The sequence below is a fragment of the Jeotgalicoccus meleagridis genome (assembly GCF_903994045.1).
GTDB lineage: Bacteria > Bacillota > Bacilli > Staphylococcales > Salinicoccaceae > Jeotgalicoccus > Jeotgalicoccus meleagridis.
In genome coordinates this window covers 246342-450432 of sequence record NZ_CAJEWD010000008.1, presented here as the reverse complement: position 1 = coordinate 450432, position 204091 = coordinate 246342, and the positions used below count along the sequence as shown (strand labels likewise).

Genomic DNA, 204091 nt, shown 5'->3' with positions numbered 1-204091 from the left:
TCATGTTAAAAGTGATGTCGAATAGACAAAATGAGTTGAAAAGTCTATTAGACGTGTCAAAAACGATGTGGAATAGACAAAAAGTAAAAACTTATAGAATCTCTATTGTTAATTTACCCACACTTAAGTTAAAATTTAATTGAGTCATTTCATATCTCTCCTTCAATGTTTGTCTGGTAACTACATTGTACTATAGAGATCTGATTTGACTCTTTTTCTATATTACACAATATTATGGACTTAATCTTCAGCATCAATTCTCACACCCTAATGTAATTTCCCACACTTATTTTCCATACAGCACCCTTAACCACACCCCCAATGGAATTTCACGCACCTTCAATTAAGAAGCCAGAACATAAGCCCAACTCCAACTTTTTCTGCCCAAAAATTAAGTGAAACAGACAGTTAAGCTAAATATTCTGCGTCCTTTTTATATATATATTTATAAGGAAAAATGATATGATAATTATAAGTGCCAAGCTAAGGAGAGAAAACAAATTATGAATGAACAAAATAAACAAGTGTTTGAAACAACTTGGGGTGGCCGACCACTAAAAGTTGAGTATGGTGAAATGGCTAAGCAGGCAAATGGCTCTGTGTTGGTACGTTACGGAGATACGGTAGTACTCTCTACGGCGACGGCTTCAAAGGAACCGAAGGATATTGGATTTTTCCCGCTAACTGTAGCTTATGAAGAAAAATTATATGCTGCTGGTAAAATACCTGGCGGCTTTAACAAACGTGAAGGACGTCCGAGTGAAGAGGCGACACTTACAAGTCGTTTAATAGACCGACCGATTCGTCCACTTTTCCCAGATGGCTATCGCCATGATGTGCAAGTGGTCTCTATGGTCCTATCAGTCGACCAAGATGCATCACCACAGATGGCAGCGATGCTCGGGTCTTCTATGGCACTCAGTGTGTCAGATATTCCATTTGATGGTCCGATTGCTGGGGTAACTGTTGGTTTAATTGATGATGAATTTATTATTAATCCCACGTCTGAACAGTTGGAAGTTTCTGAACTTGAACTACAAGTAGCTGGAACGAAATATGCTGTAAACATGGTTGAAGCGGCAGCTAAGGAAGTACCTGAAGAAACTATGTTAAAAGCAATTTTATTTGGACATGAAAACATTAAAGAACTTGTACAATTCCAAGAAGAGGCAATTGCACAAATCGAACCTGAAAAACGTCCGGTAGAAATCCATGAAATTGATCAAACTTTTGAGGCACAAGTGACAGCTCAAGCAGAAGCTTTAGAGCTCTTTGACAAAATCCAAGAAAAAGACAAGCAAATTCGTGAAGCTAATATTACTGAAGTGAAAAATGAAATCATCGCAAGCCTCGACGAAGAAGATGAGGATTATGGCACAAAAGTAAAAGATGCGTCTGATATTTTTGACACGCTCGTAAAAGGGGAAGTACGTCGTTTAATTACAGATGAAAAAGTACGTCCAGACGGACGTCAACCAGATGAGATTAGACCTTTATCATCTGTCGCTGGACTCTTACCACGTACGCATGGATCTGCACTATTTACTAGAGGTCAAACTCAAGCGCTCTCAATTGCAACGCTTGGTGGACTCGGTGAACACCAAATTATAGATGGATTAGGTCTTGAAGAAAACAAGCGCTATATGCACCACTATAATTTCCCGAATTTCTCAGTGGGTGAAACAGGCCCAATTCGTGGACCTGGCCGTCGTGAAATTGGACACGGGGCACTAGGAGAACGTGCTTTACTACAAGTGATTCCAAGTGAAGAAGAATTCCCATACACGATTCGTGTGGTTTCTGAAGTATTAGAATCAAATGGTTCATCTTCACAAGCATCAATCTGTGGCTCAACTATGGCTTTAATGGATGCAGGGGTACCACTTAAAGCACCTGTTGCTGGTATTGCTATGGGTCTTGTGAAAAAAGATGAGAACTATACAATTCTCTCAGATATCCAAGGTATGGAAGATGCTTTAGGAGATATGGACTTTAAAGTAGCAGGAACACCAGCTGGTATAACTGCGATTCAAATGGATATTAAAATTGACGGCCTTTCTGAAGATATTCTAAAAGAAGCTTTAGAACAAGCGAGAGTCGGACGTCAACATATCTTAGAGCATATGCTATCGACTATTAGTGAACCACGTACGGAATTATCTGCTTATGCACCTAAAATTGAAGTCATGCATATTAAACCAGCAAAAATCCGTGACGTAATTGGACCTGGTGGTAAGAAAATCAATGAAATCATCGACGAAACTGGTGTTAAACTTGATATTGAGCAAGATGGTACAGTCTTTATCGGTTCAAGTGACCAGGATGCGATTGGTAGAGCCCGTGCAATTATTGAAGATATTGTCCGTGAAGCTGAAGTCGGTCAAATTTACAACGGTGAAGTCCGTCGCATAGAAAAATTCGGTGCTTTCGTCCAACTCTTCCCTGGTAAAGATGCGCTCGTTCACATCTCTCAACTGGATACTGCTCGTGTGAACAAGGTAGAAGATGTCACTAAGGTTGGAGATAAAATGCTCGTTAAAGTAACGAACATTGACAACCAAGGTCGTGTGAATGCATCACGTAAAGAATTATTACAAGATGAAGAGAAAAAAGAAGACAAAAAGGAAGATAAATAAATCTAGCCGAAATGTAATAGGAGGACAACACTTTGAATAACAAAGAAAAGACAAAAGAAAAAGTGAAAATCGTTCCTCTCGGCGGCGTTGGTGAAATTGCCAAAAACATGTATGTTGTCGAAGTTGACAAAGACATGTTCATACTCGATGCGGGCTTGATGTTTCCAGAAGATGAAATGCTTGGTATCGATGTTGTAATTCCAGATATCTCTTATGTACTTGAGAACAAAGATCGTCTAAAAGCGATCTTCGTTACTCATGGTCATGAAGATTCTATCGGGGCAATTCCATATATTATTCAAGACTTAAACGTACCGATCTATGGTTCTCGTTTAACAATTGCATTAATTAAAGAACGTCTAAAAGAGAAGAACGTTAAGAAAAAAGTTAAATTTTATGCTATTAACAATGAATCTGTCATGAAATTTGGACAAACGAATGTAGAGTTCTTTGAAACATCTCATAGTATTCCAGATTCTTATGGCGTGAGCTTAAACACACCATATGGTGCAATTGTCTATACAGGTGAGTTTAAATTCGACCAGAGTTTAACAGGAAATTACGGCTACAATATGGCTAAGATGTATAAGTTAGCTGAGAAAAACAAAACCTTAGCGCTTATTTCTGACTCTACAGAAGCGGAGAAAAAGGGTTATAATACAGCAGAAAACATTATTGAAGAACACATTTTAGATAATTTCCAGAAATCAAAGAAACGTATTATCGTCTCTTGTTATGCTTCTAACTTTGTGCGCATTCAACAGGTATTAACAAATGCTGCTAAAGTAAACCGCAAGGTTTCCTTTTTAGGACGCACACTGGAGTCATCATTTAAAGTGGCTCGAAAACTAGGCTATTTTGATATTCCAGATGGCCTATTAGTCCCTAGTCATGAAATTAAAGACTATCCAGATAACGAACTTGTCATCATTGCTACAGGTTCTCAAGGTGAACCGATTGAGGCACTTGGTAAAATGTCTCGTGGACAGCATGAAGTGACAAATATCCAAGAAGGTGATGAAGTCTACATCTTAACGACACCGTCATCCAATATGGAAGTTGTCTTGTATTCAACTCAAAATGAATTAGTTAAAGCTGGTGCATCAATTAAATCTCCAGCAGTTAGCATTCATGCTTCAGGACACGGTCTATCAGAAGAATTGAAGATGATGTTGAATGTCTTTAAACCAGAATACTTTATTCCAGTTCAAGGGGAATTTAAAAACCAGATTGCACATGCACGTCTAGCAACTGAAACAGGCGTTAAACCTGAAAATATCTTCCTCTTAGAAAAAGGCGATGTCGTTACTTACGACGGTGTTGAAATGTATTCAAAAGATAAAGTAGAAGCAGGTAATGTGCTCATCGACGGCAGTGGCGTCGGCGATGTCGGTAACATTGTCCTTCGCGACCGTAGACTTTTAAGTGAAGACGGGATCTTTATCGCTGTAGTGACAATCAATAGAGAATCTAGACAAATTATTGCAGGACCTGAAATTCAATCACGAGGCTTTGTCTATGTGAAAGAATCAGAAGCACTAATGAAAGAAGCGACTGAACACGTTAGAAAGATTGTCGAAGATAACATTTCTCTCGGTAAGATTGAGTGGAGCGTCTTAAAACAAAATATCAGAGACGATCTCGGTAAATTCTTATACGATGAAACCAAACGACGTCCGATGATAATTCCAATTATTTCAGAAATATAATAGAGTTAAATTCGACGGAGATATGAGGGTAGCCTAATATCTCCGTTCTTATAATATTAAGTCTTGAAGGTGATAACTATGGCGACTAAAAGAAAACGTAGCGCCAAAAAGAAGAATAATGACAAAAAAACTTATTATGCCAGCTTTTCTTTAATTCTTATCATCTTACTCATCATCACGGTCTTTCAGTTAGGAATCGTCGGTGAATATACAGATGCAGGATTTAATTTTCTCTTTGGGACCAGCCGCTACTTTACTTATTTTGTCTTATTACTTGCGGCGTTTTATCTGGCAACCCATTTGAAATTTCCTTTTACAAAACGAATGTTTGGCTATATCTTACTTCAATTTGGCTTGCTCTTTTTACTGCATTCTATACTTTACTTATCCAACCAAAGTAAGACAGAAAACTATTATACATTTAAGGAAATAGTGGACCTAAGCCGTAGCCAAGGCTTTGAATTTACAGGTGGTGGCATCATTGGACAAACTTTGTTTAATCTATCATCTACGAGCATTAGCTTCTTCGGCACACTGTTAATCGGTCTGATTTTTGTCTACCTAAGTATCATTATTATTCGACATAAGAGTATTGAAGAATCGCTTAGAAATGATTTTACCTTTGTGATAAAAGGTCTAACTGCAATTGGAGCTGGGCTTGTATCCTTAGTGAATCTAATTGTAGAAAAAATTAAAAATCGACCTGTTAAAGAGAAAAAAGAAAAAGTTAAGCCTGACAAAGATGAAGATAGCTTGATTGAGACGCATGAAGTTCTTGAGAGAAAAAATAAGAAAAAAAGTCAGGTTAAAGCACCTGTAGAAAAAGAAGAAGTAGATCCCTTATTTGAAGAAGAATATCAAGAACCTGAAATCTATGATTCAGAAGAAATTGTATCAAGTAATGAAGAAGTACCACATGAAGATCACGATTTAGAGATTGAAACTGATGTGGATGAACAAAAAGAAATTGAATATGAAGACGATAATGCAGATATGCCACATGATGTGACAACGGATGGAAAAGCTGAGGACGAATTTGATGAGTTTGACTCTGAAGAACTAAAAGAGTTAACAGCTTATAAATTACCTCCGATTGAACTTTTAAACGATGTTGAGAATACTGAAAAGGTGAGTAACAAAGAAGTCATCAAGCAGGGTCGCATTTTAGAAGAGACACTGAAAAACTTTGGTGTAAACGCAAAAGTATCTAAAATTCGAATTGGTCCTGCGGTCACACAATTTGAAGTTCAACCTGATATCGGGGTTAAAGTATCTAAGATCATCAATCTTCAAAATGACATCGCCCTCAGTCTTGCTGCAAAAGATATTAGGATTGAAGCACCAATTCCTGGTAAATCAGCAGTTGGTATAGAAGTGCCGAACTCAGTCATTTCAATGGTAACCTTAAGAGAAGTCATTAAGAGAAAATCAACCAAGAACCCATTGGAAGTGGCCTTAGGTAAAGATATTTCTGGTGCGCCGATCATGGCAGAACTAAATAAAATGCCCCACTTACTTGTGGCAGGGTCAACAGGATCTGGTAAATCTGTTTGTATTAACGGCATTATTGTAAGTATTCTTTTAAACGCTAAGCCGCATGAAGTTAAACTTATGATGATTGACCCGAAGATGGTGGAATTAAATGTTTATAATGGTATCCCACACTTACTTGCGCCAGTGGTCACTAATCCGCAAAAAGCAAGTGATGCTCTAAATCGTATCGTCAGCGAAATGGAAAGACGTTATGATCTCTTCAGTCATTCTAGTACTAGAAATATCGAAGCGTATAACCAGTACTTAGAAAGAAATGCTGAAAATCCTAAGAAGGTACAAAAATTACCGTATATTGTTGTCATAGTCGATGAGTTAGCAGACTTAATGATGGTCGCTTCTAAAGATGTTGAAGCATCTATTACACGTATTGCTCAGATGGCGCGTGCAGCGGGTATTCACTTAATTATAGCGACGCAAAGACCATCTGTTGATGTCATTACAGGTATTATCAAAGCAAATATTCCATCCCGTATTGCTTTTGCTGTAAGTTCCCAAACAGATTCAAGAACAATTATTGATTCTATGGGTGCAGAAAAACTGCTTGGTCGAGGAGATATGCTCTTCTTACCATCCGGTCGTTCTAAACCGATTCGTGTCCAAGGCGCTTTTCTGGACGATGACGAAGTAACTGATATTGTTAAATATATAACAGAACAAATGAAGGCTAACTATGAAAAATCAGTCATCATGAATCAAAAACAAGAAGAAAAAGCAGCAGTTGAGTCAGAGGACGAACTTTATCCAGATGCCAAGTGGTTTGTCATTGAAGAACAACGTGCCTCTGCAAGTTTACTGCAACGCCAGTTTAGAGTGGGTTACAATCGTGCAGCTCGCTTAGTGGATGACTTAGAAGCTAATGGAGTGATTGGGCCAGCCTCAGGTTCTAAACCTAGGAGCGTACTGATTGAAAACCATGAAGACTAGTAAGGAGATTTGTTATGCATAATGTAGAAAAAAGAATCATTAACAATATACCGATCGTTAAAATTTATACTGAGAAGTTTAAAACCGTTGTGGTGTCTGTCTATTTCAGAACACCACTGACGGCTAAAGGAGCAACGACTCGTAGTCTTTTAAGCCGCATGATGGTAAAAAGAACTTCAACTTATCCAACCAACGCTAAATTGTTAGAGTATTTAGCTGAGCACTACGGTGCACATTTGACATCGAATGTTGTTAAAAAAGGGAGCGATCACCTCTTAAAAGTATCCATTGAATTCGTCAACGATAAATTTATCTTAGAAGATATAGATATGTTAGGTGATATTACTAAGCTGTTAAAAGACGTCCTACACACACCATTTTTATACGATGAAGAAGACCAGTTAAATTTTGACAGAGAAAAGAGACTGTTAATTAATCGCTTGAAAAGCATGAAAGATAATTATGCCCAGCGTGCTTTTGAAGAACTATTAAGTACTATGTTTGAAGATGAAGCTTATAGACACTTATCCTTTGGTGATATAGACACTTTAGAAAAGTTAACACTTGAAGATGTTAAATGCGCACATCAACAAATGATGGATCAAGATGATATGTCTATCTTAGTTGCTGGTAAAGTGGACGATAAAGTATTTGATGCTCTAAGTGAACTTCATGAGAGAAGTGAACAAGCTACTTATCCTTATAAAGGTTATCCGATTATCGAACCTAAGGAAGTAAAATATAAGACGACACATCTACAAATTGAACAGGCTAAGGCCAATTTAGGCTTTAGAGTACTATATAGTGAAAGTAAAGATCCGATGACCTTAAATGTCTTTAATCAGATATTTGGTGGGTCTTCATCTTCTTTCTTATTTACAAACATTCGTGAGAAAATGAGCTTAGCTTATTCAATTCACTCACAAGTCGATGTTAAAAACGGTTATATGTTTGTCTTAGCAGGTGTGGACAATAATAATGTTGAAGTGTTTAAAGATGCCGTTTTAAGAGAATTAAAACGTGTCGTTGATGGTGACTTTGAAGAAAGTTTCTTAGAAGAAATAAAACGCAATATGCTGTCATCAAGAATGGAGTCTATGGATAAACCTCGCGGCTTAATTTCACTCAGTTATAACCGCTTATTAAAAGAATTATCTACGACAAAAGAGACTAAAGAATGGACAGAAGTCCTACAGTCCATTACTAAAGATGACGTGATTAACCTTGCTAAGAAAATCAAACTAGATACTGTATTTACGCTGAAAGGCGGGAATGAAAATGTCTAACTATGAAAGTAAATACTACGACCAAGTCGATGAAACCGTCCATAAAAAAGTAATGGACAATGGCTTGGAAGTATACATTATCGATAAAAAAGGCTACAACAAAAAATTTGTAACTTATACGACTAAATACGGTTCAACAGATAACCATTTTAAAACAAAAGGTAAAGTGTATAACGTACCAGACGGTATTGCTCACTTTTTAGAGCACAAGATGTTCGATAAGGAATCTGGAGATGTTTTCAATAAGTTTTCTGAACACGGGGCGAGTGCCAATGCCTTTACGTCAGTTGACCGTACCTCTTATTTATTTTCAACGACAGAGAATTTCAAAAAAAACTTAACTCTCTTGATGAACATGGTAGAAATTCCTTACTTTACGTCAGAAAAAGTGGATAAAGAAATTGGCATCATCAATGAAGAAATAAAGATGTATCAAGACAATCCTGGCTACAGACTTTACCATGAAACTCTGAATGCCATGTACGAAAATTCTCCCGTAGCGATTGATATTGCAGGAACTTTAGAATCAATTTCTGAAATTACAGCAGAGCATCTCTACCTTTGTCATGAGACATTTTATGCACCAGATAACATGGTGATGATTTTGGCAGGAGATTTTGATGTAAATGATACTTTTGAATTTATAGAGACACATCAAAATAAACGTCCAGCTGTAGATCAGTCAGACATTGAACGCTTTTTACCAGAGGAGCCATACGGTGTAAAAGAACAATCTAAAGAATTAAATTTACAAGTGACGACACCTAAAGTCATGCTTGGCTTTAAAGTGCTACCAGACGATGCAGACGATCAATTAAAAGCACGACGTGATGCGGCGATGTTGTTTGCCCTAGATATGGTGTTCGGTGAACAATCTCCGTATTATGAAGACTTACTGGAACGCGGTATAGTGGATGATTCCTTTAACTTCTCCTACCAAGAAGATGATCTCGTGCGCCATACATTAATGGCAGTTGAAACTGCAGAAGTCGATACGTTTACAGAGGAAATTGTCCGCATCATTGAAGAGGTTAAAGAAGAAGACTTCTTTTCAGAGACCCGTCTTAGAAGCCAAAAAAGAGAATTGTTAGGCGATTATTTAACCAGCTTAAATTCTCCTGAATATGTGGCTAACCAATTTACTAAATATCTGTTTGATGGTGTTGATCTATACGGACTACCAGAACTTATTGAGAGCATTACACTCGAGGAAGTCATTAACTTCTTTAATAGTTCAATCGATGTAAAAAACTTCTCAAAAGTAGTTGTTAAAGGTCATGACTAATATTGTCTTAGTCGGTGCATCTGGAGACATTGGTCAAGCCATCCATAAAAGCTTTAAAGATGATAATGTCGTCAGTTTTTCAAGGCAGAACAAGGCGCACTACAATAGTCAACATCATCTTTTAGACCTCTCAAAACCGTTTGAGACAAGCATCATTTATGAAGCGGTTAAGGATTTTGATGTCATTGATACTTTCATCTATGCTCCAGGGGATGCACTATTTGAACTCATTCAAGACACATCTTTAGAAAAGGTAGATCAGCAGTACAATATCAGTATTCGCTCTCTGGTTCATTTTATTCAAGTACTTTATCCAAAATTGAGATTAAGTCCTCGGGCGAGTATTATAGTAATTACTAGTGTTTGGGGTACAGTCGGTGCTTCCATGGAAAGTATTTATAGTACTTTTAAAGGAGCCCAGGAAACTCTCGTTAAATCTTTAGCTAAGGAATTCGCTCGTTCTAATGTAACGGTAAATGCTGTAGCTCCTGGTGTCGTCCGTGGTAAAATGACCTTAAAGTTATCTAATGATGATATCGCCTATCTCTTGGAAGATTTACCACAAGGTCGTTTGATTGAAACGAGTGAAGTTGCAGCTGCAGTTAAATATCTATCGTCTAAAGAGGCGAGAAGTATTACAGGAGAAGTATTAAAAATTAACGGGGGATGGTATACATGAATCCAGCAGAACCTGAATTTTATCCTGAACGTACAGTGGAAGTCTACTTAGAATATAAAAACTTAGATGATCGCCCTGGTCTACTCGGTGACATACTTAGCTTGATGGGAAATATTGGCTTGTCTATAAAAACCATCAATGGGGTGGAAGTTAGTCAAAGAGCGCTCTTACTTAGAACGGATGACTTATGGAAACTTGACCGTTTTAGATGGATTGTGGAACATATCCATGAAATCGAGTTGGTTAAGATTAGAAAACCAACCATTACTGACCGACTGACTTTACGTCATGGGCGTTTTATCAAAAGAGCCGAAGAAAATAAAAATATTTTCAGTTTCACGCGTGATGAAATTTCTATTATTGTAGACTTTCTAGCAATTCTTTTTGATATCGATGACACTTTTCTCATCGGTGTCAGAGGCATGCCAAGGGTCGGTAAAACAGAGAGTGTTGTTGCCGGTAGTGTATCTGCAGGCGATAAATGGCTGTTCTTATCTTCAACAATGTTAAAACAAACTGAAAGAACTTCTCTTCATAAACAAGAGTACGATAAAGGGAATGTTTACATCATCGACGGTGCAGTGACATCTAAATCTAGCAACATGGATCACAAACGCCTAGTCCAAGAAATTATCAACTACGATAGCACCACAGTTGTGGAACATCCTGATTTACTGATGGATGATCCTTATTTCAAATTGACCCAAGATGATTTTGATTACATCATTGAAATACGGGAGTATGAAGGTCAAGAAATTACTTATGAAAAACATAAGAAACGTCACTGGTTTGAAAGTGACAACATGGACTTTTTCTAATTGGAGTAAAACACTATGAATATAGGAACATACTTAAAAAATAAAAGAGAAAAATCGGGTATCACCTTACGTGAAATGGAACGGGGATCGGGTTTGAAAAAATCAGTCATCCTCACCATTGAGTCTGGGGATTTATCCGCCTTACCCGAGCCAAAACATGCTAGATTCTTGATTAAGCAATATTGTAAATACTTAAAAATTGATAGTGATAAACTGCTCGAACGCTTTAAAGATGATTTACCTGACGTCAAGGAAATCGGGCAAAAGCGTAATCAAAAAGAAGACCAAGACTTTCAGTATTTAAAAAAAGTCTTACTCGGTTTTGTCACCTTGATTGTGGTGTTCTTCGTTATCTGGATTATTCTCTTGCAAATTGGTTCAGAGGGTGACATTTTTGAATCTAAAAAAATTTATGATGTGGATAGCGAAGTCGCTCAAGAGATAGAACCTAAAGAAGAACCGAAGGAAGAAGCCAAAGAGGAAGTAGCAAAAGAAGAAGAGAAAAAAGAAGACGAAGCAGAAACACCGTCAACTACCGTCAACTTTGTTAATCGTGAAGGAAATACCTTGATTTACAATGTTACGACGAGTGAGGCAGTTGAACTATCTGTTGAAGGTGATGAATCGTCATGGATTAGTTTATCAGATGACTTAGACAACTCTTATATATACGGAGAGTCAACGGGAGATACTGTTGACATTGAAGAAGAAGCGACTGTTCTGAATCTAGCTCTCGGTAACTCGACGACCTTTGACATCACTGTAAATGGTGAAACAATCGATAATTCCCAGCGAGGGAATACGGTGACGGTTTACTATCAATTTAATATAACGAGGGAGGGAGTGAGTAAATGAATATACCTAATTGGCTGACGGTTTTTAGGGTCGTTTTAATTCCTGTCTTCCTTATTTTTGCACTCGTAGATTTTGGTTTTGGTAACAGCTCAGTGCTCGGTGGCGATGTCATTCGCCTTGAACAAATCATTGCTGCCATCATCTTTGTCGTTGCTGCTTTAACAGACTTTCTTGACGGTTACTTAGCCCGTAAGTGGAATATGATCACCAATATGGGTAAATTCTTAGATCCACTTGCAGATAAACTGCTTGTAACGACAGGTTTAATTGTCTTAGTCGAATGGCATGTTATCTCATCTTGGATTGCAGTCGTTATTATCGCACGTGAGTTTGCTGTGACGGGACTTAGACTTTTACAAATTGAACAAGGTTATGTATCAGCAGCAGGTCAACTTGGTAAGATTAAAACAGTTTTCCAAATGTTTGCCTTGGTCTTTCTTTTATTCGGTGATCTCTTCACCAACTACTTACCATTTTCATTAGGCATGATTTTCATGTACATTGCTGTCTTCTTTACTATTTTGTCAGGTCTTGAGTACTTTTATAAAGGCCGAGATGTCTTTAAAGCAGACCACAAGTAAAAAGTGTATGAATTTTTATCATATATTTTAAAAGTGTGGGTCATTGACGATGAAAATCAAAAAAGTGTCAGACAAAAATTCAATAATTGTTTTGTAAAGCGAATATATGTTCGCTTTTTATTTTTATGTCTGATATAATAAATTATGAAATCACGACTGGAGGTACATTATGGACGAAAGACATAAAGCGATAGATACAGTAATTAAAAATATGGAAAAATCATTTGGTAAAGGTGCAGTAATGAAACTCGGTGATGATGCTGGACGTAAAGTACAGACGACGTCATCAGGATCTGTTACTTTAGACCGTGCACTAGGTGTTGGGGGATATCCTAAAGGTCGTATTATTGAAATTTACGGACCAGAGTCTTCAGGTAAAACAACAGTATCCTTACACGCCATTGCAGAAGTGCAAAAAAACGGTGGCATCTGTGCCTTTATCGACGCAGAACACGCGCTAGACCCAGAGTATGCTAAAAAATTAGGGGTGGATATCGATAACCTCTATATTTCTCAACCTGACACAGGTGAACAAGCCTTGGAAATCACTGAGGCGTTCATTCGTTCTGGTGCTATCGATATGGTTGTTATTGACTCAGTTGCAGCTCTAACACCAAGAGCTGAAATTGAAGGAGAAATGGGCGACTCACATATGGGACTACAAGCACGTCTCATGTCACAAGCTTTACGTAAACTATCAGGTGCAATTTCTAAGTCCAATACAACAGCTTTATTCATTAACCAAGTCCGTGAAAAAATCGGGGTCATGTTCGGTAACCCAGAAACAACGACTGGGGGACGTGCGCTTAAATTTTACAGCTCAGTACGTCTAGAAGTCCGCCGTGCAGAAAGCCTTAAAGTAGGCCAAGATATCGTCGGTAACCGTACCAAGATCAAAGTTGTAAAAAACAAAGTCGCACCACCATTTAAAGTCGCAGAAGTCGACATCATGTACGGTGAAGGTATTTCTCGCGTCGGTGAAGTGATCGATTTAGGTGTTGAAGAAGATATCGTTGAAAAAAGTGGTGCTTGGTATTCTTACAATGGTGAAAGACTTGGCCAAGGTAAAGAGAATGCTAAAAACACACTAAAAGAAAATCCAGAATTATATGCTGAAATAGAGAAAAAACTACGCTCTAAACTCGGTTTTGGTGAAGATATCGAAGTAGATGAAGAAGATTCTGCAGCAGACGAAAACACTTTATTTAGTAGTGAAGATGAAGAATAATATATTTTTATAGATCAAGCACGGGAATATGATAATTCTCGTGCTTGCTTTTATCTACTATTATATTTAGAATTGTATTATATGATAATTTAATACTATTCATATATATTTAACACACTTTCTACCTAGGATTGGGGGTGTTCTTGTGGACTTACTAGACATTCTCTTCATCCTGATTGGTATGATTCTCGGTGTTGTTATCGGATATTTTATAGTCAATAATCTATTGACGAAAAAGCAGCAGCAAGCCAGAACTTCAGCTGAACATATTATTAGTGAGGCTGAAAAAGAGGCTGAGAACTTAAAGAAAGAAAAGCTGCTTCAAGCAAAAGAAGAAAACCAAAATCTGAAAGAAGCTTTCGATAATGAAATTAATTCACAACGTGATGATTTGAAAGCATATGAAAACAGATTAATCCAACGTGAAACTTCTCTAGATCGTAAAGGTGAAAACCTAGATAAGAAAGATGAAATGTTGGATCAAAAAGAAGCTAAAATTGAAGAAAAACAGCAAATGGTAGATGCCAAGGATGACGAGATTAATGAAAAAATTAGTCAACAAGAAACAGAATTGTCCCGCATCTCCGGACTCACTCGCGACGAAGCGCGTGAGGAACTGTTCTCACAAGTAGAACAAGAACTGTCACATGATATGGCTTTAATGGTAAAAGACAAAAAAGATGCAATGAAACGCGACGTAGACAAAGAAGCGCGTGAACTCTTGGCACTCACTGCCCAGCGTTACGCTGCAGAATATACAAGCGAATCAACTGTATCAGTAGTAAACCTACCTAATGACGAAATGAAGGGCCGTATAATCGGTCGTGAAGGACGTAATATTAGAACAATCGAGACCTTGACTGGTGTGGACCTCATCATCGATGACACTCCAGAAGCAGTTATTCTTTCGGGCTTTGACCCAATTCGCCGTCAAATTGCTAAAAGTGCTTTAGAAGCGCTCGTAGCAGACGGACGCATCCATCCAGGACGCATTGAAGAAATGGTCGATAAAGCGCGCCGCAACATGGAAACTGAAATCCGTGATGCAGGGGAAGCTGCAGCCTTTGAACTCGATATTCATAACCTACATCCAGAACTTACAAAACTCTTAGGTAAGATGAAATATCGCTTGAGCTATGGACAAAACGTTCTGAAACACTCTATTGAAGTTGGTTACCTTGCGGGTATACTAGCTGCAGAGCTTGGTGAGAATGTCTCACTAGCAAGACGTGCAGGACTGTTACACGATATCGGTAAATCAATTGACCATGAGCTCGAAGGTTCCCATGTCGAGATTGGTGTCGAACTCGCTCGACGCTATAAAGAACAAGATACGGTTATTAATACTATCGCTTCACATCACGGCGATTCAGAACCAACTAGTATCATTTCTATCTTAGTCGCAGCAGCCGACGCACTCTCTGCAGCAAGACCAGGTGCACGTCGTGAAACATTAGAAAACTATGTGAAACGACTAGAGAAACTCGAACACATAGCAGAAAGCTATGAGGGAGTAGAGAAGACCTTTGCGATTCAGGCAGGACGTGAGATCCGCGTCATGGTTAGCCCTGAAAACATCGATGACCTAAAAGCACATCGATTAGCAAGAGACATCAAGAAACAAATTGAAGATGAATTACAATATCCAGGACACATAAAAGTGACAGTTGTCCGTGAGATGAGGGCTATAGAATACGCCAAGTAATATTTTAAAACCAACTCTAAAATAATTGAGTTGGTTTTTCTTTTTTAGTGGTGGTTGCGACTGATGTTCGATGCTTATGGTCTAGTTTAGCTAGTTTTAAGTTGTTATCTGGACTTCGTTCGATGCTCATTGTCCTGATAAGCGTTTATCTGGACTTCGTTCGATGCTCATTGTCCTGATAAGCGTTTATCTGGACTTCGTTTGATGCTCATTGTCCTGATAGGCGTTTACCTGGACTTCGTTTAGTTCTCATTGTCCTGATAAGCGTTTACTTGGACTTCGTTTGATTCTCATTGTCCTGATAAGCTTTTATCTGGACATCGTTGAGCTCTCATTGTCCTGATAGTAAATTTAAACTGTGTTTTGTCTAGGATTTGATTTACTTTATCAGTAGGTGTCCAGATTTTTGATAGAAAAATTCCCCTTTGTCCATAAATAAAACGAAGGAATGAGTGAATGTCCATTAAAATCAAAATCCTGTCTGCCAGTGTCCAGTTTAATATGATCCAGTTTATTTGCACGCCGTCGTCAATTCCACGATGGCACGCAAATCCGTTTGTGTGACGTCGTCATTTCCACGATGGCGCGCAAATCTGTTTGCATGACGTCGTCAATTCCACGATGGCGCGCAAATCCGTTTGTGTGACGTCGTCGTTTCCACGATGGCACGCAAATCCGTATGTGTGACATCGTCAATTCCACGATGGCACACAAATCCGCAAACCCACCAGAAATCCGCTCACAACCCTCTCACAACAATCTGCCAACAAAAATCAAGGGAATTCATGTATAATACAAACAGTAGATAGGGTGATATGACATGAGAATTTTATTTATTGGAGATGTGGTTGGAAAAATTGGCCGCCGCATGCTGAATAATTATTTGCCAACTTTGAAAAAGGAACATGCGGCGCATTTTACTATCGTCAATGGTGAAAATGCTGCACATGGTAAGGGAATTACGGAAAGAACATATAAGGAAATCCTTAATGCGGGTGCGGATTTTATCACATTAGGTAATCATGCTTTTGCTAAAAGAGAGGTCTATGATTTACTGGATCAAGATGTGAAAATGATACGTCCAGCAAACTTTCCAGAAGGAACACCTGGTGACGGTTACCGCATCGTTAATGTTAATGGTAATAAGTTATTAATCGTTAACTTACAGGCTAGAAGTTTTCTTGAACCGATTGAAAATCCTTTTAAGGTCATCGATCAAATTCTCGAAAAAAATGAGTATGATACGGCTTTTGTAGATTTTCATAGTGAGACGACTTCTGAGTCAATCGCCATGGGTTATTATCTCGATGGGCGAGTCAATGCGGTTGTCGGGACTCACACTCATGTTCAAACGAATGATGCGAGTCGCCTAGAAAATGGGACGGTTTATATTACAGATGTAGGAATGACGGGTTTTAAAGATGGCATTCTTGGTATAAGAAAAGATGAAGTAATCCGCCGCTTCGTTACCAATCTACCTGAAAGACATGTGGTACCGGATGAAGGTAAGGGTGTAATCAGTGGGGTCATCATCGATACGGATGCTAAAAAGATCAAAAACTTTAAAATAGAAGAGTAAAAAAATGGTCAGAAGTCAGCCCTTCTGACCATTTTTTAATTTTTCAGACAAAGATGTCACCTTAACATTATAAATTGTGGCATAATATAATTAGTTCGGATTTCGTAATAGTCGTTTTAGAGTTACAAGGGGTGAAAAGACATATGAAAGTCGTTTATTCGTACGCAGCCAAATATAAGTGGCTAATTGTTGTTGCTTTATTTTTTATGTTCATCGAGTTGATTATTGAATTAATTCAGCCATTATTTATTCAGGAAGTCATTGATAACGGGATTTTATCAAATGATATTAACCATGTCATTCTCTATCTCTTAATCATGACCGGGGTGTCGATTATTGCCTTCTTAGCTGGTATTTTTAATACATATTTCACCAGCCATTTAACAAATATGTTTGGTTATGATTTAAGGATGGCAATATTTACACGGATTCAACATTTTACTTTGTCGACATTTTCTAAGTATTCGACATCATCCTTAATCACCCGGTTGACACAAGATGTTCTGCAAACAGAGATGTTACTCTTTATGAGTTTAAGAATTCTCTTACGCGCACCGCTCTTAGTCATCGGTTCGCTATTCATGTCATTCATGGTGAATCCGACACTGGGATTTTACTTATCATTACTGACGCCAATTCTCGTCGTCTTCTTATTTTTTACTGCAAGAAAAGGGGCAGCCATATTTTTAAGAGTGCAGCATTGGTTAGACAGAATTAACCGCTATATCCAGCAAAATCTAGAAGCAGTTAGATTGATAAAAGCCAACGACCGTGGTCAATTTGAAACGAATAAGTTTGCTAAAATCGCTGGTAAGTTAAGGGATGATACAACATTTGCTCTAAGACTAATGGAGTCAATTCTACCTGTCTTACTCATTATCATGAACGGGAGTTTACTCTTAGTTTTATGGGTCGCATCAGATCTTTTATCAAACAATTCAGTGGCAGTAGGGGAAATCGTAGCGGTCATTAACTATGCGCTTAGAATGCAAGGTGGCTTCTCTATGTTTGCCTTTTTAATTATTGCAACTTCTAGAGCCAAAGCATCGAGTGATCGTATTAAAGATGTTTTAGAGTCTCCGATTGCAAAACAGGATTCACCACAATACGCTGAAAGTGAATCTGAAGGTTATGTGTCCTTTAAAAATGTGTCTTTTAAATATCCAAATTCTTCAAAATATGTGCTAAAAAATATCTCATTTGATATCCATGACAATGAAAATTTTGTCATTATGGGTGGGACTGGTTCTGGGAAATCAACACTCATTAGTTTGATTCCTAATATGTATGATCCAACTGACGGACAAGTCTTAGTCAATGGGCGAGAGGTCAGAGAGTGGCCGACCCAAGATTTAAGACAAACCATTGGTTACGTGCCACAATCTGCTGTTCTATTTACAGGTAGTATTTACGACAACCTGCTGTGGGGAAATCTAAAGGCTGAAGAAGATGAAGTGATGTTATCTTCAGAAAAAGCACAGATTCACGATAATATTATGAGCTTTGATGAAAACTATCAGACACCGGTTGGTCAAATGGGTGTGACACTATCCGGTGGACAAAAACAGCGCCTATCGATTGCACGCGCTTTGGTGAGAAAGCCTGCAATCTTAATCTTAGATGATTCGACCTCCGCACTCGACGTGAAGACAGAGAACAATCTTTGGGATGCGCTAAGTAGTGAGAAGGTCACTCGCATAATTATTACCCAAAAGATTTCTACTGCTATGACAGCTGATCGAGTACTCCTCATGGATGACGGTGAAGTGAGTGCTATCGGCACACATGAAGAATTACTTGAGACATCGAGTCTTTACAATGAAATTTACGCATCTCAAATGACAGGGGGACATTTAGATGATTAACTTTATAAGACGTCCTTTTGGTCACCTACCACAGTTGAAAAAAGAAGAAATTGGTTCTAAAAGACAGCGCTCTAAAGCGGATAATATGGGTCAAACCCTCATTAGAATTTGGCAGTTCATGAGGGGAGAAAGAAAGAAACTTTACTTTATTATCTCTCTCGTTGTGGTAACGAGTCTTTTGAGTATAGTTGGACCCTTCTTGGTAGGGAGAATAGTGGATAATTACTTTATTCCTAAAGAGTTTGACGGTCTCTTTAGAGTGTTAATTATCCTACTCATATCTTACGTGCTCCTATCCATTACGACCTTTACCCAAGCCTATCTCATGGTCGGTTTATCGCAAAGAACCATCTATAATTTAAGACATCATTTGTTTGAACATATGCAAGAGCTACCGGTTACTTTTTACGATAAACGCCAACACGGTGAGTTGATGAGCCGGATGACCAACGATATAGAAACTTTGTCGCAAACCATGAACTCATCCTTTATTCAATTTACGACGAGTATTGTGACCTTATTAGGAACATTTTCAGTGATGTTGTATCTCAGTCCCTTACTCACGTTTTTAACAGCTTTAATCATTCCACTCTTAATTGTCGGGGTTCGTTACATTACTAACCGGACGGGTCCACTTTATAAAAAGAGACAAAAGAGAACAGGGGAATTAAACGGTTATATAGAGGAAATAGTGTCTGGTCAAGAAATTGTTAAAGTCTTTTCTCAGGAAGAACGTGCCATTAACAACTTTGAAGAAAGAGCAAGAAACTTAAGAGAAGTTACATTTTGGGCTAACTTGTATTCCGGTTTAATACCAAAATTAATGAACATGTTAAATAACATATCATTTACGATTGTTGCAGGAGCTGGAGGGATACTTGCCTTAACTTCAAATGGTTTAGTGACTGTCGGAACCATTGTGGTATTTGCTGAGTACGCCAGACAATTTACTCGGCCTTTAGCGGATTTATCCAACCAACTAAACCAAGTGTTATCTGCCATTGCTGGAGCTGAAAGGGTCTTCCAAATTATCGATTCACCGACAGAAACAGACCAAGGTACTATTACTAATAAATCGATAAAAGGTCACATCGACTTTGATCATGTGAGTTTTTCTTACATGAAGTCACAAAAAACACCGACTATACAAGACCTATCATTTACCATCAATGAAGGAGAGTCCGTGGCCCTCATTGGAGCAACTGGTGCAGGTAAAACGACCATCATGCAACTCCTTGCAAGATTTTATGAAACAGACCAGGGTCAAATTCGCATCGATGGTGAGGATATTAAAGATTATAAGCGTCATACCATCCGTTCACAAACGGCTTTTGTCCTACAAGACCCTTATCTCTTTGAAGCAAGCATTATGGAAAATATTCGCTATGGCCGTTTAGATGCAACAGATGAAGAAGTCATTGAAGCGGCCAAAACCGCTAATGCTCATGACTTTATTATTGATATGGCTCACGGTTATGATACAGTCTTAGATTTAAGTGATGGCTTGATTTCTCAGGGGCAAAAACAATTGATCTCTATCGCAAGAGCCCTGATCACAGATCCTGCTATACTCTTACTCGATGAAGCGACTTCAAGCATTGATACGATTACGGAATTAAAAATTCAAGAATCCTTAGAACGTCTCATGAAGGGGCGTACGAGCATTATTATTGCCCACCGACTAAACACCATAAAATCAGTCGACAGAATATTTGTCTTAGATCAAGGACAAATGCTTGAATCGGGTACAGAAAGTGAACTATTGATGAAAAAAGGTAAGTATTACGACATGGTCAACCAATAATTAAATCTTTAGCATTTAATAAATACCTTGCTTCATATATAATAGGAACTATATAAATTCTAAAGGTGGAAATTGAATGTATACTAAGGATCAAATTATAGAAGAAGCAAAAAAACTCGGCAAGATGATGTCTGAGACTGAACAAGTTGAATTTTTCCAAAAAGCAGAAGCTAAAATTCATGAAAACCAAGAAATTCGTGAAAAGATGGCGAGCTTAAAATCTCTACAACAACAAGCGGTTAACTTCCAAAACTACGGTAAGGAACGCGCCTATCAAATGACGGAAGAAAAGCTAGCTAAAATTGAAGCAGAACTCAATGAAATGCCTTTAGTAGAGCAATTCCAAGAGTCACAAAGAAGCGTCAATGAGCTATTACAAATGGTTTCTCACGCGATTTCTTCATCAGTTACAGATGAAATTATCGAAAGAACAGGTGGCGATCACCTACAAGGAGAAACTGGCGCTCAAGTTCGTCATAGACCAAACCAAAATACAGATCAATTTAAATAAAACTACAAAGGCGCTGACTTCTATAAAGAATTCAGCGCCTTTATTTATAGGAGACCTTTATGAATAAACTTACTAAAAATATGTCTTTAACAGCTGTTCTTGTTGCACTGAATGTTGTCCTCGGAACTTTTATCAGCATTCCACTCGGTGTCATTAGAGCAGCCCCCATGCAGCACTTGATCAATGTTTTAGGTGCGGTCTTAACCGGACCTTGGGTCATTGTCCAGGCACTGATTTCATCTACTATTCGCATACTGATGGGCACAGGAACGGTCTTTAGTTATCCAGGATCCGTCATCGGTGCAGCTCTTGCCTATGTACTCTATCACTATAGTAAAAAACTACCCCTTGCAGCAGTGGGCGAAGTGATTGGAACTGGTGTGATTGGTGCACTATCCATCTATCCTCTGATGCTCATCTTAGACTTAGATACTAATATCTACATGGTTATGGCACTTGCCTTTTTAGTGTCTAGCATATTTGGTGCCAGTGTCTCTTACTTTATCTTACTTCAACTAGAAAAGAGAGGGCTCCTAAAGAGGTTATAAAAAGAAAAAATGTTATAATAATACGACAAGAATTTATATAGGAAGTGTTTACAGATGCCAGAACCTACACCGATGATGAAACAATATTTATCAGTCAAAGACCAATACAGAGACAGTCTCTTACTCTTTAGATTAGGTGACTTTTATGAGCTGTTTAATGAAGACGCAATCACTGCAGCTAAAGTCTTGGAAATTGCTTTGACATCACGGGATAAAAATAGTCCAAATCCAATACCGATGTGCGGGGTACCTTATCATTCTGCCCGCTCCTACATTGCTAAACTCATCGATCATGGTTTTAAGGTGGCAATCTGTGAGCAGATGGAAAACCCACGTGAAGTTAAGGGCATGGTCAAAAGAGAAGTGGTCCGTGTCATTACACCAGGGACCTTAATCGATGATTTTGGTATGGAAGACGGAGAAAGTAACTTTATTCTAGCAATGATAAAAAACAAGCACACTGTTGAGGTGAGTTATGCGGATATTTCCACAGGGGAAATTTTCGCTTTTTCAACTCAAAATGAAGGTGATTTAAAAAGTGAAATCGAAACAATTGGTGCCAAAGAAATTGTCGTCACAGAAGACAGTGTGTATTTAATTAAAGATATCTACCAAGATCCACCTCTATATACTGTTTTTAATTCTGATGAGGACAGAGCTTATGACTATGAAGAGAGCGTCAATGAACATACTGCTATTACGCTTTTGTTGAACTATATTAGAGCACAGAATATGAGAGATTTAGAACACTTAAAAACCGTACAAAAACACCAGCTATCTAGTTTTATGAAATTGAATTATGCAGCGGTTTCTAATTTGGAATTACTAGAGAATATCCAGACTAAAAAAGTAAAAGGGTCGCTATTCTGGTATCTCAATAAAACAGAGACTCCCATGGGGAAAAGACGCTTACGACAATTAATAGAAAGACCGCTCGTTTCAATAAAAGAAATTGAAAATAGGCAGTCAATCGTCACAACTTTAATCGATAATTTTTCCGAAAGAGAAGTCATTACTCAAATCCTCAATCAAGTTTATGATATTGAGCGTTTAGTCGGGCGTCTTGCTTTTAATAATATTGACGTCAAAGACTTTGTTCAATTGAGAGATTCTCTAAGTGGCTTACCTGAACTTAAAAGTACATTAGAACAAATAGACTTAACTTCAAATGACTTGTTTAAGAATTTTGATGATTTAACAGATGTATATAGCCACTTAGAAGTTCTGACTGATGAACCACCGAAGACCATTCGTGAAGGAAAAATCTTTAAAGACGGTGTCTCAGAAGAATTAGATAAGCTGAGAGATATTTCTAATAATGCGAGAAATTGGCTCAATAATTATTTGGAAAGTGAAAGAGAAAGAACAGGTATTAAAAACTTGAAGATTGGTTTCAATAAGGTGTTTGGTTATTATTTAGAAATTTCTAAAGGCCAAGCCGTCAATTTTGATGCCGATAAGTTTGACTACAATCGTAAGCAAACTTTAACTAATGCTGAGCGTTTTATCACACCGGACTTAAAAGAGATGGAAAGTAAAATTCTAACAGCAGAAGATGATAGCGTCATGCTTGAGTATAAGATGTTTACTGAGCTTCGAAATCATATGATGACTTATATTTCACGTTTACAAAAAACGGCTAGTCAAATTTCTATCTTGGATACTTTAATTGCCTTTGCCCATGTGTCTAATAATCATCACTTAGTTAAGCCGGAGTTTACAAAAGAAAGAGTCATTGAGCTAAAAGAAGCGAGGCACCCGATAGTAGAGCGTATGTTAAATGAATCGACTTATGTGCCAAATGACTTAACGATGTCTGAAGATAGCTATGTTTATTTGATTACTGGACCGAACATGTCTGGTAAATCGACCTATATGAGACAGGTTGCCTTGATTATTATCATGGCTCAAATTGGTATGAGAGTACCGGCAAAATCGGCTAAACTACCAATCTTTGACGCCATTTATACGAGAATTGGTGCGAGTGATGACCTATCCAGTGGTAAATCCACCTTTATGATCGAAATGATGGAGGCTAATACTGCTCTACAAGAAGCGACAGAACATTCACTGTTAATCTTTGATGAGATTGGTCGGGGGACGTCAACTTATGATGGTATGGCACTTGCCCGTGCGATGTTGAAGTACATCCACGATGATATCGGTGCCTTTACGCTCTTTTCGACACACTATCATGAATTAACCGCACTTGACCAAGAGTTATCTGGTTTAGAAAACGTGCACGTTAAGGCAACTGAATACAATGGACAACTGGTCTTCTTACACAAGGTCAAACCTGGTGCAGTTGAAAAATCTTATGGTATTCACGTTGCAAGACTCGCTGACTTACCTCAAGCTGTGACCGATATGGCAGCGGACTACTTATCTGGTTATGAAGAAGGTAATCATCAAAAATCGAGTCAATTTGAAACGATGCAGTTAGAACTTCCTCTTGATGATCAAGAGGCATCAAGTTTTGAAGAAAGACAAATTATTGATGAAATTAAAAATATAAATTTAAATGATTTAACGCCGCTTGAAGCTTTAAATCGTTTAGCGGATCTACAAAAAAGAATGGATTAGGAGGGACACGAAATGGGACACATTCACGTGCTACCGAGTGATATACAAAATAAAATCGCAGCAGGTGAGGTGGTCGAGCGTCCATCTTCAATCGTTAAGGAGATTGTTGAAAACTCACTCGATGCGAAAGCGTCAGTCATCGAAGTTTTTATCAAAAATTCTGGAATGGATTCTATTAAGGTTGTCGATAATGGTCTTGGAATTGACTATGACGACCGGAAGCTGCTCTTTGAACGCCACGCGACTTCGAAGCTTGGTAAAGCCTATGACTTATTTGAAATTCGTTCATTAGGATTTAGGGGAGAAGCACTCGCAAGTATTGGAGCGGTCTCTAAAGTAACAGTTGAGAGTATGAGCGAGAACTCTACTGCTTTTAAATTAAATTACAGTGCAGGACATTATGAAGAGGATACGGTCTGGCAAGAAAGACAAGGAACGATCATAGAAATTAGTGACTTGTTCTACAACACACCTGCGCGTTATAAGTATGTTAAAAATTTAAGAACTGAAGCGGGTAAGATAATCGATATTATGCAGCGTATGGCTCTGAATAATCCATCTGTGAGCATTCGCCTGGTTTTTGACGATAAAGAGCGCTTTAAAACACCAGGGAATGGCTCCTTAAAAGAAGTTATCCACATTCTGTACGGTATGCAAGTGTCAACAAACACTGTAGCTGTATCAGGAGACAGTCCGGATTATAAGGTGTCAGGGTATATTGTGAAGCCAGAAATCACACGGTCCAATCGTAACTATATTAACCTCTCAATTAATCAGCGACATATCCGTAATTTTAAACTGTCACAAGCCATTATCGATGCCTACCATACTTTACAAGCAAAAGATAAATACCCACTGGTTTTTTTAAATATCACCATGGATCCGAAACTCTTAGATGTCAATGTTCATCCCTCTAAAGTAGAGGTTAAACTGTCTAAAGAAAGAGAGCTCTTAGAGCTAGTTGAAAACACAGTGAGAAGGGCACTTTTAGATCTTAATTTAATTCCAGAAGTGGGTCATCAAAGTAAAGAAAAACAAAAAGTAGAACAAGAGACACTTGATTTTAATGACTATAAAAAAGAAGCGATTAGAGAGGCTGCCAGTCTCTATGAACAACCACGGAGAAAGCCTTTCTTTAAAGATAGAGAAAATGACTACAAACAAGAAGTAAAACAAACACAAGAGTCTGTAACTCCTTTTAAAGAAAGAAAAGCAAAGGACCAAGAGACCTATATCGAAACGGAATCTGTTCAAAAAGAGAAATTACCGTATCTAGAAATTATCGGTCAACTCCATGGCACTTATATTATTATGCAAAATGAGACAGGCATGTATCTCATGGATCAACACGCTGCCCAGGAGCGCATTAAATATGAGTATTACTACAATAATGTGAATACAGGAAATGAAGGCATTTCGCTCCTTATTCCTTACACTTTTGAGTTCTCTTTTGACGATGTGATCACCATCGATGAAAAACTGACAGATTTAAGAGAACTTGGTTTTGAAATTGACAAGAGTGGGGTCAAAGAGTACACAGTATCACGCTATCCATCTTGGATTAAAGCAGATGATCCTGAAAGAGATATTGCAGATGTCATTGATTTTATCAGTCATAAATCTCACTTTGATATCAACAAATACCGTGAAGAGATGTCTATTATGATGAGCTGTAAGCGTTCAATCAAGGCAAATCATTACTTGGATAAAAAACAAATGGAAGCATTGTTAGAATCGCTCGGTCAATGTCAATCGCCTTACACTTGTCCTCACGGCCGTCCGGTCATTATTCATATGACGACTTATGAGATTGAACGCTTATTTAACCGCATTATGAAATAGAATGGAGCATCATTTATGAAAATTATTAATCGAACGATGAGGAATAAGGATCGAAAAATTGAAGTGACGCACTATGTGCCAGCATCACCGAAGGCAAGCATTCAAATTTTTCATGGCATGGCAGAGCATAAGGATCGTTATAAAGAACTTTTAACCTATCTTGCCTTAAACGACATTCACTGTGTGATTTATAATCAACGTGGTCATGGGCCGGATGAGAAAAAAGAAAAACTCGGTCATTTTGATTCTTTTGAAGATCTTTTATCAGATGCTAAGGTTGTCTTTCGCTCTATGCCAGCTGATATTCCTCGCTTCGGTTTGGGACACTCCATGGGATCTATTGTCTTAAGAAGGTTGTTGGCAGATGATCTTTACGACGGTGCCATCATCGTCGGTACAGGTTCAAAACCTAACTTTAAAGATATTCTAGCTGAAAAATTTTTAAAGGTTTTATCACTTATCATCCCAAGGAAAAAATTAACGAGTCTCAATAAGTTATCTTTCTTAGGCTATGATGGAAATTTTAAAGGTCGAGAAAAAAATCGCTGGTTAAACCAAGACGTGTCAGAAATTGTAAAGTACAACAGTGATCCATATTCTGGACAAAAGATGAGCGTTAAAGCCTTGAGTGAAATACTAAAAAATATAAGATATGTCGATAGAATTAGGCATATCCGTCGTTATAAAGATATTCCTTACTATTTAATCGGGGGAGCAGATGATCCTTTTTCACACTTTGGTAGAGACTTAGAAGTCTTAAGATTTCGCTTAGGGCTTCACTATTCCAAGGTCGATTTAATGTTAGAGCCAAATGCCAGGCATGAGGTATTATTTGAAGAAAATAAGGTGGGTATTTATGCCCGCATCGTTAAATGGGTATTAGATTATGAACAAAAGTAAATTATTAATTATTATTGGTCCTACTGCTATAGGTAAGACGGACTTGTCCATTAAAATTGCACAAGAATTTAAAGGAGAAATTATTTCTGGGGATTCCATGCAAGTTTACAAAGGTATGGATATTGGAACAGGTAAAATTACCAGGGATGAAACTAAAGGGATTCCTCATCATATGATTGATATTTTAGAGCCAAGTGAGAATTTTTCAGTTGCTGACTTTCAAGAACAAGTGGCGAGACTTGTTAAAGATATAGAGTCTAGAGGAAAACTTCCGATCATAGTCGGTGGGACTGGCCACTATATTAAAGCGCTCATTGATGGTTATGAATTTAATGAAGAAGATGCTTTACTAATAGAAGAAAAGACTAAAGAATATGAATCATATGATTCAAGTATCCTGTATGAAAAATTATTAAAACTCGACCCGACCAATGATGTACATCCAAATAATCGCCAAAGAGTGATTAGGCAATTGGTTAAGAAAACAATGCCAAAACAAGAAAAGAAAGCGTATACAAAAGAGAATGATTATGTTACATTCGTATTAGGCCTTACCACAGACAGAAGCGTCATATATGAACGTATCAATCAACGCGTCTTGAAAATGTTTGAGGCTGGTCTAGAACAAGAGGTTAAGAAGCTGTTTAAAAACAGCCTATCTAAAACTGCGAGCCAGGCAATCGGCTACAAGGAATTCTTGCCATATTTTAAGGGGGAGGCAAGTATTGACAGTGTGGTTGAGCGTGTTCAGGCCCATTCTAGACAGTATGCGAAAAGGCAGCTTACATATTTTCGTAATCAGCTAGATGTGAATTGGTATGATATTGAGACTTCTGACACAGATATAATCTATAAGGATATATATCAATTCTTACAAACAAAAGGGGAGAATTAGATGAATTTACAGGATACTTTTCTAGGGGAGTATAAGGAATCGGGGCAGGAGTTGACCGTCTTTTTAATGAACGGTTTCCAACTGCAAGGAAAGATTGTCGACTACGATAAGTACGTTGTTGAGCTTGATTCAGATGGGAAAATTCAAATTATATACAAGCATGCGATTTCAACTTTTGTACGCGCATAAGGGGTAAGGGCGAAGTTTAGCCCTAAAAATAAGAACGACGTATCAATCTGTTAAAAGATGATATGTCGTTCTTTTTCTTAGTTTAACCAGCTAAATATTTTTCTATGTCTTTTTCTATGACGTCTGGTGTACGTTGAGGCGGATAGCGTTTAATCACTTGACCTTCTCTGGTAATAAGAAATTTAGTGAAATTCCATTTAATCGAATTCGTAATCAGGCCTGACTTACCTTCTGTTAAGTATTTGAATAATGGATGAATGTTTTCTCCTTTAACATCAATCTTATCCATGATGGTATATGTTGCACCGTGCTGCTTATTATAAAGTTCACGTGCCTCAGTTGCTGAACACGGTTCTTGATTCATAAAGTTGTTTGATGGAAAAGCTAGAATCTCTAAACCAATATCGTGGTACTTTTCGTATAGTTTTTCTAAATCAGTAAGCTGACTATTAAAACCGCACTCACTGGCGGTGTTGACAATCAAAACGACCTTACCTTTGAAATTACTCATAGGAATTTCATTACCGTCTGCATCTTTTGCAGAGAAATCATAAAATGTACTTTTCATTTATGATTCACCTTTCTTCTGGCTTACTAAACTGGCTAACCTTAATATATCCTTATTTATTAAGTACAAACATGATATTGTAATATTAAACAAGAAAATCGGAGGTGTTTGTCACGACTATGACACATACCGGAATTATATTAGCAGTTCAACAATCAAATAAACAAGATATCGACTTAGAAATCAAAGAACTAAAAGAGCTGTCAGAATCCATTGGGATTGAAATACTCGGCTCACACGTTCAGAAAAGACAAACAGTCGATCGTAAATCTTATGTCGGCTCAGGATTTTTATCTGAAGTTAAAGCACAATATGAGGAATTTGACTATTGCATCGTCAACGATGAAATACTGGCTAGTCAAAATAGAGCCATTGAAAACATTTTAGATACATCAGTGATCGATAGAACCCAAGTGATCCTAGACATCTTTAGCCTAAGAGCACAGTCTAAGTCAGGACAATTACAAGTAGAATTGGCTCAGTTAGAATATTTAGTGCCGAGATTAAAAGGACAAGGGATAAATTTATCACGTCTTGGTGGGGGAATTGGTACAAGAGGACCAGGTGAGACGAAACTTGAAACTGACAGACGTCATATCAATTCTAGAATTTCTGATATTAAGAGACAGTTAAAAGTTATCGATAATCACCGTCTGAGATATAGACAAAAAAGAGATGCGAATCAAGTGACCAAAGTATCTCTCATTGGTTATACCAATGCGGGTAAGTCGACACTTTTCAATAAGTTAACCAAAGCAGATGCACTACAGGCAGATAAACTATTTGCCACACTTGATCCATTGACTAGAGAAATGGTCTTGCCTTCAGGCTTCCAGTGTATTATTTCAGATACAGTTGGCTTTATTCAGAAACTACCAACGACTTTAATAGAGAGTTTTAAGTCGACTTTAGAAGAAGCGGCTGACAGTGACTTTTTAATTCATGTCATCGATAATAATGCAGCTGACCTTTTCAATCAGTATGATACTGTAGTAGACTTAATTGATTCACTAGATATGAAAGATATTCCTCAGCTGGTGCTCTTTAATAAGACAGATTTAAATGATGATAAGCGTCTGTTACCTTTACACAGTCATGCCTTTGTCAATAAGGATATGGATGGTCAAGTAATCTTACAAGAAGTTGAAGATTTTATGAAAGAACATTTTTCTGGCTATAGTACGAGCTTACCAATCGCTAGACAAGATAAGCTGTACCGCCTAAAAAGACAGACCATAGTAACTGACACAGAAGTAAATGATGACATCATAGAGATCGAAGGATTTGAACCAAGAGGAGATTTTGTAAATAGAATAACAGCTAAGGATGAAGAAGTGTGAAAGAAGTAGAGATTTTGCGTATGATTGATCAGGCAGAAGATGCCTTGCAAGATTATTTTAAAGAAAATAAAAAAATTGCCTATAAAAACTTTAAGAAAGTCATGACAGCCTTCCGTAAACACTCTGTTATGGAAAGTGATTTTTCTGGTACAACTGGCTATGGTTATGACGATGTGGGTAGAGATAAACTAGAGGATATATACAGAGATGTCTTTAAGGCAGAAGATGCTTTAGTCAGAACACAAATCATTTCTGGTACTCACGCCATTAGCTTAGTCTTACTAAGCTTACTTAAAAGTGGGGATGAACTATTATATATAACTGGTCAGCCTTATGACACTTTAGAAAAAGTCATTGGTCAGTCCGAAGACGACATTGGTAGCCTAAAAGAAATGGGCGTGACCTTTTCAACAGTCGATTTAAAAGATGATCAGTTCGATGAAACCAGTATATTAAATGCTATAACTGACAAAACCAAAATGATTGGCATTCAAAGATCTCGTGGTTATTCATCCAGAAAATCGATGACTATATCAGAAATAGCAGCAATCATTAAAACAATTAAAGAGAAACATCCGAATATAATTATCTTTGTCGATAACTGCTACGGTGAGTTTGCAGAAGATAGAGAACCAATCGAAGTCGGTGCAGATATTATGGCGGGCTCCTTGATTAAAAACCCAGGTGGCGGACTCGCTAAGATGGGTGGTTATGTCGTCGGACGAAAAGATTTAATTACAAGAGTGAGCTACCGTTTAACTGTCCCTGGTGTCGGTAAAGAAATGGGCGCGAGCCTAAATGCCTTAAGCGATATGTATCAAGGCTTCTTTATGGCGCCGCATACTGTAATGGAATCGATCAATGGTGCACTCTTAATGAGTTACGTTTTTGAACAACTCAATATGACCACTTCACCGAGATATTCTGATAAAAGAACGGATTTGATTCAAAGCATTTCCTTTAATACAGAAGAAGAGATGATTACCTTTACTCAAATGATCCAAAAAGCAAGTCCGGTTAATGCTATGTTCTTACCGATACCTGATTTAATTCCAGGTTATAACCATCCAGTCATTATGGCAGCTGGTACCTTTGTTCAAGGCGCATCATTAGAACTGTCCGCTGACGGACCGATTAGGGAACCATTTACGGTCTATGCTCAAGGCGGCTTACATATAGAGCATGTTAAATATGCCTTAGAGTTAAGCTTAAGAGAAATGGTCACAGAAGGTATGATTGAACTGTAGGACTAGTGACACTTTAGATAATTAAGAGTATAATAAATCACGATCTTAATAATTGGAGTAAACCAAATGAAAAATGTTATTGCTTTATTAAAAGAGAATTTTCAGAACCTTCCACTCATTTGGAAACTGAGTCTGTATAATTTAAAAGCGACCTATGCCAATCATTACTTAGGCTTACTGTGGACAATCTTAATGCCTGCTGCCCAAGTTGGAGTGTTCTATGTAGTATTCGGTCTCGGACTCAGAGGTGACAGGGGAGATGTGCAAAATGTACCTTTCCTAGTCTATTTAATTACTGGTATATTTGCCTTTGGTTTTATATCTGGCTGTATAAATGCTGCCTCTAATGCGATTAGTAGTCAGATTAATTTAGTGACCAAGATGAAATTCCCGTCATCTGTATTATTATCTATGTCACTTGCAAATAATGTAATCACTTTTATGATTATGACACTGATCGTTTTAGTCATTAGTATTATTAACGGCTATTCAGAACCGCTTCATTATTTAGTCTGGTTCTACTTTATGTTTGCAACCATTGTATTTTCTTATAGTGTCGGTTTGATTATGTCTTCTGTAAATATTTTAATTAGAGACTTTAAAAACGTACAAGCTAACGTAATGAGAATGTTCTTCTTTGTAACACCTATATTTTGGGAGCCAGAAGGTAGACCACCACTGATGTCGACAATAATGGCATTTAATCCATTTGCCTACCTCTTAATGACGTTTAGAAATGCCTTAATTTTTGATGGACCAGCATTTTACGGTGATTTTTCTGATCATCTTTATTTCTGGTCAATTACCTTGTTCTTATTCTTTATTGGTGTCCAGGTTCATTACCGATATAAAGATAGATTAGTAGATTATCTGTAAGGGTGAATGATATGTATAAAGTGAAAGTAGAAAATGTGTCTAAAATATATGACATCAATAGAAATAGAATACAAAAAATCTTATCGCTCTTAACTTTTGGTACGCTTTATAAAGCCAAACCTTTTTATGCTTTAAGAGATATTGACTTTGAAGTGAATTCAGGAGATACAGTCGGTATTTTAGGTTTAAATGGTTCTGGTAAAACAACACTTTCTGATTTAATTGCTGAGGCAACAGTACCGTCCAAAGGTAAGATTCATATCAATGGACGTACATCTTTAATTGCGATTTCAGCTGGTTTAAATAATGAGTTAACAGGCGAAGAAAATATAAAGATTAAGTGTCTGATGCATGGTCTATCTGAAAAAACCATTGAAGAACGATATGATGATATTTTAGAGTTTAGTGAGTTAGGAGAATTCATTAAACAACCAATAAAAAACTATTCAAGCGGAATGAAGTCACGTCTTGGTTTTGCGATTGCTATTCATACAGACCCAGATATATTAATTGTCGATGAAGCTCTATCGGTTGGGGATGAAACATTTGCTAATAAATGTATCGACCGTATGAGAGACTTTCAAAAAGAAGGAAAGACAATTTTCTTCGTTTCTCATGCAACTGGCCAAATTAGACAGTTTTGTAACAAGGCTGTATGGGTACAATACGGAGAGATGAAACAATTTGGCGATATGAAAGATGTTGTTAAAAATTATGCAGAGTTTGTCAGCCAATATAAAAACTTAAGTCATGATGAACAAATTGAATATAAAGATAAGATGGTAGAGGAACAAATGGAGAAAAGTCAAAAACTTAAATTGCCTAAAGAGCATATTAATATGAGTGATTTGGCTATAAGTGGTGTTCTATTTCTCTTCATGTTATTTGGTATATTCTTTCAGATTTACAGTTTGTAAAAAGACTTTTAAACAAAGTCTTTTTTAATATACAATTATTCTGTATGATTAAGGATTAATATATCTTACGGGACGTATAGGAGAATTGCTATGAAATATCTTCAGGGGATACTATCATATATTGCCTTAAAATATAATATGCCTGTTGTTTCTAGACATATCCTCAAACTCAGTCTGTCAAAAAAAATCGGTAAGTCTGAACCGGGCTTAAGTTTCTTCTTGAGAAAGTCAGGTCATTTAACCTTACTCGATTTAATTGATCGCATGAGATTAGATAATGACTATGAAGCTTATTTAAAGGCGCTTATTCTTCGTCATGAAAAGAATTACAGGGGTTCTTTAGAAATGATAGAGAATGATCGAAGCAAGGCATTAGTACCTTTTAAAACAAAACTATATTACAACTTGAAGCGCTTTGATGATGTGAAAAGCATTGCGCATTCTGGTCATGATGTTCTAGGCGAATTGTCTGATGATCAGCAAGAGACTTTAGTACGTCACTTATTAAAGCAAAATCAGTATCAAACTATTGAGCACATGATTGAGCAAAAGCATGGAGATAAGAAGCATTTAGAAGAAATGTACAACCGTGAGAAAGATGATTTATATTATCAATATTCATGGTCAAGTTACAGAGTTAATATTCTTGGAATTGAAGATGCAGATGTTGATCTAAAACTGATTTTAGATGAGATTAATAAGCAAGAAGATAATATGAAGAACCTCGGCTATATTTTAGTGATCAATAATTATTATCCGAATGAGAGTAATCTCGATGATTTAAATACCTTGTTTGTTCCGTTTATAAATGAACATGATCAATTGCTTAAATACATAGATCCAATTGCACTCGACAGTTTGGAAATCAATCTGTCTAAGAACAATAAGGAAGCGGATAAGTTACAAAACTTATTAAATCATTATCATTTTGGCAAGGGTAATCCGGTCATCATGAATAAGATTGTTAAATCATTACCAGCAGTGCCTTTAAATGCGCAACATATTATGAGTCTTAGACGCCTAATTTTAGATCAACAAATTAAATTAGATCGTCCAGGTATCAAAAAAATGTTCAAAAACGAGAAGCGTCTGGAATCTGTCTTTCAGAGTGCCACTTTGTTTTTAGATGAAGAGACTAATGTAACGACTGATAATTTTGTTGCTGAGAACTATTCTTTAAGAACCAAAACAAGAATATATAATCTTGTCATTGCTCAACTTCAAAGAGTCAATAAAATCTACAATTTACCTAAACATATATTTACTTACTTAGAAAAAACGGCATTTAGAAAGTATAATCACGCCATTATCTTGGCACGTTTCTATGCTTCTACAGATGAAGAAGATAAGTTAAATAAATTGTTAAAGCTTTATTTACCTGAAAAAAGATATAAACTGCATGTTAATTTATCGATGTATTTGTTCAACCTAAAAATGTTTGACAAATCGCTTAAACATGCAGAAGCGGCTTACAGTATCAAGCCACATAGTGCAGATGTTTTAAGGGCTCTGATTAGAGTGAATCACACTATCGGTAATATTACTGCAAGGTACAAAGCACTTCAGGAAATGAAATCACAATTTCCATCTAGGGTATTTCCAGGAGAATTCGCTTTAGCTGAACAAGAATATAAATTAATGAAGAATGAGTGGAAACCAAAACCTTTAAGTCAAGAGATGGACTATCAGGCGAATGATAAGACAGTCTTATTTGTCTTAAATAAAGGTTTGCCTGTTGTCAATGGTTATACGATTCGTTCTAATGAAATTATTTCAAGAGTTAAGACACTTGGCTATAGACCAGTTGTCACAACTCGCTTGGGTTGGTCACCAGAACATGAAAGTTATGATAAGCCTGGGCTTGACGAAGGCCCATACCGTACTTATTATATAGACCGTTCAGATAAATATTTAACGAATCGAACACCGATGAAAAAGTATTTTAATGTGTATAAAGATGAATTATATAAAATTGTCATGGCAGAAAAACCGTCGATTATTCATGCGGCTTCTAACTTCCAAAATGCTTTACCTGCTATTCGTTTAGGTAATCAAATGGGCATTAAGACAATATATGAAGTTAGAGGCATGTGGCATCATACTCAGACGTCTAAAATACATGAATTCTATCAGTCTGACCGCTTTAACATGCAAGAAGAATATGAAGTGATATGTTGTCAGCATGCAGATGAAGTCATCGTCATTAGTGAGAGCTTAAGAGAGTATCTCATAATGAAAGGAATCGATGATAAGAAAATTACGCTTATCCAAAATGGTGTGAATACAGATAAGCTGTATCCAGAGGAAAAATCAGAAGACATTATTAAACGATATGACTTAAAAGATAGTATTGTCTTTGGTTTTATTGGATCAATTACTAACTATGAGGGTATTGAAATCATTATTAATTCTGTTAAAGCACTGAATGACAGTGGTCGTTTTAACAAGCGTTTTAAATTCTTAATTGTCGGTGATGGTCAGTATCGTCCTTTCTTACAGAGAAAAGTATTTGACGACAACTTAAGCGATGATGTCATCTTTATTGGCAAGGTGCCATTTGAAGTAGTCAAAGATTTTTACTCTGTCATCGATATTGCACCATTTCCACGACATGATGAGTTGGTCTGTCAGTTAGTGACACCAATTAAAACATATGAAGCGATGGCAATGGGTAAAAAAGTTATTGTCAGTGATGTGAATGCCTTAAAAGAAATGGTCATCGATCAAGTTAATGGTGTGTATTTCAAAGCAGATGACCAAGAAGCTTTCACAGAAGCTGTTATAAAGGTTATGGAAAATGACACAATCGGAGAATCCGCAAGACTATGGGTTAGTGAGAATCGGTCTTGGAGTGTTTTAATTAAAAAATTAGATGGTATATACCATTCGCTTATTGAAGAAAAATAGGGTCAAGCATATGCTTGACCCTATTTTTAGTTTAAAGACCTAAATATGATTTTACGAAAGGCGATGCGTGTTCAAGTTCTTCTTGGTGTGTTTTGATGAATTCTTGTTTTTCTTTAGGCTCCATTTGATAGATGATATTTAAAGCATTTTCTAATAGTGACTCTTTTTTTAGATAATCTTCTTGAATTTCGTCTTTTAAGTAGATTTCTAAGCCGTTAAAGCCATCTGGATATTTAAAGGGATTTCCAATAATACCTTTAAAATCGCTGTTTTGTAAGACGAGTCTTAGCATCCAAAGATTCTCTTTCTTTGGCATTTCAACATACTGATAATTCTCATCAGATTCATCATTAACATTTTTATAAATATAGGTATCAGAAAATCTAGGTTTAATACCATCAACTTCAGCAGTCACCCTGATACGGTATTTACCAGCTTCATCCAAGTGGAACTGACAATATCTAGAATCTGTTCTGTGAGATTTTTTAAACGGACGTCCGTCTTTGTATAACTCATAAATATAATATCGTTCTTCTATATAGTTCATGAATACTGATAAGACATTACCTTCTAATTTCTCATCGAAAAGTAGTTGATTTTCATAGTTATCGGAATTAATTTTTCTTAATTGCTGATTCACTGCATCATATATTTCAAGTGGTGCATCAAGAATGTCTTTGACTGCTTCATTACCAGAAGAAATGACTAACTTATTGTCAATATTGTTATAGAGTAAGTCATAGATGCCCAAAATGAAGCTATCATATTCATTTTGAGGTAAGACATCAATCAAAATAACCTGCTTATATTGATGTGCCAGTACCAAAATATCATCCATTCTATCAATTAAGGCTCTGAATTGATCAATTTTTCGAACTTCGTGATAAGAAATGTTATCATCGATTAATTCAAAAGAACGACGGTTAAAATAAGAACCCTCGTATTCCACGATATCATTTAATTCACTGAGTAGATCAATCATTAAGACCTCTGAGTTAGACTCTTCTAGTTTAGCGAGATTTGCCTTGTTTAAATCACGGTGGGCTGTAGAAATTTCTACAATATCACTCGTGTTAATTTCTTTCATAGATTTGGGATAAGGTTTAGAAAATAGGGAAAGAAAACTAGTACCACTCACAAAATTTTTAACTGAATATGGAAAACTCCTAAATTCAGTTAAGCGAGCAGAAAACTTACTGCCGAATATATCAATGTTCATTAACTTGCACCTCAAGAATTTGTCATAGAATGTTTTCTATTTTAAAGCCATAATAGTATAATATATATATTGAATCATGATTGAAGGAGACCTTGTATGTACTTTTTAAAGAAACACATTCTTAATATTATTATTTGCATGCTTGTTTTTGGTGTACTATCAACTGTTGTGAATATCTTCATTCCACCGTCCAATACAACATACGAAGAATATTATACATTAGAAACGACCTTAGAACCAAATTCAATTGCAAATTTAAATATTGCGCTTGCTGAATCTGTCAACGAGGCATCCGACAAAGTTGAACTTGTGAATGTCGATGGACAAGCGAACTCAGATATTCTAAACTTAACCATTACGACAGAAACTGGTTTAGATTATGAGTCAATTAAAGCTGAAGCAATGGATGTACTAAGTGAAGAAGGCTTTACTACGGGTGAAGAATTAAGTAGTAAGACTTATATTACTGAAAATACCGAATTGAAGATGATGATTATACTGTTCGGTCTTCTAATTGGTGGAATCGTTGGTATTATTAGAGCTGCTGCTGATAATAGTATCAGTACAGAAGAAGATATTGAGCATTACTTAAATGAAAGAACATTGGGTACTTTCTAGGAGTGAAAAAATGAGTGAAAATGATGTTAAGCAAATAGACTTTAATGAAGATACTTTAAATATTCTATATGATACTGCGGTTGCTATTAGAAAAGAAAACCACAATAATCCAGACAATAAAACTATCTTTTCTTCTTTGAATAAGCAAAAAGCCACTATAGATGCGGCCATGCACATTGCTTATATATTGACTCAGCTAAAAGATCGGGTCTTGGTTGTTAATTTAGATGGTCAATCAGTAGCATACGTAGAAGAGTACATTCATTCCAAAGCAAAACCTAATTTATTTACAACCTTAAAAACGTCAATGTTTCTAAGTGAAGCAATTAATCCAACAGAATGTGAAAAGCTAGATATCATTCATGTTGAAGACTTACCTGAGGAAGACTTGAAAAAGAAATTTAATGAATATAATGTACTATCAAAATTAAGTCCTTTAAAAAATTATTACGATCATATTTTCATTATTGGGCCAGAGGTTTCCAACATTGACAGTTACGGTACTTATTTGGAACTTGCTGACAGTGCTGTAACGGTAATTAGCGCAATAAATAACAATAGAAAAGACTTAAAACACTATTTACAAAAAATTAACCTTTTTAATGTAAAAAGTTTTGGTATACTAAGAAAAGCAGATTAATCTTTAAACTAGAAAAAGGTAGGGTGTTTCATTTGAAATTAACAACAATCGGATTAGGTTACATCGGTTTACCAACATCAATTATGTTTGCAAAACATGGTGTTGACGTATTAGGTGTAGATATAAAACAAGATGCAGTTGATATGCTAAATGGAGGACATATCCATATAGAAGAACCAGGCTTACAAGAAGCTTTAGAAGAAGTGCTTGAGTCTGGTAAATTCAGAGCATCAACTGTTGCAGAAGAAGCAGATGCATATATTATTGCAGTGCCAACGCCAAACAAGGATGATGAGTTTAAATCAGCAGACATTTCGATTGTTATGGCTGGTGTAGAGTCAATTGTTCCTTTACTTAAAAAAGGCGATACTGTAATCGTTGAATCAACAATTGCACCGCGTACGATGGACGATCATGTTGCACCGTACCTTGAAGAACAAGGCTTTAAAATTGGAGAAGATATCTACTTAGTACATTGCCCAGAGCGTGTGTTACCAGGACAAATCATGCACGAATTAATTTACAACAACCGTATTGTTGGTGGAATGACACCTGCATGTGTTGAAGCGGGTAAAAAAGTGTATGGTACTTTTGTTAAAGGTGAAATGATTGAAACTAATGCAAAAACGGCTGAAATGTCTAAATTGATGGAAAACACTTATCGTGATGTGAATATTGCTTTAGCAAATGAGTTAGCTAAAATCTGTAATCACTTAGATATCAATGTGCATGAAGTTATTGAGATGGCTAACAAGCATCCGCGTGTAAACTTACACACTCCAGGACCTGGTGTGGGTGGTCATTGTTTAGCAGTGGACCCTTATTTCATCATTGCTGAAGCACAAGAACAATCACCATTAATTCAGTTGTCACGTTCAATTAACGTGTCTATGCCTGAGTATGTAGTGGACATTACGAAAAACATTCTTGATAAGTTAGATGGTAAGAAGGTTACTGTCTTTGGTTTAACTTATAAAGGTGATGTAGACGATATTCGTGAATCTCCTGCATTTGATATTTATGAGTTACTGCGTCAAGAAGACGGTTTAGAAGTAAATACGTATGACCCACATGTTAAGATGGACTTTGTTGAAAAAGACTTGAAAGAAGCGGTTAGAGATTCATCACTAGTACTAGTGTTAAGTGACCACAGTGAGTTCAAGAATCTAACAGATGCTGACTTTGACAATATGAAAGACAAAGTTATCTTTGATACTAAGAACGTAGTGCCAGCAAACTTTGAAGAAGTGAAATACTACAACTACGGTAATATCCAAAAATTCTAGAAATAATATATAAATATAAAATATAAACCGAATGGCTTTGCTATTCGGTTTATATTTTAATAATCAACTATGAGGTGATTGAGATGAAGGAAATATTAGAATACGATTACCCTAAACAGTTCATACTGCATGAAAAATCAGGAACTAAAATATATAGAGTGATAGGTGAAGATGAAGGTTCTAAAGACATTGATGACTATCAGTATTCTATTATCACTACTATTTCTGAAAAAAAGGATGACGGTGTAAAATTTACACAGATTCAACATGAAGATGAACGATTAGGTTGGGTTAATCTAAATAATTCTATACAATTATTTAGGTTCAAGCCAAAATCTTATAAATTTTTAGCTGAAGACTTTGAAGCAAATGAAATTAATGACAAATTAAATATTGTTAAAGACTTTAAAACTCATTTTACTAATAAAATACTAACTGTTAAATCTGAAATTGAATATAATGGCAAAAAATTACTAGGGATCTTTATCAAAGATAGATTCTTTGGTTTCCATGATGAAGAATACTTTGAAGAATTAATTCCAACTAAAATCAAACTCGATGAAAATGATGTGAAAACTAAAACACTATATAAAAATAGTTCTATGGTTAAGCCATATCATGAGAGAGTGAATTTTGATAAGCCGCGTTTGGTTTCTGTTTTTAAAGAAAGTAATATTGGTAGAATTAGAGCAAATAAAAAAGAATATTATTGGATTACTTTAGATGGCCTAGAAGATTATCTAGTTAATTTAGAATCAGAAAGTAAAAAAGAATCTGATAAATATTTAGATGATATTTTTTATGCTATAGAAAAAGAAAGAGAGCATAGTAAAGAGGCTGTTAAGACTGTTCTATCTGCACAAGGTTTCTTAAACTCTAAAAGAATCAGAGAGAAAGATAAGAGAATTCAAACACTTCAAAATTCATTCAATAGAGCAAATGAAAAAATTAAAAGTTTAGAATCAGGTGTCAATACCAACTCTGGAAACTCTAAGTTGTCAAATGAAGAAATCCTAGAGTTAAAACGATTAAATCATAAGCTTAGTCAAGAAGCCAAGTTAAGTGAACAACGTCTAGAACAACAAAGAGACTACAATCGTCGACTCGAGGAACAGCGTGATAAATACAAAGAACGCATGAAATTAGTTGAAGAAAAGCTTAAGAAACAGTCAAAATAATAATTAAGCGCATGTAGTTTTATTGAGTGGAGGTTTATTTATGGACAGACAAAGTTTGAAAAAAAAATTGAGAAAATACAATAAAAAAATAGATAAAAACTTCCCTGCAACTTTAAATCAAATAATAAATGATTTAGACCCTTCAATACTCGCAAACGAATATAATCCAAACTTTTCAAAAAGAATTGAAGCTGACCCTTTCTATGAGTTGAAATTTGAAGATATGAACAGATATGAAGCACTTGATAAATTCAAAAAGTCTTCAGATGAAATTGTAGAAAGCAACGGCAGTCGAATATTTAAAAAACTGGATTTAAATATCGGAATTATTGCAGATGATTTTTTATTTGATTCATTTAAAGATGTTGCAAATTTTGAATATATTTCTAGAGATGATCAAGTAATTAAAGACTATGATTTTGTAATTTTCGCGACTTCATGGAGAGGTATAGATAGCTCCTGGGACGGTGCTGCGCACCCAAATAATGAGAAAAGACAAGAAATGATAGAGTTAATAGAGAAATATAACAAACATGGTATACCGACTATCTTTTATTCAAAAGAAGACCCTGTCAACTTTCATTTATTTAAATCACTGGCTAAACATTGTCAGTACATATTTACAACAGCGGTTGAGGTCGTAAAAAATTATAAAGAGTTTACAGGGAATAAAAATGTTCATGTATTACAGTTTGGTATTAACCCCTTAATACATAACCCGGTTGGTACACGCTCAAGTGATGCAAAAGAATTTAAAGATGAAGTCTTATTTGCTGGAAGTTGGTTAACAAAATATCCAGTAAGAATGTCTGAAACCAAAAAACTATTCGATGCAATACTCAGAGAAAAAGCTCCATTTACTGTGATTGATAGAAATCTACATTTAGGAAATCCTAGGTACCAATTCCCATCAAAATATTTATCTAAAATGGCACCTCCAGTCGCTCATGATGATCTAATGAATTTGCACAAATTAATTAGATGGAGCATAAATATGAATTCTGTAAAATATTCAGAAACAATGTTTGCAAACAGAGTATATGAACTTCAAGCATTCGGTAATATAGTGTTATCTAATTACAATACAGGGATTAACAATATGTTCCCAAATGTGAGAATGGTCCATAGCGATGATGATTTTAGAGTAATTTATAATACTAAAGAAAAAGATCTTTTAGAATTACAGGCTAAAGGAATTAGAAATGTTTATAATGGCCATACAACTTTCCATAGAGTACAAGAAATAGCTAAAACTATTGGCTTAGATGTTGAAACTTATCCTAAAGAGATACTAGTAGTGTTAAGCAATGACTCTGAACAAAATCTACAAAGCTTCAATCAACAAATTTATGAGCATAAATCATATATTTTAGAGAGTGACTTAGATCAAACAAATCTATCATCATATGATTTTATCACTTTCTTTAATGATGAGTATGTATATGAAGAATATTATCTAAACGATATGTACAATGCTTTTAAATATGTAGATGTTGATTTTGTAACTAAAGATGAAAATTCAGAAGCACACAACTATGTAATGTCATTGTCTGACAAATACAAGTCAATGATTGATATTGAAAGCTATACATTAAATCCAAAAATAGATAGCTTAGATAATGGATATAACTTAGACTATTTGGAAATTTTAAAAGTGGATGATTTAGCTACAGTAGATACAAATCAAGAAAAAGAGTTGAGCGTTATTGTTCCAATCCATAATAACGGAACTTATCTAGAAGAAAAATGTTTTGCTAGTCTTAAGAGATCAAGCAGTTTTGATAAAATGGAAATCATCTTTATAAATGATGGAACAACAGATGAACTTACCTTAAAAGTCATCAATAGAATCAGAAGAAGACATCCAGATATAGTCTATGTAGAAAATGAGACGGGTTCTGGAAGTGCATCTAAACCACGTAACCAAGGTGTTAGAGTTGCAAGTACTGATTTGATTACTTACTTAGATCCTGATAATGAAGCACTTGGTGATGGATATCATTTCCTACTAGAAAGTTTCAAGAAAAATGATGTGGATATGGTTGTTGGAAATATTATCAAAGAAGATAGTTCTAGAAAGAATGAAGGAAAATACACCAATATTCTTAAGAAAGCAAATAATAATAGAATGATGGTTAAGGATCCTAAAGAATTTTTAGTACGCTCAGATCTTCGTGTACAAAGTATTCAGGCACTTATTGTTAAAAAATCAGTAATTATAGATAATGATATTACTATGGTTGAAGGTGCTGCTGGGCAAGATACAATGTTTTACCAAGAACTCGTGTTAAATTCGAAGGCGATTTTAGGAGTAAACAAATATATTCATGTCTATTATGCAGCAGTTACAGGTAGTGTCACTAATACTGTATCTCATAAATTTTTCGATAAGTATTACAAACTTGAAACAGAAAGAATCCCGTATTTAGAAAAATATGGTTTAATGGATGTATACTTAAAAGTACGATTTAATCCTTATGTTAGAGCATGGTACTTACTTAGATTAGACCGTGTTGATGAAGAAAATAGACATCAGGCTGTAACTAAGTTCTTAGATATAATTCATCTTTATGATAAGTATGAGCCTGAATTCGAAGAGGATATTAAACATACCCTTGAATCATTAGAAAAAGAAGTAGATTATAAAGCTTAATTTAATTTGAGACTCTCTTACAGAACCATTGTGGTCTAGAGAGTCTTTACTTTTTAGATAATATTTTTGTTATAATACAAATAAGTTTAAGTTAAATATGAGGAGTGGGCACTGTGATTCAAAACAAATATAAAGGAAACCTTAAAATATATGAAGATGATGTTTATAGATTATTTGAAGTGAGCAATAGAAGAGAAAAAATGGCAGAAGATGCACTTAATAATATAATTACACCTTTTCCTGGATTTTTATCCACTGAATTTAGGGACGATATGTGGCTTGAGAAGAAAAAGCAAAAATATGGGAATAGCTACTCCTTATATCTGCACACTTTAAGAATTACAGTAGAATTAATGTTAGCTTATGAAGAAACAAATGATATTAAATATTTTGATAAGGCTGAAGAAATTATTGAATCATGGATTAGACAAAGTGAACCTGACAAAGAAGTTCCAATGAAGTGGTATGACCATACCACTGCTAATAGAACTCAGGCACTAATTCAATACTTATATTTAGCTCAGCAAATGGGACGTAAAGTTAATATATCTAAGTATGTTGATTTACTGAGGAAACATGTTGAAGTTATGAGTGATGATAGTAAATATAAAACAAATAACCATGGGTTGATGATGGATCGTTCATTAGTTGTTTTAGGCTATGTTCTTGAGGATCATCAAATAATTTCTAAAGGTAAGAATAGAGCAATTAATACATTTTGGTATAGTTTTAGCTCACAGGCAATTCACTTAGAAAATTCTCCACATTATCATTTAATGGTAGTAAGAATGTACAATGAAATAGAAGCATATTTAAATAGAAAAGAAGATAGTCTTGGTCCAATAATTGTAAATTACCTAAAGCTTGCAAAGGAATATATTCCTAAATTATCTAAACCTAATAATACATTACCTGCAATTGGTGATTCTGGTACTAGTAAAGCAGCTAAGAAAAAAGTTTATAAAAATATCTATGATTATGAAGCGGGAATTGCAATTCTTCAATATGAACAACCAAATCCTATGTATTTATCTTTTGTTGCCGGCTATTCATCTAGAGTCCATAAGCATAATGATGACCTGAGTATTACATTAAATTATAAAACTAAAGATTTCTTAATTGATCCCGGTAAGTATAGTTATACAGGAAATAAAACAAGAAGCTATATAACATCTAGGCGTGCTCATAGTAGTTTTTACTTAGAGGGCTTTAATTACAAAATTAAAAATGAGAATAGATATGATAGAAAAGTAAGGTTAGAAAATTATGTTGATAATAAAATCTACAGTCTTGTTAAAGGTGTAAATGGAGATTATGAAGGTACTAATGCATTACTAGAACGTATAGTCATACAATTTAAAAATAGTCCGGTAAATATAATTGTTGACTCTTTAATAACTAAGAGAAAAAATGAGCTAAAAATGACTCAGAAATATAACTTATCCTCTCTTGCTAAAGTGAGTGAGGTAGAAAATGGATATAAATTAATATCAGGTGGAGAAGAGTTAGTGATTAAGCAATTTAAACCATTTGAATCCAAGGAAGTAATCAATGGAGATTTAAAGAAACCTGTAGCCGTTAATACTTCTGGTTTTGCGAAAGTTCGACCTACAAAACAATTGGCTTTTAGAAAGACATCGAATCAAAAAGAAGCATTTCTAACCGCTATTTATGATGATAGGATTGTTAATGATTTTGATTTAAAATTGTATGGTGATAGATTGATTGTGTTTATAGAAGATAAAACATATGATATCTATTTATAGGAGGTCAATTATGTCTATTAGTGCTGGGATTTTAAAATACCCTAAGCAATATATTTTAGTAGAAGATAAATCTACAAAAATTTACAAGAGTTTATATGATCATTTAGAATTTGAGAATGTAGATGACTATGTTTTTTCAGTAGTTACGTCAATAACTCAAGAAATGATAGGAAACGAAATTTGGCATTTAATACAACATGAAGATACGGAACTAGGCTGGATAAAACTTTCAAACTCGATTCAAATATATAGATACCAACCTAAATTATATAAAGTCATTGAATCAGTATTTCAACCGAATGAATTGAATGAGAGAATGGGGATTAGTAAAGACTTCATATCTCATTTCAAAGATAATATGCTCACTGTTAAATCTGAAATTACTTATAATGGAGAAAAATATTATAGTGTATTTCTGAAAAATAAATTTCATGGTTTTCATAAAGCGGCTTATTTAGATCCATTAATTGAATTAAAATTACCAATTGATAAGAGTAATATAATATCTGATGAAATTTATAGTAACAGTAAATTAAATAATCCTGTTTCTCATGTGCCTGAGTTTCAAAAAGGCTTATTGAATACAGCTTTCTTAAAAATAGGAATTGCAAGTGTTGTTATACAGGGAAATACTTATTGGACACCTATCGAAAGTTTGATAGGGATAAATATACCTGAGTTGGCAAATGAAGAGAAATCAATAGAACAACTTAAATATGATGATTTAATGTATAGTGCACATGAATCAAAACAAAAGTCTATTGATATGTTGAAAACTATCATTGGTGCAAAAGATTATCTAAATAATACAGAAGTTAGAAAGTATCTATCTTTAGCTAGTCCTAAAAACTCTACAGATAATATCGATGAAATTAAAGATGAACTGAAGTCTATAAAAAATGAAAACTTAGATTTAAGAAGGAAGTTAAGACAGTCTCAAAATGATTTTAAACTAGCGAGTAATCGTTTGGAGCATCAGCTAGAATATAAGGAAAGACTTGAGGCTCAAAAAGATAAATACAAGGAACGTATGGAATTAGTAGAAGACAAGCTAGCGAATCTTGATGATAAGTATAAGATCTTAAAAAAACAAAAATCTGGGATCAGAAAATTCTTTTAATGAAAGAGTGTGACTAATGGAAAGAGATGAGCTTAGGCATGCACTGGACAAGTATTATAGAGAATTAGATTCAGACTTTGACAAAACTCTAAACACTATGATTAATACTTTGAATCCCAGTGTGAATATACATGAATATAGTCCAAATTATTTATTCAAACAAGATTCAGATCCATTTTATTATCTGAAAATAAAAGATTTAAAACGTGATGAAGCATTGGATAAATTTAAAAAAGTGGTTGAAAGCATTCCTGACAGTAATGGGAGTAGAGTTTTCAAAAAATTAAATATCCATATCGGCTTGATTGCAGATGAATTTCTTTATAATTCTTTTAAAGATGTTGCTAATGTCGATTATATTTCTAGACACGAACGTTTTGATTATAAAAATTATGATTTTGTTATTTTTGCGACAACATGGAGAGGAATTGATCAAAGTTGGCTAGGTTCTTCAAGTGCGAATGGTCCGATTAGAAGACAAATGATAGATTTAGCTGAAGAATATAATAGACGTGGGATACCGACTGTATTTTATTCTAAAGAGGATCCAGTGAACTATAACTTATTTAAGAGTTTAGCTAAACATTGTCAATATATATATACTAGTGCAAGCGAAATGGTCAGATTATATAAAAAGTATACTTCTAATGAGAATGTTGGAGTACTTCAGTTTGGAGTAAACCCACTTATTCATAATCCAGTTGGTACAAGAAGTGATATTTCAAATGAATACAAAGATGAGGTACTTTTTGCTGGAAGTTGGTTAACGAAATATCCAGTAAGAATGACTGAAACTTCTAGATTATTCAAATCAATAATCAAAGAAAATGTGCCATTAACTATTATAGATAGAAATTTAGAGCTTCAAGATCCAAGATACCAATTTCCGGAAGAATTTATTCCCTATTTAACTCCACCAGTGAATCATGAATTTTTAATGAAACTGCATAAAATATTTAGATGGAGTATCAATATGAATTCTGTTAAATACTCCAACACGATGTTTGCAAATAGAGTCTACGAATTGCAAGCATTTGGAAATATTTTATTATCAAATTATAATACGGGTATTAATAATCAATTCCCTAATGTACGTATGATTAATGCACCTGATGATTTTAAAGTAATTCACAATACATCTGATGAGGATTTAAAAGAACTTCAGGCGAAAAGTATAAGAACTGTCATGAAAGAACACACTACATATCATCGAATTATGCAGATCGCTCATGATATAGGCATAAATCTACCTATCATAAAATCAAATGTTTTAGTCGTACTTGAAGATGATACTTTACAAGATGATTATGATAGACAGTTATTTGATAACAAAGCATCAGTATTACTAGATAATCTGACTCTTGATATGATCAAAGAATATGATTTTGTAACTTTTTTTGGAAAAGATTATTTATATGAAGAGTATTATTTAGAAGAACTCTACTCCGGTTTTAAATATACGGATGTTAATTTCGTTTCTAAACTAAATGATGTTTCTTCACATGTTTACACGGAATATTCTAATAATATGTATAAAACTATGTATGATACAGCTGCTCTCAATAATATAGAGGGAATTCATGAAATTAAGAAAGGTTATAATTTAGATAATCAAGAAATTATTGAGAAAAAATTAAATGAAGAAATAACTAATGTATTTAACAAATCAAAAGAACTTAGTGTGATTGTACCGATTCATAATAATGGTACCTATTTGGAAGAGAAGTGTTTTGCAAGTCTAAAACGATCCTCAAGTTTTGATAAGATGGAAATCATCTTTGTTAACGATGGAAGTACTGATGAAACTACTATTAAAATTATCAATCGTATACTAAGACGTCATCCAGATATTGTATATTATGAATTTGAAACAGGTTCAGGAAGTGCATCAAGACCAAGAAATAAAGGAGCTAGATTAGCTACAACAGATTTTATTACTTATCTAGACCCAGATAATGAAGCAACTGGTGATGGTTTCCATCAAATGCTGAATCTAATCAAAGAAAAAGACGTTGATATGGTAGTTGGAAATATCATCAAAGAAGATAGTGACAAACGTACAGCAGGTAAATATACAGGAACAATAAAAAAATATAACTTTGGGAAACTATTCATTTCAGATCCTAAAGAATACATGGTTAGAGCTGCAATGAGAGTCCAGAGTATTCAGGCATTAATAGTTAAAAGATCAATCATTATTGATAATGACTTGATTATGATTGAAGGTGCAGCGGGTCAAGATACTATGTTCTTCCAAGAACTTGTATTAAATTGTAATAGTATCCAAGGAATTGATAAGTTCATACACGTTTATTATGCTGCTGTTTCTGGAAGTGTGACAAACACCGTCTCTAAGACATTTTTCGACAAATATTATGTGCTCGAATTAGAAAGAATTCCTTTCTTGAAAAAATATGGACTGCTTGATGTATACTTGAAAGAAAGACTAAGTTTTTATGTAAGAAAGTGGTATATACCGAGATTAGAAAGGGTGGCAGAGTCAGATAAGCCAGACGCTGTAAGACGCTTCTTAGATATTATTGATTTATATGAGCAATTTAATCCTAAGTATGAAATTGAAGTTCAAGAATTCTTGAATAATGTTAGATTGGAGTACAAGTAGTATGAATACTACTTGTACATTGTAATGGGGCGAATTTTAATGAATAAATTATTAGAGGAAGTAATTCTGAAATATAGTAAAATCAATAATAATTCTTATGATGATTCAAAGAATGTTACATCCGAATTTTTAGATAGTTATGCGAGAGATATCGGCTTAGTAATTAAGAGAGACAGAAAACTAAAATTAACAAACTTTTATGATGGAAGTAGATTAATTGGTAGCCTAAAAGGCTTAAGAGTGTCTACTACATCTAAAGAAGCATTTAATCTATGTAGGGATAAGTATAAGCTTGAGAAGTTTTTAAATGACCAGGGTTTTCTGAGTTTAAATTCTAAAGTGTTTACCGTAACAGAATTTAAAGAAGCTAAAGAATATGTAGACAGTAATCCAGATTCTGCATTTGTGTTAAAACCCTTGTCATTAGCTGGTGGAAAAGGTATCGAATTAAATGTAACTAGTGAAAATTTCGTCAATTCATGGAACGCATCGATTCATGCACAGAGAAAGAGTAAAGTTAAGAATCCGACTTGTATCGTTCAACGTTTTGTTAGCGGTTTCGATGTTAGGGTATCAGTAATTGAGGGGCAAGTATCGGCAGTTACTTTGAGATTACCTGCACATGTTGTAGGTGATGGTAAGAGTACAATTCAGGAACTTATCAAAGAGAAAAATGATGAAAGAATTCTAATAAAATACTTTCAAAAGAAATTGATACCTATTGATAAGAAACTTATAACCAGACTTGCAAGCGATAATAAGTCTTTAGATGATATTTTAAAAAATAATGAAGTATATCTATTAAGTGACATATCTAACTTAACCCTTGGTGGTGAGAGTATTGATATTACTGATATTGTCTCTGATGAGATTAAAGAAATAGCTTTGAACTCTATAGCTTCTATTCCCGGATTTTATAGTGGTGGTGTAGACATGATGACCGAGGACTTTACTAAGGACGAGGCCTTTATAATAGAAATCAATACTAATGCCAACCATACAATGCATCATCTTCCCTTAAAGGGAAGTCCAAAGGAACCTTTTAAAGATTTATTAAAAATACTTAAATTAAAAGGTGAAATCATGAATAATATTAAAATAGACAACGATAGTGTTGTTATGTTGAATAATATATATAAGTTTTCATTATTAAAAGATAGATACTCAAGGAAACTACTCGAAAAACATTAGTAAATTAATGAGCATTATGATTATGGGGTGCAATAATGAAAGTAAAAGACATTAATTACGAATCAAGCTATGTGATTAGTGAATGGAATTTAGATAATGTGTTGTCCGACTTTAAAAGAGTAAATATAGAAAGTTTAAATTTATACTATGATCAGACAGTAGACATAATTCAAGTACAAGATGGTAGTAATTCCATCACCATGATTGGCTATTGTTTTGATATTAGAGATGGAAATATAGACAGAGAAGATATATTAATAAATATTCTTAAGAGTAATAATCTAGAAGAAGAACTCGATTATATTAATGGAAGGTATAATTTTATAATTTACAAAGAAGGTATTACAAGAATTTTTAGTGATGCTTCTCAATTAAGACCATTAGTTTACCATGAGGAGAGTAAAATACTAAGTTCTCATGATTCAATAATGCGTGAAATATTAAACGAGTTTGATATTCAACTAGAACAGAGATCAGCTGGGTTTCATACTGAACTAGACTTTACAAGATTTAAAGAAGTATATAAATTTAATCCAAGTTTATACTTGGATTATGAAACATTTGAGTTTACAAGATTTTATCCTAGAGTTGAACTTAACAAAAAATCTAGCATTGAAGTATTTAAAGAAATGAAACCTTATCTAGATGAAAGTAGACGATTTTTAGAAAGTATTGAAAATGATAAGTTTGTTACTGTTACAGCAGGGGTTGATTCAAGAGTTTCTGCAGCATTGACTCGCGATTTTAGTAATGAAATGGAGTACCTTACATATACACAATCAAGAAAAAAACTAGCAACTAAAATGGCAAAAAAAATATATAAAATAGATGAGAAAATCACAACAGATATGCGTGATTATTTAGGTTGGAATCACAGCATAATTAAACTTTCTGAATATACACCGAGTAAAGAAGAAGTAAAAGAATTAAATAAAATCTATAATTCTAAACATGCCTATGCTTTAGCAAATTATTATAAAAAGAAGTATTATAATAAAGCAATTCATGTGAAATCAACTGTTTTTGGTATGGGTAAAGCAGACTTTCCAAGTGAATTAGATAAGCAAGAAGATACACTTGAGTTTTATAAAAAATGTGTTCATGGTTTGCCACAAAGATTTTTTGATCATGCTGATTTTGATGAGGAAGTTGAGTCTTACTTTACAAGGAATTTAATCTCTGAAGGAATAACTAAAGGTAGACATTACTTTGATTTATTCCATTTAGAATCTCGTATGGGTAATTGGCATAGCATGCTAACTTTAGAAACGGATCCAGAAACTGAAGAGTTTATATTTACTAACTGTAGAAAGATGATTGATTATATTCAAACTCCACCAACAGATGAAAAAAGAGAATTTCGTTTATATAAAGAAATTATTAATAACTATTGGCCTGTACTATTGAAATTTGGTATTAACTCCCTAGTTTCTGTCAAAGAAAATGACCAAGAAAATGATGATGATTTAGAAACTAGTTCTATTGGAAATATTTTAGTCAAAGCGATTAATAAAATAGAGCTCATAGAAGAGAATGGATCTTTATTGGTAAAACCAGATGTTCAATTAACTAATATTTATGATTCTTATAGCTTTTCTATAGAAAAGTTTGCTGAACCAATAACGGTAAAGCTTACAAGTTTTTATAGAAATCAGAAAGCAAAAAATAAAATAAATATCATCTTGAAGAAAAGTGATAGTATAGAAGTGTATGATATATTGGACTTGAATAAGGGGATAGATATTGAAATTATAGATAAACCTGTAGTAGTAAATATAGTTTATAGAGCTAATTTCACTACATCTACGTGGGTAGATGCGGGGAGAATAAAAATTGAACAAAGAAAAAAATAAGAATCCTTATGGATTCTTATTTTTCTTGAATTATTTGTTTGATACTATCAGCTAAAATATTCTGTTTTTTAAACAAGAAACGATATCGCTCTAATATTGTATCAAGCTCATTTTGATCTAAATCTTTTAGTTTAATATTTTCATTTAAAACTTTATGCTCTAATTTAAAGTTTGAAAAAAGAGTTGATAATGGGTCTTGTTGCTTTCCATACATATTAAAATAGTTCACTTGAAATGCAGGGTTTTGGTTAACTTCAAGTACAGTACCTTCATTTGCGTCTAGGTTACTTATTATAATATCAACTCCAGCTGTGTGAACATTAGGAATTGCAGTTACTGCATCTTCTGCTTGTCTGAAAATATTTGGATGAATAAATTCACTGATTTCAATGTTATCGCGTCCAGTTGCTATACCAACTGTAGGGTATAATATTAAATATTCATCCTTATCTAATATAGAATCTAAGCTTAAATCTCTATTGTGTAAGCTATCTTCTAAAATTTTGTTTAATTTAAATGGGTTTTTAAAGTGGAAGTTATTTTTCTTTCTTATTTCATTTTTTTGATCAATTAAACTTTTTATACTAGACTTGCCATCACCTACAACATAACCAGGTGCTCGTAATGTAGCTGTATCAGCTTTGCCTTCTAACACAGTTATCCTTAATTCAAGACCTTCGACTTGCTTTTGTATGATTATTAATGGGTTCTTCACTTTATATTGTTTTTGAATTTTTAAATTTTTATGCCAAGCGCTATCTATATTGGAACTATCAACATCTCTAAATGCTCCAAGAGATTGTCTTAGATCTTTAGGTTTTAATACACACTTGCCGTCTTGGGAATTAACATATCGAACTGCACTTGAATACTCACTTGGCTTGAAAAATTTTGTATTTGGGGTTTTCACACCTGCATAAGTTAAAAATTGTTCTGTTAATAATTTATCGTTCGAAATTACTTTACCAATACCTATGTTGTTAGGGTAAAATCCTTTAGTAAAATCTAGAAATGGTTTTTGATTTTCATCAAAAAGCCTGAGGAAATATCCTTTTCTTTTAGTAGATTTTTTAGGTATTTTTTTGAATGGAATATTAGCATTTTTCAAAGCAAATTGACTTTGGATTAGTAAATCTGTAGTAGCATCGGCAGGATATTCGATTTCCTTTCTGTCTTTTAAATTTAGTTTTTCCATAGTTTTTTTTAAGAGTAGCTCGTCCATATAACAGTACCTCATTTATAATGTTATTTATATTAAAAGTTTATATTATCATAACATTAAAGTCTAATTCCGATTTATAAATTATTATAACTTTAAAAGAAAAAGAACTTTAATCTTAAATGTTTGATATTATTAGAAGTGTAATATTTAAATAAATGGAGGGAAATAAATGAAATTTAGATCTTTATTGGTTTTTGGGACTACATTATTAGTTTTATCCGCATGTAGCGGGGAAGATGGGAATAATGAAGAAGAAACAGATGATAATAATAATTTATCTGAAGAAACTAGTGAAATAAAAGAAACAAGCAACGTAGCTAATGGAGAATCAGTCTTAAACCTTAACGATTCAGAAGCTGGCTGGGTGAACTTTAATGGTGAACACGCTGGTAGCATTGATTATAGAGTGTCACCTAAAATAGAATATGATAGTAGTGAAACATATGTGTTAAATATCGATGCTTATATTTCATACTTTAATGATGATGAGTTTATTGAGACAAAGCTAACTTCAAAAGGACCTATTGAATCAATTGATAATGCAGACAATATACGAGTCAGTTATCATAAATCGTTTGAAGAAAGACTAACTCTAACTAAAGAATAAAATATATACTTAGTAACAAGGTACTCTAGATGAATTTTAGAGTACCTTTAAATATCAACGGAAGTATATCATATCTATGTGTGGATGTTGGTCGACAATATATTCTTCAGAAACTGCTTTAAAACCATAGGATTCATAAAATGATCTCAGATAACTCATGGCAAGTATGCGTATGTCCTTATCAGGATATTTTTCATTTATGACATCAAAAACTTTGTCTAATAGTTTTCGTCCATTACCATTACCTCGTTTTGTTTGTTGAACAGTTACACGTCCAAAAGAAACATAATCAGTATAATTTAAAATTCTACTATATGCCCAGATATTATTGCTTTCATCTTTATTAAAAAGATGAAGTGCATTGTAGTCTTTCCCATCGATATCATTAAAATATGATTTTTGTTCGACTATAAAAATAGCTTCTCTAAGTCTAAAAATTTGTTCTAGTTCACTATTTGAAAGTTCATCAAACGATTTTAAATGCCACATAAAAAGCCTCCAAATTAAATGCTTTCTCTATTCTACTATAAAACCAATATATTGAAGACTAAAAGTAATAAGTTTGTTAAAATAAATGACAAGTATCGATTTAAAAGTCCAAAAAATAGGTGATGACATTGCTAATAAATGAATTCGTAAGAAAAAGATTTAATAATTATAGACCATATGTGAATATATTAATTTTAGAAAAGAAAAATATTAATATCTACTCATCATTAAATCGTGAAATAATACTTGAACAGTCAAATAATGTTCAGTTTCAAATGTTAGAGTTAATAGAAATAGTCGAAACAGGCCCGCAATGTATTTATAAAATAAAATTACCAAGTGGCAAAAAAGGTTATTTCTCACCTATTGATAGTATTGTCATTCTTCCAAAGAAAAATAAGCAAGTGCGTATTTCTAATGACACACAATTTAGAAATAAGCTGAATGAATTTTTAGGAATGGATAAGACGTATTTTGAAATGAACAGTCATAGAGTTGTATTTTCTTCTCAATATGCAATTTATAATAATGAATTATATGAATGTTTAACATACATAGATGAAATAATTGCTTTTGTAAGACCAAGTGAAGTTAATATTATGCATAGGTATGAGAAACCATTTAAAGTAATAAATGATACTACAGTTTATAGGGATAGTAACATGACTAAAGTAGTAACTACATTTCCTAAAGGAAAGGAAGAACTTACAAGTCAATATGTAATCATAGAAGAAGAAAAATTGAGATTTAAATATAATGGGAAGATTTATTGGCTAAACCTTAAAGATACTAATTTAGAAATAGAGATCGCACGGATTATCTATGAAAATTTAGATGAAGTATTACTAGATACTATTCTATATCAAAACTCAATGAAACTTGAAAATTATCATAAATACTATCAAAAAATATTAAATAAGCAATCTAAAAGTTAATAGGTGATGTAATTGAAACTATCTAAATATAAAAGTTTGTTTGAAAAAGAATTTATAAAAGATGTTAGACCTGAAAAGGATTATTACTTAATGTTTAAAAGATCTAAGAGGGATAAAGAGTATAGTCTAGAAAGCAAGTACTTTTATGGGTTACATCCACCATTTACTTTTAAAATGGTAGACGGACAACTAAATGTAAATGTGAAAAGCAACAAGATTAAAACTCTATATCTGACATATTTAACCCTAGACACTAAATTTGGAAGTGTACCAAAAGAGTCACTTGTTAATTTAGAAAATGTTAAAAAATTTTACATTAATTTTGACATTACTACCAATGCAAGTGTAGAAGTAATACCTTTTATAATTCAATATGATTTAAATGGTAAAAAAAATATGAAAAGAATTACACGACCTATGGAATATTTTGAAGCAGATAACGACGTAATAAAATTAAGATTAGTTTTTAAAGTCAAAGGATATGGGAACTTTATCATAAGAAGTATAAAACGAAGAGATGTGGAAGTGAGCTAAACATGGATGTTTCAAATTTAACTATTTATGAGGATGATTTTAAAATTCATCAAACGAAACTCTATTTATGTGATGAGTTAAATACTAAGTTGATTTATGAGAGCATGCAAACCTTAAAAGTAAATGGCATTGCAAGTTCTATTAATGGGAAAATAATAGAAGTAATTGCTAGAAAAATAAAAGATAAGAAGGATTATTTCAAGATTAGGGCTGGAGATTCTGAAGTTGGATGGATTGCGTTAGATCAGTCTCCAAGAGTATATAGAATCCCTAAAGTCACTGGAAAAATTTTAAATGATAGAGTTAGTATATATAAAGACAATAATTATAGCGTGAGCGATTTAAAATATAAACTGATGGAAGCTAGATATTATTTCCAATTAGAAGATGAACAATTTTTTATTATAAATCGTGTTGGTCACAGAGAGAATATCTTGCCAATTATAAAGGAAGATTTTAATAGATACATAACACCTAAAGACAAGACATTTGTTGAAGTCTCAGAAGGTGATGATATGTATAAATCAAGTACAAGTGATGAGGTTTTGGAGAATATAACAGACACAGAAAGTGTTGAAGTTATAGGATTCTATGAAGGTACTAATCAAATCAAAGTAAAATATAAAAATAAATCTGGTTGGATTTACAAGGAACTTGATTTAACTCAAGAAAAAAACAATAATTCTATAAAAAATTTAGAGTTTATCGATCAAATTATGTACTTAAAAATAAAATCTCACTTACAAAAATTGAAAATTGACACTCAAGAAAAGAGAATTGAGAATATAAAAGAGAATGTTGCCGTTAGTAATGATTTGCAACAATTATATTTGAATAAATATTTAGGTGATCAAAATGATATTAAATGATGTAGTTTCACTTGATAATAGTAAAAGTATCATTCCGAATAATAAAAGCATTCTGAATTTTGGTCTAAACATGAAAAATATTAAGATATTTACTATGGATAGTACAAAATTCTCTAAAGAAATATCTATAATAAAAAGTGGAATCACCTGTAATGAGATTGAAGACGCTAATCTAATTATTTTATCAGAACCCAGTGCAGAAATATTAGGAGAAGTTGATCTAGCTGCCTTTTTAGATGAATATAGCAGTCTAATAACTGATAATCAAAATGCTGACAAAAAATTCGTACATATCGTTACTAATTATAAATGGTATGTTCTATTTCATGAAATTTTAAAAGAGTATAAAATACCTGTTTATCTGACTAATCAGGAGTTTTCATGTTTAAAAGAGTATATAAAAGATGTTGAATTTCATATAGTCGAAGACTTCTTTTATGTCCAAGATTTACATCATTATTCAAATGATATTACTAAAAACTTATTAATAGATTTAACTTGTTTGCAAAATCAAGAAAATTTTTATTCCCACACAATTAATTCGATATTTGAAACCGTTGAAGATTTTGATGATGTTACAATACTTGTACCTGAAAATTCCTACTTCCCTAATATTGAAAATGAAAAAATTAATGTTTGTCTTGAAAGTAGTAGGGTTCAAATTGAAAATTATACATACGTGTTAGTATTAACAAACACTCCTTATACCGATATGAGTATTAAAAAAGTATTATATTACGCAGCTAACTCAAAGGTAGTTTTCACAAACTATAACTTCAAGCTTAACAATATGATTCCGTCCGTTATTTTGAATTTGTCTAATAAATTAGATTTAGTAAAACCTTTAACAAAAGCTGATGCTTTCGATATTATTAATGAAAACCGAAATACTATAATGTATAAGTACTCGACAATTAATTTGTTAGATAAAATTTATCGTGGTTTTTTTAAGGATAGCCTAATTGCCCCTCTGGAAATTAATAATACATTAGATCATTACGAAGATAATTTATATTTAAGAAAGACAAATAATAGTTCATCTAATTTGAGCATTGTTGAATATAAATACGATATTGAAAAAACTTTAGCATTTCCTATTATTTTTCTAGGTGAAAAAAGTGTGAAGTATAAAAATTCTTTGTTAACTCTAGTAAATCAATCTCAAAGTCCATATATTATCCATCATTATAATAATGAAATTACTAAATCTACGACAAATCCAAAAGTGAGTGTTATAGTTCCGATACATAATAATGGAAAATACTTAAAATTTAAGTGTTTTAGATCATTGAAAACTTTATCAAAATTTAATGAAATGGAAATTATATTTGTTGATGATGGAAGTAGTGATCCTGAAACTTTAAGAATTATAGAGGATATATTATCTAATAATAGAGTAGTATTTAAAAGGTATGAAGATGGTTCTGGCAGTGCCTCAAGACCAAGAAATGAAGGTGTACATTTAGCATCTACAGATTTAATAACTTATCTTGATCCTGACAATGAAACTATCGATGATGGACACTCTGTACTGTTAACTGAAATGCTTAAAGATGATTCATTAGATATGGTAGTTGGAGACATAGTTAGAGAAGACAATAATAAAAGAAATGCTATAAGGTATTCAAAAAAGGTACAAAGAGCAATTAATACTGATGTCATCGAGGATACTAAAGAAACTTTAGTAAAAACTAATTTAACTGTACAAAGTATCCAAGGATTAATAGTTAAAAAGAATGTTATTACAGATAATAATATTATAATGGTCGAGGGAGCTGCCGGACAAGATACACTTTATTTTCAAGAATTACTATTAAATTGCTCAAAAGTAAAAGTAGTTGATCATATGATTCATTCCTATTATGCATATGTCGAAGGATCTGTAACTAATACAGTCTCACATAAATTTTTTGAGAAATTTTATAAAGTAGAACAAGAAAGAATAAAATTTTTAATTAAAGAAGATCTTATTGAACATTACATGAAAATTAAGTTCAACTTTTATTTTAAAAATTGGTATATGACTAAGTATGAACAAGTACTAGAAATTGATAAAATGGAGGCAATCTCTTATTTAAGAGATATTGTGAAATTATACAATCAATATAGAAACATGATTGATGATGAAATATTGATGTTTGTAAAATCATAATTAATAAGAAATTTACTTCTATGCAATATATTCAATAATCTAAAGAAAGTGTTGATTAGTTATGGCAAGAATAAACAAGTTATATCCTGGAGGATTTATTTTATGTGAAGAACAACTGAGTGAGATACCTTCTTCATATAAAAAAATTAAGATTGCAAATAAATACAATTATTACTTTGAAGAAACAGTTGAAAAGAGTATTCTAACTAAAAATAATACAACTATGATTATTCATGGACACTCTGTATATATTGACTATGATGAAATAATCGAAGGAAAATCTCTGATAAATAAATTACTAGAAGAATACAATAATAACTATAGTGACTTCCTAAAGACTTTAGATTTTATTGCAGGTAGATATGTAGTAATGATTATTAGTGATAGTAAATTTGAAGTTTATCAAGATGCAGTAGGTGCTCGTAGTGTTTATTATATGCTAGACAGAGATGTCATTTCATCTCACATACACCTTATCTTTGATAACTTTGAAACAAAATCAGATTATCTTGTAGAAAATATAAAAGGTCTGGATCAATATTTCGATAGTACAAAATTCGAAAATGTAAAAAGTCTTGTACCAAATTTTAAACTTAATTTTTATGATAAAACTATAGAAAGATTCTTTCCAAGACAAGAAAATCGTTATAATAACTTAAGTGATGATGAAAGAGTAAGTAAAATAATGTATTTATGGAAAGAGCAAATTAGTTACTATACTAAAAACTACAAACCATTACTCTCAATTACTGGTGGCAATGATAGTCGTGTTTCTTTGGCATTAGCTTATGATTTTAAAGATGTTATTAATTTTTTTACTTATGCACCAGAAAATAGTGATGTTACAAGTGATAATATATCCATGAGTATATTAAGCAGAGATAAAGTAATTGTAGATAAAATTTTAAATTTAATTGACATTAATCATAAATATATTTTATTTGGTAAATATTCAGAATCACAATTTGACTCATTAAACAAAGAAGCTATTAAAAAAAATAGCACATTTAACCATCAACATATGTTGTTAAGGTACTATGAAGAATATTATCCTGAAAATAACATTATGCATATTAGATCTAATTTACTAGAAATAGGACGTGCCCATAATATAAATAAAAGAAGAACTAATAATTACAAGGAAGTTTTAAACACAATTAGACATAGATTGAAAAAGAATTGGAATCCGGATCTCAATGATGAAATGGATGAATATGAGAATTTAAAAGTTAAACTATACAACTATGATGAGTATTTATATGGTTATCATTTACTTGATTTATTTCACTGGGAACATAGAGTAGGCAGATGGCATACAGAGGTATTAAATGGCACGGATTACTCATATGAAACTATGTTGCCCTTTAATTTAAGAGCAATAATTGAAATGTCTCTGTCTTTCGACTTAACAAAAAGAAAAAATGATTATTTATTTAAAGAATTAATAAACAAAAGTTTACCTATTTTAAATTTTCCTGGTTCTAATAACCTTTCTAATATATATGAAACCGATGTTGCTCCTAAACTTAAAGATAGTATTATTAATAACTTTACAGTGATAAATGGTGATTTTTCTAAACAATTACAATTTGAGTCCCTTGGTAATCAAATATACATTCCAGAAAGTTTTCTTTCAAAAGGTTCAAAGGCTAGAGTAGAATTTGAATTTAAACAAGATTCCGGAACTATAATGCTTGAATTATTTAATGGTTACAAATCTAAAATTGCTAATGAATACTTAAGATATGAGATTTTAGTAAATGATAATATTGTAATGTATGAAGATATGTCAAAATGGAATTTGCCAAATACAGTGTATGTTTATAATTTGAAAAAAACTGACAAGATCACAGTTCAAGTTGTATGTCTTAAAAATTTATCTGTTAGGTCTTGGGAACTAGCTTCAAAATTACAAATAAGTAATATTAAAGAACTCTCAAATAATACTGAAGTTTCACAAAATGTAACATGTACTAGTCCATACTCAATTATATTATAAAATTTTAGTGAGGTAGTATGTTATGGAATTAAATGAAAAGTTTTTGAATAACCCTTTTCTTTTGAGTGATAATGAACAGTCAAACATTAGTTTTTTAGGAAGTTCAAAAGTATTGAACGATACTATATTTCATTATTCTAATGATACACAATTTTACAATCTACATTTAGATGATATAGAAATTATATTAGTTGGTTATATTTTAGACATTAGGGATGATTCGAAAAACGAGGACGATATTTTAAAGAAATTGGCATTTGCATATAAAAGTAGTTTAGATTTATTTTTGAATGACTATGAATATATGAATGGTAGATTTGTTCTAATATTATCCAGTCCAAATGACACACTATTATTCTCTGATGCTACATCCATGCTTCCTATTTTTAATTATAAGAATAAATATTTTTCATCTCACGAAATAATTCTTAAAGAATACGTAAAAATCGCCCTGGGTATAGAACTTAATCAATATGGATTTAATATGAAGAACTTTTTAGATTATACAAATACTAAGGAGATATTTAGTTTTAATCCAAATTTGATGTATTCTTTTAGAAATAATAGTTTCAAGAGAATATTTCCTAGAGGTAATCAAAAAAATTTACCGTTAGAATATGTTATAGAAAAAACGGAAGCATATTTAAAAACTCAGATAAATTGGTTGAATAATCACTATGATAAAATTTATTTGTCTCTTACAGGTGGATTTGATTCAAAGGTAAGTTTAGCCTTAGTTAGACCAATTATAGACAAGGTATTTACTTTTACCTATATGTATAAATTTGACGAAAATACTAATTATGAAGAACTGGGTAATTTTAAAAAAATTTATTATAAAGATAATGTTATAGTGAACAATTTAGTAGAGAATTTTAGATTAAACAATCATAAATACTATTTTTTCAGTGATTATAAAGCCCCAGCAAAATATTTACAAACATTAGGAAAACATGTAAGTTCACATCATTCATATGGTCTAAGTTACATTATTAATAAAGAATTCGATCGCTCATCATCAATTCACCTTAAATCAACACTGTATGAACTTGCAAAACTTTCATTTAAAGATGTTAATGATGATGAATCTATTCTTAATGATATAAAACATTGGGCTCCACGTGAATTACATGGCCAAAAAGAAATTTTGATGAATATGTTCAAAGAATATAAAAAAAGAAATTACACTGATGAAATATTTAATTTCGGTCATAATATTCAAACTATGTTATATTGGGAATTTAGAATGGGAAATTGGCACAGTAATATTACCCAAGAAACAGACTTTACTATCGACACATATATCTTAATTAACAACAGATATATGATTAAACAGTTTATATCATTAAACAAGAAAGATAAGAAAGAAAAATCATTACTAACAACTATTGTAAAAAATAATTGGCCAGCTTTGAATTATTTTATCGCTAATTCATTTGATACGCTTGAAGATAGAATTTAACTAATGAAAATTTAAAAGGATGGTAATATATATGAAAACAAAACTTTCTTTTTTTACATTACTTTTAAGTATCGCACTTCTCACTGCCTGCTCCAACTCAGACGGCAATCTAATCGACACAGGATCTCTAACTGAGGGCAGCTGGGTCAGCTACGACGGTAATACCGTTGAAAACGAAGAGATGAGATCGACTGACCATATCGATTACGATCCTGCTAAAACATACGAAGTCAACCGTTCTAGCTACGTCTCATACTACAACGGCGAGGAGTTTATCGAAACGATTCAATACAGTGACGAACCTCCAATGACTTTAGACACAGTCGACGAAGCGGACAGTATCGTCATCAGCTTCAATCAATACAATGAAGACACAATCACATTAACTGAAGCTGAATAAGCTTAAAGCCTCCAAAAACATCATTTGGAGGCTTTTTACATCATTTTAACTCCCTTTAAATTTTATCTAAACATCTCCTTGTTAAGCTAAAAGCATAAATGAAGAAAGGGTGTAGACATGTCCTTTAACCACAAAACATTAATTGTCTACCTAGACGGTGATTACAGAAGGTTTAAAACTGTCGCAGATATATACAAGAAATTCAAAGACGGCGATGCACATATTCTCATCACTTCATTTAACGATAACAATCAACTCCGAGGGAAAATCGATTTATTAAACGACAACTACGATTTTATAGACGAAAGCCACATCTTAACAGAATACTACTCCACATCCACATACAACAACGCAATAGAGATTGAGGAAATACTAAAGAAAATCAACTACGGTCACATCATTATCGTCACCAGTCAATACCACATCTACAGAACAAGACTAATTTTTAAAGATAGATTTAAAAACGATAGTCGCTTTAAATTCATCGGCGTTAATCACCACACAACCATGGTCGAATGCATTTCTGAAATCATCAAACTCGGACTGTACCTCATGAAAAACTATAAATTCTTCACTAAAGATAATTTACTCTACAACAAAAGTAAATACAGATCATTATCCCGATTAACCTACCAATAAAAAGTGAATTAGATATGTTAAACTAGACTAATAAATACTATTAGGATAGGGGATACCATGAAGAGCTATAAAGAGACAAAAGAATATCTAAAACAATTGGAAGATTACAGATCTTTTCAATACAGATCAACACGTCTACCTGAAATGGTAGAGAAAGAAACAAAACACTTTAAAGACGTTCAAGAGTTCTACAAAGAAGAGGGCTTCAACCATCTTTCAGTAGTGGAAATCATCAGAACATTTATTAAGGTAGATATTTTAAAACTGTCACTCATGCAAAGTACACATGGGATTTATGTTGATGGAAACACTCCTCAATACCCATCAGAAGCAGAGACAGTGGCAAAATTCACTTTAGAAACATCAGATATTGATTTTTATCAACTCATTCTTCCTGAAGATTTAGAGAAGAAAAATGAAGAAATAAAAGAAGCAATCATCAGCTTTAACCGAAGCGTTGAACCATTCCTACAAAGCATTGAAAAAAATGCAGGTGATGTGACAACAACAGTTCAAGCTGTGATTACAGAACTATTTAATTCAAATCCACATATTTTAAGTAAAATATATGATGAAACTTATTATGAAACAGTCTTAAACTACATGATTGATAATGCATTTGAAAACACTTGGAAACAACAAAAAGTGCAAACACCACTTGTGTCATTCTATGCAATGTTCACATTATCATTCTACGATAATGTATATTTAGATCAATTAGTATAAGAGAAAGGCCAGCCGTGCTGGTCTTTTTTCTTTGTTTTTTTCACTTAGAAATCTAAATAACAGTATAAAAAGAACTTTATAAGATAATAAGTAAACAATATTGTTATGAGAACGTTATTACCATATTGTAAGTTGACTGGAAAATACTGATAATAATATTAATGATTAATGAAATTAGGTGATTACTTGAAATGTCCAAATTGTAATGCAGAAGTATTTGAAGGTGATAAGTTTTGCGGAAACTGCGGCACACCCTTAACTGAGGATGAAAAAATTCAGAGTGACCAGCATAAGAAAGCAGATATTAATTTATCTCCATACTTAAAAGCCTTATTTAAAACACCATCCAGAGTAATAGAAAAACCAAACCAATTTAATACATACACCATACTCACAACACTCGCTGTGATCTTACTCATCCTTGGCGGTTTGTCCTTTATCTATTATGAAGGCTTTTATTTAAACTTTGGCCAAGGACTTAGCATATTTTTAAGAGCAATATTTATTTATTTAGGAATTCTCATAGGCTACGGCTTAGCGATGATTGGCACAAGCTATATTTCTTCAAGTGTAGAAATAAGATGGAAGACAATACTTAAAAGTTATATGAGTTTATCAGTCTATGCCTTATTATTTTATGTACTTTCAATGCTGGTCTCTATTATAGGCATATCTTACCTGCCAAACACTTTTAACATAATCGCTCTAATCACACTGTCACTAGGGACTTACTATATTTATAAACAATACGTACAAACCAATGAAAAATTCGATTCATTTTTTGTCTTACTAATTCACATTGTCTTAACCGGTCTAGTCTCTCATATAATCTATCAATACTGGATCATTCAAATCTGGAACAATGCATTTAATTTTTAATCTATAAAGGAGCACTTATATGAAATATTGTAGTCATTGTGGACATGAACTAAGAGAAGGCGTCAAAGTTTGTCCCAACTGTGGTCACCACATTCTAGACACACAGCCAAAGAAAAAAGGAATGTCGAAGAAGAACAAAAGTATTATTATCATTACAGCGCTTATATTACTTGCATTAATTATTGCTTTTTTTGTAGTGAGTCAGTTTTTATCACCTGATAAACAACTCGCTAACATTTCACAAGCGATTGAAGAAGAGAATGCAACATTACTGATAGAAAACATTGATAATGACATCAGTAAGACAGATGCAGAAGCATATTTTGCTTATATTAATGAAGCGGGTAGTAAAGACACAGTGCTAGAAAACTTAGACAAGGTAAGAAATACAGACTTCAACAACTCAATGTACGAAGAAGTTGAAGATGGTATGAATCTCTTATTAACTGTTGAAGAAAAAGGAAAACAATACCTAATTTTTAAAAACTATAATATTGAAATTCCAAAGGTATCTGTATACAGCTACGATGATTTTAATATCGATGAATTTACCTATCAATATAACGGCAAAGACAGAAGATGGAATGGGACAACCGATAAGGTTATGGATTTGATCCCAGGTATTTATAGCTTTGAAGGTACAAGTAAAATAGGAGAAGATGAATACAGTGGTCTAATGAATGTAGATTTAACGGATAGTGAACATATCACCTTCAATCCAGGTTACTACAACATTAGTTTGACAGAAAACATATCATTTTCGAGTATTGATATTGATTATGACGATATCGCCATTAAAGTTAACGGTGAAGATAGGCCGGCAGATTTTAGTCAATATGAAGTGAATATTGGACCGTTTAAAATAGGTGAAGAAGTCAATATTGAAACACTAGTCAATACTGGTGGTAAACAACTCATCAATGAAGGTCAAGTGGTCAATCCTACTGAAGATGAACTAAACTTTGAATATATGTCATCTGGTATAGTTGAGCCAACAGTTCGTCTAGAGCTTGAACACGACCAAGATAAATTAAGAGAAGTTGCAGATGAACAAATGAATGCTGAAATGAAAAAAGCAGCACAAAAGGATTTTGAAGAAAACCTAGAAGATAATGCCAAGTTGTTTGTAGAAAATTATTTATACGCCTTAGAATCCATGTACTTATTTGAAGATATAAATGAAGTTGAGGATTTTGTTGAAGAAGGATCTGGCGTTTACAATACTTTAGTCAATAATATAAACAGTGGCACCTTTGAAGGTATGTTTATTTTTAATGTTAGTGTCACTAACTACAGTAAAGAAAATAACACGATTACTCTAACTGCCAATACTGAAAGAGACTACGATGCTTTACCGAGTTCCCAGTCATTTAAAACAGTTTACACAATAAACTATGACCCAGAAAACTTAAGATTTACCATTGTAGATTTTAGAGATATCTAAAGATAAGACTAGCTTAGCTAGTCTTTTTTCTTTGGGTAAAACTTTAGTACACTGTTAGTAAGAAAGGTGTGAAGACTATGGAATTTTTAGATTTATTGATCTTACAAAACACAAGTGAATCACCCTCATTTAATTGGTTAGCGATTATTGCTGGGATTATATTTTTAGGCATTGCGATCTTTATGTACAGAAGTTTAAGAAAGTGACTGAATTTTCATATTAATCAAAAGTAGGTTATAATACTTAGATACTTAAAACATGGGGGAAATTTATGATTTGGTATATTGCGTTTTTTATAATCTATTTTGGCGCCATGATTGGTGTCGCGTATTATTATTTCTTTAAAATAAAGACCTATGAGGACTACATGATTTCATCATGGTCCACTGGTTTTTGGCAGATTACGGGGACTATTATTTCTACCAATGCTGGAGCAGCCGTCTTTATTGGTTGGGTCGGTTTAGGTTTTACAGTCGGTTTATCTGGTTACGTAAAATTTGCTATGGTCGCCTACATATTCAGTTTGATTTTAGTTATATTTTTCGCTAAACCTTTACGGCGACAAAAACTATTTACTTTAGCAGATTTATTTACAGTCAGATTCGGTGGCAGAACAGGAATTATTCCTTCGATCTTATCAGCAGTTATTTACTGTGTACCAACACTTGCACTGCAGTTAATTGGTATGTCTACAGTATTTAACATTACTTTAGGTTGGAACCAAGCAACAGGCATGATTGTCGGGACTATTTTAATTTTGATATTTTCAATTTTAGGTGGCTTACCTGCAACGATTTTAACAGACGCCATTCAATCCATTTTAATTTTGATTGGTCTAGTGATTTTAGCCATTACTGTCGTTATGCATGTTGGAGGTTTACCAAACTTATTTGAGAACACTTCTTGGGAATTTTTAAGTCCAATTAGTGCAGATGGTGTGTCTGATACGATTTTATATGCCTTATCTGTTGGACCATTTTACTTAGTTTGGCAGTCCACTTGGCAGAGAATTTTTGCAGCTAAAGATGAAAAAACAGCACTGAAAGCTGGTATTACTGGTCACGTTATTGTTATGGTGATTTCATTTTTACCATTCTTGATCGGTGTATCTGCCAGACAATTTGTAGACTTAAGTATGGACCAAGATTTAGTCTTTGCTTTTGTTACTAATGAATTATTACCGACACCGATTGCAGGGATTATCTTTGTTGCATTACTCGCAGCATTGATGACTGGAGCCACTTCATTTAACTTACAAGGGGCATCAAACTTAACAAGGGATTTATATCAGGTCTTGTTCAACCCTAAAGCAAGTAATGAAAAGCTCTTACTTGTTTCTAGAATATCAGTCGCCATCATGACGATTTTAGGTCTAGTTGTTGCCTTCTTTATTACAAATATTAATGATGCATACCGCTGGGCTTTAATGGTCAATGGGGTCATGCTTGTCTTCCCATTCCTAGCCATTATGTTCTGGCCAAGGGTCACAAAAGCAGGCGTATTAACAAGTATGATTGGTTCAATTATTTTAATATTGATTTATCCTTACTTAAATCTACCATTTGACCAAGCACTCGTTGGCTTCATTGTGTCATTTGTCCTACTCGTAGTTGTGAGTCTCTTAACCCAGCATGATGAGAAAGAAATTGCGAAACCTGCATTTAAATATAAACTTGAAGATTATAAATAAGGGGATTGTTGTACATGGTAAAAAAGATTATTAACGCCAAGGTCTTAGATGTTGATACAGGGACTCATACTTTAAGTAGTGTCTATGTAGATGAAGGTAAAGTGAGTCAAATTATCAAACAGGATTCAATGATAGTAGAAGATGCTGATCTTGATTTATCAGGTAAATTTTTATCGCCTGGATTTATAGACACACATAGTCATTTAGTCATGTATTCAAACTTTAGACGTCAGCTTAATTGCTCACCAGAAAATGTAACTAGTATTGAAGACATTATTAGTCAATTTAAAGAAAGAAAAGATGAAATTTTAAGAGATGGTTGGTTAAGAGGATACGGTTATAATGAATTTGAACTAAAAGAACAGAGACATCCTAACCGCTTCGATCTCGACCGTGTATCAACTGACATTCCAATCTATATTCAGCATTCTTCTGCACATATGGGAGCAGTGAATACAAAGGCTTTAGAAATTATGGGCTTAGCACTCGATAGTGAAGATCCAGAAGGGGGGTTTTTTGAAAGAGATGAAGATGGTTTGGTTAATGGGGTATTATTTGAATTTCCAGCCTTAGATCTAGCTAAAGCTGTCCTACCTGAAATTGATGCAGAGACTTTGAGTGATGATATAAAAGGTGGAGTCAAGGACTATCAGTCGAGAGGGATTACTTCAGCATCTGAAATGTGTGTGGGTCTTTTAAACGGAATTAATGACTATAAAGCTGCTTTAAAATATTTAGAAGGTCCACAGAACTTTAGAATACGATTTGCAATTGATTATAAATTATTACTAAATGATCCATTATTTAAGGGTGAAGATGCACATTCTTTAAGAGAAAAATTTGAAGAATTGTCTAAAGGGTATTCTACTTTAGCAGGCGCTAAATTTTTTAACGACGGTTCAATTCAACTGCACACTGCAAGTTTAAGAGAACCATACTACGACGGGACACCAAGTCCTAAAACACAGTTTGCTTTTGTAGAATTAAAGGAGTTATTCATTCACTTTCAGGACCTAGGCTATCCATTAATCACTCATGCCAACGGTGATCAGGCAGGGGAAGATGTGATAAAAGCCTATATAGAAACTAAGGATCATAAACAAACAGATATTAAACATCGGGTGGAGCACTTGCAAATCGCCAGTCGAGAAGATATTAAACTGATGACTGAGAATAACATCGGTGGATCTTTCTTTATCAACCATATCTATTATTTTGGTGATATTCATAAAAGTAAATTTTTAGGACCAGAACGCGTTAAACATTTAGAACCTGTAAAAACGGCGGAAGAAGAAGGTATGACTTTTACTATCCATTCAGATTGTCCTGTGACAGACATTTCACCTTTATCATCAATTCGTTTTGCTGTAGAGAGACAAACTAGAAATGGTGATACTTTGGGTGATGAGGAAAAATTAAGTCGTCTTGAAGCTTATAAAAAAATGACGATTGATGCAGCAAAATTAAATGGCACAGAAGATACAGAAGGAAGTATAACAGTTGGTAAGTACGCAGACTTTGTAGTACTAGATGATAATCCTTTTACTGATGGGTGTGAGCTTTCAGATGAACTCGTTTTAATGACTATGGTGAATGGTGACATTGTATATGAAAAATAAGAGGCTACCCTTTGGGTAGTCTTTTGTAATGTTATTGTTAACTGAGTGGCCTTTCATTTAAAGATTTAATTTTAGGCGGTATAATAAAGATGAAAATACAAATATGGAGCGATTAATGATGATTGATATTCACAACCATTTACTGATTAACGTTGACGATGGTCCAACAAGTGAGTCGGACGCATTGGATCTCATAAAACAGGCTGTTGATGAAGGGATTACTGATATTATTTGTACACCACATCATCATAGCCCAGCACATATTACGCCGAGTCATGTAGTTAAAGAAAAATTAGAGGCACTTAAAAAAATCAGAGATCATCATCAATTAAATGTTGAACTTTATCCTGGTCAGGAAATTCGTATCAATGATGACTTGATCGATGAACTGAACAGTGGAGAAGCACTGACTTTAGCTGAAGGAAAATATATTTTGATAGAATTTTCTTTTACAGAACTAAGAGAAGATGTGCCTGAAGTATTTGAACAAGTTCGGGAGTTGGGACTAACACCGATTATTGCCCATCCGGAACGCTGTGCACCATTAGTAGAAAGAAAAGATTTATTAGCTGATTTAATTAAGGATGGGGCACTTGCTCAAGTGACAGCAGCATCTGTTTGTGGCGATCTTGGTCAAGACCTTCAGGAAGTGGCACTGGATTTAATAGATGAAGGCCTTATTCACATAGTATCCTCTGATGCCCATCACAGTGTGAACCGACCATTTCGCATAAAAGAAGCCTATCATATCATTGAAGAAAGACTTGGATTAGACGTCGTCAATGATATGAAAAGAAGAGCAGAAACAGTACTCGCTAGTCGTGTGACGACTTAACTTTAAAGTAGTCACCAGTATTTTTTGAAGGCTCATCTACGCTTCGATCTTCTAAAAACTTTTGGTCAACAAGGTGTGGAATGTGTTTAGAACAATGAATATATGCTTCATCAACTTCTATAACAACCCAGCGTTCCGCTCGTTTTTGATGAAACTGAGCTAGTTTATCAATTTCTGTTTGTTTAATGAGATTTTTGAGTTGGTCATTTTCTAAAATTTTAGCACGACCATTGACATGTAAGCCCACCTGGTCTTGTAAGAAATCTATGAAGAGTAGACCAGCATGAGGATTTTCTACTATATTTCCTAAAGATGCCATAACACCATTTCCTCTATACTCTGGATACATGAGTGTTTTTTCATCGACCACATAGACAAAACCTGGGTCTCCAGCCTTAAATGATGAGTCACAGTGACCAGACTCATCACTCGTTGATATAAATAAAAACTGCATTCTTTGAATAAATTGAATCATATGTTCATTTAAATAGTCGATCATTTGATTATTATAAAAAGCATCTGCACGTCTTTTTGTTGAGAACTTTTCTTGTAACTCTCTTTCACCTTGAGACATTTTATCGCTCCTATGTCATAATAAACAATATTTTAACACTTTTAAAAAGATGAAAAAGTGGGTATAGGTGACAAAGAGGTGAATGACATGAAAAAGATTATTACCATTCATTATATTGGTGGCTCTAATATGGAAATCAACAAGACTGAAGCGGTCGAGGTCATTTTAAATTACTTAGAAGAACCAGAACAAGACTTAGCTTTCATTAAAATTCCACTTAGATCCGGTGAAGAAGTATTTCTTAATATGAAATTAGTCACTTCAATTGAAGTTAAAGACTTGCGTTAAACATGTAAGAATAACTTTAGTGCTTTCGATTTATATAATGAAACAGGCATGGAAATCTTAGGTTTCCATGCCTGTTTTTTTAATTTACTTGTTTAGCATTTGAGATCATTAATAATTCATTTCTAATCGTCTGCAAATCCTTTGGTGTTGGATAGTTTTCAACACATATAATCGCTGTCTTATAGATGTTTTCATAAGGGGAATTGTTAACGACTAATTTTGTTCAAAGAGATACTGATGGTGACGGTGACCCAGACGTGACTGATCCAGATGACGATAACGACGGATTTACGGATGAAGAAGAAATTGATGCTGGTACTGATCCTAAAGATTCAAACAGTTACCTTGAGGACAAATCTGATAATGTGGATAACAATGATGGAAATAATGTCCAACCAACACCTCGAACAAATATCGATGATTCAGACGAAGGTGTGGTCGATGTTCCAGTCATCCACCCAGTTGATGTGGATGATCACCAAGTAAAAGCTCGAAATTTAATCGAACAAGCGGATCGATGTAAGGAAGAAAAAATGACACAAATTGAACTGGTTAATAAATATCTAAAGGCCTAAAAAATCAATTTATTATTTTAATAATAGTCTCAAAAATTTACACAATTAATACAAAGATGTTATGCGTTTTATCCAAAATAAGTGTATAATTAAATCACTACTATATTAAAGATGAATCTGTTTGGAGGTGAATCTTTTGAAACTGAAACATTTTCTAACCAATAATAATTTAACAATTAATAAATATAAAACTATCGTTTCGACTGTTGTTTTATCGAGCCTATTATTTATAGGTTTAAACGTGCATGCTGAGGAAGTAGATACTTCTAAGGACAGTGAGCAAACAAAAACAGAAAACACTGTAGAAGACAAACAGACTAAAGAAGAAACGAAGACTGAGCAAATTGAAGACTTAGAAGTAGAAAAAGAATCTGTAGCGAGTCAAATCAGTGCACTCGAATATTTGGATGCTGCTACAAGAGATGATTATATTTCAACTGTTATGAACGGTCAGGACCTAGAAACGATCCAAGCAATTTTAAGTCAAGCAACAGCTGAGAATGACTACTTACTACAAGAATATGAAAAAGAGCAAGCAGAAGCTAAAGCTGCTGAGGAAGCAAGATTAAAAGAAGAAGAAGTCGCTCGAGATAAGGCAGCAAAAGAAGAAGCTGCGCGACAAAAAGCTGAGGCTGAGAAAAAAGCAGCGGCTGAAAAGGAAGCAGCAGAAAAAGAGGCTGAAGCTAAGAAAGAAAAAGAAGCCCAAGAAGAGGCAGAAAAGCCTAAAGAAGATAAGGAATCAGAAAAAACTGAAGATGAATCTAAAGAATCAACTGATTCAAAAGAAGATACTACGAAAGAAGATAAAGAGAAAAACGACAAATCTACTGATGATGTAGAATCAGATGAAACAGACGAAACAGACGAAACTTCTAAAGAAAATGATGAAGTTACTGAAGAAACACTTCAAAAAGATGAAAACAAGGAACCTGTAGAAAAAGATCAAGTTCAAGAAGATAAAGAAAGTAAAGAAGAGGTTGAGGTCCCAGAAGAAGATACTCAGAAAGAAAATGAGTATCAAGAAGAGGTACAGGAGCCAACTGAAGTAGTGGAACCTAAAGAAAATGTTCCACAAAATGAAGATAATCAAGTGGATAATACACCAGTTGAGCCTGAAGTGGAAGTAGAACCACCGGTTCAAAACAAAGACGTAAAAACTAAAGTCAATGATGCATATAACAATGCTTCTAATACACAAGAACTCAAAAAGCAGTTAACAGATGTGGTTAATCAAACTTTTTATTTAAGAGATAATCAAGCCTTCATGAAATCTTTAAAAGTAAATATTGAAGACCTATCTCCTGAAGAGTTCACTTACATGATCTTAAAACAAGCTTCTGAAAACAGGGAAAGAAATAATACGGTCATTATGAGAAGTGAAGATCTTCAACAAGACGTAAGTCAAAACACAAACGCTTTACCTAAAGACCTAGACGGTGCTAAAGCACTTGCTAGAGAACGATTAAACTTATTGTTCTTTTTATCTGATGAACAAAAATCTGCTTATGTAATTGCAATTGACTCAGCAAATTCTGTCGGTCATATTGAAGCGGTGTTAAAAGAAGCAAATCAAGTGAATGATAATTTTGTGCCTGAAGACGTAGTCTATGGAACTTATCCTTCAACTGAAAAGAAATCAATGATGTACCAAGCATCAGAAAAAAATTATACTTTCCAGGATATGAGCATGGAAATCCCATCACTCGATGAAATACAGGGATTGAATTATATTCCATTTGAACTCTACACTAAGGTAACTTCAAACTTTGAAAGTGAAGATTATCAAGTGAAAATTCAAATAGATGAGAGAATTGCCCAACATATTATGGGTGTGACATCTCAACCATTTAATCAAAGTACGACTAGACCCTATAAACGACAATTTGATGATTTAGGTCAAACAACTAATATTTGGTCAGTGGCTTATTATGAGTCCAGTTACGGTTTATTCTCCTTATCTTATGAAGAAACAGATATGAAGTCTACAAATGGAATGATTATGTTAGAAGAGACGATTGGAGAAATCATGAGTCATTATGATGATCTCGATTCTAATCCATTTAAGATGACCTTGGCTGTAGAAAACAGTCAGAAGCATACACTAATTGATTCGACGATTCACCATCAAAGTATATAAGAAAAGCAGCTTAAAATCTTAATAAAAGATTTTTAAGCTGCTTTTTATTTATATCAATATTTTTGGTGATAAGTGCTGAGATTTGTTAGGACTTATCACCATTTATCTATAAACTCAAGACTCTCTTACTTTTATAATTCGTTTTTGTCGTAGAATTCCATCAACGCTTTAAGTCCAGCAGAAGCATCGATGTTTTTAGCACCTTTTGCTTGTAAAAACACACCAAATGTTGAAATGAAGTTCATTATGTTGTGTTTTTCAGCGACATAACCCATGGTACCGATACGCCAGATTTTCCCAGCGACCTCACCGAAAGTACCTGCAATTTCAATACCGAATCGTTGTAGTAGTTCTCCTCTAAACTCTGTATCTTGCATACCTTCTGGAATATCCACACAAACTACCATTTGCATTTCATAATCCTGATCACCAAAGATATCCAAGCCCATTGCAGTCAAGGCTTCTTTTAATGCTTGATGGTGATAGCTATGACGTCTTGCACGCTGTTCAACGCCTTCATCAATCGCTAATTTCAAGCTTTCATATAAGCCGTAAACATTTACTGTTGCTTCGGTATGGTGGTTGAGTCGACGCTCACTCCAATAACCTTCTAACTGAGTTAAGTCTAAGTAGTTACTCGTAATAAAGTTAGAATCATTCGTACCATCTTCTGTTGTACGGATTCCTTCTTCTACGCGTTTACGTTTATTAATTTCTTCACTAAAACGATCATTATAAGTAATTGGTGTAATTCCTGAAGGGACACTCAAACATTTTTGAGCACCACCAATGACAGCATCTAACTCCCATTCATCTACAGGAATATCTTGACCCATATATGTTGCTACTGCATCAACAACTGTAAATGCACCACGTTCTTTTGCAGCTTTACCTAGTTGATCAATCGGTTGACTTCTTCCTGATGAAGTTTCACCGTGGATAATTGCAAGTACTTTTGGTTGTACCTTATCCATTTCTTTAATGATATCTTCTTGTGGAATAATTTGTCCCATAGGTGCTGTGATTGTATGTACTTCACCACCAGCACGTTCAATTAGCTCGATCAACAAATGACCAAAGCGACCAATTACAGGAACGAGTACTTTATCACCTTTAGAAACTATACTTGAAATTACTGCCTCAATTCCAGCACGGCTTGTACCATCAATTGGGTAAGCCCATTTGTTTTGTGTTTTAAAAGACTTTCTAATTAATTCCATAGTTTCATTCATTAAATCAGTAAAATCCGGATCGAATTGGCCGAGTATTGAGTTGCTCATTGCCTGTGAAACACGTGGATCAACTGCAACGGGTCCTGGTGTCATAATTAATCTTCTATTTACTTTCAAACTTGCCATAATCGTCTCATCCTTTATATTTTTATTCCTATATAATATAACCGTTCTCACTAGATAGCAAACAATAAATTTCATTTTTGTGATAAAATGAACATAAAAAGTGTGGGAATTTATACATAATGGATAATGTTTTGTTATAAGATTAGCTTTATAATAATAAGTGATAAGAGAATAAGAAAAAAGGAAAGAGGGAAAAAAGTGGAAAACAAACATCAATCGAACAACTATTGGATTAAAATTGTCATTGTCTTTACACTTGGATGGGTAGCAATTTACGCGACACGTACAATTTTAAACCCGATTATGACAAACATCCAAAGTGAGTTCGCAATCACAACTGCACAATTAGGATTAATTTCAAGTCTATTTTTCCTAGGTTATACCGCGACACAAATACCATCAGGATTTTTAGGAGACAAGTTCGGGCGTAAGAAAATGATTATTCCTGCCTTTATAGGATTCGGTATTTTAGCAATTCTATCAGGACAAATGATCACTTTCTACATGTTCCTAACAATGTGGTTTATGACAGGTATGTTCCAAGGGGTCTTCTACGGACCACAGTACGGACTATCATCTGAAGCAATTCCACAAAAGCGCTTAACAATCGGTTCATCAATCATTAACTCAGGTATGGCGCTTGGTATGTCAGCTGGTTATTGGATTTCAAGTATTACAGTACAAGAAATGGATATGTCTTGGAGAACACCGTTCTGGATTATGGGTGTTATCGTAATTATTATCGGTATTATCATGTGGATCGTTGTTAAAGAACATCCTCCAGGTCACGAAAAAACAGTCGATAAAAATGCTCCAGTAGAAAAATTAAAAGTATCAGAACTATTTAAAAACAGAAACCTAATCTTAGCCTTTATTATCATATTCTGTTCAATCTATGGTTTCTTCGTAATCTTGACATGGTTACCGTATTACCTTGAAACTGCAAGAGGCATTTCAGGAACGAGTGTTGCATTTGTATCATCACTTGTACCATGGGCTTCTATTCCAGGTATGTTACTCTTCGGTTGGATTTCAGATAAAATTGGTAAGCAAAGACCAGTATTACTATTCATGGTCCCACTTGCTTTCCTATCTACAATTTCAATCGTAATCTTCGATCAAATGTGGGTACTCTACGTCGCACTAATTGTTTACGGTATCGTTGGTAAATTAAGTACAAACCCAGTATTGATCGCAGTTGTTGCAAACAACGCGCCAAAAGTTGGACTAGCAACTTCATTCGGAATTTATAATTTTATCGGTATGTCAGCATCAATCCTAGCACCATATATCACAGGATTTATTACAGATGTAACAGGTAACTTGGACATGGGCTTCTACCTTGCAGGTGGTCTTCTAGTTATCGCAATCATTGCAGTATTCCTAATTGACGAGTCAGGTTACAAACGCGTAGTCGATGTTGAAAAAGTAAACTAAGTATATATGAAATTTCTAAGACCCCAACTGTGGGGTCTTTTTTTGTTTGCTTAGATTGAGTGTGGGGCGAGGGTGTTGGGTTGGTATTGTTATTGCTGAAGATGTTGTTGCTTGCGGTTCAATGAGGGGTGTTCATTGAACTCCGGAGCCCGAGATCTTAAAGTAATATTCACATTTGTCCTGAAGTAAAACTGAAAGAGGCTTGAATGTCCATTAATTTTGAAATTTGAGCACTCAATGTCCAGTTAAAAAATCTATCAGTACAATGAGAAGATGACGAAGTCCAGATAACGTGCTATCAGTACAATGAGAACACGACGAAGTCCAGGTAACGCGCTATCAGTACAATGAGGACACGACGAAGTCGAGGTAACGCGCTATCAGTACAATGAGAACATGACGAAGTCCAGGTAACGCGCTATCAGTACAATGAGCGCCGAACGAAGTCCTGATAAAGCCCTATCAGTACAATGAGCAGCTGACGAAGTCCAGGTAACGCGCTATCAGTACAATGAGAACAAAGCGAAGTCCAGATAACCCCCTATCAGTACAACGAGAACCCGACGAAGTCCAGATAAGCCGCACCCACATCATTTATCATTCAGTTTTATCAACCAAAGCCAAAATAAATCCTTAACTCAAACATATAAGCGCTTTCACGGTATTAATAATAAGATAAACTTATCATAAGTGTTAATTATTATATAGATTTATCAGAAAACTTATGATAAATTGAGTTTATGTTTATTTTAAGGAGGGAATACTTTGAGTCAATCAAAAGAAAAGGGGATTGTTCAAAAGTCTTATGACAATTTATGGTCTGAGTCTAAGAAAACAAAATCTCTTTTAAAGTTTTTTAGTGCAAAAGATTTAAAAAATGCTTCAACGGGTGGGTTACCGCCTGAAGAACCGGGTGTTAAATCATATACTAGGGTTCAACTCATTGGATTATTTTTAGGTCCAATATTTTTTATTTTAACGTTACTATTCTTACAATCTGAATCCTTGGATTCAAAAGGGATTTTTGTCGTTGCAGCTGCTCTATGGATTGCAACTTGGTGGGTCACTGAGGCCATTCCAATCCCTGCAACATCACTTTTACCTTTAGTGCTGTTTCCTATGGGTAGTATTATGGGGAACCAAGATACTGCAAGTTTCTATGGGGATGACATTGTATTCCTATTCCTAGGTGGATTTTTACTTGCGGTTGCTATGGAAAAATGGAATTTACATACGCGTATTGCCTTATCGATTATTAAAGCGATCGGTACGACAACTGCAACGATTCTTTTAGGTTTCATGATTTCTACAGCATTACTGTCAATGTTTGTATCGAATACTGCAGCTGTTATGATCATGATTCCAATCGGTTTAGCAATTATTAAAGAAGCGCATGCTTTATCGACACCTCAAGTGCAAAATGATGTTAAATTATTTGAAAAAGCACTTGTACTTAGTATTGGTTATGCAGGTACTATCGGTGGTTTAGGAACTCTAATCGGAACGCCACCACTAATTATTTTAGCTGGACAAATGAAGCAAATTTTTGATGTTGAATTAAACTTTGCTCAGTGGATGTTAATCGGGGTACCTGTTGTTATCGTAATGCTAGGACTTGCTTGGGCTTACATGAACTTCTTCCAGTTCAAACACGGTATGAAACAGTTACCTGGTGGACGTAAAATTATCGTCGACGAGTTAGAGAAATTAGGGAAGATTACTAGAGAAGAAAAATGGGTGCTAGCAGTATTTATTCTAGCTGCATCACTTTGGATTTTAAGAGGATTCTTCTTTGATCGTTTTGCATTTACAGAATTACTTGGTGATGGTTCTATCGCTATGTTTGCGGCAGTTCTATTATTCATCATTCCATCTAAGAAACAAAATGGCCGTGTACTCGACTGGGGTGTCGCGAAAGACTTACCTTGGGGCGTGCTCTTACTATTCGGTGGTGGGCTAGCGCTTGCGGGTTCAATCGTTGAAACGGGCGTTGACTTATGGATTGGTGAAATGCTATCAGGTGTTGGCGGTGTACCGCTTATCTTGATGATTACAATTGTAGCTGTACTCATTCTCTTCTTGACTGAGTTCACTTCAAACACAGCAACTGCAACGATGATTTTACCAGTCTTAGCTGGTTTAGCAATTGCTCTAGACGTTCATCCTTTAGCTTTAATGATTCCTGCTGCTATGGCTGCTAACTGTGCTTTCATGTTACCAGTAGGAACGCCACCAAACGCCATTGTCTTTGGGACTGGTAAGGTGAGCATTGGAGAAATGATGAAAGCTGGCTTTGGCTTAAACGTTATTGCAGCCCTAATCATTATCGTTGTCGTTTATCTATGGGTACCAGTGGTCTACGGTATTGACTTACTTACATTCCCATTTTAATTAACTAGATAAAATGCACAAAAAAAAGATGGTCTCAAGAATTTTCTTGAGACCATCTTTTGTATTTGTCTTAAGCGTGTTGTGAGTTTTTGCCATCTCTTAAGTAGATTACTAAGAAGAATAGCGCGGCTGCTACTAGTAGTAAAATTGTACCAATGTAGAAACCGATAATTTGTGAACCTGTAGTATCACCGATGAATCCAGTTAACCAAGGTGCAACAACTGATGATGCCATACCGAAGAAGTTAAACAAGCCAAGTGCTTTAGCTGTTTTGTGTTCCGGTACTGAATCTGATACGTAAGTAATCAACACAGGGTCGATTGCTAGTTTACCAAATAGTCCGTAAAGAATTAGTGCGATGTACAGAATCCATGGTGATGGAGAGTATACTGTCAATCCAATCATGACTGCAGCAACAATCAATAAGCCTAAGATATATTTCAAACGATCTTGTTGTCTTCTGTCTAGAATACGAGCGAAGATTAATGCTCCAGGAATACCTGCAATAGCAACTAGTGCTGAAACATAACCAACATCTGATTGTGCGAATCCTTTTTCAGCAACTAGGAATGAAGGTAACCAAGTTACAATCATGTAGTAACCGTAACATACTGCGAAGTATACGAAGTAAATCGTTAAGTGTTTACCTGAGAATAATGACACGCCGTCGTCTTCTTCGACAACTGGTTTTGCATCTACTTTAACGCCACCATTGTTTTCTTCTTCCATAGCAGCAAGTTGTTTATCACTCTTGATGTTGATGAAGAAGATGAATGTGACACCAAGGATGATTAGTGCAGTACCGTAAAGCATCCAGTTCCAATCAATGTTTAAGCCACCAACAAGAACTGAAGAACCAATTAGTCCGATTACCATACCGACAGCAGAACCAGAGTTGATTACTGCGTTAGCAAAAGTTTTCTTGTCTTTTGGTACATGTTTTGCTGACAGACTGTAAGCAGCTCCGTAGTAAGAACCTGTTGCAAGACCTGCGATGAGTGAACCGAGGTAAACTTGGATTAGAGTAGATGAAGTACCAAGTACCACTGCACCTATTGCAAATCCGATGAATGCTGGAATTAAGACTGATTTTTGTCCGAATTTATCTACAAGTGCACCTGCAGGAATCTGCATACCTGTATAAGCAAAGAAATACACAGAAGCAATTAACCCAATTTCCGCGTTAGAAGCATTACCGAGCGCTTCTTGAATCTGAGGATAAATTGGCGTTAATATTGTTCTGTAAATCCAAATAGCGACCCAACCGAGTACTAAAGCTATAATTATCTTTTTATAGTAATGGGAGCCGTTTTTTTGATTTTGATCCATTGTGACGCCTCCTATTTAATTGACTAGCTATATTATACTAGTAAAGATGACAAAACTCATTGTTCATAATGAACAATGAGTTTTAATTTTATTATAGGTTTTCAACAAGTAATTAAGTATTTTGAATATGCTGTGAAATGAAGAGTGCCAAGCGAATATTTAATGAATGAACGGGATCCATGACATTTACTCTAAGCATTTCTTCACACTTATTGATTCGATATTTTACAGTATTTCTATGAACAAAAATTTCATTCGATGTCTTGGTAATATCACATTGATTGTCCATGTAAATTTGTAAAGTTTTCTTTAATTCCTTGTCTTTTGTATTCGCTGGGAAGGCGAGCTCTCCCAACGTAGAAATTACAAAAGGTCTCACCTTATCTGCTGGTAAAAGCTGTAATAATTCTTCGAAATTTCTAGGACGATAAATTTCTAAAAACTCTTTTTCTCCATGATCTTTTGAAATATCAAAAGTCTCTTGTGCTTCTAAAAATGAGGTGTGAATTTGACTGAATTCAGACACTTCGTTACCAATTCCAAAAGACAGTGATTCCTTAAAATACTTCTTATATTCTTGTTGTAAATGACGGCAATATGCTTGGTAATATTCGTGACGGTCCTGTAGAAGGATAGCAAACTTGTTAGAATCACCAAAACCAAAAATACTGATATTAGGATCCAAGGTCACTAGTACACTCTGCAACCACTCGAAAGTGAGCTGATAACGTTCATTGACGTACTCAGAGTTCTCTATGTCAGAAGTAGAGTCGATACCGCATATTATAACTTGATAATAAGATGAATCTTTTAAGTGATAACGTTCAAAAAAGTCGGGATGACTTTCTAAGTTAATCGGGGAGCCATCGGATGAGTTAATGATCGAACCAAAGAGTAAATTGACATCTTCTTGTTCCGTTGCTCTGATTCTTGAATTTTTGTATATTGCAAACGATAAGGAGTTGATAGCTTGCTCAATTGCTAAATGACTAAAAGGATAGGAAATTGAATCGAGGTTTGAGACTACCAGATAGTAAGGGAAGTATGAAAAAGCAGGGACTTCAAAGACCGCATATTTACTATTGAAATCACGGCTAGCATCTTTTTTCTCTGGCAGATAAATATCATTAAAATAACGCAAGTTTTCCTTATACAACTTCTGATTATTAGTAAAGTGATTACTCACTTCTTCAACTTTATAAAAAGGATTAATCAACATCAAAGGCAATCGCAAAAACTGACTCAGCTGATTGAGCATACGCTCGACAGAGAACTCTTTAATCAACATGGAATTCATTCTTTGCTGGACTTCTAAAGCGTAGTAAAGTTTTTCTGTCTCATCATTTGATATATAAGTTGCGATGCTATGTGTCGCTTGACCTAGCTTCCAATTATCTGGGATCTCAATTAAGGGAAAATTTAAAGAATCCGCATGGTCAATGACCGCCTGGTCAAGTGTATGGATAAAGCGCGACAGCTTAATACCAAGTGCAGCAACAGGTACTTCATTGATGCCGTCAATAAATTTTATCAAGCCTTTAGGATCATCCTTAAAGTTCATGGCTGTTGTCAGTAAGATAGTGTGTTCTGAAGTGTAGTCCTTAACGTCAGGCGTTTCTGTAATATCGACGCTAGTCACTTCTCTATCTATATTACCGTTTTTATTTATGAGTTTAAAATTAGAAAATCGTTCTAATGATAAAATTTCTCTAATTGATACCATGTATTCATCACCTATTATGTTAATAAAGAAAATTTGTACAAAATGAACAAAAAACTTTTTCTATGCTCATCTTTTTAACAATTTTTATTTCCTCATATAATAGTACACTAATAATAAATAAAACGTAAATATTAAAGACTATTGAGTGTTAGAATGCTTGTTTTAGGGTAAAATGTTTTATAATACATTTTAGCACTCAAGCTTTTTTGCGTTTTTTTATAAATGGGTAGGAGGAAATTTTTCATGGCTTTTGATTTAGTAATTAAAAATGGACTTGTTATTTTACCAGGTGGCGAACAAGTTGTTGATGTTGCTGTTAAAGATGGTAAAATTGCTCAAATTGGACTTGACATAGAAGCAGAAGCTGCCAAAGTTGTCGATGCTAAAGGTTTAATCGTATCACCAGGTATGATTGATGCCCACGTACACATCTCAGAACCAGGCGGTTCCATTCGTGATCACTGGGAAGGTTATGACACAGGTACGCGCGCCGCTGCTAAAGGTGGGGTGACTTCATTTATAGAAATGCCTTTAAACCAAATCCCAGCAACAGTTGATAAAGAATCAATTGAGAAAAAATTTGCTGCAGGTGATGATAAGTTATCTGTCGATGTCTACAGTTATGGTGGACTAGTTCCATTCAATTTAAATGGTGGCATTCAAGAATTAGATGACAATGGGGTCGTCGCTTATAAAGCATTTGTCGCAACAGCAGGAGACCGTTCAATTGAAGGAGACTTCATGAATGTCGATGATTACTCTCTATATGAAGGTATGAGACAAATTGCTAAGACTGGTAAAATTTTATCAGTTCACGCTGAAAACGGACCGATTACAGATAAGCTTGGTCAATTAGCACAAGAACGCGGTGAGAAATCATTAGCGGCTTATGTCGATTCTAGACCAGTATTTACAGAAATCGAACCGATTCAAAAGATTATTCTTTTTGCTAAAGAAACAGGCTGCCGTGTGCATATCGTTCACGTTGCTAATGCTGAAGCAATTGACTTAATTCATCAAGCAAGTAGTGAAGGTGTCGATATTACATGTGAAACGTGTACACACTATCTCTACTTTTACAAAGAGGAATTAGATGACATTGGCCCAGTTGTTAAATGTTCACCACCAATCCGTGAAAAATCACGTCTTGAAGGTATGTGGGATAGAGTCTTTGACGGTAAAGTTATGTTTGTAACAAGTGACCACTCACCATGTACACCAGATTTAAAAGATACAGATGATGCTTTTGAAGCTTGGGGTGGAATTTCTGGAATCCAAAATAATGTGGATCTCCTATTTGATGAAGCGGTTCAAAAACGTGGTATGTCACTGACACAATTCGCTGACATCATTGCATCGAATGTTGCAGATCGTTTTGACTTGGCTGGTAAAGGACGCATTGAAGTAGGTTATGATGCAGACTTCGTCTTAATTAAAAAAGATGCACCATATACTGTTAAAAAAGAAGAATTAGAATACCGCAATAAAATTAGTCCTTATATCGGACGTGAAATTGGCGCACAAGTAGCTGGTACAATTTTACGTGGAAATGAAATCTACAACATGGAAAATGGTGTAAGTGATCTTAAGATTGGACAATTCTATAAATAAAAATTTAGCGATTCAAACCAGCTGGTTTGAATCGCTTTTTTATCTTTGGTCAGCCATAAATTGAACAGCTGCCTCATAAATTTTAAGATTTTCATCAGTGACTTCCTGATCGAAATTATGAACTGTCGTATCAATTTCTAGAAACTCATTATTTTGGACACTTTTTGAAAGCTTACGACTAAAAAAGACAGGCACATCAGGATCTCCTTTAGCATGGACGATAAAGATCGGTGGAAGTTTTGAAAAATCATCCTGAGTGAGACGGTATTTATCAGCATTAACATCTATGCCAAGTTTATCCTTCCAATTACCTTTGTGACGATAATACAAATAGAGTAGGTAACGTGGATCAACAGGTTCATTCACTGTCACATAATCTCTCGTATTTGTAACTTCTAAGTCATCGATTAAGAGGCTAGATAAATGTTTTTGATCATGTGGTAAATAGTCAAAGTCACTATGAGTAAAGTTGAAATAACCGTAAAAATCAATGACACCGGCAATATTAAAGTCTCGTGCCATCATTAAACTCAGGTAAGCACCTGCCGAGCGACCTAAAACATATATATTTTCGTGTTTTAAAGATGCCGCAAAGTGATATAGGTCTTGTAAGTCGGAAAATATATCATCAATATTTGATTCCGGCGCTAGGCGATAGTCTGCTAAGAGTACATCGAAGCGGCTTCGTAATATGTCTAAATACTCTAAAGGGAGGTCTGTTTTTTCGCCGAATACGAGTCCGCCACCGTGCAGGTAAATTAAAGTGCCAAGGATTTCATCTTTATTGTGGGCAGTGCTTTCATATAAAAAGCCTGTTAATGAATATGATTCTTCTGTTTTTATAGTCACTGTGGACTTAGTCATCAAATCAAACTCCTTTATTTATTTTATTCTTTATACAGATTACTGAAATTTTCTGTATTTGTCTAAAATGAATAATTTGTTTCCGGATGATTGTTGGAACTGTCAATGTTACCGATGAGTATAAAGATTATAATAGATAGTGAAATAATATGAGTGGAGTGGATAAAAAAATGGATATTCGTGAAACTTTTGAAAAACTGGACAAACAGTTTACAAGTTACGGTGGATTAGACCCTCGTGGAATAACTCGCCTACTTTATTCAGAAGAATGGCGCCAAGCAGTTGACGCTTTGAAAGAAATTTTTGAAGAAAACGGCCTAGAAGTATCAAGTGATGCTGTAGGTAACGTATCAGGTCGACTAATTGGTTCAGAAAAACCAGAAGAAACAATTATGTCAGGTTCACACATCGATACTGTTGTAGAAGGTGGACACCTTGACGGACAGTTCGGTATTTTAAGTGCACTAATTGCTACTCTTTACTTGAAAGAAAAATACGGTCAGCCTAAACGTACTTTAGAAGTACTTTCTATCGCTGAAGAAGAAGGTTCTCGTTTCCCTTACACATTCTGGGGTGTGAAAAACTTCTTTAACCTTCAAAACAATGATGATGTTAAAGACATCACTGATGGAGAAGGAATTAAATTCGTTGATGCAATGAGAGAATCAGGTTTTGACTTCAGAACTGACGATAAAGTTCGCGACGATATCAAAGCCTTCATAGAAGTGCACATTGAACAAGGACAAATCCTTGAAAAAGAAGAGAAAAAAATCGGGGTTGTTACAGGTATCGTTGGACAAAAACGTTACACTATCAACCTAAAAGGTGAAGCAAACCACGCTGGTACAACACCGATGGGTTACCGTAAAGATGCAGTAGTTGCTTTCACTGAGATTGCTCAAACGCTTGTAACTAAAGCACGCGAAATCGGCGATCCACTAGTTGTGACTTTCGGTAGCGTTAAACCAGTTCCTGGTGTTGTTAACGTTGTTCCAGGAGAAGTTGAATTCTCAGTGGATACACGTCACATCGATGAAAAAGAATTAAACGACTTCGCTAAAACTGTTGAATCAACAATTAACGAAGTTGCTGAAAAATACGGTATGACTGCTGACATTAACCTTTGGATGGAACAAGAGCCAGCGCTTATGGACGAAGGTATTGTTAACATGATTGAAGAGTCTGCAGAAAAAGTTGTTGGCGATTCTTACAAAGTAATGCCTTCAGGTGCAGGTCATGACTCACAGATCTTCTCAAACTACATGCCTACAGGAATGTTATTCGTTCCTTCAATCGGCGGTATTTCACACAACGTAGAAGAAGAAACTGACATTGAAGACCTAGTTAAAGGTATTGAAGTATTAGCAGAAACTCTATACAAACTTGCTTACTAAAAGTGAGTTTGCATAGCTTATATATAGATTTTTATACAATAGAAAGGGAGATATTATAAATGGGTTACTTAAATCACCAGCAAGGTTATAGAGAAGGACTTTTAGAAACACGTTCAGTAGTGAAAAAGGAGGCTTATGCAGTATTAACTCCAGACGGCTTAGTTAATAACGTTGTACCTGGATTTGAAGATTGCGATATGTCAATCCTTGGTTCACCACGTATGGGTGCTCGCTTTGTCGACTACCTTGTAACTGTTAAAAATAACGGTGGTAACAAAGAAGGTTTTGGCGGCGACGGCATCCAAACTTTCCTATATGTAGTATACGGAAACGTAACTGCAACTGTTGATGGACAAACTTACGAACTAACTGAAGGTGGCTACATCTACGTTCCACCACACTTAGAACTTAAATTCGAAAACAATAACAACGGTGAAGATAGCCGTCTTTTCCTTTATAAGAAACGCTATCAAGAAGCTAAAAATGTTAGTAAACCAGAAGTTGTTACTGGCAATGTAAACAACATTGAAGCTAAAGCATACGAAGGTATGGAAGAAGTATTAGTTCAAGATTTACTACCAGCTGACATTAGCTTTGATATGAACATTCACATTCTTTCATTCAAACCTGGTGCGTCACACGGTTATATTGAAACACATGTTCAAGAGCACGGTGCTTATGTACTATCTGGACGTGGTATGTATAACTTAGACAACGACTGGATGCCTGTAGATAAAGGTGACTACATCTTTATGGGTGCTTATGCACTACAAGCAACTTATGCAGTTGGTTTAGATGAGCCATTTGCTTATATCTATTCTAAAGATGCAAACAGAGATATTGAATTATAAGTTATAAGAGAAATTCCAGGAGGTGAAAGTCGTGTCAGAAGAACTTGTATTATCAAATTCAGCTGAACTTAGAGAATTATTTAAAGAAAAATTAATGCTAAACGGTATGCCTGAAGTTTTTGCAGACCGTGCAGCTGATGTTCTAGTATGGGCTGATGAACGTGGGATTCATTCACACGGTTCAGTCCGTATGCAGTACTACTCAGAACGCTGTGCAAGAGGTGGCTTTAACCTAGAACCAGAGCTTAAGTTTGAAAAAACTGGCCCATCAACTGGTGTTTATCACGGTGATAATGGTCTAGGTCATTACGTTGCTTATGAAGCAATGGAAGAAGCAATCAAACTTGCTAAGGAATCTGGTATTGGTGCAGTTGGTGTGAGTCAAATGTCTCACTCAGGTGCGATCGGTTACTTCGTACAAAAAGCAGCTGAACAAGGTATGGTCGCTTTATCAATGTGTCAATCTGACCCAATGGTTGTGCCATTTGGTGGTTCAGAACCGTACTTTGGTACTAACCCAATTGCTTTTGGTGCACCGAGAAAAGATGGACAAACACCAATCGTCTTTGACATGGCGACTACAGTTCAAGCTTGGGGTAAAATCCTCGATGCTAGAAGTAAAAATAAAGATATTCCAGATACTTGGGCAGTCGATAAAGACGGTAACCCAACAACGGATCCATATGCAGTAAACGCTCTTTTACCTGTAGCGGGTCCTAAAGGTTACGGTCTCATGATGATGGTCGACATTTTATCAGGTAGTCTAATGGGTCTTAACCATGGTAAACATGTTTCAAGCATGTACAAGGACCTAAGTGAATACCGTCGTCTCGGTCAATTCCACTTGGTTATTAATCCTGACTTCTTCTCAACAAGAGAAGCGTTAGAAGAGAAGATGGAAACTATGATTGAAGAGTTGCATGCTAATAAGCCAGCAACAGGTTTTGATCAAGTTTACTATCCAGGTGAACTCATGGAAGTTACTAAAGCAGAATACGAAAAATCTGGCATTCCGATCCCTGAAGATATCATGGAGTACTTAAAATCGGATACACCATACTAAAAGGTGGGATGTAAGAAATGCGTGTTTCAAAAGATGAATTGTTTAAATTAATGAAAGATAAATTAGCTAAGGCTGGTCTTACAGAGGAAGCAGCGGGGGATGTCAGCGATGTACTTACATTCGCTGACCACCGCGGTATTCACTCGCATGGTGCGGTCCGTGTAGAATACTACGCAGAGCGCATTGCTAAAGGTGGCATTACTAATAATCCTGAATTTAGATTTGAAAAAACTGGACCATCTACTGCCATCCTTGACGGAGACAACGGTGTCGGCCACCAAGTTGCTAAACTCGGCATGGATAAAGCGATAGAAATGGCTAAAGAAAACGGTGTTGCTGTAGTTGGAATGACTAACATTTCACACTCCGGCGCACTGGGTTATTTCGTAGAAAAAGCAGCTGAAGAAGACATGGTTGCTTTATCGGTGTGTCAATCAGATCCAATGGTTGTTCCATTCGGTGGGACTGAACCTTACTTTGGTACTAACCCAATTGCTTTTGCAGCGCCAACTAATGATGAACGCATCATTACTTTTGATATGGCGACAACTGTACAAGCTTGGGGTAAAGTCCTAGACGCACGTTCAAAAGGTAATGATATCCCGGACACATGGGCTGTTAATGCTAAAGGTGAACCGACAACAAACTCACGTGATGTTCATGCACTCGTGCCAGTTGCCGGACCAAAAGGTTATGGCCTTATGATGATGGTGGATATTTTATCAGGCTCTTTACTTGGTTTACCACATGGTGTGCATGTTTCAAGTATGTACAATGACTTAACTAAAGGCCGTGAACTTGGTCAACTACATGTGGTCATTAATCCTGCTTACTTTACAGATGTGACAGCTTTCAAAAAACAACTGTCTACAATGCTTGATGAATTGAAAGAACAAACACCTGCACCAGGCTTCACTGAAGTTAACTTCCCAGGTGAACGCGGTAAACAACGTGCAGCTAAATACGATGAAGATGGCATTGAAATCGTTGATGAAATATATGATTATCTCGTGAGTGATGATATTCACTTCGATCGTTACCACGGTAAAAATAGATTTGCAGAATAAATATTAATGGAGGTTTATGATGTTATATACAATTATTAAAGACAACACTTATCAAGATTCCATCGTACTTATGCTTTTAAGTCAAAAATTGAGTGCAATGGATGGGGTTAACAAAGCATCAGTAATGATGGGAACACCTGCTAACAAAGACATTTTTAAAGGTTCTGGTTTAGGCACACCTGAATTAGAAACTGCAAGTGCAAACGACATCGTTATCGTTATCGATACTGACGATGAGTCTAAAGTAGAAGAAGTAGAAGAAGCAGTTGAAACAGAACTTGCTGGTGGTGGCGGTTCTGACGATAGCCAAAAATCTTCAGAAGCTCACAACTGGAAACGTGCTTTAGAACTTGCTAACAATCCTAACCTAGCACTTATTTCAATTCCTGGTACTTATGCTGCTATGGAAGCTGAAAACGCGCTACGTAACGATTTACACGTATTTATGTTCTCAGATAACGTACCAAAAGAAGACGAAGTTCGTCTAAAAGAATTAGCACACGAAAAAGGTCTTTTAGTTATGGGCCCTGACTGTGGTACTGGTATTATCCACAGCGTACCATTAGCATTCACTAACACAGTTGCTGAAGGTGACATCGGTGTTGTTGGTGCATCTGGTACAGGTATCCAAGAAGTAACTACAATCATTGACCGCATGGGTAAAGGTGTAACAAACGCGATTGGTACTGGTGGACGTGACCTATCAACTGAAGTTGGTGCGATCACTATGCTTGATAGCATTAAAGCACTTAACCAAGACCCTAAAGTTAAAGTCATCACTGTAATTTCTAAGCCACCAGCTAAAGAAGTACAAGAAAAAGTTGAAGCTGTACTACGCTCAATCGACAAACCAGTTGTTGCACTATTCTTAGGTAACAAACCTGAATATCAAGAAGATGCTATTTATCACGCATATACACTTGAAGAAGCTGCAGTTGCTTCTGTACAACTTTCAAATGGTGAAACTGTAGACTTCAAACCATCTACAATTGAAGGTTTAACAGCTAACTTTGAAGCTAACCAAAAAGGTATTAAAGCTTACTACTCAGGTGGTACTCTAGCAAGTGAAGCTGCAATGATGATCAGACATTCACTTGGTGAAGAAGAAGTTAAAGATGAAGGTTTCACTTACAAATCTACTTCACACGAGGTTATTGACCTAGGTGACGATATGTACACTCAAGGTAAACCTCACCCAATGATCGACCCTGAAAAACGTATTGAAAAATTAGAAACTTCTGCTGACAGTGAAGACACTGCAGTAATTATGTTAGATAACGTAATTGGTTACGGTTCACACGCTGATATGGCATCTGAACTTGCACCAACTATTAAACGTATTACTGATAAAGCGAAATCTGAAGAGCGTTCATTAGTTGTTCTTGCAACTGTTGTAGGTACTGACAAAGATGCTCAAGGTTACGATAAACAACGTGAAATCTTAAGTGAAGCTGGAGCGGTACTTTGCGATACTAACGACCAAATGGTTCGTACTGCAATTGAACTTGTTGGTGGTAAAGTTGAACAACCAGTACTTGAAACTAAGAACTTTGACAAAGGTTCAGAAGACTTATCAGTAGACAGTAAAATGATGAGCCTAATTTCAAACAATCCAAGCGTCATCAACATCGGTCTGAAAAGCTTTACAGAAGCTGTTGAAAACAGTGGAGCTGAAGTGGTTCAATTCAACTGGCGTCCAGTTGCTGGTGGAGATGAGAAGCTTATGAAAGTACTCCAATTCTTAAACAATTATGAAGGAGAGAATGTATAATGGCTTACCAAAATATTGAAGAAGCAAATAAAGCAGTCGTTCAAAAAATGATTGGTGCAGCACCTTTCTTAACTGATGTTGTGCCTGCACATACAGTAATCCCAGAACTAAAAGAACACGTTCTTTTACACGCTGGTCCTCCAATTAAATATGAAAACATGACAGATCCTATGCAAGGTTCATGTGTCGGTGCTATCCTTTTTGAAGGATGGGCTAAAGACGAAGAAGGCGCACGTGAATTACTTGAAAACGATAAAATTACTTTCATTCCATGTCACCACGTAAATGCAGTGGGACCAATGGGTGGTATTACTTCAATGAACATGCCAGTTGTCGTTGTTGTTAACAAAGAACATGGTAACGAAGCATATTGTACAATGAACGAAGGTATCGGTGCGGTTCTACGTTTCGGTGCGTTCAACGAGCAAGTAATCAACCGTCTACACTGGATGAAAGATGTTTTAGGACCAACTTTATCTAAAGCTCTTAAAACTATGGACGAAGGACTTAACGTTAACGTTTTAGTTGCTAAAGCAATTGCAATGGGTGACGAGTTCCACCAAAGAAACATTGCTGCTTCATTAGCATTCCTTAAAGAAGTTGCACCAACAATCACAGCTTTAGAAGATGTTTCTTTAGAAGACAGAGAAGCTGTTATGCAGTTCTTAGCTGACACTGACCAGTTCTTCTTAAACATTGCTATGGCAACAGGTAAAGCAATGGCCGATGCTGCACGTACAATCGAACACGGGACAATCGTTACTGCAATGTGCCGTAACGGTGAAAATTTCGGTATCCGTATCGCTGGTATGGGTGACGAGTGGTTCACAGCACCAGTAAATACACCACAAGGTCTATACTTCACAGGTTACTCTGCTGAAGATGCAAACACAGACATTGGTGACTCTGCTATCACTGAAACAATCGGTGTTGGTGGTATGGCGATGATCGCTGCTCCAGCTGTTACTCGTTTCGTTGGTTCAGGTGGCTTCAACGATGCGCTTGAAACTTCAAACAATATGGCTGAAATCACTCAACAAGAAAACCCTAACTTCATCATTCCTACTTGGGACTTCAAAGGTGCGCCAACTGGAATCGATGCTCGTAAAGTTGTTGAAAGTGGAATTCTACCTGTTATCAACACAGGTATTGCACACAAAGTTGCTGGTTTCGGACAAATCGGTGCAGGTACAGTAAACCCTCCAATCGAATGTTTCGAAAAAGCAATTACAGCTTATGCTAAAAAATTAGGTTTTGAAGCTTAATGATCTTTCAGGCAAGTGCGGTCGGTTCGATCGCACTTGACTTATTGAATAAGCACAATCACATGCGTGTGCATAGCATTTTCAACAATGGTTTTAATATCGTCAATGATTCAAATGATTTGATCTTTGTCGGCACCAATAAGAACGGCTATTTTCCTTTCGGTATTACTATCGATAAAAACACTATGCACTATGCTAAGGAGTATTTATCTGTCGGTGATACTGTGAAAAATAACCGTCGTGGAATCGATCATAAAGATTTTATGATCATGCTGAATCAAGCTGACATTGTAAAATATGAAAAAGTTCAACCGCAGCCTGTTGATGCTTTGACGGCTGTGGTCAATGAATTTGACTTTGATAAATATACAGACAGTGATTTTTATCCTCGTAAAATGAGAGAAATATTAGACTCGCTTAGTGATGAAACTAAACCTTTCCCACTTAAGTATTTAGTCGGGCGAGGATCTGGTTTAACGCCGTCTGGTGATGATATGATTACAGGTATTTTGTATGTTGATGCACTCTCACCTTTTGTGAGTGAAAAACATAAGAAAACCCTGTCTAACTATCTAAATGAAACGGTCACAACCATCGTGAGCGAAAATTTTATTAAACTCGCACTAAACGGTATATTTTCTTCGAAAATTACCGATCTTGGTAAAGAAGTAAGTAAAGAAGCTGTAGAAGAATTATTGGCTTTAGGCTCGTCCTCTGGTCATGATACGCTCTATGGTATCTATCAGACATTAAATTGGAGATGAAATTATGAGTAAAAAAGTAGTTTTAGCTTTAGGTGGAAACGCAATTCTACAACCTAAACAAGAAGCAACATTCGAAAACCAGTACCAAAACGTCGTTAACGCAGCAGATCGTATGGTTGAAATTTCAGAAGCAGGTCACAAAATTGTTGTGACACACGGTAATGGTCCACAAGTTGGTAACATTATCGCTCAAAACGAAGCTGCTAAAGAAGATATTCCAGCTATGCCGATTTTCGTTAACAACGCAGAATCACAAGGTATGATTGGTTATATGATGGAATCAGCACTTAAAAACCGTCTAGTTAAAGGTGGAGACAAAACAAACGTTGTCACTCTTTTAACTATGGTTGAAGTAGATAAAGATGACGAAGCGTTTGACAACCCAACTAAACCAGTTGGTGTCTTCTTCTCTGAAGAAGAAGCGAAACGTTTAACTGAAGAAAAAGGATTCCAAATGGCAGAAGATGCTGGACGCGGTTTCCGTCGTGTTGTACCTTCACCAGAACCAAAAGTCATCCACGGTGTTGACGAAATTAAATCATTGATTGAAACTTCTATCGTAGTATCTTCAGGTGGTGGCGGTATTCCAATCTACCGTGACGAAGATAACCAAATCCACGGTGTTGAAGCTGTTATCGACAAAGACCGTTCAGGACTTAAACTATCAGAACAAACTGATGCTGACGTATTCATGATGTTAACTGACGTATCTAACGTCTACATCAACTTCGGTAAAGAAAACGAAGCGAAATTAGAAGGCATCTCAGTTGAAGAAGCTGAACAGTATGTTAAAGAAGGACAATTCCCAGCTGGTTCAATGCTTCCTAAAATCGAAGCAGCAATTGCTTTCGCTAAAACTGGTAAAGAAGCAATCATCTGCTCACTTGACGAAGCTGTTTTAGCTTTAGAAGGTAAAGCAGGTACAAGAATTACTCTATAATTTTTTTATAATGTAAGCACTAGACTTTGGTCTAGTGCTTTTTTTGTCTCTTAGGCAGATTTTGTGAAAATGTGCGTGGATTTGTGTGTTTGTGTTTAGTTTTGGGACAACTTTTTTGTTTATGTAGTAAATGTTGTGCAGTTATTAAATTTTTGTCTTTTTATGAAAATTTATTCTCATAGTAAAGTTACTATGGGCGGTGATATGGTGTTTATCAATCCAAGAAAGAAATCGAGAGAATTACTATATTATGAAGCTTTGAAGGTGCGAAGTCATTTAAGTCAAGACGAACTATATCAGTATGAAGTTGTCGTTAAAGGATATGAAGGAGAATGTTTGTATGATGATTTGTTGGATGAAAGTGGCCATAATAATTTGTTGGTCCTACGCGATCTTTATTTAAAAGTCGGGCAATCTGTCACTCAATTCGATAGCATTTTAATATCGGATTATGAGCTGAAAGTAAATGAAATTAAAAATTTTAGCGGGGATTATAAATATGTCAATGATCAACTTTTTAAAGGTAATCAGACAATTTCAGATGACCCACTACATCAATTAGGTCGTGCAACAGGAAAGATTAAAAGACTAGTTCAACCTGATAAAAACCGATTGTTGGTCGAGGGTAAATTGATTTACGTGAATGATGAATTTTATCTGACTAGTGATAACGATATGTTATGGAAAAATATTGTGGCAAGAGGTAATTTGAAGCGATATTTTAGGCAAGTAAATTCAGTGTCCTCTAGTGGAGATAGGGCAGAGAAGCTTGTAGAAATTTTACAAAATCACGAAGTCGACAATCCTTATTTCAATTTAAAAGCAGACTTTAATCGAGTGAAAAAAGGTGTTTATTGTGGTCAGTGCGGAAGCTTTCACTTACAAAAAGATCGCTTCCACTTTGTCTGTTTGAGCTGCGGTTGTAAAGAGAGTAACGAAACCCACGTCCTACGCGCAATTTGTGATTACCAACATTTATTTTACGATGACTTAATGACTCGGTCTAAGTTGTACGATTTTGTAGATGGAAAGGTTTCCGGCAAGACCATTTGGCGAGTTTTGAGTAAATTTTGTAGGATAGTGAAGAATGGTCCAAGTACCTATTATAAGCTGAACTACCATGATTTTAATGAAGCAATGGCAGCTATTGATATTTCGAGTAAACGATACAAGGATATAATAAATTTAAACAATTAAAAGTAGGGTTGTTTAGGTGAATGTGAGAGGGAAATGATCTATCAGGACAATGAGAGCTGAGCGAAGTCTAGGTAAACGGTTATCAGGACAATGAGGGATGAACGAAGTCCAGGTAACGTGCTATCAGGACAATGAGGGTTGAACGAAGTCCAGGTAAACGGTTATCAGGACAATGAGCGTTGAACGAAGTCCAGGTAACGTGCTATCAGGACAATGAGGGTTGAACGAAGTCCAGGTAACGTGCTTTCAGGACAATGAGGATCCTTCATTGTCCTCCTAACCAATTATAAACTGGACACCAAGCAACCCTACAATAATTATTAGTGGACATCCAGTCCTCCATCCGTTTTACTTAAGGACACAGGTGAACTTTTCCTTCAAAGATTCGGACACCTAGACAAAGAGCGAAGCAAATTCTAGACATGGAGGCAATTATGACAAAAACATTCAGTACAATTGAAATACAAGCGCTTCAGAAGTCATATTACGTTGAAAAAGTTACATCTACTAAAATTATTTACGGTAAACGATTTGAGGAAGAGTATCATCAATTGATCCAAAGAGGATGCAGTCCAAAAAATAGCTTTAAATACCTGGGCCTAGACCCGGACATCGTAAGGGTAAAAAAATAAATAAGTACCATCAGAGCTATAAGACTAGGGAAAAGACTAAGCTATATCAAGGGTTAACAACAGAGAAATTGCTTCAAAAACTGGAAGAAAAGAATCAGGAATATGAGTTATTAAAACAGGAGCGTGATTTTCTTCTAAAACAAGAATAGCTTATGGATCAAGACAATTCTAAGAAAAAATAAAACTCCCACTCCCGGATCGACACCACCAAAAAAGTCCCAAGCACCATCTACCAACAGATGACACTTGGGACAAATTCAAACAATAACCTATAACAGTTTTTTCTTAGTATTCTTATTTAAAATCCAGCGAACAAATAGTGCAATCCCAATAGCGAGTCCGATGTAACCGAGTATCGGATATACGATATTTACCAATTCTACGAAACCGACTTTAGAAATAAAGAAGGCAATCACTAAGGAAATCACCATAGTGATTTTATAATTTTTAGAATAGGGTGTAGTAAAACGAATCAAGAATGGGTATAAGAGTCCGACTACTGAGTTAAATATGAGCAAAATGATAATGATAGAGTAGGCGGTGCCAACCCATGGTGCCATGTTTTCAGCCATTAACATAGCTGGTAAGGGAACTTCATTTGCTCCAGGCATGATTGATAGGACACCGACGTTGACTAAAATCATCAGTAACAGGGTGATAAGTCCACCGTAAACGGCGCCGCGACGTGCAATGGCATGACGACTTGCATCAGATCCCATAATTGATAAAAAGCTAAAGGCAGTTGCAAAGGCAAGGCCTGCATAAGTGATAGCATCAAACCACCAGAAATTTGATGGTGCACGTGATGGGTCAACGTAGTTATTAACTTCTGAATATGGTACTTGTGGGTTGATAATATTATAAGTGGTTATAATTACAACAGCTACAATGAGTAGCGGGGTGATCCCACCAATAATATTTACAATCTTATCGAAATTAAGTAGTAAAGTTGCTCCAACTATAACAATGAGTATAATGACTCCGTATGATTCTTTAATTCCAAATGCTTGGTTAAAGGTTGCACCACTACCTGCAATCATGACGACCGCGATTCCATATAAGAAAAAGACAAGTAAGTAGTCAAGAATTGGCCCAACTTTACTACCAAATAAAGCTCTTAGTGGTTCCTCGTGTGAGTTGGCATCTAGGCGATAACCGAGTTTTGCTGCTTGCCTGCTGACAAACATCAGTATGAGTGCTGCCACCAAGATACCAACAATAGAGATTAGTCCATGACTGGTAAAAAATTGTAGGACTTCTTGTCCCGTTGAAAATCCGGCACCTACTACAATGCCGGCATAGGCGAATCCAATTCGCCAAGACGCTCTGTTCTTTCCATTAGACATTAAATACGACAACTCCTAGTAAATTGATATACATGACTTATATAAACTACTAGGAAACTAATAAACATTTAATAAATGTAAAATTACATAATAAATAAAATAACACTCTTAACTATTCATAAGTTAAGAGTGTCTTCATTTATATTAATATTAGTCTTCATTATCATCTGAAATTTTACCTGCTAGATTATAAGCTTTCCGTTTTAAGAAAAACCAACGAACAGTTAACATAATTCCAATAAATAATCCCACATAACCAAATAAAGGATAGATGATATTAACGAGTTCTACGAATCCAATATAAGTTGCTAGATAACCAACAACTAGTGAAGCAACCAGTAAAATTTTATATTTACCTGATTGTGGCTTAGTAAATCTAGTTAAGAATGGGTATAAAAATCCAACAACTGAGTTAAAAATCAGTAAAATAATAATGATTGAGTATACCGTACCAAACCAAGGGGCTAAATTCGCAGCCATTTGCATAGTTGGCAATGATACATCGTAAGCTTTTGGCATGATCGATAAGATTCCAAAGTTAATCAAGAGCATTAAGAAAGTGATTAAAATCCCACCGAATATCGCACCTCTTTTAACAACAGACTGACGCGGTGTTTCTGATCCCATTATGGATAAAAAACTAAAGGCCGTTGCTAGAGTAAAGCCTGAATAAGTAATCGCATCAAACCACCAACTACCTGTTGGCGTTCTTGAAATGTCGTTATAATTATTTACTTCTGAAAAAGGAACCATGGGATTTAAAATGTTGTATCCTGCAATAATCAACATTGCAACGACAAGTAGTGGTGTAATCATTCCGATGACGGAAATAATTTTATCGAAATCCATTAATAAAGTTAAAAAGGCAACGACGATTAAAATAATTGCACCGACTTGTGGACTCAGACCAAAACCTTCATTGAAGGTTGCGCCACTACCGGCAATCATAACAATTGCAAGCCCGTATAAGAAGAAGGCAAGTATGATATCGACAAGCTTTCCAAGTTTGTCTCCAAAAAGTGTATTTAAAGGTACCACGTGGGACTTAGCGTGTGTAGCATAACCTAATTTAGCAGCTTGTCTACCGACAAACATAACGATGAGTCCTGTGAGAATCGCACCGACGATTGATATTAAACCATAACTCGTAAAGAATTGTAAAACTTCCTGACCTGTTGCAAATCCAGCACCGACAACGATTCCAGTATATGCAAAGGCATACTTCCAAGAAGCTCTATTTAAACCATTTGACATGTGTCCATCTCCTATGTTTTTACTTAAGATATCACCCGACAATAGATAATTATAACAAATTTTTGACTAATTTGTAGGGAAATTGAGCATGCAATTACTTCTTATGTTTTAAGGGATATAGTATACTGAGTAATCAAAGAAATATCTTAGGAGGCCGACTATGTATAAAGGAATTAACTTCACTAACGATTATCGGACTTTGCCTCGCTCTTTTTGGTCTCCCTATGAGCCAGAAGAATGTGTTGATCCTAAAATGGTCCTCTTCAACAATCACTTAGCGAGATTATTAGAAATAGATGATAAAGCTCTAGAAAACGATACAGACTTCTTTTCAGGTAACCATTTACCAGAAGGCGTTGAACCGCTTGCCCAAGCTTACATGGGACATCAGTTTGGTGTACCTAATATGCTCGGAGATGGACGAAATGTCCTCTTAGGCGAACATAATTTTGATGACCATGAGAAAGTTGACTTTGTCTTAAAAGGATCAGGTCCTACAAAATATTCAAGACAAGGGGACGGTCGTGCACCGCTCGATTCTATGCTGAGAGAATATATTATTAGTGAATACATGGCTAATGTAGGAATTAAAACGACACGTGCTTTGGCAGTTATTGATACGGGAGAAACCTTAATTAGACAAACTAAGGTAGCAAGTGGTGTCTTAACAAGAGTGGCTGAGTCTCATATTCGTGTTGGAACTTTTGAATATGCAGCAAGACTTTCAAAAGAAGAGTTAAAAGCCTTGGCAGACTTTGCTATCAAACGTCATTATCCATATTTAAGTGCTTTAAAAGATGAAGATAAATATCTTATGTTCTATGAACAGATCGTGCAAAAACAAGCTGAACTTATTGCAGACTGGCAGGCAGTTGGTTTTATTCACGGTGTTATGAACACTGATAATATGTCGATTTCAGGAGAAACTTTAGATTATGGGCCTTGTGCATTTTTAGATAAATATGAGCCGGATACTTATTTTTCATCAATCGATACAAATGGGCGTTACCGCTATAAAAACCAACCCTCTATCGGTCAATGGAATTTGAGTAAGTTAGGTGAAACTTTAATTCCATTACTTGCTGAAGATAGTGATGAAGCGGTGAAAAAAGCACAAGAAATCTTAGATAAATATCCATTTTATTATCAAAGACATTATACGACGATAATGGGTAATAAATTAGGAATCTTAGACCTCGATCATGAAGACGAGTATGATACTGAGCTCTTATCAGACTTTCTTGGCTTTATGTACAAGTATCAAGCAGATTATACGCGGACATTTAGAGATTTTTGTCTGACGAATTATCACAAGCTTCCAATGTTTGAAGATAGTGAATTCATCAATTGGTTTGAAAAATATCAAGCGCGTAAAAAGGCACAAAACGCTAAGAAAGATGACATTAATATTGTTATGAACGGGGCGAACCCTAGTTTTATTCCACGCAACCACTTGGTACAGAACGCTTTAGATCAAGCAGTAGAAGGTCATTATGGTGAAGTGAAACAGTTGCTAAAAGCAGTATCTAAACCGTATAATGATAAGCTCGGTGACAAGTACATTGGGGCACCGGGTGAGGATGACATCAATCCAAATTTTAAAACTTATTGCGGCACATAATTTATTAAATATGAGGATATAACATGGAAAATTTATTAGAAGAATTAATCAATCAGTTTGGCTACTGGGCAATCGTCTTTTTAATTGCTATAGAAAATATCTTTCCGCCAATTCCTTCAGAAGTTATCTTAACTTTTGGTGGCTTTATGACCGCACATTCAGCGATGTCGATCTTTGGTGTAGTAGTGGCATCAACGGTCGGTTCAGTCGCTGGTGCACTTGTTCTATACTATATTGGTTCTATTTTAGGCCAAGAGAGAATGAAAAAATTAATTAACCGCTATGGTAAATGGTTAAGAGTTACTGAAACAGATATTGAAAAAGCTTATCAATGGTTCGACAAATACGGCGGTTGGACAGTATTTTTCTGCCGCTTCGTACCTTTAATTAGAAGTTTAATTTCCGTTCCGGCAGGTATGGCCAAGATGTCTATGCCACTTTTCTTACTGTTGACAACCGTCGGTACTTTAATCTGGAATATTATCTTAGTATACTTAGGTGCATCAGTTGGAGAAAACTGGGAAGATATCGTTGGAATTATGGATGTCTATTCTAATGTTGCATACTTGATCATTGCGATTTTAGGTATCGCCTTCTTAGTATGGTTCTTTTACTTTAGACCTAAAAAGAAAGCAAAAAGAAGCTAGTCCCATTAAGGGGCTAGCTTTTTGTCATATTATAGCCATTTAAGAGGGCTGTGACTGTTCTTAAGACAGGTGCTTCTTTATCATCTTTACATAGACGTACTAAATAATCTTGAATATATTCAACCTCGATTGGACGATTATCTAAGACATCATAATACATGCTGGTTCCCATATGGTCGGGATAAGTTAAATATGTATTAATTGCTCTTTCGATAAAGCTCTCATCGATTGTAAGACCGTCTGTATTATAATGATTAACGATGTCGACAGATTCCTTGAGTAAAATTTTCGTTAGTTCAATCATTTCTTGTGATTTGAAAATTTGAGCAGTATTTTTACTTAAGGCAGTAACGCTATTAACACCGACATTGATGAGGAGTTTTTCATAGCGCATTAATTTAAAATCGGTTGATTTTTCAATTGTTAATGTGGTGTTTTTATTCACTTCAAGTTGTTGAATTAAAGTATCTAAGTATCGATAAGTCTTATCTTCAACGATTAAGCGCTGGTTTAAAAAGTGTTCGATATAATCCTTTGTTTGTTGGCCACTGATGTAAACGACACTCGGGATACTGTTACTAAACATATCATCATAGCCCATGCCGTTTAAAGCATAGACGAGTTCAGTATCTTCATGCATCATCTCTGTAACCCTATCTTTTACATTAGCGAGCGCTGTAGTTTTACTTGCGATAAATATTAAATCGAATTGTTCATTAATAGTTGAAATATCTTTAACTTCAATCGGATGAAAAACTTCTTCACCTTTATGTTTAATTATAAATCCTTTTCTTTCACTTCTTGCCATGAGTCTTAAGTCAATATTTGGGATTTTAGATAGCTCTCTAGCGATGATGCTACCGACAGCACCAGCCCCGATAATACCAACCTTCATCAGATCACTCCGTTCTTTAATTATAGCTATTTTGTGGTAAAATCAAGTATAACTAATTTTTAGAAAGTAGGGAAACTATGAAATCGACTGCGGAGTTAATCAGCATGAAGAATAATGACAAAATTGTCATGGTAACTGCCTACGACTATCCGTCTGCTAAGTCAGCAGAAAGTGCTGATGTCGATGTGATTTTAGTGGGGGACTCTCTTGGTATGGTTGTACTCGGTTATGATTCACCTGTTAAGGTGACCTTAGACGATATGATTCACCATGCAAAAGCAACAAGAAGAGGGGCGCCAAATACTTTTATCATAGTTGATATGCCATTTGGTTCATATCACGGTGATGTGAACGAGGCAATTAAAAATGGTATTAAATTGTATCAAGAAACAGATGCAAATATGCTTAAACTTGAAGGTGCAGATTCAATAGAGGTCATTAAAGGCTTAGTCAAAGCTGGTGTGCCTGTCTGTGGCCATTTAGGTCTCACACCACAACATTTTGGTTTAACAGGATTTAAGATGCAAGCAGGCGATATAGAAGCTGCAGAAAAATTAATCGAAGAAGCTAAGGCAATAGAAGAAGCGGGTGTTTCTATGATGGTACTAGAAGCGATTCCGATGGACCTTGCTAAAAAAGTTACTGAGCATGTTTATGTTCCAACAATTGGCATCGGTGCTGGAGTGGAGACAGACGGTCAAGTGCTCGTCTACCATGATTTACTGCAATATGGATCAGAGCGTCTACCTAAGTTTGTTAAGGCTTATGGAGATATGTCTAGTCTTGCTGTTGATGGCTTAAAAGCATATAGCCAAGCAGTTAGAGATAAAAGTTTCCCAGATGAGTCTACGACTTATAAGAAGCGGGTGTTTGACTGATGCAGTCTACAAAATCAATTCAAGGTACAAGAGAAATACTTAAAAACCATAAGGGAAAAACAATTGCCATGGTGCCAACCATGGGCTACTTACATGAAGGACATGGCGCTTTGATTAAGGCTGCTAAAGAAAAGGCTGATTTTGTAGTTGTTTCAATCTTTGTGAATCCTTTACAGTTCGGACCCAATGAAGACTTTGATAGCTATCCAAGAGATATTGACCATGATTTAGCGTTCTGTCAAAAATACGGAGTGGACTTAGTCTTTCATCCTGACATCGAAGAGATGTACCCGAAAGACATGGAATTTACCATTCGTATCAAGTCCATGGCAAGTATTTTAGATGGTCGAAAACGACCGGGTCATTTCGAAGGTGTAGTGACTGTGATTGCAAAGCTCTTTAATATTGTTCAACCAGATTACGCTTTTTTTGGAGAGAAAGATCGTCAGCAATTGATGATTATCAAAGCTTTGGTCACTGACTTTAACCTTCCAGTCGAAGTGTTTGGTGTGCCGACAAAAAGAGAAGAGAGTGGCCTTGCAAAAAGTTCAAGAAATGTTAATTTAACAGAGACAGAAAGAGCTGAAGCAGCATCCATCTATCAAGCACTTAACATGGCGAGTGAGCATATTGTTAATGGTGAAGATAGTCCTAGTAAAATTGCATCAGAAATTAAAATATATATCGAACAAAACACGAGTGCTCACATCGATGATCTAGCAATCTATTCAGCAGATGGCTTAAAAGAAATCGATAAAATTCAAGAAGATGTAATTATTTTTATTGCAGTGAAATTTTCCAAAACGCGCCTAATAGATAACTTATACGTTAAAATTTAGTGGGGGATTGAATGATTAAACGAATTATAGCATTAACAATTTTATATATAGCAATGCTCTTTATCGTACCAATCATTCAATCTTACGATTTTAAAAATGGCATGAATGAAGACTACTTTAGTCACTGGTTCGAGAGTAACTTTATACCAAATTACGACACTTCAAAAATAGAACAAGTCTATAGTAGTCAAGAAACAAAAGTTGACTATACGCTTGGTGAGTCGATGGACAAAGACGCTTTAATGGTTATTGGTTCAGAGTACGAAGGTGACTTTGTTATCATGAATCAACCTGCAGCCTTTCACATGATTTTAGTCAGAGATGGTGTGATTACAGGTGGGTATACAAATTCACCTGATGTGTCTTTTGGCATGATGTCTATTGATGGTATGGACCGAAGTGAAGCGAGAAAAACATACGGTGAGCCTGTTGATTATGTGAGGAAACAGTGGAAGCGACTCAATGTCGAACATGAGGAATTTGATGTCTTTGATGTTGGTGATCACTATGTGTATTTCTTCTATGATATTCATGAAAACGATAAGGTCAATGGTATGCTTGTTTTACATAAAGATGAATTAATAGAAATTGAGAGTCTTTATAATCATCCTTCTATTGAAGAAAATGAAATCATGCATTACTACTTATTAAATTCAGCAAGAATCTCCTATGGCTATCATCCACTGGAAAGAGTCAGTGAAATCGATGATGTGGCAAGAAAGCACAGTCAGGATATGGCTAGCCGTCATTTCTTTGACCATGAAAATCCAGATGGCTCAGGTTTAAAAGAAAGATTGATGGCTCAAGATGTAGACTTTTCTTTTGCGGGTGAAAATATCGCAACAGGGCATACTTCACCTATTTTTGCACATCACAGTCTTTTGAACTCACCGTCTCATAGAGTAAATATATTAAATGAAAACTTTTCCTATATTGGTATCGGTATTAGTTACGATGAAGAATATGTGCCATACTATACAGAAAACTTCTTAGAAAGATAAAAGACAAGTAGCAATTGCTACTTGTCTTTTTTACATAAACTCTCTGAACAATCCAACCACTTTACCAAGAACACTAACGTTATCTAAGTAAATAGGTTCCATTGTGGCGTTTTCAGGTTGTAGTCGGTAGTATCCTTTTTCTTTATAGAAGCGTTTCACTGTTGCTTCATCGTCTTCAGTCATAGCGACAATAATTTCACCGTTATGTGCGATGTTTTGTTTTCTAACAATCACGCGGTCACCGTCATGAATGCCGGCTTCAATCATACTGTCACCAACGACATTAAGTAAGAAAATTTCACTGTTATGGTTGGCTGTGAAATGCTCTGGAAGCGGGAAGTATTCTTCGACGTTTTCAACTGCTGTAATTGGTAAACCTGCAGTTACCTTCCCGAGTACTGGAACATGGATGACAGCAGTCTCATTGCTTGAATCTGCTTGTACAATTTCAATGGCACGAGGTTTTGTTGGATCTCGTTTTATATAACCTTTGGTTTCTAATTTAGCGAGATGCCCATGAACAGTAGATGACGATTGTAGTCCTACTGCATTTCCAATCTCCCTTACACTTGGTGGATATCCTTTATCATTAACACTTCTTTTTATAAATTGAAAAATATCTTTTTGTCTATCTGTTAAATCCTTCATATTACTACCTCCAACCTTATGTTATTTAAATTTTATCACAATATAGAGGCGCTTACAAACATTTGTTCGTATTTATGTTGACTACGAACAAGCGTTCTGTTATATTATTTATACAAACATTTGTTCGAAGGAGTTTGATGAAAATGACAAAATCAGAATTTAAATCATTACTTAGTTTATTCGCAGTTACGCTTATGCTAGTACTTATATATAGTTTTAGTCAAAATCAAGAGAATCTATTTGAGAACACCTATTCTCTTAATAGTGTAGAAAGCAACTCTAACAATATTGAATTTTATCAAGATGAACAATCGAACATGGCTTCGGCTAATAGTGAAGTTAATGACAAAACAGGTGCTGTAAATCTTGGGATGTTACCTCAAGGAATGAGCGTAGATTTCGCTAATTATGAACTTTCAGTTGCTAAATAAATTGAATATGTAAGAAATATCACAATATGTGCAGGACTGTTTGGTTTCTGCACCTTTTTTATGGTAAATTATATAAGAAAGGATGGCGGAGTATATGTTAAATGATGAACAATTAAAAAGACTCAATGCGCTCGCTAAAAAGAAAAAAGAAGCTACAATTTCTGATACTGAAATGACTGAACTAGCTGAGCTCAGAAAAGAATATTTAAGTAATTTTAGACAATCATTTAGAAATCACATTGAAAACGCCAAAGTCATTGACCCTGAGGGCAATGATGTAACACCTGAAAAGGTCAAGGCATTACAGAGTAAGAAATAGAATAAAGGAGTCGAATGAGATGTCATTTGATAAGACAGATTTACTAGCAATCAATACGATACGTACTTTGAGTATTGATGCAATAGAAAAAGCGAATTCTGGTCACCCAGGTTTACCGATGGGTGCAGCACCAATGGCTTATGTACTATGGAAGAAACACTTAAACTTTAATCCAGAAAACGTAGATTGGTTTAACCGTGATCGTTTTGTACTGAGTGCAGGACACGGCTCTATGTTAATTTATAGTCTTTTACATCTTTCTGGCATTTTAGAAATGGATGACTTAAAAGAATTTAGACAGTATGAGTCTAAGACACCAGGTCACCCTGAATTTAAACACACTAAAGGTGTTGAAGTGACTACAGGTCCACTCGGTCAAGGTTTTGCTATGAGTGTTGGTATGGCAATGGCTGAAAGTCATTTAGCGGCAACATTTAATAGTGAAGACAAAAAAGCAGTAGACCACTTTACATATGTTTTAGCATCTGATGGAGACTTGATGGAAGGTATTTCACATGAGGCTGCTTCACTTGCTGGGCATTTAGGACTTGGTAAATTAATCGTACTTTATGATTCAAATGATATTTCTTTAGATGGAGATTTAGATAAGAGCTTCTCTGAAGATGTAGCTATGCGTTTTAAAGCTTATAAGTGGGATTATATCCGCGTTGAAGATGGTAATGATCTAAACGCAATTGACCAAGCGATTGAACAAGCAAAAACAAGCACTCAACCAACACTTATTGAAGTGAAGACTGTGATTGGTTATGGTGCCCCAACTAAGGCTGGTAAATCTGATTCTCACGGTGCACCACTTGGTGATGAGGAGAGAATAGGTGCTTATACTGCATATGGTTTAGACCATGAAAAAACTTTCCATGTTGAAGATGAAGTTTATACACGCTTTAAAGAAACATTGACTGAGCGTGGTAAAGAAGCAGAAGAAAAATGGAATCAAACAATTGAAGACATTAAAGAAGAAAAACCTGAACTACACGAGAAGTTTATCAATGCAGTCAATAGAGAACTTGCTAGTGATTATGCTAACAATCTACCTAGCTATGAAGCAGGGACTAAAAAAGCAACTAGAGGAAACTCTGGAGACATGATTCAAGAGTTGTCTAAGACAATACCAACACTATTTGGTGGAGCTGCTGATTTAGCCGGCAGTAACAAAACAAATGTAAAAGAAGAAACGGACTACTCTAAAGATAATTACGGTGGCCGTAATATTTGGTTTGGTGTCAGAGAATTTGCAATGGCTGCGGCTCTTAACGGTATGGCTGCACACGGTGGAGTATATCCATATGGCGGAACATTCTTTGTCTTCTCAGACTACTTAAAACCAGCAGTACGTTTAAGTGCTTTGATGCAATTACCAGTAACTTATGTGTTAACACATGATTCTATTGCAGTTGGAGAAGACGGTCCAACGCATGAACCAATCGAACAACTTGCTGGTTTACGTGCAATTCCTAACCTAAATGTGATTAGACCAGCAGATGGTAACGAAACAAGAGTGGCTTGGAAGGTAGCAATTGAATCGACAAATACTCCGACGGCACTTGTTTTAACTCGTCAAGATCTTGAAGTCTTAGAACTGTCAGAAGAAACAGTAGAAGACGGTGTGAGACGTGGAGGCTACTTAGCTTATGACGGTGGCGACGATGCGATTGTCTTTGCGAGTGGTTCAGAAGTATCTCTAGCTGTGAATACTGCTAAAGCACTTAAAGAAGAAGGAATGAATATTAAAGTAGCATCTATACCAAACGTTCAAGCCTTCTTAAATCAAGATGAAGATTATATTGAATCTGTTTTAAATACACAAATTGATAACCGTACAGCGGTTGAAATGGCTGCAAGCTTAGGCTGGCACAGATTTGTAGGGATTAACGGTAAATTGCTAACTATCGATACCTTTGGTGCAAGTGCACCTGGTAATGAAGTCGTCGAGCGTTATGGCTTTACTGTTGAAAATCTTAAGAACATTGTACGTGGTAAATAAAACGTTGAATTTTAAGGGTTGTTAATGTAAACTATATAGTGGTTTACAGCGGAAAGAGGTGAGCATTTTGGCGACTTGGATATGGATACTAATTGTAATTGTAGCCCTCATTGGTGGTTTTGCATTAGGATTTTGGCTCTCTAGAAAATATATGATGGATTATTTAGAGAAGAACCCTCCTATAAATGAAGACATGCTCAGAATTATGATGATGCAGATGGGTCAAAAACCATCTCAGAAGAAAATTAATCAAATGATGGGTATGATGAATAAATCATCTGAAAAAGCAAAAGCAGAAGCTAAAAAGAAATAGTAATAGTGCATACGGACTGTATAACAGTCCGTATTTTTGTGATTTTTAGAAATATATTGAAAATTAAGTATAATCATGTATATAATGAATTATCAAACAAAGGAGGATAAACATCCATGAAGAGCAAAAAATTTTTATCATTATTTGTAATCGCTTTCCTTTTGATACTCACGGCATGTTCAAGTGACGAAAACGTTGATGAAGCGGCAAGTGGAGAAGAAGGCGAAGAAAGTGAGAAGACGGGGGACTTAACCATTGGAACGATGGCTGATGTCGTGTCGCTTGATTTACACGGTTCAAATGACTCTGCTTCAAGTCAGGTCAGGTCGAATATTTATGAAAGACTGTTAAATCAGGACGTAGAAATGGAATTACAACCAGGTTTAGCAGAAGAGTATGAACAAGTTGATGAAACAACATGGAACTTTAAACTTAGAGAAGGTACAACATTTCATGGTGGAGAAGATTTTACCGCTGAAGATGTAGTTGCGACTTTTGATAGAGTTAGAGATGAAGCACTTGCTTCCCCTGTTTTATTCTTGTTCGAAATGATTGATGAGATTGAAGTCGTTAATGACTACGAAATCAATATACATACATCAATTCCATTTGCACCATTAGCGAGTCACTTAGCACATAGTACTGCAGGAATCATGCCTAAAGAATTGATCGATGCAGATTATCAAGCTGCTTTAGATGCTGTTGAAAGTGACATGACTCTTGATGAGTATTATGAAGCACGTGCAAATGGAAGTGACGCCTATGAAGAAATAAAAGATGAGCTTGGTGAACATTTAGGAACTGTAATTAGTTCAGAACCTAATGGAACTAACCATATGAAATATGTTTCTCGTAGTGCAGGGGATTCTGTTACATTAGAACGTTTTGAAGACTTCCAAGGTGGAGAACGTAATTTTGACACAGTTGAATTTAAAGTTATTCCAGAAACTGGTTCTAGAATTGCTGAGTTAGAAACTGGTGGGGTTCAAATCGCAACTGATATTGACTCGTCTAACACTGAAAGAGTTGAAAATGGTGCTGACACAGCATTAGCAGTTAAAGATTCAGTTCGTATGTCATACCTTGGTTTTAATACTGAAAAAGAACCGTTCAATGATCCAAAAGTCAGACAAGCAATCTCATATGCAATAGACCGTGAAGAAATTGTTGCGGGTGTCTATGATGATATGGGAATACCTGCTAAAGGGCCACTTGCACCTGATGTTTGGGGTTATACTGAAGAGCTAGAAGGTGTCGGATTTGATATAGAAAAAGCTAAAGAGCTACTAGCAGAGACAGATGTAGCAGACGGGTTCTCTACGACGATTTGGGTCAATGATGATCAACAAATTATTGATACTGCTGTCTATATTCAAAACGCGCTTTCAGAATTAAATATCAATGTTGAAATCGAACAATTTGAATGGGGTACTTACTTAGAGACATTAGCAAATGGTGATCATGAGATGTTTATTCTAGGTTGGACGACTGTTACTGGTGACGCTGACTACGGATTATATGCCTTGTACCATTCTAAAAATATTGGTGCTGCAGGAAACCGTTCATTCTATGCTAATGACGAAGTTGATAGTCTCTTAGACGCTGGTCGTGCAGAAGTTGATGAAGAAAAACGCCAAGAAATATATACAGAAGTTGAAAAAATTCTAATAGAAGAGGTTCCAGCATCTTATCTCTTCCACGTTCAGTTCGCTGTTGGTTATAATGAATCAGAAGTAAGTGGAGTTGAAATTGATCCAACGGGTCGTATTCACTTTGACAATGTTTCATTCAATTAGATTTAAGTAAATAATCTTAACGACGCACAAAGATATCTTTGTACGTCGTTTTTTTATGTGTGCAAATAAAGGAAACGTATTCATCAATTTCATAGGATTAGGTAGTGGCAAAAAGTAAGTAGCCTGTGTATAATGAATAAAGGTTTTTTATCAAAAGAAGGTGAGTGTCCTATGAATAATAGTCTAAAAGAAAAAAGATCAGTTCTTGACTGGATTGAATACGGCGGGAATAAGCTGCCGCATCCTGTAACAATTTTTCTAATATTCACCTTGCTCGTGGTGATTATTTCTCATATTGCATATTTATTTGGAGTCAATGTGACTTACACAGGTATGAATCCTGATACTGGTAAGCGTGAAGAACTCACAGTTGAAGTGATGAGTTTACTTACGACAGATGGGATTCGTTTTATCTTTACAGGAGTGGTTGAGCACTTTACAACTTTCGTTGCGCTCGGTCCTGTTTTAGTTGCTATGCTTGGTGTTGGGGTAGCTGAAAAAAGTGGTTATATCAGTGCCTTAATGACCAATGTAGTGACAAAGGCACCTAAGAAATTTGTCACACCAATTGTTGTTTTCATGGGTGTTATGTCAAACATCGCGGCAAGTGTTGGTTATGTCGTTTTAGTACCTTTAGGTGCGATTATTTTCTTGGGTTTTAGAAGACATCCACTAGCTGGTTTAGCAGCAGCTTTTGCCGGTGTTGCAGGTGGATATTCTGCCAACTTATTAATTGGAACGAATGATCCGCTGCTCGCAGGTATTACGACTGAAGCGGCAGCAATTTTAGATACGACTTATATTGTTGATGCAACAGATAACTGGTATTTCATGCTAGCTTCAACATTTTTAATTGTCATCCTTGGTACTTTAATTACTGATAAAGTGATTGAACCGAGACTTGGAAAATATGATTTTTCTAAATCAGATATTCAGCCTGATGAAGAAATAAATAAAGTTGAAAAACGCGCTTTGAGATGGTCAAATGTTTCAGCGATTATTACTGTTTTATTAGTCTTAGCTCTTGTAGTATTCCCTTCATCTCCGCTAAGAGGGGACGATGGAGGCATCATTGGATCACCATTTATTTCTAGTATTATTTTTATAATGATGCTCGTATTTTTAGTTCCCGGTTTAGTATATGGGGTAATGACGAAAGAAATTAAAAATGATAAAGATGCTGTTAAGCTCATGGATTCTTCTATTGAGACGATGGCAGGTTTTATCGTGTTAATCTTCTTTGCAGCACAGTTTGTTGCCTTATTTACCTATTCAAATTTAGGAACCGTCATTGCGGTTAATGGGGCTAATTTATTAGAGAAACTAGATATTGGTGTCGTTCCGATTTTAGTGATCTTTATCTTGTTATCCGCTCTGATCGATATTGTGATTGCGGCAGACTCTGCGAAGTGGGCTATTATGGCACCAATTTTTGTACCAATGTTTATGCAATTAGGGATTTCGCCAGAAGTTAGCCAAGCAGCATACCGTATTGGAGATTCCACAACCAATGTTGTGTCTCCACTCATGCCGTTCTTCCCATTAATTGTTGCGTTCAGTCAGCGTTACGGTAGAGAAAATGGTATCGGTACAGTAGTTTCACTCATGCTGCCATATTCGATCATCTTCTTAATTTCTTGGACAATCTTATTTGTGATCTGGTATCTATTTGGAATTCCATTTGGTCCAGGAGCAAGTAATACGTATTAAGATTTTGATTGGATAAAGAGTATGGTTGGACTTTGTCTGTATCTCCGGAGGACAATGAGCGCTTCTCATTGAACCGCCAGAACTCTAGGAGGACAATGAGCGACTCTCATTGAACTGCCAACATTCCCGGAAGACAATGAGAACTCCTCATAGTCCTGATATTCTGCCAATCTCCACAAAAAGTCAAATCTCACAACAAATTATATAAAATTTTCCAGAGCCAGATTATACCAAGTATAGTCTGGCTCTTTTCCTACCTAAGAATTATTTCAATATCCGAAATATATGGTAAAATCGACCTAAGATAAGGGGAGATATTATGGCGGTTTTTAAAAAGTTGTGGTGGTTTTTCAAAAGGGAGAAAAAGAGTTATATTGTTGGAATTCTAATGTTGGTTCTTGTGGCGCTATTAGAATTAGTACCGCCGCAAATCATCGGACGTTTCATAGATAGGATTACAGCAAGTACTTTAGAGGTTTCAACATTACTTACATACGGCGGAATTTTATTAGTTGTTGCGATCCTCGCTTATGTCTTTAGATTTTTCTGGCGGGTGATGATTTTTGGAGCGGCTAACCGTTTGGGTAAGCTGCTCAGGCAACAGTTGTTTAAAAAGTACTCAGAAATGTCATCTAGTTTTTTTGGTCGTAAACGTACTGGTGACTTAATGGCGCATGCAACAAATGATATTAACGCCGTGCAGATGACCGCAGGGCAAGGGATTTTAACTATTGCGGATTCCATCATAATGGGTGGGGCAGTGCTTATAACTATGGCTCTGACTGTCAGCCCGAAATTGACGATTATTGCTATGATTCCATTACCTTTTATGGTAATTTTAACGAGCTATTATGGTCATCTACTGAGCCGTCTTTTTAAAATAGCACAGGCTGCTTTCTCTTCTCTAAACGATAAAAGTCAAGAGTCTGTAACGGGGATTAAAGTAACAAAGACTTTTGGTTATGAAAAAGAAGATCTCAAGGACTTTGAAAAACTATCTGCTGAAGTGGTAGACAAGAACTTAAAAGTGGCCAAGGTGGATGCTTTATTTGATCCGACGATTACAGCGATTATTGCATGCTCATATTTTCTATCTATATTTTTTGGAGCAAGAATGGTCTTAGCTTCTGAAATTTCTTTAGGACAACTAATTACCTTTACTACATATTTAGGCATGATGATTTGGCCACTACTCGCATTAGGTTGGTTCTTTAATTTAACAGAAAGAGGGCGAGCGTCCTACGACAGAATTGAAGACATCATGTCAATTAAGAATGACATTGATATCAACTATCAAGTTGAAGAAATTGAAACTGGAGATATTGAATTTAATATTCAATCGTTTACATTCCCAGGATCGAATGAGGTCTCTCTTAAAGATATTCATTTTGAACTTAAAAAAGGACAGACTTTGGGTATAGTCGGCTACACTGGTTCTGGAAAAACTGCTTTGATTCGACTCTTACTCCGAGAGTACGACTTGAGATCTGACAATGTGATTAAACTAAACGGAGTAGATATTAAAGATCTTAAGATAGAAAATTTAAGAGAAAAGTTTGGCTATGTGCCACAAGATAATTTCTTATTTTCAACGACGATTAGAAATAATATCGCCTTTACAGATCCGTCAATTGACATTAATAAAATTCACAAAGCAGCAGAACTCTCTTATATTCATGAAGACATTATGAATTTCAAAGATGGCTACGAGACAGTGGTCGGTGAAAGAGGGGTCTCTTTATCAGGTGGACAAAAGCAAAGAATTGCTATTGCACGTGCTTTGATACAAAAACCTGAAATTCTCATCTTGGATGATTCCTTATCTGCTGTAGATGGGGAGACGGAAGCGGCGATTTTGAACAACCTCAACCAAGAGAGAAAAGGTAAAACTAATATTATTACTGCGCATAGAATGTCAGCAGTGAGACAGGCGGATTTAATTCTTGTTATGGAAGATGGAGAGATTAAAGAACGTGGTGATCACAACTTCCTTATGAACAATAATGGTTGGTATAGTAAGACCTACAGAGCTCAGTCCTTAAAAGAAAGCTTAAGTGAAGCTTTAGATGAATCCTTGAAAGAGGGTGACGATCAATGACGACACAGACAGATATGATTAATTTAACCTTAAAAGATCAATTCAGTGTACTCATCCGTTTACTTAAATACACCCTCCCTTTTAAGTGGCTTATGACTTTAGCATTTTCCATGCTCGTAATATCCACTGCCATGGGAGTCATGACACCTTATTTAGTCATGATTTTTATCGACAATTATTTAATTAAAGCCCATTTCCCTGAAACGGATATTATGTTTTTAATCCTTGCCTTTGTTTTAGTCAACGTGGTTCAAGTCATCACGACCTACTGTCAAATATATCTCTTACAAAAATTAGCCTTTAAAGTCATTCAACAATTGAGAATCGATACCTTTGAAAAGATAGGCAAACTCGGTATGAAATATTTCGATAAAGTACCGTCAGGTAGTGTCGTCTCTCGTTTGACCAATGATACTCAAGCCATTGTAGATATGTTTACCAATGTTTTAGGCACCTTCCTTATGGCTCTCTTCATGGTCGTATCGAGTTTTGTTATGATGTTTATCTTAGATGTTAAACTTGCTTTTATCGCACTAGTCTTTATGCCAATGATTGTCGGTATTTTACTCTTATACAGAAAGTATTCTGCTCGATATTTTTCAAGTGCAAGAGCACTCTTAAGTGACATGAATGCTAAACTGTCTGAATCAATTGAAGGGATGAAGATTATCCAAGTCTTCAATCAAGAGAAAAGACTAAGGCAGGAATTTGAAAGTATCAATCAGTCACACTATCAGTACAATATGAAAAATATTAAACTCGATGGACTACTGTTAAGACCTGCCATTGATATGATCTATATCTTATCTATTATTGTTATCTTGACTTATTTTGGATTTTTAAGTTTTGAAGCATCGGTTTCAGCTGGGGTGATTTTCGCCTTTATTCAATATATGGAACGCTTCTTTGAGCCAATCAACCAAGTCAGTCAAAGCTTAAATATATTCCAGCAAGCGCTAGTGGCAGCAAGTAGAGTATTTACTTTGATGGATGATGACCGTCTAGAACCGGTTCAAAATGAAAATGAAAATCTCTCGATTGATCAAGGCGTCGTTGAATTTTCTCATGTATCGTTTTCTTATGATGGTGTTACACAAGTTTTAGACGATATTTCTTTTAAGGTTGATGCAGGAACAACAACAGCTATAGTGGGGCACACGGGGTCTGGTAAAAGTTCAATTATCAACCTACTTATGAGATTTTATGAGTTTACTAAAGGTGACATTACAATAGATCAGGCGTCTATTAAAGAACTACCTAAAAGTGAAATGAAGGAGCGGGTAGGGCTCGTCTTGCAAGATCCTTTTATCTTTTATGGTACAGTTAAATCAAATATTCAACTATATGATAGAAATATGACCTTTAATAAGGTGAAATGGGCAGCAGAATTTGTTAACGCTCATGAATTTATAGAAGCTTTACCTCATGCTTATGATGAAAAAGTATCTGAAAAAGGTGCTGATTTCTCAAGCGGTCAACGACAGCTTTTAGCATTTAGTCGAACTATGGCTAAGACTCCAAAAATATTGATTTTGGATGAAGCGACTGCAAATATTGATTCGACAACTGAAAGTGTCATCCAAGATTCACTAGCCACAATGAGAAGCGGTAGAACATCGATTATTATCGCGCACCGTTTGTCGACGATACAAGATGCCGATCAAATTTTGGTCTTAAATAAAGGGAAGATTGTTGAACGTGGTAATCATGACAGTTTAGTTAAATTAAATGGTATTTATCACAAAATGTATCAATTGCAAAACAGCGAACAATAATTTGTCATATTTAATGGTTTAAAGCCGTTCATACCCCCATCTAGATTTGATATACTAAGTCTGAATGGGGGTATTTTAATGGGTACAGATGTGACATTTTTACTTGCCTTCGGTGCAGGTGTCTTAAGTTTTGTTTCCCCATGTGTTCTCCCGGTCTTTCCGGCCTTTGTGTCGTATATTACCGGCATGAGCTATAATGAAGTCGAGAAACAACAATTTAATGTCAGAGCAATACTACATACTTTATTCTTCTTAATCGGCTTTAGCCTGATTTATATTGCCCTTGGATTTGGAACGTCCTTCTTAGGCGGTTTTTTAATAGAATACGGTAACTTGATTCGCCAAATTGGTGCAATTTTAATCATCGTCTTTGGTCTAGTCATTACAGGCGTTTTAAAATTTGATTTCTTGATGAAAAACCATAAGGTTGAATTTAAAAATAGACCAGCAGGCTTTCTTGGCTCCATACTAATTGGTATGGCTTTTGCTGCGGGATGGACACCATGTAATGGCCCAATCATCGGTGCAATATTTGCTATGAGTGCATCAGAACCTTCAAATGCTTTAATGTTGATGGTGGTTTATTGTATCGGCTTTGGAATTCCATTCTTTGTTTTAAGTTTCTTTGTTTCTAAAACTAGATGGATGTTAAAATACTCAAATATTTTCATGAAGGTTGGCGGCGTCATCATGATTTTAATGGGTATCTTACTTTACTTTGATGGTTTAACTCAAATCATTATTTGGTTGCAGCCATTCTTTGGAGACTTCCAAGGATTCTAGTATGTTTGACTTTTTAAAATCTATAGAAGATCAGCTATTTATAATTGCCTCAATCGGGGCAATTATAATGGGCTTAGTCGTCATTTTTATCCGCCAAAAAGCTAGTAAAACACCAGTAACTTTTAAGAAAATCATTATTCCACCTGTAGCTATGTCTACCGGTGCACTCATGTATGTCTTTCCTTATTTTCGCTTGTCTTTAACACATGTGACTGAAGCAGTGATTATTGGTTTTGTCTTTTCCTTTGTCTTAATCTTAACGACGAAATATGAGGTTAAAAATCATGACTTATACGTCAGACAGACAAAGGCATTTCCGATCATCTTGATGACACTCTTAGTGTTAAGAATAGTCTTAAAGTATGTGATGTCTTTAGATACGACACCTGGTGAAGTCGGTGGCATGTTCTTCTTATTAGCATTTGTTATGATTTTAATGTGGAGAATATCGATGTTCTTCAAACTAAATAAATTTAAAAAACAGCAGAGCGTCTAAGACGTTCTGCTGTTTACTTTTTCGGTCTGTTCAAAGATAGAGAATTTTTGTTTCTCATCATCTGCAAATTCAAATAGATCGAGGTAAGGTGTATAGTCTATATCAAGTTGTTTTAATTTCTTTTTCATGAATTTGTGATCTTTCTTTGGTGTGGCGATGATATAACCTTTCATAATCTGATCAAGTTCTATCGTTTTAACGCCTTCGTCTAAAGCAATTTTAGATATCCTTCCAGCAATTCTTTCCTTAGCGACATCCCGAAATAGCTCCGGTACTGGGCTGACTAATTCATTAAGTAAGGCTTTTGCATCTTTATTCCATAAAGGAAGTGCCTGTTCAATATAATAATCTTGCCAGTCAAGCTCAGAATAACCATCTTCTTTAGGCATACGTCTAAGAAACTTTCTAAACATAAAGAAGCCACCGATTATCATTAAACCAAGCATGATAAAGGTCCAGCCAGCAATTAAAATCATAAAAATATCGAATGCCATTATTTTCACCTCTCGCTTACTATATATTATACATACTTTCAAATATTTTTGTCCATTTAATAATTTGTGACGATATATAAGGTGAGAGGGGGTGAAGACATGATTAAATCAGTCAGCATTAAAATGTTTTACTTTGTTGATCAAGAAGGTAAGGAAGTCACAAAAACTAGGTCTTTACACAATTTAAGTTCATCAGTATCTGACCAAAGCATCAATACTTTAGCTTCAGTGTTTGAAAATCTCACAGCAGAATCTTATTACAACTTACAAAAAGTGGTCACACACATTATTTAATAAAAAGGAGGAAATAAAATGAACAAAAAATTAGTTTTAGTATTTAACACTAATGAAGACAAGCGATTTACTTTAACGATCAATAATCCAAAAGAAAATCTGACTACAGCAGAAGTTGAAAGTGAAGCAGCAAGAATTATAGCTGAAGATGTTTTACGTCCAAGTCAGGGCATCCCGGTTTCCCTGTATTCAGCTAAAGTCGTCGATACAAACACAACTGTTCTTATATAAGATGGATTGGTTACCATTTGTGAGCGAAGTTGGACTACCGGCGGTAATTACAATTTTTTTGCTCCATAGAATGGAAAGCAAATTAGATGATTTGATTATTACAATCCAACAGCTCAAATAAAGTCTATCAGCCTGTTACTCTATTCATGAGTAACAGGCTGATATTTTTATTATCGAAAAGTCTTATTAATATGTATAATGACCATAAGAGGTGAACAAGATTGAGAATTTTACATACAGGAGACTGGCATATTGGTCGCAAAATGAATGGTCTTGATTTACTTGAGGATCAGGAATATATATTAGAACAACTCTTTACATACATCGATAAAGAGGATATTGATCTTGTCGTTGTAGCAGGCGATATATTTGATCGGGCTAATCCGTCACAGGCTGCCTTAAAACTCGCTAACGATGCACTCGTTAAAATTAATATTGAGCTAGGGAAAAAACTAATCATCATCAGTGGCAACCACGATAGTCGTGAACGTATTAATTATGGTAGTGAATGGTTTAAATCAACAGACTTCTATATTAATACCGATCTCGATAAAGTTCATGAACCGGTGTCGATTGACGACGTTGATTTTTATCTGATTCCACATATTGATGTCTTAGAGGCTAGAGTATATTTTGAAGATGAGAGTATAGAGAGTCATGAGGATGCCTATCAAAAAATAGTTGAGAAAATTTCTAAAGTCATGAATAAAGACAGAACTAACATTGCTGTTGGCCATCTATATTTAAGTGGCAGTATTGAAAGTGACTCTGAAAGACCGTTGTCGATGGGTTTGTCTGAAGCAGTATCTGTGGATACTTTTAAGGATTTTGACTATACCTTATTAGGTCATTTACACCATCCTTTTGCTGTTAATCATGACAAGGCTTTTTACAGTGGTTCCCTCTTGAAATACTCATTTTCGGAAGTTAAGCAGCCTAAGGGCTTTAGACTGATTGATACAAGTGATAAAAAAGTGACTTTTGTTCCTTTAACCCCTAAGCATGATTTAGTTTATCATCAAGGCACCTTTGAAGATTTGGTCAATCGGGAGGTCACTTTTGAGGATAAAGATGCTTATTATAAATTTGAATTATCAAATATGGCGGGTATTAGTGAACCGATGAGTAAGGTGAGATTACTCTATCCAAATACTTTAGAATTGAAACCTTTAATAGAAGAACAAAACAATGACCTTAAACAAATCGACATATCGAAGGTAAATGATAGAGAGATATTTGAAGCATTTATAAATCAAACTCTAGACCGTGAGGTTACTGAATTTGAGTTTGAAACGTTTAAGAATTACTTTGTAGGTGAAGATAATGAAACTGATTAAGTTAACGATGAAGTATTTTGGTCCCTTTGAACATGAAGTTATCGATTTTAGAACACTCAATAATAAGTTGTTTTTAATCAGTGGTAAAACAGGTTCTGGGAAAACGATGATTTTTGATGGAATTGTTACAGCCCTCTATGGTAGTCCATCAACAAAGGGACGTGATGAGGAATCTCTACGTAGTCAATTCGCCCCAGTAGACTCACCATCTGAAGTCCAATTAATTTTTGAAGTGAAAAATAAGCAGTATATTGTTAAACGTGTCTTGAAATATAAAAAGCCTGGTAATAAGTCAGAAACACCAGCAAAAGCTGTTCTACATGGACCAGACGGAAATATTATCGCTGGTAAATTAACTGATGTTAGACAAGCAGTTGAAGATATTATTAAGCTCACAAGAGAACAGTTTAGAAAAATTCTCATTCTACCACAAGGTGAATTTAAGGAGCTCTTAGTGTCATCTTCTCAAGAAAAACAAGATATATTAAGAACCTTGTTTCAAACAGAACGCTTTTTAAATTTTGAAATGAAACTAAGAGAAGAGTTAAAGGCTAAGGGACAAGAAACAGACAAGCTGGATACTAAAATTCATGAGAGTATTAAACAACTACATACTGAAGATGTAGAAATAACAAGACAAGAAGAATTTGCTAGTCACCAGGATATTGTTATTTATCTTGATAAAATAAGTGATCAATATAAGAAAAAATTACTTAACTTAGAAGTCGATGGCAAAAAGAAAAGTGAAGAATATAATCAACTTTCGGATGCACTTATAAAAAAACAAGACCATAATGAACAAGTTAAAGAGTTAGAGCGTTACAAGGCACAGGAACAAGATATTAATACTAAAAAGAGTCAGATGGAAGAATACAGAACTTTAATTGATGATTATGACAAAGTCAGTGAGATTAAATATGAATTACAAAGAAGAATCGAACTTGTCAAATCAATCGATGAGCATAAAAATAACATAAGAAGTTCTAAGAAAAGCATCAAGAGTTACCAAGACGACTTAGCAGGTCTAAAAAAATCACTTGATAGCTACTATCAAGATGAAGCTCAAATGAAAGATAGAGAGAAGATCTTTTATCAAAATGAGAGATTTCTAGGTGAAGATTATCAATCGCTAAATGATGAAATTAAACAAGTGACTGATAAAATTAATGAACTTAATGACAAATCAGCTCTGCTTAAAGATGATATTGAGAGTAAGAAAAATGACTATGAAAAAATTGAGATTGATCAAGAAGCGCTCTTTGACATCAAGTCTAAGATTCAAAATAAAGATCATGAGCTCACAGCTTTAAAAAGAGATTTAGATGAGAGTAAGAAAATAGAAACTTACACTGAAGAAAAAGAAGAGCTGAAATCTCAACTTGGTAAAAATTATGGTTATCTATCGGAACTAAGAGAAGAGTTAAGTCAATTTTCTAAGGAATTTAATAGCTATGACGATGATACTTTCGCAACGATTAATCATCTGATTGCCCATTTAGAAGTTGGTATTGCTTGTCCGGTTTGTAAGCAAACTGTGTTAGATCTACCTGAAGGTGGTCTTTTATCAGAAGAAGATAAGGTTACTTTTAATCAACTACAAGATGACATTAAAAAGACAGAAGAAACAAATCAAAAACTTGTCAATCGTATGGATGTCATGGAAGAACTGCTTAGAGATAATACGCTTCAGCCATCAGCTGTAATCAAGGATCAGGTAGCTTCAAATGAAGAAAAATTAGCTAAGCTAAATGAAGAATATCAAAAAGAAGAGAGTCGTTTACAGGCGAAAAATAAGTTGCAAGAGGAAATTACGTCAAACGAAAACGCATATTCAGACCTCTTAAGAGATGAAGATAAATTAAAAAATGAATTGAAGATTCTTAAAGAAAAACACAAGGACTTTACAACAAAGACCAACTTCGATAATTATCAAGAGCTCAGTGACTTTATGGACAAAGAAAGAGCAAGTATCATGGAGTTTAATGAAGCATTTACTAAGTATAAAGATGAGTATAGTCAGAAAAACAGTGACTTAAAAGTTGAAGAAACAAAACAAAGCGCACTGGTCGATAATAAAGTGGCTCTTGAAAAAGAAGATAAAACCATATCTCAGACTATTAAAGCCTTTAAAAATGCTCAGGATATTAAAGATGATTCGGTACTTTATCGTTTAATCAATGACAAGACAATATCTGATAAGAAAAAAGAACTAAAAGCATTTGATGAAGAATATGCTAGCGTGACTAGACAAATTCAACTTTTAGAAGACAAGGTTGAAAGCTTAGAGATTTTTGATCTTACAAAAGATCAAGAACACTTAGAGACAAGTAAAGTGGCACTCGATCAATTAAGGGAGTTTTATGGCAGTATTAAAACGCGCCAGGAAACTAACGATAAGATCAAAGATTATTTAACTACCTTGATTGATGATTATGGGCGCAGTCATAAATACTATTTAGATTTAAAAGAATTAGTGGATGCTGTACAAGGTAAGCTTGGCTACAAAGTATCATTAGAGCGTTACGTTTTAATCTATTATTTAGAAAGAATATTAGACTTGGCAAATTACCGCCTCTTAAGTATGACGAATCACCGCTACAAATTAATTCGTTCTACTAAAAAATCAAATCGTTATAGTGGCTTAGATATTGAAGTGTTTGATTACTACAATAACCAGTCAAGAAATATCAATTCCTTATCTGGTGGAGAAACCTTCCAAGCATCTCTTGTGCTTGCACTAGCGTTAAATGAATCGCTGCAAGAAGAAGCGGGTGGTATTCAGCTAGATACTATGTTAATCGATGAAGGTTTCGGTACTTTAGATCAAGAAACTCTGGAAGTTGCAATATCTACCTTGATTGATTTACAGACGACTGGTAAAACAGTGGGTATTATATCGCACGTAGAGGAACTCAAACTAAGAATGGAGAACATTTTAACCGTAATTCCTGAAAACGGTCGTAGCCGTACTAAGATTCACTCTCTCTAGACAAGGAAAATTCATAATTATTGTGAATTTTATCTTTATCTTAAATAATTGTTTGATAAACTTAAGTTAGATATGAATCCTAGGAGGGAGCTTCATTGAAAAGATGGCTCGTCATTATTCTTCCAGTACTTTTAATATTATCAGCATGTAGTTCGAATGCTGTTGAGCCGATGAGTCGCTACGGTAATGAAGTCAATGATTTTGAAGTGACTAACCAAAATGGTGATACTTTTACCAAAGAGGATATGGAAGGTAAAGTATGGTTGATGGACTTTATCTTTACCAACTGTGCGACAGTGTGTCCACCGATGACACAAAATATGACTGCAGTGACACAAGCTTTAGAAGAAAAGGGTATTGAAGACTACGGCGTATTAAGTTTTTCAGTAGATCCTGAAACCGATTCTCCTGAAGTGCTTACAGAATATGCTGAGTGGTATGATATTCCTGAAAACACAGAATGGCAGTTTGTAACTGGTTATGATTATGATTTTATTAGAGGATTTGCAGAGGATAACTTTAAAACTATCGTTGCACCGCCACCAGAAGGCAGTAATCAAGTGACTCATGGTACTTCATTTTACTTAATTGACCAGGAAGGTACAATCTTAAAAGATTATGCTGGTATAGATTCAGGTGACACTGAATTCCCATTAGAAGAAATGGTATCAGATGTTGAAAAATTAGTAGCTGAATAAGTTAAACAGTTTTTATCCATAAATCTAAATTCTTAGATTTATGGATTTTTTTGTATAAATTTTGAGCATTCAGGGTATGGAGTACTATTGACAAGTAAAGGGGGGAATTGTGCTTAAATCGCTCTATAATTTAAATGCTTACAGACGTTTTGAATTCACGAAATAGTCAAAAGACTCGAAGGTTAATTAGTGAAATAAATCACAAAGTAGTGTATACTATAAGTAAGGACAAAACTAATAGGAGGATTTTTACATGAGAGCTGCACAATTTTTTAAAGCAAAAGATATTCAAGTTAATGATATTGAATTAGGTCAAGTAAAAGAAGGGCAAGTGAAAGTAAAAGTAGCCTGGGCAGGTATTTGTGGAAGTGACTTACACGAATACAATGCTGGACCTATTTTTATTCCACAAGATGAAGCATCCCCTTTAACAGGACGTAAAGCACCTTTAACTATGGGACATGAATTTGCTGGTGTCATCGAAGAAGTAGGTAAAGGTGTAGAAGATGTTAAAGTCGGTCAGAAAGTGACAATTAATCCGCTGATCACTGGGAAAAATCACCTAGATCCTTTAGTGGATATGTATAAAGACTTCACCTTTGTTGGTTTAGGCGGCGATGGTGGTTTTGCGGATTACGTCATTGTCGACAAAGAGAACGTGGTTAAATTACAAGATGATACATCACTTGAACTAGCAGCACTTGTTGAACCAACAGCAGTGGCTTTACAAGCAATTAGAGAATCTGAAATGAAGTTTAGTGACTCAGTTGCAGTATTTGGTGCAGGGCCAATCGGATTATTAACCGTTATTGCAGCACGTGCTGCAGGTGCTAAAGATATCTTTGTCTTTGACTTATCTGATAGTAGACTAGAAAAAGCAAAAGAAGTTGGTGCAACGTATGCAGTGAACTCAGGCAAGGAAGATCCTGTAGAGTTCGTTAGAAACATTTATCCTGACGGTGTAGACAGAACATTTGAGGTTGCTGGTGTATCTGTTACTGTAAACCAATCAATTGCGGTTACACGTGCTAGAGGAATGGTGACAATTGTTTCTATTTTTGAAGGACCAATTGACTTTAACCCAATGCTACTTACAGCAAGTGGTGTAAGAATTTCTTCTTCACTTGCTTATGAGCCAGATATTTTTGAAGCAACAGTGAAAATGATTGAAAGTGGTCAAATTGATCCATATCCAGTCATTACTGACCACATCGAACTAGAAGAAATTGTTGAAAAAGGATTCGAAGCACTCCTAAATGATAAGAGTCAGTCTAAGATCTTAGTCAAACTAAGTGGAGAAAAATAGTTGATATAAATAGCGCACCTACTTTAAAAAGTAGGTGTTTTTTTTCTTCTTAACTTGGTCTTTCATCAGGATTATTAGAGATGGTGTTGAATGGTAAAAAGAAGCTGGAAATCTCAATTTCAAGATTTCCAGCTTCTTTTAAACTTTTCCTTATATTAAATTGTCATATTGCCCAGTCTCTAATACTTGATAGAAGTTATCGTAGCTTGTTTCAATCATATTGGATAAGGCTTCATCTGTATTTGAGCCAACATGAGGTGTAACTAAGACTCTTGGGAACAAGTCAAGTAATGCTTCAACGCTTTGATCTGGTAAGGGATTTCTTTTAGTAAATTTCTTAAAGAAGACATCTTGTTCATTTGGCATAACGTCAGTCGCAAAGCCATAGAGTCCATTGTTTATTCATTTGTAATTATATACTCATGTATATTTCTTGTGAATACATATATGTGAAAAAAACGCACAAACTTTTTGTGCAGATATGACAAAAAATAAAAAGAAGGAATTTAAAGGATAAATAAAAGAGTCAAATCAGAACTTCATCAATAGATGAAAGAAATGAAATGACTCTTTTAGTTTATGAAGATTTTAACTTATTTTTTTCTTAGTTTATCTACTAAGAGAATGATGCTTACTAGAATGATGATACATAAAACGTTCTTTGTAAATAAAGGAATCGGTGCGGCATTAATTAAGATTCCAATCACTAGTGCAAGGACACCATACATTGGAAATTTACCTGCAAATTGTGCAAGTACTGCACCGAATATTGCTGGAAGAACGAAAGGAAACACTTCTTGAACACTTTCAGGAATCACAGTGAGTAACCACAGTCCTGCTAAGATAACAGGAATTAAAATAATTTTATTAACGAGTGATGCAGCACTAATCCCAAGTGTTCCAATAATTTCACCTTCATCAGTTCCTGCTTTAACGCCAACGGCTTCTTGACATGATGCAACTGCAGGTAAGCACATATTAGAAATGTTACCGGTGAAAAAGGCAACGTAAGTTCCTGACACACCAAGAACTGGGAAGTACATAATCGGTTCTAAGAACCAGACAATCGCGACAACTGCGGCATAGGCTAAGAAACTATTAATAATTAAGCCAATGCCAGGGTGATAACCCATAGCAAAAGAAATGTATAAAGGCATAGCGAAGGATATTAAAATTGCTATTCCTAAAGTGATACGGCCCCATCTATGAGAGGCTGCTCTAAATGTATTGATAAAAAGCCCTCCCTCTTATATAAAGAAATAGACCGCTATGAGACTGATCAGGATAGAGAAACCTAAAGACCATTCTTTTAGCCAGTTTATTCCTTTTTTATTTGCGATGTAGTTAAAGGTTAAGGAAGAAATTACTGCGACAATTGCTGTAAAGATATAAGGTGCACCTTTAATCATTTCAGCACCTGTTAATGATCCAAAGACAGCAATCATTGCACCGCTTGCAATTACGCCAATTAAATATTCACCTTTAGGTCTTGATGTGAGCTTAGTTTGGATTTTACTTAAATAAGGTGTTGCAAAAAAGGTAAAGACCATCCAACCTGCACCACCTATACATAAGGTCCAGACAACTAGGTTAAAAATTTCTGGTGTGAACCCCTCACCAGCCAAAGTCACTCCAGCAGATTCTGCAGATAGTTGTGCACCCATACTCTCAATTGGGGCAGATCCAATAACACCAATTCTCATCATCGTTAAAGGATTACCGATTAAAGAAATTAAAGATACCGCAACGATGATAATACCGATTGACGGACCGATTGCAGTAATACTACCAGTTTTTATTGCTCTTTTAATATCTGTTTCTGAAATCCCCACGTCTCTGGCAGCTTTCTTAGATAGCTGTAAGAACTTTATCGCTTGGAAAATTACAAGTACAATAATTGCACTTGCAAATATCCAAACGACAGGGGAGTTAGCAAACTCCATCCCTGTCATATTAAAAACCCCTTTGTCTCTATATTAGTTTTTATGATTCAAGTCTACTTAAAACGACATCTCCTAAAGTTTTAGCAGAAATTAATAGAGAGCCCTCATGGACTTTAAACTTAGGATGGTGGTTTGGATAGACATCTTTTAAGTCAACACCTTCTGGTTTAGCACCAACATGAATAAATGTACCTGGTGTTTTGACTGTGTAATAAGCGAAGTCCTCTGAACCACTGGATGGTTTAGGATAAACAATCTTGTCAAAATAAGAGCCAGCACTCTTACTTAGAATATCGTCTACATATGATGTTTCTTCTGGGTGATTGTATGCAACTGGATAGTCGTAGACATAGTCTAAGTCACAAGTAACATCAAATGAACTTTCAATTCCTTTGACAATTTTTTGCATCGCTTCATGAGCAGGTACTTTGTTTTCTTCTTGTAAGTAACGGACAGTTCCTCTTAAAGTCACCTTATCTTGGATGACATTGTAACCACCTGGTGCATCAAAGGCAGTCACTGACACGACTACAGAATCCATCGGATCCATACGGCGTGACACAATAGTTTGTGCTTCAGCTACAAAATATGCACCTGCAACTAGTGCATCATGTGTTGTTTGTGGCATCGCACCGTGTCCACCATAACCTTGAATTGTTAAATCAAAGTTTGAACGACCTGCCATAGAGTTACCAGAAATTAGGCCAATTTCTCCAACATCTAGCATTGGGAAAATATGAATACCATATACTTCATCTAAATCATCTAAAATTCCTGATTCAACAATACTTTTCGCACCACCTGGTGGCACTTCCTCAGCATGCTGATGAATTAGTTTAATCGTGCCTGTCCACTCATCTTTTAACTCAATTAAAGCTTCCCCTAAGTAGAGTAGATAGGCTGTATGTACGTCATGACCACATGCATGCATTACCCCATCATTTTGAGATTTAAATTCGACATCTGCCTCTTCCTGGATAGGTAGAGCATCAAAATCTGCACGTAGTCCAATAACTTTACCTGGAGCCTTACCTTTAATTTCAACAATAATACCGTAACCGTTTCCAACATTAGTCGTAACTTTTACATCTTGGTCACGATAAAAATCCTCGATAAACTTAGCTGTGTTTTCTTCTTTGAATGATAGCTCAGGATTTTGGTGAAGATGACGACGTGTTTTAATCATACTTTCTTCCTTAGCTTCTAGTTTTTCGAACAATTTTTCTTTTAATCCCATTTCAAACTTCCTCCTTTATTTATCTAAAACAAGTCTAGCATTGCATGAATGTTCTGACAAATATTTTTAAATGACGAAAATTAAAATTTAGTAGTGTAGATTTGTCGATTTTAGATGAAAAGTAGGCAAAAAGCTCAATAGTGTTGGGATTTTCATGCAAATTTAGAATTATTGCATTTTTACAACAATTTATTTTAAAGCTATATTGTAGTCATTAAGAAAGGGAGGTAGGTCATGATTATCATCACTGTGATGGGTGGAATTTTAGCGTCATTTTTATATGCTCTCACACAAAATAATACGATTGATTTTTTTAAGCGACGCTCGAAATGTGATCACTGTCAAATTGAATTAAATGTATTAGATTTAATTCCGGTCTTTGGTTTCCTTAAAAATAGGGGGACTTGTCGGGGATGTCACAGTAAGATTTCAAGCAACTACATCATCTGTGAACTCTTGGTAATGTCCTTGTTTTTAGTACCTGTCTTTTTGCCAATTGCCTATGATGATTTAGTGCTCTATTACTTATTTGTTGCTATATTTATTCCACTTGCGATCTACGACTTTGAAACCATGTTGATTCCACTTCATATGGTTTTAATCTTGCTTTTAGCCGGCTTATTTTTAAGTCGTTTTGAAAATGTGGAAATAGTTGCTGACACAGTGACTATACTGATCCTTCATATTCTATATATGCTCTTTAAAGACAAGATTGGCTACGGAGATATTCAACTATTCTCTGTTTTGTCTTTACTTACTCCGCTTGATTTTTTCATCTTTACTTTCTTATTTACTTATATCGTTGGTGGATTAACCGTGATTATTTTAGATTTCTTCACCACACAGAGAATTACGAAGGTGCCTCTAGTACCATTCATTGCTTCTAGTTTGATTATGACTTTTTATCTATATATAGATTTTAACGATATATACTTTGGAGGCTTCTAATGTCGAGTGAATTAATGATTAGAGAAATGGCAGATTTTGATAAGCCAAGGGAAAGATTACTTTACTATGGTGCGGATAAACTCACAAATCAAGAATTACTAGCGATTCTAATTGCTACAGGTAATAAAAATGAATCAAGTATCTCCCTTGCTGCTAAAGTATTAAAAGAACTTCCATCAATTAGAGAATTGAGAGATATAACTTATGAAGAACTGACAACTATAAAAGGAATAGGTAAAGTCAAAGCGATTACTATACTAGCTTTTATAGAACTTGCAGTAAGGATGCATAGTCATTCAAGAGAAGAAACACATTATATTCGGTCTCCAGAAGATGTCTCAAATATCTTGATGGAAAAAATAAGATATTACAATCAAGAACATTTTATTGTCTTATATTTAACAACTAAAAATATGGTGATTGAAGAAAAAACGCTCTTTATTGGATCTTTGAATTCAAGTCTTGTACACCCGAGAGAAATATTTAGAGAAGCAGTTAAAAGGAAGCTGCTTTTATATGTGTGCATAATCACAGGCGAAAGCATATGCAGAAGCATTTAAAGTGAAGAATAAAGATAGAACGTATATTGAATTAGGTAGCGATGATATATTTCCGAATGGAGCATATATTACATGGGGAATTGGACACTTAGTTGAACTCAAGTTGCCCCAAGATACCACATCGGAAGTGAATACATGGAACTTATCGAATTTACCGTATATACCAAAACAATATGAGTACAAAGTCAGTGACGGTAAGTCCGCTCAGTTTAATTCAATCAAACGTTTATGTAAAGATGCTGAGTACATTATTAACGGGTGTGATGTTGATAGAGAAGGTTCAAATATTTTTTATCTAATCTTAGATCATGCAGGCATAAAGAATATAACGATTAAGCGATTATGGATTAACTCTTTAGAAGCTGATGAAGTCAGAAAAGGATTTAAAAATCTTCAAAGTAATGAAAAAGATATATTAATGTATGAAGAAGCACGAGCGAGAATGGTATCAGATTATTTGATTGGTATGAATTTAAGTCCATTGTACACAATCAAAATGAGAAATCTCGGATTAGATAATATGGTGTTTGGGATTGGTCGAGTACAAACCCCAACATTATATATGATCTATCAGCGACAACAGGAAATCGACAATTTTAAGAGCGAACCATACTATGAAGTGCATGGAAAATTTAAAAAAGATGAAGAAAGCTACACCGGTAAAATGAAATTCAAAGAAACAGACCGTAACAAAGCAGAAGCCATTGTCAATGATATGAGTGATGCGACAGTCGGTATTGTTAGTGGAGTGGAAAAAACATTAAAGAAACAACAGTCACCGAAACTACACTCCCTCAGTACATTACAAACGACTGCGAATAAACGCTGGAAGTATAGCCCGAAACAAACACTAAAAATAATGCAGACATTATACGAGAAAAAACTTGTATCGTATCCAAGAACAGATACGCAACATATCACAGATCAAGAGTTTAATTATCTGAAAGAACGACTGGATGATTATCGAAGCATCTATAATTTAGACATGGAAATTGTCTATCATGAACCGAGAAAACGTTTTGTCGATGGATCACGTGTTCAAGAATTATCTATAGTATAATATAGTTATGTAGTTAAAGTATCTTAAGAAAGTAGATACTTATTTTTATGACTTAGAATAATAAATATCAATATAAGACTTCTAAAGTCTTTATAGTTTTTAAAGATAGAGGGGGTGAGGGGTGGCATGGCTAAAGTTATTAAGGTGAAAAATGAGGAAGAAAACGTAATTTATCTTTTAACCTCTAATGAAGGCATTCCTTTTTTATATGTAAACAAGTATTTAAAGTTTTTAGATACTATAAATAGATCACCAAATACTATAAAATCCTATGCTTATAGATTTGACCTGGTACCTCCTAAGTCTACAGATTTTTTATTTCATCTGTAAACTTAGGAGGTACCAGGTCAAGGTAATAATCGATGGGATTTTTGCTTTTTCAATAAATATGCGTAATTCTTTTTTTGCATGTTTGGTACCTAAACCAATTAACATAACAGGTTTTTTACTATTTTCAATCAGTTTTGCTGCATCTTGAATAGACTCAACTGATGGTTTCTTTGGTGCAGGTGGCTCCTTATCTATTTTTTTATCTGTATGGTCGTCAATTTTTTGAGTTAATAAATCATTTGGTAATACAAGCACAGCTACACCCTTTTTGGCATATGCAGTACGAATTGCTTCATTTACTGTTTCAAAGATAGTTTCCGGTTCCTTAATCTGTTTATTATAGACAGCAACATCTTTGAACAATTCCGTAAGATTTGTTTCTTGAAATGCTTTTGTACCGAGAACATCACTGTCAGATTGACCAGCTAATATTAATTGAGTGATGTTGTCCAGTTTTGCATCATACATTCCATTTATTAAGTGGATAGCTCCAGGGCCCCCGATACTTAATGCCACACCGATTTTACCAGTCAGTTTTGTGAAACTGGAGGCGGCCAGACTTGCTACTTCTTCATGTCTAACATGATAAAAATCAATTTCATCTTCTACAACTTTTAATCCATCAACGACCGCATCAATGGAATCTCCTGGAATTCCGTATACATGATCAATATCCCATGCTTTCAAGGCTGAGATTAATGCGTGATTTGCTTTGATTTTTTTAGGCATACATACATTTACTCCTTTATTTTTCTTGATTTAGTGTGCCAATTTGCGTATTCAATTATGCATCAAGGGATTAACGTGCACTACCGTTATTTAAAATTACTTCAACAAGGAATTAATAGAATAATGTGATGATAAAAGGCAAAAATATTGAGCTTAAAACGGCAGTGAGTATCATACCAATTGAACTAAAAGCACCAGACTCTAAATCCAGTTCAAGTGCTTTTGCGGTACCAAAGGCGTGGGATGCATTACCATAAGTTAATCCTTTGGCAATTGAGCTTTGGAAGTTACCTATCTTTATTAAAGAAGAACCTAATATGCTCCCTATTAATCCGGTTGCTATAATAAAGATAATGCTAAGTGTTTCTAATCCTCCCATTTGGTGGGATACTTGAATTCCAACTGCTGTCGTAATGGAACGCGGCAGCAATGTAACAATCATTTGTTTTGAAAATCCAAATAAATTCATAACGAAATAGATAATGATAAAATTAAGTAAAATACCAAATACCACACTGGTCATTATGACTTTAAGATTACGCATTATCATATGTCGATATTTATATAATGGGTAAGCTAGACATACAACGGTACAGTCTAAAAATTTGGAAATCCATTGGCCGCCAATCATATAATCTTTATAATCAAGGCCGCATATAATTAAAATGAAGATGATTGCCAGTGATGCAATCAGTGCCGGGTTCAGTATGGAATAGTTGAATTTGTTCTGGATATAGCGTGCAATGACATACATACATATTGTTAAAATAACCATCATAAAGCCCGTTAAAATCATGGTGAATCATGCTTTTCGTTAGGTGTCCATTTTTGCACCATTTTTTCGGCCAAATAACCAGATGCTAACGCAACAATACATGTACCTAATATGATTAAAGCGATAAATATTAAGTAATTAAGGTTGATTTGTTCAATGATGTTCATACCTCCAACTATAGAGGGAATGAAAAAGAGAGCCATTGTACCTAATAATATATTAGCCCCTTCTTGAACCCATCTTTCAGGTATCACTTTGAATTGAAGTAATAAAAAGAAAGTCGCTAACCCTACAATACTTCCGGCAATTGGTATGTGTAACACACTTTGTATCTTATTACCTAACGCGGTGATTAAAAATATTATGGAAATCTGTGACAGAATTCTAAAAAACTTAAATAACATTCGGCTTCATTCCTTATTGTCTTTTGCTTCTAAAAAATCCTTAATTCTTCCTCCCTCGTTTTGTTTACATACTCATTATAAGACGGAACATGTTATTACAAAAATAGTGGTTTGTCATAATAGATATTACGTTTATCTATGTAAGCGATATCTTCTATTTTGAATCCAGCTGTTTTTGCATAAAGTGAAGCCATTCTTTAGTGACAAAATTCATGTATTTATTGTTTTTCCATATCACACCAAGTTGCCATACAATAGATGGCGACTCGATACTAACGCTTCGAACATCGTCACTTAGCATTTCAATAATACTTTTAGGAAGGATACCAATACCAATTTGTGCAATAATCATTTGTTCAATAGAATTCCACTGAGAAATTTTCGAAACAATATGAGGTATAAAGCCCGCGCGTTTACAAGAGTCAGTTATTATGTCGTTCAGATAAAAATTTTCGTTAAATAATATAAAGCCTTCATTTTCTAGTTGTATTAAAGACACTTTTTCTTTATCTGCTAAAGGGTGATTTTTATTTACAACAAGTTTTAATTCTTCTTCGTAAAATGGAAAGGATTGAAAAAGACGATCATCAACAGGTAAAGCAGTAATTCCAACATCGAGTTCATCAATTTGAATACTTTGTTCTATTGTTTTTCCACCATTTTCGATAAGCTCATAAGTGATATTGGGATAGCAATTATGAAAATCGGCTAAAATTTTTATGAGTTTCTTAACATTCATAATTGGAGAAAGACCAATTTTGAGATGTCCAGTTTTAACCCCAAGTAAATTATCCATCACAACTGGTAAGTCTTTGTATAAATTTACAATTTCATTACATTGTTCAAAAAAGATTTTACCTGCATCTGTTAGTTTTAAACTTTTTTTGCTTCGATCAAATAAAATTAATTGCAATTCATCCTCTAAGTTTTTAATCGTTTTACTGATAGTAGGTTGGGCGATAAATAGTTTTTCCGATGCTTTAGTCATACTTCCTTGTTTTACAACTTCAACAAAATAGACCATGTGTTGTATATCCATATTATTCCTCCTGTGTTTCAGATGCTTAATGAAGATATTATCATAAAGTAAACAGGTTATGAATGGCATGGTAAATCCCTATAATTTAGGTCATCTAAATTAGTGGCGCTAGGAGACTTCCAATTTTACACTCTGGTGATACGATAGTGATTTAGCGATTAGTGAAGCCTTGGGTTACAATTAGAGTATTCAACCGATGTTATTGGGGAAGTCCTTGATGAATAAGCGTAACAAAATGATCTATGAGGCAACTTTGGCTTCAACTGATGAAATAATTTGTGGACGTAACTTGTTTGCCAAGTAATACTCATAATTCCATAAACAGTCGATTGTAATATGATGAAATTACAATCGCCCTAAATAAGCAGAAACGGGGGGGTCTACATTTATTCATTGAATACATGGATACAATGAAATAACATTGACTAATTCATACTTTTTAATATATAGGTATTGATAACAAGAACACTATGCGATTATACTCACAAAACAAAGTGCTTCTGTTAAATTGGATCAACTATCAGAGCAAGAAAAGAATATTTTTAAAGAGATTTATTCTACAACAATGGCAATGTTTTTACCCGATTATGAATATGAAACAACAACTTTAATTACAGCCGTGAATCAATATGAATTTTTGACTTCCGGTCGTGTCGATAAAAAATTAGGGTGGAAAACACTATTTAAACAAGCAAGTGACAAAGAAGATACCGAAAAATTACCGGACTTGACAGAAGGCGAGCAGGTGCAGGCAACAATAAACCTTCATGAAGGCATGACACAGCCACCTAAATTATTTACAGAAGGACAACTCATTAACTTGATGAAAACATGTGGTAAAGTCGTTGAAGATCAGGAGGATGTCGAAATACTGAAAACCGTTGAAGGTATTGGTACTGAAGCAACACGGGCAGATGTTATTGATAAACTGAAACACCATGAGTATATCAAAGTCGTAAAAAATATTGTGAATATCACCGATAAAGGTCAATTGCTGTGTCAAGCTGTCACAGGCACACTGTTAAGCAGTCCTGAAATGACAGCGAAGTGGGAGAAAACATTAAAGAATATTTCTCAGCAAACCATGACATTTACAGGCTTTATTGAGGGGATTCATAAGTATATTACGCATCAGATCGATGTAGTCGATGGAGAACTTCAGAAAAACAATGTTTCATCTGTATTAGAAAAACCAAAAAAGAAAACTCATATGGTCAGTGTCCGAAGTGTCAAAAATCGGAGATTGTTAAACGTAAAGCTAAAGTAGGTAATATCTATCCGTGTTCAAATGAAGATTGTGATTTTATTATTTTTGGTAAAATGTTTGGTCGGAATTTACCGGATAATACTGTGAAAGAACTCATTGAGAAAGGGCAGACTCAATCCAAAGTGAAAGGCTTTATATCTAGATCAGGGAAAAAATATGATGCTTACTTAGAAATGAATAAAGAATATAGTGTGAGGTTGAAATTTGATAAGTAAGTATGAGGAGTGATTAATTGGAACAACTCAGCTTTAAAGAAAAACGAAGATTGTTACAGCAAAAGAAAAGGAAACGCATTAGCTTAATTGCTATTGCGTTTTTTTTAATCTCGATTCCCTTAATGATCATATTATATCAACCTTATCTGTATTATATCGGAAATCCGAACACGATTAATAATGTACTGAACGAAGCTAAAGATATACAAAGACCTGCCATAGAAAGTAATGAAGCATTTATCGGAGAATATGTCGATAGAATATCTAAACCAAAGCAGGCAGAAGCAGATTCAATAGAAACTGTATTATTAGAAGAAAATAATCCATATCGTTTAAGTAATGACAAAGCAAAAGCCATTTACGATGAAACGGGTATTACCTATGACTTTAAACAAATAGAATCTATCCGTTCCATACCAAGTGACACGATATTAAATCGAAATTTATTGCGAGGACAGATTCTAATTCCTGAAGTAGAAATGAATTTGCCAATTGTGGAAGGTGTGTCGAATGAAAACTTATATATAGGGACTTCTACAATGAAACCGAATCAAAAGTTAGGGAAAGGCAATTACGCACTTGCAGGACACTTAACGCCTGATTCTGACACGCTATTTAGTCCGTTAAAAGCAGTTAATCGAGGAATGAATGTGTATGTGACAGATAAGGATATGGTTTATACCTATCAAATATCTGATATTAAAGAAGTTCGGCCTTCAACAATCGAATTAATTTCTGATGAACAGGGTGATGGATTACTCACCTTAGTAACGTGTAGTAATGATGCAGGGAAAAATCGTCTAATTGTACAAGCAGAATTAGTCAACGAACAAAGTATTAATCGTATAGAACAAGATATTTATAATCAATTTATGGAGTGATAATAATGAAGAAAAGTTCTAATGATAAACTAAAGCATTTATTTGATAAAAATGGTCGCCTAACAGAGAAAGCAATTGATGATGCGAAAAATGTCAGTATCAAAGAGTTAATGGAATCTAGCGGTTATATATTGAATAAAGAAGGTAATCATTATTACAGTTTGGCAGAGCATGATAGCTTTAAAATCCATGACAAAGATAATAAATGGTACTGGAACTCACGAGGTCGAGGGGGCGTTGGTGCAATTACGCTATTACGTGATGAAGAACTATTTAATCGCTCATTTAGGGATGCTGTCATTGAGTTAAATACAGAAGAAGCCCAAAGACTACAAGGCGACTTCAGTAAAAACGCATTGAATCAAGCACCTAGAGAACCGTATCAATTTCCTACTGAAACAATAGCTTCTGATACAGATAAAGTTCAGAAATATTTAGTAGAAGAAAGACAATTAAATAAAAATATCGTCAATACGCTGATTAGTAAAGGACTAATCAGACAAGATCAAAGAAATAATATCGTCTATCCGTGGGCGAAAGATGGTGAAATCGTAGGTCATAATTTAGAAGGCACGTATAAATCAGAAGATAAAAACAGGTTTAAACAAGTGAATGATTTAGGCGATAATTCAGAAGGTTTTTCATTTCAAACAGGACAGGGCGAAGTGAAGAACCATTTTTATTTTGAATCTGAGGTCGATGCCATGAGCTATGTCAGTCTAAATGGATTGACGAATCATTCAAAGTATATCGCAATGCGTGGGGTGAACAACGAGGAACGATTAATTAAGGAGTTGGTCGATCATGTGAAAAAGTATGATCGCACACCTAACATTGTATATGCCGTGGATAGTGATAAAGCCGGTAAAAATTTTCTTGAACGTGAAGTCATCAATGCAAGGCGAACGGAGTTCAAAGATGAGAAAGTAAATTACTTTGTTTCGACACCGCCAAACACAGAAGGCATTAAAGATTGGAACGATTTACTGAAAGCACGAAATGGAAAACCATTTGAGCCGGAAGAAAGAACAAAAATATGGTCAAAACAAGCCTATACTCAACTTCAAAAGAATAAAACACAAGAAAAAGAGATATAAACATTTAATGAGAATTTATAAGAGTGATTTTAAGCCATTTAATGTGTAACTACCCATCAAAATATATTAACTTGCCTTAAAATCGCTCTCTCAGATTAAAGGAGTGAAGGAAATGCACGTTTATAGATTGTATAACAGCCTTACTTTAGAAAAATATCAATATGATGAAGATCTTAACGCATTATTCTATGACGGATTTAATGCAGATTACGTTGTTGACCAAATTGGAGATTTATCATTATTCTATGCAGAAATGATTGATGATAGTGACTGGATCTCACCTCAATTGATTAAAGAGATACTCATACACTTCAAGAAGAATAGAATAATTGAAAACAATGTGACTGATGATATTGTTGAAAGTATAAAAAATGACGATATTGTTTATAAACCGGAGTTGTTTAACGGATTGGGGTATAAATGTTCAATGATTGATGCAGGACAAGAACTAAGAGAAATTGATTTATATATAGCTGATGAAAAAGCACGTCGATATTACAGTGAAAATCAAAATTATAAATGGCTGAGTACACTTCCACTAGAAGAAGTTGAAATGATTAAAACTAAAATGATTAGATTTTATAATACGGTGTTATGATGTCTGATCTCATTCAGATTTCAGTTAGTCTTATTATTCTATCAATCATAATTACACTCATGATTAAGAAACGAAGAAAATATAGTTTTGGTAAAAAATATAAGAATCAGGTCGATTTATTGACCGGACAACAATTTGAATATTTTCTATCTGCACTGTTTTATAAAATGGGGTATAAAAATAAAGTAACCAAAGGCAGTTATGATTTTGGTGCTGATCTTATTGTTTCGGATGGTAAAACAAAAATAGTCATTCAAGCGAAACGGTATCAAGCGAAAGTAGGAATAAAAGCTGTGCAGGAAGTCTTTTCAGCAATGCACTATTACGATGCTGATAAAGCCTATGTATTCACGAATAATTATTTTACAAAGTCAGCTAGTATATTAGCTCATAAACTAAATATACAATTATGTGATCGAGAACAAATGGAAAGACTAAAGAACAAATATTTTTAATGAACGTGGTAACTTTATATCAAAATGAGATATGAACTACCTATTGTAATAGATTTTAATATAAAAGTGCCATCTGTTAACAGTGCACAGATGGCACTTTTTCACTTAAACAAAGTATAAATTTCTAATTATCTTTTTATATTTTCTTAAATGCTCGTAAAGCCTTATTCTATGTGCTTTCGAGTATTTTTACTGTAGGAAGATACTTCACGTTTCTTTGCATATTTCCTCATGTCTTAGCTGTCAGAAGTGGTAAATAAGTAGTAAATTCATTTGTACTACTAAGCAACAAGACGCTCCTGTTGCTTCTCTTTATTCAAGCGTTTCATTTCTGCCATTGCAGAATCGAATTTAACAAGAAACCATATTTATATAACAACATAAAATACACTAAGTTATTTTATTGAACATATATCGTACTTTATCTATCCGACTATTTGGACGACGGGGCTGGCAAACAGGTTCACCGGTAGTAACATGGTACCCTTTTAACTCTGTTAAACAAACACTACGTCCATTTGTAAAGAAAGTTAAATCACTACGATATTCTTGAATACACCGAGCAGGGATTTCTCCACTAAGAATGACCTCATTATTTTTCAATTGAGTGTCTACGATGTTCGCACAATATTTAGGAGCATCGTTGTATGCTCGTGAAAGATATTCCTGTGGCGCATAAATTTTAAAACTAAGATATGGCTCTAACAATTCTGTTCCAGCTTTTTTTAAGACTTGTTCCAATACAATAGGAGCAAGCATCCGAAAATCTGCTGGGGTACTAACAGGGCTATAGTATAAGCCATACTTAAAACAGATTTTACAGTCCGTCACATTCCAACCATACAATCCTTGTTCACAGCCATAGCGTATCCCCTCCATAACTGCATTTTGAAACGATTGATTTAAGTATCCAAGAGAAACCGAGCTCTCATACTGCACTCCGCTCCCTAATGGAAGCGGTGATACAGATAAACCAATGGAAGCCCAGAAAGGATTTGGCGGCACTTCGATGTGAATGGTATATTCTGCATTTTTTAACGGTCTCTCCATATAAATGACTGTAGGCTCTTTTAGTTCTATCTCCACATGATACTTTTCTTGCAACAGTGCACTAATCACTTCCATTTGTACTTTCCCTAAGAAAGAAAGTATAATTTCATGTGTCGTAGAATCCACGTAATATCGTAGAAGCGGATCACTATCTGAGATTTCCAAAAGGGCATCAAGCAACATTTCCCTTTGTTGAGGTTTGCTCGGTTCAACAGTCGTTTGCAGCAGAGGGAGGGGATTTTCAATTCTCTCTCTCTGTGGCAATAGCTTTGTATCTCCAAGAACACTATTTAACTTCAAAAACTCATTCTGCAAAATAACAATTTCCCCGGAATAAGCCTTATCGATTTTACATAATTCACCATTTATTGAAGTATACATTTCTGTAATTTTTATTTTTTCCTTTTCCGATATTCTAACCGAATCTCGCAAATGCAGTACGCCACTATAAAGACGTATATATGCAAGACGTTGTCTTTTTTTTGTATATTCAATTTTGAAAACATTTCCGCAAAGTTCAGACTGACCTCGATGTGTTGATGAATAAAATTTATTCGTAATCACTTCTATAAGGTTATCAATCCCTATATTGTTTTTTGCACTTCCGTGATAAACAGGGAACAGGGAACAATTCTGAAATCTTATGCTTTCCTCTTGTTCGAGTTCCAATGCTTCTAATGATTTACCGGACATATATTTCTCTAAAAGGTCATCGTTTCCCTCTATTACCGTATCCCATTGTTCAGATTCGGTAAAGTTCGTCACACACATATTAGGATACAGTTCTACCTTCTGTTTGATTACAATTTCGGCAGAAAGTTTCTCTTTAATATCCTGATAAACCGTTGATAAATCAATTCCATTTTGGTCAATCTTATTGATAAAAAAGATTGTGGGAATCCCCATTTTCCTAAGTGCATGAAATAATATACGAGTTTGTGCTTGTACGCCATCTTTTGCAGAAATCAGTAGAATTGCCCCATCTAAAACTGATAATGAACGATATACTTCTGCTAAGAAATCCATATGTCCTGGCGTGTCTATGATGTTCACCTTCGTATTTTCCCACTGAAAAGAGGTTATTCCTGTCTGAATTGTAATTCCTCTCTGACGTTCTAAAAGCGTATTATCCGTCCTCGTTGTACCTTTGTCCACGCTTCCTAATTCTGTAATCGCTCCACTGTTATATAATAAGCTTTCTGTTAAGGTAGTTTTTCCCGCATCAACATGAGCTAAAACTCCAATATTAATAATTTTCATGTGATTTTCCTCCATTCAAAAGCCCAAAAGGGCATAAAAATCCCAGTGATAAATACTCTTATCACTGGGATTTTTATGCATAACCATAGGCATACAAAGCATACAGATATTCTCCGGATACTTTAGAATCACATGATAAAGGTATTCTTAAACTGGGTACAAAAAACTAAGCCCTCCTAAAAAAGGACATCCAATTATTTGTTCCCACTATCAAATTGACAGTTTATTTAAGAATACCTTGCCGCATATTTATTAACTCCTTTTAAATAGATACTTAAATAATAGCACGTAAGAGCATATTTGTAAAGGAATCTCCAATTTTTTATCAAAGAGAGTACGTGATTACAAAATAGCTGTAATAATGTACCAATATTTGTTATTCTATAATCTTCCAATTACTCCCGTTCTTTTCAAGTACCAAATCAAATTGAGATACCTGCGTTGCTTTGGTCTGCTGGTCGATATACTCCACTGTCAGCGATACCGTGACTTGATTATCCTTACGATTGTGAATAGGATTTACCAGTTCTTGAAAGATGTACTCTTTTCCGATTGGTTTTAATATCCCGTCATTCACATAGTAGGAAAGTTCACTGGCTGTCGCTGTAGGATAGAGCTTGAAGAACGTCGTTAAAAACTCATTGATTTCATTGGTTGTAATGGAATCAACCGTCCCCTCACTTTCAATGGCTTTTGGTTTATAACTTGATTTCTTAGGTATGTTGGTAATGGTCGGATTCTTAACCAGTACCATATTTCCAGAACCATCTACATAGACACTCACTATATAAGCAGAGTGGACGGTCTTTGTATTTTCTCCCTCTGTAATGAGCTGGTCTACACTGTAGGTTACATTAAACTCATTGTCGCCAGTTGGCTCTACCGTCCATATCTGAAATCCTCTTACAGAAGACGATACAGGAATATCTTTGCGTACTGTATCAACATTGAGAGCTTGAAGTTCATCTGTCAGATAGCCTTTTAGACTTTCCATTCGATTATCAATGGACTTATCGGATTGCTCCCATGAATAGTAGACTTTCGCAAAGTTCTCTACAAAATTTTCTACATGATGAGTATCAACGTATTCCTTTTCTATGATAGTTGTTTCGTGAATAGTATGAGTATCTATAGCTGTAAAGTGCTTGAATATCGCAAAGCTGAAACTAAGCCCTAAAAGTACCCACAAGGCAATCACAACCTTTTTATGAGGATTGACCTTATAGACACGAGGTTTCTTTTCCTTTGGTATCTGTTTTTCTTTATTCTGATTTTTTCTAAATTTCATCATTAAATCTTCCTTTCTCATTGTTTGATTCGTCCTGCTCCCACTAAATGCTGTTGCCAGTAGGGGCTTGTTAAGTCGGCATAACCGATTGGGTCGCCTGCATGAAACATACGGTTATTGCCAAGGTATATCCCAACATGAGTAATATAAGAGCCAGCGTTATAGGTAGAATGAAAGAAAACCAAATCGCCAGCTTGTGCTTCCGATAGTGGGATATGCTGGGTCACATCATATTGCTGTTGTGCGGTTCGTGGTAAGTTAATTCCAGCTTTTCCATACGTCCATTGTGTCAGTCCGCTACAATCAAAAGAAGTAGTCGGGGAAGCTCCACCGTAAACGTATCGCCAGCCCTCATATTTCAGTGCTTCGTCCATGATGGCTTGTACCGTATCATCATCAAACTCTGTTGTGACAAGATACTGCGTTACCAGTTGCACATAAAACATATTGCCATAGTTGTATCGCCAGCCCCCATTGATAGGTATGGCTATGGGATTGGGGTAAGACACTTTTTCGCCACCTGAATACTCTTTTGAGAAACTTTGAGCCAGTTCAAAGGTATATTTATTTCCACGATTAGCCACATACCCTAAGAAACCACCACCATAATTGTAGGACTGGATAACCGATTCTAAATCTACACTGAGCCTTTCGCTACTGGCTAATAATTCACTGAAATACTTCACACCTTGCTTAATGGATTCTTCTGTACTCAATGAATTAGGTGGAAGACCGAGGGATTCCGAGGACTGCATAACATCTTCCGCAGTACCGCCCGATTCCACCTGTATAATCGCAAGAAGTATGTTGACATATTCTTCAACGCCATATTCTTTGGCATATTTTTCTACCATAGGCTTATGAGCCAGCACTTCTGCGGAAACATTCACACCTCCATAATGAATATTGGAAATTCCGCTGTCCTGTTCATCTGAAAATAAAATGGCAACAAACAGAAGCAGTGAGAAGACCATCAAGAATAATCCAGAACCACCAATCACTAAAGTTTTCAACTTCATGGTTTCTTACCGACTTTCTTAATGGTGGCGGTTTTGATTGGTGGTCTACTTCTTGTATTTTGTAGTGGTACTCTTTGAACAGTAGACGGACGTTCTTTTGTGATTGGACGTTGTGAAGTTCTATCTGCTGTAGTGGTTGAATTTGCTGGCTTTTGAACGGTTTTTTCTTGAACGGTATTGCCTTGGCGTTCCACTTTTGGACTTGAAAAATCGGACTTAACTGCTGGACGCTCTTGTTTGGCTTGTTGAGATTCCTTATATGAAGTCTGAATATTAGACTGTTTTGAGGTCTGTTCATCATGATATTGTTCTTGTCTTGTAGTCGGTCTTTCATGAACAGAAGAAGCAGGCTGTTTTTTCTGTTTGACCTGTTCCATTTCAGAGCGACGCTTCGCAATGGTTTTTCGCCTTTGTTCCTGCTGTTCCTTGCGTCCACTGGCTCTGTCCGCTTTGGTTTGAGAAATACTACTGGTTAAATCACGGACATTCTCTTTTACTTTGGATTTTCCTTGATATACTGCATATCTTGCATTGGTCGGCAAATCTTTAACCTGTTCTTTCAAACCACTAGCAGTGTCTACCATTCTGTCTTTGGTATCAGCTACTGTACCGATGGTTTGACCGATACGTTTTCCAAGTGTTGATTTTTCCTTTCCGTCTGGTCGGGAGTGATCTGCTTGTGTCCTTGCAGAACTCCCCGAACCCGACTGTCCTTTTTTACCTGTAACAATGGCAGACCCAGCCCCTAGAGTAGTCATGGAACGTCCAAGTTTCCGCTGTAGACGGTGCATGTGAGCGTGCATAAGCATACGAGGTTTTCTCATCACACGACTTCCCACACTTTGAGAATCGTTACTCTGTAGAGAAAACATACTCATTAAATCGCCCAGCTTGAAGTAGATTCCTGCAAAGGTCACAATCTGTAGAAAAGCAATCAAAAAGAACGGATAACCAGCCGATAAGGTATAGAGCATGGTTGAAATACTAAATGCTGTCGTAATAATCAATGTGATTCCAGCTCGTGTCAAAATGGTATTAAAGAGCTTTGTTATGGCTCGTTTTGACATACCATCAAATGATGGAATCATGCTTAAAATAAAGCTCACAGGCAGAAACATAGCATAGATGATAAAAAGTACCTGCGAGAAAATCATGATTCCTGTTAATAGGAATACAAATATGGAAATCCCAATATTGAAGACAAATAGGAAGAAGACTGTACCTAAACGGTTAATGGTCTTTGTAATGGTTAGATTGGTATTGCTTCTGTCTTCAATTTCTTCCGCAACAATTTTTTCTCTGTCTTCGCCATTGTTGGAATCTGGGCTGGTGGAGAGCAGGCTTTCCACACGGTCAATACCGATACTTTCAATGTCTGAACTGTTGTATTGAAGCAGTAGCCACGGTTGCTGAACCTGTATGGAAAACAGGCTATCTCTGATTAAGTCCACGCTGTCCTTGCCTTGACTATCGGAATGGGGCATGACAATCTTCGTGCCAAGTGATAAACTGGCATTACTGATGTCTGATGAAAAGTCATTGATTTTTTTAATGTAGTCGGGAGCGTAGGCAATAAAGGAAGCCGATAGGATAAACACCAGCACAAAATTCATAATGGCATGAATTGCCTTTGTGGTTTCTCTCTTTATCAGTCCCGTATAGGCAACATAAACCCCAAGAACCAAAATCAAGAGTAAGAGGAATCCAACATAGAAACCCTCTGTTGAAAATCCGTTTGCACTCACACCAGCTAAGGTCTGCATATTCTTACCAATGGAATCTGCTGTAGCGGAAATGAAGTCTAAGGAATAGGCTTCCTGTACTAAGTAACCTGTCGCATTGGAAACATACAAACTGATTGTCCAAATAAAATTGGTAATGGCATATAGTCCATACATGACCTGTTTTCCAATCCCGTCCGACCAGTTCCACGGAAGCCAGCCCCAGCTATTATCCACATAAAAATCCAGTTGATAGTTTTCAAGTGGGTATCGGCTGTATTCATTTGCCACATTGACCGTATCATCTACCAAGCCCGCAGCTTGAACCACCGTTCCCAGCATGGCTAAAAGAAAAATGGCAATCACAAGTGTGAAAGCCACTGTCATTGCCACTTTACCTAGACGTTTCAGCGTCCAGTTTGATTTTATTCTGTTTACTATTGATGGTTTCACATTTACACCTCTTTTCGCACAGGTGGTCTGGTATCAAAGGCATGGAGCAGTTCTTCAAATACAGGGTGGAACTGTATCACACCGACACGACCATATAAATCACTGATAAGGCATTGCCCGTTTTCCAAATCACGCAATCGCTTCTGATTGTTTTCGTCCTCTGGGTCTACACCAAAAAAGGCTAAGGTCTTTTTAATCTCGTTAAGGTCAGTGGAACGAAATGCAAATTTTAAGCCGAGGTTATTTTTCAGTTTTTCATCTAAGAGGTCGTCTGTATTTTGGGTCACGAAATATACCCCAGCGTTCATAGCACGACCAGCCCGAACCAGCTTCATAGATAGTGTTTTTCCTTGTGCTACCTGTAAAAAGCTCCATGCTTCGTCTAAATCTACAATCTTGAAAATGCTTCGGTCTGTATGGATAAAGTCTAAAGCAAAGGTACTAATGACAATCAGCATAGCAACGGATAAAAGCTCCATAGTGGTATATTCCTCAAAGGAAGTTTCCTTGTCGGGAAGTACCAAGTCCGCAACCTGTATAATGTTCAGTTGTTTTTCTAAGCTGATAGACTGCTCCACATAACCATTACTGAATAATAAATGTGCAAAGTCATAGTCTGTAAAACTTTCGATATGGTCGGCTATACTGGTACTTAGTGGCGTATTCTCAACCCGTAATTCCTCAATCACTTTCATCAACCCTCGTACTTCACTATTGGTTACTGCACGAAGGCTTCAATCAGTGTCAGTATAAAGTAAGTTTTACCGCCACCTGTACCACCAGCAATCAACATATGAGGGAGCTTATCATATTCCCACCATACGTTTTTCATTAAGCGAAGTTTACCATCTTTAGCTTCTACTTCATCAATAGAAATACGACTGGCTATGGTGTCATAGAGCAAAGTATATTCCACATAGGAATCCTTTAACTCTTTATCCGTCAGCTCACAGTACAAGCCACTCTCTAATTTCTTTTCCAAGTGTAAGAGTTGGTCTTGATATTTTCCCAGCGTGATTTCCACCCGTATCTGTATCAAGCCATTTTTAAGTCGATAATACATTTTAGGGAAGTAGGTTATCTTTTCCTTTGTACGACCAGCACTATCTTTAAAGAAACCCTCTGTTTTGACCTGTTCAGATTCATACCACTTGTTTTCAAGTATCATCTTTGCCAGTTTTTGACGGTGGTAAAGTTGTTTAACCGTATCATAGCGAACCCGTTTGAATACAAACGCTACCAGCAAGCAGATAAGAATTGCGACACTGAAACTGATAATTAAATAGGGAATGTCAATCTTATCTGCTTGTGATAGGTTAAAATCCTGCCAGTTGATCTGCTGGATTGTCTTCACATGAAACAGTCCGACAACCAGCAGGAAAACAGGCAGGAGTGACGCTATCGTAAAATGAAAGACTAAATCTTTACCAGATGGGCGAATCCTTTTACCACGCTGTTTCATGCGAAAAAGTCTCCTTTCTACCTAGCGACTATTTGTCTTGTGTCGGTTCTTTCTTTGCTTGTGGTTGAGCTTTGAATGAACTAGAATCCTTTGTCAGCACAATATCGTCTGCCTTGATATACCAGTCAACATCTGCTCCTTGATAGGTGGCAGTAGCAACGGTGTCCGCAATGGGATTGATAAGTTCCACCCGTGCGTTATAATCAAACTCTTTCAAAGGCACGCTGGCAGGAATACTTACTTGAATCATGCGTCCTTGTCCTTTGGATTTTAAGTCATAGGTACGTTCCTTGATTTCATCTGAAACCGACCCGTCTTCATTTTGGATTCTCACTTCACGACGTAGAGCAGAGAATTTCAATTCTCCAAAAGTCGTGTCTTTATCTAATACAATGCCATTTGCTAATCTCATCATTTTTCCTCTCTTTCTTTATTCTTTTATCATGTCGTCAGCATGTAAAAGGTAATTTGTAAAACCACGAGTGCCGATTTTGTAGCCCTCTGCGGTAATACGTGGATTGACTAACTTCACACGTTCCTCAAAGCCGAAATGTTTTTCGCCAGCTTCAGCAGGAAGCACCACCACAATATCATCTGCTCTTTGAACATCAGAATAGAGATTATAGCTTCTTGATAAGACAGTTAGCCGTCCGTTGATTCTTCGCTGAACGACTTTATCCTCGCCAGCAAATTCTAAATTGCCGAATGTTTTTTCCATGTTGGGAATCACAAATTTAAGTTCCATATTTTTACCTATCCTTTCTTTTTTATTGGCTGAATGAATGTTTGATGGTCTTAAAGAGTGGGGAACGACCTTTTGATTCTTGATTTTTTGTTTTCATAAGTTCACTTCCTTTCAAAATCGGGTAAAAAAATAGACACCTCATTTTTTGAAGTGTCTACCTATTAAATATTCAAATTTTATTGGAAGTATCTTTATATCTTCACTTTTCAAGGATAAATCGTCGTATCAAAGCTCATTCATAAGTAGTAAATTAGTAGTAAATTGAGTGGTTTTGACCTTGATAAAGTGTGATAAGTCCAGTTTTTATGCGGATAACTAGATTTTTATGCTATTTTTCTTTATAAAAAATGTTCTTTAATACATATTCTATACTGATATTGTTCATCTTTATCTAACTAATATTTAAATATACTATATAATAGTAGAAACTAGTTCAATTCATTTTTAATTCGATATACAGTTTGTCGAGTGATACCTACATCTTTTGCTATATGAGAGATTGCTTTTCCTTCTTTTAACTGTGACACTACACGATGATAGACTAATCGCTTTTGTGGATCTTTAGCATTAGGTGAGTATAGTATAGGTCTGCCTTTATAAACTCCTTTTTGTTTTGCAATTGCTATACCTTGTGCTTGCCGTCTTTTAGATTCTGTTCTTTCCTGCTCAGCAATCATTGCTAGAATCTGAACAATTAAATCTTTAATAAACTTATCAAGCAGGGGATTTCCAATCGCTTCAGCCATAATTGGTAAACTGGTAATAATCAACTGTACATTTTTCTGTTTGAGGAAATTGACAGTTTGAATAATCTCATCATAATTTCTTCCCAAACGGTCAATCGCTTCTACAATAAATTGATCGCCCTCACGAATAAAACTCATAGCTTCTTGAAAAACAATCCTGTCAGATATATTCTTTCCTGAAAGTTTTTCTGTAAATATTTTTTCTGCACCAAATTTTTTAAACACTTCAATTTGCCTATTGAGATTCTGATCCAGTGTAGAAACACGAGCATATGCAACTTTCATTAAATCAATCCTTTTTTCTAACACTTAATTTACACCCTAATCATACAGCGTAAAGCTAAGTATATCAATACATATATAATGTCTATTTAGGGTCTACCCTAATTAAACATACAGAGACTCTTTGTTACTTTACTCGATATATGAGAATAATTTTACCCAATAAATGAGAAAGCGCAGTACACTCACTATATAAGTACTGCGCTTTAAGATTGGCTAATAAGCTATTATTGCTAATATGAAATTTCATTAGTTGATACTTTTTGAAAACCCATAAGATTTACTTTCAAACCCATTAGCTTTATAAAACTTATGTGCATTTTCTCTTTCTGTTCTAATTCCACTATTCAATGTAATTACTTTACAGTTTAACTTGTCAGCTAACTTTTCAGATTCCTTTAACAATAATGAACCGAATCCATTTCCTCTAAAATTTGAATTGACAACGAAAGACAATATACGCATATAATTCCCATCATTTTCATAGAACATCATTCTGCACATGCCACTAAAGCCTATAATTATCTCGTCTTCAATCAGTAGTAGTATATAATAGTCTTTGTGATTATTAATCTTACTTAATCGATGAATAAGTTCTTTACTCGTTGTTGGATATCCTAACTCATAATATAGTTGTAGTAACTTATTGATTTGGTTAAAGTCTTTTTCTTCAAACAATCTTGTATATCTTGTCATAGAGCACCTACTTATTTGTAAAATACCATATGCGGTTTTGTTTCTTTATAATAATTCAATCTATTTTCTAGTGTGCCAGTATGTAACTCTAACTTGTGTCCGTCAGGATCAGTAAAATAAATTGATTGCTTATCTCTTACATCTCTAGTACGCCCTTCTAATATATTCACGTCATTTTCCTTGAACCATTGATACCAATCATTAAATTCACTTTCATCTATAGTAGGGGTCCCGAGCGCCTACGAGGAATTTGTATCGATAAGAAATAGATTTAAAAATTTCGCTGTTATTTTGTACATTTAACTTGACGGTGACATCTCTCTATTGTGAGTTATTAGTGGTACAGTTTTCAACCGTTTTAATTATAAAAAAGTGGTGCATTTTTAAATTGGCACAAACAGGTAACGGTTATTGCAGGTGTATTTCTTATCTATGGGTTTAACATGGATTTTATCATTAAAATCATGAGTATTGTCCGAGAGTGATTGGTCTTGCGTATGGTTAACCCTAAAGTTATGGAAATAAGACTTAGAAGCAAACTTAAGAGTGTGTTGATAGTGCATTATCTTAAAATTGTGTATAATAGGAATTGAAGTTAAATTAGATGCTAAAAATTTGTAATTAAGAAGGAGGGATTCGTCATGTTGGTATTCCAAATGCGTAATGTAGATAAAACATCTACTGTTTTGAAACAGACTAAAAACAGTGATTACGCAGATAAATAAATACGTTAGATTAATTCCTACCAGTGACTAATCTTATGACTTTTTAAACAGATAACTAAAATTACAAACAAATCGTTTAACTTCTGTATTTGTTTATAGATGTAATCACTTCAGGAGTGATTAAATGAACAAAAATATAAAATATTCTCAAAACTTTTTAACGAGTGAAAAAGTACTCAACCAAATAATAAAACAATTGAATTTAAAAGAAACCGATACCGTTTACGAAATTGGAACAGGTAAAGGGCATTTAACGACGAAACTGGCTAAAATAAGTAAACAGGTAACGTCTATTGAATTAGACAGTCATCTATTCAACTTATCGTCAGAAAAATTAAAACTGAATACTCGTGTCACTTTAATTCACCAAGATATTCTACAGTTTCAATTCCCTAACAAACAGAGGTATAAAATTGTTGGGAGTATTCCTTACCATTTAAGCACACAAATTATTAAAAAAGTGGTTTTTGAAAGCCATGCGTCTGACATCTATCTGATTGTTGAAGAAGGATTCTACAAGCGTACCTTGGATATTCACCGAACACTAGGGTTGCTCTTGCACACTCAAGTCTCGATTCAGCAATTGCTTAAGCTGCCAGCGGAATGCTTTCATCCTAAACCAAAAGTAAACAGTGTCTTAATAAAACTTACCCGCCATACCACAGATGTTCCAGATAAATATTGGAAGCTATATACGTACTTTGTTTCAAAATGGGTCAATCGAGAATATCGTCAACTGTTTACTAAAAATCAGTTTCATCAAGCAATGAAACACGCCAAAGTAAACAATTTAAGTACCGTTACTTATGAGCAAGTATTGTCTATTTTTAATAGTTATCTATTATTTAACGGGAGGAAATAATTCTATGAGTCGCTTTTGTAAATTTGGAAAGTTACACGTTACTAAAGGGAATGTAGATAAATTATTAGGTATACTACTGACAGCTTCCAAGGAGCTAAAGAGGTCCCTAGCGCCTACGGGGAATTTGTATCGATAAGGAATAGATTTAAAAATTTCGCTGTTATTTTGTACAATAAGGATAAATTTGAATGGTACCATAAACGACCGTTTATGGTACCTTTTCATTTTCCTGCTTTTTCTAAATGTTTTTTAAGTAAATCAAGTACCAAAATCCGTTCCTTTTTCATAGTTCCTATATATTTATACTTAATGAGTTATGGTACATTTAAATTATAAAATTAAGGAGGTTTTTTTATGATTTTTGGCTATGCTCGAGTGAGTACGGATGATCAAAATCTTAGTTTACAAATTGATGCACTTACTCATTATGGAATTGATAAATTATTTCAAGAAAAAGTAACTGGTGCGAAAAAAGACCGACCGCAATTAGAAGAAATGATCAACCTACTACGTGAAGGAGATTCTGTTGTCATTTACAAGTTAGATCGAATTTCACGATCAACTAAACATTTGATTGAACTTTCTGAATTATTTGAAGAACTTAGTGTCAATTTTATATCTATTCAAGATAACGTAGATACTTCAACGTCTATGGGAAGATTCTTTTTCCGAGTTATGGCTAGTTTAGCAGAACTGGAACGGGATATTATTATTGAACGAACTAACTCTGGTCTTAAGGCAGCCAGAGTCCGAGGAAAAAAAGGGGGCCGTCCAAGTAAAGGTAAGCTATCAATTGATTTAGCTTTAAAAATGTATGACAGCAAAGAGTATTCTATTCGTCAAATTCTTGATGCCTCTAAATTAAGCAAAACAACCTTTTACCGTTACCTCAATAAAAGGAATGCTTAAGATATGGCTATGAAAAGAATTTTAACTACTTCACAGCGTGAACAACTTCTTTCTGTAGACCACTTATCAGAAGAGGATTTTAAAGCGTATTTTAGTTTTTCTGATTATGATCTGGAGGTTATTAATCAACACCGTGGAAAGGTCAATAAACTAGGATTTGCGATACAACTTTGTTTGGCCCGGTATCCTGGGTGTTCTTTAAGTAATTGGCCGATTAAATCAACCAGACTAACTTCTTATGTGAGTCGACAGCTCCATCTTGATGCAATTGATTTAAATTCATATGATCATAGAAATACACGTGCAAATCACTTCAACGAGATCTTAGAAGTATTCAACTATCATCGATTCGGTAGTGCTAATACACAAAAACAGTTAATAGAATATTTAATTGAACTAGCTTTAGAAAATGATGACTCTATCTATCTAATGAAAAAAACAATTGATTTCTTAACTCGAAAAAGAATTATTTTTCCATCTATAGCTACACTTGAAGACATTATAAGCCGCTGTCGAGATAAAGCAGAAAACAACTTATTTTCAATATTGCTCTGTTCATTAACAGATATACAAATTGAAAAACTAGAGAGTTTGTTTCAAATTTATGAAGAGACGAAAATAACTAAACTCGCTTGGCTAAAAGACATTCCAGGTAAGGCAAATCCAGAAAGCTTTATGAGTATTTGTAAAAAAGTGGAAGTGATTGCTTCCATGGGACTCGGGACAATTAATGTCTCCCATATTAATCGGAACAGGTTTCTTCAGCTAGCTAGACTAGGGGAAAATTATGATGCATATGACTTCTCCCGTTTTGAGCTTGAAAAAAGATACTCTTTACTTATTGCTTTTTTAGTCAATCATCATCAATATCTGATCGATCAACTGATTGAGATTAATGACCGCATTTTAGCAAGTATTAAACGCAAAGGGACACGTGATTCACAAGAACAGTTAAAAGAAAAAGGAAAATTGGCTACTAAAAAATTGGAACATTATGCTTCTTTAATTGATGCTCTTCACTTTGCAAAAGATAATGATAGTAATCCTTTTGACGAAATTGAACGAATCATGCCTTGGGAAGATTTAGTACAAGATGGAGAAGAAGCTAAAAAAATTACAGGTAATAAAAATCATGGCTATTTAGATATGGTTCGAAATAAAGCTAATTACCTCCGAAGATACACGCCAATGTTATTGAGGACCCTTTCGTTCAAAGCAACTCCGGCAGCAAATCCAGTCCTCATGGCCCTAACTCAACTAACTGATTTACACAATAGTGGTAAAAGAAAAATACCGGCAGATACTTCTACTGATTTTGTGAGTAAAAAATGGAAAAGCCTTGTTCGGCCAGAAGAGGGGAAAATAGATCGGTCTTACTATGAGTTAGTAGCTTTCACCGAGCTAAAGAACAATATTCGATCAGGAGATATTTCAGTTGAAGGAAGTATGATCCATCGAAATATTGATGATTACTTAGTTGATTTATCTGCTTGTATTGATTCAGAAACTATTCCAGACACGTTTGAGGACTATTTAAAGGATCGGGAAATAATTTTAGATTTACAGCTTCAATTTTATTCGACAGTTGATAAGAGAATTTCAAGAGCAAACCTTAAAAAGTTGGAAAAAGTTACACCTAGCGAAGCAGAAATATATAGAAAAAAACTTTATTCAATAATTCCTAAGATAAGGCTTAGTGATCTTTTAATTGAGGTGGACAGTTGGACCAACTTTTCACAAGAATTTAGTCATGATTCTACAGGGAAACCGCCGAGTGAACAAGAAAGAAAAATTATTTTTGCTGCTTTGCTGGGTTTAGGGATGAATATTGGTCTTGAAAAAATGGCCCAATCAACTCCTGGAATTTCTTATTCTCAGTTAGCCAATGCCAAACAATGGCGCTTTTATAAAGAAGCTCTGACTCGTGCTCAATCTTTTTTGGTTAATTATCAGTTAAAGCTTCCTGTTGCAGACTTTTGGGGTGAAGGAAAAACCACTGCTTCAGACGGAATGCGCGTCCCAGTGGGCGTCTCAGCTCTAAAATCCGATGTTAATCCACATTACAAAAGTATGGAAAAAGGAGCTACAATGATTCGATCAATAAATGATAGGCATACGACTCATCATATCGAGGTTGCTTCAACTAATACAAGGGAAGCTACTCATACCCTTGATGGCCTACTTTATCATGAAACAGATCTAGATATTGAGGAACATTTTACTGATACAAATGGGTATTCTGATCAGGTGTTTGGAATGACCGCATTACTAGGCTTTGATTTTGAACCTCGCATCAGAAATATAAAAAAATCACAATTATTTTCTATCAAATCACCTTCCTACTACCCTAACTTATCAGAAGATATAAGCGGAAAAATCAATGTAAAAATTATTGAAGAAAACTATGATGAAATTAAACGAATCGCCTATTCGATTCAAACAGGAAAAGTATCTAGTTCTTTACTATTAGGAAAGCTAGGCTCATACGCACGTAAGAATAGAGTAGCTCTTGCACTGAGAGAACTAGGTCGCATTGAAAAGAGCATTTTTATGATAGATTATATTACAGATAGTGAGCTACGGCGAAGGATCACTCATGGACTAAATAAGACAGAAGCGATTAATGCTTTAGCTAGAGAACTATTTTTTGGGCGACGCGGAAAATTTATGGAGCGCGATATTCGCCGACAACTTCAAAGTGCTAGTGCGCTTAATGTGTTAATAAATGCAATAAGTATATGGAACGCCGTCTACTTACAAGCAGCTTATAATTATCTCGTCAAAATAGATCCCGAAGTAACTAAGTATATGAAGCATGTATCTCCTATTAATTGGGAGCATATCACTTTTCTTGGAGAGTATAAATTTGACTTGTTATCTATTCCTAAACACTTAAGAGAATTGAATATAAAAAATAAATAGGCCTTGAAACATTGGTTTAGTGGGAATTTGTACCCCTTATCGATACAAATTCCCACTAAGCGCTCGGGACCCCTAGTAAACGCTACATGTGTGTACGAATATTGAACTTCATTTCGAGGAATGTCTTTTTCTTCGTTTAACGCAACCCATAAGCCACCAATATTGAAATATGCAGTTGTTTTTCCACTTACTAATAATTCGCCACATAAAATATTTTTATAAAAGCGTATCGAATTTTTTAAATCACTAACGGAATAACATATATGATTGATAGATTGTATCATTTTGGGCCTCCTATATCTTAGTATATTGAGATAGTTGCTTTTTGGATGCTACGACTTGATTTAACTCTTATTATATATTTTATCATGTCTAGTATTAATTGTTTTAATATTTCATTTGAAGAGAGTGTGCAGAAAATAACCGTTTATTATACTTTTCAGAGTTTTTAAAAACCCTGAATTTTTTATGGTATTAGAGTTCAAAAACACGTATAATTATCATAGTATATTTATATAAAAATTAATAGACTTTTTATACTTTTTGTAAAGCTCACAGAGGGCTTTTAAATAATTAAATTGAAGCTACCATCACTAAATAGAATTTAGAACAGTAAAAATCAAGACCAACTTTTTAAATTCTCTATGAAAGGGTGTAAGTTATGAGTAAAATCGGATATGCAAGAGTCAGTACAAAAGATCAGAACTTAGATAGCCAAATTGATATGTTGACAGAGTATGGGTGTGAACGTATCTTTTCTGAAAAGGTGAGTGGTCGTAAGTTTAAACGTACAGAACTTGATAAGTGTTTAGACTATATGCGTGAAGGCGATACTCTAGTGATTACGAAACTGGATAGATTAGGACGTACAACAAAACAGCTTATCGAGTTAGCACAACATCTGCAAGATAATGCTATTGACTTAGAAATTATTGATATGAATATAAAAACTCAAGATGCAATGGGGAAAATGTTTTTTACAATGATGTCTGCTTTTGCAGAACTAGAAGCCAACCTATTGAGTGAGCGAACAAAAAAAGGATTAGATTCTGCACGAGCGAGAGGTAGACGTGGAGGGAGACCGAAAATCACTCAACATAAAGAAAAAATGATTATTTCTCTTTATAACAGTAAAGAGTATACAATCAATGAAATAATAAAGATGGCAGGTGTATCAAGAGGGACAATATACAATGTCGTTAATAAAAAGAAGTCCGATATCAAGATTGGAGAGAAATAATTTTTGGAAAAATGCTTCAAAAAGAGATGAATAAATTTGAAATGGCAAAAACTTATAAGCCATGATTAATTTTGAAAAGGTGCCTCTGACTATGAGCAAGAGTTATACTATTTAAATTAACTTTAAAAACTTATAGATTATTCTATTGAGGAAAGTCTAAAATATATAGTTTTATATCCAAGGAGTGAAGACAATGAACAGATATGAAATAAATAAAAATGATTATCTAAAAGCCCATGAGAGAGAAATTACAGTTCTAAAAGAACATTTTCCTGCTTGTTTCGATACTGACGGGTCATTTGATATTGAAAGATTTAAAGAATACTTAAGTGATGATATATCAATGGTGCAAGAAGGTTATGAACTAAAATTTTTAGGGAAAAACTATGCTAGATTATTAGCTACTTTAAATACAGACAGTGTAATTGTGCCAAACGAGAATCATAATTCAACAGAAGAAAATGAAGAAAGTGAAAATATATATATTACTGGTGATAACCTAGATGGACTAAAACACCTACTAAAATCTTATTCAGATAAAGTAAAATGTGTTTACATAGATCCACCTTATAATACTGGTTCTGATGGTTTTGTGTACAACGATGACTTTAATTTTAATGTTAATGAGTTATCAGAAAAATTAAGTATTTACGAAGAACAAGCCCAAAGAATCTTGGATTTAACAAAAAGAGGTTCAGCTTCGCATTCAGCTTGGCTTATGTTTATGTATCCAAGATTACAACTTGCTAGAGATTTATTAACTAAAGACGGGGTTATCTTCATATCGATTGATGATAACGAACAAGCAAACTTAAAATTATTATGTGATGATATTTTTGGTGAGAATAATTTCTTAACAACTATTTCTCGTGCAACAGGCACTCCAACAGGCGGAGGATTTGACGGTCTAGTAAATGAGATAGATTATATACTTGTTTATGCTAGGGACTTACCATCATTAGTTATTAACGGGTTGCCTATGAATGAGGAAGACTCGAAAATTTACAATGAAAAAGATGATGATGGCAGTCGTTACCTTACAAGATCACTTAGAAGAACAGGTGGAGAAGATAGAAGATAGACCAACTATGTACTACTCTTTAACTGCACCTGATGGCACAGAAGTTTTTCCAATAGGGCCAACGGGATATGAAAGTAGATGGATTTGTTCTAAGAACTCTGCACTTCAGCTAGAAGAAGATGGATTCTTAAAATGGAAAAAAACGAAAATTCAAGGTGAGTTAACTTGGCATCCTTATCAAAAGTATTATTTAGAAAATCGAAGAAAAGCTCCCGGAAACATCTGGAAAGATTTTGTTTGGAAAGAAGAAATAGAAGATCACGAATTTTATTGGGAAAATTTAGAGGGAAATAAAAAAGCTACTAGAGATATCAAAACTTTATTTGACGGAGAGAAAGTTTTTGAAACTTCAAAACCAGTCGACTTAGTAGATCGAATAATTACTATAGGAAGTAATGCAAACGATATAATTGTTGATTTTTTCTCAGGTAGTGCTACGACAGCTCACTCAGTCATGAGAAAGAATGCAATAGATAATGAAAATAGAAAATTCATTATGGTTCAACTTGATGAAGAGGTAAAACCAAAAACAGCAGCTTATAAAAATGGTTATAGAACTGTTGATGAAATAGGTAGAGAACGAATCATAAGAGCAGCAAAAAATATAAAAAATAAGTATAAAGATGTTAAAGCGGACTTTGGTTTCAAACATTATACTCTGAAAAAACCAACGTCCAATGCAATAGATAAAATGAATAAATTTGATTCAGATGAAAATAAACTATTTGTTGATAAAAGTTTGTTGGATGAATTTGGATTATCGACAGTACTTTCAACTTGGTTAAATAGTGATGGTTATGGTTTAACAACGAAAATTAATAAAATTAATTTTGCAGGGTATGAAGGTTATTATAAAGACAAGCATCTCTATCTGATTAATCCAGAACTCACAAAAGAAGCAATTGAAGAAATAGTAGTTAAATATGAAACATCGGGAAGCTTTAATCCTGAGAATGTAGTTCTCTTTGGATATAGCTTCACTTGGAGTGAACTTGAATCTTTAAAAGTAAATTTAAAAAGATTGAGAAATACAGAGAAGAATTTAAATATAAACTTTGATGTGCGTTATTAGAAGGAGGATTTTCAATGGAGTTAATTTTAGACCGTGGGTTATCTCATCAACAAAAACCGATAGATTTAATTAGTGATGTATTTAAAGGTGTACAAATAGACTCTCCTACTCGATATTTTGAAAACCCTACAATTTCACTTTTTGATAATAATATTAAAAAGAATATTAATGAAATACAAAAAAAATTACCACCATTATACAGAGGATTTACGCCAGTTGATAAAAGTTTGAATTTAGATATAAAAATGGAGACTGGTACAGGTAAAACATACGTATATACACACATGATGTATGAACTTCATAAAAAATATGGGATTAATAAATTTATTATTGCTGTTCCTTCTTTAGCTATTAAGGCAGGGACAGCCAACTTTTTAAAAGATGAATATTCTAAAAGACATTTTAGAGATGTGAATGGTTACGGTACGGAAATTGAAGTTGGCGTATTAGAATCTCCAAAAAACAAAAAAAAAGGGCGTTCATATTTTCCAAGTGTTGTAAGTGAATTTGTAAGAGGTTCATCTCAAAATAGTAATAAAATTCATGTTCTTTTGGTGAATATGCAGTTATTAGTTGTTAGAAAAAATGGACTTTTGAGCCGTGATGATTATGATTACGGTACTGAAGGATTTTATAGACCTTTTGATGCTTTAAAAGCAACAAAACCATTCGTCATTATCGATGAACCACATCGTTTTTCTCGTGACCAGAAAGCATATAAAGTTATAGAGAATGAAATTAATCCTCAAAGTATTATAAGATATGGTGCAACTTTCCCTAATAAAGCTGGTAGTAACAAAAATAAAAGTACTCATACAAAAGACTATCAAAATCTTCTTTATGATTTAAATGCTTGTGACTCATTTAATTTAAATTTAATAAAGGGTGTCACAAAAGAGCATTTTGATCCTGTTTCAAAGTCAGCAGAGAAAATAAAGATAATGTCAATAAAAAATAAAGAGTCGATTAATATACAATTTCTAAAAAAGAATCACAAGACAAAAACCTCCACTCTTAAAAAAGGAGATTCTTTATCCATTATTCATGAAGCTTTTGAAGGTATAACCATAGATGGTATTGGAAAATCATATGTGGTTTTCTCAAATGGAATTGAAAAGCAAGTTGGAGAAGAACTCGATGTTGATATTTATATGACTTCATATCAAGAACAGATGATGCGCTTAGCATTAGATAGACATTTCGAAACAGAAAGAATCAATTTTTCAGAACGTAATTTTAAAATAAAAACATTAGCTTTATTCTTTATTGATGATATAACTTCATATCGAGAATCTGACGAAGAAAAAAAACCTTATATATTGGAAACTTTTGAAAAATTATTAATAGAACGGATAGAAAAAGAATTATCTAAACTAACAGAGTATGAACAGGAATATAAATCATATTTAGAAGCAAGTTTAGATGATATATCAGCCTGTCATGCGGGATATTTTTCACGAGATAACAATGATTCTGATGAGGCTATAGGTCAACAAGTACAAACTATATTATATGGCAAAAAACAGTTACTATCTTTTAAAAATGAAGATGGTACTCCAAATACACTGCGGTTTTTATTCTCTAAGTGGACATTAAAAGAAGGTTGGGATAACCCCAATGTTTTTACAATTACAAAACTGAGATCAAGTGGAAGTGAAAACAGTAAATTACAAGAAGTAGGTCGTGGTCTACGTCTACCTGTTGATGAGAATGGCAACCGTATATCTAATGAGGAGTTTTTTCTGAACTATATTGTTGATTTTACTGAATCAGAGTTTGCAAAAAAATTAATTGCACAAATAAACGGAGAAATTTCTCAAGGTTCGATTATTACAGAAGAACACTTGGCAGAAGTAGCAAAAAGTCTTGGGGTTTCAACTGATGACTTATTTGATGAGTTGTATGATAAAAATTACATTGATAGAAAAATGAATATAAGCCTTGAAAAAAGAGAAGAATTTTTTATAAATTATCCTGAATTTTCAAAAGGATTAGCTACAGGGAAGGTACGAGATAGTAATAAGAAGAGGGTAAAACCAGTAAAAATTCGTAAAGGTGCATATGATGAAATTAAAGATTTATGGGAGAGAGTTAATCAACGATATTTATTGTATTTTGAAAAAGAAGTTGATCAAGAAATGGACGAGATAGTCTTATCAATACTTGAAGAGCCAGGAGTATTTACTGATATGGTAATGACTAGCTCTCGTGAAGTTATTGAAAGTGATGGCCATTCGATGACAACTGGTAATAAAACCGGAGTTCAATACATCATTTCTAATTCAATTCCTTATAATGAATTTTTAAAAAGAATAATGAAGAGCACGAATATACCAATAGTGAAAATACACCAAGGAATGTGTGAATATGTAAAGCGACATGGTGATCTAGCAGAAAAGTATATAAATGAAAATACAGCAAGCATTTTTATTCAAAAATTTAATGAATGGCGAAATAGTAATTTACAAGGACGCTTTCATTATACAAAAAGTAATACACCAGTAAAATCTACTGCTTTATCATACAGTGACGGTACTCCAAGAGAGGCTATCTCACAGGGACGCATTGGCAATAAAATAGCACCAGGTAGTCCTAGTTCTAAATATTTATATGATACTTTTGCTTTTGACTCGCCTCTTGAATACAAAAATATGGCGAGCGATATCGAAGAAGTGATTGTTTATGGAAAAATACCAAATAATAGTATTGCGATTCCGACTATTACAGGAGGTATGTATAGTCCAGACTTTATGTACGTCGTGAAAAAGCCGACAGGTGAGAAAGAAATAAACATAATAGTTGAGACTAAGGATGTTGAAGATAAAAACAGTTTACGTAAAGTTGAGAGTGCAAAAATGGAAAGTGCACGAGTACTATTTGATCTTTTATCAGAAGAAGGATATAAAGTACATTTTCATGATCAGTTAAAGAACAAACAGATGGCACAAATTATTAGAGAAGTATTAAAATAATTAGGTTATTAATAATCACTTTTTATGAAATAGTAAAAGAGTATTACTTATTCAAGTAATACTGATATAATTTAAGTTAGCTCCATTTGTGAGTTATTTTGTTTACAAAGTTATCTCGGGAGGATAACTTAGCTCTATCTATATTGATAGGGCTTTTTTAATTAATATAAATGAAATGCATTGGAGAAACGGAATATATCAGATTTAGGTCTGATATATTCCGATTCTTTTATCCATTCAGTTCCTTCACTCTTACTCGTGTGTAGATGTATTTGTTTACTTGTGCATCCTATCAAATTCTTTACTAATTGCAACACCAAGCACTACGTGTACCTGCGGTAGTGTTGCAATCAGCTTCGAATTTGATATTGACGGATGCGTAAACAAAATACATTCACACACTCGATTAAAAGAGTGTAGTAGAAAAAAATAGGAGCTGTTAAATATGCACAAAATTTATTCGTTATTATCCAAGAAAGCCCAGGCGTATGTAGAAACAATGGAGCTAAAAGAAGTTTTGAACATACTATTTTTCATGAACAATGAAAATTTCACAAGAAGAGATAAAGAAAAATTAATCGCTGTTCATGAAACAATTATCGAATATAACACTAAAGAAGATATTAAAGAAATCAGAAGTCCAAAAGAAGCTTATGATTTTTTAAAACCAAAATTCATAGGAAATGAACAAGAAGAATTTCATGCGATATTTCTTAATACAAAAAATAGAATTATCCATACAGAAATGGTTTTCAAAGGCTCAACAAATACTTGTATTGTAGACCCGAAGTGTTTATATAGTAGAGCATTGAAATGTTCAGCATCAGCAGTCATTGTCGCACATTCGCATCCCAGTGGAGATCCGTTAACCATAGTATAATAAATAATAGTAGTTAAAGTAGTTTAAGAGGAGATATTAAAGGGATATTTTACTTTAAATAAAAATTAACAATGTTTATAATTTGTAGTAGTTAAAGTATTTAAAGAGGTGGGAACATGTGAAGGTTCAAAGGATAGAAGTGGAGAATAAGCCGTATCCATTGTATTTATTACTAGATAAAGAATACCAGCTAATAGAACCAGTAATGAAATTTATTAAATACTTAGATAATACTGGTAAGTCTCCTAATACCATTAAGGCATACTGCTATCATTTAAAGTTGCTGTACGAGTTCATGGAACAGAGAGGTGTTATTCTTAATGATATTAACTTTGAGTTGTTAGCAGACTTCGTAGGTTGGTTGAGATATCCTTCAGCATCAAATGTAATTGATCTTCAGTCAAAAAAAGCCATAAGAGAAGAAACGACAGTGAATACAATTTTAAATGTAGTTATGAGTTTTCTTGATTATTTAAGTAGATTAGGAGAATTTAAATCAATTGATGTATTTAAACAAGCAAAGGGAAGAAATTTCAAAGGATTTTTACATCATGTTAATAAGGGTAGATACCAAAAGAATGTCTTAAAGTTAAGGGTTAAAAAGAAACAGATAAGAACATTGAGATCAAAGGAAGTTAAGCAAATTATTGATGCTTGTCATACGAAAAGAGATAAATTAATTTTAATGCTTATGTATGAGGGTGGTTTAAGAATCGGTGAAGTGTTATCGCTTAGGCTTGAAGATATTGTCACTTGGGACAATCAAATCCATTTAACACCTAGAGATGTTAATGTTAATGAAGCTTATATTAAATTAAGGAAGGAAAGAACAATACATGTGAGTAAAGAACTTATGTCACTTTATACAGATTACTTGATATATGAGTATAGTGAGGAATTGGAGCATGATTATGTTTTTATTTCCTTAAAAGAAGGCTATTTTGGGAAACCACTAAAGTACCAAAGTGTTCTTGATCTAGTTAGAAGAATAGTTAAAAGGACTGGAATAGAATTTACATCACATATGCTTCGCCACACTCACGCAACGCAGCTAATTAGGGAAGGATGGGATGTTGCGTTCGTTCAAAAGAGATTAGGTCACGCACATGTTCAGACAACGTTAAATACCTATGTTCATCTTTCAGATCAGGATATGAAAAATGAGTTTAATAAATACCTCGAGAGAAAGGAGCATAAGAAATGAATGCTTCTAGTAAAAGGAAAATTATTAGTCAGAGTGAGATTAGCAAAAAAATAGCTGTAATGAATGAAGAAATGCAGGGGATTTGGGCTAATAATAGTTGGGATATAAGAAAATGTCCACATCCTTCTGCCATAGAATTAAGTAAGAATCCTGCTTTAAGGAATCGTTGGGTTCGTTTTGAACGTGTTAAAAATCTGTGGTTAAGAACAGAATTGAAATATTTTTATTTTTACCATTTAAACAATGGAATATGGAATGCAAAAACTGTCTGGATTAGAAAAGGAACAGTAATTAATAAAATGTTAGATTTCTTAGATTTAAAGTATCCTAGCATTACTTCAATTACTGAAGTTCCTATTGAAAAAGCAATGACGGAGTATAGAACTTATTTGACAAAACGGGGTGTTAGAATTACCACTACTAATTATAAGATTACTGCTAATCAAGAAAAAACACCTGTAAAAGCTAATTCCTACTATGTTACTAATCTAAAACAATTTATGGAGTTTTATGAGAACTTTTATTTTGATGGAGAGGAGTGGGATAAAGACGTTTGGGATAGACGTAACTTACCTTTGCCAGATGATAAGGTTAACCCAACACAATATGAATATACAATTAACTTTAAAGGGTTTCGGAATACATATTTTAAACAACTTGTAAAAAGATATTGTAAGTTGAGATTGAACGTGGATAGCTTTTCCTATGTAAGTGATATTGCCCAAAGACTTAAAGAGTTCTTTAATTTTCTGGACATGAAATTTAAACAAGTTCAGAGAGTACACCAATTAACGAGAGTGGAAATTGAAGCATATTTAAGTGAACTAAACATGATGGGAATAAAACCTAGTACAATAACTGGGAGGATCTCTATATTGGAAGGACTATTTAGTACCCTTCTTAGGCTAGAATGGGATGATGTTCCTTCCAAAATATTAATTTATTCTGAGGACTATCCGAAAATACCAAGAGCAAAACCACGCTTTATAGATGAATTCGTCCTAGAGCAATTGAACAGTCATCTTGATAAATTACCCGAATATATAGCTACGATGACTATGATTGTTCAAGAATGTGGAATGAGGATAAGTGAATTGTGCACCTTGAAAAAAGGCTGTCTATTAGAGGACAAAGATGGAGATTTCTTTTTAAAGTATTATCAATGGAAAATGAAAAAGGAGCATATAGTTCCAATATCTAAAGAGGTAGCTTTACTTATTAAAGTTCGGGAAGATAAAGTTTCAGAGGAATTTCCAGATAGTGAATACCTCTTTCCAAGAAAAGATGGATCGCCATTAAAACAAGAAACATTTAGAGGTGAGTTAAATAAATTAGCTTATGAGCAAAATATAGTGGATAAATCAGGTGAGATTTATAGATTCCATGCCCATGCCTTTCGCCATACAGTAGGAACAAGAATGATTAACAACGGGATGCCCCAGCATATTGTGCAGAAATTTTTGGGGCATGAAAGCCCAGAAATGACAAGCAGATACGCTCATATCTTTGATGAAACTCTAAAAAATGAATTTACTAAATTTCAGGAAAAACTGGTTACCAATAATGGAGATGTGCTTGATCTAGATGAAGATAATGAAGTCGATGATGTAGAGCTTCAATGGTTCAAGAAAAATATAAATGCACAAGTGCTTCCAAATGGTTATTGTAGATTGCCAGTAGTAGCAGGTGGTTGTCCACATGCGAATGCATGCTTAGATTGCACTCACTTCTGTACCAGTAAGCAATTCTTACCACAGCACGAAGAACAGTTAGAGCGTACAGAAGAGTTATTAGCCATAGCTAAGGATAAACAATGGCAAAGACAAGTAGAGACTAATAGCCGTGTTAAAGAGCGTTTAGAACAAATCATTGGAAGTTTGACGGGGTAATTATCAATGGATAAACAAGTTAGAAATACAACAGAAATTGTACGTTTGGCGAAGCAGAAATCAAAAAAGACAAGGGAAAAAGTAGACAAAGCGATTTCTAAATTTTCGATTGAAGGTAAAGTTATTAATTTTAATTCAATAGCAAAGGAAGCTAATGTTTCTAAATCATGGCTTTATAAGGAACACGATATTAGGCAAAGAATCGAATCCCTTCGTGAGCGTCAAATAACAGCAAATGTAGTCTCAAAACCCAAGAAAAGTTCTCGTTCGGAGGAAATCCTTATTAAAACCTTAAAAAGAAGAGTAATGGAATTAGAAAAAGAAAATAAAAAATTACAGAACCAAATTCAAAAATTATATGGAGATCTGTATAATAAAGAATAATTATTAATCTGTAGACAAATTGTGAAAGGATGTACTTAAACGCTAACGGTCAGCTTTATTGAACAGTAATTTAAGTATATGTCCAATCTAGGGTAAGTAAATTGAGTATCAATATAAACTTTATATGAACATAATCAACGAGGTGAAATCATGAGCAATTTGATTAACGGAAAAATACCAAATCAAGCGATTCAAACATTAAAAATCGTAAAAGATTTATTTGGAAGTTCAATAGTTGGAGTATATCTATTTGGTTCAGCAGTAAATGGTGGTTTACGCATTAACAGCGATGTAGATGTTCTAGTCGTCGTGAATCATAGTTTACCTCAATTAACTCGAAAAAAACTAACAGAAAGACTAATGACTATATCAGGAAAGATTGGAAATACGGATTCTGTTAGACCACTTGAAGTTACGGTTATAAATAGGAGTGAAGTTGTCCCTTGGCAATATCCTCCAAAAAGAGAATTTATATACGGTGAGTGGCTCAGGGGTGAATTTGAGAATGGACAAATTCAGGAACCAAGCTATGATCCTGATTTGGCTATTGTTTTAGCACAAGCAAGAAAGAATAGTATTTCTCTATTTGGTCCTGATTCTTCAAGTATACTTGTCTCCGTACCTTTGACAGATATTCGAAGAGCAATTAAGGATTCTTTGCCAGAACTAATTGAGGGGATAAAAGGTGATGAGCGTAATGTAATTTTAACCCTAGCTCGAATGTGGCAAACAGTGACTACTGGTGAAATTACCTCGAAAGATGTCGCTGCAGAATGGGCTATACCTCTTTTACCTAAAGAGCATGTAACTTTACTGGATATAGCTAGAAAAGGCTATCGGGGAGAGTGTGATGATAAGTGGGAAGGACTATATTCAAAGGTGAAAGCACTCGTTAAGTATATGAAAAATTCTATAGAAACTTCTCTCAATTAGGCTAATTTTATTGCAATAACAGGTGCTTACTTTTAAAACTACTGATTTATTGATAAATATTGAACAATTTTTGGGAAGAATAAAGCGTCCTCTTGTGAAATTAGAGAACGCTTTATTACTTTAATTTAGTGAAACAATTTGTAACTATTGAAAATAGAAAGAAATTGTTCCTTCGATAGTTTATTAATATTAGTGACATTTGCATGCTTCAAAGCCTGTCGGAATTGGTTTTTAGTGAAAAGAACACGATATTCACGGTTTACCCACTTATAAACAAAAGATCGATACTTTTTGTAGTCCTTCTTTGAAATCAATGGTTGATGTCGTTCAAGAACAATCAATACAGAGTCTACACTTGGCTTAGGATGAAAATATAGTGGTGGTACTTTTTTGAGCATTTTTATATCCATCTCCACCATTAATAGTAAACCCAAAGCTCGTTGCAGATTTTGCAATCTTTTCGCAAATCCCTTCTCAACGATAAGATAGCTATATTTAGCCTGACTTTCAAAGGTAATTCTTTTGACAATATCCGTACTGATGTTATAAGGAATATTACCATATATCTTATAGTTTATATGTTTTGGGAAGGAAAATTTTAGAATATCCGTTTGAATCACTTTTATATTCTCAGAGGGGTTTACCGCTTCTTTAGTCACTTGACATAAGCCTCCATCAATTTCTATAGCAGTAACTGATCGACTCATTTTGACTAGCTCTTTGGTAAAATGTCCTTTTCCTGATCCGATTTCTATTACGTTGTCTTGTTTACTGATATTCGTGTGATTCAATATTTCTTTTACATGCTTTTTAGAAGTAATAAAATTTTGCGTGTCTTTAGGGTTTTTCTGGTTCATTATAACCTTCTCCTTACTGGTTATAATGAACTGACATTAAGCGTTCATTATAACCAATTAATTTTGATTTGGTTGATAACGAACTTTATTAATAACAAATATAGAAAAAGTACCCATACTTTTATCTCCTTTCCATTTTTTTCATTATGAATGAGATAAAGTAATTTCTACTACTGCGATACTGGTGCACATAATTGAAACCTCCTTATGTAACTGAATATGATTGTATCATCTTTTCATTTTAGAATAAACCTTTATATGTAATTTTGCACTTGACACTTCAGATGGACGTTTTCTTCAAAATAATATGTTTTGAAACTTGATAAGAGAAGCCACTGTCTTTACTAAAAAGTAAAGGCTGCGATAAAGGACAGTGACTTTAATAAAGTTGCACTGTTGTATTGTCTTTGGATAAAATTGTCTAAAGGGAAGTTTTATCCCCAACGAAAAAACATCTAAAGTGGTAAGTAATGAAAGAATGTCGATAAAGTAGGAATGGGGGATCTTTTTGAATACAATAGAATCACAGTTTGATAAGGTTGCAGAAGATTACGATTTCGTGAATGAGCTTTTGAATGATTATTCATTCCTTGTGTCTAATATGTCTCCAAAGAAAGGCAGAGCATTAGATATCGGATGTGGCTCGGGTTTGTTAGTGGAGAAATTAGCAAGTTATTATGATGAAGTGGTAGGGATTGATATTTCTAATCAAATGCTCGATCTTGCCAAATCTAAACGTCAACTAACAAATACGGTCTATCTGAATATGAATGCAGAACAACTTAATTTTAATGAGAAGTTTGATTTTATTGTAAGCCGAACAACCTTTCATCATTTGGATGATATAGCCAGCGTAATACAGCAAATGAAGGAACTGTTGAATGAGGAAGGAAGAATAGTTATTCTTGATAATGTATCTGAAGTCGAGACACCGCCTACCTATGTTTATAAATTAGGGGCAATCCAAGAGTTTTTACCGCATTGTTTCAAATTTGGAATAAAAAATGCGATTAGAATTTATAATCACAACACATCTAAATCATGGCTTGAGCATTTAGCTTCAGATAAGTACCTATCTGAACAAAATTATTACGATTTATATGAAAAGTTGTTGCCTGGATGCCAATTCCATAAAATGGGTTGGGCAATGGGGGTTGTCTGGACAAAATAACTTAAAGCTGTGGCTTTGAAAAGTTGAATTTGTGATTGTTTTCAGAGCTATCGGGTGCTTTAGTATAAATAACAATGAATAAAAAATCAGCCTGTATCTTATGTTACTATTAAGTAATTTAAGATACAGGTTTTACTATTTTTGAAATAAGTACCTTCCACTTCAAATACATGTATTCAAAGTGAAAGTATTGATTTAAATGATTCTTTTGTAATTTACTCTTGATAAGACCTAACCCCGTCAAAAGAAGATATAGAAGTCACAAAACGTTTGAAGGAATGCGGAGACTTAATTGGAGTAGATTTTTTAGATCATATTATTATCGGAGATGGCCGTTTTGTCTCATTAAAAGAAATGGCATATATATAAGGAGAATATTATGGGCTTAGATAGTTATTTATATTTAAAAGATAAAGACACGGGAGAGTATATTGAATACGCCTATTACAGAAAATTTAATGCATTACAAGGTTACTTTGTAGAGCATTTTAATATCAATAACCCTGGGACAGTTGAAATTACTGAAGCAGTGATTAATGATTTATATTTAAAATTAAACGAAATTCGTTTTCAACCAGAAAAAGCAAATTTACTGTTACCAACTTATCCTGGACCTTTTTTCGGTCGTGTAGAATATGACAGAATGTACCACTCATACATTCATCAAGCAGCTAATGATTTTTATCATGCAAAGTTTTTAGATTATCAAAAATATAAATTGTTTTACTCATCGGATTGGTGAACTTGTCTCTCTAAGTTATCTTAGAGAGATTTTTTTTAAAACTGTGACAGAAATTTGACGAAAATCTGATATTTTTGTTTACTTGGTAAAAATATGGGAATAATTTTAATATAAAGCAGACATTTTAAGCGAAGGGGATGTTTCCAATTAAGTACTTTATAATGCTTTTAGCAAGTTTTTCTTTAATTAGCTTAAGTAACTCTGCAGAAGCAGCCACAACGGATAAGGATATCGAAATCGATCTATTAGCAGATGATGAAGATGATGATAAAGATAAAGAAGATTCATCAAAGGGTGATGATGCAACTAAAGAAGAAGATGACGATAAGGACGATGCATCAAAAGATGACGACGCTACAAAAGAAGATGATGACGAAGATGACGATTCAGAACGTGGGGAAAGAGAAGTCAGTAAAGAAATTACTGAGTCAACCATCACAGGTCCAGATGGAACGGAAATTAAGTCACTGTTTGAACTAAATGAAGATGTCGCAGAAGAATTAGAAGATGCAGAAGAATCGGATGCAACTCTAGAAGAAGTCTTAAAAGATAAAGACGATGTGACAAGTTATTATGCAGAGACTTACATGATGATTAATGCTTTTGATGGTTCTAGTGACAAAGCTGCAGATAACGACTTGGTTGGTTTAACAGCAGAGATCAACGAAGAAGGTGACAACTTCCAAGTCTATTCAGGTCAGTATGATGAGTCCATTCAAAAAGTTCAGCCTTATGCCTATGCAGATGAAGATACACTCCTAGTTCAAGAAAATGGAACTTGGAATGATTACACTGGACAAGCACCGGCAGATGAAGTTTATTACGGATCGTATTCAAATGTCTACGATGCATTTATGGAAAGTGAAGAGGTTATTGATGTCTTAGAAGATGATGATAATTATTATCTTATCAATGTCGGGCAAGAAGATGTCCTACATGAAACTTTCGGTACACTTTATCAAGTTGAATTTACTAACGCAGATCCAGAAAGTCAAAACAACGCAGTAGTTGCTATTGTCGATAAAGAAACAAATGAAATTGACAAACTTTCTTACCTATCAAATGCTAAAGGTTTGACTAGTGGGCAAGAACTTTACATCGAGATTGCCGCTGAATTTGATGATTATGGTGAATATGATGACGGCGTAACTGAAGTTAAAGAAGGGGACACTATAGATATTGAAACATCAAGAAATAGTACTAATGACTCAAGTCTTGATGCTTCAAGCGCAGGTGACTCTGAGGGAGAGACTATTAAAGGTGAAGATGCTGAAATAAATGCACTTGAAGAAGATAACCAAGGTTTAGCTGCTGCTTTAGAAGAGGCTGAAGACACTGATGTTGGACTTGAAGAAGTACTAAAGGATAAAGAAGAAATTGTATCCTATTATGCAGAGACAGATGCATTGGTCAAAGTGATTCCGAATGATGATAGTTTAACAGGTGAGGAAAACTCACTCACTTTAACCGCTGAGGTCATGGAACAAGCTGATACTGGAGAATTAGAAGTTTACACAGAGCAAACAATAAATGATGGTGAAGCCGTTCCAGTAGTTTATGCTAATGATGAAGTTTACTATCATTTTGAAAATGGTAAGTGGACAGATGAATCAGACGAAGGTGATGTTGAATCAGTTTATAATGGAACCTATAGTAAAATGTATGATACTTTTATGGACAATGAAGATTTAATTACAGTAAAACAAGATGATGATAATTACTATCTGTACAATATTTCTAATGATATGAAAGTACACGACACATTTGGACAAATCTTTGGTGCTGAGTTTACTAATGCAGATGAAAGCAAACAGGTTAATGGAATCATTGCAATTGTAAACAAAGATTCAAAAGAACTTGACCAAGTCGCCTACATTTCAAATGCACCAGCTAAAGGTGAAGAAGCTAATATTCATATAGAAATGGCTTTAAAGTATGAAGACTATGGTGAATTTGATGACGGTGTTACAGTTCCAGATGAAATATATGAGTAGAAAACTTATTTTTATAAATAAATGGTTTGGAAATCTTAATTTTGAGATTTCCAAACTTTTTTTATTGGTTTTATTGGTTATCAGGACTTCGTTTGATGCTCATTGTCCTGATAGACGTTTACCTGGACATCGTTGAGTTCTCATTGTCCTGATAAAACTTTAAAGCTGTAACTGTCTAGTTCCGGAGTAACTTTATTAACGAGTGTCCAGATCTTTGATTGATAGATTCACCTTTGTCCTTAAGAAAAACCGATGGAAGACTGTATGTCCATTAATTTAAAAGTTTAGTTACCTAGTGTCCAGTTCGTTAATCTAGTTTGAGCACCCCCGAAGGACAATGAACCCTCCTCATTGAACCGCCAGTACCCATCGCCCAAGCACCCACACCCCCCTCAACCCAAGAACGCTGACACCAATCTCATTACCCCAACCCTAGATTTTCTTGTATAATAATAATTGAATTTAGTTTTTACAAAATGGGGGATTATCATGCAATATGTTACTTTAAATAATGGTTTAGAGATGCCTGTTGAAGGTTATGGTGTGTTTCAAATCAAACCAGAGGATACAAAGCAGTGTGTCTTAGATGCACTAGAAGTGGGTTACCGTCATATCGATACGGCAGCGACTTATGGAAATGAAAGAGGCGTTGGGGAAGCGATTAAAGCATCTGGAATTGACCGTAAAGATTTATTTATTACGAGTAAACTTTGGGTAGAGGATCAAGGATATGAAAGTACAAAAGTTGCTTTTGAAAAAAGTTTGGAGAGACTACAAACAGATTACTTAGATCTTTATCTGATTCATCAACCATTTGGTGATTACTACGGTTCTTGGAGAGCAATGGAAGAGTTATACAAAGAAGGTAAAATCAAAGCGATTGGTGTGTCTAACTTTGATTCAGCACGGTTGGTTGATTTGATTATGAATAATGAAGTAACTCCTCTAATTAACCAAGTTGAATTACATCCTTTCTTACAACAAAAAGATGCTAGAAAAGTTATGGAAGAATATAAGGTTCAAGTTGAATCTTGGGGACCGCTTGCGGAAGCAAAACACGGAATCTTAGAAGAAAAAGGACTTCAAGATATTGCTAGAAAATACGATAAATCTGTCGCTCAAATCATCCTACGATGGCATCTAGATAACAATATAGTCATTATTCCCAAATCGGTTAATAAAGAACGCATGATTGAGAACTTGGATATCCATGACTTTAATTTAGACGCAGCGGACATGAAGGTCATTGAGTCATTTGATGGTAGTCATAAGAGAATTGTTGATCACAATGATTTAAATATAGTCGTTGGAATGAATAATTCAAAAACACCTGAATAAATTTTATAAAACACACAAAACCCGTAGTTTAACTTACTCCTTGTTAAAAGTAAGTTAAACTACGGGTTTTTTTACAACAGATTATTGAGGAAAAATGTCGCAATCCCAAAATATATAAGTAGTGAAAGAATATCATTAATTGTGGTAATCAATGGGCCGGATGCAATGGCAGGATCTGCTTTTAGTTTATAGAGGATAAGTGGAATAATTGTTCCAGCCAATGTCCCTATAATTAAAGTGCAAAGTAGTGAAAAGCTCACGACAAAGCTTAAGGTGATACTACCAATCCAAACATAGGCAATGAGCCAGACTATAATTGCACAGGATACTCCAATAAAGATCCCAACGAATAGTTCTCTTACAAGTAGTTTAGAAGTATTTTTAAAATCTAATTTCTCAGACACTAAACCACGTACAACTACTGCTAATGACTGTGTCCCTGTATTTCCAGTCATACCGGCAATCATTGGCATAAAGAAGGCAAGGGCAACGACCTGTTCTAAAGTTTCTTCAAAACGTGCAATAATTCCACCAGAAACGAGTCCAACAAATAATAGAATCACTAACCAAGGTAGCCTGCGTCCTGCTGCTTTTAAAGGCTGAGTATGAAAATCGATTTCCTTACCCGATGCTGTGATCATACCAATATCTTCATCAGCTTCTTGATGAATAATATCAATAATGTCATCGACGTGTATGACACCTTCTATGTATCCTTCATCGTTCACAACTGGAATTGCCACAAGGTCTTTATCTCTAAATACTTTGGCGGCTTCTTCTTGATCAAGATCTAAAGGAAGGCTGATAATATTCTTTTTCATAATGTCTTTAATCAAGTTGTCATTTGTAGAAAGTAATAATTCTCTAATAGATAAAACACCGCTCAACTTTTCTTCTTCATTTACCATGTAAATATAATGAATATGTTTTTTCCCTTGAACATTATCACGCAAATATTGAACAGCTTCTTCTATATTTGAAGTATCACTGATGGCTACATAATCTGTCGTCATTAAGCTACCTGTTGTCTCATGTCCATACACATTATTTACCATGATAAACACCTCATTTTAAAATTAAATTTTCTTATCATTATTTACATACACACTTATTATACGTACAAAAATATAAACATCAATTGTCTGAAAGTTTGACTAAACTATAACTTTGAAACGAAAAAAGCTTAAATGACCACCAATCTAGGAGTCATTTAAGCTTTTTATCTATATAAATGATATTAAAATTCCACCAACTGCTCCAGACAGAACGATAATCCAAGGAGCGAGTTTTAAGTAATTCAACATAACAAACAAAATTGCTGCTAAAGCGAAGTCCTTAGGTTCATGGATGGCTGAAGTTGCGATTGGTGTATAGAGTGCTGCAAATAAGATTCCAACAACAGCAGCATTAACACCCATAATTGCACGTTTTGCCTTGTCGTGATTACGAATCATATCCCAAAAAGGGAGACACCCTAAAATAAGTAAGAAGGCAGGTAGAAAGATTGCGAGTGTTGCGATTATTCCACCGAACCATCCATTCATGACGGTTCCGAGATAGGCTGCAAAGGTGAATAGGGGTCCTGGTACTGCTTGTGTAGCAGCATAGCCTGCTAAGAACGCTTCTTCACTAATCCAATTTAGAGCGACAAATTCTTGTTCTAGTAGTGGTAGAACAACATGACCGCCACCGAATACAAGTGAACCTGAACGATAAAAACTATCGATAAAAGTAATCCAATAGTTACCAGTGATTTCTCTTAAAATTGGTAACATAATCAAGAGTGCAAAAAATAAGATTAAACAAAAAATTGAAAAGTACTTATTAATAGGAAAACTTGTTTTAACATGTGTTGTATCATCATTTTTAAAAAGAAATAAACCGACTATTGCTGCGATTACAATTACTCCGACCTGACTTAGGACCGATGGAAATACTAGTAATATAATTACTGCAAATAAAGCGATGCATTTTCTATGTATGTCAGGCGTTAAATTTTTAGCCATACCAAGAACTGCATGAAGCACAATGACAACCGCGACAATTTTTAATCCTTGGATCCAACTCGCATCACCAACATTAATAGTAGACATTAAAGACGCGAAAATAATAAGGACAAGAACTGAAGGGAAAGTGAAACCTAAAAAGGAAATCAGTCCACCTAATACTCCGCCGCGCATAACACCGATACCAATTCCGACCTGACTTGAAGCGGGACCAGGTAAAAACTGGGCAAGTGCGACTAAATCAGCATAGGACTTTTCATCGATCCATTTCTTTCTGTCCACATATTCTGCATGAAAATATCCGAGATGTGCTGACGGTCCTCCAAAAGACGTTAAACCTAATCGAGTAGATATTATAAATATTTCAAGTATGTTTTTAAGATAATTCATACTAAACTCCTCATTCACTTGTTATAATGTAGAATAACACGTAGTAGTTAAGAATTTATCTGTCGTAAAGAACCTTTACATTTTGTAATGAAATTGAAATATATAGGTGGAATTTTTATGAAAAAAAGAGAGCTTGCAGCCCTAAATTTTCAAGAACATGAAGGCGCTCTACAATGTACTATCTGTCATTCTGAAATGACGGTGATGGACTCAAAAAGTCTTGTTTGTGAGAAGGGCCATAGTTTTGATTTAGCTAAACAAGGTTATGTTAATATGCTTCAAAAACAAGTATCAACAATGTATGATCATACCTTATTTGATGCAAGAAAACGCATTATCTATGATTATAAATTTTATGATAAAGTTCATCAAAAGATTTCTAAAATTATAGATGAGGCATTACAAGAAGGTGGACTGGTATTCGATGCAGGTTCTGGTGAAGGAACACATTTAAATGCGATCTTTAATCATTTAGATAAAGATAGCATTCATGGAATCGGCTTGGACATATCTAAAGATGGCATAGTAATGGCTGCAAAAAACTACAGTGATCTAAATTGGTTAGTCGGAGATTTAACACAGACTCCATTTAAAGAACATAGTCAAGACATTATCTTGAGCTTTTTATCTCCAGCTAATTACTCTGAATTTAAACGCATTATGAAACCAAATGGTCTCTTGATAAAAATCATTCCTGGTAGTCATTATTTAAAAGAAATTAGAGAACATCTATCAGATGAAGACAAAGAATATGAAAATACAGATACAGTCAACTTAATGAGAAATAAAGTTGATGTTATTAGCGAAGAAAGAGTGACTTATGAAAGAGAAGTCGATGAAGAGGTTTTGAGAGATATACTAACGATGACACCTTTAACTTGGCACATCAGTGAATCACAGATTGAGAGCATACTTAAAAATCATCACGAAATTATTACTGTAGATTTACACATTATTTTAGCGAAATTTTGAAATAATTTTATACAAGTATTGTATTAAGATAGCATTGGCAAGGCTTTTTAACCATATTTGAAATTTCTCGCTAATTATTACAGGAATATTACAAAGAATTTTCTTTCAATTTGACCTTGAAAAACTTCAAGTATTAAAATATAATGAAAATACATTAAGAAATACATAACAGAACGACATATCAAATTATAGCTATACTTCATATTATTAGCTCAATCGTTCTTCGATAGTGCCTTTGGCCTAGATATCATATTATATTATTTATCTGTTGGGAGACTTTAAGTCTCCCTTTTCTTATTTTATAAGTCAGGTGACTGTGATGGACGTAAAAACAATGACAGACTATGCAGAACAATTTTGCTCTAAGAATTTTAATATAAATTTAATGATACCAATCAGAATCTCTAGCCGTATGAAAAATAAGCTAGGGGCATTTGTTGTTAAAACAAAAAATCGAAAAATTATCAGTGAAGAAATTGTCATATCAAAGTCTTTTGTCGACAATAATAGTAAGGCAGTTATTCTTGATGTACTTTATCATGAATGTGTACATTATGCGCTTTATAAGTTAGGACTACCATATAAAGATCAAGACCAGTATTTTAAAGACACACTTAATAAATTAGGTATAGCTAAGAGCCGTTCATACAAATATAAAGGAATCGAACATGTATATTTTTGTCCAACCTGCTCTTATCAATTTACTAAAAGAATGAAGGGCTATGAAAAAAGATATATATGCAGAACTTGTCATTCTAAGTTTAAGTATGCCGGAGAAAGCAGTAAGAAATTGGGAATTGTTTGACAATTGATTATATCCAGTATATGATTAAACACAATTAAATAACTATTATCAAGAGAGATGGAGGGACAGGCCCTGTGAAATCTCAGCAACAGGCTTTTAAAAGTACTGTGCTAAATCCTGCAGGCATCGGCTTGACAGATAATCACTTATTGCCATTTGTCTATTTGATGAATGGTTTTTTTAATTTCAGGAGGTATGACATGAGTATCCATTTAAACAAAGTATCAAAAACGTATCATTTGAAAGGTCGGACAGTTGAGGCCTTAAAAGAAACATCACTCGATATTGAAGATGGTGAAATATTCGGCTTAATTGGCTATTCTGGCGCCGGTAAATCCACACTTTTAAGATTAATTAATCTCTTAGAAGAACCATCTACAGGGACAGTGATGGTTAATGGTGAAAACCTAACTCAACTCTCAAAAAATGAACTTAGAGTAAAAAGACAAAAGATAGGCATGATCTTTCAGCAGTTTAATCTTATCGAGTCAAAGACTGTTTACGACAACATTGAGTTTGTTTTAAAAGCATCAAAGTACGATAAAAAACAAGTACCAAAGCGTATCAAAGAACTACTGGATCTTGTGGGATTGAGTGATAAATCTGAGATTTTAGCTTCTAATTTAAGTGGTGGACAAAAGCAAAGAGTTGGTATTGCTCGGGCACTTGCTAATGATCCTGATGTCTTACTTTGTGATGAAGCAACAAGTGCATTAGATCCAGATACGACAAAAAGTATTTTAAAACTATTAAACAATATAAATAAGACACTCGGAATTACCATTGTCATCATCACTCATGAAATGGAAGTGATTAAAGAAATTGCAGACCGCGTGGGTGTCATGTCAGCAGGAGAAATTATTGAAATAGGGCCGACCTATGATGTCTTTAGTCATCCAAAAAAAGAAATTACTAAAGACTTTGTCCAAGAAATATATAACTTTGAGATTCCTAAGCAAATAGAGGAAAACAAAGAAAACCAAGTGATTACCATTCAATTCTTAAGTGAAAATGCAGAAGAAAATTATTTAAACAAGCTATATAGAGAATTTAATTTAAATATTAGTATTTTGAATGGTCGTATTGAGTATATTAAAGATCAACCGCTCGGTTTTCTCATGTTTCAGGTCAGTGGGGAAAACTCGGAAATAGAAAGACTTAAAAACCATATTGATCAATCAAATGGGATAGAAAGGGTGGCTTATATTGGATAGTTTAAGTCAATTATGGCCGATTTTATTTAAAGCTTTATTAGAAACGACACAGATGGTATCAATAGCTATATTTTTTGCAGTACTTTTAGGTTTGCCACTCGGTGTACTTTTATACATCACTCAGCATCCCTTACTCTTTAGGATAAAACCCTTAAACGCGGCTTTAGGTTGGTTAGTGAATATTATTCGGTCCTTCCCGTTCATTATTCTAATCGTTGCGATTATGCCTTTTGCGACTTGGTTAGTCAATGCTTCTCATGGTCCAGTGTTTGCGAGTGTTGCCTTATCAATTGCTGCCATTCCATTATTTGCTAGATTAGTAGAATCAAGCTTCAATGGAGTCAAAGACGGTGTGATTGAAGCGAGCATTGCTGGTGGTGCGCCAATACTTTTAATTGTTACTGATGTCTTGTTACCAGAAGCTAAAAAGAGTATCGCTCAGGCTATTACTTTAACGATTATTTCAATCATTGCCTTTTCTGCTACTGCAGGTGTTGTTGGTGGTGGAGGAATCGGTGACTTAGCGATTCGCTACGGTTATTACCGATATGACACTTTAACTATGATTGTTACAGTGATTGTCTTAATTATCATCGTACAAATCGTGCAATGGATTGGTGACTTCATCGCAAATAGAGCGGAGGGTAAATAATGAGAGGAATTATTACATTTTTATTAGGTACACTTGTAGTTATAATTGCCACGACTTTTTTACTTCATGAGGACGAAGGTGAACTCATCACAATCGGAGCATCAAGTGGACCATTTGCTGACATGGCAAGTTTCGCTTTAAAACCAGTGTTAGAAGAACAAGGTTATACTGTTGAAATTGTTGAATACAGTGACTATATACAACCGAACAATGCCTTGGCTAACGGAGATTTAGATGCCAACCTCTTCCAAAATGTTTTGTTCATGGATGGTTATAATGAAGAAAATGGCACAGATTTAAAAAATATTGTTCAAGTTCCTACTGCACCAATGGGTTTATATAGCAGTGAATTTTCTAGTCTAGAAGACATCACTTCAGGTAGCGAAGTTGCCTTACCACTAGATCCAGTCAATTCTTCAAGAGGCTTTTTAACACTAGAAGATGCTGGCCTTATTACTATTAGTGAAGATGCAGATCCTTTTGCGATTGAAGAGAGTGATATTACAAATAATAAGAAAAACCTTGAATTTATTTTTCAAGACGCAGGACAGCTACCAAGAAGTGTTGATCAAATCGGTTTATCTCTCGTTCCAGGTAACTTTGCCTTAGCAAGTGATATGAAATTAGAAGATGCGCTTGTCTTAGAAAAAATGAATGAATACTTTAGAAATCAAATCGTTATCAACGGAGAAGATGCCGGTAGTAAACTAGAGGAAGACTTAATTAATGCGGTACAGTCAGAAGAATTTAATGAAGTAATTGATCAAGATTTTAAAGGTTTCGACAAACCAGAGGAGGAATAATTATGGCGAGTGATTTAGTAAACTCCCTCAGCCCATCCTATTTTTCAAGTATGATGAATAAAACCATAGAGACAGGGGATAAACCACTATTAAATTTAGCTGTGGGGATACCTGATGGTAAAACACCAAAAGTCATTACTGATCGAGTTAAATCAGCAATTGACCAAGAAGAAAACCAAAAGTATGGACCGTTTAGAGGTAAAACAGAATTAAAAGACAGTATCAAACGCTTTTATAAAAGGACTTATGGTGTTGATTTACAAGAAGAGAATGTTGCCATTCTTTTTGGTACAAAAAATGGTCTAGTGAATTTTCCATTGGCTCACTATAACCCTGGAGTGGGTATTATGCTACCTAATCCAGGTTATGCCGATTATATAACAGCAGTAGAACTGGTAAAGGGTAAAGCCATTGACATGCCTTTACTTAAAGAAAATAATTATTTACCGGACTTTGATGCTTTGACTGAAGAATTAAAAGAGACAGATTTAATTTATCTGAATTACCCATCAAACCCTCTTGGTGCTGTTGCTAACAAAACGTTCTTTGATGACACGATTGAACGCTTTAAAGATAGTCACATTAAAATCTTGCATGACTTTGCTTATGCGGCTTTCGGTTTTAATGAGGACCATCCAAGCATTTTAGCGAGTGATCCAGATTTTAAAACAGCAATTGAGATTTATTCCTTATCGAAAGGCTTTAATATGTCGGGTTATAGAATTGGTTTTGCGGTAGGTAATGCGGACATGATTGAGAGTATTAATCGCTTTCAAGATCACACAAATGCCGGTGTATTTGGTGTGACACAAGAAGCGGCAATCGCAGCATTAGACCATGCTGATGAACTCATACCTAAGCAAAACGAAATATTCAAAAGACGTAAAGAATATATCAACGAAGCACTAATTAATTTAGGAATACCAATCCAACCGATTGAAGGTGGTATTTTTGGTTGGATAAAAGTGCCTGATACTTTTAATGGTGAAAGTTTTGTTGACTATCTGTTAAAAGAGCAGTCAATTTTAACAACGCCAGGTATTCCTTTTGGTGATCGAGGAGAGAATTATATTAGATTCTCACTTGCAGTGGATGAAGAGATTTTGTCAACTTTCGTAGAGCGAATGAAAGAGATTAAAAATCTGTGGGAGAATAGTGCTAGTCTTTAAATAAGTGTGTTATTATTTACTTCAGATATATTTAATTGGAGGCAGACTAGAGTGACAAAGTTTTTTAATAGAAACCGCATGCTCATCATACTGTTTGGCATCATTATTTTGATTGCTTTGATCGGTTTGTCATTAACGGAGAGAAACCATACAACAAAGGCTGAACAATTCACAGGAGATGTGGTCGCAACCACTCAAGAAACTGTTAATGCACCATTCGGTTTTATCGGTAATATTTTTTCAGATTTTTTTAGCATGTTTGGTGCGGTTGACGAAAATAAGAAATTAAAAGAACAGCTAGATATGCTACCTCAACTACAAGCAGATAATGAACGTCTTGAAGAAGAGAATGCTAAGTTACAAGAAGCTTTAGATGTAAGTTCAAAAATGGATTATGAGACAATCAACGCGAGTGTGATCTCAAGAGCACCAGACCAATGGCTTGAATCTTTTACCATCGATAAGGGTGAAAAAGATGGTCTTAAAGAAGGTATGGCAGTATCGACTTCAAATGGTTTAATTGGCATCGTCAGTCGAGTCAATGGAGGATCATCATTTGTTGAGCTCATTTCATCGAATGCTTCACAAAATAATCTATCTGTTGAATTAAAGCACGGTGATGAAAAAGTATATGGCAATGTGAGAACTTTTGATACAGAGAAAAATGTTCTCGTCGTTGAAAATATTAAAAATCAAGTGACCTTAGAAAAAGGTGACGAAGTGTTCACTTCTGGCTTAACTGGTTCTTTCCCTGAGGGAATTGTAATCGGTAAAGTAGTCGAAGTTGAAAACGATGAATATGGTTTAAGTCAAAACGCCTATGTTCAGATGAATAGTGATTTAAACGATGTCGATACGGTCTTTGTCTTGAAACGTGATCCAGAGTCGTTGGAGGATTAGCTTATGCAGATGATTGTAATATTTATTATCGGTATCCTGTTAATGTGTGCGGATATGTCATTTACTGGCTTTTCCCCGATGACACTCTTTAATGTTGAAGTTTATTTCGTACCTAAGTTTCTCTTTATGTATATCTTACTCTTGACCATTTATGTAGGACCTAAAATTAGTATGTTTTTCGCTCTATTGTTTGGCATTATGTTAGACATTTACATAGGAACAATTTACGGTATATATTCTTTTGGTTTTATCGCCTTCGTTATCTTTATGCAAACCGCTTTTAGAGTCTTTTATAGGGATTTTGTTGCGATGGCATTTGTCGTCCTATTAAACAGTATGTTTTTTGATCTTTATCAGTATGCAATATATAGGATATTAGACTTTATTTCTATGCCACTTTTTGATTATTTTGCACTTAGAGCTGTGCCGAGTGTTCTAGTCAATGCCTTTGTGTTTACAATTATATATATACTTGCAATCCAAACTTCAAAAGTGAGAAAAGAATTCAGGAGAAGTAATTGACAGTAACATATTATATTTGTATAATACAGTAGTTGATGAAAAGTAAACATCAACCGCACATATATAGGTTTAAGTGGGGAACCCACCTATAGTGGCGTGTCTTAAATAATAGGAGGTGTAAGTATGTTTGCAATCATCGAAACAGGTGGAAAACAAGTAAAAGTTGAAGAAGGACAATCAATCTTCGTTGAAAAACTTAACGTTGAAGAAGGTGCTTCATTTACTTTTGACAAAGTACTTTTTGTTGGAGGAGACAGCGTTAAAGTTGGCGTTCCAACAATTGAAGGTGCAACAGTAGAAGCTACTGTTGAAAAACACGGACGTGGTAAGAAAATCAACGTGATTAAATTTAAACGTAGAAAAAATTACAGCCGTAAACAAGGTCACCGTCAACCGTACACGAAATTAACAATTGGCAAAATCAACGCGTAATGATTAGAGTAATCATCACACAAAACAGTCAAGGTAAAATGACAGAATTTGAAATGTCTGGCCATGCAGACTTTGATGTCCATGGTAAAGATTTAGTCTGTGCAGGTGCTTCGGCAGTTGTATTTGGCAGTGTAAATTCACTTTTTAGCTTAACTGATAGTGAACCTGACGTCGACATGGCGGATGACGGTGGATATTTAAGTGTTAAACTTATTAATCCGGATGACGACAAAGTCCAATTGATTTTGGATACTATGATTATTTCATTGAAAACGATTGAATCAGAATATAGTGATTTTATAAAACTTGAATACAAGTGAGGTGTATAGACATGCTTAAATTAGACTTACAGTTCTTTGCATCGAAAAAAGGGGTAGGTTCGACTAGAAACGGTCGTGACTCAGAATCTAAACGCCTTGGTGTTAAAAGACAAGACGGTCAATTCGTAACTGGAGGATCTATCATCTTCCGTCAACGTGGTACTAAAATTCACCCAGGTGAAAACGTAGGACGCGGTGGAGATGACACACTATTTGCTAAAATCGATGGTGTGGTAAAATTCGAACGTTTCGGACGCGACAAAAAACGTGTTTCTGTTTATCAGGAAGCAAAATAAGACATGGTGGCATCAGCTTCTGCTGATGCCTTTTTTTATGAATGTTATAATAAATAATGATTGATACTCGGAGGTGAGTGTATGTTTATAGATTACGTAGCTGTCTATTTAAAGGCAGGTAATGGTGGTAATGGTTTAGTCGCTTACAGGAGAGAAAAGTATGTCCCTATGGGCGGACCATCTGGCGGTGACGGTGGTAATGGTGCTGATATAATTATGGAAGTCGATGAAGGCTTAAGAACGCTGATGGACTTTCGCTTCCAAAGACACTTTAAAGCAAGCCATGGCGAAAATGGTATGAATTCTAATATGCACGGTAAAAACAGTGCGCCACTCGTGTTAAAAGTGCCACCAGGTACCATTGTTAAAAACAAGGAAAGTGGCGAAACACTTGCTGACTTAGTCGAGCACGGTCAACAAGCTGTGATTGCAAAAGGGGGTCGTGGTGGTAGAGGAAACTCTCGATTTGCGACCAGTCGTAATCCAGCACCTGACTTTGCAGAGAACGGGGAACCAGGTGAAGAGTTAGAGATTACACTAGAGTTAAAAATGATGGCTGATGTCGGTATTGTTGGTTTTCCGAGTGTCGGAAAATCTACGCTTTTAGGTACTGTTTCAAAAGCTAAGCCTAAGACTGGCGACTATCACTTTACGACTTTACAACCAAACTTAGGCGTAGTGTCATCTAAAGACGGACGCACATTTGTCATGGCAGATATGCCTGGTTTAATTGAAGGTGCTTCTGAAGGAACTGGCTTAGGTCTTCAATTTTTAAGACATATAGAAAGAACAAAAGTACTAGTGCACGTCGTAGATATTTCTGAAACAGATGGCCGCGACGCTGTAGAGGATTATTTAACTATCCGTCGTGAAATGGGCTTGTATAACGAAGAGCTCTTAAATTTACCTGAGGTTATTGCTTTAAATAAAGTTGAACTCATCGATCATGACCCTGAAATAATTAAACACTTTACTGATGGAATTGATTCAAGCAGTGATATCGTTGAAATATCAGCTGCAACAGGGGAAAACCTTGATGAATTGCTATACAAAGTTGCAGACTTATTAGAAGTGCAACCAGTTGTTAAAGAAGAAATTGAAACGGAAAGCCGCGTAATTTACAGACATGAAAAAGATCCAGATCACTTTGTAATTACACGTGATGATGATGGGGCTTATGTCCTATCTGGTCAATCGATTGAACGCTTGTTTATGATGACAGACTTTAACCGTGAAGCAGCTGTTCGTAGATTCGCTAGACAAATGCGTACTATGGGTATTGATGATGCTTTACGTGAGCGTGGAATTAAGGCTGGAGATATTGTACGTATTTTAGGCGGAGAGTTTGAATTTGTAGAATAGGTGAAATCAATGTACCAATATATAAAAGGTAAGCTGACAGAGGTAAGTCCTTCAGGTATTACAGTTGAAGCGAACGGAGTTGGTTACTTTATCATTGTAGCCAATCCTTTTCGCTTGGAAAGTAAGATCAGTATAGAAGTGCTTATTTATACTGAACTTATTGTTAGGGAAGATTCACACACCTTATATGGATTTATGAGTGCTGAAGAAAAAGATATGTTTAATTCACTACTTAAAGTGACAGGTATTGGTCCTAAATCGAGTCTTGCAATTTTGGCATCGGCAAGCCCTAGTCAAATTGTACAAGCGATTGAAAGAGAAGATAGTGCCTTTATGCAAAAGTTCCCAGGTATTGGTAAGAAGACTGCGAGTCAAATTATCTTAGACCTAAAAGGCAAGCTTAAAGTTGACCTTGAAACGATAGAAACAAGTTATGCTAATGACTATATAGACGAGGCCCTCTTGGCACTTGAGGCGCTTGGATATTCTAAGAGAGAACTAGCACGTATAGAGAAAAAACTTTCTGCAGAAAGTTTCCAATCAGTTGATGAAGCAGTCAAGACTGGCTTAAAATTATTATTAAACTAAGAAGAGGAGTGATAAAATGGATGACCGTATTCTTGATGAACATGAGCACGATAATGAAGAATATTTAGAACTATCACTCCGACCAGTCAGACTGTCTCAGTATATTGGACAAGATGCAATCAAAGAAAACTTAAATATATTCATTAAAGCTGCTAAGATGCGAGAAGAAGCACTGGATCATGTTATTTTGCATGGACCACCGGGACTTGGTAAGACTACTTTAGCAAATATTATTGCTAATGAAATGGAAGTTAATATTAAAACAACCTCAGGTCCAGCTATTGAAAGACCTGGGGATTTAGCTGCTATTCTTTCTAGCTTAGAAGCAGGAGATGTGCTCTTTATCGATGAAATTCATAGACTGCCTAGAGTGGTTGAAGAAATACTGTACTCTGCTATGGAAGACTTTTTCATTGATGTTGTCATCGGTCAAGGTGATGAAGTAAGAAGTATACGGATTGATTTACCACCATTTACGCTTGTAGGTGCGACAACTCGCTTTGGTAGTTTATCTGCACCTTTAAGAGACCGTTTTGGAGTTCAACTTAGACTTCAGTATTATGATATGGAAAGTCTGCAGTACATCATTGAAAGAACTGCAGATATTTTTGAAGTGAGTCTCAATGAAGACAGTATGTTGGAACTCGCTAGACGTTCTAGAGGTACACCGAGAATCGCAAACCGTCTATTAAGACGAGTCAGAGACTTTTCCATGGTTAAAGGTGAAGATGAAATTAGCTTAGAAACTACAAATCATGCGCTAAAAGTACTAGAAGTAGACCCTGAGGGCTTAGAGCCTGTCGACCATAAGATTATGAACACCATAATCGATACTTATGGAGGCGGACCTGTCGGTCTAGAAACAATCGCTGTATCGATAGGTGAAGAAGTTGTGACTTTAAATGACGTGTATGAACCCTACTTAATTCAGCGCGGTTTTTTAGAACGCACACCAAGAGGACGTAAAGCAACTGCTAAGTCCTTTGAATATTTTAAAAAAGAGAACATGGATTGAGGCGGACATACATGAAGTTAGATGAATTTGATTTTAATTTACCTGAGAATTTAATTGCACAAACTCCTTTAAAAAATAGAACAGAATCTAGACTATTAGCTGTTAATAAAAATACAGGTGACTTAGAGGATAAACATTTTTATAACATTGGAGATTATATTAAGCCTGGTGATGCTTTAGTATTAAATGATACTAAAGTGTTACCGGCGCGTTTGTTTGGCATCAAAAAAGACACGGGTGCTAAAATTGAAATGCTCCTCTTAAAACCAATAGAAGAAGGCTATGAAGTACTCCTAAAACCAAGTAAAAAAGTTCAACTTGGCACTGAAGTAATTTTTGGTGAAGGAAAACTGATTGCTGAATGTATAGGCAAGTTTGATGAAGGTATACACCATATGAAGCTGATTTATGATGGTATATTAGAACATGTTTTAGATGAGCTTGGAGAAATGCCCTTACCACCCTATATTAAAGAAAAGTTAGAGGACCAAGATCGTTATCAGACGGTCTTCGCTCGTGAAACAGGATCAGCAGCTGCACCGACAGCAGGACTTCATTTTACTAAAGAACTCTTAGCTGACTTAAAAGCTAAAGGTGTTCACATTGTCTACATCACATTACATGTGGGCTTAGGCACCTTTAGACCTGTCTCTGTAGATACCATTGAAGAACACGAGATGCATAGTGAATTTTATACGATGACTCGTGAGGCTGCAGAGACCTTAAATTCAGTTAAGGAGGCTGGCGGTAATATTGTATCCGTTGGGACGACTTCAACACGTACTTTAGAAACGATTATGCATGATCACGGGACTTTTAAAGAAACTTCAGGCTTTACTGATATTTTTATATATCCCGGTTTTACCTATAAGGCGGTTGATGTTTTAATTACTAATTTCCATCTACCAAAATCGTCTTTAGTCATGTTAGTTTCAGCTTTTAGTTCTAGAGAACATATTTTGAATGCATATTCACATGCGGTAGATAAGGAATATCGTTTCTTTTCTTTCGGAGATGCGATGATTTTATATTAAAGAGGTGACACAATGTCGATTTATTATGAACATATAAAAACAGATAAACACACAGGCGCTCGTATTGGTAAACTTCACACACCGCACGGTGTGATCGATACGCCTATTTTTATGCCAGTCGGTACACTAGCTACGGTAAAAACCATGTCACCTGAAGAGTTAGCAGACATCGGATCACAAATTATTCTTTCAAATACTTATCACCTTTGGTTAAGACCAGGTAATGATATTATTAAAGAAGCTGGTGGCTTGCATAAATTCATGAACTGGGACAAGCCAATATTGACAGATTCTGGCGGTTTCCAAGTCTTTTCACTCAGTCACCGACGTACGATTACAGAAGAAGGTGTCCATTTTAGAAGCCATCTTGATGGCTCTAAACTATTTTTAGGACCAGAAGGTGCTATGGATATCCAACATGATTTAGGGTCAGATATTATGATGAGCTTTGATGAGTGTGCGCCAATTCCAGCGGACTATGACTATGTTAAACAGTCTTTGGAACGTACTAGTCGTTGGGCTGAGCGTGGACTCAACCACCATCTTAAAAAAGGACACGATAAACACCAAGCACTCTTTGGTATCGTCCAAGGTGGAGAGTATGCAGACTTACGTAAACAATCCGCTAAGGAACTCGTCGCTATGGATTTTCCAGGTTATTCAATTGGTGGTTTATCAGTTGGAGAACCTAAGCCAACAATGTATAGAGTGCTTGATGAAACAGTGCCGTATTTACCTGAAAACAAACCGCGCTATCTCATGGGTGTTGGCTCACCAGATGCTTTAATTGAAGGTGTCATTCGTGGCATTGATATGTTTGATTGTGTATTACCGACACGTATTGCAAGAAATGGTACTACGATGACTTCTGTTGGTAGAGTAGTCGTTAAAAACAAGGCTTATGAAAGAGATTTCACACCACTTGATCCTAACTGTGATTGTCATACTTGTAAGAATTATACGAGAGCATATTTAAGACATTTATTTAAGGCAGATGAAATTTTAGGATTAAGGCTTACCACTTATCATAATCTATATTTTCTGTTAAACTTGATGAAAGATATTCGGACTGCAATTTTAAATGACAATCTATTAGAGTTTAAAGAAGCATTTTTCGAATCTTATGGATTAAATAAAGAAAATCCAAAAAATTTCTAAGCAGGAGGAAACCATTCAATGGAAATGTTAGTAACATTAGCGCCGATTATTGTATTAGTACTTGTAATGTACTTCTTAATGATTCGTCCAGCGCAAAAACGTCAAAAACAAGTACAAGAAATGCAAGCAGGACTACAAAAAGGTGATGATATCATCACAATTGGCGGTATGCATGGAACTGTTGAATCATTTGACCAAAAACACATGTACATACGTGCAGATGAATCAGCAGTGATTAAATTTGACCGTGTCGCTCTAAAAGAAGTTGTAAAATAAGTTAACTTTATCGAGCGACTTAATTTGAACTATTAAAATAAGACTTGAATGGCTTGGTTATCTTGTTAAGATACCAAGTCTTTTTTATTGGTAGAAAGACGTTTATCTTAGTCAGTTTTCTGATTGGATTTTCTATTTATATTTAAGTTTAATAGCGTTATAATGAAGGCATTGTTTAAAACTAGAGGTGTATAAGTGAAAAAGAAATCAAATAAGATACTCATTGCAATTATGATTGTTGTCGTATTATTTACAACGATCGGGCTTACGTTAAAAGATGTCTTAAAAGACGTTAATCTTGGTTTAGATTTACAAGGTGGTTTTGAAGTTCTATACCAAGTTGATCCTCTCGATGAAGGCGATGTGATTGACGAAAAGGCAGTGACCTCAACAGCGTCCACATTAGAGTCTAGGGTCAACGTCCTTGGAGTATCTGAACCGACAATTCAAATTGAAGATAACAATCGTATAAGAATTCAACTTGCTGGAGTTGAAGATCAACAAGAAGCACGTGAGCTCTTAAGCACACAAGCAGAATTAACCATCAGAGATATCGATGATAATGTACTGTTATCCGGTAAGGATTTAGTACAAGGTGGAGCGACACAAGGCTTTGATGAATTGAATAATGCGATGGTCTCACTTGAATTAAGAGATAGTAATAAGTTTAAAGAAGTAACAGAAGAAATTTCATCTCGTGGACCTGGAGAAAACTTGATGGTGATCTGGATGGACTTCGTTGAAGGTGAAGATTCCTTTAAAGAAGAAGTACAAAAAGAAAATCCAAAATTCATTTCAGCACCGACAGTATCAGAACCGATTAATTCATCTGATGTAATGATTTCAGGCGGTTTTGATGGTCAAGAGGGCGTAGAGCGTGCTCAAAATATAGCAGCACTTTTAAACTCAGGTTCTCTACCTGTAAAATTAACTGAAGTTTACTCAACATCAGTTGGTGCACAATTTGGTGAACAAGCTCTAGATGAAACAGTAACGGCTGGCCTAATTGGTGTGGCACTGGTTTTACTCTTCATGATTTTCTTTTATCGACTACCAGGTATTGTTGCTGCGCTAACTTTAGTTATTTATATTTACTTAACTATCTTAGGCTTTAACGCCATTAGTGGTGTTTTAACTTTACCAGGAATCGCAGCGATTATACTCGGAGTGGGTATGGCTGTTGATGCCAATATCATTCTTTATGAAAGACTAAAAGATGAACTTAGAATTGGTCGTAGTCTCAAACAAGCTTATAAAAAAGCAGCATCTTCATCACTATGGACAATCGTCGATGCTAACTTAACAACTTTAATTGCTGCAATTGTCCTATTTATCTTTGGGACATCAAGCGTAAAAGGGTTTGCAACAATGTTGCTGTTATCAATCTTAATGAGCTTTGTGACAGCAGTCTTCTTAACTAGAGTCTTGATGAACTTAATCGTTAACTCAAACTACTTTAATAAGAAAATTTCTTGGTTTGGTGTTAAGGATAAAGATAGACATAGCTTATCAGAAGGCAAAGACGTTCAAGATTTGATATCAATCTGGGATCGATTTGACTTTGTTAAGCATTCAAATAAATTTTTCGCCTTTTCTTCACTTATGATAATCGTTGGGATTGTAATACTGTTTATCTTCAAACTCAATCTCGGTATTGATTTTACAAGTGGAACTAGAGCGGATATCGTGACTGAAGGTATAGCGACTGAAGACGAAGTTAGTCGAGAACTAGAAAATCTTGATATGACACCGGAAGCACTGACTGAATCGGGTGACGATACTTATGTAGCGCGTTATTCTACAGACTTAAGTCAAGAACAAGTGACAGAAATGCAAAATCACTTTAATGATGTGTACGGACATGAACCGATGATTTCCACAGTCAGTCCAACAATTGGACAAGAATTGATTCAAAATGCAGCCTTAGCGCTAATTATTGCATCTATTGGAATTATTATTTATGTGTCCATACGATTTGAGTGGCGTATGGCTGTTCCGGCAGTACTGGCCTTAATTCATGATGTGTTTATCATCATTGCTGTCTTCTCTATTTTAAGATTAGAAGTCGATGTGACGATTATTGCTGCTGTCTTGACCATAGTTGGTTATAGTATCAATGATACGATTGTGACACTCGATAGAATCCGTGAAAACAACCGTAAGATTAAGGTCTATACAAGTGAAGAAGAAATTAATTCTATTATTAACCGTTCCTTAAGACAGACAACAACACGTTCGATCAATACTGTGTTAACTGTAATTATCGTTGTTTTATTCTTAGTCTTCTTCGGAGCAGGTTCTATCTTTAACTTCTCACTTGCACTCTTGATTGGTTTAATTTCGGGTGTATATTCATCCTTCTTTATTGCAATTCAATTATGGGGTGTCTTAAAACGTAGACAGTTAAGAAAAAATGGTGGAAGATTAGTTGTTTATAAGGAAAAATCTAAAAATGATGATAAGGTAGTAGTATAATATAATTAAATTCAAACGTCCGGGTATCCCGGGCGTTTTTTAAAAGGTGATATAATGTTTTCTTCAAAATACACTTGGCAAGTCAGACAAAAAACAGGTGCCATCAGTGATGATTTAGTAAAAACATACAAGCTAAGTGATTTAGAAAAGACCTTGCTTGAAAATAGAGGATATTATGATGCAGAAGATATAGATACAATCCTTCAGCCAAATGATTACAACTGGCAGTATATGCCGAATATTAATGAAGCGGTCAGTTTGATTCAATCTCATATGGATAAATCATCGAGAATATTAATTTACGGAGATTATGATGCAGATGGAATTACTTCGACTGCTATGCTTTATGATGCTTTATACACAAACAATGAAAACGTCTCATATTTTATTCCAAATAGATTGGAACAAGGCTATGGACCAAATAGTGACTTCTTTTTGTTTCAGGTTGTCGGTAATGTAGATTTAGTCATTACTGTCGATAATGGTGTGAGTGCGAGTGAAGAAATTAAACTTTTGAGAGACAATGACATCGATGTCGTTATCATTGACCATCATAGTTTTGGTGAGGACTTACCTGATGCTTCAATTGTTCACACCGCTCATCCAGACTCTCACTATCCTTTTAAAGACTTAGCAGCCGCTGGGACGACTTATAAGGTCATTGAGGGATTAGGCTTAGAAAAACCTCAGTATTTAGCTTTCTTAGCAATTGGGACTGTTGCGGATATTGTATCGATGACAGACGAAAATAAATATTTAGTTGAACAAGGTCTTAAGGAGTTAAATGAACATCCACCGCTTGGTCTATCATCGCTTTTAAAAATGAGTAATCACAGTGGGAAAATTGATGAAGAGACGATAGGCTTTACGATCGCTCCTCGCTTAAACGCCACAGGACGCTTAGATGAAGCAAGTCTAGGTGTTGAACTTCTCTTAGCAAGTGATGCTAATGAAGCTTATGAGCTTGCGAGTACGATAGATGCCTTAAATAATGAGAGAAAAGCCTTAGTCGAAGAAATTTATCAAAAAGCAGTTTCCGAGATCGATCCTAACAATGAAATTAATATCGTTATTGGTGATGATTGGCATCATGGTGTTTTAGGTATTGTTGCATCTCGTTTAGTTGATCAGTTTGGTAAACCAACCATCGTATTATCAAATGACTTTGACGTCTATAAAGGTTCAGCACGCTCTATTGAAGGAATCGACCTTTTAAATGAGTTAAGAAAATTCTCGTCTTACTTTGACACTTTAGGTGGCCATTCTCAAGCTCTAGGTTGTGGTGTCTATGAGAGTGCGGTAGACGAGTTTAAAGAAAAAGTGACTGCACATTTTAACGACATGAATCTAAACTTAAAACCACTCAAACATATCGATTATAAGATTACAGGCAATAATATTAGCATCAGCGACTTTGAAAGAATGTCTAGGTTGAAACCTTTTGGTAAGGATTTTGCTGTTCCTGTCTTTATGTTAGCCAATCAAACGGTAAAAAGTATTAGACAAGTCGGTAAGGATTTATCTCACATCAAGATCAATCTACAGGAAACAGATATCGATATTATTGGTTTTAAATTTGGCTTTTTATATAGGGAAGTGCAAATTGGCGATAAAATTAGCTTAATTGGAAGTTTGAACATCAATGAATTTAATCATAAGAGAAGTCTGCAGATGGTCTTAACTGATGCCCGTGTGGATGACCTCCAAATTATCGATATGCGCTCAAAAAATGAGCAGGATTTTTCACAAGTATCAGCTGATGATATCTTTTTAACTTCTGTAGTAGATAATCATCATACAGAAAATTATTTTCTCTATGGAGATTCGTTACCTTTTGCTGTAGATACGTTGATATTAAGGGATATTCCTTACTCCTTAGATGATTTACAAAAAAGCTTATCAGGTCTTCAAGTGTCAAAAATTATCGTCATTTTTAATGACAAAAATGAACTGTTCTTTGACGGTCTACCATCAAAAACTTTAATATCAGAAGCAGATCAACTGTTCCTTGAAGCGGAAGATGGTGCGATTGATCTATCGATTCATGCACCTTATCTTGCAAAAAAATTAGGAACTTCGATGAAAAAGCTTAAAATAATTACTGATATCCTAGAAGATTTATCACGTATTGAACTAAAAGATGGTATAGTATATAAGGATAAAAATACAGAGGCACTCAATCTTAGTTCAAGCATGCATTTAAAGCGTTTGACTGATAAAATTGAAGCTGAGGCAAAATTAAAAATGTCTTCAGGCCCTAATATGAAAGATTATTTACGGACTTTAATCACGACGTAAATGTGGAGGAAATTATGGATTTAAAACAGTATGTATCAGAAGTAGAAGACTGGCCTAAAAAAGGTGTCAGTTTTAAAGACATTACAACTATTATGGACAATGGTCCAGCCTATAAGTATGCGACAGACCAAATTGTTAGCTACGCTGAAAGAAAAGATGTAGATATCGTCGTTGGTCCAGAAGCTCGAGGTTTTATCATCGGATGTCCAGTTGCCTATAGTATGGGGATTGGTTTTGCACCGGTGAGAAAAAAAGGCAAACTACCAAGAGAAGTCCTAGAGTATGAATATGAGCTTGAATACGGCACAAACACTCTAACAATGCATAAGGATGCGATTAAACCAGGACAAAGAGTCCTGATCACAGATGATTTACTAGCAACTGGTGGTACGATACTCGCAACGATTAAACTTGTTGAGGCACTAGGCGGTATCGTTGTGGGAATTGCCTTTTTAATCGAGCTTGAGTATTTAAATGGTAAAGAACTTTTAGAAGGTTACGATTCAATTTCACTTATTAGCTACGAAGATTAAGGAAAAGCCTGTATATTACAGGCTTTTTTCTATACCAATTGTTTTATTAGCGGTATATTTATAGTATTATTATTTTATATTTAAAAGTAGAAAGGCGGTTTGATCATGGATAAGGAATACCCATATTCTGCAGAAGACGTATTTAACATGTGCAGTGAGTATTTGGATGATGAAGATATCGGTCTGATCAAAAAAGCATATGGTCTTGCTAAAGATGCCCATGAGGGACAATTCCGTAAAAATGGTCTGCCGTATATCGCTCATCCGGTTCAAGTCGCTGGTATTTTAACAGAACTTAAACTCGATGCACCGACAATTATTGCTGGTTTTCTTCATGATGTCGTTGAAGACACGACCTATACCTTTGATGATTTAGTCGAAATGTTCAATGAAGAAGTTGCAATCATCGTCGATGGTGTAACAAAATTAGAAAAAGTTAAATATCGGTCTCATCAAGAACAACAAGCTGAGAATCATAGAAAACTTTTTATTGCCATAGCAAGAGATATACGTGTGATTCTAGTTAAATTAGCAGACCGCTTACATAACATGCGTACTTTAAAAGCCATGCCTGAAGAAAAACAAATAAGAATTTCTAAAGAAACTTTAGAGATTTATGCGCCACTTGCACATAGATTAGGTATTTCATCTATCAAGTGGGAACTTGAGGATATTTCATTACGTTACATAGAACCTGGACAATACTTTCGTATCGTCAGTTTGATGAAGAAAAAACGGAGCGAGAGAGAAAAAGTTATCAACGAAGCGATTGAAAAAATTGATTCTGAGCTAACTGATTCTAAGATTAATCATAATTTGTCAGGTCGTCCTAAACATATATACAGTATCTATAAGAAAATGCAAAAACAAGCGAAGAACTTTGAACAAATTTTTGACCTTTTAGCGATCAGAGTGCTCGTTGATGATGTTAAGGATTGCTACGCTGCTTTAGGTATTATTCATACGATATGGCGTCCTATGCCTGGTCGTTTTAAAGATTATATTGCCATGCCAAAACCGAATATGTACCAGTCATTACATACCACAGTTGTTGGTCCGAATGGAGATCCTTTGGAAATTCAAATTCGTACCCATGAAATGCACGAAATCGCTGAGCACGGGGTGGCTGCACACTGGGCCTATAAAGAAGGTGTGGATGCAAGTAAAGTATCATTGGACTCACGTTTAAACTGGTTTAAAGAGATTGTAGGTAATGTATCCGATAATCCTGATGCTGAAGAGTTTATGGCTGCCTTAAAAACTGATCTTCTCAGTGACAAAGTATATGTCTTTACGCCTGACGGAGATGTAATAGAACTACCGAAAGGTGCAATTCCAATAGACTTTGCTTACCAAGTTCACTCAGAAGTCGGCAACAAGATGATTGGTGCTAAGGTCAACGGTAAAATTGTGCCGATCGACCATGAGTTAGAAACTGGAGATATTTTAGAAATTAGAACATCTAATCAGTCGTATGGTCCTTCAATCGACTGGCTGAAGATGGTTAAAACCTCATCAGCAAGAAATAAAATCCGTTCTTACTTTAAAAAACAGGATAAGGAAGTCAACATAGAAAAAGGAAGACTCGCTGTTGAAACGGAGATTAAAGACCGTGATTATAATCCAGATGAAGTCTTAAAAGAAGAAAATGTCTCCAATGTCTTAGATAGATACAACTTAAAAGATGCAGATGATCTTTATGCCATGATTGGTTTTGGTGGTGTCACTGCGAATCAAGTGACCAATCGTTTGTTAGAGAAAATCAAAGCTAAAGAAGCGGCAAACCAAACGAATCACGTGTCAGAAATTGATCGAAGACGTGATTATAAGAACATTACAACTGAATCTGGAGTTTACGTTGAAGGTATGGACAATATGCTGATTAACTTATCAAAATGTTGTAACCCAATTCCAGGTGATGATATTATCGGTTATATTACAAAAGGTCATGGTGTAAAAGTTCATGTCGCGACGTGTCCGAATATTATCAATGAAACAGAACGACTGATCGATGTTGAATGGGTTGGTAATAAATCACAAGATAAACGCTATCAAGTTGATTTAGAAATCACTGGTTATGATAGAAATGGTTTAGTAAATGAAATCTTAAATTTGGTTTCGAGTCTAAAAGTACCAATCACTCGCGTCAATGGACTAGCTGATGAAATTAAACAAGCTAGAGTGAGTCTGTCCATTATGGTACCGAACAAACATGAACTACACAGGGTCGTTGATAGAATTAGACAATTACAAGATATATACAGCGTAGAACGCGTATTTAAGTGAGGGATGAAAAATGAAGGTTGTCCTACAAAAGGTATCACATGCACTTGTTGCAAATAATGAGATGTTCAATGAGATCAATGATGGTTTTTGCCTCTTGGTTGGTGTGAGTAAAACATCCACTATAGAAGATGCACGCGTCTTGGCAAAGAAAATTGCAGCTGCACGCGTATTTGAAGATGAAGATGGTAAGATAAATTTATCGATTAAAGAAGTTGGGGGAGACATCTTAAGTATTTCTCAATTTACACTTTATGCCTCTGTTAAGAAGGGGAATCGACCGAGTTTTACTGAGGCAGCTAATGGTGAAGCGGCTAAAAAACTCTACCAAGCTTTTAATGAAGCTTTAACTGAAGAAGGAATAGTAGTCAAAGAAGGATTCTTTGGCGAACACATGGATGTACGACTAGTAAACGATGGGCCGATTACAATTATCTATGAAGCGAAAGATGGAAAAATAGTTTGATGGAATCTCTAAAAGCCATTCTAAAAAGTATGTTGTCGAGTATTTATAATTTCTTAAAATATAAAAAACACTTGTATTTTAAACCCTTGTTTATTCTAGTCATTGCCCTTGTCATTGTTTTAGTATCTGTCTATATTTATAAAAATCTTCTGCATGAACCAGAAGAAGTAATTACTATGGATTTCTCAGAGGAAGAAGCACCAGTCTCTTATGACTTATCTGGTGTCACTGTAGCACTTGATCCCGGTCATGGTGGAGAAGATCCTGGTGCACCGTCTAATTTTGGAAAAAATGAAGCAACTGTGGTTTTATCAATTGCTGAGAAGCTACAAGCGGCCTTAGAAGATGCCGGTGCAGAAGTGGTAATGACAAGAAACGGTGATGAAACAAAAAGTTTAGATGACAGGAAAGTCGATGCAGACTTATTTATCAGCTTACACAGTGATGCTTTTGATGATCCGAATATTTCTGGCTTTACGACTTTTTATACTTATCCTAATCAGGAAGATTTTGGTCAACACTTAAATCAAGCTATGGATAAGCACTCTTATCTCTATAATAGGGGTAATCAAACTATGAATTATCAAGTGACATGGCAACTCGATTATCCAGGTGTCTTGATTGAATTAGGCTATTTGTCTAATGAGTTTGATGACTATATTTTAAATGATGAAGTATACCAAGAAAAAATGGCTGCTGCGATTATAGAAGGTATTGATTCTTACGTACACCGTTAGCTTGACAAAGTTTAAATATCTGACTATTATTATAAATATATATTTTATTAGAAATTTAAATGGGTAAAGAGACTATTTTATAAGAAGCTCTAGAGAAATTCACCTTGGCTGGAAGTGAATGCTTAAAAAAATAGTTGCCGACACTTTACTCTGACATATAACTTTAAATATTTTAATAAGAGTGCATTAGCACTGAATTAGGGTGGCACCACGACCATTTCGTCCCTTATACCAATTGAGGTATAAGGTTTTTTTATTTTTAAAATGATATAGGAGTGAGTATATGTTACAAGTACCTAGAGGGACACAAGACATTTTACCTGAAGAGTCTTACAAGTGGCAGTTTATCGAACAGCGTTTATACGACATAGTTAAAGCATACAATTACCAAGAGATTAGAACACCTGTCTTTGAAGCAACGGAATTATTTGTTAGAGGTGTCGGTGGTTCTACAGACATAGTCAATAAAGAAATGTATACCTTTAAAGACAAAGGAGATCGTAGTTTAACTCTAAGACCAGAAGGTACAGCTTCAGTTGCGAGATCTTATATCGAAAATAAGATGCAACATAATGTCGAACAACCGATAAAATTATTCTATATTGCACCGATGTTTCGTTATGAAAGAAAACAAAAAGGACGTTACCGTCAATTTGTTCAGTTTGGTGTAGAAGCAATTGGAGTAGAGGATCCGCTAATCGATGTAGAAGTCATCAGCATGTTGATGAATATTTATAAGTCATTTGGACTTAAGAGTTTAAACTTAAAAATTAACTCCATCGGTGATATGGAATCAAGAAGTAAATATAACGAAGCTTTAGTGGAACATTTCTCACCTAGAATTGGAGAATTTTGTGAGGATTGTCAAAGTCGCATTCACACTAACCCAATGAGAATATTGGACTGTAAAAAAGATAGAGATCATGAATTAGTGAAAACTGCACCACGCATGTATGACTATTTGAATGATGAATCTAAAGCTTATTTTGAAGCAGTTAAAAGTAAGCTAGAAGATTTAAATATTGAGTTTGAAGTGGATTATAACTTAGTACGTGGACTCGATTATTATACTCACACGGCCTTTGAATTAATGAGTAATGCTGAAGGTTTCGGTGCGATTACTACTTTATGTGGTGGTGGAAGATACAACGGCTTATTAGAAATGCTAGATGGACCAAGTGAAACTGGTATTGGTTTTGCTTTAAGTATCGAACGATTACTCTTAGCTTTAGAAGCTGAAGGTATTGAAATTCCAAACGATAAAGGGCTCGATCTGTATATTTGTACAATGAATGATCAAGCACGAAGTGTCGCAGCAAGTCTCTTACACAAACTACGTGAGCGTTATATTAGTGCGGATATGGATTATGAAAATCGTAAACTGAAAGCTCAGATGAAAGATGCAGACAGAAAAAATGCACGTCATACTATTGTTTTAGGTGAAGATGAGCTTAATAGTGAGTCAGTTGATCTAAAAAATATGGATACTGGTGAAGTTAGTCGCGTTTCATTTGATGAAATCATTACAAAACTGGAGGACTTATAATGTCTAGAATATATTCAAATAAAGTGACCTTAGATAAGGTGGGTGAGAGTGTTCATCTTCAAGGTTGGGTACAAAAACGCCGCGATTTAGGTGGTTTGATTTTTATCGATTTAAGAGACTTAAAAGGACTTGTTCAAGTCGTCTTCAATCCAGATGTGTCAGCTGAAGCTCTAAAAATCGCAGATACTGTACGTAGTGAATATGTAGTGAGTGTAAAAGGTGAAGTTGTCAAACGCGATGACAAACAAGTGAATAAAAATATCGAATCTGGTGAAATTGAAGTCTATGCTAAAGAGATTGAAATTTTAGCTAAGGCAAAAACTCCACCATTCCAAATTTCAGAAGACAATATCAACGAAGATACGCGTCTCAAGTACCGTTATATCGACTTAAGAAGACAAAAATTACAGGATATCCTTCGTACGAGATATCAAATTAACAAGGCGGTTAGAGACTTCTTAGACCAAGAAGACTTTATGGATATAGAGACGCCAGTGTTATCAAAATCTACTCCAGAAGGTGCACGTGACTACTTAGTACCATCACGTGTCTATCCGGGAGAGTTCTATGCCTTACCTCAATCGCCACAAATATATAAACAGTTGCTCATGCTATCAGGTTTAGAGCGTTACTATCAAATTGTTAAATGCTTTAGAGACGAGGACTTACGTGCGGATAGACAGCCTGAATTTACACAAATTGATATTGAAAAATCATTTACGGATATTGAAGATATGATTGATATGAACGAAAGATTGATTCAATTTGTTATGAAAGAAGTCAAAGGACTAGAAATTAAGTCTCCATTCCCTAGAATTACTTATGATGATGCTATGAGTCGCTATGGTGTTGACAAACCAGATACAAGATTTGATTTGGAGCTACAAGATTTAAGTGAGTTCTCTAAAACGTCAAGCTTTAAAGTATTTAAAAATGCAGTTGAAGCAAATGGCTTAGTTAAGGCAATTGTCGTTGAAGGTGCGAGTGATAAGTACTCTAGGAAAGATATCGATAAACTAGAAGCTTTCGTTAAAAATTATGGTGCTAAAGGTTTAGCATGGCTAAAAGTTAATGAAGAAGGATTACAAGGACCAATTGCTAAGTTCTTTGATGACGCTGAAACAAGTAAATTACAAGAAACTTTAAACTATCAGACAAATGACCTGATTTTATTTGTTGCTGACAAAGCGAGTGTGGTCCACGCTGCTTTAGGTAATTTACGTAACAAGCTAGCTAAGGACTTAGATTTAATCGATGATGAACAATATAATTTCATTTGGGTAACGGATTGGCCATTGCTTGAATATGATGAAGAGGCTGACCGTTATACAGCAGCTCACCATCCATTTACGTCACCTAGAAAAGAAGATATTGAGAAATTAGAAACTGCTCCAGAAGAAGTGAAGGCAAATGCATATGATATCGTCTTAAATGGTTATGAATTGGGTGGTGGTTCAATTCGTATATCTGATGCAGAACTTCAAGAGAAAATGTTTAAGGCACTTGGATTCACTGATGAAGAAAGAGATCGTCAATTTGGTTTCTTAATCGAAGCTTTCCAATACGGTGCACCACCACACGGCGGTATTGCTTACGGTCTTGACCGCTTTGTAATGTTATTGACTGGTTCAGATAATATCCGTGATGTAATTGCTTTTCCGAAAACTCAAAATGCGAGTGACCTCATGATGCAAGCACCATCTGATGTATCAGAAGAACAGCTTAAAGAGCTTGGTCTTAAGGTCGACGTTGAAAAATAAGTAGAGATATCATAAACTGAGATTGTTAAATCTCAGTTTATTTTTTTAGGAGGCCTAGATGAATTCTTTTGTAGATCCAAACGCACAAACGATTACTTTAGCGAGTATCGAACAGTTCGCATATATACTTGCATTTTTTCTAGTTGCGTCCTTACTTTATGTTAATCGTCATCGCTTAAAAGGAAATCCTAAGAAACTCATGTTAGGTATTCTCATTATTGCTGTAATTCAAAGGCTAATTAGTGGTTTTTACTATTACTTTTTTCTCGATTATACAATAGTTGAATCTCTACCACTGCATATTTGTCGTCTAGTGTGTTACTTTATTATCTTACAATTTTTTATAAAGAAAGATGTTCTAGATCAAATGATATTCTACTGGGGGATTTTTGCCTATGCCTCTTTCATTTATCCTGTAGGCATTTCATCACCTTTTCACATGTTAGGAATTTCATTTTTCATTTTACATACACTCATTATTCTTTATCCTATGCTTAGATATTTGGTGACTGGTTTTTATCCGTCAGTTAGAGGTGCGATAGTATCATCAGTTTTCTTCATGATATATATCACGCTAATGCATTTGTTAAATAAATCAATTGGCAGTAATTACTTCTATACAATTGACCGACCGTTCTGGCATGATATGCCTGAATTAACATATTTCTTAGTGAACTTAATCGGTGTGTGTAGCGGTTTTATTTTAGTAGGATTGGTCTTACAAGTTTTAAGAGTGAGAAGAAAATAAAAAATGCTTGGGATAAAAATCCCAAGCATTTTATTTTTACCAGAGTTTAAAGCCTTTAGCGCCTGGTATATTTTCTGTAAACATTTGAGTAATTGGAACAGTATAAGCGATTAACACTAAGAAAGCAGTAATGATAATCAATAATCGCCAATTGTCTACCCACTTAACTGCTGGATCGTATTGATCCATAAACTCTGCAACTGGGAACTCTTCAACGTCGTTGACTTTAGGTCCTGTCACTAGTTTTAAGAAGAGTAGGATAGCGATGATAATTGCTATAAAGAGGAAGGATCCTCCGACAGCTTGCATGACTTGATAAGTAATCCATTCCTCGGCAACTTCAGCTCCACCGTATTCAGAGAAGGTTGAACGTCTAGGAGCACCTCTTAAGCCTGCGAAGTGCATGGCTGCAGACATGATTCCCATACCTAGGGCCCATGTATAAGCAAGCATGAGACCAAGGCGGTTAGCAATTTTATCAATTTTACGACCTGTAAGATGTGGTAGTAAAAACATCATTGCTGCAAAGTAAGTTAAAATAACTGGTGCACCTACAGTGATATGGAAGTGTCCGACAATCCATATGGTGTTATGCACTAGCTGGTTCATTTGACCTGAGGCATTAATAATTCCACCGAGTCCCCCTGGAATGAAGAAGAGCATACCGATGAATAATAAGACAAATCTTGCATCAGTCCATGGTAGTTTCTTAAACCAATCTAAGAGACCAGTGGCACCTTTGTTACGTCCGTATGTTTCAAATACTGCAAACATACTAAAAGCAGTCATTAATGAAGGCACGATTACCATGAATGTTAAGACCACTTGCAGTCCTTTCCAAAAGGCATCAATTCCTGGGTCAACGAGTTGGTGGTGAATCCCAACTGGAATACTAAAGAATAGGAAGAGTACAAATGATAGTCTGGCAAGATTGTCGGAAAATCCTTTCGCACCTAAAATTTTTGGTGTCACAGCGTACCACACCATATAAGCAGGTAATAACCAGAAATACACTAAAGCATGTCCAAAGTACCAAAATAGAGTACGGCTTAGAGTAATGTTAATCGTCTCAACTAAACCGAGTGACCACGGGACAAACTGGAAGAGTACTGTTGAAGCAACACCAATGGTACAGACATACCACATAAGGTTGTTGACTGCTGTCATGTAAGAGAGTAGGGGTGTCTTTTGTCCCTTATTTTCCCTTCTCCATCTGAAGTATCTCATCATTTGACCGGCGACTGAGATCCAAGTACCGACTATCACTAGTGCAAGTCCAATGTAGTGAATGACGTGAGCTTGAAGTGGTGCGTAAAATGTATATAAAACTGATGCTTCGTTTAAAGCAATCATAGTAGCTGACATCAAGGTACCAATCGTCATTACCCAAAAGCCAATCCATCCTAAAGTTCTTTCCTTCTTGTTTAAAGGACCAGATGTCCTAGATAAAGCAGCAATTTGGAATCCCATGATAAAGAAAAAAGTCATTACTAGAGCGAGTATGACACCGTGTAGTGTCAGTAGTTGGTAATATCCGATTCCAAAAGGTAACTCAAAGTGTCCCGAACGCACAAGCGTTTGTAAGAGTCCTGCAGTTCCGCCAATAAGTAAAGCGAATGCGACCCAAATCATATTTGCAAGTACGAGTTTGGCATCCTTTTTATCAACTTTAGTATTAGGTGCAAGCATTTGTGCAGTTGTATAATTAGTCATTTTCTTTACCTCCGTCAACGATGATCAATTTCGATGTCATATCAGCATGGCCGACACCACAATATTCGTTACAGAGAATTAAGTGTTCACCAGTTTCATCGAAAGTCATTTCGTATGTAGAAATGAGGCCCGGTTCAGCCATCATGTTGATATTTGTCCCAACAACTTGAAATCCATGAACGACATCAGGGCTCGTTACGTGGACCTTCACTGTAGAACCTACAGGAATCTCCACTTCACCTGGTTCATACATAAAAGCACTGGCGACGAAGTACAAATCATAGTCATGATCGCTAGACTTAGATTTAACAAGACCAGGCTCTTTAAAGCGAGCATCATCTCTTACGTGTTCAGGATTGATTGTTTCAATACCACTTGCTGCTGGTGTATGGCCGCCGTGAACAGCTGAAATTCCTAAGATGATTAAAAATAGCGCTAGGGCAGAAGTCCCTAAGGTGATCCAAATCTTTTCGTATTTGTGCATGACGATTTACATCCTTTCCATGAATAAGATAAATGCACCAAACCAACTAAGGAGCATTAAGCCTCCTAGGGCCATAACCATCATAAATGTCCCTTTTAAATTTAAGTGGCTGTGGTTATCTTTACCTTGTTTTTCTACACTTTTCTTTTCTTTTTCTTGAGTCATGAACTCACCTTCTTTTATTAATTCTTTAAGTAAATTGTAAATTAGTTTATCTGATAAAAAAGTGATAAAAGTCACATTTTGTGATAAAATTTAAATTAATGACGGGAGGGAAATTATGTCAACAGAATTGATTTTTAACCCTGACCAACTCATCAACTTAATAGAAAAAAATGGCCATAAGTTAGACTTTAAAAAAGGTGATTATATTTATCATCCTGGAGATAAAACTGAGTTTATATATACTATAAAAAGTGGAGAAGTTCTCATCAGTCGTACGCAGATTGAAGGGACTGAATTAGTGACAAACTTTTTAAAAGAAAAAGGTATTTTTGGAGCAGTAATGCTATTTTGTGGACCCAAAACACATGCGACTTATGCTAAAGCAAAGCTAGATACGACGGTGTATAAAATTCGTCGACAAGAATTTGAAGCATTAGTTTTAAGTGATGAAGAGATTAAAACAGAGTGGATGCATTGGATTGAAATTGATAGGCAACGTTCAATTACCAAGATGAGAGATAATATGATGTTCGGTAAACTTGGTGCCTTATGTTCAGTCTTGATACGCTTGTCTAATTCATTTGGTGAAAATGTAGATGATGGTATACGAATTAATACAAAGATTACCAATCAAGAAATGGGACAAATGTGCGGTACATCAAGAGAAGTCGTTAATCGCTTACTTAAAGATTTAAGTGATCAGAGAATTATTACAGTGAAAAATAAGGTGATTACCATTCATAACCTGAATCATTTGCGGCACATTATAAGCTGTGAAGACTGTCATATCGATATTTGCCAAGTATTTTAAAGCGTTTTCATGCATTTTTGTTTACTTATATAAAATATGTGGTATTATAATATTAATAGAAATTCCTGAAGAGTTCGTGATGTGTTGAATTATATTTTGACCTAACACCTTTTTAAACGGGAGTCTAATAGGTTTTCCTTCAAAGAACATGCCTATGAACTTAGTAGGACGTTCGTAGTTGGAAACAGGACACCCACCTGCAAATAGCAGGCCAAAATAATCAACAATAACACACGGCTTAAGTTGGGTTTTTCAGTAACCGTCAAGTTTTCTTGACGGTTATTTTATTTTTAAAAAATGCCCTTGATTCCAATTTAGGAGTCAAGGGCATTTTGTTTGGTGTGCTAGCGTTTTGTTTGGTGTGGATGTCTTGTTGGTGTGCTAGCGTTTTGTTTGGTGTGGATGTCTTGTTGGTGTGCTAGCGGTTCAATGAGAGTAGCTCATCGTCCTTCTGTCTAGAAATTGAATTCATTTTAGTCAAGGGTGTCCAGATTTTTGTTGTATGGATCGATCCTTGTCCTTAAGTAAATCGAATGCAGGACTAGATGTCCATTTATATTTACATTCAGTCTGTCAGTGTCCCGTTAATCTATACTATCAGTACAATGAGCACTCGACGAAGTCCAGGTAAACGTTTATCAGTACAATGAGCACCCGACGAAGTCCAGGTAACGCGCTATCAGTACAATGAGCACCCGACGAAGTCCAGGTAAACGTTTATCAGTACAATGAGCACCCGACGAAGTCCAGTTAACGCGCTATCAGTTCAATGAGAACATCACGAAGTCCTGGTAAACGTCTATCAGGA

180 protein-coding genes, 1 other RNA gene, 6 pseudogenes, 1 riboswitch and 1 other annotated feature are annotated in these 204091 nt (G+C 35.0%); of the genes and pseudogenes, 145 read left to right on the top strand and 42 right to left on the bottom strand.

Translation table 11 applies throughout. The features are described 5' to 3' along the window. Window positions 1-503: 503 nt before the first annotated feature. The 21 genes from pnp to hfq all read left to right on the top strand — a co-directional run bounded on the left by pnp (window position 504) and on the right by hfq (window position 27976). A complete protein-coding gene (pnp, locus tag JEOSCH030_RS07845) occupies window positions 504-2636 on the top strand; it encodes a polyribonucleotide nucleotidyltransferase (protein WP_185126038.1) in 2133 nt (710 codons plus the stop codon). A 32-nt stretch (window positions 2637-2668) separates the two neighbouring features. Continuing rightward, entirely contained in the window at window positions 2669-4345 is a 1677-nt protein-coding gene (locus JEOSCH030_RS07840; protein WP_185126037.1) for a ribonuclease J, read from the top strand. A gap of 78 nt (window positions 4346-4423) precedes the next feature. Further along, window positions 4424-6823 (top strand): FtsK/SpoIIIE family DNA translocase, encoded by a 2400-nt coding sequence (locus JEOSCH030_RS07835; protein ID WP_185126036.1) that lies wholly within the window; start codon window positions 4424-4426, stop codon window positions 6821-6823. Window positions 6824-6837: 14 nt separating this feature from the next. Next, a complete protein-coding gene (gene yfmF / locus JEOSCH030_RS07830) occupies window positions 6838-8109 on the top strand; it encodes an EF-P 5-aminopentanol modification-associated protein YfmF (RefSeq protein WP_185126035.1) in 1272 nt (423 codons plus the stop codon). Beyond that, a complete protein-coding gene (gene yfmH / locus JEOSCH030_RS07825) occupies window positions 8102-9394 on the top strand; it encodes an EF-P 5-aminopentanol modification-associated protein YfmH (protein ID WP_185126034.1) in 1293 nt (430 codons plus the stop codon). The genes yfmF and yfmH overlap by 8 nt, the downstream gene beginning before the upstream one ends. Further along, window positions 9387-10073, top strand: a complete 687-nt coding sequence (locus JEOSCH030_RS07820; RefSeq protein ID WP_185126033.1) for an SDR family NAD(P)-dependent oxidoreductase — start codon at window positions 9387-9389, stop codon at window positions 10071-10073. The genes yfmH and JEOSCH030_RS07820 overlap by 8 nt, the downstream gene beginning before the upstream one ends. Then, window positions 10070-10891, top strand: coding sequence for a DUF3388 domain-containing protein (locus tag JEOSCH030_RS07815; RefSeq protein WP_185126032.1), 822 nt, complete (start codon window positions 10070-10072; stop codon window positions 10889-10891). The genes JEOSCH030_RS07820 and JEOSCH030_RS07815 overlap by 4 nt, the downstream gene beginning before the upstream one ends. A 15-nt stretch (window positions 10892-10906) precedes the next feature. Next, window positions 10907-11746, top strand: a complete 840-nt coding sequence (locus JEOSCH030_RS07810) for a helix-turn-helix domain-containing protein (protein WP_185126031.1) — start codon at window positions 10907-10909, stop codon at window positions 11744-11746. Further along, entirely contained in the window at window positions 11743-12327 is a 585-nt protein-coding gene (pgsA, locus tag JEOSCH030_RS07805; protein WP_185126030.1) for a CDP-diacylglycerol--glycerol-3-phosphate 3-phosphatidyltransferase, read from the top strand. Before JEOSCH030_RS07810 ends, pgsA begins: the two co-directional genes overlap by 4 nt. 169 nt (window positions 12328-12496) lie before the next feature. Further along, window positions 12497-13555 carry a recombinase RecA gene (gene recA / locus JEOSCH030_RS07800; RefSeq protein WP_185126029.1) on the top strand — a complete coding sequence of 353 codons (1059 nt, stop codon included), beginning with the start codon at window positions 12497-12499 and terminating at the stop codon, window positions 13553-13555. A 145-nt stretch (window positions 13556-13700) separates the two neighbouring features. Further along, a complete protein-coding gene (gene rny, locus JEOSCH030_RS07795; protein WP_185126028.1) occupies window positions 13701-15260 on the top strand; it encodes a ribonuclease Y in 1560 nt (519 codons plus the stop codon). A gap of 820 nt (window positions 15261-16080) precedes the next feature. After that, window positions 16081-16839 (top strand): TIGR00282 family metallophosphoesterase, encoded by a 759-nt coding sequence (locus JEOSCH030_RS07790; RefSeq protein WP_185126027.1) that lies wholly within the window; start codon window positions 16081-16083, stop codon window positions 16837-16839. A gap of 143 nt (window positions 16840-16982) precedes the next feature. Beyond that, a complete protein-coding gene (locus JEOSCH030_RS07785; RefSeq protein WP_185126026.1) occupies window positions 16983-18704 on the top strand; it encodes an ABC transporter ATP-binding protein in 1722 nt (573 codons plus the stop codon). Next, the gene (locus JEOSCH030_RS07780) at window positions 18697-20508 is read left to right on the top strand and encodes an ABC transporter ATP-binding protein (protein WP_185126025.1); all 1812 of its coding nucleotides are present in this window, start codon (window positions 18697-18699) and stop codon (window positions 20506-20508) included. Before JEOSCH030_RS07785 ends, JEOSCH030_RS07780 begins: the two co-directional genes overlap by 8 nt. Window positions 20509-20584: 76 nt before the next feature. Next, complete coding sequence (locus tag JEOSCH030_RS07775; protein WP_185126024.1) at window positions 20585-21019, top strand: RicAFT regulatory complex protein RicA family protein; 435 nt, start codon at window positions 20585-20587, stop codon at window positions 21017-21019. A 59-nt stretch (window positions 21020-21078) separates the two neighbouring features. Continuing rightward, window positions 21079-21567, top strand: a complete 489-nt coding sequence (gene thiW / locus JEOSCH030_RS07770) for an energy coupling factor transporter S component ThiW (protein WP_185126023.1) — start codon at window positions 21079-21081, stop codon at window positions 21565-21567. A gap of 54 nt (window positions 21568-21621) precedes the next feature. Then, a complete protein-coding gene (gene mutS / locus JEOSCH030_RS07765) occupies window positions 21622-24150 on the top strand; it encodes a DNA mismatch repair protein MutS (protein ID WP_185126022.1) in 2529 nt (842 codons plus the stop codon). Between the two features lie 12 nt (window positions 24151-24162). Further along, window positions 24163-25992, top strand: coding sequence for a DNA mismatch repair endonuclease MutL (mutL, locus tag JEOSCH030_RS07760; protein ID WP_185126021.1), 1830 nt, complete (start codon window positions 24163-24165; stop codon window positions 25990-25992). 15 nt (window positions 25993-26007) lie between these two features. Continuing rightward, window positions 26008-26892 carry an alpha/beta fold hydrolase gene (locus tag JEOSCH030_RS07755; RefSeq protein WP_185126020.1) on the top strand — a complete coding sequence of 295 codons (885 nt, stop codon included), beginning with the start codon at window positions 26008-26010 and terminating at the stop codon, window positions 26890-26892. After that, window positions 26879-27787, top strand: coding sequence for a tRNA (adenosine(37)-N6)-dimethylallyltransferase MiaA (miaA, locus tag JEOSCH030_RS07750; RefSeq protein WP_185126019.1), 909 nt, complete (start codon window positions 26879-26881; stop codon window positions 27785-27787). The genes JEOSCH030_RS07755 and miaA overlap by 14 nt, the downstream gene beginning before the upstream one ends. After that, window positions 27788-27976, top strand: a complete 189-nt coding sequence (hfq, locus tag JEOSCH030_RS07745; protein ID WP_185126018.1) for an RNA chaperone Hfq — start codon at window positions 27788-27790, stop codon at window positions 27974-27976. An 82-nt stretch (window positions 27977-28058) separates the two neighbouring features. On the opposite strand, the gene JEOSCH030_RS07740 is transcribed toward hfq, so the two are convergent. Then, complete coding sequence (locus JEOSCH030_RS07740) at window positions 28059-28544, bottom strand: glutathione peroxidase (protein WP_185126017.1); 486 nt, start codon at window positions 28542-28544, stop codon at window positions 28059-28061. A gap of 119 nt (window positions 28545-28663) precedes the next feature. Here JEOSCH030_RS07740 and hflX point away from each other — a divergent pair, with 119 nt between their 5' ends. The 5 genes from hflX (at window position 28664) to JEOSCH030_RS07715 (ending at window position 35831) form a co-directional block, all read left to right on the top strand. Beyond that, window positions 28664-29884, top strand: coding sequence for a GTPase HflX (gene hflX, locus JEOSCH030_RS07735; protein ID WP_185126016.1), 1221 nt, complete (start codon window positions 28664-28666; stop codon window positions 29882-29884). A gap of 20 nt (window positions 29885-29904) precedes the next feature. Next, complete coding sequence (locus tag JEOSCH030_RS07730; RefSeq protein WP_185126551.1) at window positions 29905-31131, top strand: methionine gamma-lyase family protein; 1227 nt, start codon at window positions 29905-29907, stop codon at window positions 31129-31131. A gap of 66 nt (window positions 31132-31197) precedes the next feature. Further along, window positions 31198-32007 carry an ABC transporter permease gene (locus JEOSCH030_RS07725; protein WP_185126015.1) on the top strand — a complete coding sequence of 270 codons (810 nt, stop codon included), beginning with the start codon at window positions 31198-31200 and terminating at the stop codon, window positions 32005-32007. A gap of 11 nt (window positions 32008-32018) precedes the next feature. Then, on the top strand, window positions 32019-32924 hold the full coding sequence (locus JEOSCH030_RS07720) for an ABC transporter ATP-binding protein (protein ID WP_185126014.1): 906 nt from the start codon (window positions 32019-32021) through the stop codon (window positions 32922-32924). A gap of 90 nt (window positions 32925-33014) precedes the next feature. Next, the gene (locus tag JEOSCH030_RS07715; protein ID WP_185126013.1) at window positions 33015-35831 is read left to right on the top strand and encodes a glycosyltransferase family 4 protein; all 2817 of its coding nucleotides are present in this window, start codon (window positions 33015-33017) and stop codon (window positions 35829-35831) included. A gap of 31 nt (window positions 35832-35862) precedes the next feature. Here JEOSCH030_RS07715 and JEOSCH030_RS07710 read toward each other — a convergent pair whose 3' ends face one another. Beyond that, window positions 35863-37050, bottom strand: coding sequence for a DUF6270 domain-containing protein (locus JEOSCH030_RS07710; RefSeq protein WP_185126012.1), 1188 nt, complete (start codon window positions 37048-37050; stop codon window positions 35863-35865). Window positions 37051-37146: 96 nt separating this feature from the next. Here JEOSCH030_RS07710 and JEOSCH030_RS07705 point away from each other — a divergent pair, with 96 nt between their 5' ends. The 10 genes from JEOSCH030_RS07705 (at window position 37147) to JEOSCH030_RS07660 (ending at window position 51978) form a co-directional block, all read left to right on the top strand. Beyond that, complete coding sequence (locus tag JEOSCH030_RS07705) at window positions 37147-37668, top strand: YveK family protein (protein WP_185126011.1); 522 nt, start codon at window positions 37147-37149, stop codon at window positions 37666-37668. Between the two features lie 10 nt (window positions 37669-37678). Next, on the top strand, window positions 37679-38308 hold the full coding sequence (locus JEOSCH030_RS07700; protein ID WP_185126010.1) for a ParA family protein: 630 nt from the start codon (window positions 37679-37681) through the stop codon (window positions 38306-38308). Window positions 38309-38340: 32 nt separating this feature from the next. Continuing rightward, entirely contained in the window at window positions 38341-39594 is a 1254-nt protein-coding gene (locus tag JEOSCH030_RS07695; RefSeq protein ID WP_185126009.1) for a nucleotide sugar dehydrogenase, read from the top strand. An 83-nt stretch (window positions 39595-39677) separates the two neighbouring features. Next, window positions 39678-40772, top strand: a complete 1095-nt coding sequence (locus JEOSCH030_RS07690) for a coiled-coil domain-containing protein (protein WP_185126008.1) — start codon at window positions 39678-39680, stop codon at window positions 40770-40772. A gap of 40 nt (window positions 40773-40812) precedes the next feature. Then, a complete protein-coding gene (locus JEOSCH030_RS07685) occupies window positions 40813-43425 on the top strand; it encodes a glycosyltransferase (RefSeq protein WP_185126007.1) in 2613 nt (870 codons plus the stop codon). A 113-nt stretch (window positions 43426-43538) separates the two neighbouring features. Beyond that, entirely contained in the window at window positions 43539-45191 is a 1653-nt protein-coding gene (locus JEOSCH030_RS07680) for a heparinase II/III domain-containing protein (protein ID WP_185126006.1), read from the top strand. A gap of 10 nt (window positions 45192-45201) precedes the next feature. Continuing rightward, a complete protein-coding gene (locus JEOSCH030_RS07675) occupies window positions 45202-46311 on the top strand; it encodes a hypothetical protein (protein WP_185126005.1) in 1110 nt (369 codons plus the stop codon). A gap of 16 nt (window positions 46312-46327) precedes the next feature. Further along, the gene (locus JEOSCH030_RS07670) at window positions 46328-48934 is read left to right on the top strand and encodes a glycosyltransferase (RefSeq protein WP_185126004.1); all 2607 of its coding nucleotides are present in this window, start codon (window positions 46328-46330) and stop codon (window positions 48932-48934) included. A gap of 39 nt (window positions 48935-48973) precedes the next feature. Then, window positions 48974-50125, top strand: coding sequence for an ATP-grasp domain-containing protein (locus JEOSCH030_RS07665; protein WP_185126003.1), 1152 nt, complete (start codon window positions 48974-48976; stop codon window positions 50123-50125). Window positions 50126-50160: 35 nt separating this feature from the next. Then, window positions 50161-51978: a hypothetical protein gene (locus JEOSCH030_RS07660; protein ID WP_185126002.1), complete on the top strand. Its 1818-nt coding sequence runs from the start codon at window positions 50161-50163 to the stop codon at window positions 51976-51978. 16 nt (window positions 51979-51994) lie between these two features. On the opposite strand, the gene JEOSCH030_RS07655 is transcribed toward JEOSCH030_RS07660, so the two are convergent. Then, a complete protein-coding gene (locus JEOSCH030_RS07655; protein WP_185126001.1) occupies window positions 51995-53200 on the bottom strand; it encodes an ATP-grasp domain-containing protein in 1206 nt (401 codons plus the stop codon). 169 nt (window positions 53201-53369) lie between these two features. Here JEOSCH030_RS07655 and JEOSCH030_RS07650 point away from each other — a divergent pair, with 169 nt between their 5' ends. Further along, the gene (locus JEOSCH030_RS07650; protein WP_185126000.1) at window positions 53370-53807 is read left to right on the top strand and encodes a hypothetical protein; all 438 of its coding nucleotides are present in this window, start codon (window positions 53370-53372) and stop codon (window positions 53805-53807) included. A gap of 54 nt (window positions 53808-53861) precedes the next feature. On the opposite strand, the gene JEOSCH030_RS07645 is transcribed toward JEOSCH030_RS07650, so the two are convergent. Further along, the gene (locus JEOSCH030_RS07645; protein ID WP_185125999.1) at window positions 53862-54296 is read right to left on the bottom strand and encodes a GNAT family N-acetyltransferase; all 435 of its coding nucleotides are present in this window, start codon (window positions 54294-54296) and stop codon (window positions 53862-53864) included. A gap of 119 nt (window positions 54297-54415) precedes the next feature. Between JEOSCH030_RS07645 and JEOSCH030_RS07640 the strand changes: the two genes are divergently transcribed. From JEOSCH030_RS07640 to JEOSCH030_RS07575, 14 genes are all read left to right on the top strand, one after another. Further along, window positions 54416-55231, top strand: coding sequence for a hypothetical protein (locus JEOSCH030_RS07640; protein ID WP_208454287.1), 816 nt, complete (start codon window positions 54416-54418; stop codon window positions 55229-55231). 12 nt (window positions 55232-55243) lie between these two features. Then, window positions 55244-55765, top strand: a complete 522-nt coding sequence (locus tag JEOSCH030_RS07635; protein WP_185125997.1) for a hypothetical protein — start codon at window positions 55244-55246, stop codon at window positions 55763-55765. A 2-nt stretch (window positions 55766-55767) separates the two neighbouring features. Continuing rightward, the gene (locus tag JEOSCH030_RS07630) at window positions 55768-56634 is read left to right on the top strand and encodes a GW dipeptide domain-containing protein (protein WP_185125996.1); all 867 of its coding nucleotides are present in this window, start codon (window positions 55768-55770) and stop codon (window positions 56632-56634) included. After that, window positions 56621-58786 carry a glycosyltransferase gene (locus JEOSCH030_RS07625; RefSeq protein WP_185125995.1) on the top strand — a complete coding sequence of 722 codons (2166 nt, stop codon included), beginning with the start codon at window positions 56621-56623 and terminating at the stop codon, window positions 58784-58786. The genes JEOSCH030_RS07630 and JEOSCH030_RS07625 overlap by 14 nt, the downstream gene beginning before the upstream one ends. A gap of 61 nt (window positions 58787-58847) precedes the next feature. After that, window positions 58848-60785, top strand: coding sequence for a hypothetical protein (locus JEOSCH030_RS07620; protein WP_185125994.1), 1938 nt, complete (start codon window positions 58848-58850; stop codon window positions 60783-60785). 22 nt (window positions 60786-60807) lie between these two features. Beyond that, a complete protein-coding gene (locus JEOSCH030_RS07615) occupies window positions 60808-62247 on the top strand; it encodes a hypothetical protein (protein WP_185125993.1) in 1440 nt (479 codons plus the stop codon). 31 nt (window positions 62248-62278) lie between these two features. Then, window positions 62279-62647 carry a hypothetical protein gene (locus JEOSCH030_RS07610; RefSeq protein ID WP_092595528.1) on the top strand — a complete coding sequence of 123 codons (369 nt, stop codon included), beginning with the start codon at window positions 62279-62281 and terminating at the stop codon, window positions 62645-62647. A gap of 117 nt (window positions 62648-62764) precedes the next feature. Beyond that, window positions 62765-63286, top strand: coding sequence for a YdcF family protein (locus JEOSCH030_RS07605; RefSeq protein WP_185125992.1), 522 nt, complete (start codon window positions 62765-62767; stop codon window positions 63284-63286). Between the two features lie 57 nt (window positions 63287-63343). Next, entirely contained in the window at window positions 63344-64012 is a 669-nt protein-coding gene (locus tag JEOSCH030_RS07600; protein WP_185125991.1) for a hypothetical protein, read from the top strand. Between the two features lie 168 nt (window positions 64013-64180). Further along, the gene (locus tag JEOSCH030_RS07595; RefSeq protein ID WP_185125990.1) at window positions 64181-64891 is read left to right on the top strand and encodes a zinc-ribbon domain-containing protein; all 711 of its coding nucleotides are present in this window, start codon (window positions 64181-64183) and stop codon (window positions 64889-64891) included. Between the two features lie 19 nt (window positions 64892-64910). Beyond that, on the top strand, window positions 64911-66335 hold the full coding sequence (locus tag JEOSCH030_RS07590) for a TcaA second domain-containing protein (protein WP_185125989.1): 1425 nt from the start codon (window positions 64911-64913) through the stop codon (window positions 66333-66335). A gap of 271 nt (window positions 66336-66606) precedes the next feature. Further along, window positions 66607-68025, top strand: coding sequence for a sodium:solute symporter family protein (locus tag JEOSCH030_RS07585; protein ID WP_185125988.1), 1419 nt, complete (start codon window positions 66607-66609; stop codon window positions 68023-68025). Window positions 68026-68039: 14 nt separating this feature from the next. After that, window positions 68040-69644, top strand: a complete 1605-nt coding sequence (locus JEOSCH030_RS07580) for an amidohydrolase (RefSeq protein ID WP_185125987.1) — start codon at window positions 68040-68042, stop codon at window positions 69642-69644. A gap of 115 nt (window positions 69645-69759) precedes the next feature. Then, on the top strand, window positions 69760-70479 hold the full coding sequence (locus JEOSCH030_RS07575) for a tyrosine-protein phosphatase (RefSeq protein ID WP_185125986.1): 720 nt from the start codon (window positions 69760-69762) through the stop codon (window positions 70477-70479). On the opposite strand, the gene JEOSCH030_RS07570 is transcribed toward JEOSCH030_RS07575, so the two are convergent. Further along, window positions 70460-71053: a pyridoxamine 5'-phosphate oxidase family protein gene (locus JEOSCH030_RS07570; RefSeq protein ID WP_185125985.1), complete on the bottom strand. Its 594-nt coding sequence runs from the start codon at window positions 71051-71053 to the stop codon at window positions 70460-70462. The two genes, JEOSCH030_RS07575 and JEOSCH030_RS07570, sit on opposite strands and share 20 nt — an antisense overlap. 87 nt (window positions 71054-71140) lie before the next feature. Here JEOSCH030_RS07570 and JEOSCH030_RS07565 point away from each other — a divergent pair, with 87 nt between their 5' ends. The 3 genes from JEOSCH030_RS07565 (at window position 71141) to JEOSCH030_RS07555 (ending at window position 74053) form a co-directional block, all read left to right on the top strand. Next, window positions 71141-71341 (top strand): hypothetical protein, encoded by a 201-nt coding sequence (locus JEOSCH030_RS07565; RefSeq protein ID WP_185125984.1) that lies wholly within the window; start codon window positions 71141-71143, stop codon window positions 71339-71341. A gap of 203 nt (window positions 71342-71544) precedes the next feature. Continuing rightward, window positions 71545-71916, top strand: a complete 372-nt coding sequence (locus JEOSCH030_RS07560) for a hypothetical protein (RefSeq protein WP_185125983.1) — start codon at window positions 71545-71547, stop codon at window positions 71914-71916. A gap of 136 nt (window positions 71917-72052) precedes the next feature. Beyond that, window positions 72053-74053, top strand: a complete 2001-nt coding sequence (locus JEOSCH030_RS07555; RefSeq protein WP_185125982.1) for a coiled-coil domain-containing protein — start codon at window positions 72053-72055, stop codon at window positions 74051-74053. A gap of 131 nt (window positions 74054-74184) precedes the next feature. Here JEOSCH030_RS07555 and JEOSCH030_RS07550 read toward each other — a convergent pair whose 3' ends face one another. After that, window positions 74185-75411, bottom strand: coding sequence for a pyridoxal-phosphate-dependent aminotransferase family protein (locus JEOSCH030_RS07550; RefSeq protein WP_185125981.1), 1227 nt, complete (start codon window positions 75409-75411; stop codon window positions 74185-74187). Between the two features lie 126 nt (window positions 75412-75537). On the opposite strand from JEOSCH030_RS07550, the gene JEOSCH030_RS07545 reads away from it, so the two are divergent. Further along, entirely contained in the window at window positions 75538-76848 is a 1311-nt protein-coding gene (locus JEOSCH030_RS07545) for an MFS transporter (protein ID WP_185125980.1), read from the top strand. A gap of 765 nt (window positions 76849-77613) precedes the next feature. Continuing rightward, window positions 77614-79239, top strand: a complete 1626-nt coding sequence (locus JEOSCH030_RS07540; RefSeq protein ID WP_235962256.1) for an SLC13 family permease — start codon at window positions 77614-77616, stop codon at window positions 79237-79239. 70 nt (window positions 79240-79309) lie between these two features. On the opposite strand, the gene JEOSCH030_RS07535 is transcribed toward JEOSCH030_RS07540, so the two are convergent. Further along, window positions 79310-80569, bottom strand: coding sequence for an MFS transporter (locus JEOSCH030_RS07535; protein WP_185125979.1), 1260 nt, complete (start codon window positions 80567-80569; stop codon window positions 79310-79312). Window positions 80570-80681: 112 nt separating this feature from the next. After that, window positions 80682-82292: a PucR family transcriptional regulator gene (locus JEOSCH030_RS07530; RefSeq protein ID WP_185125978.1), complete on the bottom strand. Its 1611-nt coding sequence runs from the start codon at window positions 82290-82292 to the stop codon at window positions 80682-80684. Window positions 82293-82535: 243 nt separating this feature from the next. On the opposite strand from JEOSCH030_RS07530, the gene allB reads away from it, so the two are divergent. Continuing rightward, window positions 82536-83903 carry an allantoinase AllB gene (gene allB / locus JEOSCH030_RS07525; protein ID WP_185125977.1) on the top strand — a complete coding sequence of 456 codons (1368 nt, stop codon included), beginning with the start codon at window positions 82536-82538 and terminating at the stop codon, window positions 83901-83903. 39 nt (window positions 83904-83942) lie between these two features. On the opposite strand, the gene JEOSCH030_RS07520 is transcribed toward allB, so the two are convergent. Further along, a complete protein-coding gene (locus JEOSCH030_RS07520; RefSeq protein WP_185125976.1) occupies window positions 83943-84767 on the bottom strand; it encodes an alpha/beta hydrolase in 825 nt (274 codons plus the stop codon). 170 nt (window positions 84768-84937) lie between these two features. Here JEOSCH030_RS07520 and allC point away from each other — a divergent pair, with 170 nt between their 5' ends. The 10 genes from allC (at window position 84938) to JEOSCH030_RS10970 (ending at window position 95711) form a co-directional block, all read left to right on the top strand. After that, on the top strand, window positions 84938-86161 hold the full coding sequence (gene allC / locus JEOSCH030_RS07515) for an allantoate deiminase (protein WP_185125975.1): 1224 nt from the start codon (window positions 84938-84940) through the stop codon (window positions 86159-86161). A 59-nt stretch (window positions 86162-86220) separates the two neighbouring features. Then, window positions 86221-87012: a (S)-ureidoglycine aminohydrolase gene (gene allE, locus JEOSCH030_RS07510; protein WP_185125974.1), complete on the top strand. Its 792-nt coding sequence runs from the start codon at window positions 86221-86223 to the stop codon at window positions 87010-87012. A gap of 31 nt (window positions 87013-87043) precedes the next feature. Beyond that, on the top strand, window positions 87044-88075 hold the full coding sequence (gene allD, locus JEOSCH030_RS07505) for an ureidoglycolate dehydrogenase (protein WP_185125973.1): 1032 nt from the start codon (window positions 87044-87046) through the stop codon (window positions 88073-88075). Between the two features lie 17 nt (window positions 88076-88092). After that, a complete protein-coding gene (gene allD / locus JEOSCH030_RS07500) occupies window positions 88093-89142 on the top strand; it encodes an ureidoglycolate dehydrogenase (RefSeq protein ID WP_185125972.1) in 1050 nt (349 codons plus the stop codon). Window positions 89143-89161: 19 nt separating this feature from the next. Next, complete coding sequence (fdrA, locus tag JEOSCH030_RS07495) at window positions 89162-90913, top strand: acyl-CoA synthetase FdrA (protein ID WP_185125971.1); 1752 nt, start codon at window positions 89162-89164, stop codon at window positions 90911-90913. After that, window positions 90913-92178 (top strand): YlbE family protein, encoded by a 1266-nt coding sequence (locus JEOSCH030_RS07490; protein WP_185125970.1) that lies wholly within the window; start codon window positions 90913-90915, stop codon window positions 92176-92178. The genes fdrA and JEOSCH030_RS07490 overlap by 1 nt, the downstream gene beginning before the upstream one ends. Continuing rightward, window positions 92178-92942: a DUF2877 domain-containing protein gene (locus JEOSCH030_RS07485; protein WP_208454286.1), complete on the top strand. Its 765-nt coding sequence runs from the start codon at window positions 92178-92180 to the stop codon at window positions 92940-92942. The genes JEOSCH030_RS07490 and JEOSCH030_RS07485 overlap by 1 nt, the downstream gene beginning before the upstream one ends. Before the next feature lie 4 nt (window positions 92943-92946). Then, on the top strand, window positions 92947-93882 hold the full coding sequence (gene arcC / locus JEOSCH030_RS07480; RefSeq protein WP_185125968.1) for a carbamate kinase: 936 nt from the start codon (window positions 92947-92949) through the stop codon (window positions 93880-93882). A gap of 162 nt (window positions 93883-94044) precedes the next feature. After that, window positions 94045-95079, top strand: coding sequence for a nuclease-related domain-containing protein (locus JEOSCH030_RS07475; RefSeq protein ID WP_185125967.1), 1035 nt, complete (start codon window positions 94045-94047; stop codon window positions 95077-95079). A gap of 422 nt (window positions 95080-95501) precedes the next feature. Continuing rightward, complete coding sequence (locus JEOSCH030_RS10970; RefSeq protein WP_407929469.1) at window positions 95502-95711, top strand: HTH domain-containing protein; 210 nt, start codon at window positions 95502-95504, stop codon at window positions 95709-95711. A 269-nt stretch (window positions 95712-95980) separates the two neighbouring features. Here JEOSCH030_RS10970 and JEOSCH030_RS07470 read toward each other — a convergent pair whose 3' ends face one another. Further along, entirely contained in the window at window positions 95981-97057 is a 1077-nt protein-coding gene (locus JEOSCH030_RS07470) for a YkvI family membrane protein (RefSeq protein WP_185125966.1), read from the bottom strand. A 150-nt stretch (window positions 97058-97207) separates the two neighbouring features. Then, window positions 97208-98311: a YkvI family membrane protein gene (locus tag JEOSCH030_RS07465; RefSeq protein ID WP_185125965.1), complete on the bottom strand. Its 1104-nt coding sequence runs from the start codon at window positions 98309-98311 to the stop codon at window positions 97208-97210. A 160-nt stretch (window positions 98312-98471) separates the two neighbouring features. On the opposite strand from JEOSCH030_RS07465, the gene JEOSCH030_RS07460 reads away from it, so the two are divergent. Beyond that, window positions 98472-99932 (top strand): protein adenylyltransferase SelO, encoded by a 1461-nt coding sequence (locus JEOSCH030_RS07460; RefSeq protein WP_185125964.1) that lies wholly within the window; start codon window positions 98472-98474, stop codon window positions 99930-99932. 23 nt (window positions 99933-99955) lie between these two features. Beyond that, window positions 99956-100579 carry a DedA family protein gene (locus JEOSCH030_RS07455; protein WP_185125963.1) on the top strand — a complete coding sequence of 208 codons (624 nt, stop codon included), beginning with the start codon at window positions 99956-99958 and terminating at the stop codon, window positions 100577-100579. 13 nt (window positions 100580-100592) lie between these two features. Here JEOSCH030_RS07455 and JEOSCH030_RS07450 read toward each other — a convergent pair whose 3' ends face one another. Further along, complete coding sequence (locus JEOSCH030_RS07450) at window positions 100593-101474, bottom strand: ketopantoate reductase C-terminal domain-containing protein (protein WP_185125962.1); 882 nt, start codon at window positions 101472-101474, stop codon at window positions 100593-100595. Between the two features lie 77 nt (window positions 101475-101551). On the opposite strand from JEOSCH030_RS07450, the gene panB reads away from it, so the two are divergent. Genes panB through JEOSCH030_RS07435 form a run of 3 tightly spaced genes read left to right on the top strand, consistent with a single transcriptional unit; the run spans window position 101552 to window position 104192 of the window. After that, window positions 101552-102352, top strand: a complete 801-nt coding sequence (gene panB, locus JEOSCH030_RS07445) for a 3-methyl-2-oxobutanoate hydroxymethyltransferase (RefSeq protein WP_185125961.1) — start codon at window positions 101552-101554, stop codon at window positions 102350-102352. Next, a complete protein-coding gene (gene panC / locus JEOSCH030_RS07440) occupies window positions 102349-103191 on the top strand; it encodes a pantoate--beta-alanine ligase (RefSeq protein WP_407929473.1) in 843 nt (280 codons plus the stop codon). The genes panB and panC overlap by 4 nt, the downstream gene beginning before the upstream one ends. 11 nt (window positions 103192-103202) lie before the next feature. Further along, window positions 103203-104192 (top strand): CAP domain-containing protein, encoded by a 990-nt coding sequence (locus JEOSCH030_RS07435; protein ID WP_185125959.1) that lies wholly within the window; start codon window positions 103203-103205, stop codon window positions 104190-104192. 30 nt (window positions 104193-104222) lie between these two features. Here JEOSCH030_RS07435 and lexA read toward each other — a convergent pair whose 3' ends face one another. Continuing rightward, a complete protein-coding gene (gene lexA / locus JEOSCH030_RS07430) occupies window positions 104223-104840 on the bottom strand; it encodes a transcriptional repressor LexA (protein ID WP_185125958.1) in 618 nt (205 codons plus the stop codon). Between the two features lie 194 nt (window positions 104841-105034). On the opposite strand from lexA, the gene JEOSCH030_RS07425 reads away from it, so the two are divergent. From JEOSCH030_RS07425 to JEOSCH030_RS07380, 10 genes are all read left to right on the top strand, one after another. After that, entirely contained in the window at window positions 105035-105271 is a 237-nt protein-coding gene (locus JEOSCH030_RS07425) for a hypothetical protein (RefSeq protein ID WP_185125957.1), read from the top strand. Between the two features lie 94 nt (window positions 105272-105365). After that, window positions 105366-105590, top strand: a complete 225-nt coding sequence (locus JEOSCH030_RS07420) for a DUF896 domain-containing protein (RefSeq protein ID WP_185125956.1) — start codon at window positions 105366-105368, stop codon at window positions 105588-105590. Between the two features lie 19 nt (window positions 105591-105609). After that, window positions 105610-107595 (top strand): transketolase, encoded by a 1986-nt coding sequence (gene tkt / locus JEOSCH030_RS07415; RefSeq protein WP_185125955.1) that lies wholly within the window; start codon window positions 105610-105612, stop codon window positions 107593-107595. Between the two features lie 67 nt (window positions 107596-107662). Then, entirely contained in the window at window positions 107663-107908 is a 246-nt protein-coding gene (locus JEOSCH030_RS07410) for a YneF family protein (protein ID WP_185125954.1), read from the top strand. Between the two features lie 116 nt (window positions 107909-108024). Further along, window positions 108025-109704, top strand: coding sequence for a glutathione ABC transporter substrate-binding protein (locus tag JEOSCH030_RS07405; RefSeq protein WP_185125953.1), 1680 nt, complete (start codon window positions 108025-108027; stop codon window positions 109702-109704). A 171-nt stretch (window positions 109705-109875) separates the two neighbouring features. Continuing rightward, on the top strand, window positions 109876-111414 hold the full coding sequence (locus tag JEOSCH030_RS07400) for an AbgT family transporter (protein WP_185125952.1): 1539 nt from the start codon (window positions 109876-109878) through the stop codon (window positions 111412-111414). Window positions 111415-111733: 319 nt separating this feature from the next. Further along, the gene (locus JEOSCH030_RS07395) at window positions 111734-113512 is read left to right on the top strand and encodes an ABC transporter ATP-binding protein (RefSeq protein WP_185125951.1); all 1779 of its coding nucleotides are present in this window, start codon (window positions 111734-111736) and stop codon (window positions 113510-113512) included. After that, complete coding sequence (locus JEOSCH030_RS07390; RefSeq protein ID WP_185125950.1) at window positions 113509-115287, top strand: ABC transporter ATP-binding protein; 1779 nt, start codon at window positions 113509-113511, stop codon at window positions 115285-115287. The genes JEOSCH030_RS07395 and JEOSCH030_RS07390 overlap by 4 nt, the downstream gene beginning before the upstream one ends. 78 nt (window positions 115288-115365) lie before the next feature. Next, window positions 115366-116070 carry a cytochrome c biogenesis CcdA family protein gene (locus JEOSCH030_RS07385; RefSeq protein ID WP_185125949.1) on the top strand — a complete coding sequence of 235 codons (705 nt, stop codon included), beginning with the start codon at window positions 115366-115368 and terminating at the stop codon, window positions 116068-116070. A 1-nt stretch (window position 116071) separates the two neighbouring features. Beyond that, window positions 116072-116566, top strand: coding sequence for a CcdC family protein (locus JEOSCH030_RS07380; RefSeq protein WP_185125948.1), 495 nt, complete (start codon window positions 116072-116074; stop codon window positions 116564-116566). Here the strand turns inward: JEOSCH030_RS07380 and JEOSCH030_RS07375 are convergent. Then, window positions 116563-117060, bottom strand: coding sequence for a DUF2621 family protein (locus tag JEOSCH030_RS07375; protein ID WP_185125947.1), 498 nt, complete (start codon window positions 117058-117060; stop codon window positions 116563-116565). The genes JEOSCH030_RS07380 and JEOSCH030_RS07375 overlap by 4 nt on opposite strands. Before the next feature lie 99 nt (window positions 117061-117159). Here JEOSCH030_RS07375 and JEOSCH030_RS07370 point away from each other — a divergent pair, with 99 nt between their 5' ends. The 7 genes from JEOSCH030_RS07370 (at window position 117160) to JEOSCH030_RS07340 (ending at window position 123915) form a co-directional block, all read left to right on the top strand. Then, the gene (locus JEOSCH030_RS07370) at window positions 117160-117354 is read left to right on the top strand and encodes a DUF1659 domain-containing protein (RefSeq protein ID WP_185125946.1); all 195 of its coding nucleotides are present in this window, start codon (window positions 117160-117162) and stop codon (window positions 117352-117354) included. Between the two features lie 18 nt (window positions 117355-117372). Beyond that, complete coding sequence (locus JEOSCH030_RS07365) at window positions 117373-117585, top strand: DUF2922 domain-containing protein (protein WP_185125945.1); 213 nt, start codon at window positions 117373-117375, stop codon at window positions 117583-117585. After that, the gene (locus tag JEOSCH030_RS10915; RefSeq protein ID WP_328794808.1) at window positions 117503-117706 is read left to right on the top strand and encodes a YvrJ family protein; all 204 of its coding nucleotides are present in this window, start codon (window positions 117503-117505) and stop codon (window positions 117704-117706) included. The genes JEOSCH030_RS07365 and JEOSCH030_RS10915 overlap by 83 nt, the downstream gene beginning before the upstream one ends. Window positions 117707-117806: 100 nt before the next feature. Next, window positions 117807-118922: a metallophosphoesterase family protein gene (locus JEOSCH030_RS07355; RefSeq protein WP_185125943.1), complete on the top strand. Its 1116-nt coding sequence runs from the start codon at window positions 117807-117809 to the stop codon at window positions 118920-118922. Next, window positions 118909-121911 carry an AAA family ATPase gene (locus JEOSCH030_RS07350; protein WP_185125942.1) on the top strand — a complete coding sequence of 1001 codons (3003 nt, stop codon included), beginning with the start codon at window positions 118909-118911 and terminating at the stop codon, window positions 121909-121911. The genes JEOSCH030_RS07355 and JEOSCH030_RS07350 overlap by 14 nt, the downstream gene beginning before the upstream one ends. 95 nt (window positions 121912-122006) lie before the next feature. Then, a complete protein-coding gene (locus JEOSCH030_RS07345) occupies window positions 122007-122609 on the top strand; it encodes an SCO family protein (RefSeq protein ID WP_185125941.1) in 603 nt (200 codons plus the stop codon). 253 nt (window positions 122610-122862) lie between these two features. Further along, window positions 122863-123915 (top strand): 2,3-butanediol dehydrogenase, encoded by a 1053-nt coding sequence (locus JEOSCH030_RS07340; protein WP_185125940.1) that lies wholly within the window; start codon window positions 122863-122865, stop codon window positions 123913-123915. A gap of 150 nt (window positions 123916-124065) precedes the next feature. Here the strand turns inward: JEOSCH030_RS07340 and JEOSCH030_RS07335 are convergent, their stop codons facing one another. The 4 genes from JEOSCH030_RS07335 to JEOSCH030_RS07320 form a co-directional block, all read right to left on the bottom strand. Next, window positions 124066-124281: a Rossmann-fold NAD(P)-binding domain-containing protein gene (locus JEOSCH030_RS07335; RefSeq protein WP_185125939.1), complete on the bottom strand. Its 216-nt coding sequence runs from the start codon at window positions 124279-124281 to the stop codon at window positions 124066-124068. A gap of 227 nt (window positions 124282-124508) precedes the next feature. Further along, window positions 124509-125072 carry a small-conductance mechanosensitive channel gene (locus JEOSCH030_RS07330; RefSeq protein WP_235962255.1) on the bottom strand — a complete coding sequence of 188 codons (564 nt, stop codon included), beginning with the start codon at window positions 125070-125072 and terminating at the stop codon, window positions 124509-124511. 90 nt (window positions 125073-125162) lie between these two features. Beyond that, entirely contained in the window at window positions 125163-125867 is a 705-nt protein-coding gene (locus tag JEOSCH030_RS07325; protein WP_185125938.1) for a DUF5058 family protein, read from the bottom strand. A 31-nt stretch (window positions 125868-125898) separates the two neighbouring features. Continuing rightward, on the bottom strand, window positions 125899-127095 hold the full coding sequence (locus JEOSCH030_RS07320) for an amidohydrolase (protein WP_185125937.1): 1197 nt from the start codon (window positions 127093-127095) through the stop codon (window positions 125899-125901). A 234-nt stretch (window positions 127096-127329) separates the two neighbouring features. Between JEOSCH030_RS07320 and JEOSCH030_RS07315 the strand changes: the two genes are divergently transcribed. The 4 genes from JEOSCH030_RS07315 (at window position 127330) to JEOSCH030_RS07300 (ending at window position 129993) form a co-directional block, all read left to right on the top strand. After that, window positions 127330-128043: a prepilin peptidase gene (locus tag JEOSCH030_RS07315; RefSeq protein ID WP_185125936.1), complete on the top strand. Its 714-nt coding sequence runs from the start codon at window positions 127330-127332 to the stop codon at window positions 128041-128043. Next, window positions 128043-128603, top strand: coding sequence for a RadC family protein (radC, locus tag JEOSCH030_RS07310; protein WP_235962254.1), 561 nt, complete (start codon window positions 128043-128045; stop codon window positions 128601-128603). The genes JEOSCH030_RS07315 and radC overlap by 1 nt, the downstream gene beginning before the upstream one ends. A gap of 1 nt (window position 128604) precedes the next feature. Then, window positions 128605-129663 carry a DNA topoisomerase gene (locus tag JEOSCH030_RS07305; RefSeq protein ID WP_185125935.1) on the top strand — a complete coding sequence of 353 codons (1059 nt, stop codon included), beginning with the start codon at window positions 128605-128607 and terminating at the stop codon, window positions 129661-129663. Between the two features lie 126 nt (window positions 129664-129789). After that, on the top strand, window positions 129790-129993 hold the full coding sequence (locus tag JEOSCH030_RS07300) for a hypothetical protein (RefSeq protein WP_185125934.1): 204 nt from the start codon (window positions 129790-129792) through the stop codon (window positions 129991-129993). A gap of 18 nt (window positions 129994-130011) precedes the next feature. Here JEOSCH030_RS07300 and JEOSCH030_RS07295 read toward each other — a convergent pair. The 4 genes and pseudogenes from JEOSCH030_RS07295 to cidR form a co-directional block, all read right to left on the bottom strand. Next, window positions 130012-130722 (bottom strand): annotated as a pseudogene (locus tag JEOSCH030_RS07295) (thiamine pyrophosphate-binding protein); the annotation flags it as partial. 112 nt (window positions 130723-130834) lie between these two features. Then, complete coding sequence (locus JEOSCH030_RS07290) at window positions 130835-131518, bottom strand: LrgB family protein (protein ID WP_008592735.1); 684 nt, start codon at window positions 131516-131518, stop codon at window positions 130835-130837. Next, window positions 131515-131901, bottom strand: a complete 387-nt coding sequence (locus JEOSCH030_RS07285; RefSeq protein ID WP_026867301.1) for a CidA/LrgA family protein — start codon at window positions 131899-131901, stop codon at window positions 131515-131517. The genes JEOSCH030_RS07290 and JEOSCH030_RS07285 overlap by 4 nt, the downstream gene beginning before the upstream one ends. Before the next feature lie 154 nt (window positions 131902-132055). Continuing rightward, window positions 132056-132940, bottom strand: a complete 885-nt coding sequence (cidR, locus tag JEOSCH030_RS07280; RefSeq protein ID WP_010529476.1) for a cidABC operon transcriptional activator CidR — start codon at window positions 132938-132940, stop codon at window positions 132056-132058. Between the two features lie 475 nt (window positions 132941-133415). On the opposite strand from cidR, the gene JEOSCH030_RS07275 reads away from it, so the two are divergent. The 6 genes from JEOSCH030_RS07275 to JEOSCH030_RS07250 all read left to right on the top strand — a co-directional run bounded on the left by JEOSCH030_RS07275 (window position 133416) and on the right by JEOSCH030_RS07250 (window position 137453). Beyond that, window positions 133416-134207 carry a DNA topoisomerase gene (locus JEOSCH030_RS07275; RefSeq protein WP_185126548.1) on the top strand — a complete coding sequence of 264 codons (792 nt, stop codon included), beginning with the start codon at window positions 133416-133418 and terminating at the stop codon, window positions 134205-134207. Then, window positions 134117-134422 carry a topoisomerase C-terminal repeat-containing protein gene (locus JEOSCH030_RS10965; RefSeq protein WP_407929472.1) on the top strand — a complete coding sequence of 102 codons (306 nt, stop codon included), beginning with the start codon at window positions 134117-134119 and terminating at the stop codon, window positions 134420-134422. The genes JEOSCH030_RS07275 and JEOSCH030_RS10965 overlap by 91 nt, the downstream gene beginning before the upstream one ends. A gap of 17 nt (window positions 134423-134439) precedes the next feature. After that, entirely contained in the window at window positions 134440-135303 is an 864-nt protein-coding gene (locus JEOSCH030_RS07265) for a class A sortase (RefSeq protein WP_185125932.1), read from the top strand. Window positions 135304-135308: 5 nt separating this feature from the next. Then, on the top strand, window positions 135309-136400 hold the full coding sequence (locus JEOSCH030_RS07260; protein WP_185125931.1) for a DUF3991 and TOPRIM domain-containing protein: 1092 nt from the start codon (window positions 135309-135311) through the stop codon (window positions 136398-136400). Window positions 136401-136512: 112 nt separating this feature from the next. After that, window positions 136513-136998, top strand: a complete 486-nt coding sequence (locus JEOSCH030_RS07255; RefSeq protein ID WP_185125930.1) for a hypothetical protein — start codon at window positions 136513-136515, stop codon at window positions 136996-136998. A gap of 59 nt (window positions 136999-137057) precedes the next feature. Continuing rightward, entirely contained in the window at window positions 137058-137453 is a 396-nt protein-coding gene (locus JEOSCH030_RS07250) for a restriction endonuclease (protein ID WP_185125929.1), read from the top strand. A gap of 390 nt (window positions 137454-137843) precedes the next feature. On the opposite strand, the gene tet(M) is transcribed toward JEOSCH030_RS07250, so the two are convergent. The 12 genes and pseudogenes from tet(M) to JEOSCH030_RS07190 all read right to left on the bottom strand — a co-directional run. After that, a complete protein-coding gene (gene tet(M) / locus JEOSCH030_RS07245) occupies window positions 137844-139763 on the bottom strand; it encodes a tetracycline resistance ribosomal protection protein Tet(M) (RefSeq protein WP_000691746.1) in 1920 nt (639 codons plus the stop codon). Between the two features lie 15 nt (window positions 139764-139778). Further along, window positions 139779-139856 (bottom strand): tetracycline resistance determinant leader peptide, encoded by a 78-nt coding sequence (locus JEOSCH030_RS07240; protein ID WP_078372222.1) that lies wholly within the window; start codon window positions 139854-139856, stop codon window positions 139779-139781. A 283-nt stretch (window positions 139857-140139) separates the two neighbouring features. Beyond that, window positions 140140-141072 carry a conjugal transfer protein gene (locus tag JEOSCH030_RS07235; protein ID WP_001224318.1) on the bottom strand — a complete coding sequence of 311 codons (933 nt, stop codon included), beginning with the start codon at window positions 141070-141072 and terminating at the stop codon, window positions 140140-140142. Next, window positions 141069-142070 carry a bifunctional lytic transglycosylase/C40 family peptidase gene (locus JEOSCH030_RS07230; RefSeq protein WP_000769868.1) on the bottom strand — a complete coding sequence of 334 codons (1002 nt, stop codon included), beginning with the start codon at window positions 142068-142070 and terminating at the stop codon, window positions 141069-141071. Before JEOSCH030_RS07230 ends, JEOSCH030_RS07235 begins: the two co-directional genes overlap by 4 nt. Then, window positions 142067-144244: a CD3337/EF1877 family mobilome membrane protein gene (locus JEOSCH030_RS07225; protein ID WP_185125928.1), complete on the bottom strand. Its 2178-nt coding sequence runs from the start codon at window positions 144242-144244 to the stop codon at window positions 142067-142069. The genes JEOSCH030_RS07230 and JEOSCH030_RS07225 overlap by 4 nt, the downstream gene beginning before the upstream one ends. Before the next feature lie 2 nt (window positions 144245-144246). Further along, window positions 144247-144978, bottom strand: a pseudogene (locus JEOSCH030_RS07220) (ATP-binding protein); the annotation flags it as partial. Beyond that, window positions 144969-145706 (bottom strand): annotated as a pseudogene (locus JEOSCH030_RS07215) (ATP-binding protein); the annotation flags it as partial. The pseudogenes JEOSCH030_RS07215 and JEOSCH030_RS07220, both read right to left, overlap by 10 nt. Window positions 145707-145734: 28 nt before the next feature. Further along, window positions 145735-146118: a YdcP family protein gene (locus JEOSCH030_RS07210; RefSeq protein WP_001234286.1), complete on the bottom strand. Its 384-nt coding sequence runs from the start codon at window positions 146116-146118 to the stop codon at window positions 145735-145737. 18 nt (window positions 146119-146136) lie between these two features. Further along, window positions 146137-146451, bottom strand: coding sequence for a YdcP family protein (locus tag JEOSCH030_RS07205; RefSeq protein ID WP_000420682.1), 315 nt, complete (start codon window positions 146449-146451; stop codon window positions 146137-146139). Between the two features lie 428 nt (window positions 146452-146879). Continuing rightward, a complete protein-coding gene (locus tag JEOSCH030_RS07200; RefSeq protein WP_185126547.1) occupies window positions 146880-147482 on the bottom strand; it encodes a recombinase family protein in 603 nt (200 codons plus the stop codon). Window positions 147483-147728: 246 nt separating this feature from the next. Then, complete coding sequence (locus JEOSCH030_RS07195; protein ID WP_000199401.1) at window positions 147729-148175, bottom strand: GNAT family N-acetyltransferase; 447 nt, start codon at window positions 148173-148175, stop codon at window positions 147729-147731. 11 nt (window positions 148176-148186) lie between these two features. After that, window positions 148187-148399, bottom strand: a pseudogene (locus tag JEOSCH030_RS07190) (VOC family protein); the annotation flags it as partial. Window positions 148400-148816: 417 nt separating this feature from the next. Here JEOSCH030_RS07190 and JEOSCH030_RS07180 point away from each other — a divergent pair. From JEOSCH030_RS07180 to JEOSCH030_RS07165, 4 genes are all read left to right on the top strand, one after another. Beyond that, window positions 148817-148900 carry a 23S rRNA methyltransferase attenuation leader peptide gene (locus tag JEOSCH030_RS07180; protein ID WP_001814874.1) on the top strand — a complete coding sequence of 28 codons (84 nt, stop codon included), beginning with the start codon at window positions 148817-148819 and terminating at the stop codon, window positions 148898-148900. Window positions 148901-149024: 124 nt separating this feature from the next. Continuing rightward, window positions 149025-149762 (top strand): 23S rRNA (adenine(2058)-N(6))-methyltransferase Erm(B), encoded by a 738-nt coding sequence (gene erm(B), locus JEOSCH030_RS07175; protein ID WP_002292226.1) that lies wholly within the window; start codon window positions 149025-149027, stop codon window positions 149760-149762. A gap of 354 nt (window positions 149763-150116) precedes the next feature. After that, on the top strand, window positions 150117-150671 hold the full coding sequence (locus JEOSCH030_RS07170) for a recombinase family protein (protein WP_000576156.1): 555 nt from the start codon (window positions 150117-150119) through the stop codon (window positions 150669-150671). Between the two features lie 3 nt (window positions 150672-150674). Then, window positions 150675-153593: a Tn3 family transposase gene (locus JEOSCH030_RS07165; protein ID WP_185125926.1), complete on the top strand. Its 2919-nt coding sequence runs from the start codon at window positions 150675-150677 to the stop codon at window positions 153591-153593. Window positions 153594-153667: 74 nt separating this feature from the next. Here JEOSCH030_RS07165 and JEOSCH030_RS07160 read toward each other — a convergent pair. Then, window positions 153668-153877 (bottom strand): annotated as a pseudogene (locus JEOSCH030_RS07160) (VOC family protein); the annotation flags it as partial. Between the two features lie 377 nt (window positions 153878-154254). Here JEOSCH030_RS07160 and JEOSCH030_RS07155 point away from each other — a divergent pair. The 9 genes from JEOSCH030_RS07155 (at window position 154255) to JEOSCH030_RS07115 (ending at window position 165248) form a co-directional block, all read left to right on the top strand. Further along, the gene (locus JEOSCH030_RS07155) at window positions 154255-154833 is read left to right on the top strand and encodes a recombinase family protein (RefSeq protein ID WP_185125925.1); all 579 of its coding nucleotides are present in this window, start codon (window positions 154255-154257) and stop codon (window positions 154831-154833) included. Between the two features lie 193 nt (window positions 154834-155026). Next, entirely contained in the window at window positions 155027-155914 is an 888-nt protein-coding gene (locus tag JEOSCH030_RS07150; protein WP_208454285.1) for a site-specific DNA-methyltransferase, read from the top strand. Next, window positions 155841-156986: a DNA methyltransferase gene (locus JEOSCH030_RS07145; protein ID WP_235962252.1), complete on the top strand. Its 1146-nt coding sequence runs from the start codon at window positions 155841-155843 to the stop codon at window positions 156984-156986. The genes JEOSCH030_RS07150 and JEOSCH030_RS07145 overlap by 74 nt, the downstream gene beginning before the upstream one ends. A 14-nt stretch (window positions 156987-157000) precedes the next feature. Beyond that, entirely contained in the window at window positions 157001-159958 is a 2958-nt protein-coding gene (locus JEOSCH030_RS07140; protein WP_185125923.1) for a type III restriction-modification system endonuclease, read from the top strand. Window positions 159959-160403: 445 nt separating this feature from the next. Continuing rightward, window positions 160404-160838 carry a JAB domain-containing protein gene (locus JEOSCH030_RS07135; protein WP_185125922.1) on the top strand — a complete coding sequence of 145 codons (435 nt, stop codon included), beginning with the start codon at window positions 160404-160406 and terminating at the stop codon, window positions 160836-160838. 118 nt (window positions 160839-160956) lie between these two features. Beyond that, window positions 160957-162042, top strand: a complete 1086-nt coding sequence (locus JEOSCH030_RS07130; protein WP_000868132.1) for a tyrosine-type recombinase/integrase — start codon at window positions 160957-160959, stop codon at window positions 162040-162042. After that, window positions 162039-163931 carry a site-specific integrase gene (locus JEOSCH030_RS07125; protein WP_185125921.1) on the top strand — a complete coding sequence of 631 codons (1893 nt, stop codon included), beginning with the start codon at window positions 162039-162041 and terminating at the stop codon, window positions 163929-163931. Before JEOSCH030_RS07130 ends, JEOSCH030_RS07125 begins: the two co-directional genes overlap by 4 nt. A gap of 6 nt (window positions 163932-163937) precedes the next feature. Continuing rightward, window positions 163938-164315: a DUF6262 family protein gene (locus JEOSCH030_RS07120; RefSeq protein ID WP_000361059.1), complete on the top strand. Its 378-nt coding sequence runs from the start codon at window positions 163938-163940 to the stop codon at window positions 164313-164315. A 150-nt stretch (window positions 164316-164465) separates the two neighbouring features. Next, window positions 164466-165248, top strand: a complete 783-nt coding sequence (locus JEOSCH030_RS07115) for an aminoglycoside nucleotidyltransferase ANT(9)-Ia (protein ID WP_000067268.1) — start codon at window positions 164466-164468, stop codon at window positions 165246-165248. Window positions 165249-165373: 125 nt separating this feature from the next. On the opposite strand, the gene erm(A) is transcribed toward JEOSCH030_RS07115, so the two are convergent. Together erm(A) and JEOSCH030_RS10960 are read right to left on the bottom strand one after the other, a co-directional pair. Continuing rightward, window positions 165374-166105 (bottom strand): 23S rRNA (adenine(2058)-N(6))-methyltransferase Erm(A), encoded by a 732-nt coding sequence (erm(A), locus tag JEOSCH030_RS07110; protein ID WP_001072201.1) that lies wholly within the window; start codon window positions 166103-166105, stop codon window positions 165374-165376. A gap of 57 nt (window positions 166106-166162) precedes the next feature. Next, window positions 166163-166222 (bottom strand): erythromycin resistance leader peptide, encoded by a 60-nt coding sequence (locus tag JEOSCH030_RS10960; protein WP_010959190.1) that lies wholly within the window; start codon window positions 166220-166222, stop codon window positions 166163-166165. Between the two features lie 391 nt (window positions 166223-166613). Between JEOSCH030_RS10960 and JEOSCH030_RS07100 the strand changes: the two genes are divergently transcribed. The 5 genes and pseudogenes from JEOSCH030_RS07100 to JEOSCH030_RS07080 all read left to right on the top strand — a co-directional run bounded on the left by JEOSCH030_RS07100 (window position 166614) and on the right by JEOSCH030_RS07080 (window position 171350). Further along, window positions 166614-167276, top strand: a complete 663-nt coding sequence (locus JEOSCH030_RS07100; protein WP_185125920.1) for a class I SAM-dependent methyltransferase — start codon at window positions 166614-166616, stop codon at window positions 167274-167276. 228 nt (window positions 167277-167504) lie between these two features. Then, window positions 167505-167645, top strand: a pseudogene (locus JEOSCH030_RS07095) (JAB domain-containing protein); the annotation flags it as partial. A 10-nt stretch (window positions 167646-167655) separates the two neighbouring features. Then, a complete protein-coding gene (locus JEOSCH030_RS07090; RefSeq protein WP_185125919.1) occupies window positions 167656-168018 on the top strand; it encodes a hypothetical protein in 363 nt (120 codons plus the stop codon). A 161-nt stretch (window positions 168019-168179) separates the two neighbouring features. Next, the gene (locus JEOSCH030_RS07085) at window positions 168180-170012 is read left to right on the top strand and encodes a hypothetical protein (RefSeq protein WP_185125918.1); all 1833 of its coding nucleotides are present in this window, start codon (window positions 168180-168182) and stop codon (window positions 170010-170012) included. 489 nt (window positions 170013-170501) lie between these two features. Then, window positions 170502-171350: an aldo/keto reductase gene (locus JEOSCH030_RS07080; RefSeq protein WP_185125917.1), complete on the top strand. Its 849-nt coding sequence runs from the start codon at window positions 170502-170504 to the stop codon at window positions 171348-171350. A 71-nt stretch (window positions 171351-171421) separates the two neighbouring features. Here JEOSCH030_RS07080 and mgtE read toward each other — a convergent pair whose 3' ends face one another. Together mgtE and chrA are read right to left on the bottom strand one after the other, a co-directional pair. Then, window positions 171422-172405: a magnesium transporter gene (gene mgtE / locus JEOSCH030_RS07075; RefSeq protein WP_185125916.1), complete on the bottom strand. Its 984-nt coding sequence runs from the start codon at window positions 172403-172405 to the stop codon at window positions 171422-171424. A 168-nt stretch (window positions 172406-172573) separates the two neighbouring features. Beyond that, entirely contained in the window at window positions 172574-173746 is a 1173-nt protein-coding gene (gene chrA / locus JEOSCH030_RS07070) for a chromate efflux transporter (protein WP_185125915.1), read from the bottom strand. 117 nt (window positions 173747-173863) lie between these two features. On the opposite strand from chrA, the gene JEOSCH030_RS07065 reads away from it, so the two are divergent. The 26 genes from JEOSCH030_RS07065 (at window position 173864) to JEOSCH030_RS06940 (ending at window position 200110) form a co-directional block, all read left to right on the top strand. Next, window positions 173864-174718 (top strand): putative RNA methyltransferase, encoded by an 855-nt coding sequence (locus JEOSCH030_RS07065; protein ID WP_185125914.1) that lies wholly within the window; start codon window positions 173864-173866, stop codon window positions 174716-174718. Window positions 174719-175052: 334 nt separating this feature from the next. Continuing rightward, on the top strand, window positions 175053-175523 hold the full coding sequence (locus tag JEOSCH030_RS07060; RefSeq protein WP_235962251.1) for a SprT-like domain-containing protein: 471 nt from the start codon (window positions 175053-175055) through the stop codon (window positions 175521-175523). A gap of 42 nt (window positions 175524-175565) precedes the next feature. Further along, a riboswitch (SAM riboswitch) is annotated at window positions 175566-175668 on the top strand. A gap of 55 nt (window positions 175669-175723) precedes the next feature. Further along, entirely contained in the window at window positions 175724-176737 is a 1014-nt protein-coding gene (locus tag JEOSCH030_RS07055) for a methionine ABC transporter ATP-binding protein (protein WP_185125912.1), read from the top strand. Window positions 176738-176789: 52 nt separating this feature from the next. After that, entirely contained in the window at window positions 176790-177389 is a 600-nt protein-coding gene (locus JEOSCH030_RS07050; protein ID WP_185126545.1) for a methionine ABC transporter permease, read from the top strand. Beyond that, window positions 177389-178192, top strand: a complete 804-nt coding sequence (locus JEOSCH030_RS07045) for a MetQ/NlpA family ABC transporter substrate-binding protein (RefSeq protein ID WP_185125911.1) — start codon at window positions 177389-177391, stop codon at window positions 178190-178192. The genes JEOSCH030_RS07050 and JEOSCH030_RS07045 overlap by 1 nt, the downstream gene beginning before the upstream one ends. A gap of 2 nt (window positions 178193-178194) precedes the next feature. After that, window positions 178195-179361, top strand: coding sequence for an aminotransferase class I/II-fold pyridoxal phosphate-dependent enzyme (locus JEOSCH030_RS07040; protein ID WP_185125910.1), 1167 nt, complete (start codon window positions 178195-178197; stop codon window positions 179359-179361). A gap of 51 nt (window positions 179362-179412) precedes the next feature. Next, window positions 179413-180261 carry a rod shape-determining protein MreC gene (gene mreC, locus JEOSCH030_RS07035; protein WP_185125909.1) on the top strand — a complete coding sequence of 283 codons (849 nt, stop codon included), beginning with the start codon at window positions 179413-179415 and terminating at the stop codon, window positions 180259-180261. A 3-nt stretch (window positions 180262-180264) separates the two neighbouring features. Continuing rightward, window positions 180265-180783 carry a rod shape-determining protein MreD gene (gene mreD / locus JEOSCH030_RS07030; RefSeq protein WP_185125908.1) on the top strand — a complete coding sequence of 173 codons (519 nt, stop codon included), beginning with the start codon at window positions 180265-180267 and terminating at the stop codon, window positions 180781-180783. A 41-nt stretch (window positions 180784-180824) separates the two neighbouring features. After that, window positions 180825-180895, top strand: a sequence feature (ribosomal protein L21 leader region). A gap of 11 nt (window positions 180896-180906) precedes the next feature. Continuing rightward, the gene (gene rplU / locus JEOSCH030_RS07025; protein WP_185125907.1) at window positions 180907-181215 is read left to right on the top strand and encodes a 50S ribosomal protein L21; all 309 of its coding nucleotides are present in this window, start codon (window positions 180907-180909) and stop codon (window positions 181213-181215) included. Further along, window positions 181215-181535 (top strand): ribosomal-processing cysteine protease Prp, encoded by a 321-nt coding sequence (locus tag JEOSCH030_RS07020; protein WP_185125906.1) that lies wholly within the window; start codon window positions 181215-181217, stop codon window positions 181533-181535. The genes rplU and JEOSCH030_RS07020 overlap by 1 nt, the downstream gene beginning before the upstream one ends. Window positions 181536-181546: 11 nt before the next feature. Further along, complete coding sequence (gene rpmA, locus JEOSCH030_RS07015) at window positions 181547-181831, top strand: 50S ribosomal protein L27 (protein ID WP_185125905.1); 285 nt, start codon at window positions 181547-181549, stop codon at window positions 181829-181831. Between the two features lie 81 nt (window positions 181832-181912). Further along, the gene (gene obgE / locus JEOSCH030_RS07010) at window positions 181913-183193 is read left to right on the top strand and encodes a GTPase ObgE (RefSeq protein WP_185125904.1); all 1281 of its coding nucleotides are present in this window, start codon (window positions 181913-181915) and stop codon (window positions 183191-183193) included. A 9-nt stretch (window positions 183194-183202) separates the two neighbouring features. Beyond that, window positions 183203-183781 (top strand): Holliday junction branch migration protein RuvA, encoded by a 579-nt coding sequence (gene ruvA / locus JEOSCH030_RS07005; protein WP_185125903.1) that lies wholly within the window; start codon window positions 183203-183205, stop codon window positions 183779-183781. Window positions 183782-183797: 16 nt separating this feature from the next. Beyond that, a complete protein-coding gene (gene ruvB / locus JEOSCH030_RS07000; RefSeq protein WP_185125902.1) occupies window positions 183798-184796 on the top strand; it encodes a Holliday junction branch migration DNA helicase RuvB in 999 nt (332 codons plus the stop codon). A gap of 11 nt (window positions 184797-184807) precedes the next feature. Then, entirely contained in the window at window positions 184808-185830 is a 1023-nt protein-coding gene (gene queA / locus JEOSCH030_RS06995; protein ID WP_185125901.1) for a tRNA preQ1(34) S-adenosylmethionine ribosyltransferase-isomerase QueA, read from the top strand. A 12-nt stretch (window positions 185831-185842) separates the two neighbouring features. Further along, window positions 185843-186988 (top strand): tRNA guanosine(34) transglycosylase Tgt, encoded by a 1146-nt coding sequence (gene tgt, locus JEOSCH030_RS06990; protein ID WP_185125900.1) that lies wholly within the window; start codon window positions 185843-185845, stop codon window positions 186986-186988. A gap of 18 nt (window positions 186989-187006) precedes the next feature. Continuing rightward, window positions 187007-187264, top strand: a complete 258-nt coding sequence (gene yajC / locus JEOSCH030_RS06985; RefSeq protein ID WP_185125899.1) for a preprotein translocase subunit YajC — start codon at window positions 187007-187009, stop codon at window positions 187262-187264. Window positions 187265-187459: 195 nt separating this feature from the next. Next, window positions 187460-189739 (top strand): protein translocase subunit SecDF, encoded by a 2280-nt coding sequence (gene secDF / locus JEOSCH030_RS06980; RefSeq protein ID WP_185125898.1) that lies wholly within the window; start codon window positions 187460-187462, stop codon window positions 189737-189739. A gap of 54 nt (window positions 189740-189793) precedes the next feature. Then, window positions 189794-192037: a single-stranded-DNA-specific exonuclease RecJ gene (gene recJ, locus JEOSCH030_RS06975; protein WP_185125897.1), complete on the top strand. Its 2244-nt coding sequence runs from the start codon at window positions 189794-189796 to the stop codon at window positions 192035-192037. A 14-nt stretch (window positions 192038-192051) separates the two neighbouring features. Continuing rightward, window positions 192052-192570: an adenine phosphoribosyltransferase gene (locus tag JEOSCH030_RS06970; RefSeq protein WP_185125896.1), complete on the top strand. Its 519-nt coding sequence runs from the start codon at window positions 192052-192054 to the stop codon at window positions 192568-192570. A 105-nt stretch (window positions 192571-192675) separates the two neighbouring features. Further along, window positions 192676-194856, top strand: a complete 2181-nt coding sequence (locus JEOSCH030_RS06965; RefSeq protein ID WP_185125895.1) for a RelA/SpoT family protein — start codon at window positions 192676-192678, stop codon at window positions 194854-194856. Between the two features lie 10 nt (window positions 194857-194866). Beyond that, on the top strand, window positions 194867-195319 hold the full coding sequence (dtd, locus tag JEOSCH030_RS06960; RefSeq protein WP_185125894.1) for a D-aminoacyl-tRNA deacylase: 453 nt from the start codon (window positions 194867-194869) through the stop codon (window positions 195317-195319). After that, the gene (locus JEOSCH030_RS06955) at window positions 195319-196056 is read left to right on the top strand and encodes an N-acetylmuramoyl-L-alanine amidase family protein (protein WP_185125893.1); all 738 of its coding nucleotides are present in this window, start codon (window positions 195319-195321) and stop codon (window positions 196054-196056) included. Before dtd ends, JEOSCH030_RS06955 begins: the two co-directional genes overlap by 1 nt. A gap of 283 nt (window positions 196057-196339) precedes the next feature. After that, window positions 196340-197602 carry a histidine--tRNA ligase gene (gene hisS, locus JEOSCH030_RS06950; protein ID WP_185125892.1) on the top strand — a complete coding sequence of 421 codons (1263 nt, stop codon included), beginning with the start codon at window positions 196340-196342 and terminating at the stop codon, window positions 197600-197602. Beyond that, window positions 197602-199362: an aspartate--tRNA ligase gene (gene aspS, locus JEOSCH030_RS06945; RefSeq protein ID WP_185125891.1), complete on the top strand. Its 1761-nt coding sequence runs from the start codon at window positions 197602-197604 to the stop codon at window positions 199360-199362. The genes hisS and aspS overlap by 1 nt, the downstream gene beginning before the upstream one ends. A gap of 58 nt (window positions 199363-199420) precedes the next feature. Then, entirely contained in the window at window positions 199421-200110 is a 690-nt protein-coding gene (locus JEOSCH030_RS06940; protein ID WP_185125890.1) for a TMEM164 family acyltransferase, read from the top strand. A gap of 36 nt (window positions 200111-200146) precedes the next feature. On the opposite strand, the gene JEOSCH030_RS06935 is transcribed toward JEOSCH030_RS06940, so the two are convergent. The 3 genes from JEOSCH030_RS06935 to JEOSCH030_RS06925 are packed head-to-tail and all read right to left on the bottom strand — an operon-like array spanning window position 200147 to window position 202472. Beyond that, window positions 200147-201799, bottom strand: coding sequence for a b(o/a)3-type cytochrome-c oxidase subunit 1 (locus JEOSCH030_RS06935; protein ID WP_185126544.1), 1653 nt, complete (start codon window positions 201797-201799; stop codon window positions 200147-200149). Window positions 201800-201815: 16 nt separating this feature from the next. Next, window positions 201816-202307, bottom strand: a complete 492-nt coding sequence (locus tag JEOSCH030_RS06930; RefSeq protein WP_185125889.1) for a cytochrome c oxidase subunit II — start codon at window positions 202305-202307, stop codon at window positions 201816-201818. Window positions 202308-202313: 6 nt separating this feature from the next. Continuing rightward, entirely contained in the window at window positions 202314-202472 is a 159-nt protein-coding gene (locus JEOSCH030_RS06925) for a cytochrome c oxidase subunit 2A (protein WP_185126571.1), read from the bottom strand. Window positions 202473-202587: 115 nt separating this feature from the next. Here JEOSCH030_RS06925 and JEOSCH030_RS06920 point away from each other — a divergent pair, with 115 nt between their 5' ends. Together JEOSCH030_RS06920 and ssrS are read left to right on the top strand one after the other, a co-directional pair. Then, complete coding sequence (locus JEOSCH030_RS06920; RefSeq protein ID WP_185125888.1) at window positions 202588-203283, top strand: Crp/Fnr family transcriptional regulator; 696 nt, start codon at window positions 202588-202590, stop codon at window positions 203281-203283. Window positions 203284-203342: 59 nt separating this feature from the next. Continuing rightward, window positions 203343-203537: non-coding RNA, 6S RNA (gene ssrS, locus JEOSCH030_RS06915), on the top strand. Window positions 203538-204091 lie beyond the last annotated feature (554 nt).

What these genes read in the sequence shown, in the direction of transcription:
- pnp (WP_185126038.1), top strand. Translation starts at nt 504, where the DNA reads ATGAATGAACAAAATAAACAAGTGTTTGAAACAACTTGGGGTGGCCGA.
- JEOSCH030_RS07835 (WP_185126036.1), top strand. Translation starts at nt 4,424, where the DNA reads ATGGCGACTAAAAGAAAACGTAGCGCCAAAAAGAAGAATAATGACAAA.
- yfmF (WP_185126035.1), top strand. Translation starts at nt 6,838, where the DNA reads ATGCATAATGTAGAAAAAAGAATCATTAACAATATACCGATCGTTAAA.
- yfmH (WP_185126034.1), top strand. Translation starts at nt 8,102, where the DNA reads ATGTCTAACTATGAAAGTAAATACTACGACCAAGTCGATGAAACCGTC.
- JEOSCH030_RS07820 (WP_185126033.1), top strand. Translation starts at nt 9,387, where the DNA reads ATGACTAATATTGTCTTAGTCGGTGCATCTGGAGACATTGGTCAAGCC.
- JEOSCH030_RS07815 (WP_185126032.1), top strand. Translation starts at nt 10,070, where the DNA reads ATGAATCCAGCAGAACCTGAATTTTATCCTGAACGTACAGTGGAAGTC.
- JEOSCH030_RS07810 (WP_185126031.1), top strand. Translation starts at nt 10,907, where the DNA reads ATGAATATAGGAACATACTTAAAAAATAAAAGAGAAAAATCGGGTATC.
- pgsA (WP_185126030.1), top strand. Translation starts at nt 11,743, where the DNA reads ATGAATATACCTAATTGGCTGACGGTTTTTAGGGTCGTTTTAATTCCT.
- recA (WP_185126029.1), top strand. Translation starts at nt 12,497, where the DNA reads ATGGACGAAAGACATAAAGCGATAGATACAGTAATTAAAAATATGGAA.
- JEOSCH030_RS07790 (WP_185126027.1), top strand. Translation starts at nt 16,081, where the DNA reads ATGAGAATTTTATTTATTGGAGATGTGGTTGGAAAAATTGGCCGCCGC.
- JEOSCH030_RS07785 (WP_185126026.1), top strand. Translation starts at nt 16,983, where the DNA reads ATGAAAGTCGTTTATTCGTACGCAGCCAAATATAAGTGGCTAATTGTT.
- JEOSCH030_RS07780 (WP_185126025.1), top strand. Translation starts at nt 18,697, where the DNA reads ATGATTAACTTTATAAGACGTCCTTTTGGTCACCTACCACAGTTGAAA.
- JEOSCH030_RS07775 (WP_185126024.1), top strand. Translation starts at nt 20,585, where the DNA reads ATGTATACTAAGGATCAAATTATAGAAGAAGCAAAAAAACTCGGCAAG.
- thiW (WP_185126023.1), top strand. Translation starts at nt 21,079, where the DNA reads ATGAATAAACTTACTAAAAATATGTCTTTAACAGCTGTTCTTGTTGCA.
- mutS (WP_185126022.1), top strand. Translation starts at nt 21,622, where the DNA reads ATGCCAGAACCTACACCGATGATGAAACAATATTTATCAGTCAAAGAC.
- mutL (WP_185126021.1), top strand. Translation starts at nt 24,163, where the DNA reads ATGGGACACATTCACGTGCTACCGAGTGATATACAAAATAAAATCGCA.
- JEOSCH030_RS07755 (WP_185126020.1), top strand. Translation starts at nt 26,008, where the DNA reads ATGAAAATTATTAATCGAACGATGAGGAATAAGGATCGAAAAATTGAA.
- miaA (WP_185126019.1), top strand. Translation starts at nt 26,879, where the DNA reads ATGAACAAAAGTAAATTATTAATTATTATTGGTCCTACTGCTATAGGT.
- hfq (WP_185126018.1), top strand. Translation starts at nt 27,788, where the DNA reads ATGAATTTACAGGATACTTTTCTAGGGGAGTATAAGGAATCGGGGCAG.
- JEOSCH030_RS07740 (WP_185126017.1), bottom strand. Translation starts at nt 28,544, where the DNA reads ATGAAAAGTACATTTTATGATTTCTCTGCAAAAGATGCAGACGGTAAT.
- hflX (WP_185126016.1), top strand. Translation starts at nt 28,664, where the DNA reads ATGACACATACCGGAATTATATTAGCAGTTCAACAATCAAATAAACAA.
- JEOSCH030_RS07730 (WP_185126551.1), top strand. Translation starts at nt 29,905, where the DNA reads ATGATTGATCAGGCAGAAGATGCCTTGCAAGATTATTTTAAAGAAAAT.
- JEOSCH030_RS07725 (WP_185126015.1), top strand. Translation starts at nt 31,198, where the DNA reads ATGAAAAATGTTATTGCTTTATTAAAAGAGAATTTTCAGAACCTTCCA.
- JEOSCH030_RS07720 (WP_185126014.1), top strand. Translation starts at nt 32,019, where the DNA reads ATGTATAAAGTGAAAGTAGAAAATGTGTCTAAAATATATGACATCAAT.
- JEOSCH030_RS07715 (WP_185126013.1), top strand. Translation starts at nt 33,015, where the DNA reads ATGAAATATCTTCAGGGGATACTATCATATATTGCCTTAAAATATAAT.
- JEOSCH030_RS07710 (WP_185126012.1), bottom strand. Translation starts at nt 37,050, where the DNA reads ATGAACATTGATATATTCGGCAGTAAGTTTTCTGCTCGCTTAACTGAA.
- JEOSCH030_RS07705 (WP_185126011.1), top strand. Translation starts at nt 37,147, where the DNA reads ATGTACTTTTTAAAGAAACACATTCTTAATATTATTATTTGCATGCTT.
- JEOSCH030_RS07700 (WP_185126010.1), top strand. Translation starts at nt 37,679, where the DNA reads ATGAGTGAAAATGATGTTAAGCAAATAGACTTTAATGAAGATACTTTA.
- JEOSCH030_RS07690 (WP_185126008.1), top strand. Translation starts at nt 39,678, where the DNA reads ATGAAGGAAATATTAGAATACGATTACCCTAAACAGTTCATACTGCAT.
- JEOSCH030_RS07685 (WP_185126007.1), top strand. Translation starts at nt 40,813, where the DNA reads ATGGACAGACAAAGTTTGAAAAAAAAATTGAGAAAATACAATAAAAAA.
- JEOSCH030_RS07675 (WP_185126005.1), top strand. Translation starts at nt 45,202, where the DNA reads ATGTCTATTAGTGCTGGGATTTTAAAATACCCTAAGCAATATATTTTA.
- JEOSCH030_RS07670 (WP_185126004.1), top strand. Translation starts at nt 46,328, where the DNA reads ATGGAAAGAGATGAGCTTAGGCATGCACTGGACAAGTATTATAGAGAA.
- JEOSCH030_RS07665 (WP_185126003.1), top strand. Translation starts at nt 48,974, where the DNA reads ATGAATAAATTATTAGAGGAAGTAATTCTGAAATATAGTAAAATCAAT.
- JEOSCH030_RS07660 (WP_185126002.1), top strand. Translation starts at nt 50,161, where the DNA reads ATGAAAGTAAAAGACATTAATTACGAATCAAGCTATGTGATTAGTGAA.
- JEOSCH030_RS07655 (WP_185126001.1), bottom strand. Translation starts at nt 53,200, where the DNA reads ATGGACGAGCTACTCTTAAAAAAAACTATGGAAAAACTAAATTTAAAA.
- JEOSCH030_RS07650 (WP_185126000.1), top strand. Translation starts at nt 53,370, where the DNA reads ATGAAATTTAGATCTTTATTGGTTTTTGGGACTACATTATTAGTTTTA.
- JEOSCH030_RS07645 (WP_185125999.1), bottom strand. Translation starts at nt 54,296, where the DNA reads ATGTGGCATTTAAAATCGTTTGATGAACTTTCAAATAGTGAACTAGAA.
- JEOSCH030_RS07630 (WP_185125996.1), top strand. Translation starts at nt 55,768, where the DNA reads ATGGATGTTTCAAATTTAACTATTTATGAGGATGATTTTAAAATTCAT.
- JEOSCH030_RS07625 (WP_185125995.1), top strand. Translation starts at nt 56,621, where the DNA reads ATGATATTAAATGATGTAGTTTCACTTGATAATAGTAAAAGTATCATT.
- JEOSCH030_RS07620 (WP_185125994.1), top strand. Translation starts at nt 58,848, where the DNA reads ATGGCAAGAATAAACAAGTTATATCCTGGAGGATTTATTTTATGTGAA.
- JEOSCH030_RS07615 (WP_185125993.1), top strand. Translation starts at nt 60,808, where the DNA reads ATGGAATTAAATGAAAAGTTTTTGAATAACCCTTTTCTTTTGAGTGAT.
- JEOSCH030_RS07610 (WP_092595528.1), top strand. Translation starts at nt 62,279, where the DNA reads ATGAAAACAAAACTTTCTTTTTTTACATTACTTTTAAGTATCGCACTT.
- JEOSCH030_RS07605 (WP_185125992.1), top strand. Translation starts at nt 62,765, where the DNA reads ATGTCCTTTAACCACAAAACATTAATTGTCTACCTAGACGGTGATTAC.
- JEOSCH030_RS07600 (WP_185125991.1), top strand. Translation starts at nt 63,344, where the DNA reads ATGAAGAGCTATAAAGAGACAAAAGAATATCTAAAACAATTGGAAGAT.
- JEOSCH030_RS07595 (WP_185125990.1), top strand. Translation starts at nt 64,181, where the DNA reads ATGAAATTAGGTGATTACTTGAAATGTCCAAATTGTAATGCAGAAGTA.
- JEOSCH030_RS07590 (WP_185125989.1), top strand. Translation starts at nt 64,911, where the DNA reads ATGAAATATTGTAGTCATTGTGGACATGAACTAAGAGAAGGCGTCAAA.
- JEOSCH030_RS07585 (WP_185125988.1), top strand. Translation starts at nt 66,607, where the DNA reads ATGATTTGGTATATTGCGTTTTTTATAATCTATTTTGGCGCCATGATT.
- JEOSCH030_RS07580 (WP_185125987.1), top strand. Translation starts at nt 68,040, where the DNA reads ATGGTAAAAAAGATTATTAACGCCAAGGTCTTAGATGTTGATACAGGG.
- JEOSCH030_RS07575 (WP_185125986.1), top strand. Translation starts at nt 69,760, where the DNA reads ATGATGATTGATATTCACAACCATTTACTGATTAACGTTGACGATGGT.
- JEOSCH030_RS07570 (WP_185125985.1), bottom strand. Translation starts at nt 71,053, where the DNA reads ATGTCTCAAGGTGAAAGAGAGTTACAAGAAAAGTTCTCAACAAAAAGA.
- JEOSCH030_RS07565 (WP_185125984.1), top strand. Translation starts at nt 71,141, where the DNA reads ATGAAAAAGATTATTACCATTCATTATATTGGTGGCTCTAATATGGAA.
- JEOSCH030_RS07550 (WP_185125981.1), bottom strand. Translation starts at nt 75,411, where the DNA reads ATGGCAAGTTTGAAAGTAAATAGAAGATTAATTATGACACCAGGACCC.
- JEOSCH030_RS07545 (WP_185125980.1), top strand. Translation starts at nt 75,538, where the DNA reads ATGTTTTGTTATAAGATTAGCTTTATAATAATAAGTGATAAGAGAATA.
- JEOSCH030_RS07535 (WP_185125979.1), bottom strand. Translation starts at nt 80,569, where the DNA reads ATGGATCAAAATCAAAAAAACGGCTCCCATTACTATAAAAAGATAATT.
- JEOSCH030_RS07530 (WP_185125978.1), bottom strand. Translation starts at nt 82,292, where the DNA reads ATGGTATCAATTAGAGAAATTTTATCATTAGAACGATTTTCTAATTTT.
- allB (WP_185125977.1), top strand. Translation starts at nt 82,536, where the DNA reads ATGGCTTTTGATTTAGTAATTAAAAATGGACTTGTTATTTTACCAGGT.
- JEOSCH030_RS07520 (WP_185125976.1), bottom strand. Translation starts at nt 84,767, where the DNA reads ATGACTAAGTCCACAGTGACTATAAAAACAGAAGAATCATATTCATTA.
- allC (WP_185125975.1), top strand. Translation starts at nt 84,938, where the DNA reads ATGGATATTCGTGAAACTTTTGAAAAACTGGACAAACAGTTTACAAGT.
- allE (WP_185125974.1), top strand. Translation starts at nt 86,221, where the DNA reads ATGGGTTACTTAAATCACCAGCAAGGTTATAGAGAAGGACTTTTAGAA.
- allD (WP_185125972.1), top strand. Translation starts at nt 88,093, where the DNA reads ATGCGTGTTTCAAAAGATGAATTGTTTAAATTAATGAAAGATAAATTA.
- fdrA (WP_185125971.1), top strand. Translation starts at nt 89,162, where the DNA reads ATGTTATATACAATTATTAAAGACAACACTTATCAAGATTCCATCGTA.
- JEOSCH030_RS07490 (WP_185125970.1), top strand. Translation starts at nt 90,913, where the DNA reads ATGGCTTACCAAAATATTGAAGAAGCAAATAAAGCAGTCGTTCAAAAA.
- JEOSCH030_RS07485 (WP_208454286.1), top strand. Translation starts at nt 92,178, where the DNA reads ATGATCTTTCAGGCAAGTGCGGTCGGTTCGATCGCACTTGACTTATTG.
- arcC (WP_185125968.1), top strand. Translation starts at nt 92,947, where the DNA reads ATGAGTAAAAAAGTAGTTTTAGCTTTAGGTGGAAACGCAATTCTACAA.
- JEOSCH030_RS07475 (WP_185125967.1), top strand. Translation starts at nt 94,045, where the DNA reads ATGAAAATTTATTCTCATAGTAAAGTTACTATGGGCGGTGATATGGTG.
- JEOSCH030_RS10970 (WP_407929469.1), top strand. Translation starts at nt 95,502, where the DNA reads ATGGAGGCAATTATGACAAAAACATTCAGTACAATTGAAATACAAGCG.
- JEOSCH030_RS07470 (WP_185125966.1), bottom strand. Translation starts at nt 97,057, where the DNA reads ATGTCTAATGGAAAGAACAGAGCGTCTTGGCGAATTGGATTCGCCTAT.
- JEOSCH030_RS07465 (WP_185125965.1), bottom strand. Translation starts at nt 98,311, where the DNA reads ATGTCAAATGGTTTAAATAGAGCTTCTTGGAAGTATGCCTTTGCATAT.
- JEOSCH030_RS07460 (WP_185125964.1), top strand. Translation starts at nt 98,472, where the DNA reads ATGTATAAAGGAATTAACTTCACTAACGATTATCGGACTTTGCCTCGC.
- JEOSCH030_RS07455 (WP_185125963.1), top strand. Translation starts at nt 99,956, where the DNA reads ATGGAAAATTTATTAGAAGAATTAATCAATCAGTTTGGCTACTGGGCA.
- JEOSCH030_RS07450 (WP_185125962.1), bottom strand. Translation starts at nt 101,474, where the DNA reads ATGAAGGTTGGTATTATCGGGGCTGGTGCTGTCGGTAGCATCATCGCT.
- panB (WP_185125961.1), top strand. Translation starts at nt 101,552, where the DNA reads ATGAAATCGACTGCGGAGTTAATCAGCATGAAGAATAATGACAAAATT.
- JEOSCH030_RS07435 (WP_185125959.1), top strand. Translation starts at nt 103,203, where the DNA reads ATGATTAAACGAATTATAGCATTAACAATTTTATATATAGCAATGCTC.
- lexA (WP_185125958.1), bottom strand. Translation starts at nt 104,840, where the DNA reads ATGAAGGATTTAACAGATAGACAAAAAGATATTTTTCAATTTATAAAA.
- JEOSCH030_RS07425 (WP_185125957.1), top strand. Translation starts at nt 105,035, where the DNA reads ATGCTAGTACTTATATATAGTTTTAGTCAAAATCAAGAGAATCTATTT.
- JEOSCH030_RS07420 (WP_185125956.1), top strand. Translation starts at nt 105,366, where the DNA reads ATGTTAAATGATGAACAATTAAAAAGACTCAATGCGCTCGCTAAAAAG.
- tkt (WP_185125955.1), top strand. Translation starts at nt 105,610, where the DNA reads ATGTCATTTGATAAGACAGATTTACTAGCAATCAATACGATACGTACT.
- JEOSCH030_RS07405 (WP_185125953.1), top strand. Translation starts at nt 108,025, where the DNA reads ATGAAGAGCAAAAAATTTTTATCATTATTTGTAATCGCTTTCCTTTTG.
- JEOSCH030_RS07400 (WP_185125952.1), top strand. Translation starts at nt 109,876, where the DNA reads ATGAATAATAGTCTAAAAGAAAAAAGATCAGTTCTTGACTGGATTGAA.
- JEOSCH030_RS07395 (WP_185125951.1), top strand. Translation starts at nt 111,734, where the DNA reads ATGGCGGTTTTTAAAAAGTTGTGGTGGTTTTTCAAAAGGGAGAAAAAG.
- JEOSCH030_RS07390 (WP_185125950.1), top strand. Translation starts at nt 113,509, where the DNA reads ATGACGACACAGACAGATATGATTAATTTAACCTTAAAAGATCAATTC.
- JEOSCH030_RS07385 (WP_185125949.1), top strand. Translation starts at nt 115,366, where the DNA reads ATGGGTACAGATGTGACATTTTTACTTGCCTTCGGTGCAGGTGTCTTA.
- JEOSCH030_RS07380 (WP_185125948.1), top strand. Translation starts at nt 116,072, where the DNA reads ATGTTTGACTTTTTAAAATCTATAGAAGATCAGCTATTTATAATTGCC.
- JEOSCH030_RS07375 (WP_185125947.1), bottom strand. Translation starts at nt 117,060, where the DNA reads ATGGCATTCGATATTTTTATGATTTTAATTGCTGGCTGGACCTTTATC.
- JEOSCH030_RS07370 (WP_185125946.1), top strand. Translation starts at nt 117,160, where the DNA reads ATGATTAAATCAGTCAGCATTAAAATGTTTTACTTTGTTGATCAAGAA.
- JEOSCH030_RS07365 (WP_185125945.1), top strand. Translation starts at nt 117,373, where the DNA reads ATGAACAAAAAATTAGTTTTAGTATTTAACACTAATGAAGACAAGCGA.
- JEOSCH030_RS10915 (WP_328794808.1), top strand. Translation starts at nt 117,503, where the DNA reads ATGTTTTACGTCCAAGTCAGGGCATCCCGGTTTCCCTGTATTCAGCTA.
- JEOSCH030_RS07350 (WP_185125942.1), top strand. Translation starts at nt 118,909, where the DNA reads ATGAAACTGATTAAGTTAACGATGAAGTATTTTGGTCCCTTTGAACAT.
- JEOSCH030_RS07340 (WP_185125940.1), top strand. Translation starts at nt 122,863, where the DNA reads ATGAGAGCTGCACAATTTTTTAAAGCAAAAGATATTCAAGTTAATGAT.
- JEOSCH030_RS07335 (WP_185125939.1), bottom strand. Translation starts at nt 124,281, where the DNA reads ATGCCAAATGAACAAGATGTCTTCTTTAAGAAATTTACTAAAAGAAAT.
- JEOSCH030_RS07330 (WP_235962255.1), bottom strand. Translation starts at nt 125,072, where the DNA reads ATGCCTTTATACATTTCTTTTGCTATGGGTTATCACCCTGGCATTGGC.
- JEOSCH030_RS07325 (WP_185125938.1), bottom strand. Translation starts at nt 125,867, where the DNA reads ATGACAGGGATGGAGTTTGCTAACTCCCCTGTCGTTTGGATATTTGCA.
- JEOSCH030_RS07320 (WP_185125937.1), bottom strand. Translation starts at nt 127,095, where the DNA reads ATGGGATTAAAAGAAAAATTGTTCGAAAAACTAGAAGCTAAGGAAGAA.
- JEOSCH030_RS07315 (WP_185125936.1), top strand. Translation starts at nt 127,330, where the DNA reads ATGATTATCATCACTGTGATGGGTGGAATTTTAGCGTCATTTTTATAT.
- radC (WP_235962254.1), top strand. Translation starts at nt 128,043, where the DNA reads ATGTCGAGTGAATTAATGATTAGAGAAATGGCAGATTTTGATAAGCCA.
- JEOSCH030_RS07300 (WP_185125934.1), top strand. Translation starts at nt 129,790, where the DNA reads ATGGCTAAAGTTATTAAGGTGAAAAATGAGGAAGAAAACGTAATTTAT.
- JEOSCH030_RS07290 (WP_008592735.1), bottom strand. Translation starts at nt 131,518, where the DNA reads ATGATTTTAACGGGCTTTATGATGGTTATTTTAACAATATGTATGTAT.
- JEOSCH030_RS07285 (WP_026867301.1), bottom strand. Translation starts at nt 131,901, where the DNA reads ATGTTATTTAAGTTTTTTAGAATTCTGTCACAGATTTCCATAATATTT.
- cidR (WP_010529476.1), bottom strand. Translation starts at nt 132,940, where the DNA reads ATGGATATACAACACATGGTCTATTTTGTTGAAGTTGTAAAACAAGGA.
- JEOSCH030_RS07260 (WP_185125931.1), top strand. Translation starts at nt 135,309, where the DNA reads ATGAAGAAAAGTTCTAATGATAAACTAAAGCATTTATTTGATAAAAAT.
- JEOSCH030_RS07255 (WP_185125930.1), top strand. Translation starts at nt 136,513, where the DNA reads ATGCACGTTTATAGATTGTATAACAGCCTTACTTTAGAAAAATATCAA.
- JEOSCH030_RS07250 (WP_185125929.1), top strand. Translation starts at nt 137,058, where the DNA reads ATGATTAAGAAACGAAGAAAATATAGTTTTGGTAAAAAATATAAGAAT.
- JEOSCH030_RS07240 (WP_078372222.1), bottom strand. Translation starts at nt 139,856, where the DNA reads ATGCCTATGGTTATGCATAAAAATCCCAGTGATAAGAGTATTTATCAC.
- JEOSCH030_RS07235 (WP_001224318.1), bottom strand. Translation starts at nt 141,072, where the DNA reads ATGAGAAAGGAAGATTTAATGATGAAATTTAGAAAAAATCAGAATAAA.
- JEOSCH030_RS07230 (WP_000769868.1), bottom strand. Translation starts at nt 142,070, where the DNA reads ATGAAGTTGAAAACTTTAGTGATTGGTGGTTCTGGATTATTCTTGATG.
- JEOSCH030_RS07210 (WP_001234286.1), bottom strand. Translation starts at nt 146,118, where the DNA reads ATGAGATTAGCAAATGGCATTGTATTAGATAAAGACACGACTTTTGGA.
- JEOSCH030_RS07205 (WP_000420682.1), bottom strand. Translation starts at nt 146,451, where the DNA reads ATGGAACTTAAATTTGTGATTCCCAACATGGAAAAAACATTCGGCAAT.
- JEOSCH030_RS07200 (WP_185126547.1), bottom strand. Translation starts at nt 147,482, where the DNA reads ATGAAAGTTGCATATGCTCGTGTTTCTACACTGGATCAGAATCTCAAT.
- JEOSCH030_RS07195 (WP_000199401.1), bottom strand. Translation starts at nt 148,175, where the DNA reads ATGACAAGATATACAAGATTGTTTGAAGAAAAAGACTTTAACCAAATC.
- JEOSCH030_RS07180 (WP_001814874.1), top strand. Translation starts at nt 148,817, where the DNA reads ATGTTGGTATTCCAAATGCGTAATGTAGATAAAACATCTACTGTTTTG.
- JEOSCH030_RS07170 (WP_000576156.1), top strand. Translation starts at nt 150,117, where the DNA reads ATGATTTTTGGCTATGCTCGAGTGAGTACGGATGATCAAAATCTTAGT.
- JEOSCH030_RS07165 (WP_185125926.1), top strand. Translation starts at nt 150,675, where the DNA reads ATGGCTATGAAAAGAATTTTAACTACTTCACAGCGTGAACAACTTCTT.
- JEOSCH030_RS07155 (WP_185125925.1), top strand. Translation starts at nt 154,255, where the DNA reads ATGAGTAAAATCGGATATGCAAGAGTCAGTACAAAAGATCAGAACTTA.
- JEOSCH030_RS07150 (WP_208454285.1), top strand. Translation starts at nt 155,027, where the DNA reads ATGAACAGATATGAAATAAATAAAAATGATTATCTAAAAGCCCATGAG.
- JEOSCH030_RS07145 (WP_235962252.1), top strand. Translation starts at nt 155,841, where the DNA reads ATGAAAAAGATGATGATGGCAGTCGTTACCTTACAAGATCACTTAGAA.
- JEOSCH030_RS07140 (WP_185125923.1), top strand. Translation starts at nt 157,001, where the DNA reads ATGGAGTTAATTTTAGACCGTGGGTTATCTCATCAACAAAAACCGATA.
- JEOSCH030_RS07135 (WP_185125922.1), top strand. Translation starts at nt 160,404, where the DNA reads ATGCACAAAATTTATTCGTTATTATCCAAGAAAGCCCAGGCGTATGTA.
- JEOSCH030_RS07125 (WP_185125921.1), top strand. Translation starts at nt 162,039, where the DNA reads ATGAATGCTTCTAGTAAAAGGAAAATTATTAGTCAGAGTGAGATTAGC.
- JEOSCH030_RS07120 (WP_000361059.1), top strand. Translation starts at nt 163,938, where the DNA reads ATGGATAAACAAGTTAGAAATACAACAGAAATTGTACGTTTGGCGAAG.
- JEOSCH030_RS07115 (WP_000067268.1), top strand. Translation starts at nt 164,466, where the DNA reads ATGAGCAATTTGATTAACGGAAAAATACCAAATCAAGCGATTCAAACA.
- JEOSCH030_RS07090 (WP_185125919.1), top strand. Translation starts at nt 167,656, where the DNA reads ATGGGCTTAGATAGTTATTTATATTTAAAAGATAAAGACACGGGAGAG.
- JEOSCH030_RS07085 (WP_185125918.1), top strand. Translation starts at nt 168,180, where the DNA reads ATGCTTTTAGCAAGTTTTTCTTTAATTAGCTTAAGTAACTCTGCAGAA.
- JEOSCH030_RS07080 (WP_185125917.1), top strand. Translation starts at nt 170,502, where the DNA reads ATGCAATATGTTACTTTAAATAATGGTTTAGAGATGCCTGTTGAAGGT.
- mgtE (WP_185125916.1), bottom strand. Translation starts at nt 172,405, where the DNA reads ATGGTAAATAATGTGTATGGACATGAGACAACAGGTAGCTTAATGACG.
- chrA (WP_185125915.1), bottom strand. Translation starts at nt 173,746, where the DNA reads ATGAATTATCTTAAAAACATACTTGAAATATTTATAATATCTACTCGA.
- JEOSCH030_RS07065 (WP_185125914.1), top strand. Translation starts at nt 173,864, where the DNA reads ATGAAAAAAAGAGAGCTTGCAGCCCTAAATTTTCAAGAACATGAAGGC.
- JEOSCH030_RS07060 (WP_235962251.1), top strand. Translation starts at nt 175,053, where the DNA reads ATGACAGACTATGCAGAACAATTTTGCTCTAAGAATTTTAATATAAAT.
- JEOSCH030_RS07055 (WP_185125912.1), top strand. Translation starts at nt 175,724, where the DNA reads ATGAGTATCCATTTAAACAAAGTATCAAAAACGTATCATTTGAAAGGT.
- JEOSCH030_RS07050 (WP_185126545.1), top strand. Translation starts at nt 176,790, where the DNA reads ATGGTATCAATAGCTATATTTTTTGCAGTACTTTTAGGTTTGCCACTC.
- JEOSCH030_RS07045 (WP_185125911.1), top strand. Translation starts at nt 177,389, where the DNA reads ATGAGAGGAATTATTACATTTTTATTAGGTACACTTGTAGTTATAATT.
- JEOSCH030_RS07040 (WP_185125910.1), top strand. Translation starts at nt 178,195, where the DNA reads ATGGCGAGTGATTTAGTAAACTCCCTCAGCCCATCCTATTTTTCAAGT.
- mreD (WP_185125908.1), top strand. Translation starts at nt 180,265, where the DNA reads ATGCAGATGATTGTAATATTTATTATCGGTATCCTGTTAATGTGTGCG.
- rplU (WP_185125907.1), top strand. Translation starts at nt 180,907, where the DNA reads ATGTTTGCAATCATCGAAACAGGTGGAAAACAAGTAAAAGTTGAAGAA.
- JEOSCH030_RS07020 (WP_185125906.1), top strand. Translation starts at nt 181,215, where the DNA reads ATGATTAGAGTAATCATCACACAAAACAGTCAAGGTAAAATGACAGAA.
- rpmA (WP_185125905.1), top strand. Translation starts at nt 181,547, where the DNA reads ATGCTTAAATTAGACTTACAGTTCTTTGCATCGAAAAAAGGGGTAGGT.
- obgE (WP_185125904.1), top strand. Translation starts at nt 181,913, where the DNA reads ATGTTTATAGATTACGTAGCTGTCTATTTAAAGGCAGGTAATGGTGGT.
- ruvA (WP_185125903.1), top strand. Translation starts at nt 183,203, where the DNA reads ATGTACCAATATATAAAAGGTAAGCTGACAGAGGTAAGTCCTTCAGGT.
- ruvB (WP_185125902.1), top strand. Translation starts at nt 183,798, where the DNA reads ATGGATGACCGTATTCTTGATGAACATGAGCACGATAATGAAGAATAT.
- queA (WP_185125901.1), top strand. Translation starts at nt 184,808, where the DNA reads ATGAAGTTAGATGAATTTGATTTTAATTTACCTGAGAATTTAATTGCA.
- tgt (WP_185125900.1), top strand. Translation starts at nt 185,843, where the DNA reads ATGTCGATTTATTATGAACATATAAAAACAGATAAACACACAGGCGCT.
- yajC (WP_185125899.1), top strand. Translation starts at nt 187,007, where the DNA reads ATGGAAATGTTAGTAACATTAGCGCCGATTATTGTATTAGTACTTGTA.
- recJ (WP_185125897.1), top strand. Translation starts at nt 189,794, where the DNA reads ATGTTTTCTTCAAAATACACTTGGCAAGTCAGACAAAAAACAGGTGCC.
- JEOSCH030_RS06970 (WP_185125896.1), top strand. Translation starts at nt 192,052, where the DNA reads ATGGATTTAAAACAGTATGTATCAGAAGTAGAAGACTGGCCTAAAAAA.
- JEOSCH030_RS06965 (WP_185125895.1), top strand. Translation starts at nt 192,676, where the DNA reads ATGGATAAGGAATACCCATATTCTGCAGAAGACGTATTTAACATGTGC.
- dtd (WP_185125894.1), top strand. Translation starts at nt 194,867, where the DNA reads ATGAAGGTTGTCCTACAAAAGGTATCACATGCACTTGTTGCAAATAAT.
- JEOSCH030_RS06955 (WP_185125893.1), top strand. Translation starts at nt 195,319, where the DNA reads ATGGAATCTCTAAAAGCCATTCTAAAAAGTATGTTGTCGAGTATTTAT.
- hisS (WP_185125892.1), top strand. Translation starts at nt 196,340, where the DNA reads ATGTTACAAGTACCTAGAGGGACACAAGACATTTTACCTGAAGAGTCT.
- aspS (WP_185125891.1), top strand. Translation starts at nt 197,602, where the DNA reads ATGTCTAGAATATATTCAAATAAAGTGACCTTAGATAAGGTGGGTGAG.
- JEOSCH030_RS06940 (WP_185125890.1), top strand. Translation starts at nt 199,421, where the DNA reads ATGAATTCTTTTGTAGATCCAAACGCACAAACGATTACTTTAGCGAGT.
- JEOSCH030_RS06935 (WP_185126544.1), bottom strand. Translation starts at nt 201,799, where the DNA reads ATGCTTGCACCTAATACTAAAGTTGATAAAAAGGATGCCAAACTCGTA.
- JEOSCH030_RS06930 (WP_185125889.1), bottom strand. Translation starts at nt 202,307, where the DNA reads ATGCACAAATACGAAAAGATTTGGATCACCTTAGGGACTTCTGCCCTA.
- JEOSCH030_RS06925 (WP_185126571.1), bottom strand. Translation starts at nt 202,472, where the DNA reads ATGACTCAAGAAAAAGAAAAGAAAAGTGTAGAAAAACAAGGTAAAGAT.
- JEOSCH030_RS06920 (WP_185125888.1), top strand. Translation starts at nt 202,588, where the DNA reads ATGTCAACAGAATTGATTTTTAACCCTGACCAACTCATCAACTTAATA.